The 187,050-nt window shown below is 53.4% G+C and carries 159 protein-coding genes, 1 pseudogene and 1 riboswitch (1 of these 161 only partly in view); of the genes and pseudogenes, 90 read left to right on the forward strand and 70 right to left on the reverse strand.

Translation table 11 applies throughout. The annotated features are described in order from the left end of the window. Positions 1-101: the 5' portion of an OmpW family outer membrane protein gene (locus AAC086_RS07675; RefSeq protein WP_339777263.1), read on the reverse strand. Its footprint begins 562 nt before the window's first position; only the first 101 of its 663 coding nucleotides appear in the window; the start codon lies at positions 99-101; its stop codon lies beyond the left edge, outside the window. A 456-nt stretch (positions 102-557) separates the two neighbouring features. After that, entirely contained in the window at positions 558-1,781 is a 1,224-nt protein-coding gene (locus AAC086_RS07680; RefSeq protein ID WP_339777266.1) for a UbiH/UbiF/VisC/COQ6 family ubiquinone biosynthesis hydroxylase, read from the reverse strand. A 544-nt stretch (positions 1,782-2,325) separates the two neighbouring features. Here AAC086_RS07680 and AAC086_RS07685 point away from each other — a divergent pair. The 7 genes from AAC086_RS07685 to AAC086_RS07715 all read left to right on the forward strand — a co-directional run bounded on the left by AAC086_RS07685 (position 2,326) and on the right by AAC086_RS07715 (position 12,577). Then, positions 2,326-2,664 carry a P-II family nitrogen regulator gene (locus AAC086_RS07685; RefSeq protein WP_073955310.1) on the forward strand — a complete coding sequence of 113 codons (339 nt, stop codon included), beginning with the start codon at positions 2,326-2,328 and terminating at the stop codon, positions 2,662-2,664. 23 nt (positions 2,665-2,687) lie between these two features. Beyond that, positions 2,688-4,031 (forward strand): ammonium transporter, encoded by a 1,344-nt coding sequence (amt, locus tag AAC086_RS07690; protein WP_339777274.1) that lies wholly within the window; start codon positions 2,688-2,690, stop codon positions 4,029-4,031. Positions 4,032-4,331: 300 nt separating this feature from the next. Then, positions 4,332-5,570 (forward strand): ammonium transporter, encoded by a 1,239-nt coding sequence (locus tag AAC086_RS07695; RefSeq protein WP_339777276.1) that lies wholly within the window; start codon positions 4,332-4,334, stop codon positions 5,568-5,570. A 253-nt stretch (positions 5,571-5,823) separates the two neighbouring features. Further along, on the forward strand, positions 5,824-7,014 hold the full coding sequence (locus AAC086_RS07700; protein ID WP_339777278.1) for an aminotransferase class I/II-fold pyridoxal phosphate-dependent enzyme: 1,191 nt from the start codon (positions 5,824-5,826) through the stop codon (positions 7,012-7,014). Positions 7,015-7,060: 46 nt separating this feature from the next. Then, positions 7,061-9,532, forward strand: a complete 2,472-nt coding sequence (locus AAC086_RS07705) for a DNA translocase FtsK 4TM domain-containing protein (RefSeq protein WP_339777280.1) — start codon at positions 7,061-7,063, stop codon at positions 9,530-9,532. 185 nt (positions 9,533-9,717) lie between these two features. Continuing rightward, entirely contained in the window at positions 9,718-11,115 is a 1,398-nt protein-coding gene (gene dcuC, locus AAC086_RS07710; protein WP_339777283.1) for a C4-dicarboxylate transporter DcuC, read from the forward strand. A gap of 73 nt (positions 11,116-11,188) precedes the next feature. Further along, positions 11,189-12,577 carry a lyase family protein gene (locus tag AAC086_RS07715; protein WP_339777286.1) on the forward strand — a complete coding sequence of 463 codons (1,389 nt, stop codon included), beginning with the start codon at positions 11,189-11,191 and terminating at the stop codon, positions 12,575-12,577. Between the two features lie 102 nt (positions 12,578-12,679). Here AAC086_RS07715 and AAC086_RS07720 read toward each other — a convergent pair whose 3' ends face one another. After that, the gene (locus tag AAC086_RS07720) at positions 12,680-13,618 is read right to left on the reverse strand and encodes a LysR family transcriptional regulator (RefSeq protein WP_339777288.1); all 939 of its coding nucleotides are present in this window, start codon (positions 13,616-13,618) and stop codon (positions 12,680-12,682) included. Between the two features lie 451 nt (positions 13,619-14,069). Here AAC086_RS07720 and AAC086_RS07725 point away from each other — a divergent pair, with 451 nt between their 5' ends. Then, on the forward strand, positions 14,070-15,767 hold the full coding sequence (locus AAC086_RS07725; RefSeq protein WP_339777289.1) for a cache domain-containing protein: 1,698 nt from the start codon (positions 14,070-14,072) through the stop codon (positions 15,765-15,767). A 518-nt stretch (positions 15,768-16,285) separates the two neighbouring features. Next, positions 16,286-17,971, forward strand: a complete 1,686-nt coding sequence (locus tag AAC086_RS07730; RefSeq protein WP_339777292.1) for a cache domain-containing protein — start codon at positions 16,286-16,288, stop codon at positions 17,969-17,971. Positions 17,972-18,060: 89 nt separating this feature from the next. Here the strand turns inward: AAC086_RS07730 and AAC086_RS07735 are convergent, their stop codons facing one another. From AAC086_RS07735 to tsaE, 7 genes are all read right to left on the reverse strand, one after another. Continuing rightward, positions 18,061-18,747: a dienelactone hydrolase family protein gene (locus AAC086_RS07735; protein WP_339777294.1), complete on the reverse strand. Its 687-nt coding sequence runs from the start codon at positions 18,745-18,747 to the stop codon at positions 18,061-18,063. Positions 18,748-18,830: 83 nt separating this feature from the next. Further along, on the reverse strand, positions 18,831-19,151 hold the full coding sequence (gene trxA, locus AAC086_RS07740) for a thioredoxin TrxA (RefSeq protein WP_339777297.1): 321 nt from the start codon (positions 19,149-19,151) through the stop codon (positions 18,831-18,833). Between the two features lie 102 nt (positions 19,152-19,253). Beyond that, on the reverse strand, positions 19,254-22,796 hold the full coding sequence (gene addA, locus AAC086_RS07745; protein WP_339777299.1) for a double-strand break repair helicase AddA: 3,543 nt from the start codon (positions 22,794-22,796) through the stop codon (positions 19,254-19,256). Then, positions 22,793-26,035: a double-strand break repair protein AddB gene (gene addB / locus AAC086_RS07750; protein WP_339777302.1), complete on the reverse strand. Its 3,243-nt coding sequence runs from the start codon at positions 26,033-26,035 to the stop codon at positions 22,793-22,795. Before addB ends, addA begins: the two co-directional genes overlap by 4 nt. Before the next feature lie 206 nt (positions 26,036-26,241). After that, positions 26,242-26,976 (reverse strand): nucleotidyltransferase family protein, encoded by a 735-nt coding sequence (locus AAC086_RS07755; RefSeq protein ID WP_339777304.1) that lies wholly within the window; start codon positions 26,974-26,976, stop codon positions 26,242-26,244. Next, entirely contained in the window at positions 26,963-28,126 is a 1,164-nt protein-coding gene (locus tag AAC086_RS07760; RefSeq protein ID WP_339777306.1) for a phosphotransferase, read from the reverse strand. Before AAC086_RS07760 ends, AAC086_RS07755 begins: the two co-directional genes overlap by 14 nt. Beyond that, complete coding sequence (tsaE, locus tag AAC086_RS07765) at positions 28,123-28,599, reverse strand: tRNA (adenosine(37)-N6)-threonylcarbamoyltransferase complex ATPase subunit type 1 TsaE (protein WP_339777309.1); 477 nt, start codon at positions 28,597-28,599, stop codon at positions 28,123-28,125. Before tsaE ends, AAC086_RS07760 begins: the two co-directional genes overlap by 4 nt. A 256-nt stretch (positions 28,600-28,855) precedes the next feature. Between tsaE and AAC086_RS07770 the strand changes: the two genes are divergently transcribed. The 3 genes from AAC086_RS07770 to AAC086_RS07780 all read left to right on the forward strand — a co-directional run bounded on the left by AAC086_RS07770 (position 28,856) and on the right by AAC086_RS07780 (position 31,284). Continuing rightward, positions 28,856-29,884, forward strand: a complete 1,029-nt coding sequence (locus AAC086_RS07770) for an NAD(P)/FAD-dependent oxidoreductase (protein WP_339777312.1) — start codon at positions 28,856-28,858, stop codon at positions 29,882-29,884. 22 nt (positions 29,885-29,906) lie between these two features. After that, positions 29,907-30,473, forward strand: a complete 567-nt coding sequence (locus AAC086_RS07775) for a PD-(D/E)XK nuclease family protein (protein WP_339777316.1) — start codon at positions 29,907-29,909, stop codon at positions 30,471-30,473. Between the two features lie 181 nt (positions 30,474-30,654). After that, positions 30,655-31,284 carry a hypothetical protein gene (locus tag AAC086_RS07780; protein ID WP_339777319.1) on the forward strand — a complete coding sequence of 210 codons (630 nt, stop codon included), beginning with the start codon at positions 30,655-30,657 and terminating at the stop codon, positions 31,282-31,284. Between the two features lie 43 nt (positions 31,285-31,327). On the opposite strand, the gene AAC086_RS07785 is transcribed toward AAC086_RS07780, so the two are convergent. Both AAC086_RS07785 and lepA read right to left on the reverse strand, forming a co-directional pair. Next, positions 31,328-31,786 carry a heme-degrading domain-containing protein gene (locus AAC086_RS07785; RefSeq protein ID WP_339777322.1) on the reverse strand — a complete coding sequence of 153 codons (459 nt, stop codon included), beginning with the start codon at positions 31,784-31,786 and terminating at the stop codon, positions 31,328-31,330. Between the two features lie 134 nt (positions 31,787-31,920). Continuing rightward, positions 31,921-33,726, reverse strand: a complete 1,806-nt coding sequence (lepA, locus tag AAC086_RS07790; RefSeq protein ID WP_339777325.1) for a translation elongation factor 4 — start codon at positions 33,724-33,726, stop codon at positions 31,921-31,923. Positions 33,727-34,025: 299 nt separating this feature from the next. On the opposite strand from lepA, the gene AAC086_RS07795 reads away from it, so the two are divergent. Beyond that, entirely contained in the window at positions 34,026-36,077 is a 2,052-nt protein-coding gene (locus tag AAC086_RS07795) for an ATP-binding protein (protein WP_339777328.1), read from the forward strand. A 171-nt stretch (positions 36,078-36,248) separates the two neighbouring features. After that, entirely contained in the window at positions 36,249-36,701 is a 453-nt protein-coding gene (locus AAC086_RS07800) for a hypothetical protein (RefSeq protein WP_339777330.1), read from the forward strand. A gap of 141 nt (positions 36,702-36,842) precedes the next feature. Here AAC086_RS07800 and pheT read toward each other — a convergent pair whose 3' ends face one another. From pheT to AAC086_RS07840, 8 genes are all read right to left on the reverse strand, one after another. Continuing rightward, positions 36,843-39,251 carry a phenylalanine--tRNA ligase subunit beta gene (gene pheT, locus AAC086_RS07805; protein WP_339777333.1) on the reverse strand — a complete coding sequence of 803 codons (2,409 nt, stop codon included), beginning with the start codon at positions 39,249-39,251 and terminating at the stop codon, positions 36,843-36,845. Positions 39,252-39,255: 4 nt separating this feature from the next. Continuing rightward, positions 39,256-40,326, reverse strand: coding sequence for a phenylalanine--tRNA ligase subunit alpha (gene pheS / locus AAC086_RS07810; protein ID WP_339777336.1), 1,071 nt, complete (start codon positions 40,324-40,326; stop codon positions 39,256-39,258). Between the two features lie 128 nt (positions 40,327-40,454). Continuing rightward, positions 40,455-40,811 carry a 50S ribosomal protein L20 gene (gene rplT, locus AAC086_RS07815; protein WP_085589989.1) on the reverse strand — a complete coding sequence of 119 codons (357 nt, stop codon included), beginning with the start codon at positions 40,809-40,811 and terminating at the stop codon, positions 40,455-40,457. A gap of 17 nt (positions 40,812-40,828) precedes the next feature. Continuing rightward, positions 40,829-41,026, reverse strand: coding sequence for a 50S ribosomal protein L35 (gene rpmI / locus AAC086_RS07820; protein ID WP_085578950.1), 198 nt, complete (start codon positions 41,024-41,026; stop codon positions 40,829-40,831). 349 nt (positions 41,027-41,375) lie between these two features. Beyond that, positions 41,376-41,780 carry a response regulator gene (locus tag AAC086_RS07825; protein ID WP_339777343.1) on the reverse strand — a complete coding sequence of 135 codons (405 nt, stop codon included), beginning with the start codon at positions 41,778-41,780 and terminating at the stop codon, positions 41,376-41,378. 34 nt (positions 41,781-41,814) lie between these two features. Next, on the reverse strand, positions 41,815-42,330 hold the full coding sequence (gene infC, locus AAC086_RS07830; protein WP_339777345.1) for a translation initiation factor IF-3: 516 nt from the start codon (positions 42,328-42,330) through the stop codon (positions 41,815-41,817). Positions 42,331-42,538: 208 nt separating this feature from the next. Further along, the gene (locus tag AAC086_RS07835) at positions 42,539-43,549 is read right to left on the reverse strand and encodes a glycosyltransferase family 9 protein (protein WP_339777347.1); all 1,011 of its coding nucleotides are present in this window, start codon (positions 43,547-43,549) and stop codon (positions 42,539-42,541) included. Next, on the reverse strand, positions 43,546-44,781 hold the full coding sequence (locus tag AAC086_RS07840; protein WP_339777349.1) for a glycosyltransferase family 4 protein: 1,236 nt from the start codon (positions 44,779-44,781) through the stop codon (positions 43,546-43,548). The genes AAC086_RS07835 and AAC086_RS07840 overlap by 4 nt, the downstream gene beginning before the upstream one ends. Positions 44,782-44,832: 51 nt before the next feature. On the opposite strand from AAC086_RS07840, the gene AAC086_RS07845 reads away from it, so the two are divergent. Next, complete coding sequence (locus AAC086_RS07845) at positions 44,833-45,615, forward strand: alpha/beta hydrolase (RefSeq protein ID WP_339777351.1); 783 nt, start codon at positions 44,833-44,835, stop codon at positions 45,613-45,615. 77 nt (positions 45,616-45,692) lie between these two features. Here the strand turns inward: AAC086_RS07845 and AAC086_RS07850 are convergent, their stop codons facing one another. The 6 genes and pseudogenes from AAC086_RS07850 to tsaD form a co-directional block, all read right to left on the reverse strand. Continuing rightward, positions 45,693-49,199, reverse strand: a complete 3,507-nt coding sequence (locus AAC086_RS07850; protein ID WP_339777352.1) for an autotransporter domain-containing protein — start codon at positions 49,197-49,199, stop codon at positions 45,693-45,695. A 526-nt stretch (positions 49,200-49,725) separates the two neighbouring features. Next, on the reverse strand, positions 49,726-50,073 hold the full coding sequence (locus AAC086_RS07855; protein WP_339777354.1) for a Rieske (2Fe-2S) protein: 348 nt from the start codon (positions 50,071-50,073) through the stop codon (positions 49,726-49,728). Continuing rightward, positions 50,070-50,483 carry an EVE domain-containing protein gene (locus tag AAC086_RS07860; RefSeq protein ID WP_339777355.1) on the reverse strand — a complete coding sequence of 138 codons (414 nt, stop codon included), beginning with the start codon at positions 50,481-50,483 and terminating at the stop codon, positions 50,070-50,072. The genes AAC086_RS07855 and AAC086_RS07860 overlap by 4 nt, the downstream gene beginning before the upstream one ends. 3 nt (positions 50,484-50,486) lie before the next feature. Next, on the reverse strand, positions 50,487-50,765 hold the full coding sequence (locus AAC086_RS07865) for a YciI family protein (RefSeq protein ID WP_339777356.1): 279 nt from the start codon (positions 50,763-50,765) through the stop codon (positions 50,487-50,489). 68 nt (positions 50,766-50,833) lie between these two features. Next, positions 50,834-51,912 (reverse strand): annotated as a pseudogene (locus tag AAC086_RS07870) (NAD(P)H-dependent glycerol-3-phosphate dehydrogenase). 76 nt (positions 51,913-51,988) lie between these two features. After that, positions 51,989-53,047: a tRNA (adenosine(37)-N6)-threonylcarbamoyltransferase complex transferase subunit TsaD gene (tsaD, locus tag AAC086_RS07875; RefSeq protein WP_339777359.1), complete on the reverse strand. Its 1,059-nt coding sequence runs from the start codon at positions 53,045-53,047 to the stop codon at positions 51,989-51,991. A gap of 283 nt (positions 53,048-53,330) precedes the next feature. Between tsaD and hemC the strand changes: the two genes are divergently transcribed. Genes hemC through AAC086_RS07895 form a run of 4 tightly spaced genes read left to right on the forward strand, consistent with a single transcriptional unit; the run spans position 53,331 to position 58,136 of the window. Next, positions 53,331-54,287: a hydroxymethylbilane synthase gene (gene hemC, locus AAC086_RS07880; protein WP_339777361.1), complete on the forward strand. Its 957-nt coding sequence runs from the start codon at positions 53,331-53,333 to the stop codon at positions 54,285-54,287. A 52-nt stretch (positions 54,288-54,339) separates the two neighbouring features. Next, positions 54,340-55,071 carry a uroporphyrinogen-III synthase gene (locus AAC086_RS07885; protein ID WP_339777364.1) on the forward strand — a complete coding sequence of 244 codons (732 nt, stop codon included), beginning with the start codon at positions 54,340-54,342 and terminating at the stop codon, positions 55,069-55,071. Between the two features lie 54 nt (positions 55,072-55,125). Continuing rightward, a complete protein-coding gene (locus AAC086_RS07890) occupies positions 55,126-56,721 on the forward strand; it encodes a mitofilin family membrane protein (RefSeq protein WP_339777366.1) in 1,596 nt (531 codons plus the stop codon). Next, positions 56,718-58,136, forward strand: a complete 1,419-nt coding sequence (locus AAC086_RS07895) for a heme biosynthesis HemY N-terminal domain-containing protein (protein ID WP_339777368.1) — start codon at positions 56,718-56,720, stop codon at positions 58,134-58,136. Before AAC086_RS07890 ends, AAC086_RS07895 begins: the two co-directional genes overlap by 4 nt. Before the next feature lie 103 nt (positions 58,137-58,239). On the opposite strand, the gene purH is transcribed toward AAC086_RS07895, so the two are convergent. The 3 genes from purH to AAC086_RS07910 form a co-directional block, all read right to left on the reverse strand. Further along, the gene (gene purH / locus AAC086_RS07900; RefSeq protein ID WP_339777371.1) at positions 58,240-59,817 is read right to left on the reverse strand and encodes a bifunctional phosphoribosylaminoimidazolecarboxamide formyltransferase/IMP cyclohydrolase; all 1,578 of its coding nucleotides are present in this window, start codon (positions 59,815-59,817) and stop codon (positions 58,240-58,242) included. Between the two features lie 232 nt (positions 59,818-60,049). Further along, positions 60,050-62,011 carry a nucleoside-diphosphate sugar epimerase/dehydratase gene (locus AAC086_RS07905; RefSeq protein ID WP_339777373.1) on the reverse strand — a complete coding sequence of 654 codons (1,962 nt, stop codon included), beginning with the start codon at positions 62,009-62,011 and terminating at the stop codon, positions 60,050-60,052. A 137-nt stretch (positions 62,012-62,148) separates the two neighbouring features. Further along, entirely contained in the window at positions 62,149-63,180 is a 1,032-nt protein-coding gene (locus AAC086_RS07910; protein WP_339777376.1) for a glycosyltransferase family 4 protein, read from the reverse strand. Between the two features lie 185 nt (positions 63,181-63,365). Between AAC086_RS07910 and AAC086_RS07915 the strand changes: the two genes are divergently transcribed. Further along, positions 63,366-64,724, forward strand: a complete 1,359-nt coding sequence (locus AAC086_RS07915; RefSeq protein ID WP_339777377.1) for an RsmB/NOP family class I SAM-dependent RNA methyltransferase — start codon at positions 63,366-63,368, stop codon at positions 64,722-64,724. A gap of 114 nt (positions 64,725-64,838) precedes the next feature. Continuing rightward, positions 64,839-65,507 carry a ribulose-phosphate 3-epimerase gene (gene rpe / locus AAC086_RS07920; RefSeq protein WP_339777379.1) on the forward strand — a complete coding sequence of 223 codons (669 nt, stop codon included), beginning with the start codon at positions 64,839-64,841 and terminating at the stop codon, positions 65,505-65,507. 97 nt (positions 65,508-65,604) lie between these two features. Here the strand turns inward: rpe and AAC086_RS07925 are convergent, their stop codons facing one another. Then, positions 65,605-65,964, reverse strand: a complete 360-nt coding sequence (locus AAC086_RS07925; RefSeq protein ID WP_339777381.1) for a hypothetical protein — start codon at positions 65,962-65,964, stop codon at positions 65,605-65,607. A gap of 146 nt (positions 65,965-66,110) precedes the next feature. Continuing rightward, on the reverse strand, positions 66,111-66,272 hold the full coding sequence (locus AAC086_RS07930; protein WP_339777640.1) for a DUF1674 domain-containing protein: 162 nt from the start codon (positions 66,270-66,272) through the stop codon (positions 66,111-66,113). Positions 66,273-66,588: 316 nt separating this feature from the next. Here AAC086_RS07930 and AAC086_RS07935 point away from each other — a divergent pair, with 316 nt between their 5' ends. The 6 genes from AAC086_RS07935 to AAC086_RS07960 all read left to right on the forward strand — a co-directional run bounded on the left by AAC086_RS07935 (position 66,589) and on the right by AAC086_RS07960 (position 73,832). After that, complete coding sequence (locus tag AAC086_RS07935) at positions 66,589-68,991, forward strand: Tex family protein (protein WP_339777383.1); 2,403 nt, start codon at positions 66,589-66,591, stop codon at positions 68,989-68,991. A 412-nt stretch (positions 68,992-69,403) separates the two neighbouring features. Then, positions 69,404-69,527: riboswitch (TPP riboswitch) on the forward strand. 66 nt (positions 69,528-69,593) lie between these two features. Continuing rightward, complete coding sequence (gene thiM / locus AAC086_RS07940) at positions 69,594-70,406, forward strand: hydroxyethylthiazole kinase (protein WP_339777384.1); 813 nt, start codon at positions 69,594-69,596, stop codon at positions 70,404-70,406. Further along, positions 70,403-71,029, forward strand: coding sequence for a thiamine phosphate synthase (gene thiE, locus AAC086_RS07945; protein ID WP_339777386.1), 627 nt, complete (start codon positions 70,403-70,405; stop codon positions 71,027-71,029). Before thiM ends, thiE begins: the two co-directional genes overlap by 4 nt. A 466-nt stretch (positions 71,030-71,495) precedes the next feature. Then, complete coding sequence (locus AAC086_RS07950; protein ID WP_339777388.1) at positions 71,496-71,801, forward strand: hypothetical protein; 306 nt, start codon at positions 71,496-71,498, stop codon at positions 71,799-71,801. A gap of 144 nt (positions 71,802-71,945) precedes the next feature. Next, entirely contained in the window at positions 71,946-72,893 is a 948-nt protein-coding gene (locus tag AAC086_RS07955; RefSeq protein ID WP_339777390.1) for a cyclase family protein, read from the forward strand. Positions 72,894-73,223: 330 nt separating this feature from the next. Further along, positions 73,224-73,832 (forward strand): superoxide dismutase, encoded by a 609-nt coding sequence (locus tag AAC086_RS07960; RefSeq protein ID WP_339777642.1) that lies wholly within the window; start codon positions 73,224-73,226, stop codon positions 73,830-73,832. 76 nt (positions 73,833-73,908) lie between these two features. Here the strand turns inward: AAC086_RS07960 and AAC086_RS07965 are convergent, their stop codons facing one another. From AAC086_RS07965 to AAC086_RS07985, 5 genes are all read right to left on the reverse strand, one after another. Continuing rightward, positions 73,909-74,199, reverse strand: coding sequence for a type II toxin-antitoxin system RelE/ParE family toxin (locus AAC086_RS07965; RefSeq protein WP_339777393.1), 291 nt, complete (start codon positions 74,197-74,199; stop codon positions 73,909-73,911). Beyond that, a complete protein-coding gene (locus tag AAC086_RS07970; RefSeq protein ID WP_339777395.1) occupies positions 74,196-74,453 on the reverse strand; it encodes a ribbon-helix-helix protein, CopG family in 258 nt (85 codons plus the stop codon). The genes AAC086_RS07965 and AAC086_RS07970 overlap by 4 nt, the downstream gene beginning before the upstream one ends. 147 nt (positions 74,454-74,600) lie before the next feature. After that, the gene (locus tag AAC086_RS07975; protein WP_339777397.1) at positions 74,601-76,100 is read right to left on the reverse strand and encodes an aldehyde dehydrogenase family protein; all 1,500 of its coding nucleotides are present in this window, start codon (positions 76,098-76,100) and stop codon (positions 74,601-74,603) included. Between the two features lie 78 nt (positions 76,101-76,178). Continuing rightward, positions 76,179-77,480, reverse strand: a complete 1,302-nt coding sequence (locus AAC086_RS07980) for an aminotransferase class III-fold pyridoxal phosphate-dependent enzyme (RefSeq protein ID WP_339777399.1) — start codon at positions 77,478-77,480, stop codon at positions 76,179-76,181. A gap of 90 nt (positions 77,481-77,570) precedes the next feature. Then, positions 77,571-78,758: an FAD-binding oxidoreductase gene (locus AAC086_RS07985; protein WP_339777400.1), complete on the reverse strand. Its 1,188-nt coding sequence runs from the start codon at positions 78,756-78,758 to the stop codon at positions 77,571-77,573. Between the two features lie 429 nt (positions 78,759-79,187). Between AAC086_RS07985 and gcvA the strand changes: the two genes are divergently transcribed. Both gcvA and AAC086_RS07995 read left to right on the forward strand, forming a co-directional pair. Further along, positions 79,188-80,141, forward strand: coding sequence for a transcriptional regulator GcvA (gene gcvA / locus AAC086_RS07990; RefSeq protein ID WP_339777402.1), 954 nt, complete (start codon positions 79,188-79,190; stop codon positions 80,139-80,141). A 112-nt stretch (positions 80,142-80,253) separates the two neighbouring features. Further along, on the forward strand, positions 80,254-81,969 hold the full coding sequence (locus AAC086_RS07995) for a methyl-accepting chemotaxis protein (protein WP_339777404.1): 1,716 nt from the start codon (positions 80,254-80,256) through the stop codon (positions 81,967-81,969). Between the two features lie 6 nt (positions 81,970-81,975). On the opposite strand, the gene AAC086_RS08000 is transcribed toward AAC086_RS07995, so the two are convergent. The 6 genes from AAC086_RS08000 to AAC086_RS08025 form a co-directional block, all read right to left on the reverse strand. After that, positions 81,976-82,851 carry a heme ABC transporter ATP-binding protein gene (locus AAC086_RS08000; protein WP_339777407.1) on the reverse strand — a complete coding sequence of 292 codons (876 nt, stop codon included), beginning with the start codon at positions 82,849-82,851 and terminating at the stop codon, positions 81,976-81,978. After that, complete coding sequence (locus AAC086_RS08005) at positions 82,848-83,966, reverse strand: iron ABC transporter permease (RefSeq protein WP_339777409.1); 1,119 nt, start codon at positions 83,964-83,966, stop codon at positions 82,848-82,850. The genes AAC086_RS08000 and AAC086_RS08005 overlap by 4 nt, the downstream gene beginning before the upstream one ends. Positions 83,967-83,986: 20 nt before the next feature. Next, a complete protein-coding gene (locus tag AAC086_RS08010) occupies positions 83,987-84,859 on the reverse strand; it encodes an ABC transporter substrate-binding protein (RefSeq protein ID WP_339777412.1) in 873 nt (290 codons plus the stop codon). 2 nt (positions 84,860-84,861) lie between these two features. Next, positions 84,862-85,953, reverse strand: a complete 1,092-nt coding sequence (locus tag AAC086_RS08015) for a ChuX/HutX family heme-like substrate-binding protein (RefSeq protein ID WP_339777415.1) — start codon at positions 85,951-85,953, stop codon at positions 84,862-84,864. A gap of 359 nt (positions 85,954-86,312) precedes the next feature. Beyond that, positions 86,313-87,605, reverse strand: coding sequence for an MFS transporter (locus AAC086_RS08020; RefSeq protein ID WP_339777416.1), 1,293 nt, complete (start codon positions 87,603-87,605; stop codon positions 86,313-86,315). 120 nt (positions 87,606-87,725) lie between these two features. After that, the gene (locus tag AAC086_RS08025) at positions 87,726-88,367 is read right to left on the reverse strand and encodes a LysE family translocator (RefSeq protein WP_339777417.1); all 642 of its coding nucleotides are present in this window, start codon (positions 88,365-88,367) and stop codon (positions 87,726-87,728) included. A gap of 412 nt (positions 88,368-88,779) precedes the next feature. Between AAC086_RS08025 and AAC086_RS08030 the strand changes: the two genes are divergently transcribed. The 12 genes from AAC086_RS08030 to AAC086_RS08085 all read left to right on the forward strand — a co-directional run bounded on the left by AAC086_RS08030 (position 88,780) and on the right by AAC086_RS08085 (position 102,078). Further along, positions 88,780-89,421: an RT0821/Lpp0805 family surface protein gene (locus AAC086_RS08030; protein ID WP_339777420.1), complete on the forward strand. Its 642-nt coding sequence runs from the start codon at positions 88,780-88,782 to the stop codon at positions 89,419-89,421. A 214-nt stretch (positions 89,422-89,635) separates the two neighbouring features. Further along, complete coding sequence (locus AAC086_RS08035; protein ID WP_339777422.1) at positions 89,636-89,935, forward strand: SCP2 sterol-binding domain-containing protein; 300 nt, start codon at positions 89,636-89,638, stop codon at positions 89,933-89,935. A 39-nt stretch (positions 89,936-89,974) separates the two neighbouring features. Then, positions 89,975-90,628: a DUF6134 family protein gene (locus AAC086_RS08040; protein WP_339777424.1), complete on the forward strand. Its 654-nt coding sequence runs from the start codon at positions 89,975-89,977 to the stop codon at positions 90,626-90,628. Positions 90,629-90,696: 68 nt separating this feature from the next. Continuing rightward, on the forward strand, positions 90,697-91,986 hold the full coding sequence (locus tag AAC086_RS08045) for an outer membrane protein transport protein (protein WP_339777426.1): 1,290 nt from the start codon (positions 90,697-90,699) through the stop codon (positions 91,984-91,986). 96 nt (positions 91,987-92,082) lie between these two features. Continuing rightward, positions 92,083-93,777, forward strand: coding sequence for a long-chain fatty acid--CoA ligase (locus AAC086_RS08050; RefSeq protein ID WP_339777428.1), 1,695 nt, complete (start codon positions 92,083-92,085; stop codon positions 93,775-93,777). 103 nt (positions 93,778-93,880) lie between these two features. Continuing rightward, entirely contained in the window at positions 93,881-94,288 is a 408-nt protein-coding gene (locus AAC086_RS08055) for a MerR family DNA-binding transcriptional regulator (protein ID WP_339777431.1), read from the forward strand. A gap of 44 nt (positions 94,289-94,332) precedes the next feature. After that, positions 94,333-95,469, forward strand: a complete 1,137-nt coding sequence (locus AAC086_RS08060; protein WP_339777433.1) for a thiolase family protein — start codon at positions 94,333-94,335, stop codon at positions 95,467-95,469. After that, positions 95,469-97,793, forward strand: a complete 2,325-nt coding sequence (locus AAC086_RS08065) for a 3-hydroxyacyl-CoA dehydrogenase NAD-binding domain-containing protein (RefSeq protein WP_339777436.1) — start codon at positions 95,469-95,471, stop codon at positions 97,791-97,793. Before AAC086_RS08060 ends, AAC086_RS08065 begins: the two co-directional genes overlap by 1 nt. Positions 97,794-97,804: 11 nt before the next feature. Beyond that, a complete protein-coding gene (locus tag AAC086_RS08070; protein WP_339777437.1) occupies positions 97,805-99,589 on the forward strand; it encodes an acyl-CoA dehydrogenase C-terminal domain-containing protein in 1,785 nt (594 codons plus the stop codon). A 63-nt stretch (positions 99,590-99,652) separates the two neighbouring features. Then, positions 99,653-100,186, forward strand: coding sequence for a thioesterase family protein (locus AAC086_RS08075; protein WP_339777439.1), 534 nt, complete (start codon positions 99,653-99,655; stop codon positions 100,184-100,186). Positions 100,187-100,306: 120 nt separating this feature from the next. Beyond that, positions 100,307-101,113, forward strand: coding sequence for an enoyl-CoA hydratase (locus AAC086_RS08080; RefSeq protein WP_339777440.1), 807 nt, complete (start codon positions 100,307-100,309; stop codon positions 101,111-101,113). 74 nt (positions 101,114-101,187) lie between these two features. Further along, positions 101,188-102,078, forward strand: a complete 891-nt coding sequence (locus AAC086_RS08085; protein ID WP_339777443.1) for an NAD(P)-dependent oxidoreductase — start codon at positions 101,188-101,190, stop codon at positions 102,076-102,078. 348 nt (positions 102,079-102,426) lie between these two features. On the opposite strand, the gene AAC086_RS08090 is transcribed toward AAC086_RS08085, so the two are convergent. The 8 genes from AAC086_RS08090 to AAC086_RS08125 form a co-directional block, all read right to left on the reverse strand. Beyond that, positions 102,427-102,906, reverse strand: coding sequence for a hypothetical protein (locus AAC086_RS08090; protein ID WP_339777444.1), 480 nt, complete (start codon positions 102,904-102,906; stop codon positions 102,427-102,429). 175 nt (positions 102,907-103,081) lie between these two features. Then, positions 103,082-105,175 carry a glucans biosynthesis glucosyltransferase MdoH gene (gene mdoH / locus AAC086_RS08095; RefSeq protein WP_339777446.1) on the reverse strand — a complete coding sequence of 698 codons (2,094 nt, stop codon included), beginning with the start codon at positions 105,173-105,175 and terminating at the stop codon, positions 103,082-103,084. 79 nt (positions 105,176-105,254) lie between these two features. Continuing rightward, positions 105,255-107,285 (reverse strand): glucan biosynthesis protein, encoded by a 2,031-nt coding sequence (locus AAC086_RS08100; protein WP_339777645.1) that lies wholly within the window; start codon positions 107,283-107,285, stop codon positions 105,255-105,257. A 616-nt stretch (positions 107,286-107,901) separates the two neighbouring features. Beyond that, positions 107,902-108,651: an aspartate/glutamate racemase family protein gene (locus tag AAC086_RS08105; protein WP_339777448.1), complete on the reverse strand. Its 750-nt coding sequence runs from the start codon at positions 108,649-108,651 to the stop codon at positions 107,902-107,904. A gap of 10 nt (positions 108,652-108,661) precedes the next feature. Continuing rightward, the gene (locus AAC086_RS08110) at positions 108,662-109,486 is read right to left on the reverse strand and encodes an ABC transporter permease (protein WP_339777451.1); all 825 of its coding nucleotides are present in this window, start codon (positions 109,484-109,486) and stop codon (positions 108,662-108,664) included. Position 109,487: 1 nt separating this feature from the next. After that, entirely contained in the window at positions 109,488-110,345 is an 858-nt protein-coding gene (locus AAC086_RS08115) for an ABC transporter permease (protein ID WP_339777453.1), read from the reverse strand. A gap of 96 nt (positions 110,346-110,441) precedes the next feature. Beyond that, positions 110,442-111,755, reverse strand: coding sequence for a PotD/PotF family extracellular solute-binding protein (locus AAC086_RS08120; RefSeq protein ID WP_339777456.1), 1,314 nt, complete (start codon positions 111,753-111,755; stop codon positions 110,442-110,444). A 34-nt stretch (positions 111,756-111,789) separates the two neighbouring features. Further along, on the reverse strand, positions 111,790-112,875 hold the full coding sequence (locus AAC086_RS08125; RefSeq protein WP_339777458.1) for an ABC transporter ATP-binding protein: 1,086 nt from the start codon (positions 112,873-112,875) through the stop codon (positions 111,790-111,792). Positions 112,876-113,196: 321 nt separating this feature from the next. Between AAC086_RS08125 and AAC086_RS08130 the strand changes: the two genes are divergently transcribed. After that, positions 113,197-113,928: a GntR family transcriptional regulator gene (locus AAC086_RS08130; protein WP_339777460.1), complete on the forward strand. Its 732-nt coding sequence runs from the start codon at positions 113,197-113,199 to the stop codon at positions 113,926-113,928. 138 nt (positions 113,929-114,066) lie between these two features. Here the strand turns inward: AAC086_RS08130 and AAC086_RS08135 are convergent, their stop codons facing one another. From AAC086_RS08135 to AAC086_RS08150, 4 genes are read right to left on the reverse strand one after another with little or no spacing between them, the layout of a single operon-like run. Further along, the gene (locus AAC086_RS08135; RefSeq protein WP_339777463.1) at positions 114,067-115,665 is read right to left on the reverse strand and encodes a gamma-glutamyltransferase family protein; all 1,599 of its coding nucleotides are present in this window, start codon (positions 115,663-115,665) and stop codon (positions 114,067-114,069) included. Between the two features lie 24 nt (positions 115,666-115,689). Continuing rightward, entirely contained in the window at positions 115,690-117,204 is a 1,515-nt protein-coding gene (locus AAC086_RS08140; protein ID WP_339777466.1) for a tripartite tricarboxylate transporter permease, read from the reverse strand. 43 nt (positions 117,205-117,247) lie between these two features. After that, a complete protein-coding gene (locus tag AAC086_RS08145) occupies positions 117,248-117,799 on the reverse strand; it encodes a tripartite tricarboxylate transporter TctB family protein (RefSeq protein ID WP_339777468.1) in 552 nt (183 codons plus the stop codon). After that, positions 117,796-118,743, reverse strand: coding sequence for a tripartite tricarboxylate transporter substrate binding protein (locus AAC086_RS08150; protein ID WP_339777470.1), 948 nt, complete (start codon positions 118,741-118,743; stop codon positions 117,796-117,798). The genes AAC086_RS08145 and AAC086_RS08150 overlap by 4 nt, the downstream gene beginning before the upstream one ends. A 233-nt stretch (positions 118,744-118,976) precedes the next feature. Here AAC086_RS08150 and AAC086_RS08155 point away from each other — a divergent pair, with 233 nt between their 5' ends. Then, positions 118,977-119,813: a sulfite exporter TauE/SafE family protein gene (locus AAC086_RS08155; RefSeq protein ID WP_339777473.1), complete on the forward strand. Its 837-nt coding sequence runs from the start codon at positions 118,977-118,979 to the stop codon at positions 119,811-119,813. A gap of 48 nt (positions 119,814-119,861) precedes the next feature. Further along, a complete protein-coding gene (locus tag AAC086_RS08160) occupies positions 119,862-120,533 on the forward strand; it encodes a FadR/GntR family transcriptional regulator (RefSeq protein WP_339777475.1) in 672 nt (223 codons plus the stop codon). Between the two features lie 117 nt (positions 120,534-120,650). Here the strand turns inward: AAC086_RS08160 and AAC086_RS08165 are convergent, their stop codons facing one another. Further along, positions 120,651-120,821: a hypothetical protein gene (locus AAC086_RS08165; protein WP_339777477.1), complete on the reverse strand. Its 171-nt coding sequence runs from the start codon at positions 120,819-120,821 to the stop codon at positions 120,651-120,653. Positions 120,822-121,081: 260 nt separating this feature from the next. Here AAC086_RS08165 and AAC086_RS08170 point away from each other — a divergent pair, with 260 nt between their 5' ends. The 3 genes from AAC086_RS08170 (at position 121,082) to AAC086_RS08180 (ending at position 124,470) form a co-directional block, all read left to right on the forward strand. Continuing rightward, positions 121,082-122,659: an aldehyde dehydrogenase (NADP(+)) gene (locus tag AAC086_RS08170; protein WP_339777480.1), complete on the forward strand. Its 1,578-nt coding sequence runs from the start codon at positions 121,082-121,084 to the stop codon at positions 122,657-122,659. Between the two features lie 617 nt (positions 122,660-123,276). Next, the gene (locus AAC086_RS08175) at positions 123,277-123,468 is read left to right on the forward strand and encodes a hypothetical protein (protein ID WP_339777483.1); all 192 of its coding nucleotides are present in this window, start codon (positions 123,277-123,279) and stop codon (positions 123,466-123,468) included. A gap of 78 nt (positions 123,469-123,546) precedes the next feature. Next, positions 123,547-124,470: a LysR substrate-binding domain-containing protein gene (locus AAC086_RS08180; RefSeq protein ID WP_339777486.1), complete on the forward strand. Its 924-nt coding sequence runs from the start codon at positions 123,547-123,549 to the stop codon at positions 124,468-124,470. Positions 124,471-124,479: 9 nt separating this feature from the next. On the opposite strand, the gene AAC086_RS08185 is transcribed toward AAC086_RS08180, so the two are convergent. Continuing rightward, positions 124,480-125,307 (reverse strand): CbiX/SirB N-terminal domain-containing protein, encoded by an 828-nt coding sequence (locus AAC086_RS08185; protein WP_339777489.1) that lies wholly within the window; start codon positions 125,305-125,307, stop codon positions 124,480-124,482. Between the two features lie 281 nt (positions 125,308-125,588). On the opposite strand from AAC086_RS08185, the gene AAC086_RS08190 reads away from it, so the two are divergent. The 7 genes from AAC086_RS08190 to AAC086_RS08220 all read left to right on the forward strand — a co-directional run bounded on the left by AAC086_RS08190 (position 125,589) and on the right by AAC086_RS08220 (position 130,712). Continuing rightward, complete coding sequence (locus tag AAC086_RS08190; RefSeq protein ID WP_339777492.1) at positions 125,589-125,963, forward strand: hypothetical protein; 375 nt, start codon at positions 125,589-125,591, stop codon at positions 125,961-125,963. Positions 125,964-126,035: 72 nt separating this feature from the next. After that, on the forward strand, positions 126,036-126,563 hold the full coding sequence (locus tag AAC086_RS08195; protein ID WP_339777495.1) for an RNA polymerase sigma factor: 528 nt from the start codon (positions 126,036-126,038) through the stop codon (positions 126,561-126,563). Next, a complete protein-coding gene (locus AAC086_RS08200) occupies positions 126,560-127,624 on the forward strand; it encodes an anti-sigma factor (protein WP_339777497.1) in 1,065 nt (354 codons plus the stop codon). The genes AAC086_RS08195 and AAC086_RS08200 overlap by 4 nt, the downstream gene beginning before the upstream one ends. A 106-nt stretch (positions 127,625-127,730) precedes the next feature. Further along, complete coding sequence (locus AAC086_RS08205) at positions 127,731-128,426, forward strand: pirin family protein (protein ID WP_339777499.1); 696 nt, start codon at positions 127,731-127,733, stop codon at positions 128,424-128,426. A 62-nt stretch (positions 128,427-128,488) separates the two neighbouring features. Next, on the forward strand, positions 128,489-128,962 hold the full coding sequence (locus tag AAC086_RS08210; RefSeq protein ID WP_339777500.1) for a DoxX family protein: 474 nt from the start codon (positions 128,489-128,491) through the stop codon (positions 128,960-128,962). A 171-nt stretch (positions 128,963-129,133) separates the two neighbouring features. Next, positions 129,134-129,373: a hypothetical protein gene (locus tag AAC086_RS08215; protein ID WP_339777501.1), complete on the forward strand. Its 240-nt coding sequence runs from the start codon at positions 129,134-129,136 to the stop codon at positions 129,371-129,373. A gap of 118 nt (positions 129,374-129,491) precedes the next feature. Further along, positions 129,492-130,712, forward strand: a complete 1,221-nt coding sequence (locus AAC086_RS08220; protein WP_339777503.1) for a response regulator — start codon at positions 129,492-129,494, stop codon at positions 130,710-130,712. 225 nt (positions 130,713-130,937) lie between these two features. Here the strand turns inward: AAC086_RS08220 and AAC086_RS08225 are convergent, their stop codons facing one another. The 3 genes from AAC086_RS08225 to AAC086_RS08235 form a co-directional block, all read right to left on the reverse strand. Further along, on the reverse strand, positions 130,938-132,413 hold the full coding sequence (locus AAC086_RS08225) for an ATP-binding protein (protein ID WP_339777505.1): 1,476 nt from the start codon (positions 132,411-132,413) through the stop codon (positions 130,938-130,940). Next, positions 132,400-132,882 carry a molybdopterin-dependent oxidoreductase gene (locus AAC086_RS08230; protein WP_339777508.1) on the reverse strand — a complete coding sequence of 161 codons (483 nt, stop codon included), beginning with the start codon at positions 132,880-132,882 and terminating at the stop codon, positions 132,400-132,402. Before AAC086_RS08230 ends, AAC086_RS08225 begins: the two co-directional genes overlap by 14 nt. 76 nt (positions 132,883-132,958) lie before the next feature. Beyond that, positions 132,959-134,140 (reverse strand): EAL domain-containing response regulator, encoded by a 1,182-nt coding sequence (locus AAC086_RS08235; protein WP_339777510.1) that lies wholly within the window; start codon positions 134,138-134,140, stop codon positions 132,959-132,961. 157 nt (positions 134,141-134,297) lie between these two features. On the opposite strand from AAC086_RS08235, the gene AAC086_RS08240 reads away from it, so the two are divergent. Further along, positions 134,298-135,269: a DNA-binding response regulator gene (locus tag AAC086_RS08240; RefSeq protein ID WP_339777512.1), complete on the forward strand. Its 972-nt coding sequence runs from the start codon at positions 134,298-134,300 to the stop codon at positions 135,267-135,269. Between the two features lie 11 nt (positions 135,270-135,280). Here AAC086_RS08240 and AAC086_RS08245 read toward each other — a convergent pair whose 3' ends face one another. The 3 genes from AAC086_RS08245 to AAC086_RS08255 are packed head-to-tail and all read right to left on the reverse strand — an operon-like array spanning position 135,281 to position 138,506. Beyond that, on the reverse strand, positions 135,281-136,438 hold the full coding sequence (locus AAC086_RS08245; protein WP_339777513.1) for an ABC transporter substrate-binding protein: 1,158 nt from the start codon (positions 136,436-136,438) through the stop codon (positions 135,281-135,283). After that, positions 136,438-137,826 carry a sensor histidine kinase gene (locus AAC086_RS08250; RefSeq protein WP_339777516.1) on the reverse strand — a complete coding sequence of 463 codons (1,389 nt, stop codon included), beginning with the start codon at positions 137,824-137,826 and terminating at the stop codon, positions 136,438-136,440. Before AAC086_RS08250 ends, AAC086_RS08245 begins: the two co-directional genes overlap by 1 nt. Next, a complete protein-coding gene (locus AAC086_RS08255; RefSeq protein WP_339777519.1) occupies positions 137,823-138,506 on the reverse strand; it encodes a response regulator transcription factor in 684 nt (227 codons plus the stop codon). Before AAC086_RS08255 ends, AAC086_RS08250 begins: the two co-directional genes overlap by 4 nt. 110 nt (positions 138,507-138,616) lie before the next feature. Here AAC086_RS08255 and AAC086_RS08260 point away from each other — a divergent pair, with 110 nt between their 5' ends. The 3 genes from AAC086_RS08260 to AAC086_RS08270 all read left to right on the forward strand — a co-directional run bounded on the left by AAC086_RS08260 (position 138,617) and on the right by AAC086_RS08270 (position 141,620). Further along, on the forward strand, positions 138,617-139,603 hold the full coding sequence (locus AAC086_RS08260; RefSeq protein WP_339777522.1) for a tripartite tricarboxylate transporter substrate-binding protein: 987 nt from the start codon (positions 138,617-138,619) through the stop codon (positions 139,601-139,603). 66 nt (positions 139,604-139,669) lie between these two features. Further along, positions 139,670-140,101: a tripartite tricarboxylate transporter TctB family protein gene (locus tag AAC086_RS08265; RefSeq protein WP_339777525.1), complete on the forward strand. Its 432-nt coding sequence runs from the start codon at positions 139,670-139,672 to the stop codon at positions 140,099-140,101. 1 nt (position 140,102) lies between these two features. Then, positions 140,103-141,620 (forward strand): tripartite tricarboxylate transporter permease, encoded by a 1,518-nt coding sequence (locus AAC086_RS08270; protein WP_339777526.1) that lies wholly within the window; start codon positions 140,103-140,105, stop codon positions 141,618-141,620. 86 nt (positions 141,621-141,706) lie between these two features. On the opposite strand, the gene AAC086_RS08275 is transcribed toward AAC086_RS08270, so the two are convergent. Further along, on the reverse strand, positions 141,707-142,402 hold the full coding sequence (locus AAC086_RS08275; protein WP_339777528.1) for an IclR family transcriptional regulator: 696 nt from the start codon (positions 142,400-142,402) through the stop codon (positions 141,707-141,709). Positions 142,403-142,508: 106 nt separating this feature from the next. Between AAC086_RS08275 and AAC086_RS08280 the strand changes: the two genes are divergently transcribed. The 8 genes from AAC086_RS08280 to AAC086_RS08315 all read left to right on the forward strand — a co-directional run bounded on the left by AAC086_RS08280 (position 142,509) and on the right by AAC086_RS08315 (position 149,418). Next, the gene (locus AAC086_RS08280) at positions 142,509-142,697 is read left to right on the forward strand and encodes a hypothetical protein (protein WP_339777531.1); all 189 of its coding nucleotides are present in this window, start codon (positions 142,509-142,511) and stop codon (positions 142,695-142,697) included. After that, positions 142,681-143,874: a CoA transferase gene (locus AAC086_RS08285; protein WP_339777533.1), complete on the forward strand. Its 1,194-nt coding sequence runs from the start codon at positions 142,681-142,683 to the stop codon at positions 143,872-143,874. The genes AAC086_RS08280 and AAC086_RS08285 overlap by 17 nt, the downstream gene beginning before the upstream one ends. After that, entirely contained in the window at positions 143,871-144,674 is an 804-nt protein-coding gene (locus tag AAC086_RS08290; RefSeq protein ID WP_339777535.1) for a citryl-CoA lyase, read from the forward strand. Before AAC086_RS08285 ends, AAC086_RS08290 begins: the two co-directional genes overlap by 4 nt. Positions 144,675-144,707: 33 nt before the next feature. Further along, positions 144,708-145,694 (forward strand): tripartite tricarboxylate transporter substrate-binding protein, encoded by a 987-nt coding sequence (locus AAC086_RS08295; RefSeq protein ID WP_339777538.1) that lies wholly within the window; start codon positions 144,708-144,710, stop codon positions 145,692-145,694. A gap of 66 nt (positions 145,695-145,760) precedes the next feature. Next, positions 145,761-146,192 carry a tripartite tricarboxylate transporter TctB family protein gene (locus AAC086_RS08300; RefSeq protein ID WP_339777525.1) on the forward strand — a complete coding sequence of 144 codons (432 nt, stop codon included), beginning with the start codon at positions 145,761-145,763 and terminating at the stop codon, positions 146,190-146,192. 1 nt (position 146,193) lies between these two features. Then, on the forward strand, positions 146,194-147,711 hold the full coding sequence (locus AAC086_RS08305; RefSeq protein WP_339777526.1) for a tripartite tricarboxylate transporter permease: 1,518 nt from the start codon (positions 146,194-146,196) through the stop codon (positions 147,709-147,711). Positions 147,712-147,876: 165 nt separating this feature from the next. Next, positions 147,877-148,968: an AbrB family transcriptional regulator gene (locus tag AAC086_RS08310; RefSeq protein ID WP_339777540.1), complete on the forward strand. Its 1,092-nt coding sequence runs from the start codon at positions 147,877-147,879 to the stop codon at positions 148,966-148,968. A gap of 147 nt (positions 148,969-149,115) precedes the next feature. Further along, positions 149,116-149,418: an XRE family transcriptional regulator gene (locus AAC086_RS08315; RefSeq protein ID WP_339777542.1), complete on the forward strand. Its 303-nt coding sequence runs from the start codon at positions 149,116-149,118 to the stop codon at positions 149,416-149,418. Between the two features lie 40 nt (positions 149,419-149,458). Here the strand turns inward: AAC086_RS08315 and hutI are convergent, their stop codons facing one another. Then, complete coding sequence (hutI, locus tag AAC086_RS08320; protein ID WP_339777545.1) at positions 149,459-150,682, reverse strand: imidazolonepropionase; 1,224 nt, start codon at positions 150,680-150,682, stop codon at positions 149,459-149,461. 133 nt (positions 150,683-150,815) lie between these two features. Then, complete coding sequence (gene hutH, locus AAC086_RS08325) at positions 150,816-152,345, reverse strand: histidine ammonia-lyase (RefSeq protein ID WP_339777548.1); 1,530 nt, start codon at positions 152,343-152,345, stop codon at positions 150,816-150,818. A 369-nt stretch (positions 152,346-152,714) separates the two neighbouring features. Between hutH and AAC086_RS08330 the strand changes: the two genes are divergently transcribed. The 11 genes from AAC086_RS08330 (at position 152,715) to AAC086_RS08380 (ending at position 165,087) form a co-directional block, all read left to right on the forward strand. Next, positions 152,715-152,981 carry a GntR family transcriptional regulator gene (locus tag AAC086_RS08330; protein WP_339777551.1) on the forward strand — a complete coding sequence of 89 codons (267 nt, stop codon included), beginning with the start codon at positions 152,715-152,717 and terminating at the stop codon, positions 152,979-152,981. A 265-nt stretch (positions 152,982-153,246) separates the two neighbouring features. Continuing rightward, positions 153,247-153,765, forward strand: a complete 519-nt coding sequence (locus tag AAC086_RS08335) for a UTRA domain-containing protein (RefSeq protein ID WP_339777554.1) — start codon at positions 153,247-153,249, stop codon at positions 153,763-153,765. 156 nt (positions 153,766-153,921) lie between these two features. After that, the gene (locus AAC086_RS08340) at positions 153,922-154,410 is read left to right on the forward strand and encodes a hypothetical protein (protein WP_339777557.1); all 489 of its coding nucleotides are present in this window, start codon (positions 153,922-153,924) and stop codon (positions 154,408-154,410) included. Between the two features lie 411 nt (positions 154,411-154,821). Further along, the gene (locus tag AAC086_RS08345; RefSeq protein WP_339777559.1) at positions 154,822-156,243 is read left to right on the forward strand and encodes an undecaprenyl-phosphate glucose phosphotransferase; all 1,422 of its coding nucleotides are present in this window, start codon (positions 154,822-154,824) and stop codon (positions 156,241-156,243) included. A gap of 11 nt (positions 156,244-156,254) precedes the next feature. After that, entirely contained in the window at positions 156,255-156,956 is a 702-nt protein-coding gene (locus tag AAC086_RS08350) for a methyltransferase domain-containing protein (RefSeq protein ID WP_339777561.1), read from the forward strand. After that, on the forward strand, positions 156,934-157,116 hold the full coding sequence (locus AAC086_RS08355; protein WP_339777564.1) for a sugar transferase: 183 nt from the start codon (positions 156,934-156,936) through the stop codon (positions 157,114-157,116). The genes AAC086_RS08350 and AAC086_RS08355 overlap by 23 nt, the downstream gene beginning before the upstream one ends. Positions 157,117-157,261: 145 nt before the next feature. Beyond that, positions 157,262-158,062 carry a WecB/TagA/CpsF family glycosyltransferase gene (locus tag AAC086_RS08360; protein ID WP_339777566.1) on the forward strand — a complete coding sequence of 267 codons (801 nt, stop codon included), beginning with the start codon at positions 157,262-157,264 and terminating at the stop codon, positions 158,060-158,062. Between the two features lie 8 nt (positions 158,063-158,070). Then, on the forward strand, positions 158,071-158,907 hold the full coding sequence (locus AAC086_RS08365; RefSeq protein ID WP_339777568.1) for an FkbM family methyltransferase: 837 nt from the start codon (positions 158,071-158,073) through the stop codon (positions 158,905-158,907). Then, complete coding sequence (locus AAC086_RS08370) at positions 158,904-160,046, forward strand: glycosyltransferase family 4 protein (RefSeq protein WP_339777570.1); 1,143 nt, start codon at positions 158,904-158,906, stop codon at positions 160,044-160,046. The genes AAC086_RS08365 and AAC086_RS08370 overlap by 4 nt, the downstream gene beginning before the upstream one ends. Then, positions 160,036-161,070 carry a glycosyltransferase family 4 protein gene (locus AAC086_RS08375; protein ID WP_339777573.1) on the forward strand — a complete coding sequence of 345 codons (1,035 nt, stop codon included), beginning with the start codon at positions 160,036-160,038 and terminating at the stop codon, positions 161,068-161,070. The genes AAC086_RS08370 and AAC086_RS08375 overlap by 11 nt, the downstream gene beginning before the upstream one ends. A gap of 2,586 nt (positions 161,071-163,656) precedes the next feature. Continuing rightward, positions 163,657-165,087 carry a mannose-1-phosphate guanylyltransferase/mannose-6-phosphate isomerase gene (locus tag AAC086_RS08380; protein WP_339777575.1) on the forward strand — a complete coding sequence of 477 codons (1,431 nt, stop codon included), beginning with the start codon at positions 163,657-163,659 and terminating at the stop codon, positions 165,085-165,087. On the opposite strand, the gene AAC086_RS08385 is transcribed toward AAC086_RS08380, so the two are convergent. Continuing rightward, positions 165,076-166,359, reverse strand: a complete 1,284-nt coding sequence (locus AAC086_RS08385) for an O-antigen ligase family protein (protein ID WP_339777577.1) — start codon at positions 166,357-166,359, stop codon at positions 165,076-165,078. The two genes, AAC086_RS08380 and AAC086_RS08385, sit on opposite strands and share 12 nt — an antisense overlap. Positions 166,360-166,696: 337 nt before the next feature. Here AAC086_RS08385 and AAC086_RS08390 point away from each other — a divergent pair, with 337 nt between their 5' ends. The 6 genes from AAC086_RS08390 to AAC086_RS08415 all read left to right on the forward strand — a co-directional run bounded on the left by AAC086_RS08390 (position 166,697) and on the right by AAC086_RS08415 (position 174,301). Continuing rightward, the gene (locus tag AAC086_RS08390; protein WP_339777578.1) at positions 166,697-168,994 is read left to right on the forward strand and encodes a polysaccharide biosynthesis tyrosine autokinase; all 2,298 of its coding nucleotides are present in this window, start codon (positions 166,697-166,699) and stop codon (positions 168,992-168,994) included. A 2-nt stretch (positions 168,995-168,996) separates the two neighbouring features. Next, positions 168,997-169,689: a hypothetical protein gene (locus AAC086_RS08395; RefSeq protein ID WP_339777581.1), complete on the forward strand. Its 693-nt coding sequence runs from the start codon at positions 168,997-168,999 to the stop codon at positions 169,687-169,689. Positions 169,690-169,765: 76 nt separating this feature from the next. Continuing rightward, positions 169,766-170,713: a hypothetical protein gene (locus tag AAC086_RS08400; protein ID WP_339777584.1), complete on the forward strand. Its 948-nt coding sequence runs from the start codon at positions 169,766-169,768 to the stop codon at positions 170,711-170,713. Between the two features lie 683 nt (positions 170,714-171,396). Further along, a complete protein-coding gene (locus AAC086_RS08405; protein WP_339777587.1) occupies positions 171,397-172,353 on the forward strand; it encodes a hypothetical protein in 957 nt (318 codons plus the stop codon). 69 nt (positions 172,354-172,422) lie between these two features. Further along, the gene (locus AAC086_RS08410) at positions 172,423-173,679 is read left to right on the forward strand and encodes an outer membrane beta-barrel protein (protein ID WP_339777590.1); all 1,257 of its coding nucleotides are present in this window, start codon (positions 172,423-172,425) and stop codon (positions 173,677-173,679) included. A 124-nt stretch (positions 173,680-173,803) separates the two neighbouring features. Continuing rightward, positions 173,804-174,301, forward strand: a complete 498-nt coding sequence (locus AAC086_RS08415) for a polysaccharide biosynthesis/export family protein (protein WP_339777593.1) — start codon at positions 173,804-173,806, stop codon at positions 174,299-174,301. 113 nt (positions 174,302-174,414) lie between these two features. Here the strand turns inward: AAC086_RS08415 and AAC086_RS08420 are convergent, their stop codons facing one another. Further along, positions 174,415-175,194 (reverse strand): metallophosphoesterase family protein, encoded by a 780-nt coding sequence (locus AAC086_RS08420; protein WP_339777595.1) that lies wholly within the window; start codon positions 175,192-175,194, stop codon positions 174,415-174,417. Between the two features lie 264 nt (positions 175,195-175,458). Continuing rightward, positions 175,459-176,337 carry a hypothetical protein gene (locus AAC086_RS08425; protein ID WP_339777596.1) on the reverse strand — a complete coding sequence of 293 codons (879 nt, stop codon included), beginning with the start codon at positions 176,335-176,337 and terminating at the stop codon, positions 175,459-175,461. A 442-nt stretch (positions 176,338-176,779) separates the two neighbouring features. Here AAC086_RS08425 and kdgD point away from each other — a divergent pair, with 442 nt between their 5' ends. The 5 genes from kdgD to AAC086_RS08450 all read left to right on the forward strand — a co-directional run bounded on the left by kdgD (position 176,780) and on the right by AAC086_RS08450 (position 182,054). After that, positions 176,780-177,688, forward strand: coding sequence for a 5-dehydro-4-deoxyglucarate dehydratase (gene kdgD, locus AAC086_RS08430; protein ID WP_339777599.1), 909 nt, complete (start codon positions 176,780-176,782; stop codon positions 177,686-177,688). A 201-nt stretch (positions 177,689-177,889) separates the two neighbouring features. Continuing rightward, positions 177,890-178,873 (forward strand): tripartite tricarboxylate transporter substrate binding protein, encoded by a 984-nt coding sequence (locus AAC086_RS08435; RefSeq protein WP_339777602.1) that lies wholly within the window; start codon positions 177,890-177,892, stop codon positions 178,871-178,873. Between the two features lie 82 nt (positions 178,874-178,955). After that, positions 178,956-179,447, forward strand: coding sequence for a tripartite tricarboxylate transporter TctB family protein (locus AAC086_RS08440; RefSeq protein WP_339777604.1), 492 nt, complete (start codon positions 178,956-178,958; stop codon positions 179,445-179,447). Further along, the gene (locus tag AAC086_RS08445) at positions 179,447-180,964 is read left to right on the forward strand and encodes a tripartite tricarboxylate transporter permease (protein WP_339777605.1); all 1,518 of its coding nucleotides are present in this window, start codon (positions 179,447-179,449) and stop codon (positions 180,962-180,964) included. Before AAC086_RS08440 ends, AAC086_RS08445 begins: the two co-directional genes overlap by 1 nt. Before the next feature lie 145 nt (positions 180,965-181,109). Beyond that, the gene (locus tag AAC086_RS08450) at positions 181,110-182,054 is read left to right on the forward strand and encodes an AEC family transporter (RefSeq protein ID WP_339777608.1); all 945 of its coding nucleotides are present in this window, start codon (positions 181,110-181,112) and stop codon (positions 182,052-182,054) included. Between the two features lie 154 nt (positions 182,055-182,208). Here AAC086_RS08450 and AAC086_RS08455 read toward each other — a convergent pair whose 3' ends face one another. Then, entirely contained in the window at positions 182,209-182,535 is a 327-nt protein-coding gene (locus AAC086_RS08455) for an NIPSNAP family protein (RefSeq protein ID WP_339777611.1), read from the reverse strand. A 223-nt stretch (positions 182,536-182,758) separates the two neighbouring features. Here AAC086_RS08455 and AAC086_RS08460 point away from each other — a divergent pair, with 223 nt between their 5' ends. Then, a complete protein-coding gene (locus AAC086_RS08460; protein ID WP_339777613.1) occupies positions 182,759-183,523 on the forward strand; it encodes a FadR/GntR family transcriptional regulator in 765 nt (254 codons plus the stop codon). A 121-nt stretch (positions 183,524-183,644) separates the two neighbouring features. Then, complete coding sequence (locus tag AAC086_RS08465) at positions 183,645-185,312, forward strand: thiamine pyrophosphate-binding protein (protein WP_339777616.1); 1,668 nt, start codon at positions 183,645-183,647, stop codon at positions 185,310-185,312. A 109-nt stretch (positions 185,313-185,421) separates the two neighbouring features. Here the strand turns inward: AAC086_RS08465 and ltrA are convergent, their stop codons facing one another. Further along, positions 185,422-186,789 (reverse strand): group II intron reverse transcriptase/maturase, encoded by a 1,368-nt coding sequence (gene ltrA, locus AAC086_RS08470; protein WP_339777647.1) that lies wholly within the window; start codon positions 186,787-186,789, stop codon positions 185,422-185,424. Positions 186,790-187,050 lie beyond the last annotated feature (261 nt).

Genomic DNA, 187,050 nt, shown 5'->3' on the forward strand with positions numbered 1-187,050 from the left:
AAGCCCATATCTTCGGCCGAAGCCGGAGCAATTGAAGCGGCAGCAGCCGCAACCAGAATAGCAGCTGCACCGGCAGCTTTAAGAGTATTGATCAGTCGCATAATACGGACTCCCCTACGTCAAAGAATTGATCGAGGCGGAGCATCGTGCATATGAACGGCCAATAGCTTGACCCACATCAAGAAAACAACATGAAATCATGTGTTTTTTAGAACGGTTTTTAACTGCGCGCCCTTAAATCAATTTTTCAGTCTCTTTTTAACCATATGAATATGGTGCAGGGCAAAAAACGTCGGAAATAATCCTGTCACTTGCAAATATAAAGAGTCGAATACCCCGCATCTTGCGACTCGTAGTGACCAATATTCATTAAAAACCCGGCTTTAACCTGCTGCCCCACCCGCCCTTATGCCCACCATCATAAAGAGCTGGTATTAATTGACAACCAACCATCGTCACCTGAAAGAAACGAGGCATTACGGGCATAACAAAACCTTTCCCGTGCCGATCAACCGACCAGACGGGTTGTTTTGCTATTTTGCCCGAAGATGAAAACGTTAAATCGATTTACCCTGCATCAGCAAAGGCAGCGTCCCGGCATAGCCCATGGCATGAGACATAAAGGTGCGTTTTAACGGGGTCATTTTTTGCACCACTGCCAATCCTGCATCCCGGGCAAAGCGAACCGGTGCAAGATCGTTGGAAAACAAACGGTTTGTTACATCGGTTACAGCCAGCATCACCGTATTGTCAAAACGACGCCATTGCTCGTATTCCGCCAGCACATCCTGCATCCCGATGTCGCGGCCCAACCGGCGGGCATTGATCAGAATTTCGGCCAATGCGGCCACATCCCGGATGCCCATATTAAGGCCCTGCCCGGCGATCGGGTGCATACCATGGGCAGCATCGCCAATTAAGGCCAGCCGCGCATCACAATACTGATAGGCATGCTGCAACCCCAGCGGATAACAAAAGCGCGGTCCGATCACGTCAAGATCGCCCAGATAGCCATCAAAGCGCTGATGTAATTCATCAACAAACACATCTTCACTTTGCCCGACCAGATAATTTGCCATGGCCGTGCTTTCCGTCCAGACAATGGAGGAGCGGTTTTCCGTCATAGGCAGAATGGCAAAGGGGCCTGCGGGCAGAAAATGTTCCACCGCAACACCATGATGCGGGCGCTCATGCTTCACCGTGCAAACAATCGCACTTTGATCATATTGCCAGCTATAGGTTTTGATCCCGGCCCATTTTCGCAATAATGAATTGCGCCCTTCGGCCCCGATCGCCAGGGGCGCACACACATGTCGGCCATCATCAAGTGTCAGGACCATGTTTGCACTGGTCCGTGCAATGGTGGCAACCGATGCCGGGGCGATCAGGGTCACAAGGTCGTTTTCATCCATCGCCCGATAGAGCGCCTGCCGGGTTACACGGTTTTCAACAATATAGCCCAGCGCCTCGCTGCCCACATCGCGATGATCGTAATGCAGGTAAAGCGGACTTTTGCCATCGGCAATGCGAATGTCGGAAATAGGTTGGGCATCGGCCTGCATATATTGCCAGACACCTGTCACATCAAGCACCGCACGTGACGCCGCCGCAATGGCGCAGGTTCGGCCATCGTGGTTGGCCGCCAGCAATGTTTGCGGATTTTCGCGGTCGATCACCACACTGCGCAAACCGCCATGTGCCAGCGCCATTGCCATGCTGGCCCCTGCCAGACCACCGCCCAGAATAATCACATCAAAATGAAGAACGTCGTTCGTCGTCATCTTTATTGATCCTGTCTTGCCTGTCATCGCCCGGTTCTCACGCAAAGCTGCCAGTACCCACATCACGGATGATCATGATTTTTTGCGCATCAGATGCACAAAACACAATCGCCACTGCCAAACAATGGGCCCACGTCCCACCGGGGGTACGAACACCGCTTTTGCCGATGCTGATCTTGCCCGTATGGCTAAAATCTGTCGCAACATAGGCCGTCAAAACGGCTTTCGCCAGCCTTATCACTCTCTCGTATATACGAATAGATTTGATCTAAGGTCGTGCGATCATTTAAAAAAATCAGCCGCTATTGTACTGCCTGTTTTTGATGCAGTTTTAATCACGCTGCGCTTTCTTTGCACAAATTATGCGCGCCCACGTTGACAAAGTGCCACGGCATATTCCCGATAAAATTTTCATAAAAAAAGCATAATCAACATCTTAATAGACGAATTTCGAATCTGGCACGATTCTTGGTTTACTCCTTGTGACTGCGAAATCGTGATTGCCGCATTGGTGGTCAACGGATGTGCCGGGAGGTCGCATATTATGAAATTGGTTACTGCTGTTATCAAACCGTTCAAACTTGATGAAGTCCGCGAAGCGTTAAGTGCACTTGGCGTTCAGGGTCTGACGGTCACTGAAGTCAAAGGTTTTGGCCGTCAAAAGGGTCAGACCGAAATTTATCGTGGCGCCGAATACATGGTCAGCTTTTTGCCCAAGGTAAAGCTGGAAGTCGCGATCACGGATAATCTGGTCGATCAGGTTGTCGAAGCCATCACGAAAACGGCTCAGACCGGTAAAATCGGGGACGGTAAGATTTTCGTTCTCGACGTAAGCCATGCGGTTCGTATCCGCACCGGCGAAACCGGCGACGACGCCCTGTAAGCCCGGAGACAAGGGGAGACATTATGAAAATCTCGATGAAGACGACCGGCCTTGCCGGGCTAATTGGGGCAGCCACGCTGGCGATGATCGAACCGGCCTCTGCACAGGATGCAGCCGCCGCTTCCGGGGTTTCGCCAGAAACCGGTTACATTTTCAATACCTTCAGCTTCCTGATCCACGGCGCGCTCGTGATGTGGATGGCCGCAGGTTTTGCCATGCTCGAAGCAGGCCTGGTTCGTTCCAAAAACGTTGCCACCATTCTGCTTAAAAACGTCGCACTGTTTGCTGCGGCGGGCATCATGTATTACCTCGTCGGCTACAACTTGATGTATGCCGGTGTTGATGGCGGCTGGATCGGCAGCTTTGGCATCTGGGGCGCAGATGACGCCGCAGCCCTTGCTGGTGATTATTCTGCCGGTTATGCGTCGACCTCTGACTGGTTCTTCCAGATGGTGTTCGTTGCCACCGCGGCTTCTGTTGTCTCTGGTACCGTTGCCGAGCGCATCAAACTGTGGCCTTTCATGATCTTCACTGTGGTTCTGACCTCGGTTATCTATCCGATCACGGGTTCCTGGCAGTGGGGCGGCGGCTGGTTGTCCGAAATGGGCTTCTATGACTTCGCCGGTTCTACCCTCGTTCACTCTGTTGGCGGCTGGGCAGCTTTGACCGGTGCCATCATCCTGGGGGCACGCAAAGGTAAATTCGGTGCCGACGGTTCGGTTCATCCGATGCCCGGCTCCAACCTGACCCTTGCCACCATTGGTACCATGATCCTGTGGCTCGGCTGGTTCGGCTTCAATGGCGGCTCGCAGCTTGCCATGAACACTGCGGCTGACGTGATTGCCATCGCCAACATCTATGCCAACACCTCGATGGCAGCTGCTGGTGGCGTGATTGCAGCCATGATCCTGACCCAGATCCTGTACAAAAAAGTCGACCTGACCATGGCCCTTAACGGTGCCCTGGCTGGCCTGGTGTCGATCACTGCCGGTCCCGACACCCCGACCATCGGTGCCGCGATCATTATCGGCGCTATTGGTGGCATCCTGGTTGTCATCGCGGTTCCGCTGGTTGACAAATGCAAAATCGACGACGTTGTCGGTGCTGTGTCTGTTCACCTTGTTTGCGGCATCTGGGGCACCCTGGCGGTTCCGATCACCAATGCCGACGTTTCCTTCGGTGTCCAGCTGACCGGCGTTGTCGCCATCGGTGCCTTCGCCGTGGTAACCTCGGCCATCGTCTGGTTGGTTCTTAAATATACCGTCGGCCTCCGCCTGTCGGAAGAAGACGAAGCATTGGGTACCGATGCTGCTGAACTGGGCCTCGAAGCCTATCCGGAATTCGGTAAAGGTTCGCAGCGCTTCTAATATGCCCTGCACCACAATTTCCTGACGGATGCTCACGCATCCGACCTGTCAGACCCACTGACCCGCCCTTGTGGCGGGTCTTTCTTTTTGTGCTTGCTGTTTTTTTAAGCACAATTCTGGTCACTTGTCAGGCAGTCTTGCTCTCAAACACGTTTTGTACCCTTGCCTGAAACGTCACAAACCGACACATCAACCATCTGTTTTTGAACGTTCTTTTGTCATCACCCGCGATGTTGGCACAGATATTGATCTGCGCCCCCACCAAGAGGAAACGTTATAAACAAAAACAGAGGTCGTCTCATGGAGGCTTTTCAAACTGCCTCGGACGTATTTTTTGTGCTGATGGGGGCCATTATGGTCCTTGCCATGCACGCCGGTTTTGCCTTTCTGGAAGTCGGAACCGTTCGAAAAAAGAACCAGGTGAATGCTCTGGTCAAAATTATCGTCGATTTCGCTGTATCGACCATTGCCTATTTTTTCATCGGCTATGCCGTGGCCTACGGCGTTACTTTTTTCAGCAATGCCAATGTGTTACGCGGGTCCGAACTGGTAAACGGCCAACATGCCTTTGCCAGCAGCGGTTATGATCTGGTTAAATTCTTCTTTTTACTGACATTTGCGGCCGCCATCCCGGCCATTATTTCAGGCGGCATTGCCGAACGGGCCAAATTCTGGCCGCAACTGATTGCCACCGCCGTTCTGGTCGGTGTGTTTTATCCGCTATTTGAAGGCATTGTCTGGAACGGCAATTTTGGCATTCAGGATGCCATTAGCCATATTTTTGGCGCACCGTTTCACGATTTTGCCGGGTCAATAGTGGTTCACGCCGTTGGGGGCTGGATTGCACTGGGGGCTGTCATTCATTTGGGGGTTCGCAAAGGGCGCTATACCAAAACCGGCGGGCTGGTGGGTATTCCGCCGTCAAACATCCCGTTTCTTGCCTTGGGGTCGTGGGTGTTATGTGTGGGCTGGTTTGGTTTTAATGTCATGTCCGCACAATCGGTTAGCGGCATTACCGGGCTGGTGGCGGTTAATTCGCTCATGGCGATGGTTGGCGGCATTTTGACGGCCCTGATCGCCGGGCGCAACGACCCCGGCTTTGTCCATAACGGGGCATTGGCCGGGCTGGTGGCGGTTTGCGCCGGGTCCGATGTCATGCATCCGATCGGCGCGTTGATCACGGGCGGGCTGGCGGGTTTTCTGTTTGTCTGGGCGTTTGAAAAATGCCAGGCGAAATGGAAAATCGATGATGTTTTGGGCGTTTGGCCCCTGCATGGCATGTGCGGCCTGTGGGGCGGCATTGCCTGTGGCATCTTTGGCCTTTCGGCACTGGGGGGCGTTGGCGGGGTGTCGTTTGGCGTGCAGCTGGCCGGGTCTGTTGGTGGGGCGGCCTATGCGGCGATTACCGGATTCGTGGTTTACGGCGTTTTGAAAAATACAATCGGCATCCGCCTTGATTCCGAAGCAGAATATTACGGTGCCGATCTGTCGATCCATAAAATCACCGCCTATCCCGAGGATGACGTAAAAGCCAGCTAACCACTGCAATAACTTTTCCCAAAGCCCGGAAACCGCACGTTTCCGGGCTTTTTGCGTTTAAACACCCCGCCCTTTAAATCTTTCTTTGTACTTTTCCATTAGGGGTAAACTAAGTGTGTGAACTGACCGTCTTTTCCGCCTGCCTGCAAAGAACACTGCAAACCGGGCAGGGATCGCGGCTCAGACATACACCGGCATGGCCGCGCCTTCGGTTTGCCAATTGGGGTCCTTCATAAACGGAACGTCACACATCATGTTCAACCAGCGCCTGGACACTTTGCCCGATTATCCTTTTCCCCGGCTTGCCGCCCTGCTGGACCGTATTACGCCGGGCAAAGACCCGCTGGTAATGTCCATTGGTGAACCCCAGCACGAACCCCCGGCCATGATCACCGAAGCCATGATTGCCAATGCTCATTTGTGGCACAAATACCCGCCGGGGCAGGGAACACCGGAACTGCGCGCCGCCATCAAGGGATGGCTGGATCGCCGCTATGACCTGCCCGAAAACATGATCCACCGTGACGATCACATCATTCCGGTTGCCGGAACGCGCGAAGCCCTTTACCTGATCGCCACCTGCGTTATTCCACAAGATCAGCCCGGCCCCAAACCCAAGGTCCTGTTGCCCAACCCGTTTTATCAGGTCTATTGCGGGGCCGCCGTGCTTAATGATGCCGAAATGGTGCCGCTGGCCGCCACACCGGAAACCGGTTTTCTGCCCGACCTTGATCAAATCGATGACGAAACGTTGTCGGCTTGCCGCCTGTTTTTCCTGTGTTCGCCGGCCAATCCGCAAGGGGCCGTCGCCTCGCGCAACTATCTTGAACGCATTATTGCCCTGGCGCGCAAACACAATTTTGTGCTGGCAATGGACGAATGCTATGCCGACATTTACGACCGCGACGCCCCAACAGGGGCACTTGAAATTTGTGCCGCCCAAAACGGCAATATGGACAATGTGCTGGTATTTCACAGCCTGTCCAAGCGCTCCAGCGCGCCGGGTTTGCGGTCCGGGTTTGTCGCGGGGGATGCCAAAATCGTCAAGCACTTCAACCGCCTGCGCAGTTATTGTTCGGCGACCATTCCGATGCCGATCATGGCGGCATCAACCGCCCTTTGGAATGACGATGCCCACGCCGACGCCAACCGCGACCTGTATCGCGCCAAAATTGATATCGCAGCCGAAATTTTTGGCAATCGCTTTGGCTTTTATCGCCCCGCTGGTGGCTTCTTTTTGTGGCTTGATGTCGGTGACGACGAAGCCGCCACCAAAAAAATATGGGCGCAAGAAGGGGTTAAAGTCATTCCGGGGCGGTATCTTTCGATTAACGACCCACAGGGTGACAATCCCGGTGCCCGTTTCATTCGCATTGCCCTGGTACATGACCTGGCAACAACCCGCGACGGGTTAAGCCGGATCAACGCCGCCCTATCACGCTAACCCGGTCTCGTTTCAGACAGTAACAGAACTAACAACGGAAATCGGCATGAGCAGTCAGACAAACCTTCTTGAACGCGGCACCGCCTTTCTTCCCAGCGCCTTGGTGACCTTCCTCAAACGCGGGGGCATCCAGCTGTGTGGATTGGCACTGAGTGCGGCGGGGATTGCCCTGTTCATCATGCTGATCGGGTTTCATCCCGGTGATCCGTCGTTTAACCATGCCAGCGACCATGCCTATATCTATAACCCGCTGGGCATTTTTGGCGCCTATGTCGCCGATATGATGCTGCGCACGCTGGGTTTAGGCGCGGCCTTGTTAACCGCGCTCATTGTTGGCTGGGGCCTGCGCCTGATTGCCATGCGTCCGTTTAGCTGGATGTGGTTGCGGTTTTTGTTGTTACCGCTGGCATTGTTATTAATGGCAACGGCGGCATCGGCCGTGCCACGCGGCATGACCTGGCCGCTCACGGTGGGTTATGGCGGCTTTGCCGGTGATTTGCTGTTGGGGCGCCTGGGCATGTTGCTCACTCTGGCGGGGCTTCCTGCCGGGCCGTTCATTATTGGCCTGTTCAGCATGATCACAGGCATGATCCTGACGCTATTTTGCATGGCCTATCAATTGTCGGAATGGCGGTCGGTGGGCCATGTGCTGTCGCGTATTGGCGGCACCATCCTTTATGGCGTCGGTCGCGCCATTCCCGGCAATAGCACCGACGACGCCGCCGACATTGCCCCGGGCGAACGCAAAGGCGACCGCAATGCCCGCCCGCGCCAGGAACCGTCGATGGAACGCTCGGAAAAACGGGTAGCGGCGGCGGTGGAACGCAACACCCTGTTGGCCAGCGATGATGCCGATGATTATGACGATATCGATACGGCCCCCCCGGTTCATATCGTGGCCGCCCCTGCTGCCAAGGTCCAACCCAGCACCAAGGCATCGGCACAGCGTCAGTCATCATTTGATCTTGGCCATGGTGAATACAGCTTCCCGCCGCTTGGCCTGCTGCATGAACCCAGCGAAGAAGACTATGCCCAGATCGATCAGGGGGCTTTGGCGCAAAATGCCCGTTTGCTGGAAACCGTATTGCAGGATTTCGGCGTCAAGGGCGAAATCGTACAGGTTCGCCCCGGCCCGGTGGTAACATTGTATGAACTTGAACCTGCCGCCGGGGTTAAATCATCGCGCGTGATCGGCCTTGCCGACGACATTGCCCGTTCCATGAGTGCGATTGCCGCGCGTGTGGCCGTGGTGCCCGGGCGCAATGTGATTGGTATCGAACTGCCAAACTCCACACGCGAAACCGTGCATTTGCATGAAATTCTGGCATCCAACGATTTTGAAAAAAACACCGGCAAGCTGAACCTGAGCCTTGGCAAGGATATTGGCGGGTCGCCGGTGATTGCCGATCTGACAAAAATGCCGCATTTGCTGATTGCCGGGACCACCGGTTCGGGTAAATCGGTGGGTGTGAACGCCATGATCTTAAGCCTGCTTTACAAGCTGACACCCGAAGAATGCCGTTTCATCATGATCGACCCGAAAATGCTGGAACTGTCAATTTACGATGGCATTCCGCATTTGTTGACACCGGTGGTGACCGACCCGCACAAAGCCGTTGTGTCGCTTAAATGGGCGGTGCGCGAAATGGAAGACCGCTACCGCGCCATGAGCCAGGTCGGGGTGCGGAATATTGCCGGGTATAACAAACGCATCAAGGAAGCCGCCGCCAAGGGCGAAGAACTGACCCGCCGGGTTCAGACCGGCTTTGACCCCGAAACCGGCAAGCCGATTTTTGAAGACCAGCAACTGCCGATGGAACCGCTGCCCTTTATCGTCGTCATCGTCGATGAAATGGCCGATTTGATGTTGGTAGCGGGTAAGGATGTCGAAGCATCGATCCAGCGTCTGGCCCAGATGGCCCGTGCCGCAGGCATCCATTTGATCATGGCAACCCAGCGCCCGTCGGTCGACGTGATTACCGGGACCATCAAGGCCAACTTCCCAACCCGTATTTCCTATTCAGTGACCTCGAAAATCGATTCTCGCACCATTCTGGGCGAAATGGGTGCCGAACAGCTTTTGGGACAGGGCGATATGCTGTTTATGAGCCAGGGCGGCCGCGTCCAGCGTGTTCACGGCCCGTTTGTCTCGGACGAAGAGGTTGAAAGCATTGTCAAACATCTGCGTGATCAAGGCGATCCGTCTTATCTTGATGATGTTACCGAAGAACCCGAAGAAGACCCGGTTGCCGCCTATATGGCGGGCGGTGGCGGCAATGCCGGGCCGGGTGGCGGCAACAGTGCCGATGATGATTTGTATAATCAGGCCGTCGGCATTGTGCTGCGCGAAAAAAAGGCCTCAACCAGCTTTGTTCAGCGCAAACTTTCCATCGGCTATAACCGGGCAGCGCGCATTATTGAACAAATGGAAGAAAACGGGCTGGTATCGGCCGCCAACCATGTCGGCAAGCGCGAAGTGCTGATCGGCAATATGGATGGCACCCCGTTTGAGGATTAACCCTCTGAAAACCGAGAAAATGCTGCGTTGCGAAAGGGTTGCCTCACCGGCAGCCCTTTTTGCATTTGCTGCAGTGCCACCACGCGACCGATGCAAAAATGCGATAAAGTGATCGCGACAAAGCAATATACAGTCTTTACCTGCCCCCCATATCGTGCCCGACCGTACGACTGGGAGGAAACAAAATGATAGAATTAATGATTGCGATTGTGGTCAGCGTGGTTGCTGCCACCTTAATCGTCAAAAAATACCAACCCCACACTGTATTGCTGCTGGCCGGTTTGACGCTGTTTGCCGTTACCGCCATTTTTTACCCGACACATGACATTGTTTTCAAAAAAGACGATCCCACCGGCTGGGCCGGGTTCGATATTTTTGAACATATTCATGCCATCATGTCCTATCGTCTGGCGGGCCTTGGCCTGATCATTATGGCCGCTGGCGGCTTTGCCAAATATATGGACCATATTGGCGCAACACAGGCGATGGTTAACATTACCACCCGCCCGCTGGCCCGGATTGGCGCGCCTTACGTTGTGCTCGCAATCGGCTATGCCGTCGGTCAGGTGCTTAACATCTTCATCCCCAGTGCCGCTGGCCTTGCCATGCTGTTGCTGGTTACCCTGTATCCGACACTGGTGAAACTCGGTGTCAGCCGTGCTGCTGCCGCCGCCATGATCGGCACCACATCGGTTCTCGACCTTGGCCCGGCATCGGGCACCGCCAACCTTGCCGCCCACACCGCCAATATTGATGTGGCCATTTTCTTTGCCCAATATCAAATTCCGGTTGCCGCCTGCATTATCCCGGTGATCTGCATCCTGACCTATGTCAGTGCCAAATATTTTGACCGCCGCGATAATCACGAAGTTGTCGTGCCCCATCACGGCGAGGTCATGGCGGGTATGGCCCCTGTCGGCGATGATGCCCCGCACGCGCCAGGTTTTTATGCCCTGCTGCCAATCCTGCCTTTAACCCTGATCCTGATTTTCAGCAAATTGCTGATCCATCAGATTGAACTGGGTGTGGTTACCGCCATGATCATTGGCGCGCTGATCGGCCTGTTCTGCGAGATGTTTCGCAATCGTCACAAAATGGCCGATGTTTTGAACGGTTTCATGGTGTTTTTCCGGGGCATGGGTAACATGTTCTCGACCATCATTTCCCTGATCATTTGCGCCGAATTTTTTGCCGCGGGTCTTAAAGCCATAGGCGCCATCGATTTCATGATCGCCAGTGCGCAAAATGCCGGTTTTGGCATTCTCGGCATGATGCTGATTGCCTGTGCGCTGGTTGCCATTACCGCCATCATGACCGGATCGGGCAATGCGGCGTTCTTCTCGTTTGCCAGTCTGGCACCAAACATCACCGCAGGTACTGCTACCGGTGCCGTCAGCCTGCTGTTACCGCTTCAGTTTACCGCTGGCATCGCCCGGTCGCTGTCACCGGTATCGGGTGTCATCATTGCGGTGGCCGAGGTCGCCGAATGCTCGCCAATCGACATTGTCAAACGAACGGCCATACCGCTGATTGGTGGGCTGGTCATGCTGTTTGTCTATAACCTGCTGTTTGTGGTGGGGTAACCCCCACCCCGATCAACCTGAACTGCCAATGCGCCCGCCCTGCCCTGACGCCGCAACACAAGAGACGATGATAATGAACACGCATCCCCTGCCTGTCTCGACTGATAATCTGTTTACATCCAATGCCACCTGGCAAAGCTGGCTGGATGTCGAGGGCGCATTGGCAATCGCCCAGGCCGAATTGGGCATGATCCCCCAATCGGCCTGTGACGAAATCATCAAACATACCGATCTGGCCCAATTTGATGTTAAGGCCCTGCAAAACGACATTACCGCCAGCATGTCGCCGATCATGTCGACCGTGCGCGCGCTGGCGGCAAAATGTGCGGGCGATGCCGGGGGCTATGTTCATTGGGGGGCGACCACCCAAAACATCATCATTGCCGGTAAAACCCTGCAATTGCGCAAATCGCACCGTTTTATGCTGGCCCGCATGGCAAATGCGCTGGCGAAAATGGCCGATATGGCCGACCAGACGGCCGACTGGCTCACCGTGGCACGCACCAATCGCCGTCAGGCCCTGCCAATTACCTTTGGCTATAAAATGGCAGGCTGGATTGACGAATTTCAACGCTGTGCCGACCGGCTGATCGGCACCGAACCGCGCACCTTCATGCTGGTTTTTGGCGGAGCTGCCGGGGCCATGCACAGCTATGGCGATGTCGGTCAAAAACTGGCCGATACGATGGCGAAACATTTGGGTTTAACCGTCTCCACCGTACATTCGCGCGCCACCAATGACGGGTTTGCCGAATATGTTGCCATGCTGGGCATGTTTGCTGTCGCCTGCGAACGCATGGGCACCGAACTTTATACCCTGATGTCAAACGAAGTGGACGAAATCAGCGAAATTCAGGCCACCGATGTGGTTGGAAGCTCGACCATGCCCCATAAATTCAATCCCAAATATGTGGTCAGCCTGCTTACCACGGCCACCAGATTGCGCAATCTGGTTGGTCCGACAATGGAAGCCTGCCGCCCCAGCCACGAAGGCGACGCAGCGTATAATTTCCGGCTCTACGAACTGATTGATGAAGCAGGCACGCTATCCTACAAGGTGGCGACACAGCTTGAAACATTGCTCGACCATCTGAAAATCAACCAGGACCGCATGTATGAAAACCTGATGCGCGATCCTGCCCCGCTGGTGTCAGAAAAAATCATGATGCAACTGGCCAACACAATTGGTCGCCAAACCGCCCATGATCTGGTGCATCACGCCATTGTCGATTGCCGCGATACCGGCATTTCCTTTGCCGATGCGCTGTACAAACACGATGATGTCCGCACCTGTTATGCCAGCCGCGATGCGCTCGACACCGCCCTTGATCCACGTCATTACACCGGGCGCAGTGCTGACATTGCCCGCGATACTGCGGCGAGCGCACGCACGCATGTTACACATATCCGTCAGCATATTGCGCAGGCTTTGCTGGTGCAGAACCCAAACGGCCCGGCCTGAAACAGGACCGGGCCATTTTATGCAGGGTGCTGTCAGAACCGCCTGAAAATAAAAGATATTTGCCTCATGGCAGGCATATGCGCCGGTTAAAGCACTTTTCCTTTAATCTGGCAATAACAACCGCACATGGGCCCCGTATGCCGCATCATCGGCGCAACGACGGGCTATTTGCTGGCGTAACAGGGCGACAAACCGCATCGCCACGGGGTTTTGCCCGGCAGGCGGGAAAACGCAGGCATAAGGCAGCCAAAATTCAGGCCCGACCGGGCGCAAGGTGGTTTTGGATGGATCAATAAAAACACTGCTGATGCCGTCCATCAAACCCAGGCCATAACCGCTTTCAACAAATTTGGGCACCAGCAAACTGGACCCGATTTCAAGGCTGATGCGCGGCACCTTGCCGATCGCATCAAACAGATGATCCAGCCTTTGCCGCCAGATCTGGTTGGATCGCAACGAAACAAAAGGCTCATCCACCAGGGCCTCGACCGGCACACACGCAAGGGCGGCCAATGGATGATCAACGGGCAGCAACACCTGTGTTCGCGCTTCAAGCACCGGTTCAATCGCCAGTTCGACCACCGATGTTTTAATGGGCAACGACAGCAGGCCCAGATTATAACGCCGCGACCCGACCTGATTTTCGACATCAGAACGCGTGCCGATATCAATTTTGCATTTCAAATTGGCATGTTCGGCATTTAGCAAATCGATCACGGGCGGTAGCAAGGATGCCCCGATCGGGCCAACGGTAATAATGCGCAGGGTATCAACCGCCTTTTCGCGAATTTCGCGCGCAATCGCCGGAATTTCCTCGACCCCGTTCAGAATATGTTCGGCCTCGTGGAAAAAACGCTCCCCTTCACGGGTTAAGACCAGCCGCTGGTTGGTGCGTTCAAACAGGGGCAGCTTCAATTCACTTTCCAGCCCGGCCAGCATCCGGCTGGCAGCAGACTGGCTTAAATTTGCCGCCAGTGCCGCGCCTGAAAGGGTGCCGTGTAAAACCGTCAGTCGAAACAGCCGCAGCGCCTTAAGATTCATATCTGCCCCAATTCTGTCGACGCTCCCGCCAGATTTAATCCCATATCCCGCACAGCAACTTTGCGCGCTCCCCTGAAGGTAACGTTTAACATCCAGACAACACCAAAATGCAACTTCCAGTAAAATAAAACATCTTCAAATATTCAAAAACACTAAAATATCACCATCAAAGGTTTTTTTTCACAGATAAAAACCCCAATCCAAGGTTAGCAAAACAACGCGTTACGTGATTTTTTTGTTGCGGGTCATTGTTATTTGCTGACCACTACAATAATTCATGCTTCTCTTAAAAGATGAATCTAAAACGCTGGAAAGAAAAAATAATACAGAAAAATAACAACCGTTAAGCACGTCAATAACAAGGCATCAACTTAAAAGTGAATGACAAAAAACGGTCATATTATTTCCACTGTACAGTATGCTGCAACAACAATAACTCTTGGGGTCATAGATGATAAACCTATCCGACTGTACAATATCGGTAAAATTGCGACTTTTATTGGGGGTCGTCGCGATTGCATTGCTGTCCCTGACGGCTTACGATCTTTTCACTCTGCGCGGAAGTCTGGTTGACGAACGCAAGCAAAGTATAAAGAACGTTGTTGAATTGACAAAATCCACCGTCAGTCATTTTGGCAAACTGGCACAAGACGGCACTCTGAGCGTGGAAGATGCCCGGAAACAGGCGCTGGCCGCGATCCAAAACATGCGGTTTGATGACAATAACTATATATTTGTTCTCGATCGCACAGCCAAAATCCTCATGCACCCGATCAAACCGGCGCTGAACGGCCAGGATGGCGCAAACATTACCGATGCCAACGGCGTAAAGATTTTTGCCGATCTGGCCAAAATCACCACCGCAACCAACGGCGGGTATCTTGCCTATGTCTGGCCCAAACCCGGCCAGAAATCATCTGCACAAAAAATATCATATGGCACCATGTACAAACCCTGGGGCTGGGTTCTTGGTGCGGGGACCTACACCGATGACATTGACGACACCTTCTGGCAGCGTGCGATCAGCGATATTGTCGTTGCCGCAATCATTATTGCCATTGTCGGATTGATTGGTGCCGCAATCACGCGTTCCACGGCCACCCCGCTGATCCGCATCACAGGGGCAATCAATAGCCTTGCAAAGGGGGATAACAATGTCGAAGTTGATATTCCCGACGCCGAAGACCGCCGCGACGAAATTGGTGACCTGGCACGATCCCTTGAAGTCTTCCGGTCAAACCGAAAGCGCAATGAAGCCGAGCGTGCCGAACATGACCGCGAACAACACATACGCATCGAACGGGCCAAACGGGTTGAACAACTGATTGTCCAGTTTGAAGGCGACGTTACCCATAATCTGGAGGGGGTTAATGATGCGGTGCGCATGTTGCATGGTACAGCCGGTGAAATGACCCGCCAGTCATCGCACACCACCGATCAGGCCACCGCCGTTGCCGCCGCCACCGATCAGGCGGCCCGCAATGTCGATACTGTCGCCGCCGCCGCCGAACAGCTTGCGGCCTCGATTGATGAAATCACCCAGCAGGTTAATCGCAGTTCTGATATTGCCCGAACCGGATCGCAAGAAGCACAAGACGCCACCACCATTTTTGCGGCCCTTGGCAACGCATCGGAAAAAATCGGTGAAGTTGTTCAGCTTATTCAATCTATTGCTGAACAAACCAACCTTTTGGCCCTGAACGCCACCATTGAAGCCGCACGTGCAGGCGAAGCGGGCAAAGGCTTTGCTGTGGTTGCCGCCGAGGTTAAGAACCTGGCCAATCAAACGACCCGCGCCACCCAGGATATTGCCGTGCAAATCAGCGATATTCAGGGGTCCACCCAAAATGCGCTGGGCGCAATCACCCATTTGTCCCGGCGGATGAATGAACTAAACGAAGTTGCCGCCGGTATTGCCGCGGCGGTTTCCGAACAGGATGCCGCAACCGGCGAAATCGCCCGCAATGTGGGCGAAGCCGCCCAAGGCACCAAGGAAGTTTCAGCCAATGTGGCAGGGCTGCGTCAGTCTGCCGAAAGCGAGCGCGTCGCCTCAAACGACGTTTTGAAATCGGCACAGGGACTGGATCAAAAATCCCGTTCCCTGATGAAGCAGTTCCAGGGTTTCCTGACAGATATTCGCAACGCCTGACAACGAGCGAACCAGGTATTAACACGTCATTCGAACCAAAGGCAGGGAGGGTTTCCCTGCCTTTTTTGTCTTTCTGCGTGGTTGCAAGAATACGACTCGCCACGTCTCTGACGTTTATCGCCCAAAATTTCCCGCGTCAAACGTCACTTAACAAGATATCCCCGTCAATATCACGAGGTACCGCCGACAAAACAAGCCAGGACCAACAAAAAAACAACCTCAAGGTTAAAATCGAAGAAAATATTTGATTTTTGAATTAGTATAAAAGTTAACCGAAGCCAATAATCGACAGTAATATGAAGTTTTTCTTATGTAAAAGAATGCGATCAACCCCTTCACTGCGGCCAAAAATTGTAAGTTCTATCGCCGTCACTTGGTATCAGATCAATTCCTGCTCTTAAGAATGGCTGTATATACTTGCCACTATAGGGTGAATAGCGGTTGTTTTAGCTTTTCACAGCCGTAGGCATTAATCCGTTTCCGGTGAGATAAAACGTCAAGCATTCAGGTTTTCAAACATGACACTTTCCAATTTCTCAATTGCTGCAAAACTCCGCCTGTTAATGGTGCTTGTTGCCATTGCACTGTGTATTCCAACAATTTTCGATCTGTTTACCCTGCGTACGACCCTGATTGACGACCGCAAGGATAATATCCGCCAGATCGTTGATATGGCCGAATCCAGTATTGCCCGTTTGGCTGACATGGCAAAAGCCGGTGATATCAGCGAACAGGATGCCCAAAAGCAGGCCCTCGAAACAGTTTCAAAGCTGCGCTATGACGGCGACAATTATGTTTTTGTGCTCGATGCCAAAGGCACCATTATCATGCATCCGGTGACACAATCGCTGATTGGCAAAAGTGCCGCGCAAATAAAAGATGTCAACGGCACCGCCGTCCTGAGCCATCTGATCACCGCAGCAAAAACCAGCGATGGCGGCTTTGTTGATTATGTCTGGGCAAAACCCGACAATAGCGGCACCGCGCCGAAACTGTCCTATGCCCGCAAATTTGCCCCTTGGGGCTGGGTTTTAACAACCGGCATTTATATTGATGATGTCGATACCATTTTCTGGCAACGCGCCACTGCCGATCTCACTTTTGCCACCATTTTGCTGATCATCCTGGGTGTGATCGGGCTGTCGATCGGCCGGTCGATCACCAAGCCGCTGGGTGAAATCACCGATGCGCTGACCGCCCTGGTAGCGGGCAAAACAGATGCCGAAATTCACCACGCCGATCGCGAAGATGAAATTGGCAGCCTGTCACGCGCCTTTATCGTATTCCGCGAAAACCGCAAGGAAACCGACCGCCTTCAGGCCGAACAGGCCCGGGTACAACAAGAACATATCGACCGTGCCGACCGGATCGAAAACCTGATCCACAGTTTTGAGAACGAAGTTGAAGGCAACCTGACCGTGGTGAATGCAGCCGTAACCCAGTTGCGTAGCACCGCTGGAGATATGAGCACCCAGTCCTCGCATACCACCGAACAGGCCACCGCCGTTGCCGCCGCCACCGAACAGGCTGCCAACAATGTTGATACCGTGGCCTCTGCCGCCGAACAGCTGGCCGCCGCAATTGACGAAATCACCTTGCAGGTCAGCCGCAGTTCGCAAATTGCCCAGGCTGGTTCCGACGAAGCCGACGAAGCCAGCGGCCTGTTTAGCGCCCTTGGCACCGCATCTGACAAAATCGGCGAAGTGGTTGAGCTGATCCGCTCGATTGCCGAGCAGACCAACCTTCTGGCCCTTAACGCCACCATCGAAGCCGCCCGTGCCGGCGATGCCGGTAAAGGTTTTGCTGTGGTGGCCGCCGAGGTTAAAAACCTCGCCAATCAAACCACCCGGGCGACCGAAGAAATTGCCGGGCAGATTGGCGATATTCAGGGGTCAACGCAAAACGCCCTTGGCGCGATTCAGCATCTGGCAACCCGCATGAAGGAACTTAACGAAGTTGCCGCAGGCATTGCGGCTGCCGTGGCCGAACAGGACGCTGCCACCGGCGAAATTGCCCGCAATGTTGCCGAAGCAGCCACCGGCACCAAGGAAGTTTCGCGAAATGTTGACGGGCTGCGCGCCTCTGCCGAAGATGAACGCAACGCATCTAGCGAAGTTTTGCATACCGCCCGCGACCTTAGCGACAAATCCCACGCATTGCTGTCGCAAATTCACGACTTCCTGCGTGATATTCGCGCGGCATAAACCGTAAGACACACCAATTCGACACCAAATGACAACGGGCAGGCTGAAATCATCAGCCTGCCCGTTGTCATTTTAAAGCACGGCAAAAATCAGATAATAACAGCACCGCAGGCGTCAAATAACGCAGCGGCACGGGCACGGGCCAGTTTGGCATCTGCCACGTCCGAATCCGGTCGGCCATCATTGTTAAAGCCATGGCCGGAATTTTCATAAATATAGACCGGCACTTCGGGATGCGCTTTTTTGATCGTGGCCGACACTTCGTCAGCCGGGATATGGGCGTCCTTGCGGCCAAAATTGCACATAACCGGACATTTTAACGCCAGATCGGCAATCGCGGCGACGCCGCCCCCATAATAGCTGACAACAGCAGACAGATCGCCAATTTGCGATGCGGCGCGCCACGCAACGGTCCCGCCATAACAATAGCCGATCAAAAAGACCGGTCCGTTTTGTTTCAGGGCATCCACACAGGCCTGCACATCGGATACCGGGTTTTCAATACCGTTATCACCGGCATATTTCAGGCCGGTTTCAAAACCGCTGGCATCATGATCGGCCACAAAGCCACGTTCCTGGCGATCAAACATCGATGGCACAATCACTTCATAGCCTTCGGTGACCCAGCGTTGCGCATCTTCGATGATGTAACGATCCAGGCCGAAAATTTCCTGTATCAGCACCAACCCGCCTTTGCGCAGGCCGGTCGGCACCCCATGCCACGCATCAAAGTCAAATCCGTCTATCGCCGATGTCAGTTTCATTATTTCAGTCACGTCTTGATCTCCTGCTATCAGACCCAAAAGAAAAGGCGGGCCACATGGCTCCGCCTTTTTCAATATAAGTCCCGTCACGCCACTTAAATCGACTGGTTGATCCAGTCAACCAGCGCGCTTTTCGGCATGGCGCCAACCTTGATCGCAGACACTTCGCCGCCCTTGAAAATCATCAAGGTCGGAATACCGCGAACGCCGTATTTGGCTGGCGTATTCGGGTTTTCGTCGATATTGACCTTGGCAATGGTCAGTTTCGTGCCAAGTTCGCCAGCGATTTCATCAAGATACGGCGCAATCTGTTTGCAGGGACCGCACCATTCCGCCCAGAAATCGACCAGAACCGGCGCGTCTGCGCCAATAACGTCAGAGTCAAATGACGTATCGGATACTTTAATCGTTGTCATTCTGTCAGATCCTAGTTGTTACGAGGTCAAACACCCAAGCGGGCAACCTCGATCCGCTTATGGAAGCAAAGGTAGGCAGGCAAAGCCCAAAGGTCAAGCGCGTTACAGTCGCATCAAACTTTCGGGCAGTTCTACCATCCATGGGCCGTTGGTCCATAGAATATGACAGCGAATGGTTTTATCGGGATACATCTGGGTCAATGCATCGCGATAAATTGCCATTTGCCGCCGGTATGTCATGGGTGTTTGGGCAACGTCACGCGGGGGCGGACGGTTGGTTTTATAATCAACAATCATGACCTCATCACGTGTAATCACCAACCGGTCGATCTGGGCGGAAACCACATCGCCACCAACAATGCCCACAAGGGGTACCTCGGCGCGCGATGCGGGGCCAAATATCGGCGCAAAATCGGGGTTATCAAAAATCGCCAGTGTTTCATTGGCAATTTCAAACTGCTGGTCGGGCTCCAACCCATGGACCGGCTGGCCTAAAAACCGTTCAGCGGCATCAAACCGGCGATCACGTGACAGGTCGGGCAGCAGTTCCAACAATTTATGGATCAAAATCCCGCGTTTGAAACTTTGCCCCTGATCCCCGCCCAAGGGCGATTGCACCGATGGTTCATCTTCCAGCGGGCGACTAGGTGCCAGGGGGCGCGGCGGAAACACCTCTTCGGGGGCCACCGCCCGGATCAGTTTTCGCATACCCCCATCATCTTTTAGAGCATCCGCCCCATCAGCGGCCATCCCGGAAACACCCTTGTCCAGCTTGGGTTCCACAACCTGTTTCGTTTCCCAAACAAAGCCCTTTCCCTGCCAGCCAGACGGCGAAAGCGTGCCAAAATCCATGTCATCGGGCGATGCAAGTTCGCGCAGCGCCGCTTCACACAAATTATACCAGCAATGTTCGGGCGGGGTTTTCTGCCCCTGCCAGCCACAAATATAAAGCCGGTCTTCGGCCCGGGTCAGGGCGACATATAAAAGCCGGTTATATTCCTGATCGCGTTTCAAGGCGATGTCATCACGCAACAGCTTTACCCGGTCATTTTCGAGCGCCACACGGGGCAACCAGAACATCAACTGGTCTTTATCCTGCCAAAACAGATTCGGGGCCTGGGTTGGCACCTGCAGGGTATCGGGCAAAAACACAATCGGGGCCTGAAGGCCCTTGGCCCCATGCACCGTCATGATCCGCACTTCATCGCGACCACTTTGTTCAAGGTCACGTTTAATCTCGGCATCCCCTGCCATCAACCAGTGCAAAAATCCTTGCAGAGTCGGGGCATGTTCGGTCTCGTAATTCATCGCCAGGTTCAAAAATTCGTCTATCGGGTCATTGGCTTCAATGCCCAACCGGCCCACAAGGCGGGCGCGCACCCCGCGTGCCCCCTCGCCGCGCCCGCCCAGCAATTCGCCATACAGCTCAAACGGGCGTTCATAATCCACCCTGCCCAGCCAACGCGCCAAAAAGCCATAGGCCCGCGCAAATACCGGGTCATCCCCGGCCCGTTCGCGCAGCGCATGCCACAATGTCCGCTTGCGGTTATGGGCCAAATGAAACAACTGATCTTCGCTAAAACCAATGATCGGGCTTTTCAGCAAGGTTGCCAAATTCAAATCATCATCGGTCATCAGCAAAAACCGGCCAAAGGCGATCAGGTCCATCACGGCCAGCTGTTCGGTAATTTCCATGCGGTCCACACCGGCCACCGGCACGTTGCGTTCCTTAAGCGCCTTGACCACCTCGTCGACAAAGGCGGTGCGACGGCGCACCAAAATCATAAAATCACCAGCCCGCACCGGTCGCCCGCGCGACGGCAAAACTTCACCTCTATCGATTGCATGGCGAATATGCCCGGCAATGACGCGCGCCAGCCTTATTTCCGGGTCATCAAGGCGCACAATTTTAGTCGGCGGGGTCCAGGGTTCTTGCTCTTCACGCGCCAGCGGGGCCACCGGTGGCCATAATTCGATGCGCCCGGCATGGCCCTGACGAAAAGCCTGGTGGGCAACATCGCGGCCTTCATCGCCCACACCCTGGCGGGCAATTGGCCCGGCAAACACCTTGTCCACCACGCCCAAAACCGCATCGGTCGAGCGAAACGATATGTTCATCGGCACTTCGCGCCATTCGGCTTCAATCTCGGCGGCACGCCGGGCAAAATGGCGACGCATTTCGGCGAACTTTTCCGGATCGGCACGCTGAAAACTGTAAATCGATTGTTTCGCATCCCCAACGGCAAAGATGGTGCGGGGTTTATCTTCGTGCTGGCTGGCATCGTTGAAAAATTCTTCGGCCAGAATTTGCACAACCTTCCATTGGTCCGGGTTGGTATCCTGGGCTTCGTCAATCAGGATATGTTCCAGCCCTTCGTCGAGTTTAAACAACACCCATCCGGCCATACCGGCCTGTTGTTCCAAAAGGCGCACGCTGTTTAAAATCAGGTCGTCATAATCCAGCCACGCATGGAGCGCCTTTTTGCGGGCATAGCGCGCCAGCATGGCTTCGCCCATGCAAATCAGGGCGGTTGTCGATTCCGCCAGCATCGCTGCCTTGCGGTTTTTCTCAAGTTCCACCAGCCGCGCACATTCCTGTTCCAGCGCATCGGCCCCGGCGGGGTGATTTTCGCCCGCTTTTTTGGTAATCAGCTTTGCGCGCGGCGCGCCGGTGGAGACGGTAAAAAACACACTGCGATAATCGCTAAAAACCGCGATACGGGCATCAATATCGGTTTTTTCCAAAAACTGCGCCAGGGCGGGCACGCGGTCCTTATCGGTTTTTGTCCCGGCCTCCAGGGCGGCCAGCGCCATCATCAACCCGTCGCGATCAAACGCCCCGTCGGACAGGGCGGCCCGCAACATCATATCGGCCGTTTGCCCCGGTGCCACGCCCAACGATTTATAAACCGCATCACACATGCGATCACGGCCATGATGAAAATCCAGCATCCGTTTTAACCGGCCCCGTTCACGGGCCAGATCGCGCATCACATCGCCAAAGGCCCCTTCGCGAACCTGCCCTGTCACCACCGAAAGCGCATCGGTCAGGATCGGGTCCTGTCCGCTACGTGCATAGGCCAGCACTTCTTCCTGCGTATCGGCCATCGTTTCGGCTGCGGTACGGTCATCCATAATTTCAAAATGCGGGGCCAGCCCGGCTTCCAACGGAAACCGGCGCAACAAGGATTGGCAAAAGGCATGAATGGTTTGAATTTTCATCCCGCCTGGCGCGTCAAGCACACTGGCAAACAAACGGCGCGCGCGGCGCGTTTCATCCGCACCCGGTGCCGTCCCGGCCAGTTCGGCCAGATCGCGCTGTAAATCGGCATCATCCATCGTTGCCCAGCGGCCCAGCCGTTCATTCACCCGGTTGGCCATTTCGGCGGCGGCGGCCTTGGTAAAGGTCAGGCACAATATGCGGTGCGGTTCGGTGCCCGATAACATCTGGCGCAAGACCCGGTCCGACAGCACCTTGGTTTTACCCGCCCCGGCCGATGCCGACACCCACACCGATGCCATCGGGTCCGATGCCATACGCTGCAACACATTGGGGTCATCCCCGCCGCCATCCCGCCCGGTTAACGGCACAGGCGGGCGATTATCCGCAACATGCATTCTGGCATCCTCAACAGAATTGCTCATTTCTCGTCTCCGGCGGTGATGGCTGCCAAGGCAGGTTCCCCATCACCCGTTTCTTCGCTGCCCATCCATTCGCGCGCCCGCGACAAATGCACATAGTCGGAATATTTCGGAGCGTTATCGGGGTGGGGCACGCTTAAATACGGGGTTTGCGGGTCGGCAAAGGCCGTGGCAAGGGCGGCCACCCCGGCAACCGCATCGCGCGCAAGATCATGCGGCGTGGTTTTCATCCGTGCGGTATCAATTTCGCGAATTTCCCCTGCCGGGTCCCCGCCAGATAGCTTCCAAAACGCATAGGATGCGGGCGGACCTTTATCCACGTCATTAAAGCCGCCCTGCTCTGCAATCGCCCCTTCCAGCGGCAATTGCGGGGCAAACCCGTTAATCACGTCCTTTGCGCTGGGTGGCACACCGGTTTTATAATCAATAATCGCAATGCCGCCATCGCGCAGCACATCCACCCGGTCGGCACGGGCGTAAACCTCGAACCCCGATCCTAAAACAAGGCTGCCGCTGCGTTCGGTATAGGATGCACGCAAATAATCGCGCCGCCCGGCTTCGGTTTGCACAAACCATTTGGCAATGCGCCCAAACCGGGGCCACCAGAACGCCCATAACCCGGGACGGGCTTTTAGCGGGGCAAAAACCTCTTCGCCAATCGCCATCAGCCGGGCTTCAGAATCGGCGGGTAAATAGTCATGATACTGGCTGATAAACCGGTCCAGCGCCTCGTGAATGTAATTGCCATAATCGGCCGCACCGGGGTCCAGGTCGATATCGTCCAGACTTTGCAATTTTAAAATATGGCGGGCATAAATCGCATAAGGGTCACGCATCCATGTTTCAATTTGCGTGACCGACAGGCGGTTGGGCCGGGCCGCGACCGGCGGGGTCGGTGCCGGGCGACCCACACGCACGCGCATTTCTGCCGTGGGTTCATCCAGTTGATCGGCGAGGCGGCGCCACTGTGTGGCATCTGCCTTTTCCATCGCCACGCCAGACTTGCGCAGAAGGTTTTCAATCCGTAACAACCACCGCGACGGCACGGTTGGCGTGCCGCCCACGCGCAAGGCGCGGGTCATCACCACTTTTGGCGCGCAAAACAATTGCTGAAAATCGTGGGCGGACTGGCCAATGCGATGTTCGGGGGCGGGCAGGCCAAATTTAGCGCGCATCGGGCGGCTCATCCACGGGTCCGATCCGGCATCGGGCGGCCAGACGCCTTCGTTTAACCCGCCCAATATGGTTAAATCGGCCTGCTGCATCTGGGCTTCGACCGTGCCCCAAATAAACAAACGCGGATGTTTACCAAACCTTGGGCGCACCGCCCGTTCGGCCATCAAGGCATCTAAAAACGCGCCATAACGTGCGCCTTGCAGGGCATCAAAGCCCGGCAAGGCCTGCAACAATTCATAGACAAAATCGGCCAGGGCCTCGCCCGCATCGCCGCGCCACAAACGATCCGGTCCGCTTTGCTGGTCGCTGGCCGCCAATGTTTCGCAACACCGCACATGGGTGCGCAGCGCCTCGACCGGCAGCACGGTTTTATCTGCCATCAAATCAAGCAACGGCGACAAAGCCGCCGCAAGGGCTTCGACCAGGTGATGCAAACGTTGATGATCATCGCGAATACGTTCGATCCGCGGGGCTGCATTCACCGCATCGGCGCTGGTGATGCGGTGAATCGTTTCATCACGCCAGCCATCAATTGCATCGACCAAACCGGCCAATCCCGGCCCCGGGCGTGGGCCGCGCAAAATTTTCAATTCCAGCAGGCGGGTTTGGGTGCGAAACGTTTCGGGGGGTAAACCAGCCGCACATAACGGGTGTTTTAACAGTTCCAGCAACGGCACCGGGGCAAATTGTTCCTGCACTGTGCGTACCACCAGCCGCATGAAAATGGCCGGGGCCGTATCATGCAAGGGTACCCCGGCGGAATCATCAACATCAATTTCCCAGCGCCGCAATTCGGTTGCCACCCGGCGGGCCAACCCGCGATCGGGCGTGACCAGCGCACAGGTCTTGCCCGGGTCCTCCAGCGCGTCGCGCATCATCAGGGCAATGGTTGCCGCCTCTTCGCGCGCACCGGAACAATCCACCCGCAACACGCCATCGAGAACATCGGGCGCAAAATCATCAATATAGCGCCATTGATCGGTGGTTTGGGCCGGGCGCAATGCTTCGCGTGCCAGTCGCCGCCGTTCATAGCGTGCATTGCCCGACGTTACAGCGGTATGCAGGGGGGATGCGACGGGCGGCACAGAAACGCTGGCATCTTCATTGCCATCCTCAAACAAATCACGCATCGCAGGCGCAATTGCCGATTTTTGAAAGGCGGCACCTTCCAACGGCACGCCAGCATTGCTGCCATCGTTGCCCCCATCTTCTCCCCCCCAAGGCAAAACATCATCCGCCGTACGCTCAATCTGGTTTAACAACCGGGCAAGCAAATGTTGTGGATGGGCGGCATCCCCGTTAATCGCCAGCCAATCGCCTGCCGACAGGCCACTCATTAACCCCGGCAACACCACCCGCCCTTGTGGCAGGTTTAAAACCGCGCCAACCAACGTGCGCAATGCGGGGAACGGGGCCGTGGACCCGGCCACAATCACCGGATAGTCGGGCGGATTAACGGCCCATAGCTCAATTTGGGCCGCGATCATGGCGTTGCGCCGGGCGGCACGGTCGCTCACCCCTTGGTCGGCCAAAATATTGGGCCAAAATGTGGTCAGGATTTGCAAAAATTCCAGCGTTAATTGCCAGTGTTGGGCAAATTCGGTCGGCACCAAACCTTCAAGGTCATCAAATTTGCAATTTTCGGTTTGCACCTGGTCTAAAAAGCGGGCCAGTTCCCCTGCCAGCCGTGCCGCCTGGTCGGCCGTTGGTTTTTCACCTTTGTAATCGGCGCGCGACATGATCAACCGGGTCAGCAGCAATTTTCGTTGCAAATCCGGAATGGCAGGCGGTAAATCAAGCACCACATCCTGATCGGCGCGGCCAAACATTGCCAGTTCGTCTTCATCGGCCTCGCCTAACGGACGAATGGTGGGAAGCAGCGTGACCTTGCCCTGCGTCTGGCGCAAAAAGGCATCGCGCATCACCTTGCAAGACCGGCGATTGGGCACCAAAAGCAACGTATCGGACAAAATCACGCGCTGATCCACCGTTTCGCGCAATAATTGCTGTGCCAGCATATCGGCAAATGGGGCACCCGGCGGGATGTAAAACAGATTATCCGTCATTATTGTCCCTGTCTGAAAAAAACACGTCCGACGGGGAAAATCCGATGGTCCGTATTTATGTAGAAATAACGATGATACCGATCATGCAGAGTAGCGCGAATATAACCGGGATGGCACCCTGCCAATCATCGTTTTATACGCTGCGGACACACAACAAAAACCTGGCGCGCAGCACTGGGCCAGTTAAGCACCGCAATTACACTGTTTTACGACGCGGCAATCGCATCCTCGGCGTCGCGCAGGGCTTCGGGTGTGCCAATGTGAAACCAGCCGCCATCATGCACCAGCCCGTAACAGCGCCCCTTTGCCAAGGCCCGGTCGTAAATAATATTAAGCGAAAAATTGCCCGGCAAAATGTCCTCAAACAGTCGGGGGGTTAAAATTTGCACCCCGGTGAAAAAATATGGTGCACTGGCCGCATCGCCCCGGCGCTTTAACCGCCCATCGACCTGCCAAAAAAAGTCGCCTGCCCCGTCATAGCCAAACGCCCCCTGCACCGGGGCTATCGCCATCAGGCAATCCATATGGTCGGCATCAAATGCCTCGATCATGCGGGTAAAAAGCGGGTCTTTGCCTTCGGTCCAGAACATATCGGCATTGGCGACCAAAACCGCATTTTCATCGAGCATCGGCAGCGCATTTTGCACCCCGCCGCCGGTTTCCAGCAAATCGGCCTCTGGCGAACAAACAACCGACGGAAAATCGCGCTGTGCCACATGTTTCGCTATCATTTCGCCAAGGTAATGATAATTAACCACCACCCGGTCAAACCCGGCATCGCCCAACCGGTCCAAAACATGGTCCAACATTGGCTTGCCCGCCACCGTGATCAGGGGTTTGGGAATATGGTCGGTGATCGGGCGCATACGTTTGCCCAATCCTGCGGCCAGCACCATTGCCTGTGCCGGTTTTAAAACGGGATGCACATTATTGCTCATCATCGGGTCCATGTTCTGGTGTGGCCGGGGGAATGGCACGGGGAATGGCCGGGTCAACAATCGGATTAAAAGCGGGTTCGAACCGGGCCCTGGCGGGAATATGCCTTTCAACCCAGCTAGCGAGTTGCGGCAAATTTTCATCTGCCCCGCGCAGGATCAACTCCCAGCACCTTGGAATAAATTCCAGATACCGGGTTTTGGCACTTTCGCGGGCCAGCCAGCCAAACCGGCCTAAAATGCGAAAATTGCGCACCATGCCCGTGGCAATATAGGCGCGGTAAAATGCCGCCTCATCCATCGCCGGAAACGCCGCCAGATAGCGGTCCAGCATCGCACGTTCCAACCCCGCCCCGACATCATGGCGCACATCGCGCAACAATGACACCAGGTCATAGGGGCGCGGGGCAATGGCCGCATCCTGAAAATCGATAATTCCGCAATCAACCCCGCCATCATCGGTATCAACCAGCATCAAGTTATCAACATGATAATCGCGGTGAATAACGGTTTCGCCCGCCTGCCAGCACTGGGGTAAAATATCGTCTAAAAGGCGATTAAAATCCTGTGTCGCTTTTTGGCGCGCCGGGACGTCGGCCAAAACCAGTGGCAAATAATCGCGACAAAAACTGGCAAGCTGGCGGCGCAAATTTTCGGGCTGATAATGCACCAGTTCGGCCAGGTTGCGGTTCGCTGGGCTATCATCCAAAACGGCACGATCCACATGGCGATGCAAATCCACCAGGGCATCGGTTGCCCGGATATACAAACTGGCAGGGGCAATTTCGCCCATTTTCAGGGCCTTGGTAAAGGTCAGATCGCCAAAATCCTCGATAATCGCCAAACCCTGCTGCGTATCACTGGCAAAAATACCCGGCACCCGCCACCCCAACCCCGAAAACAACGCAGTCGTCTTAAGAACCGGCACAATCGAGGCGGGGCGTTCTGACGTATCGCTAAGACCATGCGGGTCAATCGACACGGCATCGGGGGCAAAATCCATCAGCAACGCGGTGTCATAACCCCGGCTTAATCGCCAATATTGGCGGGCCGATGCATCATCGACCAGTTTCTCACGCACGGCATCCTTCCAGCCATGCTGGCGCAAAAACCCCTCGATAAGGTGTCCGCGCGGCTCGTTTGCAAATGGGTTCATAATGCGTTTCCGGGCATCTGGCTTAACCGTTTTTGCCAGTCATCGCCGTGCGCCACCAGCTTAATCTGGCGGGCATCCGGGATCGATCCGGGTTCGATATAAATATCCAATCGGTTTTCCGGTGTCAGATATTCCAGCCGGTCGGGCCATTCAATCAGGCTGACGGCCTCGTTAAAGGCATCTTCGATGTCAAGTTCATGCACTTCTTCTGGGTCGGACAAACGGTACAAATCAAAATGCCATACCGGCAAGGGTTCCAGCTCATAGACCTGCACCAGGGTAAAGGTCGGACTGGGCACTTCTTCGTTCGGGTTATCAGCCAGGGCGCGAATATAGGCACGGCAAAAGGCACTTTTGCCCATGCCAAGGGTGCCGTGCATCAAGATCACATCACCGGCCTGCGCAATGGCGGCAAGGCGGGCGGCCAGCTTTTCGGTCCCGGCCTGATTTTTGATATCGACGATTTTTTCCATTGGTGCCAGTGCCCGTTCTCACAGTGATGTGACAAAATTTGTCGGTCTTTTCCCTGTTTTACGGGCAGAAAGGCCGATTTCGCAATGCTTTTGACAGCCGTTTTATTGTAACCTTGGCCGGTTAAAACCCCGTCAACGCAATACGGCCCAAGGCCGATAAAGGCGGATAACGTTGCGATAGCGGGGACAAAATGCTATTTCGCCCAGACAGGTTTACACCCGGTTTACGCCCTTTGTTTTTTGGAATGGAATCAAGATGTCGGAAGCGTCGCACAGCACGGATATTGCCATCATTGGCGCAGGCCCGGTCGGGCTTTTTGCCGTATTTGAAGCCGGGATGCTGGGGCTGAAAACCCATGTCATCGATGCGCTCGACATGGTCGGCGGGCAGTGCAGCGCCCTTTACCCGGAAAAACCGATTTTCGATATCCCGGCCCATCCGCAAATCACCGGGCAGGACCTGATTGACCAGCTTGCCAAGCAAGCCGCCCCGTTCGAGCCGACCTACCATTTGGGCCAACAGGTTACCAAACTTGAAAAACGCGATGATGGCCGCTTTACGCTCGAAACCTCGGTTGGCACCGTGATTGATGCCGGTGCCGTGGTCATTGCCGCAGGTTGCGGCGCCTTTGGCCCCAACAAGCCGCCGATGGACGGGCTGGACGATTTTGAAGGGTCTGGCGGGGTTCAGTATTACGTTAAACGCCGGGCCGATTTTGCCGGTAAAAACGTGGTCATCGCCGGTGGTGGCGATTCGGCGGTTGATTGGGCGCTTTCGCTGCATGACATCGCAAACAAGGTTTATGTCGTGCATCGCCGCCCCAAATTTCGCGCCGCGCCAGATAGCAGCGCCAAGCTCACTGCCCTTGCCGACGCGGGCAAAATTGAAATGGTCATCCCCTATCAGCTAAAGGGCCTTAAAGGCGACACAACGACCGGCAAACTTAGCCATGTAACGGTGGCAACACTGAAGGGTGAAGAGCTTGACCTTAAAGCCGATCATTTGCTGCCATTCTTTGGCCTGGCGATGGAACTGGGGCCGATTGCAGACTGGGGCCTGAATCTGGAGCGCAACCATATTGGTGTCAAACAGGCAACCATGGAAACCTCCGTTCCGGGTATTTACGCCATTGGCGATATTGCCAATTATGACCACAAACTCAAACTGATCCTGTCGGGTTTCGCCGAAGGGGCAAGCGCCATTCACAGCGCGCGCAGCTATCTGTTCCCGGATAAAGAATTTCATTTCGAATATTCAACAACCACTGGCGTTCCGAACGAATGAATTAACTTTAGAGACATGGCAAATGCTTAAAGTTGACTATAAATATTTAGCGGTAAAAACAAATGTCACCTTCAGCTCTGCCCCAGTTTACCGGGTTAGCGGCCTTTTAAACAAAGACCTGCGAGTTTTCTTGAAAAGCTACGTAAAAGAGCAGAAAATTCCCTCTCGCCCGGAAGAATACAAAAGAGCGATAAGCTCAATATACTGCATTGATCGCGCCGATCATTTCCTCAAACTCGCCCCCTATGAATGGTTATCTTTAATAGAAACACAAGTAACAAAAGGGTTAGCTTACTTCTTGAACTCTGGAAATGAATCTCAAAATCGTTCAAGAGTACAGACGCTAGTTTCTGCCATTGGGATACCCAGTAAAGTTGAAAATCAAAGTGTAGAGGCAGAATTCCGAAATAACGACAACACGCGCATTGACCTGATCATAAAATGGGAGGACGGAGCAATGCGCAATCAAATTACAATTGAAGCAAAATTAAATTACGAATTAAGAAAAAATCAATTAAGATCCTACTTAAAAAACACAAAAAAAAAGAAGAGAAAAATTCGACAATTATTATTTTTATGTTATTTCTGAGGCACGAACCCGAACCACTACCGAACAGTTAAAAGAAAACAACTCTTGGAAATGGATATCCTGGAGTTCCTTACTACTGGAATATGAGAAAATTAAGACAAGTTTCCATGACGACGATGATTTTCGCAGATTCAGAAAAACACTTTGGAATCGTGTAAAAAATTAATTCAAGAAGTGAAAAATGGACATAATTCAAATTCCACAAAATTTATATGATTACTTCAACAACTCGGTAATTGAAAGTGCGGTAGAACACATCCTGGGAATGAAGAGCACCCGTGTGCCGCCTAATATTGACTGGACAGATTTAAAAGATTTTTATCGTGCAAATCTTTACACCCAACAAATTCAATGTGAATTCGCAGAATTCATGTTCGACTTATGGGAAACCATTTGGAGGCCACATATAAAAGAAATTCTCGCAGACGGATTTCTAACAGAGCTAACTTTAAGTGAAAATCAGGAAATAATTTGCAATTACAAACAAACCCAACTGTGGGAATATTCAGATTTCAGAAAAAAATTTCATGTCAAAAATGAAAAAGACATATCAATCACATTCGCAGTGAGCGTCCAATCAATTCCAAAAATTCAATCTGGAATAAAAATAGAACGCAAAAACAAAAACATAACACATGAGCTATTCTTAAATGAAGATCATTGGCCAAAACTAAATATTGAAGATGGATTATACTGGAGCATCACCGATGTAACGCACCCCGAAAAAGAAAAAAAAATAAACATTGATAAGCTTAAAAAAATAACACGGGATGCACTTGAAAAATTCGAAAATTTAATCAACAGAAATTAAAAAATAATTAAAGGACCACGCTTAAAAAAACAAGAAGTTGAAATCAACTTTTAAACAGTAAAAACCCTTCTAAAACCTCGACAATCAGGGCATGATCCTCGGCCGATGCCAGCCCGGAAACGGTAATCGCACCTATCACGCCCGCGCCCTTAACGCGCAGCGGGAAGCTGCCGCCGTGGTCGGCATAGTCGGCGACATCAAGGCCATGATCGGCGAGGGTTTTGTTTTTGCTTTGCAAAACTATGCCAAACCGGCGCGATGATTGATGTTCGCGCAAGACAAGGTTGCTTTTGCGCCGCGCCCATTCATCATTGGCGGGCACCGCCCCGGGCAGGGCCGCGTGAAACAAAGTGCGGTTCGGGGTGCGGATATTGACCACAACCGGTGCATCGCGGGCATGGGCCACTTCCACCAGGGCCGATCCCACTTTCCAGGCCGTGTTTTCGTCAAACGCCTCAAAAACCAGGTCGTTTTCCTGCCGGGCCAATAAATCCAGATCCATGCCTGTCATCCCTGTCAAAAGTTGTGGTGCCGCTGCTCATCAGCTAAACGCACCACCTCGGCATCACGCAACATAAAAAAGGCCGCGCCCGATATATCGCCGGACGCGGCCTTTGGTCTTTATTGCCTGTTGGCTTATTTATCGTCGCTCATTTTAAGCGCGTTGATAAAGGCCGACTGTGGAATTTCGACCTTGCCGAACTGGCGCATTTTCTTTTTACCGGCCTTCTGTTTTTCCAGAAGTTTGCGTTTACGCGAAATATCGCCGCCGTAACATTTCGCCGTCACGTCCTTACGTAGCGCCGAGACGGTTTCACGGGCAATCACCTTGCCGCCAATGGCCGCCTGAATGGCAACGCGGAACATCTGGCGCGGGATCAAATCCTTTAACCGGCCACAAATGGCACGGCCACGGGTTTCGGCCTGGCCACGGTGAACCATCAATGCCAGCGCATCGACCGGTTCGTCATTCACCAGAATCGAGACCTTCACCAGATCGCTTTCGTCGTAATCGGCCAGTTCATAATCAAAGCTGGCATAGCCGCGCGAAATGGATTTCAGACGGTCGTAAAAATCAAAAACCACTTCGTTAAGCGGCAATTTATAAACCGCCATCGCCCGATTCCCGACATAGGTCAGGTCAAGCTGAACGCCACGCCGTTCGGTACACAGGGTCAAAATACCGCCCAGATATTCATCGGGCACCATGATCGACGCTTTGATCCATGGCTCCTCGATCGATTTGATCTTGGTGACTTCGGGGAAATCTGCCGGATTATGCAGCATGATTTCTTCGTCATTGGTCAAATGGATCTTGTAGGAAACCGACGGCGCGGTCGTGATCAGGTCAAGCTCGTATTCGCGTTCCAGCCGTTCCTGAATAATTTCAAGATGCAGCAATCCAAGAAAGCCACAACGAAAACCAAGCCCCAAAGCGGTCGAGTTTTCCGGCTCGAACTGAAAAGACGCATCGTTAAGATGCAGTTTTTCCAGCGCATCGCGCAGCGAATCGTATTCGCTGGTATCAACCGGGAAAATACCGCAGAAAACCACCGGAATAGACGGTTTAAAACCGGCCAGCGGCTTGGCACACTGGCGTTTTTCCTCGGTAATCGTATCGCCGACTTCGCATTCGGCAACGGTTTTCATACCACAATTGATAAAGCCGACTTCGCCCGGCCCCATCTGTTCCAAGGCCAGCGGCTTGGGTGTAAACACCCCGACACGGTCGATGGTATGGGTTACCTTGGCATTCATAAACCGGACCTTCTGGCCCCGTTTAAGCGTACCTTCCTTAACCCGAACCAAAATCATCACACCCAGATAGGCGTCATACCAGCTATCGATCAGCAACACCTGAAGCGGCGCATCGGCATCCCCCGTCGGCGCAGGCAAACGGGTCACCAGGGCCTCAAGCACATCGGGCACACCCATCCCGGTTTTCGCCGAGATCATCAAGGCGTCCGACGCATCAATGCCGATAACCTCTTCAATCTGTTCCTTGACCTGATCAGGTTCTGCCGCAGGCAGGTCAACCTTGTTCAGAACGGGAATGATTTCGTGGTTATTTTCCATTGCCTGATAAACGTTGGCCAGCGTCTGGGCTTCAACACCCTGTGCGGCATCAACCACCAGCAACGACCCTTCGCACGCGGCCAATGATCGCGAGACTTCATAGGCAAAGTCGACATGGCCCGGGGTGTCCATCAGGTTCAGGGTATATTCTTCCCCGTCTCTGGCGACATATTTCAGGCGTACTGCTTGCGATTTAATGGTAATGCCCCGTTCGCGTTCGATATCCATCGAATCGAGAACCTGTTCATTCATCTCGCGATCAGTCAAACCACCCGTCAATTGAATCAACCGGTCGGCAAGTGTGGACTTGCCATGGTCAATATGGGCGATAATCGAAAAATTTCGTATATGTTTAAGATCGGTCATGGGATGCTTTTCTAGCAATCAGCTATCGATATATCCAGTGAAACGTCAGCAGATCGAAAAAGGAGATTGTTCAAAGTGCCGCGTCAGCATGCCAAAGATACGACTGCGACAGCAGACAACCAGACAGGCCTTTTTCGGCAAGACGCTGTCTGCGATGAAAACACCATTCCCGATCACAAGCGGATCGTTTAACAGCAACCACCGGGTCATAGCAATCTCGCTTTACGCCTGGTGCCGGTTTATTTAGGCTTTTGTCCTTCATCCGTATAGAGGAAATCGACAGGGATGCGTCCAGTACAATGTTTCTGACCGCCATTGAACCATCTCTGTCGCAGCGCAGCTTGCGCACATTGCGTCATCGTTTGTTGCTGCTTTCGCTAAGCGGCACATTTATCGTTTTGTTATCATTCGGTATTATTCAAAAAACCCTTTATAATAGCGCCCTGGAACAGGGACGGTCCGAACTTGTCCGGCTGGTCTCAACCATCAGTATCTCGGTCGCACAGGCCAACAAGCGCAACCTGCTTTCCATTCCCACCCGACAGGACAATATTTCGCTGGTTGTTGTCGATAACAACCTTGATGTGCTGCATGGCAGTTTCCCGCCGCATCTGGCAACGGAACTGCGCGAAACCCTGCTTAAAAACCGCAACAATATTGATGGCAGCCTGACCTGCGAACACGGCCAACAATCGATCATGCTGGCCTATCATGCCATGCCGCGTCTTAATCGCATGGCGGTCGTGATGGTGCCCAAAATGGCATTGCTGCAAGAATGGTTTCGCGGCCTTGCCCTGCATGCGGTGCTGTTTGCCATGATCCTTGCCGTAATGGCGTTGTTGTCGGTTTGGCTGTGGATTCGCCTTAAACGCCAGCATATCCGCGCATCTGACCTGACGGTACATTTCAGTGATGTTGAAAACAGCCTGTCAAATGTTGGCTGTGCCCTGATCGGGTGGCGTATTGCCAAACCCCATGCCGCCCTTAACCTGCGGCTGAACTGGCCGGAAATACTGGGCCAATCGAACCGCCCCGAACTGGCGACGGCAAATGATTTCGTCAAACTTCTGGGTCCGGCATCCTATGCCCAGCTACGCGGTGCCCTGATCGAGGACCGCTGGCCCCAGGACCGAATCGCTGCCATGGTGTCGCTGCATACCGATGACAGCCACAGCCAACGCTTTTACCTGACTGCCACCCGCCATGTCGAACAAGGAGAAAGCTTTGTCACAATCTTGCTGCTTGAAACCACCGACAGCCAGGAAATTTGCAATCCGTTCGAGGCCTATCTGCAACATTCGCCCGAACCGGCGATTGCTGTCGATTTACAAGGAACATTACGCGGCTTTAGTGCGGCCCTGGAAGATGTGCTGGGCGACAAGGTGCATTTTGCCATCGGCACCCCGTTTTTCGACCTGTTCACCGAAGATCAGCGCAAAGAAGCAACCAAAACCTTTGCCGACTGTATCAGCGGACAAAAACCCAGTGCGGAACTGATTTTTCGCATGGCCGATAAAAACGGCGATTTGCGCTGGCTGGCATGGCACTGCATTGGCCCGCTTGATGGTGTTATGCTGGGCAGTGCGCGCGATGTGACCGAATTTGTTGATAATGCCGAAAAGCTGCGCGAAGCCTTGACCCGGATAAAACGCAGTAACGAAGAGCTCGAAGAATTTGCCTATGTCGCCTCGCACGACCTGCAAGAACCGCTGCGCATGGTCACCAGCTATACCCAGCTTCTTAAACGGCGCTATAGCGGCACCCTGGGGCCGGATGCCGACGAATATATCAATTACGCCGTTGATGGCGCCAAACGGATGCACAAGCTGATTACCCATTTGCTGGAATATGCCCGCACCGGCACCAGCGGGGACCAAACCTGTATCGATTGCAACGAAGTTTTAAACGAGGCCCAGGCCGACCTGAAAGCAGCCATCACCGAGACCCACGCGACCATCATCCATGCCGCCCTGCCCCATTTATATGGCGACCGTATCGCCCTGTCGCGGCTGTTTCAAAACCTGGTTGGCAATGCCATCAAATATGCCCGGCCCGGTGTGCCGCCCCTGATTAACATCAAAGCCGTTCGCGACCCCGAAAAGCCCGATTTCTGGCGCTTTACCCTGCATGACAATGGCATTGGCATTCATCCCGAACATGCCCAGCGCATTTTCCGGCTGTTTCAACGCCTGCATAAAGATGAATTCAGCGGCACCGGCCTTGGTTTATCGCTGTGCCGCAAAATCGTTGAACAACATGGCGGCGAAATCTGGCTTGATACCACCCGTCAGATCAGTGACCCCGGGGCAACATTTATCTTCACCCTGCGCGGGTTCGAGGAAGGGTTGTAATGACTTGGAAAAACGCCATGAAACAGTGCAAGCTGGCAATGCCAGTCTTAACTGGTTCGTCCGGAATATCGCCCAACATCTGATAATGGCAAAGAAACCATGATGATCAGCACTTTGCCAATATCCTTGCGAAAGAACCACAGTTTCAAGTCTCGCTGACAGGAGAAGAAAATGAAAAAAAGCGGCATTCTTCCCGCTCTCATCACCGGGCTGGTTTTACTTTCTGCCTGTAGCAGCGACCCGCGGATCATGCCCGACACCCATATGCAGCAACTGGCAACCGCCTTTTCCCAGCGCGACATTAACGGCCCGCTTCCCAATGGCTGGCGCCAGCTTGATGGTACGGAAATCAGCTATCGTTTTGCTAACGAAACATATGGCGTTTATTCGGTCACCACCGACCAGCAATTACTGGTGATCCATCTTGAAGACAATTCGACGGGTAACCTGATCGGGCTGGACCAGCCGCGCCACTGCCAATGGACCAGCATTGATGACCGACTGACACTTGATTGCGAAAAATTTGAAAAATCCTGGCGCATTTACACCAATGGGCCAGACCTGATTGCCGCCGATCTTGAAGAAGAAACCTTTGCGGTGATGAAAAAACGCAGCACATATTAAAGAAAAAGTGCTTTAAGCCGTTTTGGCATCGCCATGAACGACGTAAAATTCGACCCAAGGCGCGCTTCATAGCCATGTCGAACATGAAAGCGGGCCGCCAAAATGGCAGCCCGTTTTCATTCGATATCGAAACAAGGCTTGTCAGCCGCGCAACGCGCCACCGGTTGCTTTTTCAACAGCTGCAATCACCTTCTTGCAAACGGCATCAATTTCTTCATCGGTCAGGGTTTGTTTGGTCGGCTGCAAACTGATCGAAAATGCCAGCGACTTTTTGCCATCTTCAATGCCCTTACCGGCATAAAGATCGAAAATCGTCACATCACTGATCAGGTTTTTATCCGCACTGCGCGCGGCCTTGGCAACCTGTTCGGCACTTACTGTAGCATCCAGCAAAAAGGCGAAATCGCGTTCAACCGCCTGGAACGCCGAAGCATTCAATGGCGGGCGATTGGTGCCTTTTTTCCTGGGCATGGGCAGGTTTTCAACAAACAGTTCAAACGCCACCAAACGGCCCTTTACATCAAGCGCCTTTAAAATACGCGGATGCAATTCGCCAAAATACCCCAGCACATTCTTCGGGCCCAGCTGCAACGCTGCCGACCGCCCCGGATGATACCAGCCCGGCGCATCGTTCGCATTGACCTGAATGTTGCCTGCAGGAACCCCCAGGGCATCAATCAGGGCTTCCGCATCGGCCTTGACGTCAAACACATCAACATCGCGACGTGACCCGGTCCAGCTGCGGTTTGTGGTGGCACCAGCCCGCAGGCCCGCCGCCACCAAACGCTGATCGCCAGGCTGATCGCCGAAAAATTCCGGCCCCACTTCAAACAGGGCCAGATCGGAAAAACCACGGTTCTGGTTGCGTCCGGTTGCCGCGATCAGGTTGATCAGCACATTGGGGCGCATCACATCCAGGTCAGAACTGATCGGATTGGCCAGAAACAGGCCTTCTTTAAGATCGACAAATTCCTTTGCCAGACGCGAATCGGCAAAAGCCCAGGTCACGGTTTCATACATCCCGCGCGATGCCAGCACCCGGCGTGACAAACCAACGCGTTTTTGCATCGGGCTCAGGGCCGGAACCGGCAGGCTGGTTTCGCGTTCCAGCTCGACCGTCGGGATCTGGTCATAGCCGACAATGCGCAAAACTTCTTCAACCAGGTCGGCTTCACCCACCACATCGGGCCGCCAGGTCGGGGCAATGGCGGTTAAAACGCCCTCACCAGCGGTAATGGCAAAGCCAAGAGATGTCAGAATTTCGGCGGCACGATCCTGCGAAACGCTCACACCACCCAGTTCGGCAATGCGGGCAATACGCAAATCAAAGCTGTTTTTAGGGGCCGGTACGGTTCCGGCGGTTACCACATGCGAAACCTCGCCGCCGCAAAGGTCGGTAATCAGGCGGGTTGCCACCTCGATCCCCCAAACAACCGATTGCGGGTCCACACCGCGCTCAAAGCGATAGCGTGCGTCGGAATTGATTTGCAGCTTACGGCCGGTTTTCGCGGTCACAATCGGGTCAAACAGCGCGCATTCGACAAACACATTGACCGTGTCGTTCTGGCAACCGGTCAATTCACCCCCCATGATCCCGCCAATGCTTTGCGCAGCAGCCTGATCGGCAATGACCACCATGTCGCTGGTCAGGGCATATTCCTTGTCGTTCAACGCCTGAAGCTTTTCGCCATCGCGGGCATAACGCACATCGATATTGCCGCTCAGCTTGTCAGCATCAAACACATGTAACGGGCGGCCCAAATCGACGGTCGCCAGATTGGTGATATCCACCAGAATTGAAATCGGGCGCAGGCCAATGGCTTCCAGACGGGCTTTTAACCAGTCCGGGCTTTCGCCATTTTTAACGCCGCGAATATAGCGACCATAAAATGCCGGGGCTGCGGCATTGGCGGCCACATCGTCGGCGATGGTGACGGTTACCGGGCTGTCAAAGCTACCCGCAACCGGCACCTGATAGGGATCATCCTTCAGCGAGCCCATCCCGGCGGCTGCCAGGTCACGGGCAATACCGCGCACAGCAGTGCAATCGGGTCGATTGGGCGTCAGGTTGATTTCGACAACCAGGTCATCCGCACCCAGCACAGCGGCAACCTGGGTGCCAATTTCGGCATCGGCGGGCAATTCGATAATGCCGTCATGGTCTTCACCCAGGCACAATTCGCGAGTCGAGCACATCATGCCCTGGCTTTCCACACCGCGAATTTTACCGGCCTTCAGTTTCGATCCATCAATCGGAATAATTGCGCCGGGTTGCGCCAGCGCCACCTTAATGCCGGTACGGGCATTGGGTGCACCACACACAACCTGGATCATTTTGTCGCCGGTATTGACCTTGCACAGTTTCAACCGGTCAGCATCGGGGTGCTGCCCTGCTTCTTCAATATAGCCCACCCGAATGTCGGCAAGGGCGGCCGCACGGTCAACAATGCTTTCAACTTCAAGGCCAATCGCGGTCAGCTTATCGGTAATTTGCGCTGCCGGTGCGTCGGTTTCAAGATGCTGCTTTAACCAGCTTAATGTGAATTTCATAATCTTAGCCCCTAACCATATTCGGCACATCCAGCGGCACGAAACCATAATGTTTCAGCCAACGCAGATCGGTATCGAAAAAGGTTCTCAGGTCGGGAATGCCGTATTTCAGCATGGCGATACGTTCAATGCCCATGCCAAAGGCAAAGCCCTGATATTCTTCCGGGTCAAGGCCACACGCGGCTAACACATGCGGATGCACCATGCCGCAGCCCAAAATTTCCAGCCAGTCATCACCAGCCCCGATTTTAAGCTCGCCGCCCTTGCGCGAACAGCCAATGTCCATTTCGGCACTGGGTTCGGTGAACGGGAAAAAACTGGGGCGATAGCGCACCGGTACTTCATCAAGCTCGAAATAGGTTTTCACAAATTCCAGCAGGCAGCCCTTGAGGTGGCCCATATGGGTTTTTTTGTCGATAACCAACCCTTCGACCTGATGAAACATCGGCGTATGGGTCATATCGCTATCGGAACGATAGGTCCGGCCCGGCGCAATAATGCGGATCGGCGGGGTTTTGGACTGCATCGTTCTGATCTGCACTGGCGATGTATGGGTGCGCAGCACCAGGCGCGCGCCATCTTCCCCTTCGGGCAGATAAAACGTGTCCTGCATTTCACGCGCCGGGTGTTCGGGCGGAATGTTCAGAGCGGTAAAGTTATGGAAATCATCCTCGATATCCGGGCCTTCGGCCAGGGCAAAGCCCATTTCGCCAAAGATCGATACAATTTCATCAATCGTCTGGCTGATCGGATGAATGCGACCTGCGGTTTCGGCCGGGCGCGACGGCAAGGTCACGTCAATGCGTTCACCGGTCAAACGGGCCTCAAGGGCCACATTTTCAAGATCAGTTTTGCGCATGTCAAGCGCACTGGCCACCTGATCCTTGAGCGCATTCAGGGCCTGACCAAATTCGCGACGCTGATCCGGGTCCATCTTTCCGAGGTTTTTCATAAGGCCGGTAATGCGGCCTTTTTTGCCAAGGGCACTGATGCGGATGTCTTCCAAAGCTGCCAGATCGGCGGCCTTTTGAACTTCTGCCAGAACCTCTTCGCGCAACGCTTCGATGTTTTCCATAACTTCCGACGCTTTGGCTGGGGTGAACAGGATAAAGGAACTTGAAAACAAAAACGGGGACGGCCAAAAATGGCCGCCCCCGACATAAATCAGGCAAATGCCGTAAAAACCTTTTTAAAAAAGGTTTATCAGCCGAGCGCAGCCTGGGCCTGGGTCACCAAAGCCTTAAAGGCTTCCGGTTCGCGCACAGCGATATCGGCCAGGACTTTACGGTCCAGCTCAACACCCGCTTTTTTCAGGCCATTCATGAACTGCGAATAGGTCAGGCCGTTTTCACGAGCGCCGGCATTAATACGCTGGATCCACAAGCTGCGGAACTGGCGCTTTTTAGTGCGACGATCGCGGTATGCATATTGCAAACCTTTTTCGACAGCCTGGACGGCAGTACGATAAGCATTTTTACGGCGACCGCGGTAACCCTTGGCAGCCTTTATAACCTTGCGGTGACGAGCGTGTGAAGACACGCCCCCTTTAACACGAGCCATTTATAATCTCTCTTGCCTTAGCCGTAGGGAAGGAATTTTTTGACGATACGTGCATCAGCATCACAGAGAATTTCTGTACCACGTGCATGACGTTTCATCTTCGTCGACTTTGCCGTCAACAGGTGACGCTTGTTAGCGACATTGTGACGGACCTTACCCTTGGCAGTCAGGCTAAAGCGCTTCTTGACGCTCGCTTTGGTCTTCATCTTGGGCATTTTTCTATCCTTGCAAAAAGCAATTTGACAAAAATCCCCTTCGGCGGCTGGGCATGCCCTGAGATAATCGCAATCATCTCCAGCCTCACCACCTGGTTCGGGGACGGGTGGTTATAGACTCCACCCCATGCTTTTTCAAGGGACTTTTCCAGAAAGGCCCGCAAGAGGGCACAGCAGTGGCATTTATCGTCTTACAAACGGTTTTTGGCATGTTTCTGCGGCTCTCAGCCCATCACACCAGCCATAAAACGCCTGTAACCAATGCCAAAAACACCCGCCAGGCGGTTGCATGGCAGCGTCGCGTGCTTGCGATCACGCTCCGGCGGGCCGAAAACGGGGGCAAAAACGATCAAACAGCCATTTTAATCAGATGGGCCTTGCCCAGCCATTTTTCGATTCGGGTTAGCAGTTTTTCGCGATTAACCGGTTTAAGAACAAAATCATTGCCACCCGCAGCAATGCCGCCACGCAAATCTTCTTCGCTTTGGCGCGCCGTCACATAAATAATGGCAGCAGGAAGTTGCGGGTAACCGGTCCGAACCCGCAGGCTGGCTTCAAAGCCATTCATTTGCGGCAACATCACATCCATCAGGATCACACGGGGCCGCTCGGTCTTTAAAACCGATAAAAGTTCGTGCCCGGAAGACACGCCGATGAAACGGTAGCCGCCACTTTCGACGATCCGTTTAAGCAGGACAAGGCTTTTCCCGTCGTCATCAACACCGACAACTAGGGGTCCCTGGCTTGCTCCCATCGGCGTCTCCTTCCGGTTTGGCAGTGTCGCCACGTTAACGCGGCGCCAGCACCATAATCATTATCCGGCCTTCCATTTTCGGCATCATTTCCGGTTTGGCCAGATCTTCCAAATCCCCGGAAAAACGTTGCAGCATGGCAAGACCAAGATCCTGGTGCGCCATTTCACGCCCACGAAAGCGCAAGGTTACTTTCACCTTGTCGCCGCCACCAAGAAACTTCTGTGCCGCACGCAGTTTGACATTATAGTCATGGATATCGATATTCGGTCGCAGTTTGATTTCCTTGACCTCGATAACCTTCTGCTTCTTTTTGGCTTCGTTCTGTTTCTTGCTTAATTCATATTTGAATTTGCCAAAGTCGATCAGCTTGCAAACCGGCGGCTCGGCAGTCGGCGCGACTTCGACGAGATCGAGGCCTGCCTCCATCGCCATGTCAATGCCTTCACGAACACTAATCGGCTGTGACAAATTGCCTTCTGCGTCAACAACACAGATGGAACGGGCTTTGATATCCTGATTGACGCGCGGACCGTCTTTGGTCGGCTGCATCGGTTTGCGTGGTCGTGCTATGGAGAATCTCCTATGACAGTCAAAAAATAAAGGCAAACAAGAAAACTTTGCCAATGCCCGCAAAAGCATCAGTAGCAAATTGATTTAGCATATCCCCGGCATATCAGAAAGCAATGATTTCGCAATATAAGACAGTCAGGTAACAGTTCACTGGCCTGGCACTTGCATGACTTTGCTATTTTGCGGATCAGTCTTCAAGATTAAGGCGCTTGCGAATCACGTTAAACACACGGGTAATCGGTAAATTACGCAAATCGGGTTGTTCGATAATACTGACCGCATCCCTGGAATGCCCGCGCGGGGCGCACATTTTCGGATTAGATGCTTCTGAAAACAGCACAATCGTTGGTGCCCCGACCGCTGCGGCCAAATGCACCGGCCCGGTATCATTGCCAATCGCCAAAACCGCATTTTGCGCCAAACTGGCAATTTCAATAAAATCGGTCCGCCCCATCAGATTCTTGGCGCGCGGGCACATATTGCTAATGCGATCCAGGACCTCGGCCTCGCTATCGGTGCCAATCAGCACAGGTGTTAACCGGTAATCGGCCAGCATCTTGGCCAGCAGACCAAACCGCTCGGCAGGCCAGCGTTTTTCCGGCCGATGTGCGGAACCCCCCGGGCAAATCAGCACATAAGGCGTTTTAATCCCGTAATGCAGCGGGTCAATCTTTGGCGCGCGCACATGGGGCAAGGGCACATTGGTAATGCCCACATCGGCCAACTGGTCGATATGCCGGTCAATCGTATGCATTTTATGGCGTTCGGGGTTTTTATGGGGGTGCGAACATCCCCAGGCAATGCCCGACCATTCCGGCACCTTGCCCGGCCAGAACAGCCGATAATAAAACGTCGTCCGGTCCGAGGTTTGCAGATCATAAACGCGGTCAAATTCGCCGCTGCGCAAAAAGCGCCGCAACGCCAGAACATCACCAATCCGGGTCAATTTTGGCCGACTGTCAACCGCAATCGCATCAAAACAACCGGTTGATTTGGCCAGGTCGACATAAAGTTTGGTGGTCAAAAGCGTGATATGTGCATCGGGATGCGCCTGCCGGATCGCAGAAAACGGCCCGGTTGCCATGACCATATCGCCCAATGCGCTTAATTTGATCACCAAAATACGTTGCTGTCTGACGGGTTCGCCCCCACCAACTGCCATTTCCGCACCAATCGGCGCCATTTTATCGTCTGTCATGCCGCATTATTCCTGGCGATACGCTGTAACGCTTTGTCGTAAACTGCCAGGGTTTGTTCCGCCATCTGGGTCAAAGAAAACTTTTCAATCACATGCTGCCGCCCTTTTTGCGCGATCGCTTCGCGCCGTTCCGGGCTTAAGGTTAAAACCTGCGCCAATGCCTGCGATAACTGGGCCACTTCGCCCGCCGCCACCAGCCAGCCGGTTTCACCGGGTAAAACTGTTTCGGTTGCCCCACCATGGGCCGTTGCCACAATCGGTCGCCCCATCGCCTGCCCTTCGGTCGGCACCCGGCCAAAGGCTTCGGGGTCCAATGACGGGCAGACAACAACGTTGGCCAACATATAAGCCGCTGGCATATCAGCGCAATGGTCGACGATGTGAACAATGTCCTGCACATCAAGGCTGCGGCTCAGCGCGATCAATTCTTCGCGATAAGCCGTGCGTCCCTGATCCGATCCGACCAGCAAACAACGCACATTGCGATGGCCGATTTTTTCAAGCATCGCCGGAATGGCCTTGATCAAAAAGGCCTGCCCTTTCCAGCGCGTCAAACGGCCCGGCAACATGATGACATAGTCATCCCCGTTCAGCCGCCACTGGGTTGAAAGGGCAATCAGGCGTTCCTGGCTGACATTTTCGGGGTTAAACAGGTCCACATTGGTGCCACGCGGCACCACATTCAGGCGTTCTTCGTCAATCTTGTAATATTTGCGGATGTGATTGGCGATGAATCCAGACACGGCAATCACCTGATCGCCCATGGTCATGACCGAATTGTAATAACGCTTGAACGGATTGGTATAACCCGAATAGGTGCCATGAAACGTGGTGACAAACGGCACCTGCATATGACGTGCCGCCCAGCGCGCACTCCATGCCGGCGCGCGCGACCGGGCATGAACAATATCCACCCCTTCCGCGCCAATCAGGTCGGCAAGCAGACGCCCGTTCTGACGCATGGTCAGCAAATTTTTCGATTTAAGCGGCAAGGCAATATGGCGCGCGCCCACACGTTCCAGCTCGCGCTCCAGCCGTCCGCCCTGGGATGCCACCAGGGCCACACCACCGCCATCGACAATTGCCTTGGCAATATCAACCGTTCCACGTTCTACACCGCCGATCTCCAGTTCGGGCAGAACCTGAAGGATTACCGCCGGACGGAAGTCCGAACCTTGCGTCTGTCGCCAGGGGCGATAGACTGCCTGTGTCTCGTTTTGTGACGCGCTCATCCAACCTTAACCATTCAGCATCCAGGACTCTTACCCCAGATGACTTATGACATGCCGACACTTATGTTTCTCGACCGGCCTGACGGATCAAAAATCGCATACCACGCGATCCCCCGCAAGCAGACAGCGACACCAAATGAACAAAAGCCCGGTATCGTGTTCCTTGGCGGCTTCATGTCCGACATGACAGGCACCAAAGCGACGCATTTCGAGGAACATTGTGCCCGGCGCGGGCTGGCTTATACCCGCTTTGACTATTCCGGTCACGGACAATCATCGGGCCGCTTTGCCGATGGTACCATCGGGCAGTGGGCAAAGGATGCGATTGCAGTTCTCGACCATGTCGCAACCGGGCCGCAAATCCTGGTTGGATCATCAATGGGCGGCTGGATCAGCCTGTTAACAGCCCTTGCCCGCCCGGATCGCGTCTGTGGCCTGATCGGCGTTGCCGCCGCCCCCGATTTTACCGAAGACCTGATGTGGGCACACTTTAGCGATGCCCAGAAAAAAACCATCGAAGAAACCGGCGCACTGATCGAACCCACCGACTATGGCGATGATCCCTATACCATCACCCGGGCGCTGATTGTTGATGGTCGCAACCACCTGCTTTTGCGCGCCCCCATCGCGCTGAACATTCCGGTGCGGCTGGTCCAGGGCATGCAAGACCCGGACGTTCCCTGGCAAACTGCCCTCAAACTTGCCGAAACCCTGACCAGCACCGATGTCGAAGTTCAGTTGATCAAATCGGGCGATCACCGCCTGTCCAAACCGGCCGAGCTTGATGCCATCACCCATCATATCGATGTTCTGACAGGATATGCCCCCGCCTGATCCGTGGTCCCAAACAACAAAGTCCCCGCCAAAAGCGGGGACTTTGCACGGCATTTCAACCATAGAAGACGTGGCAATTAAAACTTGATCGCCAGCTTTGCCGACAGGGTGTTGTCGCGGCTGTCCTTGCTCATCTCGCCATTATAATTCAGCGACACCGTTGTATCCTGTGCAACACCAACGCTGACACCGGCTTCAAGCACAGCACTGTCGCGCGCGGAAGAGGCACTGCTCACCGTAAAGGTGTTTGACCCGGCGAACGACACCGTTGAATCCTGTGACATGTCGCCATAGGCATGACGCCAGCCCAGACCCGCTTTCAATTCACCCGACAGCCCCAGAAAATCGATCTCCAGATCATGTGCCAAGCGCAGGCCAAGGGTGCTTGCCAACTGATTGTCGCTTTGCGAACTCGATGTCAGGGCCGCGGCACCGCCACTTTCCTGAAAACCATCGACCTTGGAATGTACAAAGGCAACATTCACATAGGGTTCAAACCGTGATTCCTGATGCTTGATGCGCAATGCCCCTTCAACAAAGAACTGTGTCGTCGAGGCATCATAATCGGCGGTCAGATTATCGGTGAAGCCCGAAAAAGCGACCGAGCGTTTGGAATCAATTCTCTGAAACGCATACAAGGCACCAAAGCGCAAAGAGGTAGCTTCAATTTCCGTGCCGCCATAGGCCGCCAGATAGTAACTGTCGACCATCGCACTTGACGATACATTCTTGTCCTGGATCGAGTCCCGGCCAAAACCGGTCGCCACACCAAAGCGCCAGTCATCTCGCACCAGCGTATCCACACCAACCATCACGCCCCCGCCATGGGTCGTAATCTTGTGGGCATCATTGTCGCCAGATGTTGTGCTCCAGCTGCCAAAATTGCTCATCCAGGCCTGGGTATTTTTTTGCTTGCCCAGCAAACCATCCATATTGTCGTCATTCGACGCCACCAGCGGCGCAGAATTCACACCACCGCCCTGGAAAGAATCGCGGATACGGTTATTCACCGCCGTGCGCGACATCCTGGAATTGGTCACAATCGTCGATGCGGTCGAGGCATGAACTTCACCCGACAACTGATCAAAGGCCTGCGCTGTTTGCCCCGTTTCAAGTTGCACAACAGCATCATAAAGTTTGTTACCATTGCTCAGGCTGTCAACCCCACCTGCCGTGGACCCTTCGTTCGGCGTAGTCGTTTGCTGCGCCAGCGCCTGACCATTACGGGTTCGGGTCAGATAAACTTTATTGTCCTCATAGGTCATCTCATCCTGCAAATAGGCAGAATACTTGCTGATGCGGTTAAACTCCCCGGTCACGCCGGTTGTGGTTGAAACAATGGTGTATTTCTTGTCCACCGCAATGCTGGAATTGTCACCATTCAATGCCGACAGCTTCACCGTTGCATTGTTTTCAATCGTGGCACCGCCGGTGATGGCAATCGAGTCACTAGACGTATCATCGACCTGCACAACATAAACCGACCCACTTTTAAACGTGGTATCTCCCGAAACATTCAGGGTTTCAATGGTGTTCCCGCCGGGGCTGACCGTACCACCGGAATTAACCGACAGTCCGCCAATTGTGCCCTTACCCGTCAGGAATGCCCCGTTATTGATGGAAACGACAGAGGCAATCGAACCCGCAATATTCAGCGTACCACCATTAACCGTGGTTGCCCCTGTATAGGTCGAGGACGTGCCCGTCAGGTTTACCGTCCCGGCCTCGATATCAACGCTACCGGCACCGGTGATATTGGAGGCAAAGGTGTAATCAGTATCGGTAATGTTAAATACGATCTTGCCGGTGCTGGTTTCAGAGCCCGTAAGCCCTGAACCAAAGGCAACCGTGGCTGCATTCAATGTGCCCGCCGCAGCGGCCTCGCTTCCGGCCGCAGCACCGATAATCAGGGTGCCGGTGGAATCGGCAGATTTGGCGATATCAACAGTGCCGTTACCACTATTCACCGTCAAGGTGCTGCTATCGTGAAGAATCAGTGTCGCAGCCGCACTATCCCCTTCAATGGACACAGAAGATGATGCAACGGAACCGGCAACGTTCAGCGTGCCACCATGTATGGTGGTCGCGCCTGTATAGCTCGAGGTTCCGGTCAGTTTAACGGTACCGGCATACTGCTCAACCGCACCTGCACCACTAATGTTCGAGGCAAAGACGTAATCCGTATCGGTAATGTTAAACACGATCTTGCCGGTACTGGTTTCAGCGCCTGTCAAACCCGAGCCAAAAGCAACCGTGGCCGCATTCAGAGTCCCCGCCGCCGCAGCGTTGCTTCCGGCGGCTGCACCAATGATCAGTGTGCCCGTCGAACCGGATGATTTGGCAATATCAAGGGTACCATTACCGTTATTGACACTCACAGAACCGCCATCGGCCAGTGTCAGGGTGCCTGTACCATTGTCCCCCACATAAAGACCGGTCGTAACGTTAAGAACGCCATCGCTTGTAACGGTCAGGTCGCCTGATGCCGTCGAATTGATTTGATCAGGACCGTTGCCATTGGGATCTGTCGAGACCTCAAAATAAACGCCGGAACCAACGGAAAGGGTCCCTGCCACATTGGCTTTTGCCTTGTTCGATACGGTCATAGAACCGGTACCGCGTTGGCCGAGAATGATGTCAGCGTTCGCCGTCAACAAAGAATTTTCGCCGTCTACCGTGAGCGCGCCGCTTGTCCCTGTCGCATGCGCCAAATAAAGTGTTGTCCCGGCCGTGACAGTTCCGCTGTCCTTAATGTCTATTGTGCCCTTACCATTGAAACCGACATAATTTCTTCCATTCAGGGTGGCCGTAGAATTAGTCCCGCTAACAGTTACAACCCCTTCGGAACCAACTCCGAAAGCCAGGACAAAATCACTGCCAGCCTCAGACGTAAGGGACGATCCGCTTAAGACATTGAGATAGCCTTTATTATTACTCTCCATACCCACGAATGTGTAGTGAGCCAGGTTTGCCACCGAACCATTTTTCAGCTCGAAAGTACCTGTTGCGGCACCACCAGCAGATGAACCAATATTCAATTGCCCGTGGGCCCTCTGGAAAAACTTTGCATTATCGATCGTCAGAGTCCCTGTCGATCCATCGCCTACGCCAACAAGAACGTACGATTCGGCATCATAGGTCGCACCATCTGATATGGTCAGAAGACCCGTTGTCCTATTTTTAAGCCCAATCTTTGCCTCGCCATTTCTGGTGAAAAGCGTGGTTCCATTTCCGGTAATCAAGATGGTTGATGTCTTTTCGGCGGACCAACCTATAGCCAGGGAATCGATTGCATTCGCGTTAAGCGTCGCTCCCCCTTTGACGACCAGCGAACGCGGACCATAACCTGGAAGATTGACAGACTCGCTATCAGTGGCAACCGTCACACTGGTTGCATCAACAGTATACGCGCCATCAATAACCAGATCACCACCATTAAAATTACTATCCCAGTTCCCAAGCAGATTGAATTGGGTACTATTCGCGCCGGTCCAATTGGTGTCAGCTGCGTGGACGTCAGAAACCGAAGCAAAAGAAACAAGTGCCGTTGTGGATAACAGCAATAAAGTGGCTGAAATTTTCATTCCGATCCCCGTTTGAATATTTTAAACCCGCGCTGGAGAAATTAAATTTCCACCCCGACAACACAAATAAACACCCTGCCCGCACCTCAAAATGTGCAGGATAAAAGTTGATCCGTGCTCAGAAGAAACCGTTCAACCTATACGCATGATTATATCGCAGGGCATTACAGCCAGTGACAAATCACACGTGAAACCTGATCCCCCCAGATAGGTTTAATCACTTATTTCCAGAAAAAAAACAAGTAAAGAAAATAATCTCGCTTTCAAAGGAAAAATAAAATTTTCTCAAAAACAAGTAAAAACAATCATTTAAGACCCATTAGCAAGAGCAGGAAAACCAATTTTTGAGGGTAGATGACACATACTTAAGATTAGAATTTTAAATTAAATATCGGAAAACAAAAATCTCAAAACTGCAGGGTGAATCGGATTCCGTTCATTCACAAAAAATGGCGCGGCCTGAATAAAACAGGCCGCGCCATTTTTCGATTTTGCACCTAATAAGGGGACACAAGCCCAAATGCAGTTAAGCCAGAACCACGTCATCCCCCTGAACTCGAACAGCCACCGGCTCCAGCGCATCCCCACTGCACGGCCCCGACACACAATACCCGTCTTCAATGCGAAAACGGGCACCGTGGGTGGAACACAAAATTTCACCGCCAAATTCGCTGATGAATTCATCGGATTCAAATTCCAGCGGTACACCGATATGCGGGCAGCTATTGACATAGCCAAACACGGCATCGCCATCACGCACGACAAAAATATTCTGTCGCGCCTCCCCTTCTCCCACAAACAGGCCCTTGGCTCCTGTAGCATCCAGGTCGCTTAACGCGCACAAAATGGTTCCTTCGGGGGCGGGATGGCTCATGGTCTCACACCGCCCATCTCGCAAATCGCCTTCCAGGACGCATCATAAATCGGCAACACCGACAGGCGCGATTGTTTGAGCAAGGCCAAATCAGAAAACCTCGGGTCCGCCTTGATGGCATCCAGCGTCACGGGCCGGGCAAACGGTTTGACGGTTTTGACATCGACCTGCACAAACTTGCCTTTGGCATCGCCTGGGTCCGGGTAGGCTTCACGGACGATCTCAACGATACCGACAATGCTTTTTTCTTTCACCGAATGATAGAAAAACGCCTGATCGCCGATTTTCATCGCGCGCAGATTATTCGCCGCCTGATAATTGCGCACCCCGTCCCAGCCTTCAACATCCTTGGCCACCTGATCATCCCACGACCAGCTTGACGGTTCGGTTTTGATCAGCCAGTACGCCATCGGTCAGAAAACCTTTTTAAACGGCCGGATCACAACCGATTCAAACAGCCCGGCTTTGGCATAGGGATCATTTGCCGTCATGGTTTCGGCTGCGGTCATGTCTTCCAGATCAATGATAAAAACTGACCCGTTCATACCTTCAAGGTCCGGGTCAAGGGTGGGGCCAGCCGCAACAATTTTATCGGCATAACCTTCTTTGACATAGGCCAAATGAGCATCCCGGTTGGCTTTTCGCACATGAAGGTGGCCGGGTTTGTCAACACAACGGATGTAAAACAGCATAGAATTTTCTCCTCTAAAGGAATGATGTGATGAAGATAACACCAAAATGACAGAAGCCGGAGCCAGCCTCAAGCTGTACCCGTCCTTTTCGCATCATGTCCCCCAAAAGGCACTGTGCAACAAAAAGAAACGAAAAGGATCACAGACTCGCTTCCTGCTCGTCCCGAAACGGGCGGTTAAGCAATGTATCAATCGCGCTGCGCAAAGGCGCATGATGGTTTGCCACCTGATTGACCGCATTGCAGATCGGCATTTCAACGCCAAATTTACTGGCCACTGCGCTTACCGAGGCGGCGGTATGCACCCCTTCGGTCACGCTGCGACGCGATGCCAGAATATCAGCGGCCTTTTGCCCCTGCCCCAGGGCGACACCAAAACTGTAATTGCGCGACAAGGTGCCGGTACAGGTCAGCATCAAATCGCCCAAGCCAGCCAACCCCATCAGAGTTTCGGCCCGCCCTCCCATGGCAATCACCAACCGTGACATTTCGGCCAAGCCCCGTGTGACCAGGGCCGCCCGGGCATTATCACCCAGCTTCATGCCCGCCACCACGCCACTGGCAATCGCCAGCACGTTTTTAATCGCCCCGGCCACTTCCACCCCGGTTACATCCGAGCTGTAATAAGGGCGAAACGATGCCGTGCCGATTTGAGCAACCAGATTCTTGCCAATCTTGCGGTCCCGACATGCCAGCGTTAATGCGGCAGGCAAACCTGCGGCAACTTCCCGGGCAAAGGTCGGGCCCGACAAAACCGCAATCGGCACGTCGCCCAACACATCGCGCACCACGTTTTCCATCAAGGCACCGGTGTGTTTTTCAATGCCCTTGGCACAAATAACGGCGGCAACGCCCGGTTGCCATTTATCGGCAATCGCCGTTAGGGACTCGCGCAAAAACTGCGCCGGAGTCACCAGCAGCACGGCATCGGCGCGCAACACATCATCCGCGCTCAAGGTTGCCGTTAACCCGGCAGGCAACGTAATGCCGGGCAAATATAAATCATTTTCGCGGGTTTCGTTCATCCGCGTCGCAAGGTCGCCATCGCGCAACAACATCGTTGCCTGCGCCCCGGCCCGCACCACCTGTATCGCCAGGGCCGTGCCCCATGCGCCACCGCCAACAATTCCTATGCGTTTTTCTGACATGCCGGTTGTTTCCGTCTCTTTAAAGTAAATGCGCCCCCAATCTCCAAGCGCCAAGCTAAAAGCCCGCTGTCAGATTTTAAGCCTTCACCCCGGCACCGGGGCGTTTGGGGGCTTCGGGATCCAGCGGCCAGCGCGGACGCGGTTTGAAATCCAACGCATCTTGCTGGCCCAGCCGGAACCGTTCCAGACCGGCCCACGCGATCATGGCGGCATTATCGGTGCACAGTTCCAGCGGCGGTGCCACCAGCTTCATGCCCGCCTTGTCGGTTAATTCTGTCAGGCGGGTGCGCAAATATTTATTCGCAGCCACCCCACCGGCCAACACCAATGTATTGCCTGCCGGATATTCCTTCATGAATTGGTAAATCGCGTTTTTGCAACGATCCATCAGGGTTTCGCCCACCGCACGCTGAAACGATGCTGCCAGATCGGCCTTCATTTCCAGGGTTCTTTGCGGTACCGGGAAACCGTCCAGATGCACGCGCACCGCCGTTTTCAAACCGGAAAACGAAAAATCACAGCCGGGCCGCCCGCGCAACGGGCGCGGCAGACGAAACCGCAACGGATCGCCCGTTGCCGCCAGCTTTTCCAGTGCCGGGCCCCCGGGATAGCCAAGACCCAACATTTTCGCGGTTTTATCAAAGGCTTCGCCCACGGCATCGTCAATGGTGGTGCCAATGCGTTTATAATGCCCCACCCCTTCAACGATTAAAACCTGGCAATGCCCGCCCGAAACCAGAAGCAACAAGTAAGGAAATGCGACATCATCGGTCAGGCGCACGGTTAAGGCGTGCCCTTCCAGATGATTGACCGCCAGAAACGGTTTGCCGGTGGCAAAGGCGATTGATTTTGCCGTCATGGTGCCGACCATGACCCCGCCAATCAGGCCGGGGCCACCGGTGCAGGCAATGGCATCAAGATCGTCAAATTCCAGCCCGGCATCATCCATCGCTTCGGCCACCAGACGGTCGATATGTTCAAGATGCGCACGCGCGGCGATTTCGGGCACGACCCCGCCATAGGGGCGATGGTCTTCCAGCTGGGTTAAAACGCGATTGGACAAAATTTCGCGTTTGTCATTGACAACGGCGGCGGCCGTTTCATCACAACTGGTTTCAATACCAAGAACGATCATGGATTTTGATATCCGGCTATCACTGATTTGCGCCCGATCAAAGCAGGCCTGTAAACGATGATGTAGCCCAAACCAACGCGCCTTGCCACCCCTTGCAGGATATCGCTACGATCAAATACGGTCAGACCCGGCATTTTCGCTAAACTGACGTGATATAGGTTCTATGCAGGGCGACATTCACAAGGCTAAATACAAGCCTGATCACCGACACGCCCACCACGATAGCGCAACGACACCGTGCAAAACTTGTTTAAACACTGAATTCGGATTACAAACCGGCACCATGACACATACAGCGACAGATACAGCCAAACTTCGCATCGGCACCCGTGGCTCCCCCCTTGCCCTGGCACAGGCGTATGAAGTGCGCAACCTGCTGGCAAAGGCCCATGCCGACCTTTCGGGCGAAAACGATATTGAAATCGTTGTCATTTCCACCGTTGCCGACCGGGTAACCGACCGTGCTCTGTCTGAAATTGGTGGCAAGGGCCTGTTTACCAAGGAAATCGACGAAGCCCAGCTTAAAGGCGAAATCGACATTGCCGTTCATTGCATCAAGGATGTGCCAACCCTCCTGCCTGATGGCATTTCAATGCCCGTGATCATGCCGCGTGAAGATGTCCGCGATGCCTTTATTTCGGTAAAATACAAAAGTTTCGCCGACATGCCGGCGGGGTCTGTTGTTGGCACGGCATCGCTGCGCCGTCAGGCGATGGTGTTAAACAAATACCCGCATCTCAAGGTCGAAACGTTTCGTGGCAATGTGCAAACCCGTTTGCGCAAGCTCGAAGACGGGCAAGCTGATGCCACCTTATTGGCCATGGCCGGGCTTAACCGTTTGGGTCACCCCGAAATTGCCACCCACGTGATCGCCGAAGACGATATGCTGCCTGCCGTTGGCCAGGGGGCCATTGGTCTGGCGATTCGCACTGGCGATGAAAAAGTTGCCAACTGGCTGGCCCCGCTGCATTGCCATCAAACAGACCTGCGCATTACTGCCGAACGTGCCGCCTTGCGCGCGCTTGACGGGTCATGCAAAACCCCCATCGCCGCCCTGGCCGAACTCGATGCCAACGGCACCATGCGCTTGCGGGTTGCCATTATCCGCCCGGATGGCAGTGAATGGCTCAATACAGAACGCGTGCTTGAAAACCCCGATCTGGCCGGGGCCGACAAAATCGGCACCGATGCCGGAAAAGAACTGCTTGAACGTGGCGGCCCCGATTTCATCCTTGCCTGATCAGCGCAGTCTGCCAGCTGGCAAAATGGATCTGAACAACACGGAAGAAACCATGGGGAAAACTGTCCTTAACACGCGACCGGAAACAGACTCGACCGAATTGCGTGCCGCTTTGGCCGAGCGCGGTTACGAAATTTGTTGTGCGCCGATGTTGACGATAGAATTCCCCCCGCTTCCAGACGGTATCAACAGCCTTGATCTTGAAAATATTCAGGCGCTGGTTTTTACCTCGGCCAACGGTGTGCGCGCTTTTACCTGCCATTGTGACCGACGCGATTTGCCGGTACTGGCCGTAGGCGATGCCACCGCCAGCACAGCACACAGTGCCGGATTTAGCGACATCACCAGTGCAGGCGGCGATATTCATGACCTGACCCGGCTGATTTGCAGGCAATTATCGCCCGACAAAGGTGGGCTTTATCACCCTGCGGCGCGCAAAACGGCCGGTGATCTGGGAACATTACTGGCGTCAAAGGGTTATGTCGTAAAGCGCCAGACATTGTACGAAGCCCATGCTGCCGACACATTTCCATCGGCCATTATAGAGCGCATTGTTAATGCCCGGATTGATACCGTATTATTTTTCTCTCCCCGCACGGCCGAAACCTTTGTTAAGCTGGTGGAACATCACAACATAAAAGGGGCAATGGCCAACATGACCGCAATTTGTCTAAGCCCCGCCGTAAAAGACCACCTTGCCAGCCTGCCCTGGCGCAAGGTCGTGGTCGCGGCCCAACCGACACAACAAAGCCTGTTATCAGCACTTGATAACACAATCGCCTGACTGTCCTGCGCCAATGGGCGTATCGGAACAACCGCAAACTGCAATGGTCCGACCGTGAAAAAACCAGAAACGCCAAAACCAGATACGTCCGCGACGCCCGCCAAAGGCCAGGATACGATTTCGATCGACAGCAAAGGCAATGCCAATACCAGTGCAGCGCCCGCGCAAAACACGTCGACGGGCAAGGATAACCCGGCCTCGGCACCCGGTGCGACCAAAACGGCAAGCACAAGCGCGCCCGCAAGTGGCACCAATACAACCAGCACCGGCAAACCGGCCAGCAGCACAGCAAAGCCCGCAGGTGCCGCACCAGTTGGTAACGGGGCAACCGGGGCCGGTGGCAAAAACACCGGCGGCACCAATAACGACGCCGCCCGCCCGGCTTCAGGGGCCAAACCCGGCAAGCCAGCCATCATGGTCGTAATCTGGGCGGTTATCATTGTTGGTATCGTGCTGGCACTGGCATGGGCCAGCCGTGCGTTGTGGTGGCAACAGGCCCAACCGACCCTGTCAGACCTTCTCCCCCAAACCACGATGCAGGCCCTGGCGCCCGAGGCGGAAAATACCGGCAATGTGGCACAAAATGCCGCCCCCGCTGCGACAACGCCCCAAAGCACGGACAACACAGCACCCGCCGCCCCCTCTGGCGATGATGCCAACAGCGATTCCCAAGCCAGCAACAGCGATGGCATGGGCACTATGGGCATGGAGGCGGCCCCGTCTGCCAATGCGACCGCTGCCCAAGCACCTGATGCTGGCGGTGCTTCTGAAAGTACGGGCACCGACGATCAACCGGCCAACAATGTTGTTGTCGCCACCGATCTGGCCGCCCGTCTTTCGCATTTGGAAGGCACAATTGGTGCCCTGCGCGAACGGCTAGATAGCGAACGCAGCGGCGACCTGAATGCGTCTGTTGCCCGTCGTCTGGGCGAACTTGAAACCCGCACCGCCCCGATTGATGACGTTGCCCGGGTACAGGCCGAACTTTCCGGCGTTGCCAAGGAAATGCGCGACCTTACCGCCCGTATGGCAACCGTCGAAGACGAACTGAAAGCCACCGAAGGCCTGCGCATTGCCGGGCGTGGACAGGCGATTGGCATTGGCGTTGCCCTTCTGCGTGATGCCGCCCAGCGCGGCGGTCCGTTCGAAGTTGCCTTAAGCCAGCTTACCCGTAGCGGATCGGACGACGCTATCGTTCAAAAACAGATCGCATTGCTTAAACCACTCGCCAGTACCGGTGCGCCAAAAATTGAACAATTGCGCCAGTCCTTTTCGGCAGCAGCAGAAGAAGCCATCAAATCTGCCAGCGATGATAATGCCGGCGGTATCTGGGATTCGACGGTGGCAAATCTGAAAAAACTGTTCCCGATCCGCCGAATTGATGTGGTGGGCCAGGAAACGCTGGATGGCCGTCTGGTCACCGCCGAACAGGCCCTGGCACAGGATAACCTGGCCAATGCGATTTCCGCCCTTGAAGGGGTGTCAGGCCAAAATGCACAAACCGCCCTTGCCCCCTGGCTCGCACAGGCGCGTGCCCGCCAAACCATCAATCAGGCGATTGATGTGCTCAGCAGCCACGCCATTGGCCTGTTAACCGGCAAGGAAGACAAAACCGGCAACACCCCGCAAGGATCGGAGGAAGCCCAATGATCCGGCTGGTTCTGTTTGTTCTGATCACAGCCGCCCTTGTGACCGGGGCGGTCTGGTTTGCCAATAATCCCGGCACCATGACCGTAATATGGCTGGGCTACCGGTTTGATGGTTCTATCGGCATGGTGGTGCTGGCGATCCTGGCCATGGTCATGGTTCTGGTCGTGCTGTGGCGGATCTGGTTTATCATATCGCGCTCGCCAGGCTGGGTTGGTCGCATGCTGGGCAGCCGTCGCCGTAAAAAGGGCCAACAGGCCCTGACCATGGGCCTGTTGGAACTGGCCTCGGGCGATGTCCGCCAGGCCCTGAAACACACCCGCGCGGTTGATAAATACCTTGAGGACGATACCCTCACCCGGCTTCTGACCGCACAGGCCGCCGAACTGGAAGGCAACAACGAAGCCGCCTACCGCCAGTTTAAAGAAATGCTGAAATCAACTGATTCGGCGTTTTTCGGTCTGCGCGGCCTGTTGCAACTCTCGTTAAAAACAAATGACCGCACCGCAGCCCTTGATTATGCCGAACGTGCACACCGTTTACGCCCGCGCAATCCGTCGGTTCTGGTCACCTATTTTGACCTGCTTTTGGGGGCAAAACGCTGGGATCGGGCCTTAACCTTGCTGGTTGATGCGCAAAAGGCCGAGATTTTCAAGGAAGACGAGCTTTCGCGCCGCCGCGCCCTGCTGATTACCGCCAAGGCTGAAGATGCCGTGCGCGACGGGGAAAACAGCGAAGCCGTCAAACTGTTGCGCAAAGCCCTCAACGCCCATCCCGATTTTAGCGGTGCGGCGATTTTGCTGACCGAACTTTACATCAAGGTCAATCAACCCGCCAAAGCGCGCGATATTATCACCCAAAGCTGGCAAGTCAGCCCCAATGGGGCCCTGGGCCAGCTTTACCTGCAAAGTCTCGATGGCGATGCGCTTGGCAAAGTCAAAGCCGTTGAAAAACTGATCGCGGGTAAAACCGACCACCCCGAAAGCCAGTTGCTGCTGGCCGAGGCCGCCCTTCATGCCCAGCTTTGGGGCATGGCGCGCAGCAACCTGGAAAAGGCCATCGCGCAAAACGCACAGGCCCGCCATTATCGTCTGCTCGCCGATCTGGAATTTGCTGAAAAACAGGACCCGGCCAAGGCGCGTGAATTGCTGGTTAAAGCCAGCCACGCCAACCCCGACCCGGACTGGCGCTGTGGTGCTTGCGGGGCGGAAACCGGCAAATGGTCGGTTATTTGCCCATCCTGCCATTCGTTTGGTGCGATTGACTGGCGCGCCCCCTTGCGCCTGCATAACCACCTGGCCGATCATGGCCATGTGGACACAGTGGGGAAGCCCAATGCCCCGCTGGCGGTTTCAGTTGCAGGCACCACGATTGACGGGGATGAAACAGCCATAACGCAAAAACCTGCCACCAGTTAAAGCCTGCACCCTTAGCAAACAGATTTCACAGCATAAAAACGGCGACCCGATGTCTCACGGGTCGCCGTTTTTAGTCATCCCATTTCTGCCAGATCAAAAATCATCAATGGCGGAAATGGCGCATTCCGGTAAAGACCATGGCGATGTTGTTTTCATCGGCGGCATCGATCACTTCCTGATCGCGCATCGACCCACTTGGCTGGATCACTGCGGTTGCACCGGCTTTGACCGCAGCCAGCAAACCATCGGCAAACGGAAAGAAGGCATCGCTCGAAACGACAGAAGCCTCGGTCCGCACGGTTTCTTCACCGGCGTTTTTGCTGGCTTCTTCGGCTTTCCACGCGGCAATGCGCGAGCTGTCAACGCGGCTCATCTGACCGGCACCAATGCCAACGGTTTTGCCTTCTTTGACATAAACAATGGCGTTTGATTTCACATGTTTGCCAACACGGAAGGCAAACAGCAAATCGTTCAGTTCCTGATCGGACGGCGCCCGTTTGGTCACGACCTTAAGGTCTTCACGCTTCACCCGGCCCGCATCGCGGTTCTGCAACAAATACCCGCCCGACAGTGACCGCAGGGTCATATCGGCTTCTTCGGGGTTGGCCATGCCACCGGTCAGAAGAACGCGCAGGTTTTTCTTCGCAGTCAAAACGGCTTTTGCGGCTTCGTCAGCATCTGGTGCAATTACAACTTCGGCAAACAGCTTGGCAATTTCTTCGGCGGTGGCGGCATCCAGCGTCCGGTTCACTGCAATAATACCACCAAATGCCGATACCGGATCGCATGACAATGCCTTGTGATAGGCATCGATCAGGGTTTCGCCTTCGGCCACACCACACGGATTGGCGTGTTTAATGATTGCGACAGCCGGTTTTTCGGAAAATTCGGAAACCAGTTCAAAGGCAGCGTCGGTATCATTCAAATTATTAAATGACAGTTCCTTGCCCTGAAGCTGGGTTGCGGTGGCAACACCAGGGCGGTTTTTACCATTGGTGTAAAACGCGGCCTGCTGATGCGGGTTTTCGCCATAACGCAGGGTTTGTTTCAGTTCAGCCGATACATTCAAACGCTGCGGGAAGGTTTCCCCCAACTGACCGGCAAACCAGGTTGAAATCGCCGCATCATAGGCCCCGGTGCGGGCATAGGCCTTGGCGGCCAGCGCACGGCGGGTTTCATAGGTGGTTGCCCCTGCATTGTCGCCCATTTCGGCAACCACACGGCCATAATCGGCCGGATCAACGATCACGGTAACCGATTCATGGTTTTTGGCCGCAGATCGGATCATACCGGGGCCACCAATATCGATATTTTCGATGCAGGTGTCATAATCGGCACCCTTGGCAACGGTTTCCTCGAACGGATACAGGTTAACGGCAACCAGATCGATCGGGGTGATGTCGTTATCGGTCATCGCCTGCATATGGCTGGAAACAGAACGACGGCCCAACAGGCCGCCATGAATTTTCGGATGCAGGGTTTTGACACGACCATCCATAATCTCGGGAAAACCGGTATGGGAAGCAACTTCCTTGACCGGAATACCAGCCGCCTCAATGGCTTTGGCCGATCCGCCGGTGGAAAGAATTTCAACACCCTGTTCGTGCAGGGCTTTGGCAAATTCGACCAGACCGGTTTTATCGGAAACAGAAATCAGCGCGCGCGCAATACGAGCAGTCATCGTGGCTTCGCTTTCATGCAGGAACAGAAACAGGAACATGGCCCGGGCGCATTAATCATGGGTCTGCCGTTCTGCCATTTTGCAATTTCGGCAAACACACATCATTAATGAGCCCGGCCCGATTTCGGGCGGAGCAATAGCACGCAACGGGTTAAATGTGGACCCCGAATTGTTGCAGGGCGGCTATCTCGTCACCACAAATAAAACCTGCTGTTTTTTGAGGCAAACCGTTTTAGCCCGCATCGCCAGCACGATTGGCAATTTCGGCCTGCTGTGCGGCCAAAATCGAACTGACACTGATTTCCGGCGGCTGAAATTCCGGCACCAGTTGCGAAATCAGCTCCAGTGTCCGTTCGGAATTGCGTGCCTGCGCACTTTGCGCCAATTGATCAAGCACCGAATTGATCAGGGCATAATCCAGCACCCGGGGGGCCGCCAGCAACACGCCATCGGTTGCCGTGGGGGCGGGCGGTTCAGAATCGTGAAACAATTCTTCATAGAGTTTTTCGCCCGGACGTAACCCCGTTACCTTGATTTTCACATCGGTATCGGGGCGCAAACCGGCCAGCAAAATCATCTGTCGGGCCAGATCAACGATTTTTACCGGGCGTCCCATATCAAGAACGAAAATCTTGCCCCCGGCTGTCATGCCCTGACGGCCCATTTCAGCGGCCTGCAACACCAGTTCAACCGCCTCGGCGATGGTCATAAAGAACCGGGTGATGCCTTCATGGGTCACGGTTAGCGGCCCGCCTGCTTCAAGCTGGCGGCGAAACAGCGGCACAACCGACCCTGTCGAGCCCAGAACATTGCCAAACCGCACCGTGACAAAACGGGTTTTGCCGCGTTCCGCATCGCTTAAAGTTTCCAGGGCCTGACAATAACATTCCGCCAGACGCTTTGACGCCCCCATGACATTGGCGGGGTTCACCGCCTTGTCGGTGGAAATCAGCACCATGGTTTCCACATCAGCCGCACGGCAGGCTTCTGCCACATTGCGCGTGCCAATGGTGTTGGTCAAAATACCTTCATTGGGGTTATGTTCAACCAGCGGCACATGTTTATAGGCTGCGGCATGAAACACAATATCGGGTTTCTCGATGGCAAATACCTGAGCAAGCCTTACCCGGTCGCGCACATCGCCCAGCACGCTATAGCGCGGCAGGTCGGGGTATTTCTCCGACATTTCCATGTCGATTTCGTATAAATTATATTCACCGGCATCAAACAGGCAAATATGGGCCGGGCCATAACTGGCAATCTGGCGCACCAGTTCCGACCCGATTGATCCGCCCGCCCCCGTAACCAACACCCGGCGCCCGGTGATCATTTGGCGCACTTTGTCACGGTCCAGCCGGGCTTCGGGCCGCCCCAGCAAATCTTCAATCGCCACCGGGCGAATTTGCAGCGGATCGGAAACGCCGTCGCGTAAATCGCCCAGTTTGGGCAGGCGCGATAACGTCACCCCCCGGCGGTCGGCAATTTCCACCCATTTGCCAACATCGGGGTGGCGCAAGGCATTGCCAGTTAACACCAGCTTGCGCGGGCGCAGGCCGTGGCGCGCATTTTCCAGCTTATCAAGGGTTGCTTCAAGGTTCTCAACCGTATCAAAAACCTTAACCCCATGCATATTGCGGCCCACACGCCCTTCCGTCAGGCCAACAATGCCCACAACTTCAAACGGGGCCAGCGCAGATCGGCGCGTTTCGCGAATAAAGGCTTCGGATTCATCCCCCGCCCCGATCAGCAAAATGGGAATGCGGCTTTCGCCCTGGCGCGCCATCGCACGCGATACCGACCGGTCCTTGATCACGCGATAAAGCAGGCGCGGACCACCCAGCAATGCCATCAGTAAAAACCACTGAATGATCGGTGCCGAACGCGGCAGCCAGTCCAGCCGGGTGGTTAAAAACAGCACGGCAAACAAGATCGCAATCGCCAGCGTCACTGCCTTGGCAATGCGCGACAGGTCATTTAGCGACGCATAACGCCAAATACCGCGATACAGGCCAAACATCCAGAAAATGCCGCCCGACAGCACAGCAAAGCCCAACGTTGCCAACACCATGTTTTGCGGTACAAAATAAGGCAGAGCATCGCCGACGCGCAAATATAATGCCAGCGGAAATGAAATTGCCGCCATGATCACATCATGGGCAAATGCCACCTGGCTACGCCGTATCAATCGCCACATAAATGTCCCAAACCACTTGCCAATACGCCCCCTAATTCCCGGATCACTCAGAGGCTGCTTTATTTGTATCTTGATCCTGGATCGATCTTTTCGCGCCCTGCCCGGCGCAAGTCAAGCACAGGCCGTATATTGGCATCTTATTCATCCATATACTGATCTGCCCGCCCAACCGGCCAGAACCGCAAAACACCCACCAGCAACAATACCGCAATCAATGCCAGGCCCAAACGGGCAATCACCCCGTCTATGGCACCCGGCAAGGGGGTAAACACAATCGCGATCAGGATCAGGTTTGCCAGCAATATCAGAAAGGAAACCACCCCGTGGCTCATGCCGCGCGCCGTTGCCACCTGATAGGCGTGCTGGCGATGTGCCTGCCAGATTTTTTCACCGCGCATCGCCCGGCGCAACAGCGTACAGGTCGCATCAAACAGATAATAAGCCGGAAAGATCAAGGCTGGCATCCAGGCCCCCCGTGCGGCCATTTCCAATAACAGCCAACCCAGCACATAACCCAGCGGGATCGACCCGACATCGCCCAAAAACAGCTTGGCCGGGTGCCAGTTCCAGATCAAAAATCCCAGCATGATCGCCACAATACCAAGGCCGATCACCCCCAGGTCAATAAATGCCGGGGTAAATGCCAACAGGGAAAGCACAAACACCCCCGCCCCGATTGATCCGGCTTCGACCCCGGAAATACCGTCGATGCCATCCATGAAATTAAACAGGTTCACAAACCAGACCCACGCCAGCACGACGAAAACATGATCCAGCCAAACCGGCACCAGCCCCTGCAATACCGGGCCGTCCAGTGCTGTTACCCCGCATATAACAGCGATAAACTGAAACCCGAACCGCAGGCGGGCGGATAAATCATGGCGATCATCCATCCAGCAAATGGCGGCCAGGCCAACACCAGCGGCCAGCATCAACCCGCGCGGCCAGCCCACATCGCCAAACCAGATTGTCACCCCGCCGACCATCAATAAGACCAGCGGTGTCACCGCCAGCCCGCCGCCACGCGGGGTCGGTACCGCATGGCTGGAGCGATGATTGGGCATGTCGAGAATGGCTTTGTGGCGCAAATATCGCAAAACCGCCCCGGTCAGCAACAACGCTGCAACCAGCAAACCACCGGAAAAACCTGCAAGGGCAGCAAATGACATCAAACAGACCCGCTTTTAATAAGAATTGATTTCTGGATTAGCGATGCCGCCCCCCAACCGCAAGGTTTTTCGGTTTTTTGGCATAAAACCTTACTCAAACAGGGCTGATTTGCGGCCAAGACGCTTTACACCCCCGCCCATCGCGCTTACTTACACGGATATCGTGATCAAGGAGAGACCCTTCCGTGCGTGAAAGCCGTTCAAACCACCCTGGCCGCCGCAGCCCCGATGCCCGCAACTCTGCCGCCCCTGTGGCCGTAGATCCGCGTATGCTCGCCCTTAAAACCCTGCAAGAATTGCGCGGCGGGGAAGTGACGTTAGACGAATTGCTGGCAAAGCACGGTTATGGTCTGCCATCGCGTGATCGCAATTTTCTGCGCCAGTTACTCGGCAGCACCTTGCGCCATCTCGGCGAAATTGATGCCATTCTGGCCCCGCGCTATCACCCGCCCCAGGACCGCACCGCCAACCGCCTGACCAATATTATGCGCCTGGGTGTCACCCAGCTGTTTTTTATGGATGTGTCCGAACATGGTGCGGTTGATAGCACGGTCAACCTGGTCCGCGATGCCGGGTTGCATAAATATATTAAACTGGTCAATGCGGTGCTGCGCGGCCTGCAACGCGACGGCTATGAACTGCCCGAAGGCGTCGAAGACTGGCAGTTAAATATTCCGGCCTGGCTGCGCGGGGTGTGGAAAAAAACCTATGGTGCGGATCGGGCCCGCGACATTGCGCGCGCCAGCCTGGGCCATGCCAAACTTGATATTTCCGTGCGTGACGTCGAAGAACGCGCGCAATGGGCCGAAACACTGGGCGGCACCCTGCTGCCCACCGGCACCATCCGCCTTGAAAGCGGCCAGCGTATTCGCGATCTGCCCGGTTATAAAGATGGCAAATGGTGGGTGCAAGATGCCGCAGCCGCCCTGCCCGCGACCCTGTTTAGTCATTACGATGGCAAAACCATCTATGATTTGTGTGCCGCCCCTGGTGGTAAAACCATGCAATTGGCTGCCCGCGGGGCCAATACCATTGCGGTGGATAAATCCGAAGGGCGCTTGCGCCGGGTATATGAAAACCTTGAACGGGTTGATCTGGGGGCTGCCATTGTCACCGGGGACGCCACCGATCTGGCCGATGATGCGCCAATTGCCGATGCGGTCCTGCTTGATGCGCCGTGCTCGGCCACTGGCACCATTCGCCGCCACCCCGATATTTTGCTGCGCCAGAACGACGCCCTGATGAAATCGCTGTTGCCGATCCAGCAAAAACTGCTGCTTCAGGCTGACCGGGTTCTGGCCGTGGGCGGCGAGCTGATATACTGCACCTGTTCGATGCAGCCCGACGAAGGCGAATTTCAGATCAAATCGTTTTTGGCCGATCACCCCAACTATGCCCGCAAGCCGATTATGGCCGACGAACTGGGGGGCTGGGACGAAGCCATCACAGCGGAAGGCGAATTGCGCATTTTACCGGTTCACATGACCGATCTTGGCGGCATGGACGGGTTTTATTGCGCACGGCTGGTAAAACAGCGCGGATAAGCACTGCAAAACGCCAATCGAAGCCGGTTTAAGTGACAAAGACGGGAATTTGCGCTATAGCAGCCGCCAATTCCCGCTTTTTTCACCGTGTTACGATCAGGACCGTGCTGCGCCATGACAACGCAAAATACCATCAAAATTGCCCCGTCAATCCTGTCTGCCGACTTTGCCAAGCTGGGCGAAGAAGTTGCCGCGATTGATGCTGCAGGTGCCGATTACATCCATATCGATGTCATGGACGGCCATTTTGTGCCCAACATCACCATCGGCCCCGATGTGGTCAAGGCCCTGCGCCCGCACACCGGCAAGGTGTTTGACGTGCATCTGATGATTGCCCCGGTCGATCCCTATATTCAGGCGTTCGCCGATGCCGGGTCCGATATTATTACCATCCACGCCGAAGCTGGCCCGCACCTGCACCGCAGCCTGCAACTGATCAAATCTTTGGGCAAAAAGGCCGGTGTGTCGCTTAATCCGTCGACCCCGGAAGATGTGATCGAATATGTGATGGATCTGGTTGATCTGGTGCTGGTAATGACCGTCAATCCCGGCTTTGGCGGGCAAAAATTCATTCCCGGCCAGCTTGAAAAGATCAAACGCATCCGCAAAATGATCGACGCCACCGGTCGTCCTATCGACCTTGAAGTAGATGGCGGGGTAAACCCCGAAATTGCGCGCGACGTGATTGCAGCGGGTGCCGATGTTCTGGTCGCAGGTTCTGCCACTTTCAAAGGCGGCCCCAGCCAGTATGCGCCCAATATCAAGGCTATTCGCGGGAACTGATCACCAACCAACGATACCAAATTAAAGCAAGGCCAAGTCTTAATGACTTGGCCTTGCTCATTTTCGGGTTAAATATATATCCCGCTATTAACTATAATTATTTATATCTTTTCGGCTGCGCCACCAAGTTCGAGATATCGCATTTTTTTTCCTTGGCCAAAGCAAGTAAATAAATATTTCTGTCTAACAGTGCATTCCCCTCAACGCCGTCAGCATTTTTAAAATCGGCGAGCCCAGGCCAAACCAGCACCCCGAGCAGAACATCTCTACCGTCATCTGAGTTATTTTTCGCTATTTTTTCCGCTGCGGCTCCTGTGTTCGCTTCATATTCTGTGAGAACACTCGCACAAGAAAGCTGAGCATCGCCAGCGTCCTTCATTGAAATCGGATTAGGATTTCGCGTGTTTGCACATGCCCCCAAAACCAATAACAGTCCACATACTACGATTTTCTTCATATCGTCCCCCGACGAAAAACCCAAAAACTAAAGATCAATCTAGATATTTAATTTATGAATATCCGTCAAGAAAATCATAGAATACCTCTTATAATTTAAAACACATATTCTCGCCAAATAAGAAGATATAAATTTATATTGGGTCCTCAAAAATCAATACAGCGCCCTTTATTCTCCCAATCGCCAAAACGGGTGGGTTCGGGGCCTTTGGGGCCGCCAATTTCGCGCTGGGCGGCTTCGCGATAGGCTTTGGCTTCAGCAAGGGCATTAATCGCGTCCTGCGATAAAGCCGGTGCTTCTTGGGCCATGTCGGGCGCGTCATTGGCCCCGGCGACGGTGCTATCTGCTGCTTTTTCGTCATCCTTGTTTGCGGGCGATGCCGCATTGGGGGTCGAACCTGTCGCGCGATGGATAACCGTTTCGCGGAATTTTCCGGCCATGGGAGCCTCCGATCAAAGCCGCGCGGGGCGGCAGTTTTTCAATGCTACCCAACAGATAGCGCCGCAAAGGGCCAACGACAAGCCCCGGCTTATAATCGCTGCCTTGTGATTGCCGCAAACTGGCTCTTTCCAGCGGGGGTGAAAGCCGCTATTTCAAGCGGACGAGCAAAACCAAGGAGAAACCATGCGTTCAATTCCCCAGCGTATCGCCGAAGAACTCTCTGTCCGTCCCGAACAGGTCCTTGCCACCATCGAGTTACTCAATGAAGGCTCGACCGTGCCTTTCATCGCCCGTTACCGCAAGGAAAAGACCGGCGGACTGGACGATACCCAACTTCGTAACCTGGATGAACGCCTGCGTTACCTGACCGAACTGGAAGACCGCCGGGCTTCGGTCATTGAAAGTATTCGCGAACAGGAAAAACTGACGCCGGAGCTGGAAAAGGCCCTGATGGCCGCCGATACCAAAACCCGGCTTGAAGATTTGTATTTGCCCTATAAGAAAAAGCGCCGCACCAAAGCCCAGATCGCGCGCGAAGCCGGGCTGGAACCGCTGGCAGACGGGTTGTATCAAAACCCGCAGCTTGACCCCGAAACCGAAGCCGCCAAATTTATTGACGGTGAAAAAGGCATTGCCGATACCAAAGCCGCCCTTGATGGCGCACGCCAGATTTTGATGGAACGCTTTGCCGAAGATGCCGACCTGGTGGCCCGCCTGCGCCAGCTTTTGTGGGATGACGGCGAAATTACCGCCAGCGTCATTGACGGCAAAGAAGCCGAAGGGACCAAATTTTCGGACTATTTCAGCCATTCGGAAAAGATCAAAACCTGCCCGTCGCACCGCGCTTTGGCCTTGTTCCGGGGCCGCAATGAAGGTATTTTGCAAATTAAACTAACCCTGGGTGCCGAAGACGAAGACCGCCCGCGCGGTGAACCGGGCCGGGCCGAAACCGTGATTGCCGCCCATGTCGGCATTCGCAACCAGGGCCGCCCCGCCGATAAATGGCTGTCCGACACGGTTCGTTTTACCTGGCGGGTCAAACTGTCGCTATCGATCGAACTGGATCTGTTTGGCAATTTGCGCGACAGCGCCGAAGAAGATGCGATCAAGGTGTTTGCCGACAATTTGAAAGACCTGTTGCTGGCCGCCCCGGCGGGCCAAAAAGCCACCATGGGCCTGGACCCGGGGGTACGCACCGGCGTCAAGGTTGCCGTCGTCGATGCCACAGGCAAATTGCTTGATACCGCCACCGTTTACCCGTTCCAGCCGCGTAACGATGTCCAAGGCGCGATCAACACAATGGCCGCTCTGGCGGCAAAACATAAAATCGAACTGATCGCGATTGGCAATGGCACCTTCTCGCGCGAGACAGACCAGCTTGCTGGCATGTTGCTCAACGCCTTTCCGCAAATCAAGGCGACCAAGGTTATCGTCAGCGAAGCTGGCGCATCGGTATATTCGGCATCGCAATTTGCCGCCGAAGAATTCCCCGATCTTGATGTGTCGCTGCGCGGCGCGGCCTCGATTGCGCGCCGCTTGCAGGACCCGCTGGCCGAACTGGTGAAAATCGACCCCAAATCGATTGGTGTCGGGCAATATCAGCATGATGTATCGGATTCAAAGCTGGCACGTTCGCTTGATGCCGTGGTTGAGGATTGCGTGAACGGTGTGGGGGTTGATCTTAACACCGCCTCTATCCCGCTTCTGACCCGCGTTGCCGGGCTTAGCGAAGGGCTGGCGCGCAATATTGTCACCTACCGCGATGTCAACGGGGCGTTTCGCTCGCGTGCGGATTTGCGCAAGGTTGAACGCCTGGGGCCGAAAGCCTTTGAACAATGCGCAGGCTTTTTGCGCATTATCGGCGGTAAAAACCCGCTCGATGCCTCGGCAGTTCACCCCGAAGCCTATCCGGTTGTTGAAAAAATCAGCCGCGAAAGCAGCCGCGACCTTGCCAGCCTGATCGGCGACTCGCCATTCCTTAAAACGCTTCACCCGGAAAAATTCGCCGATGACGTGTTTGGTGTGCCCACCATCCGCGATATTCTGGCCGAACTGGACAAACCGGGTCGTGACCCGCGCCCGGAATTCAAAACCGCGAAATTCATTGAAGGTGTCAATGAAATCAAGGATCTGAAAGTCGGCATGAAGCTGGAAGGCACGGTTACCAACGTCACCAATTTTGGTGCCTTCGTCGATATTGGCGTGCATCAGGACGGGCTGGTTCATATTTCGCAGTTGGCCGACAAATTTGTTGCCGACCCGCGCGAAGTGGTCAAGGCCGGGCAAATCGTTTCGGTGACCGTGATGGAAGTTGACGCGCCGCGCAAACGCATTGGCCTGTCGATGAAATCGGACCCGGATTACGAAGGCGCACAGGACCGCCGCGAACAGCGCAGCCAGCCTGCCGGTGCGCGCAACAGCAATAATGACCGGGGCGGCCAACGCCGACCCGCAGGTCATAACGGCAATAACAACCGGGGCAATAACCGCGATAGCAGCAATTCCCGCGCCAACATGTCGGCGGGCGATGCTGGCGGCAACGCCATGGCCGCAGCCCTGAAAGCCGCGATGGAACGCCGTAAATAGGCTGATATATCCTTGGGCAATAGGCGCAGGGTAAAAATGTGACGGTGGGGTGCATTTTATGGCACCCCGCCGTTATTTTTTGGATGACAGACTGCTAAAGCACATTTCCTTTAATATGACCCATTTTGCCAGCTCAGTCTGCCGCCTGGCAAGGAGAAGTCCGCCGGGCGTAATGGGTTTACGGACAAGGATTTCGACGCGGCCAGGCGGCAGACTGCGCTGGCCCACAGGGTTTGATTTTGGCGGTGTTTGGCGGCGTTACACCGCTCGCCCGATGCGCCGCATCGCGCAGCGCGCTGTGCCTTGCCAAACGACACGCCAAAAACAAACAAAATGGGTTATATTAAAGGAAATGTGCTTTAGCGCCACGAAAACAGTCGATTGACACATCGCCCCCCAACACCCATCTTGCAGTTTCACCAAGGGGAGCCCCGACAGGGGGCTGAGAAACTGCCGCACGGATCATACCCGCAGCGCAGTGACCCGTTGAACCTGATCCAGTTCACACTGGCGTAGGGAGGGTGCGAACGCTGCCTGTGGCGTTTTTCCATCATTCCGGCTTCGAACTGGGTTTCCAAACACATTTGTATTGGAGCCTTAACATGACCACCGAGACCAACCTTCCCCCCGCCCGCCTTCTTGCCCGCCTGCGCGACACAGCACCGCTGGTGCACTGCATCACCAATTATGTTGCCATGAATGTTGCGGCAAATACCGTGCTGGCCGCAGGGGCATCGCCCGCGATGGTCCATGCCCCCGAGGAATCGGGCGAATTTGCCGCCCTGGCCGGGGCCTTAACCATCAATATTGGCACCCTGTCATCCGAATGGGTGCGCGGCATGAAGGCCGCCGCACAAAGTGCCAATCAGGCGCACAAACCCTGGGTGCTGGACCCGGTGGCCCATTTTGCCACCGCCTTTCGCCGTACAACAACCACAGATCTTTTAGAGCTTCACCCCACCATCATTCGGGGTAATGCATCGGAAATCATCGCCCTTGGCGGCGGGCAAAGTGCCGGTCAGGGGGTGGATAGTGGCGACCCGGTGGAACTGGCCGAAGATGCCGCGCGCACCCTTGCCCAAACCCGCAACACTGTCGTTGCCGTGACCGGTGCGATTGATTTTGTTACCGATGGTACGCGTGAAGTCCGAATTTTTGGCGGTTCCGACCTGATGCCCAAAATCACCGCGATGGGCTGTTCGCTAACGGCCGTGGTCGGCGCCTTTGTTGCCGTGGCACCTAATACCCCGTTTGATGCAACCGTTGCCGCCCTTGCCACCTTCGCCGCTGCCGGGACCATTGCCGAAAAAGAGGCCACCGGCCCCGGCACTTTTGCCTGGCACTTCCTTGATGCCCTGTATGGGCTGGATGCCAACAGTCTTGAAACAAAATCACGGATTGAAACCCTGTCATGACATTCGATCTATCGCTTTATCTGGTGCTGGACCCCGACCTGTGCCGGGATCATTCCATGATCGAAACTACCCTTGCTGCCATTCGCGGCGGGGCCAGTATGGTCCAGTTGCGCGACAAGAATGCGCGCACCGAGGACATGATCAGAACCGGTCGCGCCTTGATGGCGGCCATGGCAGGCAGCAACGTGCCACTGATTGTGAATGACAATATCGATGTCGCCATAGCCATCAATGCCCACGGCCTTCACGTCGGGCAGGACGATATGCCCGCCGATATGGCCCGGCAGAAACTGGGCGCAGGCAAAATCCTGGGCCTGTCAGTTGAAACCGAGGCCGCAATGCGGGCGGTGGACCCCGCCATTGTCGATTATGTGGGCGTTGGTCCGGTTTTTGCCACCGCCACCAAACCCGGCCACAAACCCGCCATCGGGCTTGACGGGCTGAAACACCTGGTCGGGCTTAGCCCGCTGCCATCGGTGGCGATTGGCGGGTTAAAGGCAGAACATGCCAGCGCGGTTAGTGCCGCCGGGGCACAGGGCATGGCCGTGGTTTCCGCCATTTGCGGCCAACCAGACCCCGAAGCCGCCACCCGCCGCCTCGCCAGTGAAATTTGGGCGGCGTGAACAAAGATGTAAACATCCCCCCACATTCCCGACACCAGCCGGTTTTAAGGCCACCCACACATCCGGGCAAAACGAAAATCCGCGTCCTTAGTGGCGCGGGTAACTTCGTCGTTAAGACAAGGCCGTTAATCGGCAAACACGACCATAAATGGCCAAAAATAAGGCAAAAACACCAAAAACCAAAATACCGCCGCAAAAGCCCTCGCAAACAAGCAGTTGCACTTCATTCAGATCGGCCAATAGCTGCTTTCATTTGAAAATTCGGCATTGAATTGCCTCATTCGCGCCCCGAATAGCCCTTGATTGCCTGCAATATTAGGTTTCAACAGCGATAAACAAGGGTCAATACCAGCCCCAAGGCACTGCCAGAAACACCTGGGACAGCCCCGGAAAATAAAACCGGATCATGCTGAACTGTTGCTGGCCCTGCCGTTTTATCGCACCCATATTTTGCGAGGAGACATTCATGTCGAAGTCTTTCCGCAGCAAACCAGTGGTTCTCGCCCTGATCGGTCTTTTGTCAGTGACGACAGCTGCTATAGCTGCGATCAAGGTTGCCCCAAAGGCCGTAACCGATACGGTCACCATCCAGTCTGCGGCACCAAATGGTGAAGTCGTTTTAACCTATCCTGATGGCAGCATGGCAATGAACAAAACCTGTGGCAGCTTCCCCTGCCAGCTTAATATCAGCAGCCTGCATAAAGGCGAATATGGCGTCATGATCCGTCAAGGCACCGATATTCAAAATATGGTCAGCCTTTATAAGGAATAGCATCTCACAAGCACTTGCGTTACTTGGCATCTTCATGAATTAATACCCTGAAAAGCTGAATAAAAATCAACCAGCCCCTGATCAAGGGGCACCGCGTTTGAGAACAAAACATCACGTTCGACTACGTTTTCAGGGAAGCATGAAATGCACATATCAAAAAAACTGGCCGGTGTTCTGTTGCCTGCCCTTCTGGCCGTCAGCGGGTGCGCCCAAACAGGCCAAACCGACAAGACCAACCTGTGGTCCGCCTATGACAATACCTTTAAAAACGCCAAATATATTGACCTGACCCACGCCTTTGCCCCGGTTCAGCCTGTATGGCCAGGTTTTGGCAATGCCAAATTCAAGGCGGCCACGGCGGGTCAGAAAATTGACGGTTATGTCGATGTCGGCCAGGAATTTACCTACGAAAAACACGGTTTTGTCGCCACGGCCTATGATTTTCCAACCGACCAGTACGGCACCCAGCTTGACCCGCCCGCCCACTGGAACCCGCTTGGTGCCACCATCAGCGACCTTCCTGCCACCTACAGCTTGCGCCCGCTTGTGGTAATCAACATCGCCGACAAGGTTGCCAAGGACCAGGGCTATTTCCTGCATGTCTCCGACATCGAGGAATGGGAGAAAAAATACGGACGAATCCCCGAAGGGTCCGTGGTTATGGTGCGCTCTGACTGGTACAAACGCTGGGATAACATCAAAAGTTTCAATGAAACCCCGTTTCCCGGTGTCGGGCTTGCGGCGCTTAAATTTCTGCATCTTAAACGACACATTCTGTTTCACGGCCACGAACCGCTTGATACCGACGCCACCCCCGATCTTGAAGGGGAATATTGGCTGATGCACAATAATTTCACTCAGGCCGAAGGGGTTGCAAACCTTGATAAAGTACCAGAATCGGGCGCGCTTATTTCCATTGGCTTTGCCAAGCCCCTGGGTGGCACCGGCGGCTATGCCCGCTATGTCGCCATTGCCCCGGCAGACTGGAAATATGGTGTCACCATTGCCGATGCCCCGGGTGCGCCCCTGCCGGAACAGGCCTGGCCGCTCAAACGTGATGAAAATGGTGTGATGCGCCCGACACCGGAATAAACCGGTCGCTTTCGCAACCATCAGGTAAAATTTCTGATCGCGTCGGGAACGCCTTAGCATCCCGGCGCGTTTTAATTCAAAACGGACAACACACTGCCCTGCAGCCGCAGGTTTTAAGCTTTTGTAAAAAACATTGCAGAAGTCAAACTTTGACCTAGATAGAACGGGCAGACAAGTTTCGCCCCTCATTTGAGTGGATAGAAAGCAAAATTACCGCGTAACAACAGGTTGCACGGCAATTTAACTTTCACACAAACACCAAATGAGGATATGTTGCGGAAGCTTTGTGCGATCCGCACCGTTTAACGATAGTGAACTTCGAGGTACTTTATCATGGCTCTTGAACTCCCGGCACTCCCCTATGCCTATGACGCCCTTGCACCGGTCATGTCTGCTGAAACCCTTGAGTTTCACCATGACAAACACCATAACGCCTATGTTGTGAATGGCAACAAGCTGCTTGAAGGTTCGGGGCTTGAAGGCAAGTCGCTCGAAGAAATCGTTGCCGCTTCTTATGGCGATGCCGCGAAGGCGGGCTTGTTTAACAACGCCGCCCAGCATTGGAACCATGTCGAATTTTGGCAGATGATGAAGCCGCAGGGCGGGGGTGCCATCCCCGGTGAACTGGAAAAGAAAATCATTGAAGATTTCGGCTCGGTCGATGCCTTCAAAGAAGCCTTTATTCAGGCTGGCGTTACCCAGTTCGGTTCAGGCTGGTGCTGGCTGGCAATGGACAAATCAGGCAAACTGGTTGTGACCAAAACCCCGAATGCGGAAAACCCGCTGGTTCATGGTCAGACCCCGCTTCTGGGTTGCGATGTGTGGGAACATTCCTATTACATCGATTACCGCAATGCGCGCCCGGATTATGTCAAAGCATTCCTTAATGACCTGGTAAACTGGGAATATGTTGCAGAGCGTTTCGCCAAAGCTGGCTAATCGCCCGACATAACCGGTTAAGAATGAAAGCGGCTTCTGCGGGGGCCGCTTTTTTCATGCCTAAAGCACATTTCCTTTAAACCGAAAAACCGTCCGGCCATTGGCGTGATGTGTGCAAAACAGCAATGATTGTCACAATCTGATCCCCAATATCATAGGCAATCATATAGGGCGTTCCATTTACAATCATCTCCCTTGTCCCTGCAACCCTGCCTGCCCGCCCTAAAAACGGGTGCGACCCAAGCTGACGAACCGCCCCTGTTATCAGCCGATACGTCGCCTGTGCCGCAGGAGGATTCCGGTCTTCTATATAGTCGAGAATACCCTGCAAATCTGCAACTGCCCGTGCATCCCAGACAATCTTCATCCCGCTGATTTGTCACGAAAACGTTGATCAAATTTGACCAGAACATCCTCATGGGAAATGGTTTGCGCGTTACCATCACGTAAGGCCGCATGACGGGTTTTAATCAAATCCACCTGCCATTCCTGAAATTCAACATATTGCCGCAAGGCATCATTGATAACGGATGACCGGGTTTTGCCAAAAGCATCGGCCAACGTATCAAGTCGGGTGCGAATATCGTCATCCACCCGAACGGCAAGGGTTTCTTTGCTCATGATGCAACCTTGTTTGCAATGTAATACATCGCAATATAACAGCTATTTCAACACCGGTCGAGCGCGATACAGAATACAAAACACCGCCGACAATGGCTGTCGGCGGTGTTTTAGGATCACGCGATAGAACCGACCTGACATGGCATATCAGATATCGAACTTAATCCCCTGTGCCAGCGGCAATTCGCGGGAATAGTTAATCGTGTTGGTTGCGCGGCGCATATAGCCTTTCCAGGCGTCCGAACCGGATTCACGACCACCGCCGGTTTCCTTTTCGCCGCCAAACGCGCCGCCAATTTCCGCGCCCGACGGGCCGATATTAACATTGGCAATCCCGCAATCCGAACCAACAGCCGACAGAAACAGGTCGGTTTCGCGAAGGTCGGTCGAGAAAATGCACGATGACAGGCCCTGCGGCACACCGTTTTGAAGCGCAATGGCTTCTTCCAGCGTTTCATAGGTCATGACATACAGGATCGGCGCAAAGGTTTCGTGTTTGACGGTGTCGGTCTGGCCCGGCATTTCCACCACAGCAGGCTGCACATAATAGGCATCACCATATTGATCGGCCAACACACGTTCGCCGCCATGCACGGTGCCGCCATCCTTTTTGGCATTGGCAAGGGCGGCCTGCATGTTATCGAAACTGTCCTTGTCGATCAGCGGACCAACCAGCGTGCCATCGGCCAGCGGATCGCCGATTTTAACCGATTTATACGCCGCAATCACCTTGGGCAGCAGTTCGTCTTTTACATCCTTATGCACGATCAAACGGCGCAGCGACGTGCAGCGCTGGCCACAGGTGCCAACGGCGGAAAACACAATCGCGCGAACCGTCATGTCCAGATCGGCCGACGGGGTGACGATCATGGCATTATTGCCGCCCAGTTCCAGAATGGTACGGCCAAAGCGGGCCGCCACACGCGGGCCAACTTCGCGGCCCATGCGGGTGGAACCGGTGGCCGATACCAGGGCCACATCATTGCTGTCGGTCAGGGCTTCGCCAATGTCGCGCGCGCCGATCACAACCTGATGCAGGCCTTCGGGCGCGTCACCAAACCGATCCAGCGCCTTTTGCAGAATGTTCTGGCAGGCAAGGGCGGTGAGCGGGGTTTTTTCCGACGGTTTCCAAATAACGGCATTGCCGCACACCAGCGCCAGTGCCGTGTTCCACGACCAAACCGCAACCGGGAAGTTAAAGGCAGAAATAACGCCGACCACGCCCAGCGGATGCCAGCTTTCCATCATTTTATGGCCCGGGCGTTCGGATGCGATGGTCAAACCATAAAGCTGACGCGACAGACCAACAGCGAAATCGCAAATGTCGATCATTTCCTGAACTTCGCCCAGGCCTTCCTGGTAAATTTTGCCGCATTCAAGGGCAACAAGGCGGCCTAGTGGTTCTTTGGCGGCGCGCAGTTCTTCGCCCAGCAAACGCGCCAGCTCACCCCGGCGCGGCCCCGGCACCTGACGCCACTGTGCAAATGCCCGTTTCGAATTGGCAATGATGTCGCTCATCGCTGCCGGGTCGGTTTCGGCAATGCTGGCGATCTCCGACCCATCCACCGGGGTCCGGACCTTTAAGACACCGCCCGAAATGACATCATCGCTCAGGCCGAGTTCGCTTAAAATCTTTGCATGGCTCACAATAAACTCCCTTTCATTTTGGTTCTGTTGGGGTGATGTGCCAAATAACCGTCACCGTCCTGTCGGATCCCACCGCCCTTATTGCACATCGGCAAGGGCCGGTAAAAGACGCCCGAGAATCTCGAACGCCGCGTCCACCTGATCGAACGGAATGGTCAGGGGTGCAAGCAGCCGCACCACATTGGCATATTCACCACTTGGCATTAACAATAGCCCGTTCTGACGGGCCAGTTGCAATAAAGTTTGCAGTCGTTTTGGCGACGGCGCACCGTCATCATCGATCAGTTCAAAGGCGCGCATGGCACCGATGCCCCGCACACCGCCAATCACATGTCCGCCCGGCAAGGGGCGCAGTTTTTCAACATGATCCACATATCGCTGGCCTAACTGATTGGCCCGGGACAGGATATTTTCGGTTTCCAGCACCTCGAACACGCCGGTTGCCGCCGCACAGGCAACCGGATTACCCGAATAGGTGCCGCCAAGGCCGCCCGGTGCCATTGCACTCATCACGTCTTGCCCCCCGGTTAAGGCAGCCAACGGAAAACCGCCGCCAATGCCCTTGCCCATCACCACAATGTCGGGGCACACCCCGGCATGTTCGATGGCAAACAATTTGCCCGTACGCGCAAAGCCGGACTGAATTTCATCGGCAATCAAAATCATGCCATGCTGGTCGCACAATTGCCGCAGGCTTTGCAAAAATGCGGGCGAACAGGCGCGAAAGCCGCCTTCGCCCTGCACCGGTTCAATCACCACCGCCGCAATTGATTGCGGTTCGGCAACAACCTTGAATATCCGGGCAATAGCCGCCAGCGCATCGGCGTCTGATATATCGGCTTCACGGCACGGATAAGGCACATGATGCACATTTCCGGGCAAGGCACCCAACCCGGCTTTATAAGGGGCAACCTTGCCGGTTAATGCCAAAGTTGCCAATGTGCGGCCATGAAACCCGCCATCAAAGGCAATGATACTGCTGCGTCCGGTAAAGGCACGGGCCAGTTTCAGGGCGTTTTCCATCGCTTCGGCGCCGGAATTGGTCAACATCGATTTGGCCGGACCTTCGATCGGGCAATGATCGGCCAGCCAGTCGGTTACGGCAATATAGGGTTCATGGGGCAGCGCGTTAAAACAGCTATGGGTAAAACGTTCAAGCTGGGCGGCTACCTTTGCCATCACCACCGGGTGACGATGGCCCAGCGTTAAAACACCAATGCCGCCAATAAAATCAAGGTAGCGTTTGCCATCACAATCCCAAACCACGGCATTTTCGCCCCGGTCGATATAAACCGGGTGCAAGGTGCGAATGCCCGCCGAAACCGATTGTTTCTGCCGGTTGGCAAGGCTTGATGAAACGGCAATATCATCACGGGGCATTATCGGTGGCTCCGGTTAAATCTTGGATGAACGGCACAATTAAAACCGTTCTGTTTCCTGCTTCACAAGGTTTGTTTTTATATCGTAACGTTAGATGACATTAAGTTCACGCACCGGGGCATTGTCGCGTATGCGTTCATAACCAAATACCGACATATCAAGCGTTTGATAGCGCCCGGTTGCCACCAGTTCGCCCAAAGCCCGGCCCACAGCCGGGCTTTGTTGCAGCCCGTGTCCGGAAAAACCATTGGCAAACAGAAAATTGGGCAAATCGGGATGCGGACCAACAATGGCGTTTTGATCCAGCAGGTTATAGGCATAATGCCCGGCCCAGGAATTGATCACTTTAACCGCTTCAAACCGTTCGCAGCGCTGATACAGGCCCGGCCAGATGATGTCGTCAAACAGGCTGTGATCAACTTCGAAATCCCAGCATTCACCATCGCGATCTGCCGGGGGCTGAATGCCGGTAATAAAATAGTCGCCTTCGGGGCGGAAATACAGGCCACTTGGGTCAATCAGCATCGGGCATGTGGCAACAATATCGGCGGCATCGCGGCAGTTAAAAACAAAGATGCAGCGCTTGCGCGGCTCCACCGGAATATCCAGCCCCGCCATGCGCGCCACTTTGGTCGCCCCGGTGCCTGCGGCATTGATAACGGTCGCGCACGTAAACTGTCGCCCATCGGCCAGGGTCACGCCACTCACACGGTTGCCATCGCGCGCAATGGCTAAAACTTCGCCATCAATCACATCCGCCCCTCGTAATTTGGCCTGGCGGCGAAAAATTTGCAGCAGGGAATAGGCATCAAACCAGCCTTCACCCGTGCGGCCCCAGCAGCCAGCGGATAAATCATCAACAGTCATCCACGGATATTTCGCCTTTAACGCGCCTGGCTCCATCCAGACAATGTCGGCCCCGTGGGCCAGCTGGGTTTGGTGATTGCTATTTAAAATATCGCGACCATCAGGGGTGGCAAGCACCAGATACCCCTTTTCGTGCAGGGAAATATCGGCATCTTTGTCCACATCGCGTTTCAGGTTGCGCAAAAACTCGATGCCATAACCCGACATTTCAATATTGATCGGGGTTGAGAATTGCTGGCGGATCGAGGCCGCAGACAGCGCGGTTGAACAAAATTCGTAGCTGGAATCTTTTTCAACCACCAGAACCCGGCCGTCAAAATCATTGCGCCCCAAAAGATGCCACGCCGCCGAACAGCCAATAACCCCGCCGCCAACAATGATGACATCGTAAAATTCGCTATTCGCACCCATAAAAGCCAACTTCCCGATAATGATAACGAATTCAGAACAAAATTTGATTTGCCTGAATTTCATTGGTTTTGTTGTTATCTGGCCCCCCTTATGGCGGAGGGACCACGTCGTAAAACGGCGCACGTTTTTCGACCCGAAAAGCGAACTGGCGGCGCGATCCTGCCCGGTATGTCATAGGGTTGGTGGGGCCAAACCAAAAAGCCCAAAGGGCCATGACAGATGCGATACCCACAGGAAACATAACGGCAGACCGTGCGCCGTATCTTTCCATTTTATCGCCATCAAAACCTTGCAATCATCACGCGGGCGGCGCGAGGGCGCTTTCCGGGCCGTTCACACGCTAGGACTTGGCGACGGCGGACGCAAACGATATATTGGCACCATATCATTCCGTTTTGGAATGAACCTAGCCAGTGGGAGCTTCCCCCGATGCGTCGCGTTTTACCCTCTTTGACGGCTCTTCAGTTTTTCGAGGCATCGGCCCGCCATCTCAGCTTTACCAAGGCGGCACAGGAGCTGAACGTGACCCAGAGTGCGATCAGCCGACAGGTAAGGTCGTTGGAGGAATATCTGGGCCGTGACCTGTTTCGTCGCATTCGCCAGCGTCTTAAACTTACCCCGGCTGGCGATGCCTATGCCGCCCAGGTACGCGACCTTTTAGACCGCGCCGAGGCCGCCACCCTGCAGGTTATGGCCTATAGCGGCGAAGGCGGCATGTTAAATGTGGGCACCCTGCCCACCTTTGGCGCGCGCTGGCTGGTGCCACGTCTGGGCGATTTTCGCACCGCCTGGCCCGATATTCAGTTAAACCTGATCACGCAAATTCGCCCGTTTGACTTTGCCGAGGAAGCAATTGATATCGCCATTCATTTTGGCGAGGCCAACTGGCCGGGATGCGTTTTTCACCGCCTGATGGGCGAAACCCTGATCCCGGTATGCGCCCCCAAACTGCTAAAAGACAATGACGATTTACCCATTGCGCGCGACCGCATTCGCAATTGCACCCTGTTACAACACGCCACCCGCCCCACCGCCTGGCAGGACTGGTTAAAGGCCGCCGGTGTACCGGCGGTCGATGATTTGGCAGGTCCCCGGTTTGAGCATTTTCACATGGTAATCCAGGCCGCCGTTGCCGGGCTGGGGCTGGCCTTAATGCCGGAATTTCTGGTGCGCGAGGAGCTTGATAATGGCCGCCTTTTGGCCCCGTTTGATCTGAGCATCCCCAGTCATCACGCCTATTACGTGGTTTACCCCGAAGAAAAGGAAAGCACCTTTGCCGTGCGCGCCTTTCGCGACTGGATCTTAACAGCCAGCGGCAACAGCCCGGTTGACCAGGTGACCCGCGAAAATCAATATGACGGCACGATAACTGTGCGCAGGTAATCTGCGTTTTTGATTGCGCGCCATCCCGGCCCCCCCTAATGTTTTGCAGCCCGCAGCACATATATAACAAACAGGGGCGTGAAATTGGTCAAATGGGGTAGCACAAAGGGGAATGACTTTGTCGGTCGTGCACAATAGCCTGCATCTTTTTCAGATCGAGGCAGAAGACTTCGTAAAGTTTCAACGTGTTTCAGACGTTGTGTTTGCCCCGATGGGACAACGGGCAAAACAGTTTTATCAGATCATCGGGGCGGCATCCGGCAAGACGACGACGGACCCCGCCCTCGACAAAATGGCCGCGTTGCTTGAAACCCACTGGACGCGCCTTTTTTCCGGTAAAATCGACCGCAAACTGACCGACCAGGCCGCCGAACTTGCCGACTTGCACGCCAAAGCCGCCCTTTCAACCGGCGCAATCATATCTGCCCTGGCCGGAGTGCAACAATCGCTGACCCGTGCCATTTTTGGCCGATTCCGCTGGAATGTTGCACAGGCGGGCGACCTGGTTGCCCTGGCCAATGCAGCCCTGATGCTGGATCTGGATTTGTTGCTAAACCGGAACCATCAAAATACCGGCAAAGCCCCCCACCAAAACAATGCCCAAAACGCCCTGTCGGAAACCGAATTTGCCGACAAATTAATGGACCGCACCATGAATATGTCGGTGGCGATCAATGAAGGGGTTGTTTCCAATGCCAAAATGATGCGCGGCCTGCAACAGGTTGATGATCGGGCACGCTCTATTTCCAGTGCGGTTGATGAAATGGTTGCGGGGATCAACAGTATTAACGAAAACAGCAGCTTTGCTGCCGCCAATGCCGCCGAAGCCATCGAAGCCACCCGCAACGGGCAACAAACCGTGTCCGATGCTGTGGCCGGTATGAACGACATCGCCACCGCCGTTTCAGATGCCGCCGAACGGGTTGGTATTTTGGCCGAAGCATCGGAACGAATTGGCGAAATTGTGCAATCGATTGAAGATATTGCCAGCCAAACCAACCTTTTGGCCTTAAACGCCACCATCGAAGCCGCCCGGGCCGGTGAAGCCGGCAAGGGGTTTGCCGTGGTGGCGGGCGAGGTAAAATCGCTGAGCCAGCAAACAGCCCGCGCGACCGAGGAAATTCGCCAGCGCATCGGCAATTTGCAAGAAGAAATGCGCCATATTATCGAAGCCATGGCCCGTGGCACCCAGGCCGTAACCAACGGCCAGCACGTGATTGGCGAGGTTTCCACCCGGATCAAGGATATCGGCGTTAAAATGGGCGATTCGACCCGCCGGATCGAAGATATTTCCCACATTCTGGCCGAACAGACCCGATCCGCCGATTCCGTGCAAAGCGGCATTTCCGAAATTGCCCGCCAGACCGGCGATCAGGTCAGCGCCATTCGCACCATTATTGACGTGATTGGCAATGTTGAAAGCCTGATCGGCGTTCAAATCAGCGAACTGGTGCAATATGACATCCCCAATCGCACCATTCGCAGTGCCAAGGCCGACCATTCGGTTTATTGCAAACAAGTTGCCGAAATACTGGTGGGTCTTGCCAGCGAACACGACCCGGCAATGACCAAATCCACCACGTGCCGGTTTGGCAAATGGTATAATGGCCCCGCATCCGAGCCCTTCCGCCACCTGAGCGCCTATAAGGCGATAAAGGCCCCGCACCAGACCCAGCATGACGAAGGGGCGGCCGCCCTTGCCGCCTGTCGCAAAAAAGACATGGCAGCCGCCCAGGAGCACTTTGCCCGCATGGAAACCGCCACCCGCGAAATGCTGGACAAACTGGACCAGCTTGCCAGCGAGGCCCGCGCCATCACCCCGCACTAAACCTGCTTAGGCAAACCGCGCCCGACTGACCAGAATGTCGGTTGCACCATCCGGGTCGGGGATCGCCCGGATCGGGCTTTCAAACACATCGCTCAGCAGATCAGGCCGCATGACCTGATCTGTCGGGCCTTGGGCCGCGACCTGGCCCTGCCGCAAAATCACCACCCGATCGGCATAGCCGCAGACCTGGTTAAAATCGTGCAAGATCATAAGAACCCCGGTTTTATGACTTTGTGCTTGCGTGCGCGCAATCGACAGCAAACCATGCTGATGGCCGATATCCAGCCCCGCTGTTGGTTCGTCGAGCAATAAAAAGCGCGCCGGGCGGCAGGTACTCTGCGGGGTATCGCGTGTATCGACCGCGTCGGACATATGCGTCTCCATATGCGCATTCGCCCCAGCCCCGTCTGGCATCCCCCACAATTGCACCAGAGCGCGCGCCAGATGCACCCGCTGTTTTTCCCCACCCGAAAGGGCCGGGTAGGCATGGTCAGCCAAATGCCTGATATCGGCCAATGCAATGGCTTTTTCCACCAGATCGCGGTCGATTTGCCGGGATGATGTTTTACGAAACGGCGCCCGGCCCAGCAAAACCACATCGCGCACGATAAAGGGAAACGCCATTGCTGCGGCCTGCGGCATCACCGCCCGGTTTTGCGCCAGGGCAAGGGCGGGCACATGGGCAATATCAACCCCGTTTTGGGTCACATGCCCTTTATTTGGGGCAATCTCGCCCGCCAACACCTTTAACAAGGTCGATTTACCCGCCCCGTTGGGGCCTAAAACCGCCAAAACCTCGCCAGGATGAAGGGTTAGCGATACATCCTTTAACAAGGCCCGGCCCCGCACGGCAAAGGTAACGTTCTTGGCACACAGGGTCATATCCGCCGCCTTTTCTTTTCGCGCATCAAAAGCCCCAAAAAGAACGGCCCGCCCAATATCCCGGTCACCAGACCAATCGGCAATTCGGCGGGTAACACAATAATCCGCGCCACAGCGTCGGCCCCAACCAACAAAATCGCCCCGCATAAAGCCGATGCCGGAAGCACAATTTTATTATCCGGCCCGCACACCAGCCGTACCAGATGCGGGGCCAGCAAACCGACAAAAGCAATAATCCCCGAAACCGCCACCGCCGCCCCAACAACAAGGGCGGTGATAATGGTGGCCCGGCGTTTTAAGGTCTCTACCTCCAGCCCCAAATGGCGGGCTTCGGCCTCGCCCAACAAAAACAGGTTCAAGGGGGTGCCCAGCATCAGCAAATACGCCATCCCGGCTGCCATCACCACAAGGGCAGGCACATCCGCCGGGCCATTGCCCGACAAAGCCCCCATTTGCCAGAATGTCAGGCTGCGCAACTGGGCATCGTCGGCCAGATAGGTGAAAATCCCCACCCCGGCAATGGCGATGGCATTAATCGCCACCCCGATCAGCAACATGATCGCGGCATCGGTATGACCATCCTGGCGCGATAAAACCCGGATCACTCCTGTTGCCAGCCCGGCCCCCAAAAAGGCCGCCACCGGCACCCCGTAAGGGCCGATGGCCGCATAATGGCGGCCTAAAAGGACATGCCCGCACACAATCATCGCCACCGCACCACAGGCCGCACTGGCCGACACGCCAATAATGCCGGGGTCGGCAATCGGGTTACGAAACAGGCTTTGCATCACCGTTCCCGCAACACCCAAGGCCGCGCCAATCACAATTGCACGTATGATGCGCGGCAAACGCAGACTATCTAAAACACGGGCGCTAAAATCATCCACGCCGCTCCCGGCCAGGCCGATTTTATCGGCCAGATGCCACAGCACCTTGGCCACACCAATTTCGGCCCCGCCAACGCCCAGCGAAATCACGACCGCAAACAAAAGCATCACAACCAATGCCAGCAAAGACACGGCCTTACGGTTTATGCCGCCCTGCCCCCCCGCCGCAGTCCCCGTGACATGCAAGGCACACAGCGCCCGGCGGGCCTGTTTGCGTGTATCATTCATCGTTTTGGTCATTGGCAGGGTCAGTGCCCGGCTTCGTATTGGTGAATTTGCGTGGCAAGATCGCGAATTTCCGCCGCAGAACGCGGACCAAAACCCAAAATGGTCGAGGCCGACACCGTTAACACGTGGCCTGCGGCCACGGCCTTATGCAACCCCAAAACCGGGTGAGCCTGCAACCCGGCCAGCCCGCCAAGCTGATCGAGGGTTGAAGACGTTACCATAACGTAATCAGCGCCGTCGGCTGCGATAATTTCGGGGGAAACGGGTTTAAACCCGTCATAACCTGCCATCGGGTTTTCCCCGCCAATCAGACCGATAATCTCGTTGGCGGTGGTATGCGCCCCGGCAGACATCGGTTGCCCATGCCCCACCGACATCAAAAACACGATTTTCTTGCGCTTTGATCGGGCCATATTCGCATCAGCCACATCCTCGATCGCAGCAATATCGGCTTTCACCTGATGCACCAATACCTGCCCCTGCCCCTCGCGGCCAAGGGCCGTTGCCGCCACCATGATCGCATCGGGCAGATTTTCAAGCGTGGCAAGAGACGGCAAAATCGTCACCGGAATGCCAAGTGCTTGCAGATCCTTCAAAACCGTTGGCGGGCCGCTTTCGGCGACAGCAATAATGTGGTCGGGCTTCAGGCTGATAATGCCTTCTGCCGCCAAATTGCGCATATAGCCGACTTTGGGCAAGATTTTAGCTTTTTCGGGCCAGGTGCTGGTGGTGTCGGTGGCAACAACAGCTTCGCCTGCACCCAGGGCAAAGACAATCTCGCTCGCCGGTGCCCCAACCGTCACCACCCGTGTGGGCATATCATCGGCAAAGGCAGGGAAATACAAACCGGCAAAAGCAAGCAACGCTGCGATAAAAACACGATAAAACCGCATGATCATACCCCCGCTTTCATCAATCGCGCGGATGCCAGCCGGGGCATATCTTCGGCCAGTTTTTGCCAATCGGGGTTTTCCGGCTCCCTGGGCGCGCGTTGACCACACAGGATGGCAAAGTTGTTGTGCTCGGCATCATAAAGCTCAATCGTGGTAATAACGCCCTCGCGGACCGGCTTGCGCACCAACCACATTTCCGCCAAATGATCGGACCATAAATGCAGGGTAAAACGCGGGTCCATCACATTCACCCAGTTCTCCATCACCCGAATGGTGTTGATCGGCCCGGTATGAATTTGAATGGCCCCCGAATTACCGACAAAAACCATAATCGGCACCTGGCGGGTGGCGGCATTTTCCAGCAAGTTTTGAAAATGGGCCGGGTCGAGTTGTTCGGCAAATTCCGCCCCCGCCAGGCGCAATCCCTGATGCCGCCCCAGGTTAAAATCTTTCAACAGGCCGTGAAACTGATGCACGTCTGTCATTCGGCCCCAATGGGCACGCCAGTTTTTAATATCCACATCCTGATCCGCCCGTGTAACCGGGGCGGGCAAAGGGGGCAAAACCGATATTTTCGGGCTTTGATCGGGCGCGCTAAAATCAGCCACCAAGGCCTCATAGGCAGCACGATCGGATTTATCGGTCAGAAAGATTTTGTGAATAGCCGTGCCATCATGACCAAAAAACTGCAAACTGCGGCGCTGGCGCGCTTCGACGGCAAAACCAAAGCCCCAATGACCCAAAAACAGCCTTAAATCAACATCGCCATTTAGCACCAACTCCATATCGCCATGAATGCTGACCGCGCCAAATGTGCCGGTTTTTTCATGCACAACACTGGGGTTGCGGGTTAACACCATCACCTCGCCAAGATCTTCAAGCCGCTTGATCACATCGCCCCAGTCAGCATCCATCCGTGTGACCGTGCTGCCGCATCCGGCTGCCACCAGTTCGGCTTCGCTGATATTAAGTTGCCGCGCAATATCAACGGCATAACCCTTGGCTGTTCCGGTCGCAAACCCCGTCCAGGCCGTCGTAATATCGGTTAATTTCGGTGTCATATCGTCACTTTCCCGGCGTGGTACATGTTCCATGCGGCAAAACCGCCTGAACCCATGACGAACCAGCTTTGCTGTTTTCTGAAACTTATTTTATTAATAACGATTATTATTATCAATAAAAAACCAGTTTAAACACACATGCGGGAAAAAGGAAAGCTATCGGATTGGCGGCACCGTCCCTGCCCCGCGACAGGCTTGCAACAGCTTGGGACAGGCTTGGGACAGGAACGTTAGCATTCCGAAACAAATATGCGAACAGCAAAAACAGGGCCTGATATTGGCCCGGTACAGAGCCCCGCACCGCCTGAGTGGTGCGCTTTACCCCCCGTTTTGGGCAAAAAACACCCCGCCGGTAAACCCATCGTGGTGTTGATTCTGTGCCAGAACAGGCGTTATCGCGACACGATCTTGTCGGGTGACCCGGCCCGCAGCCCGGAAACGAACTGCACCGCCGCAACCGCAAACAAAATAAGCAACGGTATCTGCCAGCTTTGCAAATAGTCATGCAAGGCACCAAACAGGACCGGGCCGGTCGCGGCGAGCAAATAACCCAGCGACTGGCACATACCCGACAGTTTGGCCGATGTTTGCGGGTCCGCCCCGCGCAAACCGATCAATGTCAGGGCCATGCTGATCATGCTGCCCTGCCCCAACCCCATGCACATCGCCCACAGATAGGGCATGTCGGTGGTGGCAAAAACAAACCCGGGAATACCAATAAATAACGGCAGATGCAGAACAACCATCGCCAGTTTTTTGTTGGGAATGGCCGAATAAATCAGCGGGGCCAAAAACGCCGCCGGAATACCAAAAACGTTAAAAACCGTCAAAAGCGTGCCTGCCTCGGCATCCGACATGCCGGAATCGATAAAGATTTTTGCAACCCACGCCGTGCCGGTATAAAACACCATCGACTGACAGCCAAAAAACAGGCTCAGCCACCATGCCTCGCCATTGCGCCACAGCGATATGCGCGGCGATGCCCCTTGTGCATGATGATGGTAACGCAACATCGGCAACCAGCACACACACCCGATGGCGGCCACAACCGCCCACACCCCCAGCGCATAACGCCAGTCGCCCTCCATGCTGTTACGCAAGGGAACCGCACTAAAGGCGGCAATCGTGGCCCCGCTGGACATAACGAAGGTGTAAAGGGCGGTAATCAGGGCGACCTTGCCGGGGAAACTGCGCCGCACCAGTGACGGGGTAAGCACATTCATCACGGCAATAGCAGCCCCTAACACAATGGTGCCAATCACCATCACCCCATAGTGCCCGCTGGCGCGCAAGCCCTGCCCGACCGCAACCAGTGCCAGCATTGAAACCAGCGTGGCCTCCAGACCAAACCGTTGCCCCAAACGCGGGGCAAATATCGATAACACACCGAAACAAAGCACGGGAATGGTGGTAAGAAGCCCCAGTTGCACCCCCGATAACTGCAAATCAAGACCAACCGTTTCGGCCAGCGGCCCCATCGCAACGATGCTGCCGCGCATGTTAAAGGCCAGTAACAGCAAGGCCGTCAAAAAACCCAGATGCGGGGCGAGGCTGCGAAACCCGCGCGCCGCAGGATCGTACTGGTCTGTTTGCTCTGCCAGATCTGGTTGATTTTCCGCGCTTTGACTGACGCTGTCGGATCGGTTCTCAGGGCGGGGCGAAACAGGCGGTGCAGTTTCAGACATCAATACCATTATCCGTTAATCAGGCCAGGGTAGCATAGCCCGAAGAAATAAAAGAAGATGCAGGCTTTCCGACGGATCACAAGAAAAAGCGCGCCAAGTTCAGCCTGTTCTAACGCATTTTCAGACAAAGCCTGGGACAATTCCCCACAGAACCCGTGCTGCGATAATCAAAAACAAAATGGCAATCAGCCGTTCAATGATGCCTGAATTACGCCGTAACCACGGCAAAACCGCCCCGTGCGAAAAACCGATCGCCACCAGGCAATACCACGCGCAATCAATGCCTGCCGCCGTCAGGGCCAGCCATATTTTAGCGGTCCAACTGGCATCGACCGAAACAAACTGGCTAAACAAAGCCAGAAAAAACAATGCGATTTTAGGGTTTAAAAACGCAATCATAAAGCCGTCACGCGCCGCATGGCCCAGGGTATCGGGGATGGTGCCGGGGTGATTATCATTTTGGAAACGCGACGCACTGCCCGCCCCGCGCCACGCCTTGATTGCCAGCCACGCCAGATAAAGCGCACCCAGAATACTGACCGTTTCGCGAAAAACCGGCACCGTTTGAAACAACACCCCCAAACCGGCCATCGTGATCACGGCGTAAAAGCCAATACCGGCCCCATGTGCCAGGGCACAGGCAAAACCGGCCTGGCGCGATTGCCCAATCGAATGGCGCAAAACAACCGCCAGACTGGGCCCTGGTGTCATTGCCCCCAAAACACAAATGGTGGCAACAGACAGCCACGCAGTGAAAGTCATAACGTTTCCCCGACCCTTTTTTTAAACAGTTGCAGTAAGTGACAGAAGGCTATCTGCCTGTGCAAACGGTTTCAACGCAAATGACGCCCGTCATACGTATAGGCAACCACCGGCATCGCCCGGCATTGGCCCCTATACCCAACAGATCGGCTTGGTGCCTGTATATCAGTATCCATGTCGAAACCAACCGGCCCCCGGTGAAAACATTCCGGCATAACGATACCCATCACTGGCTAACAGAGTGCCGTCTGCGGTGAATATAACAATACCGCCGCCATAATTTGCCCCAACCAAGCCTCATCTGCCCCACAAATGCCGTCCATAGTGATATATGGGACACATGTTCGGGCCAAGCCATGCAGGTGTAAAAACCTTGCGCATTGCGCTGCCCTGCCAAAAGGAAAGCCGGAAAATGGCAAAAAACAAGTTTCGTTTCATAATCGGAATTTTTACACTTGGCCTAAGCGGCGTTATCGCCAGCCCGGCACAGGCCGACCCGCCCCCCTGGGCACCGGCACATGGTTACCGGGCCAAAGGCGCACCAGACGGACACCACGACAAAAAACCCGGCTTACCCCCCGGCCCCGACTTTCACAACAGACACGATTTTGGTGCCGATGGCTATGGCGACCTGTTTTTGCCCAATGGCAACATCTTGCAATGCAACCGCGACGTGATTGGATCGATCCTGGGCGGGGCGGCCGGGGCGGTGGCGGGGTCAACCATTGGCAGGGGTGACGGGCGTTTGCTGGCCACCATTGGCGGGGCAATTTTTGGCATGCTGGCAGGTAACGCAATTGGCGCAGGCATGGATGCGACCGACCAGGCCTGTGGCGGCTACGCGCTGGATCGCCTGCCTGACGGGCAAACCGCCGTCTGGACCAACCCCGATTCGCAGCAGCAATACGGCATTACGCCGCTAAAAACCTTCCAGAACGACAGCAATCAATATTGCCGGGAATATAGCGCCACCGTCAAAATTGACGATGCCCGCCAGCAAACCTATGGCACCGCTTGCCTTCAACCCGATGGCACATGGCGCATTCTTTCCTGAAAAGGACACAATCAAAAACCAACCGGACCGGCCCGACATGCGCGGCACGGCCCGGCTGGATTAACATCCGCAGGTTGAAAATTCCCATCTAATCAAGGCCCTGACAAAAATTATGTGACTTTGAAGTAAAACAATTTACCTTTACGTCACCTTGCGCTACATTACGGCAATAAGAACACAAAAACAAAATCAACAAACGTCCAGGGAGGATTTCGTGGATAACAGCATCCTCGAAGCCGTCGAAGCCAGGTTACCGCAATTGCGGGGCCTGAACGCCGTTATCGCCTTTGATTGTGGTGATGATGGCAGCATTGTTGTTGATGCCACCGGGCCGAGCCCGGAAATCAGCGACGATGATGTTTCAGATGCAGACTGCATCTTGAAAATTTCCCAAGCCAATCTGCAAAAACTGATTACCGGAAAACTCGATCCGATGCTGGCCTTCACAATGGGCAAGCTGAAGGTAAAGGGATCGATGGGAATCGCAGCCAAGCTGTCTTCGATGCTGAACTGACGATTTTTCTGTTTTTACGGTCGGGGTTGGGGAACTCTTATGTCACGTATCTTATTGGGCGGTGTCGCAACCGCTTGCGCAATTTTCGCTATATTCTACACCGGGCTGCACGGTGCCAAAGCCGATGAAACCTTGAACTACAAGGTGTTCAAGGATGGCGACCCGATTGGTTTTGAAAAAGTGGTGCTAAGCGATACGGCCGATGGCCAGATCGCCCATATCACCACGGAAACCTCGGTTCGGGTGCTGTTTTTACAATTCCACTATCATCATGACCGTACAGAAACGTGGAAGAACGACCATCTGGTGTCGGTCAAAGCCGAAACCGACGATGATGGCACCCCTTATGCGTGGCTGGCGGAATATGAAGGCGATTGTTACGAAGTCGCCGGCAAGGGTGTTCCGCGCCGTGAAGAATGCAATGCGGCCTGGCCCCTGACACTGTGGCGCGAAGATATTACAGCCAAAACAAGCCTCTACAGTGTGATCGACGCGGCACCCTATGCGGTGTCCGTCGCAAAAACCGTCGATACCAGCCTGACCCTCAATGACCGGAATATCCCCGCAACCCACTATGTAATGAGTGGGGATATCACCCGTGACCTTTGGTATGGCAAAGACGGAAAATTGCTGAAAACCAGCTTTAAGAAAAAAGGCTATGACATCGATTTTATCAGGGTCGATGCCCCATAAAGCCTGACCAATAAAAATGCGGGCGCAAAAAGCGCAACAGCACCAAAATCGTTTCTAGGGAGAAACAAATGACAAAGACGTTAAACAAAGCCTGCCTTTGTGCGGCTGTTTCGGGCACCGCTTTGCTCGGTTCCCTTGCCATTGCAACCACCACAGCACATGCATCGGGCTATCAATTGCGCGAAGTAAGCGGCACCCTGCAAGGGTCATCGTTTGCAGGTATGTCGACCTCATCGATCGATGCCTCGACCATTTTTTACAACCCTGCCAATATCGGCCAGTTCGACCACAGCACCTATAGTGTTGGCGGTTCGATGATCATGCCGAAATCAACACTGAAAAATGCCAAGGCAACCGCGAGGTTAGGACAAAATGTCTCACGAACTGACTACGGAGACATGGCCCAAGATGCGTTTGTCCCCAATGCCCACGCTGTCTGGAAACTGACCGACAACCTGAATATGGGGATTTCACTGACCTCCCCCTGGGGGCTGGTCACAGACTATGACGGTGACTTTGCCGGTCGGTTCTTTGGCACGACATCCGATATTAAAACCACCAACGTCAAACCGGCCTTTGCCTATCGTTTTGATAACGGTCTTTCGCTGGGCGCCGGTCTGCAAATTCAATATATGGATGCACGCCTGTCAAAAGCCGTTGTAACCAATGGGACGGGCGGCGAAGCAGCCTCGGACGTGCAGGGTGATGATCTGGCGCTGGGTTGGTCCGCCGGGATGAACTGGGAAGTCATCCCGGGAACGCGAATCGGGGCAAGTTATACATCTGAAGTCAAACAGCACCTGAAAGGTGACGTTAAATTTGGATCAACTACCGCCTATAATGACCGGTCGGCCACTGCCGAAGTCACAACCCCTGAATTTGCAACATTCGGTATTGCCCAGGATATCGGTGAAAAATGGACCGTGATGGCCGACGCCCAATGGACGAACTGGACATCCCTTACAAACCTTACATTCAATTACAGTGGCAACATCTCAAACATCAGCCAGCCTGTCACCTCCACGTCGGAATATTATAACTGGAGCAGTGCGTGGTTCGGCAGCATCGGCGCCCGGTATCAATATAACGAAAACTGGGCTTTCACCGGCGGCGTCGCTTATGACCAGACACCAGTCAAAACCGAACATCGCACTGTGCGTTTGCCGGACTCAGACCGGTATTGGGTTTCCCTTGGCACGTCTTACAAAGTCAATGACTGGTCTAATATCAGCCTGGGCTATACGCATATTTTTGCCAAAGAAGCCCATGTCAGCCTGAGCGACGCCAACAACACATTTTCTGGTGATTACGAATCCAAAGTCGACATCATCGCCCTGCAAGCGAAGTTCCAGTTCTGATCCTATATATACCGGTACGGTCGTTTCCTGAAAGATTACACCGTACCGGATTTTCCCCGCCCCGAAAGTGACGTTAACGTAATGGAGTTAACGCAGATGATCCAAATGAACATTCACCAAACCGCCTCTGCCGCGCCGGGTGTCGATATGACAACGCCGCTTAAACCGCGCCGGGTCCATGACATTTTTGATGAAAGCGCCCGGCTGCATGGCAATCGACCCTGCATCGATTTTCTCGGTCGCATTTACGACTATCAGGAAATTGCCGATCAGATCGACAAGGTCGCCGAGGGTTTTCATCAGCTTGGCGTGCGCAAAGGGGACAAGGTCGGGCTTTGCCTGCCCAATACCCCGTATTACGTGGTTTGTTACTATGCCGTATTGAAGTGTGGCGGCGTGGTTGTCAATTTTAATCCGCTTTATGCCAAACGCGAAATCGCCTTTCAGATCACTGATTCCGGTGTGCGGATCATGGTCACCCTGAACCTGAAACAGATTTACCCCAAAGTCGCTGCCTGCCTTGATGAAACCAGCCTGCGCCGCATTGTCGTTTGCGAAATGAGCGACATTTTACCCGCCGTCAAAAGCGTTCTGTTTTCGCTGTTCAAGCGCAGCGAGCTGGCCGATGTGCCCCATGATTTGCGCAATATTCCCTATTCGCGCCTTGCCAATTGCCCGCCTTTGCAAAAAACCTGCGACACCACACCCGATGATCTGGCGGTTTTGCAATATACCGGCGGCACCACGGGCCGCCCCAAAGGGGCGATGCTGACCCATGCCAATCTTAGTGCCAATATCGAACAGCTCAGCCGCTGGATGCCCAATGCCCGCCCCGGACAGGAAGTAACCCTGTGCGTGTTACCGTTTTTCCATGTCTTTGCCATGACGGTCGCCCTCAATACATCGGTCAATCTTGGCGCCGAGATGGTCTTGCAACCCCGGTTTGAACTTGAGGCCCTGTTAAAGGCGCTGGACCGTAAAAAAGTAACCATCTTTCCCGGTGTGCCAACCATTTACACCGCGATCAACAATTCCCACGAAACGGTAAAATACGACCTTTCATCTGTGCGCTGCTGCATCTCGGGTGGTGCCCCCCTGCCTGTTGAAGTCAAACACCAGTTCGAAGACCTGACCGGTGCCAAACTGGTCGAAGGATATGGCCTGTCAGAAGCCAGCCCGGTTTGCACCTGCAACCCGATATTGGGCACCAACAAAGAAGGCTCGATTGGCATTCCCATGCCGGGAACCGAGGTCGAAATACGGTCGTTAGATGACAAAACCCGCGTTTTGGCCGATAACGAAAAGGGTGAATTGTTTGTTTCAGGGCCACAGGTTATGACCGGATACTGGCAAAACCCCGAAGAAACGGCGGCCTGCCTGAAAGATGGCTGGCTGGCCACGGGCGATGTTGGCTATCGCGACCAGGAAGGTTACCTGTTTTTAGTGGATCGCCTTAAGGATGTCATGATGTGCGGCGGATATAATGTTTATCCGCGTGCCATTGAAGAAGCCCTGTATTTGCATCCCGATATTGCCGAAGTCACCGTTATCGGTGTTCCTGATTCCTATCGTGGGCAAGCCCCCAAGGCTTTTGTACGGTTAAAGGATGATGCCAATCCCCGAACCGTCACGCCTGAGACCCTGCGCCTGTTTTTAGAAGATAAAATTTCACGCATTGAAATGCCCCGCGAGATTGAACTGCGCGACGAACTGCCCAAAACCATGGTCGGGAAACTGTCGAAAAAAGAACTGATCGACGAAGAACGCCAAAAGGCCATCCGTCATCCCTGATATCGCGTTTATGATGACGGGATGACAGAAAAGAAAAATCAAAATGACGTTAACGTAAACTTGTTGACGTAAAGATAAAATAATGTACCAATAAGGTCAGAACATGACGGATATCGACAGCCGGATCTATACCGTTCCCGAACTGGCAAAAGATTTGGGCATCACCCCGCGAACCATTCGGTTTTACGAGCAAAAAGGGCTGGTTTCCCCGCAGCGTGCAGGCAGCACCCGGGTCTATACAAGATCAGACCGGGCCAGAATGCTGATCATTTTGCGGGGCAAGCGACTGGGTTTCAGCCTGAGCGAGATTGCAGATTATCTGGATCTTTATGGCGCAGACCCAACCCAGGCCGGGCAAATCAGGATGTTGCTGGGCCGGGTACGTAAACGAATGACGGAATTGACCGAACAGCGCCAGGCGCTGGATGTCACACTCGATGAATTGCGCGATATCGAACAACAATCGATTGATGCGCTTAAAGAAAAAGGACTCGATCCGGATACGGAATAAAACCGCGCCGGCATCGCAAAAAAGCTCAGGAAGGAAGACCCGCTATGACCAATGCTGTAATCGTCGGCTATGCCCGATCCCCTTTCACCCCGGCGCGCAAAGGTGCGCTGGCAAAGGTACGCCCCGATGATCTGGCCGCCCAGGTCGTCAAGGCACTGGTGGAACGATCCGGTATTGATCCCAATGCCATCGAAGACCTTATTTTGGGCTGCGCCTTTCCCGAAGGGGAACAAGGGTTAAACGTGGCCCGACTGATTACGTTTCTGGCCGGGTTGCCGCGCTCGGTGGGCGGGGTCACGGTTAACCGCTTCTGCGGGTCCTCGATGCAAGCCATCCATCAAGCGGCGGGTGCCATTGCCATTGGCGCGGGTGATGCCTTTATTTGTGCCGGTATCGAAAGCATGACCCGGGTGCCAATGATGGGCTTTAACCCGATGCCCAACCCGGCCCTGTATAAAAAAATGCCCGAGGCCTATATCGGCATGGGCGATACCGCCGAAAATGTTGCCAAAAAATGGAACCTGTCGCGTACCGATCAGGAAGCCTTTGCCGTTGAAAGCCACAAACGGGCGGCAGCCGCGCAAAAAGCCGGTAAATTTGGCGACGAAATCATTCCGATCACCACGCCTGATGGCATTGTTGACCAGGATGGTTGTATTCGTGGTGAAACCACCGCCGAAGGCCTGGCCGATTTAAAACCGGCTTTCCGTGCCGACGGGGTTGTTACAGCCGGGACATCCTCGCCGCTGACCGATGGCGCATCTGCGGTTCTGGTTTGCTCTGAAGAATTTGCCAAGGCCAATGGCTTAACCCCGATCGCACGGATCAAATCGGTGGCGATTGACGGATGCCTGCCCGAAATCATGGGCATTGGCCCGGTCGGGGCCAGCAAAAAGGCCCTGAAACGCGCCGGCATTACGGCGGCTGATCTGGGTGTTGTTGAACTGAACGAAGCCTTTTCATCGCAGGCAATGGCCTCCATTTCCGAACTGGGGCTGGACCCGAAAACCGTCAATATCGATGGCGGGGCCATTGCCCTTGGTCATCCGTTAGGGGCGACAGGTGCCCGCATTGTTGGCAAGGCCGCAACCCTGATGCAACGCGAAGGGGCAAAATACGCCCTGGCATCGCAATGCATTGGCGGCGGACAGGGAATCGCGACGGTTCTGGAGGCACTATAATGGCTGAAATTAAACAGGTCGCCGTTATTGGCGCCGGTGTTATGGGCGCATCAATCGCCGCCCATATCGCCAATTCGGGAACGCCGGTTTTACTGCTTGATATCGTGCCGGAAGGGGCCAAAAACCGCAATGCGGTGGCCGAGGGTGCGGTGGCCAAAATGCTAAAAACCGACCCGGCCCCGTTCATGAACAAAAAGGCCGCCAATCTTATCACATGCGGCAATATCGAAGACGATATGGCAAAACTCGGCACTTGCGACTGGATCGTCGAGGCCGTGATTGAACGCCTCGATATCAAACAAAACCTCTATCGCAAGATTGATGACGTGCGCAAAGCCGGTTCGGTTGTATCGTCGAACACATCGACCATTCCGCTTGCCACCTTGATCGAAGGCATGCCCGACGCCTTTGCGGGTGATTTTATCATCACCCACTTTTTCAATCCGCCGCGCTATATGCGCCTGTTGGAACTGGTCACCAGTGCTGCCACCAATGACGGTGTCGTGGAACTGGTTGCCGCCTTTGCCGATCAAAAACTGGGTAAAACCTGTGTGGTGTGCCACGACAAACCCGGTTTCATTGCCAACCGGCTGGGCGTTTACTGGATTCAGGCCGCCATGGTCGAGGCCATGGACCGTAAACTGAGCGTTGAAGAAGCCGACAGCGTGATTGGCCGCCCGTTTGGCATTCCCAAAACCGGTGTTTTCGGCCTGATGGATCTGGTCGGGCTGGATTTGATGCCGCATGTGCAATCGAGCATGGCGGGGGCTTTGCCCAAGTCGGACCCGTTTCATGCCATTTACCGCGAATCCGACCTGGTTTCAAAGCTGATTGCCGATGGCTATACCGGCCGCAAGGGTAAAGGCGGGTTTTACCGCCTCAACCGCGAAAACGGCGGCAAGGTCAAAGAATCGGTCAATCTGCAAACCGGCGAATTTGCCAAATCGGAAAAGGCCCGGCTTGACAGTGTAAAAGCCGCAGGCAAAGACCCGCGTATCCTGATGCAAAACCCGGATAAGGGCGGGCAATATGGCCGCGCCGTTATGACCAGGACCCTAGCCTATGCTGCCTTTATTGCAAAGGAAGCCGCCAACAACATTGTCGATGTCGATGAGGCAATGAAGCTGGGCTATAACTGGAAAACCGGGCCGTTTGAACTGATCGATGAAATTGGCGTTGATGCCCTGATTGCCATGCTCAAAGAAGACGGCATTGATGTGCCGCCGCTTCTTGAACAGGCAGCTGGCAAAAGTTTTTACAAAGTCGAAGATGGCAGCCTGCATTATTTGGCATTCGATGGCAGCTATCAGGTTATCACCCGCCCCGAGGGCGTGTTGCTGCTTGAAGATATCAAACGCAAATCGGATCGTATTCTTGGCAACCGGTCGGCATCGCTGTGGGATATTGGCGATGGGGCTGTTTGCCTTGAATTTCATACCAAAATGAATGCCCTTGATGCCGACGTGATGGCGATCATCAAATCCGCCATTCGCACGGTAAAAAAGCAATACAAGGCGCTGGTCATTTACAACGAAGGCAGCAATTTTTCTGCCGGGGCCAATCTCGGTCTGGCGTTGTTTGCCGCCAATATTGCCGTTTGGCCGGAAATTGAAAACCTGGTTGAAACCGGCCAATCAACCTACAAGGCGCTAAAATATGCGCCCTTCCCGGTGGTGGCAGCCCCCAGCGGGTTGGCACTGGGCGGCGGATGCGAAATTGTGTTGCATTCCGACGCCGTTCAGGCGCACGGCGAAACCTATATCGGGCTGGTTGAAACCGGCGTCGGGCTGGTGCCTGCCTGGGGCGGGTGCAAGGAAATGATCCGCCGCTGGGCCGAAAACCCCAAATTCCCCAAAGGGCCCATGGCCGCCAGTGCCAAGGCATTTGAAATTATCAGCGTCGCCACCGTTGCCAAATCGGCCTATGAAGCCAAGGAAAGCCTGTTCCTGCGCCCCGATGACGGCATCACCATGAACCGCAACCGTTTGCTGTTTGATGCCAAGAAGCGCGCCCTTGCCATGGTGGACGGATACCAACCGCCCGAAGAAATGACCTATCGCCTGCCCGGTGAAAGTGCCCGTGTCGGCTTTGAAATGGCGGTTGATGGTTTTTACCGTTTGGGCAAAGCCACCGATTATGACCGCGTGGTCGCCGGTGAACTGGCAACGGTTCTGGCTGGTGGCGACACCGATGTCACCACCGAACTTTCCGAGGACGACATGCTGGAACTTGAACGTGACAGCTTTATGCGTCTGGCCCGTAACCCCGGCACGCTGGCGCGCATTGAAACCATGCTGCTGACCGGCAAACCGCTGCGGAATTAAAGGACAGAAAAATGGCTGAATTTAAAGCACCCCTGCGCGATATGCGTTTCGTCTTGACCGAACTGTTTGATTTCAACGACATCAACCAGCTTCCCGGTTGCGAGGATTTCACCCCCGATGTGGTTGATGCCGTATTGGAAGAAGCGGCCAAGGTTTGCCAAGAAGTCCTTTATCCCATCAATCGAAGTGGCGATGAAGAAGGCTGCACCTGGAAGGACGGTGTTGTTACGACACCGAAAGGTTTTAAGGAAGCCTATCAAACCTTTGCCGAAGGCGGATGGACCGGCATTGCCTGCGACCCGGCCTATGGCGGACAGGGCGCGCCCAAAACCCTGAATGCCCTGGTCGAGGAAATGATCTGTTCGACCAACCTTTCCTTTGGCATGTATCCCGGCCTGTCCTATGGTGCCTATACCGCCCTGCACAGCCATGCATCGAACGAATTAAAAGACAAATACCTGCCCCAAATGGTGGCAGGAACATGGTCTGGCACCATGTGCCTGACCGAACCACATTGCGGCACCGATCTGGGCATTATCCGCAGCAAGGCCGAACCGCGCGATGATGGCAGCTATGCCATTAGCGGTACCAAAATTTTCATCTCTGCGGGTGAACATGACCTGACCGAAAACATCATTCATCTGGTGCTGGCCAAACTGCCCGACGCGCCCAAGGGCACCAAAGGCATCAGCCTGTTTGTGGTGCCGAAATTCATGATCAAGGATGATGGCACCCTTGGCGATCGCAACAGCGTTAAATGCGGTTCGATCGAACATAAAATGGGCATCAAGGCATCTTCGACCTGTGTGATGAACTTTGACAATGCCGTTGGCTGGCTGGTGGGGGAACCGCATCAGGGCATGCCCGCCATGTTTACCATGATGAACCAGGAACGGCTTTCGGTTGGTATTCAGGGCCTTGGGCTGGGTGAAGCCGCCTATCAGGGGGCTGCCGCCTATGCCCGTGATCGCTTGCAGGGTCGCGCCCTGACCGGCCCCAAATCCCCCAACAAAGAGGCCGACAGCCTGCTGGTGCATCCCGATGTGCGGCGCATGTTACTGACCCAGCGGGCCTATAATGAAGGGTCGCGCGCGATGGGCATTTGGGTGGCACGCGCGCTTGACACCATGAAACATCACGAAAATGCCCAAACCCGCGAAGAAGCCGACGAATTTGTGCAATTGATGACGCCGATTGTCAAAGCCCTGTTTACCGATTGGGGGTTTGAAACCGCCAATATCGGCATGCAGGTATTTGGCGGGCATGGCTATATTCGCGAATGGGGCATGGAACAATATGTGCGCGATGCCCGTATCGCCCAGATTTACGAAGGTACGAACGGCATTCAGGCGCTGGACCTTGTCGGGCGTAAAATGGGGGCCAAGGCCGGGCGGTATTTGCGCCGGTTTTTCCACCCGGTGCAGGAATATATCGAAACCCATGTGAACGACGACGGATTAGGCGATTTTGTGCAACCGCTGGCAAAAGCCTTTATGCGCCTGCAACAGGCCACCGCCGAAATTGCCCAGCGCGGCATGAAAAACCCCGACGAAGCCGGGGCCGCCGCGACCGACTATCTGCGGTTGTTCGGCCTGGTCGCCGTTGGTTTCATGTGGGCGCGCATGGCCGAAATTTCACTGCAAAAACAAGATGAAGACAGCGATGGTTTCTATAAGGCAAAGCTGATCACAGCCCGGTTTTATATGGAACGCATCCTGCCGCAATCAGGCGCGCTTTTTTCTGCGATCATGGCTGGTTCCAAAACCATGATGGCGATGGACGAAGACGCCTTCTAAATTATTTCGAGTTCGCAACTATCTTTTAAAACCGCAAGCAAGCGGGAAAATTCAGGGCATTCGATGAATTTGATCTTTCGCTTGATCCGCATTTTGTTTTTGGGATGGTTGCGGCCCGCCATGCACCCGATGGACCCGTCGGCGCTGGGTTTTCGGACCTGGCCGACGGATCTTGATATCAATATGCACATGACCAATTCGCGTTATTTTGCCCTGATGGATCTGGGGCGCACCGAATTGATCCTGCGCACCGGTATTTTCCGGCTGGTGTTAAAACACAAATGGCAGCCGGTCGTTTCGGTATCGACCATGCGGTTCAAACGCGCGATCAAACCGTTTCAGCACTTTCACCTCGAAACCCAGGCCCTTTATTGGGATGAACAGGGGTTTTATCTGGAACAGCGCTTTGTGGCCGATGGTAAAACCCTGGCACTGGCCGTGGTGAAGGCGGTGTTTGTCGGGCGCAAGGGGGTCGTAAATCCGTCCCATATCTGTACCGAACTGGGCATGCTCGACCCATCACCCGATGTGCCGGACTGGCTAAGTGGCTGGCCCGACATTGAAAAAGCCATTGAACAACGGCTGGGCGCAATTTAAAGCATGTTTCCTTTAACCGGCCCGCACCACATAGCTCCATATCCCAAATGCCCAAAGAAGGCAGAACGTTACGGCAAAAAGCCAAAGCCCGGAAAACCGCAAAAGCGGGGAGGAAACCATATGACATCGCAAGATGCCGTCACCCTGAACATTGAAAACGATGTTGCCACCCTCACCCTGAACCGACCTGATCGCATGAACGCCCTTGATAGCGCCATGGTCGCAGGATTGTTAAGCGCACTGGACCAAATCGATACCGAAATAGAAAATATCGGCGCAATTGTGATCACCGGTGCGGGCGGCACCTTTATGGCCGGGGGCGATGTGAAATTTTTTCACAAACTGGGGCAAATACCCGCAAACGAGGCCCGCCCCCAAATTGCCGCCATGATCGACAAGGTTCACCAGATCATTACCCGCCTTACCGATCTGCCCCGGCCTGTAATTGCGCGGGTCAACGGCGCGGTTGCCGGTTTTGGCATCAGCCTGATGAATGCCTGCGACATGGCCATTGCCAGCAGTGAAACCGTTTTCACTTTGGCCTATTGCCATATCGGCACGTCACCCGATGGCGGGTCCACCCATTCGCTGGTCCGCCTTGTCGGTATGAAAAAAGCCAAGGAAATTGCCCTTCTGGGCGACCGGTTTGATGCCGAAGAAGCCCATAATCTTGGCCTGGTAAATCAGGTTGTTGCCGGTGACGCGCTTGATGGGGCCACAGCCAAACTCGCCAAACGGCTGGCAGCAGGCCCACGCGGGGCACTGGCACGCACCAAAGCCTTGCTCAACAGTGCCCCCGACCGGGATTTACCCGCCCAACTGGCCGCCGAAGCACAATCCTTTGCCGATTGTGCCATCAGCGATGATTTCCGCGAAGGCGTTACCGCCTTTGTTGAAAAACGCAAACCAGTCTTTAACGGCAAATAAAACAGGCACGCAGCCAAAGGCGCACAAAACCGGCCTTGGCGCGATGAAACACAACAGTTATTCGGGGAATCAACATGGCCAGTCTTAAAGGTAAAACCCTTTTCATCACCGGGGCATCACGCGGCATTGGCCGTGAAATTGCCCTGCGCGCCGCCCGCGACGGGGCAAATATTGCGGTTATCGCCAAAACCGACGAACCGCACCCAAAACTGCCCGGCACCATTTACAGCGTGGCAAAGGAAATTGAAGAAGCCGGTGGCAAGGCCCTGCCCCTGAAAACCGATATTCGCGACGAAGACCAGATTGCCGCTGCCGTTGCCAAAACCGTCGATAAATTTGGTGGCATCGATATTCTAATCAACAATGCCAGCGCAATTAACCTGACCCCGACCTTGCAAACCCCGATGAAGCGCTATGATTTGATGGCGCAGGTCAATACACGTGCAACATTCGCCTGCGCACAGGCCTGCCTGCCGCATCTTCTAAAATCAGATAACCCGCATATTTTAACCATGTCGCCGCCGCCAAATATGAGCCCACACTGGTTTGCCAACCATCCGGCTTATACCCTATCCAAATATGGCATGAGCCTGGCGACCTTTGGCCTCGCCGCCGAGTTCGCCGACGAGGGCGTCGGGGTCAATTCCCTGTGGCCGGTCACGGTGATTGAAACGGCGGCGTTAAATATGATCCCCGGGCTTGAAGCAGGCCGCGCGCGCAAACCAAAAATTCTGGCCGATGCCGCCCATGCCATTTTAACCAGCCCGGCCCGGCAGGTTAGCGCTGGCTTTTTCACCGATGAATGTGTGCTGCAAGCCATTGGGATCAAAGATTTTGAACCCTATAACCTGACACCGGGCAAAGAACCCTATCCTGACTTCTTTTATGAGGCCGATAAAAACGGCGCCAACGACCCGCATGTCGCCGGGTTGCTGAAAATTATTGGCGCAAATTACAAAAACTGACGGTGCAATGACGCGGCACGATACCAGTACAAAGCCGCCGCCATACAAAGCAATCCGTTCGTTTTAGCCAGTTTGAAAGTCAATACCATTCGTCGGTATCGGGGCCTTGGCCCTGATGCCTCTATCGGGGCCAAACCAATGACGGGGCGGCCCCATTCGCCCGCGAACTCAACCCGCCCCTTCCTACCGGGCGGGTTCTTTTTTTGCCCCCCGTCTATCCCCTGTCGTATTTGTGATTGAACAGGAACCTGGCCCCGAAACAAAAATTGCCGCCGGGCATTGGCACCGGGCGGCATCTTTTGGTTAACCGGGCATAACGGAACCGGCAAAACAGCAATAGGGCGGGCGTTACGACGCGCGCGCTTCCAACGTCTGGCGCGGCATAACACGGTCCTGACGTGCCGGGGTTGGCAACATCATCTGTGTCTGCAAGGCCATGTTCAAATCGTGGCAGTTCTGCGCCCGGTCCAGGAAACGGTCACACCAGCCTTTGTCACGGTTGGCCGACAAAAAGGCACAGCGCAACATGGCAAACTTGTTCGCACCATGGGTTGCTTCTTCGCCCGTCACATGGGAAAGCCAGGTTGCAATGGCGCTATGGGCGGCTTCATCAAGCATGTCTTGCAAGTTGCCCTTGGCAACCGCACTGACCATGTCATCACGCAGGGCAGCGCGAAGTTCGTTTGCAAGACGATCTTCGGCAATCTCGCTGCGCACACCAAAGGAGCGGGCCCACGCGCGTGCGGTTTCATTTAACAATCGCGACATTGCTGCGGGTTCGTTGGCCAGGCTCAACTTCGAAATTTCCACGTTACTCATTTCAACCATAATGCATTCCCAGTTCGGGTTATGTGCGCGTTAACTGCAACGTTTATTGTTGTCGCTAAGCTTCACAATGACCTTAATATAGTATGAATCTGTGCCGAAACTTAGACGTTTTTGTGGCACGGGCCATGCGGCGCCCACATGGGGCTATACCAATTATGCGTGTATTTTTTACTAGCTAAGCCGAAGTTTTTTCAGGGCTTTCTGTCCCGATCAGGTGCTGCCCGGCCATAATCTGATCTAACGGCTTAACCGGCCATGACAGGATCTTGAGCTTTTCTTCCCTGGTCAGGGATTCAACCCCCAGCCGGGCGAGTTTTTCATAAATAATGCCGACTTCGATCTGGGTGCGACGGTCCGGTTTACGGGCTGGTAACAACGCACTATGCAAGGCATTGGCATAGGGATCCTCGATCAGCTGCAACAAACCATCGCGCACATCATCGCCCGGGCGGGCCTCGGTCAACCGGTAAAGACACGCCAGTTCTTCGGGGGTTGCGGTTTCTTCCGGTGTCAAAAACAGTTTAAACTTGCGGGCCTTTTGGCCCAGCCACAAAAGACTCGACCAGTGCGTTAACCACGGCGACAAAACCAGCCCGGCCAAAATCGGCGTTAACCACCAGAAAAAGGCACTATCGACATAAAGCGCAATCGCCCCCCACACCAGACCGGTAATGATAATGCCGATATGGGTTCGGACAGCCGCCATAAAGGGCACACCGGTATCATCACGTTCCTGCGCATCCCAGCCAACCTGGTTGCCCGTTAAAATTGAAAACACAAACCGCGTATGCATGGTCATCATGATCGGCGCCTGAAGGGCGGAATAGATCATTTCCAAAAAACCGCTGAGCAACACAGCCGCACCACCATATTTGCGCCGGTCCCGGCCCAAAAACACCATCAACACCGAAATCACCTTGGGCACAATCAACATGCCAATGGTAAAAACCAGTAACACCACCATTTCCATTGACCGGTCCACCGGCCATTGCGGAAACATGGTGAACTGACCGGGGAAAAAGCTATAGGTCAGACGCGAGTTTTGCAGGGTGGCAATGGTCGAGCTTAACAGCAGCAAAAACCACAAGGGCGATGACAGGAAGCTCATCACGCCCATAAAAAAATGAAGGCGCGACAGCGGCAAAAAGCCCGGCGCGAAAATAAGCCGCGCATGTTGCATATTGCCCTGGCACCAGCGCCGGTCGCGCACGGCAAAGTCAATCAGGTTCGGCGGTAATTCTTCCCAACTGCCTTCAAGCTGCGGGATCAGCCAAACCCGCCAGCCTGCCTTGCGCATAAAGGCGGCTTCGACAAAATCGTGGCTTAAAATATGCCCGCCCATCGGGGGTTTGCCCGACAAAACCGGCAAACCGCAACAATCGATAAAGGCCTGCACCCGGATAATGGCGTTATGGCCCCAATAATTGGAACTGCCCATACACCAAAATGCCAGCCCCGCCGACATGGTCGGGCCATGAACGCGCGAAATGAACTGCAAAATACGGGCAAACAGGGTGGAACGGCCCGTTGGCTGCGGCGGACTTTGAATAATGCCGGAATCGGGGTTGTTTTCCATCAGATAGGCCATATTCACCATGGCCTCGCCCGACATCACACTATCGGCATCAAACACAATCATATGATCATAGTTCGACGCATAGGTTTCGCAAAATTCCTTCAGATTACCCGATTTGCGTTCGGTGTTTTCCGACCGGCGACGAAAGAAAATCTTGCCGCGCGCGTTGAGCTCGGCACAGGTGCGCGACCATGCCATTTCCTCGGCAATCCAGATATCGGGATCACGGGTGTCAGACAGCACAAAAAAATCAAACGCATCAATTTCACCCGTTGCGGCCAGGCTTTCATAGCTGGCACGCAAACCGGCAAAAACCCGTTCCGGATTTTCGTTATAAACCGGAATAACAACAACGTTTTTGGATTTCAGCCTGCCCTTGCGATTGATCGGTTTCATCGGTCGGAGCGTAATCGCGTCGATGCTAAAGGCGCGCAAAAAAATACCAACCACACCGGTATAAAACGACAGTGAAATCCAGGCAAAGTTGATGGTGAAAAACGTCACCACCACCATTTCCATCGCCGTTAACTGATCAGCACCCAAAACATCAAGCATCAACCACGCGGCATAAAACGTGGTGACCAGTGACGCGCCAAACAAAAACAAACGCCGCACAACCGAGGATGGCCCGGCCAGCTTGACAGCCGGATCAAGTTCATCAGATGTGCGAGGCATCGCCGGGCTGTCGGTCATCAATTTTGTTCCTGAGCGAAAAGGGCTGTTTTGAAATCACACGGGCAAAGAAAAAGAACCTGTGAGGCGCACGGCACTTTTAAAATGCCCACGGCATGGTCCAGGTTTCACTAACGACACGGTCCTTGTAATGCAGGAAAGCCCGCAAATTCGAGGTCGGCGTTTCGCCGGTTCCAGCCAGATCAAACATGATCCGCACACCGCCATTTTCCTTGTCCTCGACCACGCGGATATTACTTACACTGGCGTTTGATGCACTGATATCAGCCTGCAAATTCGCAATATCGCCCATGTAATAATCCAGGTCACCCCCCCGGAAATTCAACATAAAGCGATGAATACCGCCATTATCTTCATCCCCGCCCGGCACCGGGGCAATACGGGTATCAAGCGCCCGCGCCATACCATGCAATTCACGGCCGTCGCTCATGGCGGTCAGATCATAGGAAATTTCCAGTTCGTCACCGGCTTTTGGTTTGGCATCAGGCACCCAGAAGGCAACGATATTTTCGTTGGTTTCATCGGGCGAGGGAATTTCGACCAGTTCAACATGGCCCTTGCCCCAATCGCCTTTGGGCGTAATCCAGTAGCCGGGACGTTTTTCAAAATGCGCGCTGGCATCCTGATAATGATCAAAATTGCGATCTCGCTGCATCAAGCCAAAACCACGCGGGTTTTGATCAAGAAACGAACTGATCTGCAGGTTTTCGGGGTTATCAAGCGGGCGCCACAGCCATTCGCCCTGGCCATTATGGATCAACAGGCCGTCACTGTTATGCACTTCGTTACGATAATCATCAAAATGGCGGCGTTTTTGCTCGCCAAACAGGAACATGCTGCTGAGCGGGGCAATGCCAAGTTTTTGAATCTGATCGCGGAAAAACAGGGTCGCCTTGACCGAGGCAACCGTGCGTTCCCCCGGGGAAATATCAAACTGGTACGCACCGGTAACCCGCGCACTGTCTAGTAGGGCAAAAACGGTAACCGTGCCCCACGGGTCGGTCGGCTGTTCGACCCAGAATTCGCGAAATACCGGAAATTCCTCGCCCGACGGACCTGCAAGATCAACGGCAAGGGCCCGGGCAAGCGGCCCGCGCACCTGATCGCGCCCCATGACACGAAAATAACTGGCCCCTAGAAACGAAGCCAGTTCTTCATTACTTTTTACCGAGTCGAGCGGGTATTTAAGGCTGAACCCGGCATAACCCTGCGCGCCGACATTGTTATCTGAAAGGCCGGTACTGGCAAAATCAAACAGGCTGGACGAATAAGGGACCGGATTAACCTTGCCATCCTTAACCAGGTTGATCCCGACCGGTACGTCATACATATAGCCCGGATGATACAGTTCCATTGAAAAGCCGGTGGCAGAATCTTTTAAGAACGCCTGATCTTTCTTGAATTTTATCTTGGCATATTGTGCAGCATCAAGATCGGCCAGCGCGGCGGGCAATTCACGGCGCGGATCTTCAAACGGCTTTTTTGCCAGTTCGCGGGCGCGGTCAATCACCAGTTCCGGGCTGAAAGGCGGTTGTGGCTCAACCTGTGTCGCGACAGCATCGCCCGTTTCACCATTGGCAGGCTGCACATTTTCGACAGGTGCCACCTGTGAACCATCAGGGGTTTTTGCTGTGTTTTCATCGGCCTGTGCGCCTTTGGCGGCATCATCAACCGGCACCGCTGCATCACCAGCCCCTGGCGCGGCATTCGCACCATTATTATCAGGAACAGCATTGTCACTGCCATCGCCACTGTCATCTTTTGACTGTGCCTGCTCGGCGACCGGCGCATCCTTGGCCGTTGAACTGGCCGAATTGCCAGCATCACCTGGCGCATCTGCTGCCTTGGTACCATCGGCAACCGGTTTTACAGCCCCGTCATCTACCGGGTTGTTTGTACCGGATGCCCCGGATACATCGGCAACCGCCGGAGCAACCTCAGGTGAGGACGCAGCTTGCGCCGCCGGTTTGGCCTTTGCCTCTGCCGCAAGTGCAGACTGCCCTGCGAAACACAGGGTTGTCATGACAAATGCCGTAACCATCCCCAAACGGGATAGAAAACAGCCTTTTTGCGGGGCACATTGCGAGTCAACCTGCTGGCAAATTTGCATTTTTTTCACGCCGGAACCTTTATTGATATGCCTTGCGGGCTTTTGCACGATGAACGGGGCAGCAATGTGACAGTATCGCACAATCAGAGATTTATCCCTGCAATGCCGATATTTCCATAAGGATTTAGGCCCTGTTTAAGGTCTTGAAAAGCCGGTTTTTCGCATGTTCAACGCACCAGGAATGTGAATGTTTCCACATATACCGTCAACAGCATGACAAACCTCTATTCCCCCGATAGTGCACCGCAACAGCATTTCCTGAAAAGGAACACATATTGCGACCCTGCCCCCGCCTGGTCGCGGCGGATTGTGGCCCTCTTTTCGTTGAAAAACAAGACAGGAACGTTATGAAACAACGCTGTCGATGTGATCCGCATCGCAAAACCCGAAACATCAACAAAAGCATCGGACTATCTTTTGCAAGGCAACAAAACTTTAAGTTGTGGCAAAAAATTCAGACGCAATCAGACATCAATCCGACGGTATATACTTGGGTATGGATGCAAATTTGGCGAAATATCCCCACATCGCAATAGCGCCCCGACGGCAGGCCGAATGTCCCGCACCCTGTCCCTATTTACGGATCACATTCACAGATCAAAAAGGAACAAGGTCGTTAAACAGCCGTTGGAATCGGGGCAAATTCGCCAAACATCCCGTGATAGGATTTGGCCGGAGGATTGGCATATGTGCTGTGTTTGCTGGTCGCAAGGTTCAAGGCCGCCATGCCCTCGACCATTTTTATTGCTGCCTGCACGCCGTCAATCACGGGCACCCCCAGATCGACCTTTAATCGATCGGCAATGTCGGTCATGCCGGCACAGCCCAGAACAATTGCTTCGGCACCATCATTAGCAAGGCTTTTGCGGGCGGCATTTTGCAGGGCCTGATAGGCCATCTCGGCCTGCGATCCTTCAAAATCAAGGGTTCGCACCCCCGCTGCGCGCACCACGCAATCGCGGTCTGCGCCATATTTACGCACCAGATGTTCCAGCGGGCGCACCGAAACCGCCATCGGTGTGACAATCGCATAGCGCCCGGCAAGGGCCTGGGCAAAGCGCAACGCCCCCTCGCACAGCCCCATCACCGGGGCGGCGGTCAAACATCGGGCGGCATCAACGCCGGTATCATCAAAACAGGCCACGACATAGCCATCAATCCCGATGGGATCAATCTCGCGGATAACCGACAACAGGCCAACGCTGGCAAAGGCCTCGTCGTAATAACCTTCGATGCTGTCAGGGCCAAAGGTGGGGTTCAAGGCCAGAATTTCGTTATGTGGAAAGGCAATCTTGCTGGCCTGCACGCGTATTTTATCGGTAAACCCCACCGACATGTTGGGGTTGATGATGGCTATTTTTGACATCTTTGCGGCCTCACCCTATCGCCTTGCGACGGCGTAATAACAAAACCGCCCCAAATGCCAAACCAATGACAACAAAGGAAAACACGGTGGTTAACGTGCCCAGTGCATAAAGAACCGGCGTTGTGACATTTGTGGTCATGCCGTAAATTTCCAATGGCAGGGTGTTTAGCGCGCCAGCCGTCATCAGGGTGCGGGCAAACTCGTCATAAGACAGGGTAAATGAAAACATCGCCACGCCAATCAGGCTGGGTGCCACCATTGGCAACACCACATGGCGAATGGTTTGCCAGTTTGACGCGCCCAAATCGCGGGCCGCTTCCTCAAACGAGGGATCGAACCGGTTAAACACCGCAAACATGATCAAAAGACCAAACGGAAACGTCCAGGTCAGATGGGCGCCAAGGCCGGAGCTGTACCAGTGCGGCTGGATCTGAAAAATATTGAATAACAGGCCAATGCCCAGCGAAATCAGAATTGACGGGACAATCAAACTGGCAATGGCAAGGTAAAAAACAAACGTATCGCCGCAAAAACGCCGCCGAAAGGCCAGCCCGGCCATAAAGGACACAACAACCGTCACCACCATGACGATCAGCCCCAGCTTAAGCGAACGCAGGAACGACCCGCCAAAATCGCCCACCGCCTGTTGCTGAAACAGGTTGACAAACCAGTGAAAGGAAAAGCCGTTCATCGGAAAGGTCAGCCCGCCATTTGGCCCCTGAAAGGACAGAATAAAAATGGTCAGCATCGGTCCGTATAAAAACAGCACAAACAGAGCAAAAAATGCGGCAAGGACATAAAAGGCCATGGGCCGTTTTTCGCGGGTTCTGACCATTTTAAAGCTCCTTGCGAATATCAACGAGGCGCAGAAGGGCGGTGACAATCAGCAAAACGGTTATCAGCAATACAACCGCACTTGCCGCCGCCGCCGGGTATTGCAACATCCCGATTTCATTGGAAATTTGCAATCCAACCGAGGCACTTTGCCCGCCGCTCATCAAGCGTACCGTGATGAAATCGCCCATCACCACCGTAATGACAAAGATGGAGCCAATGGCGATACCCGGTTTGGACAGCGGTACGATGATATGACGCAGGGTTGCCCAGTCCCTGGCGCCACTATCGCGGGCCGCTTCAATCAATGATCGGTCAATGCGCATCATCGAATTGAAAATCGGCACCACCATGAACAGCGTATATAAATGCACATCGGCCAGCACCACGGCGAAATCGGAAAACAGCAAAAATTCAAGCGGTTCATGGATAATGCCGGTTCCCATCAGGGCCTGATTAAGCAAGCCATTGCGCCCCAAAAACGGAATCCACGAAATCATGCGGATGATGTTTGAGGTCCAGAACGGGATGGTGCACACCATGAATAAAATGATCTGCCAGGTTAAACTGCGCACATGAAAGGCCAGAAAATAGGCCACGGTAAAACCGATACCAAGGGTAAAGGCCCAGGTCAGGGCGGCGTATTTGAGCGTATTTAAATAGATTTGCCAGGTCACAGAGGAGCCGAGCAAATAGCTGTAATTTTCAAAAATGAAATCGGGCAGGATGCGGTATTCGTCATAATTCCAAAAACTGACCACCACGATGGTCAGCAAAGGCACCACCAGAAATATGGCAAAGATCACTGCCATTGGCGTGATCAGAAAATAGGAACCGCGTTTGGAATTGGGTGCTGACATGCCATCCCGCCAAAATCAGAAATCGTGAAAAAGGCTCGCCTTTATGGGCGAAGTCCGGGCCGCCCTAACGGCGACCCGGCACAAATTTTCATCGCATCAGGCCGCGATAAATTCGTTCCATTTGCGAACCATGTGCTTGTTTTCATCCATAACCGAATTCCAGCACGCCACATGGCCCATGCGTTCTTCATAAGAACCACCATCACGCACGGCACCGGCCTTTTCCATAACCTTGCCTTCGGGGCTCATAACATCGCCCTGGGCTTCTTTGCCTTCCATCCAATATCCCCATTCATCTGCGGACATGAAGGTTTTGGCGGTTTCGGGCGCGGCACTGTAATAGCCCTGACGGTTAAGATACGCCCCGACCCAGCCCGACAGATACCAGTTGATATATTCATAGGCCGCTTCAAGTTCGAGGCCAGAGAGATGCTTGGCCAGGCCAATGCCGCCGCCCCATGCGCGGTAGCCTTCCTTAAGTGGCTGATATTTGCATTCGATGCCTTTAGAACGCACTGCGGCAATCGCGGGCGACCACATCGACTGGATCACAACTTCGCCCGACGCCATCAAATTGACCGACTCATCAAAGCTTTTCCAAAACGCCCGGAACTGACCGGCCCGTTTGGCTTCGATCATCAGGGCGATGGTTTTGTTGATTTCATCCTGGGTCATGTTGCCCTTGTCGCCATAGGTGATTTCACCCATTGCTTCGGAAACCATGGCCGCATCCATAATGCCAATGGCGGGAATATTCAGGATCGATGCCTTGCCCTTAAATTCCGGGTTCAGCAATTCGGCCCAGCTATTGATCGGACGTCCGATCAGATCGGGGCGAATGCCCAGGGTATCAGCATTGTAAATCGTCGGAATCAGGGTCATCCACTGGGTCGGCGCGCTGGCGAAATCGGTGCTGTCCGGGCCGTCAACAAAGCCAACCTTGTGCGGGGCGGTCCCTTGGGCAATTTTGGAATCGGGGGTCAGCTTGCCGGTAATAAACAAAGGCGAGATTTTGTCGTAATTCTTGATCTTGGCAACGTCCATCGGCTGCAACGTGCCGGCCGGGAAAACCTTTTTGCAAATCCAGTATTCAATGTCGGCAATATCAAACGAATTGGGCTGGGTCACCGCACGCTGGGCCACCGCATCGGAATCAAGGGCCGTCATTTGCAGGGTAAAGCCCAGATCTTCTTTTACCTTGTCGGCAACGGCATTGATGTTGGAAACCCCGGTGCCAAACTGGCGCAAGGTCACATTTTTAATGTTCTGCGCCCAAATGGTGGGAAAACCGGTAATCGCGCCAGAACCAATCGCAACACCCGCCGTAGCAGCGGCCCCCTTAAGGAAACCGCGACGGGTAACATCCTTGCCCGGAAGAATGGACGTCAATTTGCTTTTTTCGGTCGTCATGTGAAGCTCCTGATAAAACGATGTTTTTTTGATTTCAGGCCAGAACATGTGCGTGTTCGGGTTCCCAATAGGCGATAAACTTTTCCTTCCTGCGCACCGGTGCACGCCGAAATTCGCTTTCGGTCTTCATAAGGGTGATGTCCTTGCCATCCATCGTGGTGGCAACGATCCGCACCCAAAGCCCCAAATATTCCACTGTGGTGATTTCAACCGGAATCTGGCTTTGCCCTGCCCCGGCAGGAATTTCCTGCGCCAGACCAATCAGGTCGGTACGAATGGTAAATTCCAGATCTTCGCCCGTCTTCGCATCCCCGTGAACCGGCAATACAAACTGGTCAGGGCCGCGCTCGATAATGGTGGTTGTGGCATCGGCCCGGGCGACCTTGCCTTTAAAAATGTTCTGCCCACCCATAAAATTGGCGATAAAACGCGATTTGGGCCGGTTAAATATTTCTTCTGGCGTGCCTTTTTGGCGGATCACCCCGTCTTCCATCACCACCACCATGTCCGACAGGGCCAGGGCTTCGTCCTGGGCGTGGGTCACATGAACAAAGGTAATGCCCAGATCCTGTTGCAGGCGGCGCAATTCATCGCGCATCCGGGCGCGCAAAAACGGGTCCAGGGCCGACAAAGGTTCATCAAGCAGCAAAACTTCGGGCTGGGTGATCAGGGCGCGGGCCAGCGCAATCCGTTGTTGCTGCCCACCTGAAAGCTGGTCAGGCTTGCGATCTGCATATTTTTCCATATGCACACGGGCCAGCATTTCGGTGGCGCGGTCGGCCCGCTCCGGCGGGGAGACACCCTGCATGCGCAGGCCGAACGCAACATTTTCAGCACAGCTCATATGCGGAAACAGCGCGTAGTTCTGAAACATCATTGCCGTGCCGCGTTTTACTGGTGGCAATTCCGTCACATTGCGTTGCCCGATCAGCAGATCCCCCTCGCTGATCGCCTCGTGTCCGGCAATCATGCGAAGCGTTGTTGTCTTGCCGCAGCCCGATGGACCGATCAGACAGCAATAAGCGCCAGCCGGAATTTTGAGATTGATCGATTTGACTGCGATTGTACTGCCGTAATATTTACTGACAGCGATCAGCTCAATGGCCCCGTTACCCGTCATCCGCCCACCCGATACTGCATGCAAAATTGTCAACAATTTGTGTTTTGATTGTTAGCAAATGCTGTGCCACTTCAAAAATAACGCGCAAAAGCGTCATTTTGGATCTTATAGGTTGAGGTTTCCGGGGCTACCCCGCGAATAAGTGCTAATTTTATACGCAATGAATGAACAGTTTTTAGACAATCTTTATAACATGCATATTTTTTAGACTTATTTGACAATAAGCTGGCCGTTGCACGGTTTTTTGTTATGCAAATCGTCAACAATTTTGTAAAAACTAAAGATTACACCTTCTCGCCCCCATCAGGAAAGACCCGCCCCATGGCCCACCCCGCCGAGCCCCAACGCTTCACTGGCAGCGGAAAATTACGGCCGGAAGAACAGATTTATCAGGAAATGCTGGGGGCCATCCTTGATCGCCGCCTGGAACCGGGCATGAAGCTGATTGAGGAAGACCTGGCAAAAACCTTTGGCGTCAGCCGGGCGCGTATTCGTGCCGCCTTTTTACAATTGGCCCACGACAAACTGATCAATCTGGTGCCCAATCGCGGCGCGTTTGTTGCCGAACCGACCATTGCCGAAGCCATCGAGGTTTTTTCCGCCCGCCGCATGATCGAGGATGGCGTGGTGCGTAAGGTAACAGCGCATATGAACGACGATCAGGCCGAACAGATCCGCGCCCATCTGCTGGCCGAACACAAAGCCCATCACGATGGCGACCACCGCGCAGCCATCATTTTGTCCGGCGAATTTCACCTGTTACTGGCCCGCCTTGCCAATAATCTGGTGATCGAGGAATTTTTGGAACGGCTGATTTTGCGAAGCTCGCTGATTATTGCGATGTATGAAAGCCCGCAACCCGCCGATTGCTCGCATGATGACCATGACGAACTGTTGCGCGCCCTAACCAGCGGCAACCCCGACGAAGCCGCATCCTGCATGGCAAAGCATCTTGATAATATCCGTGACCGGCTTCAGCTTCAGCGCGAAAAACCCGGCAAAACCGATTTCGCCAGCATCTTTAACCGCCATCCCAGCAGCAAAGCAGGCTAACAGACCAAGCACTACCCGCGCGACAGGGCTTACCCCGGTAAAACAAAAGGGAGCGGCTGCCAAAGCACCTCGCCCCCTTTCTGCTTTCCTCGGCCACAAAGCCAACGGAAAATATATATTTACCTGCCAAACCGGGCCTTAAAAACCAACCGCACAGCCATCCTTGCGCGGGTCGGACCCGGCGACATATCCGGCATCGGTTTTGGCAATCAACTGTGCCCCGCCAAAGCCGAAATTGGTTTGATCGGGCGTTTCGACCAAAATGTTATGGCCCTTGGCGCGCAGGGCTTTGATCGTTTCATCACCCAAAACATGCTCGACCGCCACATCCAGCCCGGAAATGGCCTGCCAGCGCGGGGCATCGGCGGCGGTTTGCGGGTCCTGGCCCCAAAGCTGGGTGCGCAACGTCATTTGCAAATGACCCTGGGCCTGCATCGGCCCCCCCATGACGCCAAAGCTCATGACCGGATTGCCATCCTTGCCCATCAAAAAGGCCGGAATAATGGTTTGGAACGGCCGCTTGCCGCCAGCAACCAGGTTGGGATGACCCGGTTTTAACGAAAAGCCATGCCCCCGGTTCTGCAGGCTGATCGAAGTGCCCGGCACCACAACACCAGAGCCAAAGCCCAGATAATTCGACTGAATAAACGACACCATCATGCCGCTTTCATCGGCCGCCGTCACATAAACCGTGCCGCCATGTTCGGGCGCGCCAGCCTTGAAATCCTGCGCGCGCGCCGGATCAATCAAGGCCGCCCGCGATGCCAGATATTTATCTGACAGCAAATGCTCCACCGTCACATCGCGCATATGGTCCAGATCGGCGACATAGGTGTGCAAATCGGCAAAGGCCAGTTTCATCGCCTCGATTTCGAGATGCAGCACTTCGGGGTCATCGGGGCCATATTGATCGATCTGGCAATGGCGCAAAATGCCCAAAGCCATCAGGGCCGAAATTCCCTGCCCGTTGGGCGGAATTTCATGCAGGGCCACATCGCCAAATTCCTGGCTGATGGTGCCGCACCAGTCCGCCTTGTGATTGGCAAGGTCATCTTCATTCAAGGCCGCCCCATGTTCGCGGGCAAAATCGGCAATTTTTTTTGCCAATCGACCTTTGTAAAAACTATCCCCGCCGGTTTGGGCAATATCGCGCAGGCTTTCAGCCATCGCCGGGTTAACAAACAGCTCGCCCGCTTTGGGGGTGCGGCCACCGGGCATAAAGGCCTCGGCAAAGCCGGGTTTGTCATGCAGAACTTTTGCGCCATTGGCCCAAAGCTGAGCAATGATCGGCGATACGGCAAAGCCCCGGCTGGCATATTCGATGGCGGGTTCAAACAGTTTTTCAAACGGCAATTTGCCAAATTTATCCGAAATCGCCCGCCACGCCGAAACCGCACCGGGCACCGTGACCGAGTCCCACCCCCGTTGCGGCATTTTCTCCTGCCCGGCAAAGCGTTCGGGCGACCACGCCGCCGGGGCGCGGCCCGATGCATTAAGGCCGTGAATTTCCGTGCCATCCCAAATAATGGCATAGGCATCCGACCCCAAACCATTGCCGGTTGGTTCTACCACCGGCAAGGCAATGGCGGCAGCCAAGGCAGCATCGGCGGCATTACCGCCTTGCGCCAGCATCCGCAAACCGGCCTGTGCGGCCAGGGGTTGCGATGTCGAAACGATGTTGCGCGCCATCACCGGTGACCGGCGCGAGGCATAAAGCCCTTCGGTTGTGAATTTCATGGGTTTAATTCCTCCTCGCGACAGTCAAACGACTGCGCCTTTTTGACCATTGTCTTTTTTATAGGCTTTCCAGATCGACCGGATACTGAAGATAACCGACAGCACCGCCGCCGCCAGAAAAAGTGCCGAAATCGGCCGGGTAAAAAACACCGTCCAGTCGCCGTCGCTCATCAGTGCGCGGCGCAAATTGGTTTCGGCAATCGGGCCGAGAATGACGCCTAAAACCAGCGGTGCCAGCGGATAATCCAGACATTTCAAAATGTAGCCCACCAACCCGATCGCACCGAGCAGATAAAGATCGCCCATTCGGTTATTCAGGGCAAAAGCCCCGATCACACAGCAAATCATCACCGTGGGTACAATGAACTGCTTGGGAATATCGGTAACCCGCAAAAACAGCCGCATCGAGGCCACACACACCACCAGCATCATAAAGCTGGCAACGGTTAGCGCGATAAACATGCCATAAACCAGATCGGCATGATCCAGAATCAATCTGGGGCCAACACTAATGCCATGCACCATCAGGGATGCCATTAAAATGGCATCAACAGCCGATCCGGGAATGCCCAGGGAAATCAGCGGGATCAAGCCACCGCCTGCGGTGGCAGAATTGCCTGCTTCAGATGCCACAACCCCGTCGGCAATACCCTGACCGAATTTTTCCGGCGTTTTGGAACTGCGCTTTGCCTGATCATAAGCCAGCAAATTGGCAATCGAGCCCCCGGCACCGGGCAGCGCCCCAATCACCACACCCACCATCGAGGACCGGATCAAATTCACAGGGCGCATCAGAACTTCGCGCATCACTTGCCAGGTTTTGAAATCAATGCTTTTGGGGATCAGGGCATGATTGACCTTTTTGCCATGCATTTCAACCTCGCCTAAAAGCTGGCTGATGGCAAAAATGCCAATCAGCACCACTAAAAACGGCAGGCCAGGTGCCAGCAAATCCATATCAAAGGTCAGGCGCGGGCGGCCCATCATCGGGTCCGGCCCAATGGTGGCAAGGCCCAGGCCAATTACCCCGGCAATCAGGCCCCTGATCAGCGAATTACCGACCAGACTGGCGACAATGGTCAAGGCAAAAACGATCAGCGAAAAATATTCCCACGGGCCAAGGCGCACCGCCACCACCGCCAGCGGCGGGGCGGCAACAATCAGCACCAGCGTGGATATAATAGTGCCAAAAAACGATGCCCACACGCCGAGCGACAAGGCCCGGCCCGGCTCGCCATTGCGCGCCATGGGAAAGGCATCAAAGGTGGTGGCAACCGAACTGGGGGTGCCGGGAATACCCAGCAAAGCCGCACTGATCAGGCCGCCGGTATAGCCCCCGACATAAACCGACAACATCACCGAAATGCCCTGAAGCGGCTCCATGGCAAAGGTCAGCGGCAGTGTCAGGATAATGGCCATCGTCACGGTAAAACCGGGGATGGCAGCGGCAACAATACCGGCAACCGACCCGATCAACATATAAATCAGGGTATCAAAGGCAAAAACCTGATGCGCGCCCTGAAAAAAAGCATCCAACATATGTCTGAACTTTCAGCGGTATGTGACAGTGTTGCAGCGCTGCCTAAAAGGCAATCAGAACACCACGCGGCAGGAAAACATTGAAAACATCGGCAAACAGCATGTTCAGCCCGAACGAAAACACCAAGGCGGCAATAACAGACTGAATAACCGTGCGGCGTGTCACACCCGCGATCAGCAATTGCGTAATCAGCAAAAAGCCAAACGTCGCCAGCGAAAAGCCCAGCGTGGACAACACGCCAAGGTAAACCACCAGCAAGCCGTAAATCGCAAAGGAAATCCGCCGAATTTTAAGCCAGCGCCCAAAGGCGTAAACCGCTTCGGGCATCCCGCCATTGCGCTGGATATCAACAACCGACTTGATGGCGGCAAACAGGCACAAGGCCGCCAGCACAATGAAAACCAGCTTGGGAAACGAACCGGCCCCCAGGGGCTCCCAGCGTGATGTCGGCAAGGACGATGCCCGCCAGGCGCAATAAACCGCGCTAACACCAAAAATAATGTAGGAAACCAGCCGGGCCAGCTCGTTTCTGGCCCGCGTGGCGGCAGATGCCAGCGCATCTGCCGCCGCCGGTTTCGGGGTATCGGCCGTCATCCCTGCAACTTGCCGACCAGTTTGGTCACATCGGCATCAAGTTTTTCGAGATAGGCTTTGTAGTCTTCCTCGCCAATAAAGACGTTGGCTGACCCGGCATTTTTCATTTTGGTTTTAATGTCATCAAGCGCCATAGCTTTTTTCAAATCAGCAGCCAGTTTATCGACAATCGGCTGCGGCGTGCCTTTGGGCAGAACAACCCCGCGGGTCACCGCCATTTGCAAATCGTAGCCCTGTTCTTTCATCGTCGGCACATCGGGTTCTTCGGCGGTGCGTTCTTCCGTGCCCACACCGGCAAAAATCAGATCGCCGTTTTTAACAAACTCGCTGGCCGATGAAACATCGCCAATGGCAATGTCAATATTACCGCCCACCAGGGCGCGAATACGTTCGCCTGTATCACGAAACCCGACATAGCTAAACTGCACGCCCAAGGCATCTTCGATCATGGCCATATGCAAATGCGGCACCCCGCCCAGGGTGACACCCGCCCGCACCTTGCCCGGATTGGCCTTGGCATAGGCTTTTAGTTCTTCAAGATTTTTGAAATGGTCGTTTTTCGACAGGGTCAGATATTGCGGTGACGACGCCACCAGGGCGACCGGAATAAAACTGTCCCAATCCAGATCGGTGATGCCGGTTTTATTTGCCGTTAACAACCCTTCGTGGATTTGCGAAATCGTGTAGCCATCTGCCGGGCGCTTGGCAAATTCCTTTAAGCCCACCGTGCCGCCAACGCCGGGCATGTTAATAATCGGCACCGGCTGGCCGGTCACTTCCGACAGGCCCAGGCCGACAATGCGCATCAAGGTGTCGCTGCCGCCCCCCGGCCCCCAGGGCACAATAAATTCGATCGGTTTATCCGGGTAATCCTGTGCCATAACCGGCGTTACCGCCGCTGCTGCAATCATTAATCCCGCCGCCATCGCGATTTTGCGAAGCATATCTCCAGCCTCCTGATAAGTGGTTTGTCATTTATTCAAACCATTTCAAAGATGGTTCGTTATGATTATGCCAATATTGTTTGCACCTTCGTTGCTGCGGCGCAAGCAGAAAAACACAAATCCGCCATAAAATGGTATTTTTGCAGCTCGCAGTCGCAAAAACTCTATACAGAAATAGAATTTTATGAGTAGAACCATTAATGCATTAAATAGTAATTGGTTTGGATTGGTTCATGATGATGGATCTGGGAAGCGGCGCGCATCTCTATCTTATATGGGGCAGTGCCATGCTGTTCGTGGGTGTGATTGGCGGCATCATGGCAGGCCTGCTTGGCGTTGGCGGCGGCATTGTCATTGTGCCGGTTTTGTATCATTTCCTGTCCGTAATGGGGGTGGATGAAAGCATGCGGATGCAAATTGCCGTGGCAACATCGCTGACCACCATCATTGCCACCGCCCTGTCTTCTACCCGCAGTCATTACAAAAAAGGGGCGGTTGATATTGGCCTGCTCAAAAGCTGGGGCCCCGCCATTATTGTTGGCGTTATCATTGGCACCGCCATTGGCGGCCATGTTGATGGCCGGGTATTAACCGCCGTTTTTGCCGTGGTGGCCCTGCTGGTGGCCACCAACATGATGCTGGCGCGTGACAGATCAAGCGATCCCCAAAAAAACCCGCCCAAATCGGTTTGGGCCATACTGGGTATTGTGGCCGGGGGCCTGTCGGCAATGATGGGCATTGGCGGCGGCACCATTTGCGTGCCCTTGCTCAGCTTTCTGGGCTATGACATCCGCAAGGCTGTCGGCACCGCATCGGCCATTGGCCTGATCATTGCCCTGCCCGGCACCATTGGTTATGCCATGTCGGGCATTGGCGTTGATGGCAGACCACCCTTTTCGGTGGGCTATGTCAATGTGCTGGCCGCCGCCCTTCTGATACCTATGACCGTGCTGTTTGCGCCGGTCGGCGCGCGTATTGCCCATTCGATTCCGCAGCGTGCCTTGCGCATCTGTTTTGGGCTTTTCTTACTGGTTACGTCAATTCGCATGTTCCACGACCTGATTTTTTGATACCTGATTGCACCGGAAACGTCAGTAACAACAAGAAAAACACCTGCCATGAATGATATATCGACACAGGGGCTGGCCGAAACGCTGCGCAATGCCTTTGATCAGGGGCAATATGTGGAAAATGGCCGCGTCATTGCCGAACGCAGCCTGGCCGAAAAACTCGATGTCGGCCGCCGTGCGCTCCGCAAGGCGCTCGACGAACTTGAATCCGACGGGCTGATCTGGCGGCGCCAGGGCCAGGGCACCTTTGTTGGCACCCCGCCCACCCCGCGTTTGCGCCGCCTTGAAGGGCTTGCCACCAAAACCAGCCCCTATGAAATCATGGAAGTCCGCCTCGAAATTGAACCCTCGATGGCGCGTTTTGCCGCCCTGCGCGCCTCACAGGCCGATATTGATGCCATGCGCACCATGGTGGAAAACGCCGCCAAAGCCAAAAATCAGGCCGAATATGAAAAATGGGATTCGGCCTTTCATCAAAAACTGGCTGAAAGTGTGCGCAATACCCTGTTTTTGGCGGTGTTTGAGGCCGTGAATGCCGTGCGCCGCGATGCGGCATGGTCACGTATGCGCGAAAGTACGCATTCCGACCGCCTGATCACCAAATTGTCCGAACAGCACCACGCCATTGTCGATGCCATTGAAATGCGCGACCCCAACCGCGCCGAAAACGCCATGCGCGCCCATCTGTCACAAGTTGAACGCGCCCTTAACCAAAACTGATCGCCAAATTTCGCACCCGAAAAGGCGGCACATGCCAAAAGCATGAAACACAGTGACAGCATCAGGGCCATTTCAACATTGCCGGTACAGTCTGCCCCCACCCTCGCAGCCCCCGGATCAAAGCAGTTCGCAATAGGTGTCGCCAAGGGCGGTGCCGCCAGAATGGGAACGCGACGTTTCGGCCAACCAGCCACTGAACGGCAGGAACAAAACCGATACAGGTTTGTTATCATGATGTCTTTGCGCACAGACTTGCGGCTGACCATCGCGAATTGATGTCAACCGCATTACTTTTCATATGATGACTTTACAAGCCACAGTCTGAACCATACATTCCCGAACAGCAAAAACCCGTCCGGATCAAGCGCGCCGGATGACAGACCCCTGCTTTGTATCGTACTATTGTATGAGTTTTAAGAAGCCGGGAAGATTTTATGATATGCACAGGCTCTCACACCCTCTTGGGAGCATCTGGTGGAACGTAAACCTTCGACCCTGAGCGCGCCCTTAGATAACGGATGACAAGATCCAACCAACAGGAGAACCCGATGCTGAGCGGAAAAAATTATATTGCTGGCGAATGGCTGGACGGACCGGATGTATTTCAGGCCGACAACCCCGCAACCGGCGAAAAACTGCCGACCAGGTTTCAGCAGGGCACTGAAGAACATGTTGACCAGGCTGCCCGAGCGGCCAATGAATGCGCCGAAGAATTTGCCGCAATGGCACCGTCAAAACGGGCCGGTTTCTTGCGCGCCTGTGCGGATGAAATTGATGCGCGCGGCGATGAACTGACCGAAATCGGCACCCTCGAATCGGCCCTTCCGCCCGCACGTCTGCAGGGCGAACGCGGTCGTACCGTGGGTCAACTGCGTTTCTTTGCCGACTGGATCGAAGAAGGTTCGTGGTTTGAAGCCCGCATCGAAACCGCACAGCCCGACCGTGCCCCGCTGCCCAAACCCGACATTCGTTCAATGTTCAAGGCCCTTGGCCCGGTTGGCGTTTTTGGTGCATCCAACTTCCCGCTGGCATTTTCGGTTGCCGGTGGTGATACCGCATCGGCGCTTGCTGCCGGTTGCCCGGTTGTTTTCAAGGCCCATGCCGCCCACCCGGGAACCTCGGAACTTGTCGCACAGGCAATTGCGGCTGCGGTTGAAAAAACCGGCATGCCCAAAGGCGTGTTTAGCATGGTCCACGGTGGCGGACGCATTGTTGGCCAGTCGCTGGTTGCCCATCCCATGATCAAGGCGGTTGGCTTTACCGGATCGACCGGTGGGGGCCGTGCGCTGTTTGATATTGCTGTTGGTCGCCCGGAACCGATCCCTTTTTACGGCGAACTGGGCAGCAACAACCCGGTTTACCTGCTGCCCCACGCCATGCAGAAAAATGCCGCGGGCATTGCCAGGGCATGGGCCGGGTCGCTGACCATGGGTGTGGGCCAGTTCTGCACCAATCCCGGTCTTTTGCTGGCCCTTAAGGGTGACGATCTTGACACCTTTGTTACCGCCGCTGTTGAAGAACTCGGCGGCGTTGCCAGCCAGGCCATGCTGACCGACCGGGTTTCAAGTGCCTATCATCATGTCAATGACGCGATGGCAAAACACCCGAAAGTCACCTGCGCGCTGAAACGTCGCGATGGCGATGGCGCGTTTGAAGGCAGCCCCGCTGTTTACCGTGTTTCAGCCGCCGACTGGGAAGCCAACCCGGAACTGGCCGAAGAAATGTTTGGCCCGGCAGGCATCATCATCGAATGCGACAGCACCGATCAGATTTTGGCCATTTCCGCCAAACTGCACGGCCAGCTGACCGCGACCATCCAGATGGACGATGCCGATGCCGAATTCGCCGGCAAGCTGCGCCCGCTTTTGGAAAAATGCGCAGGCCGCATTCTGATCAATGGCTGGCCGACCGGGGTTGAAGTGTGCCATTCCATGGTTCACGGTGGCCCCTACCCGGCAAGCACCGACTCGCGGGCAACCTCGGTTGGTTCGCTGGCGATCAAACGCTTTGTCCGCCCGGTTTCCTATCAGGCCTTCGCCGATGCCCTGCTGCCCGATGCGCTGAAAAACAGCAACCCGCTGAACATTCCGCGTCTGGTCGATGGCAAATGGCAGATGCCGAAATAAAGACCAACCACCAGACCAACAACCTGACAAAGGCGCTGCATCACCGCAGCGCCTTATACATTGCGAGGCAGAAGGATCGGTTATGATCTTTCTGCCTCTTTTGTTTGGCTGGAAGGTGTTGTGGCAGCCCCGGGCTGTAACGCCCGTGAAAAAGCTGAACACTTCCGGCCCCGAGGCCTGGTCGTACCGCCGAGAGAGCTTTTACGCTCGAGTATAAGGGCGACAACGGCATGGTCCGCACGCCATTCCACCAGCCGATATCCCGGCATTTATTGCAAACCACTACCGTGTTGCTGTTCATCGGCAAGATTGTCGTCCTGAAGGGTCATTGTCGCAAATTCCTTTCCGGTTTCATCCGATTCCCGCCGTCATTCCGTGCGCCAAAACACCTAATCATTGGTCATACTTGTATGTTTTTTGACGTATTTACATAAATAAAGTGATTTTATTGTGCGGCGCAATATTGATGAATTCAATTATTTCAATACCTTATCATCTATCGTTCTCCAAACAAGAACGGGGGAAGCGCGAACCGGTGATAGTGCGTCATGCGAGCCTTTGCTAGCTTCGATCTCAAGGAAAACAACCCGAACTTCTTCCCCAAAGGAGACTTCAAAATGGCTACTCTTGCATTTGACAGCACCCCCGTTGCCCGCACCGAACCGGCAGCCGCCAAACCGAAATTCGGCTGGTTTGTAAACTTTCTCGAAGCTGTTCGCGTTGCCCGGATTATGCAAAACAGCCCGGCCCGTGATCATACGGCCCTGATCAACGAATGGCGTGCAAACATGATGGGGACAAAGAACTAATCGTTCTTTATCCCCCTTTGATGACGATCCGTAATAATCGCGCTTGACCGCTTTGCTACAGGCGACCTAAACGATTATATGCAAAAGTTTGATATCGTCACCATCAGGCTGTTCGTCGCCATTGTTAAGGCCGGCAGCATTAACGAAGCAGCCCGGCGCGAGCATATCGCAACCTCCGCCGTCAGTCGTCGCATTGGCGAGCTTGAGGCTCTGTTGGGTGTCCGTTTGCTCAGGCGCTTGCCGCGTGGCGTGGAACCAACGCCGGAAGGCACCATTTTTGCCCGTTACGGCGAAAAACTTCTGGGTGATCTGCGCCATCTGTCGAACGAATTACGCGATTTCAACTGTGGTGAAAAAGGCGAGATTTTTCTTGCCACTGTCACCTCGGGCATCCTGACGGGATTGCCAACCTATCTGGCGGATTTCGGCATTGATTTTCCTGGCATCACGGTTGATGTCAGTGAACTGACCAGCCGTGAATCAATTGATGCCGTGCGCGATGGCCGGGCCGATCTGGCTGTGGTTGCCGATAATATTGCCCGTCACGACCTTGATCACCATGTTTTTTGCGATGATCCGATCTGGCTCGTAACGCCCAAAGGCCATCCGCTTATCCCGGACCCGCAAAATCCGCAGCCGGTCCATTTCGCCGACGCCATCAAATACCAGATCATTTCCCTGCATGAAGGCGGGGTGATTGATGATTTGATCAGCGATGCCGCCAGTAAACTCAGCCACGAAATGCACCCGCATGTCAAAGTAATGCGTTTTGGCTCGTTACGGCGGGTTATTGCCGCCGGGCTTGGCATTGGCTTTTTGCGCCGATCCAGCGTTGAAGAACATCTGCCGCACATGAATATTTCCGGCACCCCGATTGCCGATGACTGGGCCAAACGGCAATTGCTGATTGTGCATGAAGCCGAAAAAAACCTGTCTTCCGCCACTAAAACCTTGCGCGACTATCTGCTGAAAAAATCACACGCCGCAGCCGCCCCTGAATAAATCGAAGGATCAGCCTGCAGATACACATTGCTGTGCCAAATTATCGACAACAGCGAAGTTTGACAAAACAACCGAGCTGCACGTTCTTTTAAAGGCCTGATCGAGTATCAGCGACGGTAATGCGTTCCAAACACCGATAGGTGGTAAAACCAGTGCTGGATCTGAGCAGGCAAGGGCCATCATTTCGGGCACATCCTTACGCGCATGAATGCCCCCGCCTGCCAAAAGCGGCAAAAAAACATTCCGGGGCCGATCCGCCATGGATCGCCAATCCGCAAGCGACGGCTGCCCCTCGACATTGGCAATCTTTACCGACAATTCCGGAACAACATTTCGAATACGTTGCGCCAGCCATATCTGTTCATCGCTGGGTTCGCTCTGGCTTTTAAGGCCGTGAGGCACCAAAAACAATGTTGTTTCATCGGCCAGCCAATGCCGTGCGGCAAGTTCCGCATCAAGGCAATTGGCCACCATCGGAACAAAACCATGCAACCCGGTAACAACTGGCAGCACCATTGCATGGCGCAATTGCGCTTCTTTCAAAATTGCAGGCAATTCTTTGGTAACAAGATACCCCGCACTGAAAAACAACGGCATCACCAAAAGCCGATCCGTTTGCCCCCCTTGTTTCAGTTTTGCCAAAACAAGGCGCAAATCAGGATCGCTGCGCATATAGGCATGGGCAACATGCCCGTTCCAGTCCGGGCGCAACTGCCTGGCCAGCATACCAGCAGGGTCGCCATCCTCAACGCTGGTGCCGTGTGCAACAATCAATAACGTCGTTTTACCGCAATAGGACATGGATAACCTGTCACTTCCCGCCAGATAAAACAGCATATAGCTGCCGAAATATATGTCGATACGTACCAGAATGAAAATTCGATCAAAAATTATCGGACCTTTTTGACCCTCACCTTTGTTATGACAAAATATGTAAAATTTCGTCGGCTGCGGGAATAAATCCTCCCCCTGATGTGTCTGACAAGATGAGACCGTTTTTCAAGCCGCCCGGCAACCTGCCAATAACGGTTGCCGCAGACGGGGCGACACGCTGTTTCATCCCTTCCTGTTCTGGCTGCGCGCTTCGCGCAGCTAAACGTCAGACAAAGGACACCAAAATGTTTAAAACCATCCTTGTTGCCATTCCCCTGTGCCTTGCCGCCGCCAGCAGTGCCTTTGCCGCCCCGGTTCAATCGATGGAAAGCGGCCTTGGCACCATCTTGACCGGCGAAAACGGCATGACCCTTTATACTTTTCAAAAAGACGGCAAAGATGTGTCAAACTGCTATGACAAATGTGCGGCCAACTGGCCGCCCCTGATGGCGCACAAAGATGATGTCGCAGAGGGAAAATATTCTATCATCACCCGCAAGGATGGCAGCAAACAGTGGGCGATGGATGGCAAGCCGCTTTATTTCTGGGTCAAGGACAGCAAACCGGGCGATACCACCGGCAACGGTGTTTTAAATGTCTGGGATGTTGCACGCCCCTGATTATTCAGGGCCGCGCGGCACAATGACCCACGGCCCCAGGCCAAAAGCGACCGGTCCCAAAAGGCATATCGCATGAAAGAACCAGGCATTCCTGAGCTGATTCCCAACTTGCGCCGTTATGCGCGTGCCCTTGTGCGCGACATTCACGACGCCGAGGATCTGTTGCAGGACTGCCTGGTTTCGGCCTATGGCAATGCGCAAAGCTGGCGCGGAATCAATCGCAAGGCATGGCTGATGACCATCATGACCAACCTGAATTATAACCGCCTGCGCAAACAACACAGCACCCGCGCCCTTTTTGACGAAGACACCGATAATATCAGCGAAACGGTTGCCACCCCGGCGACAGGCGATTTCGCAACACAGGACGCCCTGCGCTGCGCGGTTGAAATGCTTGATTCCGACCAGCGCGCTGTTCTAATGCTGGTGGCGATTGAAGGACACAGCTATGGCGAATGTGCCGATATTCTGCGAATTCCGTTAGGAACCGTCATGTCGCGCCTGTCACGCGCCCGGAAATTTTTGGCCCATCACATGTCAGCGCAAGATAGCGACGACACAGATGCCCCCAATGTGATTGCGTTACGGAGACCGAAATGACCCGGCAGGACAATGATGATATCGGCGAAGATGACCTGCATGCCTATGTCGACGGTCACTTGCCCGCCGAACGCCACCGCCTTGTGGAACAATGGCTGAAAGACAATGCCGAGGCCGCCGCAACAGTCGCCACATGGCAGGCCCAGACGGTGGCCCTGCGCGAGATTTTTCAGCCCATCGCCGACAGCAATGACCCATATATTGACCAGCAAGCCCGAAACACCGCGCAATTTCAGGATCAGGGTGATGTCCTGAATGATCCGCTGGCATTCGAAGATCATTTCGACGCGCAGGACGGGCGGCAAAACGCGAACGGTGAACCGCATGGCCGCGAAAACAGATCTGAGCACGGCGAACGGCGCCGGTCCCCCCACCGCGAGCACTTAACCCAAAACCTGCGCACAGCGATGCGCCCCAGGCGCCTGGTGCCGCCTGCTCCGGGTTTTTATGACGATGGCTTTGGCGAACGCGCGGGCCCCTCTGCCGCTGCCCGATCCGGCCCAACCGGGCGGCGCGGTTCTTATCCATTACGGCAAATGGCTGCCGCCGCGATGGTTTTTATTGCTGGTGGCATTGGCGGCGCGGCCATTATGGAAGCCTCGATCCCCAAACAGCCCGTCGCACGCGATTATGTGCAAACCCTGCCCGAAGCATCCAGCGCCGGATATGGCATTTATGCCAGCGAAATCCGCCACCCGGTCGAGGTTTACGCCGACCAGAAAGACCATCTGGTGGGCTGGCTGGGCAAACGGCTGGGAATGTCATTTTCTGCCCCGGACCTGACAGCACAGGGATTTACCCTGGTTGGCGGGCGGCTGTTGCCGTTTGCGGGCAAACCAGGGGCCTTGTTGATGTATCAAGACAGCCGCGGCCAGCGCCTGACCATGATGGTGGGCCATGATCGGGACAGTCGGATAACCGGTTTTCGCTATCAGACATCTGGCAATATCGAAACTTTCTACTGGATCGACGGTCCCATGGGCTATGCGGTCAGTGGCGAAATCGGCAAGGCCCTGCTCGAAGATGTGGCAGTGACCATATATCAACAACTTAACACGTAATTAAATTAACATTGGAAACAGTGTGTCCGTATTTTGATTGATTGTGCGTATTTGAAAACAAAGTAAACTGGCTCCAACAAACGTCACCCTGATACAGGAGCCGACAATGATTAATGTACGCAAATCAACAGAACGTGGCCGGGCCGATTTTGGCTGGCTGGAGTCAAACCACAGCTTTTCGTTTGGTCATTATTACGATGCCAAGCATATGGGCTGGGGACCATTACGGGTTATCAACGAAGATCGCGTCATTGCTGGCGCTGGTTTTGACCCGCACCCGCACCGTGACATGGAAATTATTTCCTATGTCATTGACGGTGCCCTTGAACACAAAGACAGCATTGGCAACGGGTCGGTTATTCGGCCCGGTCGCCTGCAACGCATGAGTGCGGGCACCGGCATTCGCCATAGCGAATATAATGGCTCGCAGACAAACCCGGTGCATTTCCTGCAAATCTGGATCATCCCTGAAAAACAGGGCATCGAGCCGGGTTACGAGGAAAAGGATATTGCCGCCCCGTCAAACGATTTGCAACTGATTGGCAGTCGGACAGGGCGGGATGGTTCCATCACCATCCACCAGGATGTCGATCTTTATGCCGCCCACTTAACCGCCGGCAGCAAAGTGAACCATAGCTTGAAAGCGGGTCGCCTTGCCTGGTTGCAGGTTGTAAGCGGCACGCTGACCCTGGGCGATACCACGCTTGATGCCGGTGATGGTGCGGCCATTGCCGATGAAGACATTTTGAAATTACATGCCCAAACCGACATCGAAGCCCTGCTGTTTGACATGGTCCCCTGACGGTTTGCCGACATCCCCATTTTGCATCGTATGATGCCTGAAATTTTTACGGAGTTACGTCTATGAGCACATCCCTTACCCCGTCTGGCACCCGCCCGGTCATTCCTGCCCTTGGCAAGGTCTGGACAGCCCTTGAACCCTTGTCATGGTTAATCGTGCGTGTCACCACCGGCATCCTTTTGATGCCGCATGGGGCAGGCAAACTGTTTGGCCTGTTTGGCGGATATGGCCTTGAAGGCACGGGCGGTTATTTCGACAGCATTGGTTTTCATCCCGGTTATCTGTTTGCCTTGCTGGTTGGCTTGCTTGAATTTTTCGGCGGGGCCTTGCTGGTTCTGGGTCTTTTAACCCGTCCGGTTGCGGCGGCTGTTGTCGTCTTCATGGGCGTGGCCTTTTTCATTCACTTGCCCAATGGCTATGCCTGGATCAATGCCGGTTTCGAAATGCCGGTTCTGTGGGGCATGATGGCACTTTCCATCGTCATTCGCGGCGGCGGCAAGATCTCGCTTGATCGCAAACTGGGTTTTGAATTCTAAAAACAGGCTTTTGGTGCCTGTGATCACCTGTCACATGGGACATCCAAATGGATGTCCCATTTTTTGTTATTTCTCAGTCGCTTAATATACATCCCCAAATGGGGATATAGAGGAATTGAAAAACTTTCTAAGGTTGCAGACAGAAAGACCCCGCATGGAAAAGAGATAGCAATGAACAAAGATCACGCGCGTCTGCACGCACCCACAATACCCGCCCTTAAGGCTGGTCATCCGTCCCTGATGGCGGTTTCCGACATCGTCGTCAGCGGTGCTGACATGCGCACGCATAAAGCGATGCCATCAACTTTGCAGCCAGGACAAGATGATCTGTTGCAATCCTTTATCGTCTGGAACATTGAAACGCACCGCACGTCACGCCACACCCTGTTTTCACATTGGCTGGGCAGTTAATCGCAGCGGCTTGTAAATCGCGATGATCGCCAAAACGGTATTCGCGTCACTTTTTCCATCAACCTGGTCATAATGTGGCACTTTGTTTTAAGGCAAGCGCCAGATAAGGGAAATCCTCATGGCAAACGCACCGTCAATCATATTTGTGGATGACGATCCCAATGTCCTTAGCGGCCTGCGCCGCCGTGTCCGGGCAAAACGTCCGAACTGGCGCTTGCAATTTTGTGACAATGGCGAAGAGGTGCTGAACCTGTTGCAAGCACGTCATAGCGTCGATGTGATTGTTTCCGATATGCGAATGCCCGTCATGGATGGTGCTGAACTGTTTCGCAAGGTTTCCCGGCTTTACCCGGAAATTGGCCGTATCCTGTTATCAGGCTATGCCGACGGCCACGCCAATTTGCTGGGCACATCGGCAACCCATCATTTTTTGATGAAGCCCTGTGACGACCAGTCGATCATTAATGCCATTGAACGCGCGCTGATCTTGCGATCCTATCTGCGCGATCCGTATTTGTTAGGTGTCATGTCGTGTTTGCCCGGCCATTATCTGTGGCCAACCGCCTTTCGCGACCTGCAAACCACGCTGTATCACGAAGGCCCGGTTTCGGAACAAAACCTGGCGCACTATGCGATGGACCACCGCGACTGCGTTACCTTCATTGAACGTTACGCCCGGCGCGAAGAATTGCTTGTGGAAAACAGCCCGGCCACCCTGCACCACCTGTTTGAGATTTTGGGCGTTGAAAGCGTTAAGGCACTGGCACTGCTGTTTGAAATTTATGGCAATGGCGATATTAAAACCGCCGAAAATGACCCGGAACTGACCCGCGCCCTGATCATGGCGGAAATCGCCGCCAGACTGGGCCGCTACGAAAACAGTGAATTTGAAAATATCGATGCCAGCCGTGCCGCAGCGCTTTTGTCCCATGTCGGCAGCAAACTGATTGAAACCGTTCTGCCCAACCAAAGCATGACGGCCCGGCACATTGCCGACAAAAACCAGTGCGACATCATTTCGGCGGAAATCGATGTAATGGGCATCAGCCACGCCGGACTATCGGCCTGTATGGCGGCACTCTGGAGCTTCAAACACGAAATTATCGAGGATATCGCCTTTCATCATCGCCCTGAATCAGCACCGACAGGGCGTTCGTCGACCTTGGCCATGGTATATGCCGCACAGCATTTTGCCCGCGAAAACGGTCGTGCCGGTCGGTTGATAAAGGAAAAATATCCGCTTGCAGAATGCTATCTTGCAACGATTGGCATTGGCGAAAAATGGGCATCCTGGTCAAACATCGCCCGTGAAATTGTTCACAAAAACGAACTGCGCTAACACGACATCTATCGTCCTGTAACGATTTTCATCATGTGAATTCCCTGGCACATGATCGAAACCCCCGGTTTCCCCTGCCTTCGCAGAATACGGAAACCGGGGGTTTCATTTTCAGGATAAAGGGCCGTATGATCAGGCACATCGCACCTTTTGCCCGCAACATCACAGCACTTTCCGTAAAGTGATGCCCCGATAAATCAGCAACCCTCCCCCCACAGCCAGGGTTTAGGCCGGTCCGTTCAACCGTTCGACCGATACCGGCAGAAACATAACAAACTCTGCCTCGCCAACCAGCCCTTCGGTCAGGATCAGGTCACCGCCAAAATCATCCTGGATCAACTTGCGGCAAATTGGCAAACCCTGCCCGGTGCCCACCCCATGTTCCTTGGTGGTAAAGAAATAATCAAAAATCCGGCTGCGCAATTCTTCTGGCACACCACCGCCATTGTCACGCACCCGAATTTCAATATTGCCGCCGACCAGACGGACCACCACCGAAATCCTGCCATTCTTGATGCCGTTGCTTTTAATCGCCTGCCCGGCATTTACGATCAGATTAATCAGCGCCTGGGACAAATGGTTACGCCGCCCGATCACCTCGGTGACGTCCGAATGATAGCTGTAATCAAGCTGGGCGGTATGTTTGATCTGGTTGCGGGTCAGGGTGATGGCGGTTTCAATTTCTTCGGGGACAGAAACCGGTTCGATTGACTCATTGGTCGGATGGGCAAATTTGCGAATACCGCGCACAATTCCGGCAATGCGTTCCAAACCTTCCAGGCTTTCGCGCAAAGCCAAGGGCACTTCTTCGGCCATGAATTCTACCCGGTCGCGGTCAATTTCCAAATTGGCCGAACCATCATCGTGATAGCGAATCGCCCCGGTCAGTTCGGCAAAGCTGTCGGTCAGAAATTCCAGATTATTGTGGATATACTGGGCTGGCGTATTGATTTCGTGGGCAACGCCGCCCGCCAACGTTCCCAGGGCGTGCATTTTGGCGTATTCAGCGGCTTCCTCAACCACATGTTGCTGCTGGCGGGCAACCTGCGCATCCATATCGGCCCGCAAGGCCCGTTGCCGGTTATGCAACAAAAACACCAAAAGCCCGATCATCACGATCAGGCCAAATATAAACAGATAGGAAAGTTCCTCGATATCATTTTTAACCCCGGCAATATTGCTGGAATTATAAACCGATACATAATTGGTGGTCAGAACTGTCGCATCCTGAATCGCCTCGGACATATCGCCCAATTGACGGTCCATCAGCTCAACAATCCTGGCCGCGGGCAACCCTTCGGCAATTTTCTGGTCCAGCTTTTCAATGGTGGCCGTCAGATCGGACAGCAAATTGACGGCGGCGGGAACTTCATGCAGTGTCGCAAAACCGCTACCATCGCGCACAATCTCGACCCGGCTGACGAACAGGTCATATTCAAACAGAATATCGTCAAAGGTTAACGACCCGTGTTTCGGATCGTTGGAATATTTCGCAATATCGCGATCAAGTACCAGATACTGCTTTTGTATCTGAAACATCGCCCAGGCAAAATTTTCACGATAGGCAAAGCGTTCGTCTTCAAGTTTGCTTACAATTGCCATCGAGTAAAAGTAATAAACAACGACAAACAGGGTCAGAACCAGAATGGCGACCCCGTTTGTAACAAAAGAGATTTTTTTCTTCTGATCAAGGTTGGCCATTAATCGATTTCACCTGCCACACAGCGTAAGACCAATATTGATCTGTCTGCAAAGACGGGTGGCTGTCAAACGGGAAAATCACCCAATAGGGGCCCTTTTCACGAACCGTCATGGTTTTACCATCAAGCTGATAGGTTAAAATAGCGCCGTTTTCTATCAGTTCTGCGGCCGGAACAGTGACACTGTAATCGTTAAGTGCAGACACCCGCACATTGCCATCGACAATGCCGTATTTACCCAGCAAATCGGCAAACGAGACTCCGGTAAACACATGTTTGCCTTCGGTCCAGGGGGTTGTCGTTGTCACATCGGTTTTCGGCAATTGGGTCAGTTCTTCATAAGACAGAACCGTTTTTGCACCATCGGCGGCCATAACCGTTAATTGATTACGCGCCTGTGCGGAACTGGCTGGCAGGATCATGGCGACAAAGGCCACCGCAATTGCCAGTCTGGCGAAAACTTTAAACATTGAAAATTCCCCTTCACGGAAACAGTTTTCCCGGCCCCAAGGCCAGATTTAAATTTGGGGTTTTATCACTGATAGATCAAGAAGCGGCATTGGCAACAAGATGATCTACCCGCAAATCCGCTGGCGCAGTCGGGCGACAAAAATAATATCCCTGCATTTCATCTACACCGTATTTCTGGAGCTTTCTGGCAACGTCCAGGCTTTCAACCCCCTCGGCAATCACGCTCATCCCCAGTTTATGGGCGATTTTAACCGTCCACTCGACAAAAGAATCGTCAAGGACTTCGGTCATCATGCGCGATATAAGCCCGAGGTCCAGTTTAATGCCGGTGTAAAAATCATGGCGCAATAACTGAATGGAATTGTTGCCCGTGCCAAAGTCATCAATCAGCAATGCAATACCCTGCTCTTTGAGATAACGGGCATGGCGAATAAAAGGCTCGGACAGAACCTTTGCATTATGTTCGGTAATTTCAAATTCCAGTTCAATATTGACCCGGCGCAAATCAAGCACGCGCTGCACCAGAAACTGGACAAAATCCATATTACTCAACGAATAGGGTGAACAATTTACCGAAATGCGGGCTGGAAGACCCAATTTTGGCTGCACGTCCTGTGCCGACTGTTCCAGCAAATTCAACACATTTGACGTCAGTTGATTGATCACCGGATGGTCTTCGCAGGCCCCGATGATTTCATCAAGGCCAAAGCGACGCTGCAACACCCCAAACCGGCTTAGGACCTCGCCGCCAACAATACTGAAATCACGCGCCGAGACACGCGGTTGCACCACAATCTGCTGCTGGTTGTTTTCCAGGGCTTCCAACACCAGCGACGACGAAATATTTCGATTCTGCCGCCATGGCAAGGGGGCTGAAATGCTATCGTTTAGCGCTTCACGCAAAACCGACGGTGAGACCGGCTTGGCCAAAACCCGACTGACCATCCCCCAATTAATGGCGTCACGCAGCGCCCCTGATGACACATTGCCCGATAACAAAAGTCGCGGTACAGATGGCGCCATCAAAAAAGCCTGCTGTAAAAATTCAATGCCGTTCATGTCGGGCATCATCAGATCGGTAATCACCGCATCGACACTACCCTGATTTTTAGTCAACCACGACAGCGCCATCGTCGCAGAATTATAGGTCACAATATTGAAATTGCGCCCTAAAGTCCGTCGAACCGAGGATAACAGCGTTTCATCGTCATCAACCATCAGCACGGTAGGACGAAAATTTTGCGCTGCTAATTCCATCGGACGTGTCATCCTGCTTTATAAGTTGAACTGACGTGACCTGATTTCTTGCAACACCAGGATGTTGCAAATCGGGTCAAATACCAGATAGGCTTTGTTCGCTGCAAGATACGACATGGCATCAACACCCCCATATCCCCAAACGAGGAGGGATTGAATGAAATCGGCGGGTTCCGGCGTAAAAGTGGCTTTTGTCGATGATGATGACAACCTGCTTGCGGCGCACAGACGCAGCCTGCGGGGCATGTCACTGGACTGGGAAGCCTTGTTTTTCAACGATCCCCAGCAGGCCCTTGATGCCATTTCCGCTGATAACAGCGTCGAAGCTGCCGTTCTCGATATTCACATGCCGGTCATGACCGGGCTGGAACTGGCCGCCAAATTACGCAAGGTGCGCCCCGATCTGATCGTCATCATGTTAACCGGCTATGCCGACCTCGAATCAGCACTTGAGGCGGTAAACGAGCATGGTGTTTACCGGTTTTACCCCAAACCCACCCCGCTTAGAACGTTGCTCGATGGCATTACCAGTGCGGTCGAAAAAAGCCGTGGCACACAATCGCAGATCCCGCCAGCCTTTCTGGATATTTTTAACCTGGGTCTGATTGCCACGGATCTGGATCTGGGGATCAATCACATGAACGCGCAGGCCGCCGAACTTGTACGGCGATGCCCGCTATTACATGTGCAGGCCGACAACCGGCTGGCGATGGACCGCGCGCCCGACGATCTCGACAAATTCTTTCATCCCCCTGCCGGGCGGTCTGTTCCGCAGCAAAAGGGCTTTTCCCTTGAATGCGATGACATGGCGGTGTCGATCTTTTTGCGCCGTATTTCCGGCCAGAATGGCGAAAAGCCGGGTTTCATCTTCATTCTGGTCGAACCCGACAGCGTCGGGCCGCCGTCGGTTGATAATCTGATGGATGTTTTTGGCCTGACCCGGTCAGAAGCCCGCCTGACCCAGAAACTGGCCGAAGGTATTGCCCTGGACGAAGCCTCCGAAGCGGTCGGCATATCGGTACAATCAGCCCGAACCTATTTAAAGGCGATTTTTGTCAAAACCGGCGTTAACCGCCAGCCGCAGCTGTTAAAAACCGTGTTTTCCGCGATTCCCTCGCTGCGCAATTAACGCATATTGCCTCAAGGATGGTGTGATAACTGGCGCGGCGGCAAGGCTGCCCGCCATTGTTGCAAAAAGATGTTTCGCTTGGCCTGATCAAGCCCAACCATCAAAGCCGGGGTCAAGGCGATGGGCCGCAATTCTTGCGGATCGGCCCCTTTGGCGGCCCCGGCCAGTTGGGCCAGCATGTCTGGTCCGCCAATTGGCGATAACAAGCCCGCATCGCGCGACAAAATCGCCCGACCCGGGGGCGATAACATAAAATCGATAAAGGCACGGGCAATGGCGGGTTCGCGGGCATCGCGCGAGATAAAGGCCGCCCGCGACATAATCAGGGTATAGTCACTGGGCAAAACCAGCCCAACCCGTTTGTCGCGGCCAATCCGCGACAGGGCATAAGACCCCAGCACATTATATCCCAGCAACAACCGGCCATCGGCCACCCGCTCCAGAATTTGCCCGGTACAACAAAACAGTTGCGCCTCGTTTCGGCCCAGGCTTTCCACCAGGCGCCCCCACGTGCTGGCCTGAATGGCATCCTGAAAGGCAAACAGATAGCCAACACCTGATGTTTCGATATCGTAACTACCTACTTTCGCCCGAAACGTATCGCTTTCGCGCAGCAGATCTATCAAATCAAACCGGTTTTGCGGCGGCTTGCGATCGGCGAAAAATGCCTTGTTATAAACCGTCACAGCCGGTTCATAGGTCAGGCCAAACAGTTCATCGCGCCATTTGGCCCAATCAGGCAGATTGGCCCCAACCCGCGACCCGGGCGACTGGGCACAGCCATCATTAACCAGTTTCAATTGCTGGTCGATTGACGACGAAATGATCAGATCTCCCAAAAAACGCGCCTGATCGCAGGCTTGTTCTGTCGCGCCATTCAGTTCGTTGGTGGTGAGTTCGTTATACGTAATCAAAATACCGGGCCAACGGTCCTGAAATGCCTCGATCACGGGGGCAAAAATCATGTAATCGGTTGAACTTTGAATAACCAGCCGCCCCGATATATCGGTCGATATCGGAAATTCACGGTCCCCCGCACGCGCCACATTCATAACGGTGGCGGCAATTCCTGCCCCGCCGCCAATCAAGGCCGCCAAGGCCCACAAACAGGTTTGCTTCCTGCGTTTGGCAGGGAAGGCTTTCTTGCAATAATGCCAAACCGTTTTCATCACGACGCCACCACCGGAAATTCCAGGCCAATTTCAAAACCATCCGTGGTGCATCGCCGCACCAGCACCGCCCCATGCGATGACGCCACCGACGATACAATCGACAACCCCAAACCGGCACTATCCGGGCCAATTCCGTTTGCGGCAAACCGTTCGCCAATACGGCCGGAAATTTCCGGGGTTATACCGGCCCCTTGATCGCGGACCAAAAGGCTGGCAGGGCCTTTTTGTACCGGTGTTACCCGCAAAACAACCGGCGTTGCCCCGTGTTTCAAGGCATTGTTCAACAGGTTTTTTACCGCTTCGCGCAGGCTGATCGGGTCGCCTTTAATGGCAACCGGTTCGTCGGGTAATTCCACCTGGATAAATTCATCCGACACCGCCCGTATTTCACGTTCCGCTTCCAGGGCAATGCGCCGTAAATCAAGGTCCTGCGACACCGCCATATCGGCGCGATGCGCAATCAGGGCATGACTTAACAACTGGTCGGCCAACCGCCCCAGCCCTACGGTGCGTTCGTGCAAACGCCGGTGCAAACGGGCCAGAACAACCGGGTCGTCTTCGTCGAGTGCCAGTTGCAATTGGGCGCGCAACGCCGTTATCGGCGTTCTGATCTGATGGGCGGCATCGGCGACGAAATTTTGCATCGCTTCAATCCGGCGATCCAGCCGACGCATGAACCGGTTAATCGCGGCCAGCAACACCGCCACCTCGGCCGGGGCGGCAATGTCGATTGGTGAGAGGTCATTGACATCGCGGTCTAAAATAGTGCGCTCCACCCGGGCCAACGGGCGCAAGGCAATCCGCATCACCACAATCACCAGCAACAACAAAACAATGCCCGCCGCCGCAATCGTCAAAACAGCCTGGGTGGTAATGCTGCGCGCCAGCGCCACCCGTTCCGAAGTGGTTTGCGCCACAATCACTTTCACATCCCCGCTGACAAACCGTTCGGCCAACTGACGCCGCAACAAATAGGCGCGAATATCGACCCCTTTAAAGCGGGTATTATAAATTTGATCGGCCCGGCCCTTGTCATCTTTGGGCAGCGGCAAATCCCCATAACCGGTCAGGGTTTTGCCATCCGGCCCGATAATGCGATAAAAAACCCGGTCCGTGCGGGCCAGCGACAAAAGCTCAAATGCGGAAACCGGCAAATCAACATTGGCATGGCCATCGGTGACCAAAATACGTTCGGCAATTTGCAAAGCCGCCCCGCGCAGCAAGCGGTCAAAAGTTTCGTCGGCGGCATCCTGACCATATTTATTGGCGGCAAAAATGGTTCCCAACAACACCACCGCCAAAATAACCGCCATCGCCAGGCCCAGACGAACGGCAACTGACTGGCGCGGATTGGTGGAAGGGGGAACCAAACCCGGCTTTATCACGGTTTTTCATCCCGCGCACCGGGAACCGCCTGATAGCCCAGGCCCCGCAGCGTGCGTATTTCAAGGGTGGCATCGGCCAGTTTACGGCGCAGGCGCGCCACATAAACTTCAACCGCATTCAACCCGGCCTCACCTGTCAAACCATACAGGCGGGAATAAAGTTCCTCTTTTTGTAAAACCCGGTTCAGGTTGGACATAAAGGCCTCCAGCAAAATAAATTCCCGCCTTGTCAGTTCAATATCGGCATCATCGACGCGCACCGAATGGTCGGCAAAATTACAATGCAGGTTTCCCACCGACACCGTTGCCTCGTTGGCCCCGTGTTTGCGCCGGGTAACCGCACGCGCGCGGGCTTCGAGTTCACGCAGATCAAAGGGTTTAACCAGATAATCATCGGCACCAAAATCCAGCGCGTCAATTTTATCATCAACCTGCAACCTTGCGGTTAGCACCAGCACCGGCACCCCGTTTTTTGCTGCCCGCAACTTTTTTAAAAAATCCAGCCCCGACCCGTCAGGCAGGTTGATATCGAGAATAACCAGATCATAGGTTTCCAGGCCCAAAAAATGGGCGGCATCTTCCAGATTGCTTGCAGCCTCGCACACATGGCCCTGTCGCGAGAAATGCGAAAGGATGGCATCGGCCACATCTTCGGTATCCTCAACAATCAGTATTCTCAAACCGTTGCTCCCTGAATTTTTCAGATGACAGGTTGGTGAAAGGTTCGCCCGCTACTCTCATATACACCGTCGTATCAAAAAGGTGCGACTAGAAACTGGGAGGAATAACCATGAGAAAGATTGCTGCACTTGGTGCCGCGACAGTGTTTGCCGCACTTTCCTTTGCATCGTCAGCCTTTGCTTACGAACCGTCCAAGCCCGAATGCATCGCGCCGGCCAATGCGGGTGGCGGCTGGGATTTCACCTGCCGTCAGATCGGCAAAACCCTTTATGATCTTAAAACCATCGCCAGCCCGATGCAGGTTGTCAACCTGGCAGGCGGCGGCGGCGGTGTTGCCTATGCCGAAGTCGTTTCAAAGCGTAATGACGACAGCGACCTGATCGTTGCGGCATCGTCGGCCACCACCACCCGTCTGGCCCAGGGTGCATTTCCCGGCTCGACCATGGATCAGGTGCGCTGGATTGGCACCATTGGCGCTGATTACGGTGTGATCGCGGTTGCCAAGGATTCCGACATCAAAACCCTGCCGGAACTTTTTGACCGCGTAAAAGAAAACCCGCGCGGCATTGCTTTTGCCGGGGGTTCGGCTGTTGGCGGCTGGGACCATCTGAAAGTTCTGATCGCGGCGAAGGCGGCGGGGATTTCCGATGCCCGCGCGGTTAAATACATCGCGTTTGAAGGCGGCGGCGAAGCCGTCACCCAGCTTCTGGGCGGCCATGTTCAGGCTTTCACCGGTGATATTTCCGAAGCCAAAGGCTTTGTTGATTCAGGTGATCTGCGGGTTCTGGCTGTTCTGGCTGACGAACGTCTGCCGGGCGAGGAATTTAACAAATTCCCGACGGCCAAAGAACAGGGGATTGATGCTGTTGGTGCAAACTGGCGTGGTTTTTATGCCCCCAAAGGCATGAGCGATGAGGCATATGACTATTGGGTCAATGCCATCAAAACCACCTATGCCAGCGACGAATGGAAAGAAGTCATGGCCAATAACGGCATGATGCCGTTGGCAAAATTTGGCCCGGACTTTGAAAAATTCGTCAAACACGAAATTTCATCGACCCAGACGCTCAGCCGCGAAATCGGTCTGATTAAATAAATACCGCCCTCCTGTGGCGCCGCACTCCATCGGGGTGCGGCGCTCTCGTCATTTTGGAGAACAGCCATGAGTGACAGAGCCCTGGGCGTTGCATGCCTGTTGCTATCTGCATTCTATATTTTCATGGCGACACAGATTCAGACCAGCTTCATTACCGATTACCTGGGACCAAAGTTTTTCCCGATCCTGGTTGGTAGTTTGCTGGCGATCGCCGCCATTTTTCCGATCCTTAAACCGGACCCCGAGCCAGACTGGCCCGGCATTGCGCGTCTGATCGAAATCGTGTTCGCCGTTGCTGTCATGGTGGCTTACACCTATGCGCTGCCGGTGGCCGGTTTTGTTCTCTCAACCGCCATTACATCGGGCATTCTAAGCTGGCGCCTTGGGGCGAAACCCGTTGCTGCCACCATTGCCGGTGTTTCGATCTCCGGTGGCATTTACGTCGTGTTCCACCTCGTTCTTCAACTCTCGCTGGCCCGCGGGCCCTGGGGGTTCTGATATGGATGTACTTTCACAACTCGCCGACGGTTTTGCTGTCGCGCTGACGTTCCAGAATCTGGCACTGGCTCTGGTCGGCTGTTTTCTCGGCACCATCATTGGTGCCCTGCCCGGTCTTGGCCCGTCCAACGGTGTCGCCATTCTGATACCGGTGGCCTTTACCCTTGGCCTTCCGGCAACACCCGCCCTGATTTTGCTGACATCGGTTTATTACGGTGCCATGTATGGCGGACGTATTTCATCGATCCTGCTCAATATTCCCGGCGATGAACCGGCCTTGATGACCACACTGGACGGCTATCCGATGGCGCAAAAAGGCCAGGCGGGCGAAGCCCTGGCCCTGTCGGGGATTGCATCTTTCGTTGGTGCCTTCTTTGCCACCTGGGGCCTGGTGTTTCTGGCACCACAATTGGTCAAGGTTGCCCTGCTGTTTGGCCCGGCTGAATATTTTGCCCTGTTTGCGCTGGCCTTTGCCACCCTTGGCGGCGTTGCCTCGCAAAACCAGGCCAAAGCCGTTATTGCCGCCATGATCGGCCTTGCCATTGCCATGGTCGGTGTCGACCACCAGACCGGTGTGCCGCGCATGACATTCGGCAATATCCATCTTTACGAAGGCATCGACTTTCTGGTCGCCATCGTTGGCCTGTTTGCCATTTCCGAAGTTTTGCTGTTTTTGGAACACAAAACCGGATCGGCCCCCAGTGCGCAAACCCATAAACTGGCCCGGGTGACTGCCCCGTGGTCGATGCTGAAAAGCACATCGGGTGCCATGGGGCGCAGCACCATTATCGGCTTTCTCGCCGGTGTTTTGCCCGGTGCCGGGGCGTCGCTGGGGTCTTTCGTTTCCTATACCGTGGAAAAGAAAATCAGCGACAAGGACGGGACCTTTGGCAAAGGCGACCCGCGCGGGGTTGCCGCCCCGGAAGCGGGGAATAATGCTGCTGCCGGGGGGGCTCTGGTGCCGATGCTGGCCCTGGGGGTTCCGGGTTCAGGCACCACGGCGGTGCTGCTTGCCATGCTGATGGCGCTTAACATTACGCCCGGTCCGCTGTTGTTTACCCAGCGCCCGGATGTGGTCTGGGGCCTGATCGCGGCCCTGTTCATCGGCAACATCATGCTGTTGTGCCTTAATATTCCGATGGTCGGGCTGTTTGTCCGGGTTCTGCGCGTTCCCAGCAAATATCTGATGCCTGCGGTGACCATGATTTCGTTTGTCGGCATTTATGGCATTTCAGGATCAACCTTTGATCTGCTGATGATGATCATTTTCGGGGTCATCGGTTATCTTTTGCGCAAGATGAACATTCCGACAGTGCCGATCATTCTTGGTATTCTGCTCGGCAATGAAATGGAAAAGAACCTGCGCCGCGCGCTGGAAATTTCCAACGGCGATGTCAGCACATTATGGGGATCACCCTTGACGATTTCGATCTGGGTGTTGGCCATTGTCGGCTTTATCGCCCCGTTCGTTTTCGGCCGTTTCCTGCGCCCGAAAAAAGACCCGACAGTTTCCCCGTAAACGCGATCTATAAACCAACAAAAACGAGCGCAAGGTTCCTCTTGCGCTCGTTTTATTTTATCACGAATGTCATCATTATCGAAGGCTTAACGAACCAGCGCCCCGTCAATGTCAAGACGTCGGACCGCTTCCTTGAGCGCCTGGACACATTTTTCGATTAATGCCCCATCAAACCGTGTAATCAGACCCGATACCGATACGGCACCGGCAATATCACCATCATTCCAAAATACCGGCACAGCAACAGCGGCCACTTCAGGGTCTCGTTCTCCTTGTGACACAGCATATCCGGCCTGTCGAATTGCGGGCTCGTCGCCGGTATTAAGACAATCGCTTGACCAAGCCATCAACACCCGCGCACTTGCACCCGCCGTTAAAGGGAACTGGGCACCTTCATTGACGTTGTGACGAATTGCCCGCATCGGTTCACTGCGAAACAAACAAACGCGGGTTTCGCCCTCACGAACATAAAACGAAGCCGTTTCACCAATTTCATCAGCCAGAATTTTCAACTCTGGACGAACGATATCCCCCAGATTGAATCCGCGTCGATATAAGGATCCCAATCTCCAAACAGTCGCGCCCAACCGAAACCGACCGTCGGCTTGACGTCGGATATAACCAAATTTTTCAAGCGACACTGCCAACCGCAGAATCGTACTTTTGTAAAAGCCTGTACGCTTGGAAAGCTCCGCCAATCCCAAGGTTTCCGATTGCCCGTCAAAGCAATCAAGCAAGCTCAAAGCGCGATCTACCGCGTCGACCCCCTTTTCGTCAGACATAACATCGTTCCATTTAACAGAATTTCGTTCTGGACCACAGAATGTCGTTCTGTTAAATAGAATCAAGTTCCAACAAACAGAACAATAGGCCAGTTGGGAGGAATCAATGAGCGAGGCTACCAGCCCTGTCAAGGTGCCAGATGCCACCAACCTTACAAATTGGACGGCGGAAGATACAGATATCAGGCCTCTTGGAATCGATCCCTCCTCATTCAAAACGCGTGAAGGAACTTTGTCCCACCGCACCATGCGTTTTGAAATACCGCCGGAGGAAAAAGATGCAACGACCGCTTGAGGGCATTCGTGTCCTTGACCTTACCAATGTATTGGCCGGACCATTTTGCTGCCATCAGCTCGTCCATATGGGCGCCGAGGTCATCAAGGTTGAAGCACCAGGCCGTGGTGATCTGGCCCGACAGTTGGGGGCCGACCCCGAATTAAGTAAAAAAAACATGGGCATTTCCTTTCTGGCACAAAATGCTGGCAAGAAATCCGTGACCCTCAATCTGAAACACCCTGAAGGAAAAAAGCTTTTAAAGCGCTTGGTCGAAACAGCTGACGTATTGGTCGAAAATTTTCGCCCCGGTGTGATGGATCGTCTTGAGCTTGGCTATGACATTCTGCGCGAAGTTAATCCAAAGCTGATTTATTGCGCCATTTCCGGTTTTGGGCAGGATGGTCCATGGCTGCATCGACCAGCATATGACCAAATTATTCAAGGTGCATCAGGTTTAATGTCAATCACGGGAGATGCGCAAAGCGCACCTCTGCGGGCTGGCTATCCAATAGCCGATACAATTGGCGGTCTTACGGCAGCACTTGCGATATCCGGGGCATTGAACGCCCCGCAACGCGGTACTTTTATTGATGTCTCAATGCTGGAAGCAACCATCGCCACAATGGGGTGGGCCGTATCAAATTATTTGATCGGCGGGATCGAGCCAACGGCCAATGGAAATGAAAACCTCACCTCTGCACCATCAGGCACTTTTGAAACCGCTGACAGCCCGCTCAACATTGCTGCAAACAAGGACGAGCAATGGGAAGCTATGGCGCGTCATCTTGGCCGCGAAGAACTTTTAACCCAGCCGGAATATGCCACCCGTGAAGACCGCAAAGCCAACCGGGCAGCTTTGAAGACCGACCTTGAAAAAACGCTGAGGACCCGCTCGGCGCGTAACTGGGCGCGCGAACTTAATGAAATCGGCGTTCCGGCAGGTGCCGTATTCAGTGTCCCCGAGATCCTTGCTCACCCACAAATTGCAGACCGGGGCATGTTGGCAACTTTCAGCGATACCCCTGATGTCGGGCGCGAGATTACCCTTGTCAGAACCGGCTTTAAAATCGACGGGGCTGCACCCGATGTATCAACCCCTCCGCCAAGTCTGGGTCAACACAATGACGAGATCTATCGATCACTGGGCATTGATGAAGAATCCCTGGCTAAATTGAAGAAAGAAAGAACGTTATGAGCGACGTTTCCGATTGGTGGCGCACCTCCATCATTGAAATGGAGCCCGGCAAAATCAGTTTCCGCGGCTATCCTGTCGAGGAACTGATTGGCAATATCAGTTTTCCGCAAATGATCTGGCTTATGACCCGTGGTGAATTGCCCGGCGAAGACCAGGCAACCTTGCTTGAAGCAGCCCTTGTTGCCGCCGTCGATCACGGCCCCCAGGCCCCCTCGATTGCCGCTGCCCGCATGGCCGTTACATGCGGTTTGCCCCTGAATGGCGCGCTGGCATCCGCTGTCAATTTTCTAGATGACGTTCACGGCGGTGCCGGGGAACAGGCCGTTGAGCTTTATCATATGATTGATGAAGCAGGCGGGCCTGAACACGCATCGGAAGTCCTGATCCAATGGCAAAAGAACCGGACAAAATATATTCCTGGTTTTGGTCACCGTTTTCATAAGCCGGTTGATCCCCGCTCCCCGCGATTGCTTGGTCTTGTCGACGAAGCTGCTGCCAAAGGGGTGGTAACAGGCCGCTTTGCCGCCATTGGCCGGTCTATTGAAGAATCTCTTGCTCAAACCAAAGGCAAAGCAGTTCCGATGAATATCGACGGAGCTACTGCCGTTATCTATGCCGAGCTTGGCTTTCCAGCCCCACTTGCTCGCGGCCTTTTCTGTTTGTCTCGCAGTGTTGGTGTCATTTCACATGCCTGGGAGCAAATGGGTCAGGGAGGACGGAACAAGGGTCCGACTCCCCCATCCTACCGGTGGACCTACGATGGCCCACCGCGTATGCCGGGGCGCATTGCCCCAAAATAAAATCAATAGTCACACCAATAATGGGAGGTATCAGTGACGCGTTCTTTATTTAAAGCACTTACGATTGCGGCTTCGATGGTCATCGTTTCCACTGCGGCACAGGCATTCGAACCCGAGCAACCTGAATGTATTGCTCCGGCCAATGCAGGCGGCGGCTGGGACTTTACCTGCCGTCAAATCGGCAAGACACTTTATGATCTTAAAACCATCGCCAGCCCGATGCAGGTTGTCAACATGGCGGGCGGTTCCGGCGGTGTTGCCTATGCCGAAGTCGTTTCCAAACGCAATGACGATAACGACCTGATCGTTGCGGCATCATCGGCCACCACCACCCGTTTGGCTCAGGGTGCATTCCCGGGGTCAACCATGGATCAGGTTCGCTGGGTTGGTACCATTGGCGCTGACTATGGTGTGATCGCCGTTTCGAAAAATTCCGCCATCAAAACCCTGCCGGAACTTTTTGAAAAAGTTAAAACAGATCCAAAATCACTTGCTTTCGCAGGTGGTTCGGCGGTTGGCGGCTGGGACCATCTTAAAGTTCTACTTGCCGCAAAAGCAGCCGGGATTAGCGATATTCGGAAAATCAAATACGTCGCCTTTGAAGGCGGCGGCGAAGCCGTCACCCAGCTTCTGGGCGGCCATGTCCAGGTATTCACCGGTGATATTTCCGAAGCCAAAGGCTTTGTTGATTCAGGTGATCTGCGGGTTCTGGCTGTTCTGGCTGACGAACGTCTGCCGGGCGAGGAATTTAACAAATTCCCGACGGCCAAAGAACAGGGGATTGATGCTGTTGGTGCAAACTGGCGTGGTTTTTATGCCCCCAAAGGCATGAGCGATGAGGCATATGACTATTGGGTCAATGCCATCAAAACCACCTATGCCAGCGACGAATGGAAAGAAGTCATGGCCAATAACGGCATGATGCCGTTGGCAAAATTTGGCCCGGACTTTGAAAAATTCGTCAAACACGAAATTTCATCGACCCAGACGCTCAGCCGCGAAATCGGTCTGATTAAATAAATACCGCCCTCCTGTGGCGCCGCACTCCATCGGGGTGCGGCGCTCTCGTCATTTTGGAGAACAGCCATGAGTGACAGAGCCCTGGGCGTTGCATGCCTGTTGCTATCTGCATTCTATATTTTCATGGCGACACAGATTCAGACCAGCTTCATTACCGATTACCTGGGACCAAAGTTTTTCCCGATCCTGGTTGGTAGTTTGCTGGCGATCGCCGCCATTTTTCCGATCCTTAAACCGGACCCCGAGCCAGACTGGCCCGGCATTGCGCGTCTGATCGAAATCGTGTTCGCCGTTGCTGTCATGGTGGCTTACACCTATGCGCTGCCGGTGGCCGGTTTTGTTCTCTCAACCGCCATTACATCGGGCATTCTAAGCTGGCGCCTTGGGGCGAAACCCGTTGCTGCCACCATTGCCGGTGTTTCGATCTCCGGTGGCATTTACGTCGTGTTCCACCTCGTTCTTCAACTCTCGCTGGCCCGCGGGCCCTGGGGGTTCTGATATGGATGTACTTTCACAACTCGCCGACGGTTTTGCTGTCGCGCTGACGTTCCAGAATCTGGCACTGGCTCTGGTCGGCTGTTTTCTCGGCACCATCATTGGTGCCCTGCCCGGTCTTGGCCCGTCCAACGGTGTCGCCATTCTGATACCGGTGGCCTTTACCCTTGGCCTTCCGGCAACACCCGCCCTGATTTTGCTGACATCGGTTTATTACGGTGCCATGTATGGCGGACGTATTTCATCGATCCTGCTCAATATTCCCGGCGATGAACCGGCCTTGATGACCACACTGGACGGCTATCCGATGGCGCAAAAAGGCCAGGCGGGCGAAGCCCTGGCCCTGTCGGGGATTGCATCTTTCGTTGGTGCCTTCTTTGCCACCTGGGGCCTGGTGTTTCTGGCACCACAATTGGTCAAGGTTGCCCTGCTGTTTGGCCCGGCTGAATATTTTGCCCTGTTTGCGCTGGCCTTTGCCACCCTTGGCGGCGTTGCCTCGCAAAACCAGGCCAAAGCCGTTATTGCCGCCATGATCGGCCTTGCCATTGCCATGGTCGGTGTCGACCACCAGACCGGTGTGCCGCGCATGACATTCGGCAATATCCATCTTTACGAAGGCATCGACTTTCTGGTCGCCATCGTTGGCCTGTTTGCCATTTCCGAAGTTTTGCTGTTTTTGGAACACAAAACCGGATCGGCCCCCAGTGCGCAAACCCATAAACTGGCCCGGGTGACTGCCCCGTGGTCGATGCTGAAAAGCACATCGGGTGCCATGGGGCGCAGCACCATTATCGGCTTTCTCGCCGGTGTTTTGCCCGGTGCCGGGGCGTCGCTGGGGTCTTTCGTTTCCTATACCGTGGAAAAGAAAATCAGCGACAAGGACGGGACCTTTGGCAAAGGCGACCCGCGCGGGGTTGCCGCCCCGGAAGCGGGGAATAATGCTGCTGCCGGGGGGGCTCTGGTGCCGATGCTGGCCCTGGGGGTTCCGGGTTCAGGCACCACGGCGGTGCTGCTTGCCATGCTGATGGCGCTTAACATTACGCCCGGTCCGCTGTTGTTTACCCAGCGCCCGGATGTGGTCTGGGGCCTGATCGCGGCCCTGTTCATCGGCAACATCATGCTGTTGTGCCTTAATATTCCGATGGTCGGGCTGTTTGTCCGGGTTCTGCGCGTTCCCAGCAAATATCTGATGCCTGCGGTGACCATGATTTCGTTTGTCGGCATTTATGGCATTTCAGGATCAACCTTTGATCTGCTGATGATGATCATTTTCGGGGTCATCGGTTATCTTTTGCGCAAGATGAACATTCCGACAGTGCCGATCATTCTTGGTATTCTGCTCGGCAATGAAATGGAAAAGAACCTGCGCCGCGCGCTGGAAATTTCCAACGGCGATGTCAGCACATTATGGGGATCACCCTTGACGATTTCGATCTGGGTGTTGGCCATTGTCGGCTTTATCGCCCCGTTCGTTTTCGGCCGTTTCCTGCGCCCGAAAAAAGACCCGACAGTTTCCCCGTAAAGCGGGACCGTGAAAAGGGCCGGGTTCGCCATGCGGACCCGGCCCTTTTTTTGTCCGTTTTTTATCTGGCGGCTTGTTTGCCTTACCCGTATTTAAATACGATTATCATTTTCAACCCGTTCCGCATCACGATCACCCTCAACATCACCAACCCCGGAAATAGCCATGCCCGCAAAACCCGACACGTTCCTTGCCAGTTTAACGCCCCGCTTTTTCCGGCTTTTGGCAACCGGGCTGTTGATTGGCATGGTCGGCGGGTTTGTGGCACATGTCATTTCCATGCCGCTGGCCTGGATGATGGGGCCCATGCTGGCAACATTCATCTTCGCCCTGCTGCGCGTGCCCATGGCCATCCCCATGAAATTTCGCGCCATGATTTTAGGCGTGATCGGTGTGTTTCTGGGCGGGTCTTTCACCCCCGATACCATCGATCAGGCGGCACGCTGGCCGATCAGCATGGTTGCCGTCCTGCTTTATGTCCCGATCATTACCGCCATTATTACATGGTTTTATGCCAAAATCGCCCGGCTGGACCCGGCCACCGCCCTGTTTTCGGCCACCCCTGGCGGCTTGACACCGATGGTGGTTCTTGGCGCGGCATCAGGCGGCAATGAACAGGAAATTGCCCTGACCCAGGGGTTGCGGGTGTTGCTGCTGGTGATGTCAGCCCCGATCATTGTGATGATGATTACCGGGGTGGTCGCCAATGGGCATGGGGAAGCGGGCGTTGTTATGTCGCTTGAAGATGGCTTGCTAACCGCCTTTTGCGCCATTGTTACCGTGCTGATTTTTCGCCGACTGCGCGTTCCAGCCGCCGAAATGACCGGTGCGATGCTGGCCAGTGCCACCTTGCATATCAGCGGCATTGTCGATGGCAATTTACCGCAATGGCTGTTGGATGGCAGTTTGTGGATTCTGGGTTCCGCCATTGGCAGCCGCTTTGCCGGGGTTAAACTGGCATTTCTGGTGCGCCTTGCCGGTTATGCCGTGGCCGCAACGGTGGTTATCCTGGGCTTTACCGGGGTTGTTTCCTGGTTCGTTGCCCACTGGCTGGACCTGAATTTTATGGCGGTGTTGCTGGCTTTTGCCCCGGGCGGGGTTGCCGAGATGTCGCTGATTGCGCTGGCCCTGAATATCGAACCCAGCTTTGTCGCCTTTCACCACATCATCCGCATTTTTGAAATCGTCTTGCTGGCGCCGATGCTGGCCCGGTGGCTGCAAAAACGGCATTTCGAAAATAGGACAAACAACAAATAACAGTCACCCTCGATACCACCGAAAAGGAATTGTTCTTTGTGCGGGAAACAAGGCCAGCGATGAAAAACGGTTTTATGATGTGATGATTCCGATCGCAGATCGGGAGTTTGCAGCACATCTGGCGAAATTGAAAAAGGATTAGGCATTATGGCAAGAACGCTTGATCAAATACTGGCGAGCGAAAAGCCTGAAGTTGTTGCGAAAACACAAAACGCCGCAAGCGAAATGTTGCTTAACATTCATCTGGCCGAACTTCGCGAACGCATGCACCTGACACAGAGCGATATTGCAGCTGCTTTAGGTATCAAACAGCCGACTGTTTCCGATATGGAACAACCGGGACGTGACCTGATGCTCTCATCTCTCAAACGTTATGTTGAAGCATCTGGTGGCAAATTACGCCTTGATGTGGAGCTTCCCGACGGCACCCATTACGGGTTTCCTCTTTAAGGGCAAACAGACACGGTACACTTGAAGTTGAAGCAGACAGCTATCTTCGCAACGTGCCCTGCCGCACAACAGCAAGGCACGGATTGCCGCCAATGGCATAGGAAAGCTCGGCCGGGCTATTAATATCCCAGACCACAAAATCGGCGACCTTGCCGGATTCAAGGGTTCCGTGCGTCTCACCGCGTCCCAGCGCCCGCGCACCATTGCGGGTAATTCCCGCCAGGGCTTCCTCCGGCGTCATGCGAAACAGGGTGCAGGCCATATTTGCCATCAAAAGCAGCGACAGGGCCGGTGACGTGCCGGGGTTACTGTCGGTCGCAAGGGCGATGTGGACGCCATGCTGGCGCAACAGGTCAATCGGCGGCAATTTGGTTTCGCGCAGGCAATAAAAGGCACCGGGCAGCAATACCGCCGTTACCCCGGCCTTTGCCATCGCAATCACGCCATCTTCGCCCAAATATTCCAAATGGTCGGTTGAAAGGGCATGATAATCGGCAGCCAGAATGCTGCCTTTCTGGTCGCTTAACTGTTCGGCATGTAATTTAACCGGCAAATTATGGGCGCGCGCCGCATCAAACACCCGGCGCGTTTGATCGGTATTAAAGGCGATGTTTTCACAAAAAGCATCAACCGCATCGGCCAGCCCTTGGGCGGCAATGGCGGGCAGCATTTCCGAACAAACCAAATCAATATAGCCATCGGCATTGTCGGCATATTCGGGCGGCAGAGCATGAGCGCCTAAAAATGTTGTGACCACATCAATATTATTGTCGCGCCCCAAACGACGGGCGACGCGCAACATTTTCGCTTCATCTTCGGTGCGCAGGCCATAACCGGACTTGATCTCGATGGTGGTGACACCTTCACGCAGCAAATTGTTCAGCCGTTTTTGCGCATGTTTCACCAAATCATCCTCGCTCGCCGCACGGGTTGCGCTCACCGAGGACCGAATACCCCCGCCTGCGCGGGCGATTTCTTCATAGCTGACACCATTCAGGCGTTTTTCAAACTCATCAGCACGGTTGCCGCCATATACCAGATGGGTATGACAATCGACCAGCCCCGGCGTCACCCATGCCCCGGCAAGGTCGGTCACGTTTGTTGCCAGTTTATCGGGACGATCAGCCAAATCGTCCATCCGGCCCAGCCAGCATATTTTGCCATCCTGCACCGCGATGGCACCCTCATGGATCGCGCCATAAGGCTGTTTAAGGGCCGGGTTCATGGTGGCGAAATGGCCGTTGACCCAAATGTGGTCCCACATGCTTGTATCCCTGTTGCTGCGATTGCTGGCTGTTTTTATGTATAGACAAATAAATGCACCCTTGGCCGGGCCGGGTCAAGAGCCGTTCCAGATCCCCGATCTGCGCCGTGCAGATCGGGGATAGAAAAACCGGTCAGGCAAAGCCAGGCAGCAAATCGTCAACATAGCCATGAATGGCGGCAGATTTCAAAAGCGCCTTTACCGCGGCAATATCGGGGGCAAAATAGCGGTCCTTATCGTAAAATGCCGCGACCGCACGCACCGATGCGATGACCTTTTCCAGCGCATCACTGGATGTCATCGGGCGGCGAAATTCAATCGCCTGGCAGGCGGCCAGCATTTCAATCGCCACAATGCCATTCACATTATCGGCAATATCGGCCAGACGCCGCCCGGCAAAGGTTGCCATCGAAACATGGTCTTCCTGATTGGCAGATGTTGGCAAACTGTCAATCGATGCCGGGTGGGCCAATGTTTTATTTTCCGATGCCAGGGCCGCCGCCGTCACCTGCGCGATCATGAAACCGGAATTTAACCCCCCATTGTCAACCAGAAATGCGGGCAGATCGACCATCGCCGGATCAATCAGCAGGGCAATGCGACGTTCGGAAATCGCGCCAATTTCCGCCGCTGCAATGGCCAGAATATCGGCCGCAAAGGCCACCGGTTCGGCATGAAAGTTTCCGCCCGATAAAATATCGCCCTCGTCGGGGAAAATCAGCGGATTATCGGTCACCGCATTGGCTTCGCGTTCCAAAATGGCGGCAGCATGGTTGATCTGATCCAGACACGCCCCCATCACCTGGGGCTGACAGCGCAGCGAATAGGGGTCCTGTACGCGGTCACAATCAACGTGAGAACGGCGAATTTCAGAATCTGCCAGCAATTCCCGGTATTTGGCCGCAACCGCAATTTGGCCCGGCTGGCGACGCAATTGATGAATGCGGGCATCAAACGGGGTATCGCTGCCCTTGGCCGCATCGACCGAGACCGAACCGGCCAAAACGGCGGCGGCAAAATTATCCTCAATCGCAAACAGGCCAAACAGGGTAAGGGCGGTGGAAACCTGGGTGCCATTTAACAAGGCCAAACCTTCTTTCGGGGCCAGCACCACGGCATCAACCCCGGCTTTGGCCAGGCCGTCAGCAGCAGAAATAACAGCCCCCGCATGGCGCACCTCGGCTTCGCCGATCAAGGCCAGGCTCATATGCGCCAGCGGTGCCAGATCGCCCGATGCCCCGACCGACCCCTTGGCCGGGATCAGCGGGTAAATGCCATGATTGAACAGGGCAATTAAGGTATCGATCACAACAGGCCGCACCCCGGAATGCCCGGCGGCAAGGCTCGTCACCTTTAGCGCCAGCACAAGCCGCACCACCGCATCAGACAGCGGCTCCCCCGTACCTGCGCAATGCGACAACACCAGATTACGCTGCAAATCACGCAGGCTTTCGCTATCGATCCGGGTTTTCGCCATCAGACCAAAACCGGTATTGATGCCATAAACGCTTTCGCCACGTTTCAAGACGTCATCGACCGTATTGGCTGCGACCAAAACGCGGTCGCGACAGGCATCGTCGATGCCAATTTGAACATTGCCCGCGGCGATTTTGCGCAATTGCGCCAATGTCAGTTCGCCAGGAACAAGTTTGATCATTTCCATGATTATTTCACCATCACCTGATTAAGGCCCTGTTCGCGGGCACAATTCATTGCACGATCATTCTATCCGGGCCTGTCGGGCAACCGCCCGTCGGTTCTGTCGCAACAGGGACCTTCTGTCGACGCAATATGTATATACAAATATATAAATCCCATTTTACAACATTGGCAAGAAAAACCTGAAACCACCCATAACAGATTGTTTTAAATCACTTTTCCTTTAAGCCCGATCATGGTGATGTCGCACCATATCGGCGGGTGCAACCGGACTTAAATATCTATACATTTAGGGGATTCGTGCTTTGATGCCTGATGACACGGCACATTTAACGAGGCTCAGAAACCCAAAACAGCAAAAGGCAACCCACCCTTGCCCCATGACCTGCCCGCCGATCCCCCTTTGTCTGCCGTGCCAAATGCGCATCTGGTGCTTGATGGCAATGGCCCGCTCTATGACCAGATCAAACAGGTGCTGGCGCGCAATGTCATTGCCGGACACTGGATTGCCGGGCAGAAAATTCCGACGGAAATGGAACTGGTCCGGGTGTTTGAGGCGTCGCGCATGACGGTCAACCGGGCCTTGCGCGAACTTGTCGCCCAAGGAGTATTAACCCGCACCCGGGGCGATGGCACCTAAAGCACCTTTCCTTTAATATGAACCATTTTGCCAGCTCAGTCTGCCGCCTGGCAAGGAGAAGTCCGCAGGGCGTAATGGGTTTACGGACAAGGATTTCGACGCGGCCAGGCGGCAGACTGCGCTGGCCCACAGGGTTTGTTTTTGGCGGTGTTTGGCGGCGTTACACCGCTCGCCCGATGCGCCGCATCGCGCAGCGCGCTGTGCCTTGCCAAACGACACGCCAAAAACAAACAAAATGGGTCATATTAAAGGAAATATGCTTTATGTGGCAGATCGCAAGGCACAATCGCCGATTTTGGAAATTCGCGCCATTGACCGCGATATCCGCGCGCGAGGGCACCGCCATGACAGCGAAATTATCACCTGTGACACCGTTGTCGCCGATGCGACGCTTGCCACCCGCTTTGGTCTCACACCCGGTGTGCCGCTATGCCATTTTGTCTGTCTGCACCGCGAGGAAGACATCCCGGTTCAGATCGAGGACCGCTGGGTGAACCTTGCCGCCGCCCCAGAATTTACCCGCCAGAATTTCAAGGATATCACCGCGGCAGCCTGGCTGTTGGCCAATGCGCCCTATTCCGATGCCCAACATTTGATTGAAGCGATTGCGGCGGATAACAAAACCGCCAAATTATTGGACATTGCGCATGGCGCGCCCTGCCTGGTGCTGCATCGCCGCACATGGTTTCACGGCACCCCGATTACGGTGGCAAAATTCACCCATCCGGGCGAAAGTTATCAGCTTGGCGGCCATTTTGTGCCACAGCATCCCAGTGATGGATAAATAACGCATTTCAGCCCCCCTTATGATGGTTGAATATGATGGTTGAAGCCGCGTCGGGCCTGATGTAATGCTATTTAAGCCTGAAAACACTCTTGCAGTGCCACACACCACATCCCGGACATTTGGCACCGGGTTTCATCAAAATACGGAGCCTTCATGCCCGAACAAACGGCGCAAACGACGCGCAATGTCCTGGACGACACGGGTATGGAAATCGATAACACCGCATTTTCACCATCGGCCCGCGATAACAGCCCGCAACCATCAACAAGTTTTATGTTGCGGCTTAAAGACCTGCTTTATCGCTATCGCGTCCTTTTGTTGCTGTTATGGGTTTTGGGGCTGGTGGCAATTGGCTATGCCGGGGTTGAGCGCCGCTTTGCGGTCTCTGACCGGCACAATCTTGATAAGATCGTTCATATCAGCGTTTTTGCCGCCATGGCCTTTTGGCCGATCATGGTTTGTGGCCGTCGCAAGATCAGCATTTTATTCGTGATCATTGTTGCCCTTGGCGCGCCGGGCCTGGAACTGATGCAGGCTCATTTTGGCAATGGCCGGATTGCTTCGGTCGCAGATATGAGCGCAAGTTTAAGCGGCGTTGTGATCGGCACCCTTGTGGCGTGGCTTGTACGCAAAACCGGGTGAATCGCCGCCTTAAAGTATGTTTCCTTTAATACCTCATCGGCCGCCGAATCCTGGCTTCCTGGTCAGGATTTTTTTACCCCAAAATTTCACATCAAAAAAATCTGATAAAAGCCCTCCCGCAACAGCGCTCAATTTTCCTGAATATTTGTATATTTTTCAATACATTAAATCAGCCACATCATGCATCCGCTCAGACATCACTCCTTTCACCAATCATAAATCCCGCCATCCTATTCCTTTGGACAGTTACTTTTACAGTGTCCGCTTGCTACGCAGCTTATTACGAGAGATTATACATCTGACCAGTAATGGGATATTAGGGGCGCCGATGACCTATCGCATTGGCCGATAACCGCGCCCCGTCAGACGTATAGCGGGACGTGGGACACAAAGGCGGTCTGGTGCCAATCCATGGCAGGGGATCAAAAACAGGGGGATTGCTGGGTGTTAACACACAGCAGAAATCAGGCGATTTTACGCGACCTTTTTGCGGTGGGCGATGTCATCGTTCTGCTGCTCGGCGCGATGGTTGCCTCGCTTTTGCGATTTGATGCCTTTTTCCCGCCCGACGGCTTTCTCGTACCGACCTTCATGGCCCCGTTATTGTATATGATGGTGATGTTTCTGATCCGTGGCTATGAAACGTTAAACCCGGAAACCATGCAGATCGGCCTGTTTCGGGTGCTAACAGCGCAATCGGGCACCTATGCCCTGCTGCTGGTTTTTGCCTATTTTGCCAAGGTTTCCGAAGATTTCTCCCGATTGTGGACGGCCTATTCCCTGATTACGGGAACAGCCCTTTTGCTTATCTTACGGCTTGTGGTTTTCATCTGGCTGCGCCGCCAAGGTATTGCCGGGCATTTTCGGCCCCGTGTTGCCCTTATATCAAGCGCGCCGGAACCGCTGGTGATTTCGCAATTGCGGGCACGGGCCGAAAGTCACCGTTTTGCCATTGTCCATAATTGCCGAATTATCCCGGGCGACCATGCCGCCGACAGCCTGCACGATGCCCTGTCGGACATGCGCGCGGCCAAGCCCGATATTGTGGTAATGGCGGTAAGCTCTGCCGATAAAATCCGCTATGCCGATATTCTTGATGATGTGGGGGCAATTTCGTCGGATCTGGTCGAGATTTCGGACCTGAATGAAGGTCAGGCAGGGGATGTTGCCAGCGAATGGGTGATTTTGGCGGGCCTGCCCTTTTTGCGACGCGCCATGCGGCCCTTTGGCGACCGGGGATGGTGGGTGAAGCGGCTGGAAGATATTACGCTGGGCACCATGGCCCTTGTACTGCTCTCTCCCGTCATGCTGATAATTGCAATTGCGGTAAAACTGACCAGCGACGGACCGGTGATGTTTGCGCAGTTGCGCCACGGCTTTAATGGCGAGACAATCCGGGTAATGAAATTTCGCTCCATGTATGTCGATAAAATGACGGACACACCGCAAAAAGTGCAACAGGCGTGCCGCAACGACCCGCGCATTACCCCGCTGGGCGCGTTTTTGCGCAAAACCAGCCTTGATGAGCTGCCGCAATTGTTTAATGTATTGCGCGGGGAGATGTCTCTGGTTGGGCCCCGGCCCCATGCAATGGCACATAATGAACTTTACCGCACCCGCATTGACGGCTATTTCGCCCGCCACCGGGTCAAACCCGGCATTACCGGCTGGGCGCAAATCAATGGCTGGCGCGGCGAAACCGACACCGATGAAAAAATGCGCCAGCGCGTGCTGCACGATATGTATTACATCCAGAACTGGTCCCCGTGGCTGGATATCCGGATTATGTTTTTAACACTGGTGAACGGGTTTGTTCATCGGAATGCGTACTAAGGTCATATAAAATGAAATTTCTCACCAAATTTGTTGATTACAATGATCCGAAGAGTTTCGGCAGCAGAATAAGAGAAAAGCGCAGCTATATCATAAAAGACATGATCTGTGACGTTTTTGAAAAAAAAGGATCAGTCAATATAATTGATATTGGTGGGCGGAAAACGTACTGGAACACAATAGGAGAAGAATTTCTTACAGAAAAAAAATGCAAAATAACTCTATTAAACTTGGAAAACATTGACTGTCCTAATGACAGCGAGATTTTCAAGTTCCAATATGGAGACGCCTGTCAAATTCCATTTTCGGATAAATTCTTTCACATAGCACACTCCAATTCTGTGATTGAACATGTTGGAAATATGGAAGACATGTTAAAATTCTCGAAAGAAACTCAGAGAATTGCAAAATCATATTATGTTCAGACTCCCAATTTTTGGTTTCCTTTTGAACCACATTTTATGTTTCCATTTTTCCATTGGCTACCCAAGCCTCTTAGGATTAAAATGATTCAAAATTTCAATCTCGGACACATCGAAAAGTCAAATAATTTAATCGATGCTATTATTAAAATAGAAAGCGCAAACTTACTCACGTCAAAAGAAATTAAAAATTTATTCACGGACGGAAAACAAATCAGAGAAAAAGTATTTGGAATTACAAAGTCAATTACAGCGATAAGAAAAGAAGATGAAAATTGCAATTGCAGTTAAACTGACCAGCGAGGGCCCGGTGCTGTTTGCGCAGTTGCGCCACGGCTTTAATGGCGAGACAATCCGGGTAATGAAATTTCGCTCCATGTATGTCGATAAAATAACGGACACACCGGAAAAAGTGCAACAGGCATGCCGCAACGACCCGCGCATTACATAGCGCTGGGGCTGGCGCGACGAGACCAGCACGGATGAAAAAATGCGTCAGCGGGTACTGCATGATATGTATTACATCCAGAACTGATCCCCGAGGCTGGATATCCGGATTATGTTTTTAACGTTGGTGAACGGGTTTGTGAATCGCAATGCGTATTAACGAAAGACAGTACCACAGCCCGAAAATAAATCTACAAGAAACAACTTTCCTAAATATGCCTATTCACAATTTAGAGAAAGAAGAAGTACTAAAAAAAATATATGAACTTTCCGATGAGAAAAAATTCTCTTATGTGGTAACTCCAAATTTAGATCACATCACCAGAAATTACGAATCTAAAGACATTGATAAATACGAAAACGCTGATCTATCAATTTGCGACAGTAAAGTGGTTTCTATAATTTACAAGGCAATATACAAAAAGAAATTACACGTGAACCCAGGAAGCGATCTAACAAAAGATTTACTCAAAGAAGAAAACAAGAAAAAAAACAAATCATCCATAACTATCATAGGATGCCAAGTAAAACAAATAAAGAAGTTACGAGAAATGTTTGAGAACATTACATTCAACCATCTAAACCCAAGTTATGGATTTATAAATAAAAAACATGAAGTAAACGAAATATGCAAATTCATAAAAGAACACCCCTCAAAATTTATATTATTATGTGTAGGATCTCCCCAGCAAGAAATATTGGCAAATGAAATGAAATTAAAAGAAATCCCTGGAACGGCGCTCTGCGTTGGGGCATCAATTAACTTCATTACTGGGATAGAAAAGAGAGCTCCGTCAATCTACCAAAAACTTGCTCTTGAATGGCTTTTCCGAACATTTGTGAATCCAAAAAAAATGATTCCACGTTATACTAAATGCGCGCTCGACCTTACAAAAATATCACTAAAGATATCACTCAGAACAATTCAAAACGCTACTGTTAAGAAATAGAGGAAAACATGATATCGAAAACAAAAAGAAAATTAAAAAATATAAAAAATAAAATACTATACACAATTCGAAAACCAAAAATAAAAATCGATAGCATAGAAAATGGTGCAATCCAATTTCTAGGATCAAAATATGGAGGATGGAATTTCTTAAAAACCTCAACCATAAAAAAATCAACTGTAATATCAATAGGAGCAGGAGAAGACATTAGCTTCGATGTGATGCTAGCGGATCAATTCGACACACACATTATACTAGTGGATCCTACGCCAAAATCTATTATACACATTGAAGAAACAATAAAATCTATCGGCAAAAGTGCATCGACCCAATTTAATGAAACAGGACGCCAGGAAATATCATCATATCCATTGGAGAACATACAACGTGATCAAATACTTCATGAAAAATCAGCACTCTGGACACACAATGGACATATAAAGTTTTTTCAACCACCTAATCCAAATGATGTGTCCCATTCCATAACAAACATTCAAAACAACTACAAATCAAACTCTGAAAACAACTACATAAATGTCCCCTGCGTAACTATAGAGAAACTATTTAAAAAACACAATATAACTGAAATAGAAATACTAAAAATCGATATTGAAGGCGCTGAAATACACGTAATACCCAACATATTAAAATTACACAAATCACTCCAACCCAAGCAGATACTAGTTGAATATGATGGAATACTTTACCCAAATAAAAAATATATCAAAATGTGTTTAGAGTGTGACGACTCATTGAGAAAAAACGGTTACACTTGCATACACAAACATGAAAAAAATAATTTTCTTTATGTTAAACACGAGTGCATTGAAAGGAAAACGTATTGAAAAAAGAAAATATAATAATCTACCACAATATTCCAGCGCCCTATAGGATACCTATATTTAATGGACTAAAAAATATCTATAATGTAACTCTCGTGTACTATGAAAAAGAAGATAAAACAAGAAAATGGATAGAAAACTTATCAACAAGCAACCACGAATACCATTTCTGCAATAACATTCGCCTGAAAATTTTAAGAAAAACTATAGTCATTTCGGTACCACCTTTAAAAATTTTACTACGCAAAAATATATCTTCGATAATTATTCTAGAGAACCCCTCTAACATTATCACATCTACAATCCTCACTATGTACTACAAAATAAAAAATAAAAAAATTATATCATGGACTGGGAACTTTCCAACATATAACGGCAATATTCCAAATAAAAGAATGACAGCGGTTTTATCCAAACTGCAAGGAATAGTTTATAAAAATTCAGACAAAATACTAGTTTATGGAAAACACACAGAGAATTTTCTCAATAGTAAATTCAATGTTCCATTAGAAAAATGTATTTTAGGAACCCAAGGATATCCTGAAGTATTGCTCCCAACGAATATTGAAGAGTTAATACACGACAGAAATATTAATATCAAAAAAATTCACGAAAAAAACAGATTATGCTTTATTGGGTACCTCCGAAGTCACCCAAACAAAGGCTTGGACAGACTAATAAATTTTCTAAAAAAAAACAACATCAAAAACGTTTATATAGATGTTATTGGCGATGGCCCACAACGAAATTATTTAGAAAAAATTAGCTGCGGGCTAAATTTTAAATTTCATGGCCACCTGGAGGGCGACAGAAAATACAGTATACTTTCACAAAGCAAAGCCCTTATTTTGCCTTCTGAAACTGACTCCTGGGGATGGGTAGTAAATGAGAGCAGCGCATTAAATGTACCAGTCTTATGCAGCGAAAAAGTAATGGCCAAAGAAATAATTGAAAAGGAAAATAACGGAAAAATATTTGATATAGAAAACGAAGAGAGTTTCACAGAAGCTATAAAATGGATTAGTGAAATTTCAATAGATGACTACATTGAAATATGCAAAATTTCTGGAAAAGCATATAAAAATTACAACCAAGATTACCCATTGAACGCGTTCATGAAAGCATTAAAAAATGAAACATAAAGAAATAATAATTTTCTCTCGAGATCTGAAATATTCCCTAGGAGGATTAGAAATATTCAATGAGAACATGATGAATCAAATGACAGAGCGAAATATTAAATTCCACCACGTCAAATCATCGACTTTTTCTAGCACCAAAAAATATCTCAACTATATGTCTCGCTTAAAAAAAACGATATCATTATATAAAAAACAACAACACCCGATATTAATTCAATATGGCTCATTTCTTGATGTTTTATCCGCTTTAATTCTTAGCAAATTTTGTTGCAAGCCATATATTATTTGTCACATTGGAAGTGCATGGCTTCATATTCGAGTATACCCGCTAAGAAAATTAACAGAACACATCCTAAAAAAATACTGCAATAACGTTTTTTACATAGCTGATCTACAAAAAAAAATAATCAACCTCCCCCAAAAAAGCATTAAGGCACCAACAATAATAAACAAGAATTTTGCACTTGACGGCGAAAAAACGAATAGAAGAGATTTCTTATATTTAGGCCGAATATCAGAAACTAAAGGAATATTCGACTTAATAAAAGCATACAAAAAAATACCCCGCCATTTAAAAGAAAAAAATAGCCTGCACATTTACGGCCCTGGAGAAAAATCGATAATTCGAAATATGATGCAAGAAATAGAGAATGACCCGTTCATTGAGTACAAAGGCATAATTTTAGATGAAGAATTAAAGAAAAACATATACTATCAATATCGGATACTAGTAAGCGCGTCAATCTACGACGCATTTCCACTAAATGTATTAGAAGCTGCTGCGAGTGGAGTAATTCCCATCGTGTCTAACGTCTCAGAAGCTGCTAATTTTGTTAACCACAGTAATTTAATCTGCGCACCAAACCGGCCGGAAGAATTAAAGGAAAAAATGATTTGGGCTTTAGAAAGCACGGATCAACTACGTCCACATGTTGAGGAAATGAAAAAAGAATCTAGAAAATATGCAACCGGAAAATTAGTGCTTTTTTTAAAGAGCGAAATTTTAAACTGTGAAATAAAATGAACTTAAATAACCGAAGTCATTTTCGCACTTTTCTACTTATAGGAGCATCAAAGTTCTTTTCGGTCGCAATATCTATTTTTTACACTTTTTACATTATAAACACATACCCAGATCACGACTCTTCTTTTTATTGGCAACTTCTAAGCTTTTCATATATTACAAGTATAATTTTCAGATTTGGAAGCGAGATAAAATCTTACCAAATATCGGTAACACAGAAACAAAGTTACGTCTCTCCGGAAATCATATTCCTGCTATTGACTAGTATTTTAATATCATTTTTTTACTATTCGATATTGGAATTGATCGTACTCACAAAAACAAGCTCCACAATTTTATTTACTGCTAAAAAATCAGTATTCGCAGCGGAAATGTTTGCGATTTCAATAATTATATCGGAATACGTCAAAGGAAAAGGGAAATTTCACCTTTCTCTTTATTTGTACTCTACGGTATACCAAATTTTTATGCTGTTTTTTTCATATATAAAGATAAATCTATTAGTTGCCCACAATATTTCAGCGATCGCCAATCTAATATTCTCGTTAATAATACTTATACCCCACCTTCAACGGGAAAGTTTCTTAATTCTACCTCGGAAAAAATGGATGAGAACTATTTCTTCGTCGTTTCATTTTATTATTTTAACTGCAAGTCATCAATTCATAGCTTGGTCTGGCACTATTTTTATCGGCTTTATGTCTACGCCGAGCAATGTTAACACATTCCAAGTATTTCTTAGGATTAGTGGAATGTACTTGTTCGTCGCCAACACAACAGATCAAATTTTTGCGAAAAATCTCGTCAAAAACCAAGGAGATATTACAAATAAAGTCTATTTTTTTTATAGATACTCCTGCATTTTGTCAATTTTTGGAACCACTACGATTACGGGATTAATTTATACTATTCACAGCACTAACATGATACATATAGAGGCGCTTAATCAAATAAGAAACATATCTCTTTTGTACCTTCTGATATTCGGTTTGCTTATAAGCGTAACACCAACGTTCACCAGTTACCTAGTCATCAACAAGAGAGAAGACATATTCGCCCGCAATGTTTTAATATCTTGCTTTGCTTTAATTTCCATATATATTACAAGTTCATTAGTTAATTCATACTTCTTTCAAGCTGCTACAGTTGGCTACATGACAGCGGTGTTGCTGTACAGATCTTTGAATATTATATCAGGAATAAAGATAAGTAAAAATGATTGACAACAGGAAAAAGTCAAAATTAAATTTATTTTTCGTGATAGGCATATCAATAGCCCTATATTATTCGGAGGCTATTAATTTTATCACCGGCATAAATGGAACTCAATTTATTGATGACATACTATACTTGATTATCACAACTTGGACGTTTTGGCTTTTGTTCACTAATAGAAAATGGAACCGGAACCTGACCAAAAATATAACCATCAGTCTTTTTATATTCTTTACTGGAATTATATCCCACTTAATTTCTGGATATATTTCCTACAGCAGACTAGCTGTAGGAGTCTTGTACTTTACCAAGCCTTTCGTTTTCGTAGTTTGGGGCACCCTTATATCTCAACGCATCCACGATGAAGATAAAGAAGCTATATTCAGAACAATCATATATCTATCATTTCTTACCGTAGTTATTTCGCTTGTTGATTTCGCAGCTCCTAATCTTTTATCGACTTATTTCCCGGCTGTGTATTTAGACGGAGCAAAACGAATTTCTGCCCTATGGGGACATCCTGGAAAAGCAGCGTATTTTCTTTCCATTGGAATAATTTGTTTTGCAATTTGTTTTTTATACAAGCGTAAATTTTCTTATATAAGTCTAACTCTGATTTCTTTATACCTGACTTACTACACGTACATGAAAAAAACTTTCTTGGCGCTTGCGATAGAATTTCACTATTTGACATTTGTCTTAATTAGAAACCGCACTAAGAAATTATTTATTTTTCTTGGAATATCATTTTTATTTTTTGTATTTTTATTCGAAACAAAACTCGGGGCGAGATTTTTTAGCGAATACAAGTTCATACTAGTAGACATATACGAAGATAGATCTAGAATTTTGATGTTCCTAAGCACCATTAATTTGCTAAAATCAGATCCGATATATTTTCTGCTTGGTGTGGGATTTGGTAATTGGCTTGGATATGCCGCGTCGATTTACTATAGCCCAATACATTATAACTTCTTCTTAGATCTATATCATGGACTTAACCAGATTGATGGATCTTATTTGGGAGACAATTATTTTGCGCACGTTATTGGAGAATCTGGGTTATTTGGATCTATTTTAATAGTATTTTTTTTCTCATCAAATTTATTGAATTTGCTGAGAAAAACGTCTCGATACAATCCCGTTCAGATTTTAGGAACGTGCCTATTTCTAAATGGTTGCGTACACACCATAGGCTTTTCGTTACCCGAAATCACGAGCATGTCTTACTTCTCTTTCGCTTTACCAATGATATTAGTATTGCGATCCAATCAAAATACAACCTAGCAAAAAACGTCAATAAGTTAAGGAATAATCCCATCGAAACTTACTCTGGGATAGTAGAGATAAAATAAGATAGGAATTTACAATATGATCATCCCTGTTATTTTGTGCGGTGGGGCCGGTACTCGACTATGGCCATTATCGCGAAAAAACTATCCTAAACAATTTTTACCTTTGCTCTCAGAAAACCAAACTTTATTTCAAGCCGCGCTTATACGCGCAAATAAAATTAGTGAGAAAAATTCACTTATAATTTGCAACCAAGATAATAGATTTCTGGCTGCAGAACAGATTAAAACTCTTGGTATAGATTGGGCTGAAATTCTTCTGGAACCTGTGTCACGTAACACAGGACCTGCTATAACATTAGCCTCACTTAAAGTTTTATCCGAAGAAAAGATATCTGATGCTATTCTCGTAGTTATGCCCGCCGATCATTTTATTGAAAATGACATTGAATTTGAGAAATCTATAAAATCTGGAATAGAGGTAGCCAGGACGGGTAAAATCGTCTGCTTTGGAGTCCCTCCAATCCGACCTGAAACAGGTTATGGCTATATTAAAAAAGGAAATAAACTCCAAAACTCAAAGGATGAAACCTATGAAATTGCAAAATTTACCGAAAAGCCTGACAAACATATTGCTTCACAATATATAGATTCAGGGGATTTTTATTGGAATAGCGGGATTTTTATTGTAAAGGCGTCAGTTTTTATAAATGAAATGAATAAACATGAACCGGAATTAGTCTTAGCATGCCAACTTGGCATCGATAATGCCGTACGTGATCTAGATTTTATTCGCATTGACGCAGACAGCTTTGCACAATCAAAAAATATTTCCGTTGATTATGCTATAATGGAGTGCACGGATAAAGCTGTGATGATCCCAATGAGTTCAGGCTGGAATGATGTTGGTTCTTGGAGCGCATTATGGCAACTTAAGAAAGAATCCCAGAACGGCAACGTATGCGTTGGCGATATAATCACGGATGAAGCTACAAACAGTTATTTACACTCAACTTCCCGCCTTATAGCCGCAGTCGGCATTAACGACTTGGTTGTTGTCGAGACAAAGGACGCTGTGCTGGTAAGCAGCAAAGATAAGGTTCAAAATGTAAAGAATATTGTTAACAAACTAATAGAGGAAAATCGAAATGAACAACATTCCCACCGAGAAGTATATCGGCCGTGGGGAAAATACGACTCTGTTGACATTGGAGAACGTTATCAAGTCAAACGTATTACTGTGAAACCAAGAGAAAAGCTTTCGGTACAAATGCACCATCATCGCGCAGAACACTGGATTGTCGTAAGGGGTACCGCGAAAGTAACAATAGGAAAAAAAACAGTCCTTCTCAGCGAAAATCAATCAACTTACATTCCTCTGGGTGAAGTTCACGCTCTTGAAAATCCCGGAGTAATTCCACTTGAAATTATTGAAGTTCAGTCTGGAAGTTACTTAGGTGAAGACGATATTATAAGATTTGAAGATCGATACGGTCGTTTAGAAACGTAAACGACTATCTTTATTACGGATAATTTTTGCGTATCCAAGACCTATCAGAAACAAATAGGCGACACCCACCCCTGGCATTTGAATGCTAAAGTCAACCAAGGCGTGCAGTCCTAAAACTATAGACGCAGACACTCCGCATAATAAATAGAACATTTCATTTTCTCTCTGCCATCTCCTAAGAAATGACAAAAAAACCAAAACAAAAATTGTCACCATAATACCAAAAGAATACCACCCTGTACCAAATGAAAATTCTAAATAACTATTATGTGCCATCCCCCAAACGTTTACAGAAAATTGTTGATTTTTATACAATCGAAACCCAGGCTCGAAAGTGCCATAACCAAAGCCTGTTGCAGATGCTTGCAAGATGGCATCTATAGTCCGTAAATATAACGATGGCCGAATTCCAAACGAATTTTCGAAGTAACCTAGCCGCTCTTGCAACTTGTCACCACTCAGCCAAAAACCTCCCACCGCCAGCAAAACCGCCCCGGCAATTAGCGTATTGCCAAAACGCGGCGATACAGTCTTGCTGAACCGGAAGCATAACAGCGCCACAAAAACACCAATCATGCCGGAAACGAACCCGGCGCGGGAATGGGTGAGCATCAGGGCCGTGCCGGTGGTAAGCACGCCCACCAGCGGCAGCCACGCTTTTACCAGGGTGCCATCGAGCATTTTGCGGGTAATCTGGCGGGCGGTGCCGCCATCGCGGAAATCGCGGGCGAGGATTTTGACAAGATAAACCAGGGATGCGACAAGGCCAATCGCTGCATAGGTCGCATAGCTATTGCGGTTAATAAAGGTGCTGGTCAAATCGCCACGATAGGCGGTTTTGTCGTACCAAAGAATTGTTTCCCAGCCGCCAAAAAACACCGTCAGGCCATAAACGGCATAAGCCGTCGAGACGAGCACAAAAAATTTCAGCATCAAAGACGCATTTTCACGCCTGCGCCCATAACGGGCCGACAGCCAGAACACCCCGGCATAGGCCAGCAACACCATTAGCGCATCCCAGGTCAGGTCCGGCGCAATAGTAACGCGCGGGGCAAGGTCAATGCCCAGCTGGGCGCTGGCTTCATGCCAGATCGGATGGGCAATGGCGGGCACGATGCCAGGTGTCGCCTGCACCACAATCCAGGCCACCACAATAAAAAACAAAATCATCGGGATCTTGATACGTTTTAAAAACCGTCTTTCGCCTTCCGGTGGTGAGAGCAAACAGGCAACCGCATCCACCACAACCAGCACGCCGACCCATAAAGACATAAGCGACCATGCCCACGGCACATTGCCGCCAAAGGGCAAGGGGGCCAATGCAATCAAGGCGAGCAATCCATAAAAAACAATCTTGCGCAGAATTTCGGGCAAATTCGCCCTCCCCGTTTAGAAACCATCCCCATCCGGGCGCAAACCCGCAAACGATCCCGATACCCTGATTACCGCAGTCTTATGCCCGGCGCAAACGCGTTCGCCCACAAGAAGTGAGTTTTTAAGCCAACACCATCGCCTATTGGTTGCTGTGGATGCTGAAATTCCGTATAGCTAGCAGCAGAACCGGGTTTGGGACAATCCGGTAACAAAGGGATTTAAACCGGGGGCCAGTTTGAGCAACTCCACCACGCCATCAACCGCAACTGCACACATGCAGGCGGAAGAAAAACGGTCGCGATTAAAATCGCTGACTGATCGCATCGCACATGGAAACGACAACGACGAAATCGACCTGCAGGAATTGCTGCGCACCCTGTGGCGGCGCAAAAGCATGATCTTTTCGGTGGTTGTTTTGCTTACCGTTCTTGTCACCCTGATTGTTTTTCAGATCGCGCCACGCTTTACCGCCACCAGCAACGTCATCATCGATGGCCGTAAAAACCAGGTTGTCGATATCGAAAGTGTGATGAGCGGCGTTTCCTCGGAAATGGGTGCCCTGCTCAGCGAAGTGGAAGTCATCAAGTCAAGCTCGCTGATCCGCCGTGTTGTCACCGACCTTAACCTGGAAAAAGATCCGGAGTTTAATGCCGAACTGCGCGCGGTCCCCTGGTATAAAACTCTGCTGAAACCCGAAACCTATGTCGGCGACGATTTTCTGATTTCAATCGGTTTAAAAACGCCAGCTGTCATTGTCAGCGAGACCGAACAGGCCGAAGAACGCACCAATCGCGTGATCAACACTGTTAAAGAGCATATGGAGGTCAGCATTGTTGGCCGTTCCCAGGTTATCGCGATTAGCTTTACCTCGACCAATGCGCGCAAGGCTTCCCTGATTGCCAATACCATTGCCGATCAATATATCGTCGATCAGCTTGAAGCAAAATTCGAGGCCACACGGCGCGCCACGTCATGGCTAAACGATCGCCTTGCCTCACTGCGTGACAAGGTGCAAGCCTCCGAGGCTGCGGTTCAGACCTATAGCCAGTCGATCTCCGACAAGGTGGGTCAGGGATCGAAAATGACGGAACAGCAAATTTCCGAACTCAGTTCCCAACTGATCCTGGCCCAGGCCAGCCGGGCCGAAGCCCAGGCACGCCTGAACCAGGTGCAAAGCCTGCTGGGCAATTCGGCTGACCTGTCCTCTGCCGCCGAAGTTCTAAACTCGCCTTTGATCCAGCGCCTGCGCGATCAGGAAGCCGAGCTTCTGCGTCGGGTTTCCGAGCTTGAATCGCGCTATGGCAGCCGCCACCCTGCCATGATCAAGGCCCGGGCCGAACTGGCAGACCTGCGCGTATCCATCGAACGCGAAGTGCGCAAAATTGCCCAAAGCCTGAAAAACGAAGTGGGCGTATCCCAGGCCCGGGTCAGCACCCTGCAACAAAGCCTGAATGGCCTTGAAAGCAAAAACAACACCCAGAACCAGGCCGAAATTCGCCTGCGCGAACTGGAACGCGAAGCCAACGCCAACCGCCTGCTTTATGAAAACTTCCTGAACCGGTTTAAGGAAACCAACAGTCAGGAAGATTTACAACAGGCCGATGCCCGTATCATTTCGCGCGCCGAAGTCCCGGTGGACCCTTCAGCCCCGAAAAAACAGCTGATTATTGCCGTTGCCCTCGTCGGGTCAATTTTCCTCGGCGTCGTGCTGGTCTTTGTGCTTGAACAGCTTGATAACAGCTTTCGCAGCACCGAACAGCTTGAACAGCTTGCCGGCGTGCCCGGTATTGGCATGATCCCGCTTTTAACCGGTAACCTGCTCGGCAAAACCGATGTCGGCCGGTTTCCCACCCACAAGCCAGGATCGGCCACAACCGAGTCCGTTCGCAGCCTGCGAACGTCGCTGATGCTGTCGAATGTCGATAATCCACCGCGCATTGTCGGCATTACCTCGACCGTACCCTCCGAAGGCAAATCAACCCTGGCCGCGTGGCTGGCACAGGTTGCGTCAAATTCCGGTCAACGCACCTTGCTGGTCGATTGCGACTTGCGCCGCCCCACGGTTCACAAAACCTTTGGCGTGGACAACACCCAAAGTCTGGTTGAATTGCTGGCCGATGAATGCACCGTCGAACAGGCGATAAAAAGAGATGAAGAAACCGGGCTTTATCTGCTGCCCGCCAAAGTCACCCAGGCCAACGCGCTTGACCTTTTGTCGTCAAGCCACATGCAACGCACCCTGACGGCGCTGCGCGAACATTTCGACTTTATCGTGCTTGATGCGCCGCCCATTCTGGCTGTTTCCGATTCCAAGGTCATCGGCCTGATGGCCGACAAAATGCTCTATGTGGTGAAATGGGACAGCACACCGCGCGGCCTGGTCAAAGCGGGCCTGAAAGAAACAGCCGAAGCCGGTATTGACCTTGCCGGGGCTGTCCTGACCCAGGTGAATATCAAAAAACACGCCAAATATGGCTATGGCGATTACGGCTATTATTATGGCCGTTACAAAGACTATTACGCCAAAGGTTAATCATGCGCTTTATCTCAAAGCGCAGGTTACCTGCGATTATCGGCTTGCTGGCGGGAACAGGTCTTCTTGTTCTCGCCGTTCCGCATACCATGGCGTCGATGCTTCTGGCCCTGTCAAGCCAGCGATACGGCTATATCAACAATCCCAACACCACCGAAGCCACCCTGGACGAACTTGACGCCACCACACGGCGCGCGATTGACTGGGTTCCCACGTCACAAGCCTGGACGCGCCTGGCTTATATCGACATGGCGCGCGCCAAACGTGCAACAACCGCCCAGGCTAAAAAAGACCATTATCTGGCAGCGGACCAGGCCTTTACCAACGCCCTGACCCTTTCGCCGATGGACACCTTTACCTGGGCACGCCTGACCTTTACCCGGCTGATGGTCGGTGGGGCTACCGATGGCACTGCGGTCGAGTCTTTACGGATGTCGCTCTTAACCGGTCCCTATGAACGTAATCTTGCGATCAACCAGATCAGCTATGCCATTGACCTGTGGCCGCAACTCTCGCCAGGCGAACAGCACGATATCGAAGAAAAAATCCGCTGGATTGATACGCTGGAACATCACGACCTGATAAAGCTGGCCAAACAGAACCCGACCACAATTCGTATCACAGTTGGCGCGATGGTAACCGCCCCGCCCAACCGGTTTTCGCGATTTATTAAAGATATCAACACCCAAAAATAAACATAGAACCTCACCCCTTAGGGGCATTCCAGATAATTGTGGAACCGCTCCTCCATTTTCCCTTCCTTTCATAACGGTGAGCGACCCGACACCTCCCCGGAGCGCGATTAACAACAATCCAGCCATCGCCACCCCGGCGGACCAAAGTCAGTATTCCGGTGACATTACAGCCGCCCAGCAAGCCCAGATTACGAGTGCGGCGATTGACCCTGCGGCTCTGGCCAGCGTTGTTCGTGAACTAAGCCAGTCCAACCCGCAGGCTGCGGCGACCATTGCCGCCCTTGCCACCAAGGCTAATCCTGCTGCTGCCGAACAAATCACGCAGGCTGTAACAGGTGCCGTCCCCGACGCCTTTGTTGTTGTCGGCATGGTGGTTGTAAAAAATGCGCCAAACAGTGCCGCCGCCATAACCGAAATCCTGAGCAAGCAAAAACCGGCCAGCGCCGCCTACATTGCAGCATCCCTTACCAAATCGACCAATGCCAACCCGGCGCAAGCAGCGGCCATTGCCGCAGCAGCAACCAGGGCCGCCCCCACCCAGGCCCTTAATATCACCAGCGCTGTCGTAAAGGTAAATCCGTCATCTGCCAGCGCCGTGGCCAGCAGCGTTGCCGTTACCGCACAAGGGACCAATACCGGTAACGTTGTCACCACCCCAACCGCAATTGCACTTGCAGCATCCAAGGCCATCGGCTCCATATCGCCGGATACAACAATCTTCCAGGCCGTTGCAACCGCAACAAATACGCCCGCGGCAACCCTGAACAGCGACTTGGAAATCAGCAAAGCCACCGACTCGGTCAACAGGGCCACAAGCGCCACCAGTCAGGTATCCTCAAACGTCGATTCCTATTCAGGTTACGCCAATAACGCCGACAGCTTTGAAGCCCCTCAGGCTGAGGCGAACAATAATGACGCACAGAGCAACAATCCCCCGGTGGGCACGGTGACCGAGGATGACAATGTTGATAACACCAGCGCAGATCAAGATGACGCAAGCCCGAACCAACCAAACCAGTTCTGAAAATTCTGATGTAAAAATGTGACAGATATTGGCGTCACACCTGACCGGCACATTTGCCAATCCGCCGCCTGAAAATGGCGGATGTAATGCAAAGCATATTGCGCAAAGCAGGGCAGATCCACTCATCTACCTTGCTTTGCGCCGTGACGAAAACGGGTAAAATGCGCAATTCGTTCCCAAATTACGGGGCATTTCAGCAAATGAAATGCACCTTTTTCGCGGGTTACAAGGCCGCGCGGTGCGCCCTTTGCGGTGCGGATATCAATTTATAATTGCAGATCCGGTTCATTTTCCAGACCGTCTTGCGCACGATTATCGCCCAGGAACACACTTTTACAATACCGTCAAACCGGCTCTCATGCCTGTCATTCATTGTAATTTGACGATTTCCAAACAGTTACTTTCGATTCCAGAACAATGGATTCCCTAGTCCGCCTTGTCCATTGGAGGTACGCTGCCCTATCCTCATATCGAGCAAACAGACACGGTCTATTCAATTTTTGTGATAAAATAGCAACAGTACATTCCCGATATGACAAGAAATCGCGCGAAGCGTGTAATATCATTTGCCTACAAGGATTGTCTCCCATAGGTTTATACTTACGGATTAAGATTAAAAGGCACAGATTTGTGCTTTATTGTGCCTTGGGGATATCAATGCGTACTAAGGGAGTCGCTAGACCATGAAAATGATGAGCAAACTTGCCACCGTCACGGCATTGACGGGCGGCATTCTCTTTGGCGCATGCGGTATTGCTGCGGCACAGTCTGCCGGTATTACGCCGTCAATGACCGCAACGCTTAATGCCGCCAGCGCAACGCCAGAAGCCCTTGCCGCAGCGGTAAGAACACTGGTTGCCGCCAACCCGGGTGCAGCGGCCACCATTGCCGCCGCCGCCGCCAAAGCCAACCCGGCCGCTGCCGCCCAGGTCGCCAGTGCCGCCGCCAGCGCCGCACCTGATTCTGCCAGCGTGATTGCGGCATCGGTCGTCACGGCTGTTCCGGCATCTGCCGAAGCTGTTACAACCTCGGTCGTCACAGCTGTTCCGACAGCAGCAGCGCAAATCGCTGTTTCCGTGACAACGGCGTCACAAAATTCCGCCACCGCAACCGGTACGGCAAGCACAACCTCGCCTGCTGCCATTGCCGCCGCCGCGACCAAGGCATCCCCCAATAGCGCCCTTACAATTGCCGCTTCTGTTTCGCGGGCAAACCCCCAAGCCGCCAGCCAGATCGCCAGCTCGGTTGCCGTTCAGGCCGCCGCAAGCGGATCAACCGCCACGCCGGGACTCATCGCCGCAGTATCGGCCAGAAGCGCGGGTGTCGACCAAATTGCCGTTGTTCGGGCTGTTTCAAGTGCAACAAACATATTTCCTGCAAACGTTGCGACCCAGGCTGCCGGTGCGGCGAACGGTCAGTTGATTAACTCAATTGTGAACCAGTCAACAGCAACCGTACAAACCGCACAAAATGATGCGGAAGCAGCAGGCACTGCCAATGAGCAGGCCGATACCAGCATTGAAACCGCCGATGCCAACCAGCAAACTGGTGGAGATGCCGGTGACACTGGAGGAGATGACGATGTTGCCATCGAAAATCAAACCGAGAGTGAAGATCAAAATAAAGGCAGCCCGACTTAACCTCGCAAACAAGGCTGATTTAGCTGTGCTGCAAGTATTGAACGTAAGAAGTTTATAAGGGGATACGACGTGAAATTTCTTAAAGGGGGACTGCTGGCATCCGTAGCAGTCAGTGCGTTGGCGGTGACGTTTGCGGCATCGGCGCAGGAACAGGTAAATCCGGACAAAGCCGTGACCGAACGGACCCCGGAAGGGTACGAGCCAAAAGGCATTACCGTTGGGTCGTTCCGCCTTTATCCGAAGGCCGAAGTGAGCGAAGAATATAACGACAATATTTACAAATCGAACACCAACGAAAAAGACGATTACATCACCAAGATTGCACCGGGTTTGCAGTTGCGGTCGAACTGGAACCGTCACTTCCTGCAGTTTGAAGCATCGTCCGAATTTGGCATTTATGGCGACACCAGCGACAATGATTATACCGATTATAATCTGCGTGCGACCGGTCGTGCCGATGCCACCGAAGCCTTGAAAATCTCCGGTGATGCGCGCCTGCAGCGCCTGCATGAAGATCGCGGCGGTGATGACGTTGCAACCGATGCCAAAGAACCGGTCGAATATGACAAAATGACGGGTGTTCTTGGCGGCACCTACAAACCGAACCGCTTCAGCGTTGGTCTGACCGGCACAGTCGATGACTACAATTACGACGACAACGCCACCATCGGCGGCGGCACCGATAACAATGATGACCGTGACCGGACCGAAACCAAAGGCGAAGTGCGCTTTGGTTATGAAATCCAGAACGGTTATGAAGCCTTCATCAAAAGCTCACTCAATGATCGTAATTACGATTCACGGGTTGATGATGGCGGTGTCAACCGCGACTCAAACGGTTATAATGTTCAAGCCGGTATCGCCATTGATCTTGACCGCTTGATCCGTGCCGACCTTGGTGTTGGCTGGATGGAACAGAGCTACGACGATCCGACGCTGGATGATGTTGATGGTTACTCGGCCGATGCCCGTGTTCGCTGGAACATCACCGAACTGACAACCCTGCGTGCAATCGCATCGCGGACGATCAATGAAACCACCACGACCGGCGCGTCATCGACCATCGGCACAGCCTTGGGCGTTGGCGTTGATCACGAACTGATGCGCAACCTGATCCTGAATGCCGATGCGAAATATTATAACTCTGACTATCAGGGTATTTCGCGCGAAGATGACAAATACACCTATTCCATTGGCGCGGATTACAAACTGAATCGCAATTTCTTTGGCGGCATCAAGCTGAGCCACGAAACCCGCGACTCGGACAATGCTGTCAATGAATATGATCAGAACGTGATTATGGTGAAGGTTGGCGGCCAGTTCTAATTGGTTGGGATACCATTTCTCATTCGCTCTGTAGATGTTATGATCCCTTCGGGTTCCCCCGAAGGGATTTCTATTAGACAGGTTGGTTATGCGTAAATTATGTGGCTTCCTCTTCGTCTTGATCATGTCGTTTTATACCGTTGGTTCGGCATATGCGGCGCAACCGGTTTACACGCTGGGCTCAGGCGACAAAGTGCGAATTACGGTATTTGGTGAACCCGACTTATCGGGTGAATTCGAGGTATCGGGCGAAGGCCAGTTGTCCCTGCCGCTGATCGGCACGGTTAACGCCAGCGGTAAAACCCTCAGCACACTTGGCACGGACATCGAGTCCAAGCTGAAAGACGGGTATCTAGTTGATCCCAAAGTCAACGTTGAGGTGATGAATTACCGCCCGTTCTACATTCTGGGCGAAGTCAAGGAACCCGGCAGCTACCCCTATGTAAATGGCATGAGCGTTCTAAACGCCGTGGCGCTGGGTGGCGGCTTTACCTACCGCGCCGATAAAGACGATATTCTGATCATTCGGGGCGGCGATGAAAGCCGACAACCCGAAAAGGCCACACCGGAAACAATTGTCTTACCCGGTGATATTGTTCGCGTCGAAGAACGCTTCTTTTAAATCTGCTCCCGCACGTAATCAGCCCCAAAAGACCGGTATATCGCCGGTCTTTTTCTATTTTCACGAAACCGTGCTGATCAAAACCCGTCACCGAAACTCCCGGCCAGCGCAGCCTACAAAAACCGATAATTGGTCTTTTCCAACCGCAGGCAGGTCAAGGTATTGGAATAATAGGCCCCGGTATCCAGCCCGATCCGATTATTGCGCACCACCGGCTCCTCACCCACCGTATGTCCATGCACAACAACTTTGGCCAACGGCGCTGCATGGCTTAAAAACGGTTCACGAATCCAGCGTAAAATCTCTGGCCCCTGCCCGGCAATAGGCTTTTCAGGATCGATACCGGCATGAACAAAAAGATAATCGCCCAGCTCAAAACTGTCGCGAAACCGGGCGATAAAATCTTCATGCCCGGCTTTCGCCAATGCGGCTTGCAAATTCTCCGACGCCTTAATTGCTTTTTTCCCGTTAAAGGCCCCGGCTGCCACCGACACATTATAGCTTAACAGCGTTTCTGCCCCGCCAAAACCAAGCCATTCCAGACTGTTTTCCGGGTCATCAAGGAAGCGCAGCATAAATTCCTCGTGATTTCCCATCAGCCAGATCTGTTCGATCCCCTGATTTTCATGTGCCAAAATCAGATCAATGACGTGTTTGCTTTTCAAACCCCGGTCAACCAGGTCGCCCAGATAGACAATTGTTTTGCTTTGCGACGGCGCAATCGGGTCCGCATCAATTTTTGCGAGCTTTTTCTCAAGCAAATCGGCACGCCCGTGAATATCGCCAATGGCATAAACCACAACATCCGCAGGCACCGCCGCGTCATCGAGCGATACCTGCTGTTTTTTTACCGATTGCGTCGGCCTGCTTTTTTTGCCGAACCAGCCAAACATGAATTACCCTTTTATCTTCCCCAAACAAAATGTCCGGGGAACCATCCGTCATTATGCGATCAAAACCGCCGCGAAGAACCCGCGCCGTTACATCAGAACCCCCAAAACACACCACGGACAATGTCACGCAACCCTGTATGTTTTGCCACGCAAACCGGCATTTCGCCCCGATCCGGTTCTCGCAGATACCCCGCCTTTAAGACTTACGAGGCAACGGGACGGCGGCGCATACCGTAAAATCCGTCCCCAAAGTTGCCCCGCCGTTTAATTCTTTGCCACCAGCGTCATATAGATCCAGACACGATAGGTTTTGCCATCCGGCCCGGCATAGGCAAACCGGCCCCAACCATTTTTCTGTTCCAACAAACGCAATGGCGTTGTTTCTGGCATGGCAAAGGCAATCTCAAAATCGGTACCAGGCCCCATGCGGGCATTCACATTCCCCGACGTTGTCCGCCAGACATCGGCCGAACCCGCAGCCGCAGCCTCAGACCCACCGGGTACGACAGGGACTTTGGCGTTCACGCGCGTTTCCGATGAACCGGGCGTCACCGGCGTGGCCGCTGTATCAGGTGCACCCGTTATATCGGCAGTGTCACTTTGCGCGGTACTGCCCTCTCCCTGGGTGGGTGCATCCAACGTCGCGGTATCGGCTGCACTGCCATTTTGGGTATCAAGGGCGTTATTCATGCCCAGCGCCTCGGATTCGCGGGTTTCAATCGCCTTTTCAGTATCCACCGGCACACCATCAACCATCTGATCTGCCGCCGAAATTGCAAGTGCCCGGCCATCCACCACAAGCTGGCTTAACTTCCAGCACTGGTCAGATGTCTTTTGCGAGACAGAACACACATAGTCAACCTGGCCATAATAGGCTGGCGACAAATTACCACTGCGTGCGGTTCCACGAAAAACCCAGCCATCGCCTTCAATGCGGTCGCCAGGGACCAGCATGGCAATTTTATATCCGTGCAGGTCAAAAACCGGTGTCACCTGACCGACAATGCCCGAATAAAGCTGTGCTGGCGACGGATGAAAGCGATCAGCCATTTTCAGTTGCGCAGCTTTTTGCTGGTTCCAGTATAACCACCCGCCCCCGGCAACCAGCCCCAGAACGACAACACCAATTAACAGCTTTTTCATTCAAACCCGCTTTTACAAGACTACCTGTCACACCCAAACATTGAATGCGATGACCCCGCCCCACCGGGACCGCGTATATTGTGAAGTAGCATCCTATGAATCTGATGCCATTGAATCCAGTCACAAATTTAAATTTCATCAAATCATGGCGGTTGCTTTTTGTGTCTTTAAAGCGCGGCGGCTTTTGGGCGACGGGCATAGCCCCCTATATTCATCATATAAGTTATCAAACAACCCAAAGAAACCCGGCGATTTCGCGGTTTTTCGGCGGAAGCATAGACATAACGGGCGAAAAATGCCCTGCTTTAAGCCACTCAAACATATAATTACATTACCACGCTTAAATTCATAATATGTTATTGACGATACATGATACCTATTTTAGGGTGCGTCCCAGCCTCCGCTGCGAACGCGCACGCGACACCCTCAAAGAGAAATGACCATGACCCCAAATAATCTGAAAAAGGCACTGGCCTCGGGCCTGCTCTCCTTCCCGACCACCGTTTTCAACGATGATTACAGCTTCAACGAAGGCCGCTACCGCGAACAGATAGCGTGGCAGTCCGGTTTTGGGGCTGCCGCCCTGTTTGCCGCAGGCGGAACGGGCGAGTTTTTCTCGCTCTCGCCCGACGAAGTGGTGGATGTCGTCCGCGCGGCCAAGGCCGAAGCAGGCACCACGCCGATCCTGTCTGGCTGCGGTTATGGGGCTGGCATCGCCCCGAAACTGGCACGTGCGGCACAGGATGCCGGAGCCGACGGCATTTTGCTGCTGCCCCATTATCTGGTTGGTGGCGACCAGGAAGGGCTGTTTAACCATATTCGTGCCGTCTGCGATGCGGTTGAAATCGGCGTCATCGTCTATAACCGTGACAACAGCATTGTCACCCCGGACACCCTGGCAAAACTGTGCGACGCTTGCCCGAACCTGATTGGTTTCAAGGATGGCGCGGGCGATATCGACCTGGTTGCCCGCGTTTGCAACAAAATGGGCGACCGCTTGACCTATATTGGCGGCATGCCCACCGCCGAAGTCTATGCCCAGGGCTATCAGGCCATTGGCATGACGACCTATTCATCGGCCGTGTTTAACTTCATGCCGGAACTGGCGCAAAAATTCTATGCCGCCGTCACCAGCGATGATGACGCAACCGTCAAATCCCTGCTGAAAAACTTCTTTTACCCTTATGTTGCCATTCGCGACCTCGGGGCAAAACGCGGTTATGCCGTTTCCATCGTCAAGGCGGGCCTTAAAGCCATTGGCCGTGACCCAGGCCCGGTTCGCGCCCCGTTATCTGACCTGCGCCCCGATGAATACAAAATGCTGCAAGACCTGATCGCCAAACACAGCTGATTTGGCGAAAGAAACGGAAAACATGATATTGGACTTGCGAAATATTATGTTGTCTGACAAGCATAGATAAGATGAGTTTGGGGCAGATGGCCAGTTTGGCATTTTCTGCCCCCAATTTCCCGGTCCCATGGCACATCCCATGAATGACAAAAGCAACATCCCGGGTCCATGTCTGAAAACAGACCCATCAAGGAGGGAACGATGATCAATCGTTTGTTTAAAATCGCCGCAATCGGCGTTCTGGCTGCCACTGCCTTTTCAACGGCCTCATTTGCCGCTGATTATCCCAATAAAGATATTCGTATGATTATTCCCTGGGGCGCAGGCGGCGGCACCGACGGGATCGTCCGCAAGCTCGGCACCATTGCCGAAAAAGAACTTGGCAAATCGATCTATGCAGAAAACATCGAAGGCGGTGTCAGCGCGACCGGTATTCTCGAAGTCATGAAAGCCCGGCCGGACGGTTATACCCTGGGCGCACTGACCTATGATTCGGTTGTTACCGTTCCCTGGCAAGGGTTGCTGCCGACCTACAAGCTCGACAAGCTGAAACTGATTGCGCGCGTCACCAGCGAACCGGATGCCCTGATCATTGCGGCTGACGCACCGTATAAATCGGTTGCCGACCTGATCAAAGCTGCCAGGGAAAACCCGGGCCAAATCAAGGTTGCCATCCAGAATACCGGGTCGCGCCTGCATCTTGCGATGTTGCAGTTTGAAAAACTGACCGGCACCGACTTCAAACTGATTGCCTATCCCGGCGGGGCCGCCCCGCAAAAAGAAGCCATTCTGTCAAAAGAAGTCCAGGTTGCCGCCACCAGCCTTGGCGATTTTTCATCGCTGATTGAATCGGGCGATGTCAAAGGCCTGGTCGAATTTTCCGACAGCCGCAACCCGACCTATAAAGACGTGCCGACCACCAGGGAAGAAGGCATCGACCTTCAGATGGGCAGCTTCATCGTGCTGGCTGCACCGGCAAAAACCCCCGATGACGTTATCGCCAAAATCGAGGCTGCCTATAAAACCGCTCTTGAGAGCGACGATTTTCAGACCTGGGTTGCCAAGGTTGGCGTTGCCCCGAACTGGCTGGGCACTGCCGATGTCACCAAATGGGCCAAAGACACCCAGGCGACCCTGTTCAAACAGATGCAGACCCTTGTTGATCAGGGCGTGATCAAGAAATAATGCCTTTCCAACCCAAAGAATGGCGGCCACGCAGGCCGCCATTCCCCATTTTGACGACCCTTGTCGAAACGGAGACGACCAAATGAAGTCCGGTTCATCGGGCGGCTGGGACAGACGCCTTATCCTGCCTTTCGTGCTGTTTGTAATCACCAGCATTTATCTTGCCACCGCCCTGCAAATTACCGCCCAGTTTGACGAAGGACTGGTCGGCCCGTCCTTTGTGCCCGTTGTGGCATCCATCCTGATGTATGTGGCCCTGGCATTTATCGTTCTCGGCATACGAAACGACACGGACACGGACACAGCCAAACCCGCGAAACCCGACCTCGCCGCCCCGATCAAGGTGGTTGTCGTCACAGCGATTTATATTCTCGCCTTCAAGCCGCTGGGATATCCGGTTTCGACATTTCTATATGTGTATGCGCTGCTTTATATCTTCGGGCTGGAAGATACCGGCCATATCAAACGCCTTGTTTACACCGCCGCCATTACCGCTGTTTTCTATGCTCTGTTCGCGGTTATTTTTCAGGTCCGGCTGCCGTTATTTGATACCGACTTCCGGGGGATGTTCTAATGGACTTTACCCTTCACATTCTCGGCGGTTTTGCCGCTCTGGCCGACCCCACCGTTCTGGGCTATATGATTATCGGCTTTTTAATCGGCACCTTCTTTGGCGCTGTTCCCGGCCTGACATCGGTTCTGGCCATTGCCCTGCTGCTTCCCATTACCTACAGCCTTGATGTTGTGCCCGCGCTTGTCATGTGTGCATCTATTTTCATGTCGGGCATGTATGCCGGTTCCATCACCGCCACCACCATCAATATTCCCGGCGCGCCATCCTCGATGATGACGTCGATCGAGGGATATGCCCTGATGAAAAAGGGCGAAGGGGCCAATGCCCTGGGCCATGCGGCCCTGGGGTCGATGATTGGCGGGGTCATTGGCGCACTTTTGCTGATCTGCCTGACACCGGTTGCCGCCAAGCTGGCACTGCTGATTCAGACACCGGGCAAGTTTTCGCTGATCCTGTTTGCCCTGATCGTCATCGTCATTTCGCAGCGTAACGCCATTGCCAAGGGCTTTGTCGCCACCCTTTTGGGCATCATGATTGCCACCATTGGCATCGATGTGATGCAACCAATAGCGCGGTTTAACTTTGGCACCGAAGTGCTGGTTGAAGGCATCGACATGATGCCGCTGATCATTGGCACCTTTGCGATCAGCGAAATTCTGTTTCAGGCCTGCGAAAACCGGAATGCCCTGACCGTTGATAAAAAAATCATCGACATTCCCCCCATTCGCCGCCGCGACTTTTTCCCGACCATGGCGGAAATTCGCGAGATCGGCGTCTGGACCTATTTAAAAAGCGCCATCATCGGCTATTTTATTGGCGTTTTGCCTGGGGCTGGTGGCTCGATGGCGGCGTTTGTGTCCTATGCCGAAGCCATGCGCAAGTCGAAAAACCCCGACCTGTATGGCAAGGGATCGCGCGAAGGCATTGCCGCGGCCGAAACCGCCAACAATTCCATGTGCGGCGGGGCATTTGTGCCAATGCTGATGTTTGGTATCCCTGGTGATCCAACCACGGCCATTGTTTTAGGCGTTCTGATCATTAACGGTCTGCAACCCGGCCCGCGCTTGCTCGATACCCAAATCGATCTGATCGCACCGATGTTTGCCTCCCTTCTGGTCAGTGCCTTGATCCTGATCCCGCTCACGCTTTATTTGCTGGGGCCGTATTTCGTTAAAATCGTCTCGATCCGCAAGGCCGTGCTTTATTCCTGCATCGCCGTTGTGGCTCTGGTTGGCAGTTACGTTGCCACCTATTCCCCCTTCCAGATGATGCTGGCACTGGTATTTGGCGTGCTGGCCTTTTTCCTGCGCCAGCAAAAATACCCGACCGTCACCTTGCTTTTGGGCTTTATCCTCGGCCCGGATCTGGAACAGTATTTGCGACGCTCTCTTTCGCTTAATGATGGCAACCCGCTAACCTTCATCACCAGCCCCGACAGCCTGTTTTTCCTGGCCTTAACGGCGGTGTTTTTCTACTTCATGGTCATTCGCACCCCACCCAACGCCAAAAAAACCTGATACTGTATACCGGTAACGAATATAGTGCGCTTCTCGTAAATATGCGTCCCTGATGTCTCACCCCGTCAGGGACCATCTTTTTTCTCAGACACGACCGGTAATTCTGGATCCACAGCCTTGCCGGACAGATCCAAGGGTACAGGGCATGATTTCGCTGCTGATTGACCAGTTAGGGCCGATTTTTCTGCTGGTCGGGGCCGGTTTTGTCCTGGCGTGGCGCGGATTGATCGGGGCTTCCGCCATTCAGGGCCTCACAAAAATGACTTTCTGGGCCCTGATCCCGGCGACCCTATTTCAAACCATTTCGGCCAACCGGGTATCTGAACTTTTTAATCTCAATATTTGGATCTGTTATTACGGGGCGGTTATTGTCGCGGCCCTGATTGTCTTTATCGTGCTGACGCGATGGCAAAAAAACAACCGTGCCGAAGGCATTGTCCTGACCTTTGGTGCGATTTTTTCCAATATCGGCATGCTGGGGATTCCGATCATCGATATTCTCTATGGCCATGACGGGCTTCTGGTTCTTGCAACCATTTTATGTATTCACGCACTAAGCCTGCTGACCCCGACCATTTTGTTGATGGAATGGAGCCGCAACAAAACCGGCAACCCCGGTGCGGTTCTGGCCAATACGCTGCGCGCCCAGATCTGTAACCCCATCATCATCGCCATTTTATGCGCCATTATGGTGGCCTCGTTCGACATCAGAATGCCGGTTGTCGTCAATACGTTCTTCGCCATGCTAAAACAGGCAATGCCGCCCATTGCCCTGATGCTGATCGGAGCGGGAATTTATGGCCAAAAACTGCGCGGCAATATGACCACCAGCATCATTGGGGCAACTGCCAAGGTATGCCTGCTGCCAGCCCTGGTTTTCACAATCGGGCTGGCTTTGCACATGCCTGCCAAAATTATCGGGCCCGCGATCATGATTGCTGCATTGCCGCCCGGGGTTAACGCGGTTCTGATGGCGGCCTCCTATGACACCGCGCGCGAACGCACCGCCACCACCATGCTGGTCGCAACCCTGATGTCGATTGTGGTGATTCCTTTGCTGGCAATTTTGCTGATTTTGCCTGGCGAATAACCCGCCGCGTTGATCACCGCAATGTTTTTGCACTAACGCTCGCGCATAATCGACGATACCAAAGCCCTGTAATAAAGCCCCCATGCCCGAATAAAGGCATGAAGGCTTAAATCATGAGCATCCGATAAATGGCTGGTTTTAAAGCATATTTCCTTTAACGCGCAGGCGGCGTCCAGAACGGGGCCGGGGTCATCAATTTATTTTCCTGGTTCACCAGATGGCCGGCTTCGGCACTTTTTTTCAAATAAGCCTGCCATTCCGGATCGGCCTGAAGCGATTTGCGCTTTTCGTCACGGTCCGCCGCACTGTCATAGGCCCAGATATGAACATAGGAATTTACCGGGCCGGTTTCGGTTACCATATAGGCATGAGGCTGGCCCAAATGGCGGCTTTGCACCGGAAAGCCAAACGCGCCATACAGGGCAAGCTGCTTTTTAAGCGTACCAGGATAGCAGGTATATGTGCGAACGTCGTAAAGCATGATGGTTTATTCCCTGAATGCGATGTCACATGGAATGCTTTTGCCAAACAATTATGAAAAGCACCCTCCCTTGATCCTCCCTTCCTACAATAAGTATTATTGTCAGACAACATTATTTAATGCTGACACAGCAACACCCTTATGCAACAAATTGACGCTGCCAGTCGCGCGCCGGTTGAAGCCGTTATCACGTGCGTCTTAAAAAAGAATACCAGGAAACCCGATGCAAAAATCAGAACCAAACCGCTACGAAAAAATTGTCCGTCCCCGGCGATTGCCCGACGAAATTGCCGCCAAGCTGACCGGGCAGATCAGCGACGGCATTTTGCAACCCGGCGACAAATTGCCAACCGAACAGGAACTTGCGTTCAATTATGGGGTTGCGCGAACCGTGGTGCGCGAAGCCGTATCGCAGTTAAAAAGCGATGGTATGATCCAGTCCAAACAGGGGGTGGGGGCTTTTGTCTCGGACCCGGGGGCGCGCAGCGTTTTTCGCATCAGTGCCGATTGCTTTGCCAAACGCAAGGAACTGATCCAGATCCTGCAATTGCGCACCAGCAACGAAGCCGGGGCCGCGGCCCTTGCCGCCGAGGCCCGCAGCGAGCAGGACCTGACCCTGATCTATCAACAGCTTCAATTGATGGAGCAGGCGGCAATCACGGGGCAGACAGACTTTGAAACCGCCGAACATCGTTATGATGCCGAACGCCGTTTTTACCGGGCCATCGCCAAGGCCAGCGGCAACAGTTATTTTTACGATTTCCTCACCATGCTTGATGGCCGGATTGATGCCAATTTGCGCACGGTTGCGATCAAAAACGTGATGATTGCCGAAGGGGGGCAAGGTGTGATGGGCGAACATAAAAAGGTCTATGAAGCGATCCGGGCACAGGACCGAACCGCCGCCGAAGGGGCCGTGCGCCAGCATTTTGAAAATGCCGCCGGGCGGCTGATGGAACGAGCCGATATTGCCGACATTACAAGATAGTCATTGCGAAGCCTTTCACAACGATCAGCCCTTTACCTTGCTAATCGGGCATGGTGATATTCAGGGTGAAAAAACAAAATGCCTATAACGCGCCACCACCAAGCCACCAAAGAGGAAGAACATGTCCCCAACACCCGGTCTGCGCCACGGCGGGCGCATTCTTGTCGACCAGCTGGAAATTCATGGCTGCGAACGCGCCTTTCTTGTGCCCGGTGAAAGCTTTCTTGCCGTGCTCGATGGCATGGTCGACCACCCGGAAATCACCCCGGTTATTTGCCGCCAGGAAGGCGGTGCTGCCATCATGGCCGAGGCCTATGGCAAACTCACCGGAAAACCCGGCATTTGCATGGTAACGCGCGGCCCCGGTGCGACCAATGCATCGGCCGGTGTCCATGTTGCCCATCAGGATTCAACCCCGATGATCCTGCTGGTCGGCCAGATCGGCCGCGACATGGTGGACCGCGAAGCATTTCAGGAAGTCGATTATCGCAAGATGTTCGAACCGCTGTGCAAATGGGTTGCCCAGATCGACAGCATCGAACGCATTCCCGAATATATCAGCCACGCCTATCACATTGCCACATCGGGCCGCCCCGGCCCGGTTGTGCTGGCCCTGCCCGAGGATATGCTGTCATCCAGTGCCGTGGTTGCCGACGGCAAACCCTATGTCGAAATTGAGGCCCGCACGGCCGCCGAAGACGTGACCGTTTTCCGGACGGAGCTGGAAAATGCCCGCCAGCCGGTCATGATTGTGGGTGGCGGCGGCTGGACTGCCCGGACCAGCCAGGATTTGATCCGCTTTGCAACAGCCAACAATGTTGCCATTGCCACCTCGTTTCGCTGTCAGGATTATATGCCCAACAGCCACCCCAATTTTATTGGCGATGTCGGCATTGGCATTAATCCCAAGCTGGCGGCATTTATCCGCGATTCCGATCTCGTGATCCTTGTCGGCTCACGCATGGGGGAGATGACCAGCAGTGGCTATAGCCTGCTTGACATTCCCTGCCCCAAACAGCGTCTGATCCATGTTTACCCGGGGCCGGACGAACTAGGCCGCGTTTACCGCCCCGACATCGCCATTAATGCCTCGCAGCGTTCGTTCATTCGTGCCATAGCCGATATGAACCCGGTGGATGGCAGCGCACGTGCAGAGCAGATCAAACAGGCCCATGACGCCTATCTGGCGTTCTCAACCCCGCTCGATACGCCAGGCGATGTGAAAATGGCCCATGTGATTGGCCATCTGCGCGACACTCTGCCTGATAATGCCATTCTGACCAATGGGGCTGGCAATTATGCCGCGTTTTTGCACCGGTTTTATCGTTATGAAACCTATCGCACCGAGCTTGCGCCAACATCGGGTTCGATGGGCTATGGCCTGCCGGCATCGGTATCGGCCAAACTGCACCACCCGGAGCGCCCGGTGGTTTGCCTGGCCGGTGATGGCTGCTTTTTAATGCACGGGCAGGAATTTGCCACTGCCGTTCAATATGGTGCCAATATCATTGTGGTGGTGGTGAATAACGGCATGTTTGGCACCATTCGCATGCACCAGGAACGCAATTATCCGGCCCGTGTGTCAGGTACCGAACTGCACAATCCCGATTTCGCCGGTTACGCCCGCGTCTTTGGCGGCCACGGCGAAACCGTGACCAAAACCGAAGATTTCGGCCCCGCCCTGGAACGTGCAATGGCGGCCAACAAACCCGCGATTATCGAGGTCCAGGTGGACCCGCAGGCGTTAACACCGGTAAAGACGCTGGATGAGATACGCAGCGGTAATTGATACTGACTGCATTTTCAGAAAATCGGCATAGGGGGCGATCCAGAAGGATCGCGCCCCTGCCACACCACCCGGCAAGCGGGTCCGCACCGGGCGGTTCGAAGAGTTGAGGTCAGGCGAGACGGGGTATTCCCAGCGTGTCCATCCATTTCAGGGAGAGGACGCTGTTGAGCAGCATGGCGCTGTTGCGCCACCAGCGACGGCTATTGGCCGCCACTTGCCGTGCGGTCCCGGTATTGGCTCCGAGCCTGCACAGCTCCCGATAGATGGTCTTGCCACGTTTCCAGTGCTTGAGCTGGATTGCCCTTACCCGGTGACGCATCCATTCCTCCAGACCTTTAAAGACCCGTGGTGTTTGCGCCAGCCGGTAGTAGCCCTTCCATCCCAGAACACAGGAACGCAGCCGATCCACGACTTGCACCATGCTGCGCCCGCCCGAACGGCGGGTCAGTTGCCGGATACGTCGCTTGACCGCCGCCATGGGTTTGTCGGCGACCTTGCGCTTGATCACGCCGCCCGGAGCTACCCAAAAGCTGTAGCCCAGGAACTTGCGGCCAAAGACGCTGGCGACCGCGCTCCTGGTCTCGTTGACCTTGAGCCTGAGCCTGCCATAAAGCCGCCGCAGCAACGCCATGACCCGCCCGCCCGCTCTGCGGCTGCGAACATAGATGTTGCAGTCATCCGCATAACGTACGAAGCAGTGCCCCCGGCGTTCCAGCGCCTTGTCCACTTCATCGAGCATCACATTGGCCAGAAGCGGAGACAATGGACCGCCTTGCGGCGTCCCCATTGCCCGTTCCTGCACCACGCCATGGTCCATGATGCCGCTGTTCAGATAAGCGCGGATCAGCCGGATCACTCCGGCATCCCCTATCCGTTTCTCAACGCGGTCGATCAGGATGTCATGGTTGACCCGGTCGAAGAACTTTTCCAGATCAACATCGACCACGATCCGCCGACCCGATTGCACACAGGATTGCGCCGCAAGGACGGCCCCATGTGCGCTGCGGCCCGGACGGAAGCCATAGCTGTGTTTGCTGAAGGTGGGATCAAGCAGCGGTTGCAACACCTGGAGCAGGGCTTGCTGGATCAGACGATCCGTCACCGTCGGGATGCCAAGCTCGCGCTCCCCTCCATCCGGTTTCGGGATCGTCACCCGTCGTACCGGTCGGGGCCGGTACCTCCCCGCAAGCACTTGATCGCGGATGAGCGGCCACGCGTTGCGCAGATGGACCGCGGTCTCTTCAATCGAAAGACCGTCAACGCCTGCCGCGCCCTTGTTGGCCTTCACCCGCTTCCATGCCGCTTGCAGGTTCTCGCGCGCCAGAACTGCCTCAAGCAGCCCCGGCCCTGTGTTTACCGTCCCGTGACGCGGGTGACGCGCTTCGTCGCTGTCCCGATCAGACGAGGCTTCACCTCGCCCTACGCGGGGCCGCCCTGCTCGCGCAGGCATCTGACGCGGTGCGCATCGCATCGTCATGGCGATCAAACACTCCTCTTCGTTCGGCCCTTCGTCTTGCGACTACTACGGCCTCTGCTGACTTCTCGCTCCGGCTCGACGCCGTCGCCCTTTCAGGCATAAGGCGAGATCTCCCCAGGTAAGAACGCATTCCTTCACTGCACGACCGCCGGATCTACGACGCTTCCCCTTGGTCACAAGAGCTTCACGGTTCTTTGCCCGCTCGCCCTAGCAGTCTGTCGGGTTTGAGGTTTTATTCCTCTGGATGCGATGGTCTGTATC

It is taken from the genome of uncultured Thalassospira sp., assembly GCF_963976115.1.
In the GTDB taxonomy this organism is placed as follows: Bacteria; Pseudomonadota; Alphaproteobacteria; order Rhodospirillales; family Thalassospiraceae; genus Thalassospira.

Excerpts from the sequence above, each read along its gene's own strand:
- AAC086_RS08030 (WP_339777420.1), top strand. The coding sequence starts at position 88,780 with ATGGCAAAAAACAAGTTTCGTTTCATAATCGGAATTTTTACACTTGGC.
- AAC086_RS07755 (WP_339777304.1), bottom strand. The coding sequence starts at position 26,976 with ATGATGAGCAATAATGTGCATCCCGTTTTAAAACCGGCACAGGCAATG.
- AAC086_RS08025 (WP_339777417.1), bottom strand. The coding sequence starts at position 88,367 with ATGACTTTCACTGCGTGGCTGTCTGTTGCCACCATTTGTGTTTTGGGG.
- AAC086_RS08120 (WP_339777456.1), bottom strand. The coding sequence starts at position 111,755 with ATGACGACCGAAAAAAGCAAATTGACGTCCATTCTTCCGGGCAAGGAT.
- AAC086_RS08245 (WP_339777513.1), bottom strand. The coding sequence starts at position 136,438 with ATGAAAACGGTTTGGCATTATTGCAAGAAAGCCTTCCCTGCCAAACGC.
- AAC086_RS07780 (WP_339777319.1), top strand. The coding sequence starts at position 30,655 with ATGGACATAATTCAAATTCCACAAAATTTATATGATTACTTCAACAAC.
- AAC086_RS07850 (WP_339777352.1), bottom strand. The coding sequence starts at position 49,199 with ATGAAAATTTCAGCCACTTTATTGCTGTTATCCACAACGGCACTTGTT.
- AAC086_RS07760 (WP_339777306.1), bottom strand. The coding sequence starts at position 28,126 with ATGAACCCATTTGCAAACGAGCCGCGCGGACACCTTATCGAGGGGTTT.
- AAC086_RS08460 (WP_339777613.1), top strand. The coding sequence starts at position 182,759 with ATGCAAAAATCAGAACCAAACCGCTACGAAAAAATTGTCCGTCCCCGG.
- kdgD (WP_339777599.1), top strand. The coding sequence starts at position 176,780 with ATGACCCCAAATAATCTGAAAAAGGCACTGGCCTCGGGCCTGCTCTCC.
- AAC086_RS08050 (WP_339777428.1), top strand. The coding sequence starts at position 92,083 with ATGATCCAAATGAACATTCACCAAACCGCCTCTGCCGCGCCGGGTGTC.
- AAC086_RS08275 (WP_339777528.1), bottom strand. The coding sequence starts at position 142,402 with ATGTCTGACGAAAAGGGGGTCGACGCGGTAGATCGCGCTTTGAGCTTG.
- AAC086_RS08380 (WP_339777575.1), top strand. The coding sequence starts at position 163,657 with ATGATCATCCCTGTTATTTTGTGCGGTGGGGCCGGTACTCGACTATGG.
- AAC086_RS07980 (WP_339777399.1), bottom strand. The coding sequence starts at position 77,480 with ATGCCCCGTGATGATATTGCCGTTTCATCAAGCCTTGCCAACCGGCAG.
- AAC086_RS08455 (WP_339777611.1), bottom strand. The coding sequence starts at position 182,535 with ATGCTTTACGACGTTCGCACATATACCTGCTATCCTGGTACGCTTAAA.
- hutI (WP_339777545.1), bottom strand. The coding sequence starts at position 150,682 with ATGTGGGACCACATTTGGGTCAACGGCCATTTCGCCACCATGAACCCG.
- AAC086_RS08225 (WP_339777505.1), bottom strand. The coding sequence starts at position 132,413 with ATGGCCAACCTTGATCAGAAGAAAAAAATCTCTTTTGTTACAAACGGG.
- AAC086_RS08115 (WP_339777453.1), bottom strand. The coding sequence starts at position 110,345 with ATGTCAGCACCCAATTCCAAACGCGGTTCCTATTTTCTGATCACGCCA.
- hutH (WP_339777548.1), bottom strand. The coding sequence starts at position 152,345 with ATGGAAATGATCAAACTTGTTCCTGGCGAACTGACATTGGCGCAATTG.
- AAC086_RS07895 (WP_339777368.1), top strand. The coding sequence starts at position 56,718 with ATGATCCGGCTGGTTCTGTTTGTTCTGATCACAGCCGCCCTTGTGACC.
- AAC086_RS08105 (WP_339777448.1), bottom strand. The coding sequence starts at position 108,651 with ATGTCAAAAATAGCCATCATCAACCCCAACATGTCGGTGGGGTTTACC.
- AAC086_RS08040 (WP_339777424.1), top strand. The coding sequence starts at position 89,975 with ATGTCACGTATCTTATTGGGCGGTGTCGCAACCGCTTGCGCAATTTTC.
- AAC086_RS08270 (WP_339777526.1), top strand. The coding sequence starts at position 140,103 with ATGGATGTACTTTCACAACTCGCCGACGGTTTTGCTGTCGCGCTGACG.
- AAC086_RS08435 (WP_339777602.1), top strand. The coding sequence starts at position 177,890 with ATGATCAATCGTTTGTTTAAAATCGCCGCAATCGGCGTTCTGGCTGCC.
- dcuC (WP_339777283.1), top strand. The coding sequence starts at position 9,718 with ATGATAGAATTAATGATTGCGATTGTGGTCAGCGTGGTTGCTGCCACC.
- AAC086_RS07995 (WP_339777404.1), top strand. The coding sequence starts at position 80,254 with ATGACTTTGTCGGTCGTGCACAATAGCCTGCATCTTTTTCAGATCGAG.
- AAC086_RS08230 (WP_339777508.1), bottom strand. The coding sequence starts at position 132,882 with ATGTTTAAAGTTTTCGCCAGACTGGCAATTGCGGTGGCCTTTGTCGCC.
- AAC086_RS08065 (WP_339777436.1), top strand. The coding sequence starts at position 95,469 with ATGGCTGAAATTAAACAGGTCGCCGTTATTGGCGCCGGTGTTATGGGC.
- AAC086_RS08080 (WP_339777440.1), top strand. The coding sequence starts at position 100,307 with ATGACATCGCAAGATGCCGTCACCCTGAACATTGAAAACGATGTTGCC.
- AAC086_RS08005 (WP_339777409.1), bottom strand. The coding sequence starts at position 83,966 with ATGAATGATACACGCAAACAGGCCCGCCGGGCGCTGTGTGCCTTGCAT.
- addB (WP_339777302.1), bottom strand. The coding sequence starts at position 26,035 with ATGACGGATAATCTGTTTTACATCCCGCCGGGTGCCCCATTTGCCGAT.
- AAC086_RS08340 (WP_339777557.1), top strand. The coding sequence starts at position 153,922 with ATGCCCGAACAAACGGCGCAAACGACGCGCAATGTCCTGGACGACACG.
- AAC086_RS08170 (WP_339777480.1), top strand. The coding sequence starts at position 121,082 with ATGCTGAGCGGAAAAAATTATATTGCTGGCGAATGGCTGGACGGACCG.
- AAC086_RS08000 (WP_339777407.1), bottom strand. The coding sequence starts at position 82,851 with ATGACCCTGTGTGCCAAGAACGTTACCTTTGCCGTGCGGGGCCGGGCC.
- AAC086_RS08010 (WP_339777412.1), bottom strand. The coding sequence starts at position 84,859 with ATGCGGTTTTATCGTGTTTTTATCGCAGCGTTGCTTGCTTTTGCCGGT.
- AAC086_RS07925 (WP_339777381.1), bottom strand. The coding sequence starts at position 65,964 with ATGAAGAAAATCGTAGTATGTGGACTGTTATTGGTTTTGGGGGCATGT.
- AAC086_RS08055 (WP_339777431.1), top strand. The coding sequence starts at position 93,881 with ATGACGGATATCGACAGCCGGATCTATACCGTTCCCGAACTGGCAAAA.
- AAC086_RS07905 (WP_339777373.1), bottom strand. The coding sequence starts at position 62,011 with ATGTGGCGATTGATACGGCGTAGCCAGGTGGCATTTGCCCATGATGTG.
- AAC086_RS08365 (WP_339777568.1), top strand. The coding sequence starts at position 158,071 with ATGATATCGAAAACAAAAAGAAAATTAAAAAATATAAAAAATAAAATA.
- AAC086_RS07845 (WP_339777351.1), top strand. The coding sequence starts at position 44,833 with ATGCCGACACTTATGTTTCTCGACCGGCCTGACGGATCAAAAATCGCA.
- AAC086_RS08415 (WP_339777593.1), top strand. The coding sequence starts at position 173,804 with ATGTCGTTTTATACCGTTGGTTCGGCATATGCGGCGCAACCGGTTTAC.
- AAC086_RS08350 (WP_339777561.1), top strand. The coding sequence starts at position 156,255 with ATGAAATTTCTCACCAAATTTGTTGATTACAATGATCCGAAGAGTTTC.
- AAC086_RS08375 (WP_339777573.1), top strand. The coding sequence starts at position 160,036 with ATGAAACATAAAGAAATAATAATTTTCTCTCGAGATCTGAAATATTCC.
- hemC (WP_339777361.1), top strand. The coding sequence starts at position 53,331 with ATGACACATACAGCGACAGATACAGCCAAACTTCGCATCGGCACCCGT.
- AAC086_RS07970 (WP_339777395.1), bottom strand. The coding sequence starts at position 74,453 with ATGAGCAAAGAAACCCTTGCCGTTCGGGTGGATGACGATATTCGCACC.
- thiM (WP_339777384.1), top strand. The coding sequence starts at position 69,594 with ATGACCACCGAGACCAACCTTCCCCCCGCCCGCCTTCTTGCCCGCCTG.
- AAC086_RS08395 (WP_339777581.1), top strand. The coding sequence starts at position 168,997 with ATGCGCTTTATCTCAAAGCGCAGGTTACCTGCGATTATCGGCTTGCTG.
- tsaE (WP_339777309.1), bottom strand. The coding sequence starts at position 28,599 with ATGGAAAAAATCGTCGATATCAAAAATCAGGCCGGGACCGAAAAGCTG.
- AAC086_RS07785 (WP_339777322.1), bottom strand. The coding sequence starts at position 31,786 with ATGGATCTGGATTTATTGGCCCGGCAGGAAAACGACCTGGTTTTTGAG.
- AAC086_RS07680 (WP_339777266.1), bottom strand. The coding sequence starts at position 1,781 with ATGACGACGAACGACGTTCTTCATTTTGATGTGATTATTCTGGGCGGT.
- AAC086_RS08280 (WP_339777531.1), top strand. The coding sequence starts at position 142,509 with ATGAGCGAGGCTACCAGCCCTGTCAAGGTGCCAGATGCCACCAACCTT.
- AAC086_RS07795 (WP_339777328.1), top strand. The coding sequence starts at position 34,026 with ATGTTTCTGACCGCCATTGAACCATCTCTGTCGCAGCGCAGCTTGCGC.
- AAC086_RS08045 (WP_339777426.1), top strand. The coding sequence starts at position 90,697 with ATGACAAAGACGTTAAACAAAGCCTGCCTTTGTGCGGCTGTTTCGGGC.
- infC (WP_339777345.1), bottom strand. The coding sequence starts at position 42,330 with ATGCAGCCGACCAAAGACGGTCCGCGCGTCAATCAGGATATCAAAGCC.
- AAC086_RS07730 (WP_339777292.1), top strand. The coding sequence starts at position 16,286 with ATGACACTTTCCAATTTCTCAATTGCTGCAAAACTCCGCCTGTTAATG.
- AAC086_RS07930 (WP_339777640.1), bottom strand. The coding sequence starts at position 66,272 with ATGGCCCAAGAAGCACCGGCTTTATCGCAGGACGCGATTAATGCCCTT.
- AAC086_RS08205 (WP_339777499.1), top strand. The coding sequence starts at position 127,731 with ATGATTAATGTACGCAAATCAACAGAACGTGGCCGGGCCGATTTTGGC.
- rpe (WP_339777379.1), top strand. The coding sequence starts at position 64,839 with ATGACAACGCAAAATACCATCAAAATTGCCCCGTCAATCCTGTCTGCC.
- addA (WP_339777299.1), bottom strand. The coding sequence starts at position 22,796 with ATGAGCAATTCTGTTGAGGATGCCAGAATGCATGTTGCGGATAATCGC.
- purH (WP_339777371.1), bottom strand. The coding sequence starts at position 59,817 with ATGACTGCTCGTATTGCGCGCGCGCTGATTTCTGTTTCCGATAAAACC.
- AAC086_RS07840 (WP_339777349.1), bottom strand. The coding sequence starts at position 44,781 with ATGAGCGCGTCACAAAACGAGACACAGGCAGTCTATCGCCCCTGGCGA.
- AAC086_RS08235 (WP_339777510.1), bottom strand. The coding sequence starts at position 134,140 with ATGGAATTAGCAGCGCAAAATTTTCGTCCTACCGTGCTGATGGTTGAT.
- rpmI (WP_085578950.1), bottom strand. The coding sequence starts at position 41,026 with ATGCCCAAGATGAAGACCAAAGCGAGCGTCAAGAAGCGCTTTAGCCTG.
- AAC086_RS08465 (WP_339777616.1), top strand. The coding sequence starts at position 183,645 with ATGTCCCCAACACCCGGTCTGCGCCACGGCGGGCGCATTCTTGTCGAC.
- AAC086_RS07885 (WP_339777364.1), top strand. The coding sequence starts at position 54,340 with ATGGGGAAAACTGTCCTTAACACGCGACCGGAAACAGACTCGACCGAA.
- pheT (WP_339777333.1), bottom strand. The coding sequence starts at position 39,251 with ATGAAATTCACATTAAGCTGGTTAAAGCAGCATCTTGAAACCGACGCA.
- mdoH (WP_339777446.1), bottom strand. The coding sequence starts at position 105,175 with ATGACCGACAGCCCGGCGATGCCTCGCACATCTGATGAACTTGATCCG.
- AAC086_RS08015 (WP_339777415.1), bottom strand. The coding sequence starts at position 85,953 with ATGGAACATGTACCACGCCGGGAAAGTGACGATATGACACCGAAATTA.
- AAC086_RS08285 (WP_339777533.1), top strand. The coding sequence starts at position 142,681 with ATGCAACGACCGCTTGAGGGCATTCGTGTCCTTGACCTTACCAATGTA.
- AAC086_RS08130 (WP_339777460.1), top strand. The coding sequence starts at position 113,197 with ATGGCCCACCCCGCCGAGCCCCAACGCTTCACTGGCAGCGGAAAATTA.
- AAC086_RS08310 (WP_339777540.1), top strand. The coding sequence starts at position 147,877 with ATGCCCGCAAAACCCGACACGTTCCTTGCCAGTTTAACGCCCCGCTTT.
- AAC086_RS08125 (WP_339777458.1), bottom strand. The coding sequence starts at position 112,875 with ATGACGGGTAACGGGGCCATTGAGCTGATCGCTGTCAGTAAATATTAC.
- AAC086_RS08200 (WP_339777497.1), top strand. The coding sequence starts at position 126,560 with ATGACCCGGCAGGACAATGATGATATCGGCGAAGATGACCTGCATGCC.
- AAC086_RS08445 (WP_339777605.1), top strand. The coding sequence starts at position 179,447 with ATGGACTTTACCCTTCACATTCTCGGCGGTTTTGCCGCTCTGGCCGAC.
- AAC086_RS07910 (WP_339777376.1), bottom strand. The coding sequence starts at position 63,180 with ATGTCATTTGCTGCCCTTGCAGGTTTTTCCGGTGGTTTGCTGGTTGCA.
- AAC086_RS08315 (WP_339777542.1), top strand. The coding sequence starts at position 149,116 with ATGGCAAGAACGCTTGATCAAATACTGGCGAGCGAAAAGCCTGAAGTT.
- AAC086_RS07800 (WP_339777330.1), top strand. The coding sequence starts at position 36,249 with ATGAAAAAAAGCGGCATTCTTCCCGCTCTCATCACCGGGCTGGTTTTA.
- AAC086_RS08175 (WP_339777483.1), top strand. The coding sequence starts at position 123,277 with ATGGCTACTCTTGCATTTGACAGCACCCCCGTTGCCCGCACCGAACCG.
- AAC086_RS07835 (WP_339777347.1), bottom strand. The coding sequence starts at position 43,549 with ATGACAGACGATAAAATGGCGCCGATTGGTGCGGAAATGGCAGTTGGT.
- AAC086_RS08450 (WP_339777608.1), top strand. The coding sequence starts at position 181,110 with ATGATTTCGCTGCTGATTGACCAGTTAGGGCCGATTTTTCTGCTGGTC.
- AAC086_RS08150 (WP_339777470.1), bottom strand. The coding sequence starts at position 118,743 with ATGCTTCGCAAAATCGCGATGGCGGCGGGATTAATGATTGCAGCAGCG.
- tsaD (WP_339777359.1), bottom strand. The coding sequence starts at position 53,047 with ATGATCGTTCTTGGTATTGAAACCAGTTGTGATGAAACGGCCGCCGCC.
- AAC086_RS07705 (WP_339777280.1), top strand. The coding sequence starts at position 7,061 with ATGAGCAGTCAGACAAACCTTCTTGAACGCGGCACCGCCTTTCTTCCC.
- AAC086_RS08180 (WP_339777486.1), top strand. The coding sequence starts at position 123,547 with ATGCAAAAGTTTGATATCGTCACCATCAGGCTGTTCGTCGCCATTGTT.
- AAC086_RS08220 (WP_339777503.1), top strand. The coding sequence starts at position 129,492 with ATGGCAAACGCACCGTCAATCATATTTGTGGATGACGATCCCAATGTC.
- AAC086_RS08215 (WP_339777501.1), top strand. The coding sequence starts at position 129,134 with ATGAACAAAGATCACGCGCGTCTGCACGCACCCACAATACCCGCCCTT.
- AAC086_RS07720 (WP_339777288.1), bottom strand. The coding sequence starts at position 13,618 with ATGAATCTTAAGGCGCTGCGGCTGTTTCGACTGACGGTTTTACACGGC.
- AAC086_RS08145 (WP_339777468.1), bottom strand. The coding sequence starts at position 117,799 with ATGACGGCCGATACCCCGAAACCGGCGGCGGCAGATGCGCTGGCATCT.
- AAC086_RS08265 (WP_339777525.1), top strand. The coding sequence starts at position 139,670 with ATGAGTGACAGAGCCCTGGGCGTTGCATGCCTGTTGCTATCTGCATTC.
- AAC086_RS07860 (WP_339777355.1), bottom strand. The coding sequence starts at position 50,483 with ATGGCGTACTGGCTGATCAAAACCGAACCGTCAAGCTGGTCGTGGGAT.
- AAC086_RS07725 (WP_339777289.1), top strand. The coding sequence starts at position 14,070 with ATGATAAACCTATCCGACTGTACAATATCGGTAAAATTGCGACTTTTA.
- AAC086_RS08165 (WP_339777477.1), bottom strand. The coding sequence starts at position 120,821 with ATGCGGTTGACATCAATTCGCGATGGTCAGCCGCAAGTCTGTGCGCAA.
- AAC086_RS08190 (WP_339777492.1), top strand. The coding sequence starts at position 125,589 with ATGTTTAAAACCATCCTTGTTGCCATTCCCCTGTGCCTTGCCGCCGCC.
- AAC086_RS08090 (WP_339777444.1), bottom strand. The coding sequence starts at position 102,906 with ATGGTTGAAATGAGTAACGTGGAAATTTCGAAGTTGAGCCTGGCCAAC.
- AAC086_RS08020 (WP_339777416.1), bottom strand. The coding sequence starts at position 87,605 with ATGTCTGAAACTGCACCGCCTGTTTCGCCCCGCCCTGAGAACCGATCC.
- AAC086_RS08070 (WP_339777437.1), top strand. The coding sequence starts at position 97,805 with ATGGCTGAATTTAAAGCACCCCTGCGCGATATGCGTTTCGTCTTGACC.
- AAC086_RS07865 (WP_339777356.1), bottom strand. The coding sequence starts at position 50,765 with ATGCTGTTTTACATCCGTTGTGTTGACAAACCCGGCCACCTTCATGTG.
- AAC086_RS07985 (WP_339777400.1), bottom strand. The coding sequence starts at position 78,758 with ATGGGTGCGAATAGCGAATTTTACGATGTCATCATTGTTGGCGGCGGG.
- AAC086_RS07855 (WP_339777354.1), bottom strand. The coding sequence starts at position 50,073 with ATGAGCCATCCCGCCCCCGAAGGAACCATTTTGTGCGCGTTAAGCGAC.
- trxA (WP_339777297.1), bottom strand. The coding sequence starts at position 19,151 with ATGACAACGATTAAAGTATCCGATACGTCATTTGACTCTGACGTTATT.
- rplT (WP_085589989.1), bottom strand. The coding sequence starts at position 40,811 with ATGGCTCGTGTTAAAGGGGGCGTGTCTTCACACGCTCGTCACCGCAAG.
- AAC086_RS08060 (WP_339777433.1), top strand. The coding sequence starts at position 94,333 with ATGACCAATGCTGTAATCGTCGGCTATGCCCGATCCCCTTTCACCCCG.
- AAC086_RS07715 (WP_339777286.1), top strand. The coding sequence starts at position 11,189 with ATGAACACGCATCCCCTGCCTGTCTCGACTGATAATCTGTTTACATCC.
- AAC086_RS08140 (WP_339777466.1), bottom strand. The coding sequence starts at position 117,204 with ATGTTGGATGCTTTTTTTCAGGGCGCGCATCAGGTTTTTGCCTTTGAT.
- AAC086_RS08440 (WP_339777604.1), top strand. The coding sequence starts at position 178,956 with ATGAAGTCCGGTTCATCGGGCGGCTGGGACAGACGCCTTATCCTGCCT.
- lepA (WP_339777325.1), bottom strand. The coding sequence starts at position 33,726 with ATGACCGATCTTAAACATATACGAAATTTTTCGATTATCGCCCATATT.
- AAC086_RS08135 (WP_339777463.1), bottom strand. The coding sequence starts at position 115,665 with ATGAAATTCACAACCGAAGGGCTTTATGCCTCGCGCCGGTCACCGGTG.
- AAC086_RS08425 (WP_339777596.1), bottom strand. The coding sequence starts at position 176,337 with ATGAAAAAGCTGTTAATTGGTGTTGTCGTTCTGGGGCTGGTTGCCGGG.
- gcvA (WP_339777402.1), top strand. The coding sequence starts at position 79,188 with ATGCGTCGCGTTTTACCCTCTTTGACGGCTCTTCAGTTTTTCGAGGCA.
- AAC086_RS07965 (WP_339777393.1), bottom strand. The coding sequence starts at position 74,199 with ATGAAGATTGTCTGGGATGCACGGGCAGTTGCAGATTTGCAGGGTATT.
- AAC086_RS08260 (WP_339777522.1), top strand. The coding sequence starts at position 138,617 with ATGAGAAAGATTGCTGCACTTGGTGCCGCGACAGTGTTTGCCGCACTT.
- AAC086_RS07770 (WP_339777312.1), top strand. The coding sequence starts at position 28,856 with ATGTCGGAAGCGTCGCACAGCACGGATATTGCCATCATTGGCGCAGGC.
- AAC086_RS07700 (WP_339777278.1), top strand. The coding sequence starts at position 5,824 with ATGTTCAACCAGCGCCTGGACACTTTGCCCGATTATCCTTTTCCCCGG.
- AAC086_RS08360 (WP_339777566.1), top strand. The coding sequence starts at position 157,262 with ATGCGTATTAACGAAAGACAGTACCACAGCCCGAAAATAAATCTACAA.
- AAC086_RS08345 (WP_339777559.1), top strand. The coding sequence starts at position 154,822 with ATGGCAGGGGATCAAAAACAGGGGGATTGCTGGGTGTTAACACACAGC.
- AAC086_RS07695 (WP_339777276.1), top strand. The coding sequence starts at position 4,332 with ATGGAGGCTTTTCAAACTGCCTCGGACGTATTTTTTGTGCTGATGGGG.
- AAC086_RS08075 (WP_339777439.1), top strand. The coding sequence starts at position 99,653 with ATGAATTTGATCTTTCGCTTGATCCGCATTTTGTTTTTGGGATGGTTG.
- AAC086_RS07950 (WP_339777388.1), top strand. The coding sequence starts at position 71,496 with ATGTCGAAGTCTTTCCGCAGCAAACCAGTGGTTCTCGCCCTGATCGGT.
- AAC086_RS08185 (WP_339777489.1), bottom strand. The coding sequence starts at position 125,307 with ATGCTGTTTTATCTGGCGGGAAGTGACAGGTTATCCATGTCCTATTGC.
- pheS (WP_339777336.1), bottom strand. The coding sequence starts at position 40,326 with ATGGAAAACATCGAAGCGTTGCGCGAAGAGGTTCTGGCAGAAGTTCAA.
- AAC086_RS08420 (WP_339777595.1), bottom strand. The coding sequence starts at position 175,194 with ATGTTTGGCTGGTTCGGCAAAAAAAGCAGGCCGACGCAATCGGTAAAA.
- AAC086_RS08160 (WP_339777475.1), top strand. The coding sequence starts at position 119,862 with ATGAATGATATATCGACACAGGGGCTGGCCGAAACGCTGCGCAATGCC.
- AAC086_RS07955 (WP_339777390.1), top strand. The coding sequence starts at position 71,946 with ATGCACATATCAAAAAAACTGGCCGGTGTTCTGTTGCCTGCCCTTCTG.
- AAC086_RS08110 (WP_339777451.1), bottom strand. The coding sequence starts at position 109,486 with ATGGTCAGAACCCGCGAAAAACGGCCCATGGCCTTTTATGTCCTTGCC.
- AAC086_RS08085 (WP_339777443.1), top strand. The coding sequence starts at position 101,188 with ATGGCCAGTCTTAAAGGTAAAACCCTTTTCATCACCGGGGCATCACGC.
- AAC086_RS07825 (WP_339777343.1), bottom strand. The coding sequence starts at position 41,780 with ATGGGAGCAAGCCAGGGACCCCTAGTTGTCGGTGTTGATGACGACGGG.
- AAC086_RS08300 (WP_339777525.1), top strand. The coding sequence starts at position 145,761 with ATGAGTGACAGAGCCCTGGGCGTTGCATGCCTGTTGCTATCTGCATTC.
- AAC086_RS08155 (WP_339777473.1), top strand. The coding sequence starts at position 118,977 with ATGATGATGGATCTGGGAAGCGGCGCGCATCTCTATCTTATATGGGGC.
- AAC086_RS08240 (WP_339777512.1), top strand. The coding sequence starts at position 134,298 with ATGAAATCGGCGGGTTCCGGCGTAAAAGTGGCTTTTGTCGATGATGAT.
- AAC086_RS08355 (WP_339777564.1), top strand. The coding sequence starts at position 156,934 with ATGAAAATTGCAATTGCAGTTAAACTGACCAGCGAGGGCCCGGTGCTG.
- AAC086_RS08405 (WP_339777587.1), top strand. The coding sequence starts at position 171,397 with ATGAAAATGATGAGCAAACTTGCCACCGTCACGGCATTGACGGGCGGC.
- AAC086_RS08385 (WP_339777577.1), bottom strand. The coding sequence starts at position 166,359 with ATGTCTTTATGGGTCGGCGTGCTGGTTGTGGTGGATGCGGTTGCCTGT.
- AAC086_RS07775 (WP_339777316.1), top strand. The coding sequence starts at position 29,907 with ATGCTTAAAGTTGACTATAAATATTTAGCGGTAAAAACAAATGTCACC.
- AAC086_RS08210 (WP_339777500.1), top strand. The coding sequence starts at position 128,489 with ATGAGCACATCCCTTACCCCGTCTGGCACCCGCCCGGTCATTCCTGCC.
- AAC086_RS07685 (WP_073955310.1), top strand. The coding sequence starts at position 2,326 with ATGAAATTGGTTACTGCTGTTATCAAACCGTTCAAACTTGATGAAGTC.
- AAC086_RS07935 (WP_339777383.1), top strand. The coding sequence starts at position 66,589 with ATGCGTTCAATTCCCCAGCGTATCGCCGAAGAACTCTCTGTCCGTCCC.
- AAC086_RS08305 (WP_339777526.1), top strand. The coding sequence starts at position 146,194 with ATGGATGTACTTTCACAACTCGCCGACGGTTTTGCTGTCGCGCTGACG.
- thiE (WP_339777386.1), top strand. The coding sequence starts at position 70,403 with ATGACATTCGATCTATCGCTTTATCTGGTGCTGGACCCCGACCTGTGC.
- amt (WP_339777274.1), top strand. The coding sequence starts at position 2,688 with ATGAAAATCTCGATGAAGACGACCGGCCTTGCCGGGCTAATTGGGGCA.
- AAC086_RS08195 (WP_339777495.1), top strand. The coding sequence starts at position 126,036 with ATGAAAGAACCAGGCATTCCTGAGCTGATTCCCAACTTGCGCCGTTAT.
- ltrA (WP_339777647.1), bottom strand. The coding sequence starts at position 186,789 with ATGACGATGCGATGCGCACCGCGTCAGATGCCTGCGCGAGCAGGGCGG.
- AAC086_RS08290 (WP_339777535.1), top strand. The coding sequence starts at position 143,871 with ATGAGCGACGTTTCCGATTGGTGGCGCACCTCCATCATTGAAATGGAG.
- AAC086_RS08100 (WP_339777645.1), bottom strand. The coding sequence starts at position 107,285 with ATGCAAATTTGCCAGCAGGTTGACTCGCAATGTGCCCCGCAAAAAGGC.